Genomic DNA, 230,686 nt, shown 5'->3' on the forward strand with positions numbered 1-230,686 from the left:
GGCACGCATCAGCAGCGCCATGACGCCACCGATGCAGAAGAACGCGAACGACGTGATCAGGTACAGCGAGCCGATCGTCTTGTGGTCCGTGGTGGCCAGCCACCTGACCACCGTTCTTCCGGGGCGGCGCGCGGATACGGGGGCGGGCGGCGCGGTGCGCGTCGCCGGCACAGTGTTGCTCTCCATGCCCCGCCTGTGTCCGCACCCCGCGCCGCCGTCACACTGGGGCCGAGCGACGAGCGTCACACCGACGGGTGTGACGATCACGGACCTGCCGGACACCTACGGAGCATGAGCGACGACGAGACCTTCGCCGCTGCCTATCGCGAGCACTACTGGGCGGTCAGCCGCTACGTCGCGCGGCGACTGGACGGCCGGACGAGCGAGGTGGAGGAAGTGGTGGCGGAGGTGTTCACCGTCGCCTGGCGCCGGCGTTCCGAACTGCCGCGGGCCCCGCTGCCCTGGCTCTACGGGGTCGCCCGCAACTGCCTCGCCAACGCCGTACGGGGCTACGGCCGCCGGCGACGGCTCGTCGACCGGCTCGGCCATCACGAGACCGCGCACGGCCGGCAGATCGTGGACAGCCCTGACGCCGAGAGCCCCGGCGACTGGGTGCACGACGCGCTCGCCCGCCTCACCCCCGCCGACCAGGAGGTGCTGCGCCTCACGGCCTGGGAGGAGCTCGGTGTCGACGAGGTCGCTGTCGTGCTCGGCTGCGGCAGCAGGGCGGCGGCGATGCGGCTGCACCGCGCCCGCCGCCGCCTGAGAGTCGAGATCGACCGCATGTGCGGCCCCGGCGGCCCGTCGGCGGCCGAGACGCTCGCAGCACCGGCACGCCGCCACGTCAGCACGAAGGAGCACGGCCATGGCTGACGAACTAGACCTGCTGCGCCGCGCCAACCCGGTGCCGTCCGGCGATCCCCGGTTCCGGGACCGGCCGCTGGACCACCATGCCGAACGCCGGCTGACCAACCTGCTGCTGGGCGCACGTGCGGCCCGAGGCGCATCGCCCGCGCGCGGCTGGGCCTGGGGCATCGCCGCGACCGTCGTCGTGGCGGCCCTCGCACTCACCCTGCTGCTGTCCGGGACGACGGCGCCTCCCGCCGTCGCCGCGCCCCGCCCCCTCGTCGTGCGAACGGGTTCCGCCGCCGTACCCCTGGACCGCGTCGCCGACCGGGCGGCGTCGGCGGTCGACGCGCCACGACTGCGCCGGGGCACGCATGTCCAGACCTGGAGCCTTGCCATGACGAGCGGGCCCGGCTCCCGGCCGCCGCTCACCCTGCCCGAGGAACGCGTCGTCCGCTGGAAGGCGGACGGCAGCCACACCGAACTCGTGGTGGCGACCGACCCGCGCCGTCCCGGCAGACCCGTCATCACGGGCGGCGACGACACGCCGCGCACCGTCGAGGACGGACATGTGCTCAGCCGGCGGACCTACCCGCCGAGCTGGAGCGACGCCCCTCCCGAGGCCCGCCCGCCGCACGACGCCCGCCGGCTGCGCGCCTATCTGGAGGAGATCGACCCCGTCGAGGCGCTGAACACGCCCCGCCTGCTCGACGCCACCGCCGTGCTGCTGGACCACTGGACACCGGGCGGTCGCGAGTCGGCCGCGCTCGTGCGTCTCCTGGCCGACGCTCCGGGGCTACGCCCGGCCGGCGCGGTCACCGACCGGCTGGGGCGCGAAGGACAGGCGTACGTGTACGACGACCCGGCGCGTTCCACGCGCCGGATGCTGATCCTCGATCCGGCGACCGGTGCCGTCCTCGGGCTGGAGGACACCGTGACGAAGGGCGCCCCCGAGTACGGCGTCGAGGCGGGTGACGTGATGTCGTACAGCGCGTGGATGCGCTGACCAGGGGGTACCACGAACCCGCTCACCGCGGCGGCAGGCGCCTGCGAGGGGCAGGCGGGACCGGAGGGCGCGGGCGGCGGGACACCGTGCGCAGCACCGACCGCAGCAGACGGAGCGACGCCCGCCGGCCGGTCGCCGGGACCGGGACCGGCCGGCGGGCGGCAGCAGGACGCGACCCGCCCAAAGTCGCCCTCGCCGAGAAGGTCCAGCTCACCCGGGACGTGAACCGGACGGAGGGCCACTGCCTGGTTACTCGTCCCATGCCTGCAGCAGGGTGTGATCGACGATCTTGCCGTCCCGCAGCGCGACCATGGACTGGGACAGCACCTTCACGCCGTCCGGGTACTCGCAGGACTCGATGAAGGCGACGTGGTCGCCGTCGATGACGCACTGCTCCAGCTTGTGGGTCATGTCCCGGCTGTACACGTCGTCCAGCATCTCGCCGATCCTGGCCCGTCCGTGCACGACCATCGGGTGGCTGGGCTGCGTGTTGCGGTCGACGACGCGTACCTCGGCGTCGTCCGCGTAGAGCGACAGGAGCGTCGCCGCACTGTGTCCTTCGATGCCCCGGCGCAGGGCTTCGGTGTCGAACGCGGGGCCTGCTGCGGTGCCCATGATGACCTCCTCGCGAGGGCGCGGCCCGGCAGGGAGCGGGCCGCGAGGGCCTCTCCTTCGAGCGTCCTCCCCTGCGACGCGGGAGGCAAGCGCGGCCCGTCCTGTGCGCCTCTCGGGTGAGGAGCCCGGCGCGGCCGTGTCCGGCCGGGCCCCGCGGCCGTTGCTGAAGGCATGATCTCAACACGACGCATCGTTGCCGCCGTTGGTCTTGCCGTCAGTGCCACGGGCCTCGCCGCTCCCGCCGCGAGCGCACTCGGTGCCGACACCCTGGGCGTGGCGCCGATCAGCCCGGTCGCCCAGCTCGACGCGATCGCCCAGAGCAATGTCCCGGCGCAGCACCGGGAACAGCTCCCGCACGTCTCCAGCCAGCTCGCGGGGCTCAACCGACTGCACGACCTCAACCAGCTGCACCAGGCCACCGACCTCGTCGCCCCCGTCTTCGGGCTGCTCCCCGTCGGCTAGGTCGGACACGGCCCAGCACCGGACGCGCCGGACGGCCACCGGATCCGGACGCACCACTTTCAAGGGCCCCCGCCCCGGCGGGGGCCCTTGACTCCGTCCAGGCGGGGTCGCAGCCCCGGGCAGTCGAATGAACGAAAACCCACTGGGCGAACCGAGGTGTCCGCCCGCACCGCTCCGCCCGGCGGGACTCCGGGCATCCTGGATGTGTACCGCCGTAGTGCTACCGAAGGAATCCGCGCCATGGCCATCACCCGTGAACTGCTGATCGGCGGCAAGGACGTTCCCGCCGCCTCGGGCCGCACCGCCGAGGACGTCGACCCCTACACCGGCGAGGTGTACGCGACGGTCGCCGCGGCGGGGCCGCGCGACGTCACCCGGGCCGTGGACGCGGCCGACGCGGCGTTCGGCTCGTGGGCGGCGCTCGCCCCCTTCGCCCGCCGGGCGATCTTCCTCAGGGCGGCCGACCTCCTCGACGCCAAGGGCGACGAGGTGGCGGAGCTGATGGCACGGGAGGCGGGCGCCACCCGTCCCTGGGCGCACTTCAACGCGGCGCTCGCCGCCAACATCTTGCGCGAGGCCGCCGCCGCGATCACCGCCCCGCGCGGCGAGGTGCTCAGCGCCCAGGAAGAGGGCGTGCTGGGACTCGCGGTACGCGAGCCGCTGGGCGTCGTCGCCGCCTTCGCCCCGTGGAACGCGCCCGTCATCCTCGGCGTACGGGCCGTCGCGGCGCCGCTGGCCGCGGGCAACACCGTCGTCGTGAAGGCCAGTGAGGACGCGCCGATCGCCTGTGCCCTGCTGGTCGCCGACGTGCTGCGGGAGGCGGGGCTCCCCGCCGGGGTCCTGAACGTGATCACCAACGCGCGCGAGGACGCGGCCGAGATCGCCGAGACGCTGATCGCCGACCCCCGTGTCCGCGCCGTCAACTTCACCGGGTCCACGGACGTGGGCCGCATCATCGGTACGCATGCCGCGACCCATCTCAAACCGGCCGTACTGGAGTTGGGCGGCAAGAACGCGGTGCTCGTCCTGGACGACGCCGACGTGGACTACGCCGTCGACGCCGTCACCTTCGGCGTGTTCATGAACTCCGGCCAGATCTGCATGTCGGGCGACCGTGTCCTCGTCCACGAGTCCGTGGCCGAGGAGTTCACCCGGAAGTTCACCGCGAAGGTCGCCTCGCTGAAGGCCGGCGACCCCGGGCACCCGCACACCGTCCTCGGCCCGCTCGTCAGCGCCTCCGCCGCCCGGCGCGTCGCCGCGCTCGTCGAGGACGCCGTATCCAAAGGTGCCACCGTCCTCACCGGAGCCGGCGAACCGGAGGGTGCGGTGCACCGGGCGACCGTGCTCACCGACGTGCCGAAGGAAGCCGAGCTGTACTACGCGGAGGCGTTCGGCCCGGTCTGCGTCATCGAGACCTTCACCGACGACGACAGCGCCGTCGCCGCGGCCAACGACACCGACAACGGACTGACCTGCGGCGTCATCACGGAGAACGCCACCCACGGGCTCGCCGTCGCGCGCCGGGTCCGTACCGGCATCGTGCACATCAACGACCAGTCCGTCGCCGACGAGCCGCACGCGCCCTTCGGCGGCGTCAAGGCGTCCGGCTACGGCCGCTTCGGCGGGCGCTGGGGCATCGAGGCCTTCTCCAGCACACGCTGGGTTACCCTCGCCACGCAGCAGGCGCGCTACCCGTTCTGACGTCCCGTCACCGACGGGCGCCCGGCCGTCGGGCGGCGGCGCCCGGCGCGAGGACGGCCGTGGGTGACCCGGTGAGCGGCGGTCAGCCCGCGGTCGCGAGGAACTGCGTGGCGGCCAGCTCGGCGTAGAGGGGGTCCCCGGCGACGAGTTCACGGTGGGTACCCACCGCGCGGACCCGGCCCGCGTCCATCACGACGATCCGGTCCGCCATCGTCACGGTGGACAGCCGGTGCGCGACCACGAGGACCGTCGTCGTACGGGAGACGTCGGCGACCGTGTCGCGCAGCGCCGCCTCGTTCACGGCGTCCAGCTGTGAGGTGGCCTCGTCGAGGAGCAGCAGACGGGGCCGCCGCAACAGGGCGCGGGCGATCGCCACGCGCTGGCGTTCGCCCCCGGACAGCCTGGTGCCCCGGTGGCCGACGAGCGTGTCGAGTCCCAGGGGCAGCCGCTCGATCAGGCCCTCCAGACGGGTGGTCTTCACGACCCGGTCCAGCTCGGCCTCGTCCGCGTCCGGATTGCCGAGGAGCAGGTTGTCGCGCATCGACCCCGAGAGCACCGGGGCGTCCTGCTCCACATAGCCGATGGCCGCGCGCAGCCGGGGCAGCTCCCACTCCTGAAGCGGACGGCCGTCGACGCTGATGACGCCCGCCTCGGGGTCGTAGAACCGCTCGATGAGGGAGAACACGGTGGTCTTGCCCGCACCGGAGGGGCCGACGAACGCGGTCATGCCCCGGGCCGGGACGGCGAACGTCACCCCGTGGTGGACGTACGGCAGATCGTCGGCGTACCGGAAGCGGACGTCCTCGAAGGCGAGCGCGGCCGGTTCCGCGCCGGGGGAGGGCAACGGCGCGGGCCGGGCCGCCGGTTCGGCCGGCAGGCTCAAGGCCTCCTGGATCCTGGCGAGGGCCGCGGACCCGCTCTGGTACTGCGTGACGGCGCCGACGACCTGCTGGATCGGCGACATCAGATAGAAGACGTACAGGAGGAAGGCGACCAGCGTGCCGACATCGACGGCACCGGTCGCGACCCGGGCGCCACCCACCGCGAGCACCGTGATGAACGCGATCTGCATCGCCAGACCGGCCGTGTTGCCCGCGGCGGCCGACCACTTGGCCGCGCTGACGCTCTGCCGCCACGACTCCTGCGCCGCCGCGTGGACGGTCCGCTCCTCGCGGTCCTCGGCGCCGGACGCCTTCACCGTGCGCAGCGCGCCGAGGATCCGCTCCAGCGCGGCACCCATGACGCCGACCGCGTCCTGTGCCCGGCGGCTCGCCCGGTTGATGCGCGGCACGATGACACCGAGCACGGTGCCCGCGCCGAGGATCACCGCGAGGGTGACGGCGAGCAGCACCGGGTCGACGAACCCCATCATGACGACCGTCGCGACGAGGGTCAGTCCGCCGGTGCCGAGACCGACCAGCGAGTCCGTGGTGACCTCCCGCAACAGCGTCGTGTCGGAGGTGACTCGGGCCATCAGGTCGCCCGGCTCGCTGCGGTCCACCGCCGGGACGCGCAGCCGCAGCAGATACGACGAGAGCGTGCGCCGCGCGCCGAGCACCACGGACTCGGCGGTGCGCCGCAGGACGTACGAACCCAGCCCGCCCACCGCCGCGTTGGCGACCACCAGCACCGACATGCCCAGCAGGGCACCGGTGATGGAGCGGTCGTGCTCCAGGTCGTCGATGAGCCCCCTGGCGACCAGGGGCAGCACCAGACCGGTGGCCCCGGTGCCCAGCGCGAGCAGCGCGCCCCCCAACAGGGCCCACCGGTGCGGCCGTACGTAGCCGAGGAGCAGGCGCCAGGCGGGCGGGGCGGCTTCGGACTCGGCGCTGCTCACGGCGCTCCTCGGGGGAGTCGGGGCGGGGCACTCAGGCTACGTCGCCCGGTGGCCGCACCGGCGGCGGGGGACCCCGGGCCGCCTGGCCTGCTACCGGCCGGTCACCCCGTAGGGTCGGTCGACGGAAAGCCGACCGAGGAAAGGTTGCTCACATGGCGCAGGAAGTACGTGGCGTGATCGCACCGGGGAAGGATCAGCCGGTGCGCGTCGAGACCGTCGTCGTGCCCGATCCGGGGCCCGGCGAGGCCGTGGTGCGGATCCAGGCCTGCGGGGTCTGCCACACCGACCTGCACTACAAGCAGGGCGGCATCAACGACGACTTCCCCTTCCTGCTCGGCCACGAGGCCGCCGGCGTCGTCGAGTCCGTCGGCCCGGACGTCACGGACGTCGCGCCCGGCGACTTCGTGATCCTCAACTGGCGTGCCGTGTGCGGACAGTGCCGCGCGTGCCGGCGCGGCCGCCCGCAGTACTGCTTCGACACGCACAACGCCCGGCAGCGGATGACCCTCACGGACGGCACGGAGCTGTCACCGGCCCTCGGCATCGGCGCGTTCGCCGAGAAGACCCTGGTCGCCGCCGGACAGTGCACCAAGGTCGACCCGGCGGTGTCGCCCGCCGTGGCCGGGCTGCTCGGCTGCGGCGTGATGGCGGGCATCGGGGCCGCGATCAACACCGGCGGCGTCGGACGCGGGGACTCGGTCGCCGTCATCGGCTGCGGCGGCGTCGGCGACGCCGCGATCGCCGGATCCCGGCTGGCCGGGGCGGCGCGGATCATCGCCGTCGACATCGACGACCGCAAGCTGACCACCGCCCGGGAACTGGGCGCCACGCACACGGTCAACTCCCGTGAGAGCGATCCCGTCGAGGCCATCCGCGAACTGACCGGCGGCTTCGGCGCCGACGTCGTCATCGAGGCCGTCGGCCGCCCGGAGACGTACCGGCAGGCCTTCTACGCCCGCGACCTGGCCGGCACGGTCGTCCTCGTCGGCGTGCCCACACCCGAGATGAAACTCGAACTGCCCCTGCTGGACGTCTTCGGACGCGGCGGATCCCTCAAGTCGTCCTGGTACGGCGACTGCCTCCCGTCCCGGGACTTCCCGATGCTGATCGACCTGCACCTCCAGGGCCGGCTGGACCTCGGCGCGTTCGTGTCGGAGACGATCGCGCTCGACGAGGTGGAGCAGGCCTTCGAGCGGATGCACCAGGGCGACGTCCTGCGCTCGGTGGTGGTGTTCTGATGACGCACACACGCATCGACCAACTCGTCACCTCCGGCACGTTCTCGCTCGACGGCGGCACCTGGGACGTCGACAACAACGTCTGGATCGTCGGCGACGACCACGAGGCGATCGTCATCGACGCCGCCCACGACGCCGACGCCATCGCCGTAGCCCTGGGCGACCGCACGCTGCGGGCCATCGTGTGCACCCACGCGCACAACGACCACATCGACGCCGCGCCCGCCCTCGCCGAGCGGACCGGCGCCACGATCTGGCTGCACCCCGACGACCTGCCCCTGTGGAAGCAGACCCACCCCGGCCGCCTCCCCGACGCCTGGCTGGCCGACGGCCAGGTCATCGAGGTGGCAGGCACCGACCTGACCGTCCTGCACACACCGGGCCACGCCCCGGGCGCGGTCTGCCTGTACGCCCCGGGTCTGGGCAGCGTCTTCACCGGCGACACCCTCTTCCAGGGCGGACCGGGAGCCACCGGCCGCTCCTACTCGCACTTCCCGACGATCGTCGAGTCGATCCGCGAGCGTCTGCTGGGCCTCCCGGCGGACACCGTGGTGCGGACGGGGCACGGGGAGTCGACCACCGTCGGCGCGGAGGCCCCGCACCTGGAGGAGTGGATCGCGCGCGGCCACTGAGAGCCCGGCGCCCCGGCCGTGCGGGCCCCGTACGGCCGGGGCCCGCACACGGGGGATGCCCGCCCCGGGACCCGCCACCCGGTGCGGGCAGGCGGAACCCGCGCGGTCGGGTCCCGAGCCCGCCGCAGGTCGCCGAGAAATGGCGACAGAGGGTGTCCGCCTTTCACGACACCCTCGGAGTGACACCGGCCGACGCGCCGCGTCGGTCAAGGTGGTGTCACGGAACACGGGAGGTCGGGACATGGCAGGAGTGCTGGACGGCAAGGTCGCGCTGGTCGCGGGGGCGACCCGGGGCGCGGGCCGCGGAATCGCCGTCGAGCTGGGCGCGGCCGGAGCCGTCGTCTACGTCACCGGGCGCAGTACGCGCGCCCGGCGCTCGGAGTACGACCGGCCGGAGACCCTGGAGGACACCGCGGACCTGGTGACCGCGGCGGGCGGGCACGGCATCGCCGTACCCACCGATCACCTGGTGCCGTCCGAGGTCCGCGCGCTCGTGGACCGGATCGCGGACGAGCGGGGCCGCCTGGACGTACTCGTCAACGACGTCTGGGGCGGCGAACTGCTCTTCGAGTGGGACACCCCCGTCTGGGAGCACGACCTCGACAACGGTCTGCGGCTGCTGCGGCTCGGGGTCGAGACCCACGCGATCACCAGCCACCACGCCCTGCCTCTGCTGCTGCGTCACCCCGGCGGCCTCGTCGTCGAGATGACCGACGGCACCGCCGAGTACAACCGCGCCAACTACCGCGTCTCCTTCTTCTACGACCTCGCCAAGTCGTCCGTCCTGCGCATGGCGTTCGCTCTCGGCCACGAGATCGGGCCGCGTGGCGCCACCGCCGTCGCCCTCACACCCGGCTGGCTGCGCTCCGAGATGATGCTGGAGCATTTCGGGGTGAGCGAGGACAACTGGCGCGACGCCCTGGAGCGTGTCCCGCACTTCGGCATCTCAGAGACGCCCCGCTACGTCGGCCGTGCGGTGGCCGCGCTGGCCGCGGACCCCGGACGGGCCCGCTGGAACGGAGAGTCGCTCTCCAGCGGCGGGCTCGCCGGGACCTACGGCTTCACCGACCTCGACGGCAGCCGCCCCGACGCCTGGCGCTACATGGTCGAGGTTCAGGACCCGGGCCGGCCCGCGGACCCGACCGGCTACCGCTGAGCGCGGCGCTCGAACCCCCGCACGCGGCTGTCGGGGTGATCGCCGGAGCACTACGGTCGCCCGTATGACTGCGACGAGACGTTTCGAGGGGTACGGAGTTCTCATCACCGGCGCGGCCCGCGGGATCGGTGCCGCGACAGCCCGTCGGCTGGCCGAGGAGGGCGCCGCGGTCCTCGTCACCGACATCGACACGGCCGAGGCGGAGCGGACCGCCGGGGCGATCCGGGCGGCGGGCGGCCGGGCCGAGGCGTTCCTGTGCGACGTGGCCGAACGGGCCTCCGTGGAGGGGGCGGTGGCGTACGCGGTGGAGGCGTTCGGCTCGCTGGACGTGCTGGTCAACAACGCGTACGGGTGCACCCCGGACCAGCCGCTCTTCGAGGACGAGCCCGACGAGGTCTGGGCACGCGATCTCGACCTCACGCTGACCGGCGCCTACCGCTGCTGCCGTGCCGCGCTGCCCCACCTGGTGGCCTCCGGCCGCGGCGCCGTCGTCGGCATCGGCTCCGTCAACGGCTCGCAGGACTTCGGCAACCATGCCTACAGCGCGGCCAAGGCGGGCCTCGTCTCCCTGACCCGCACCCTCGCCGGGCACGCGGCCCCGCGGGGAGTGCGGGTGAACCTGGTGGTGCCGGGCACGGTCCGCACCACGGCCTGGGCGGGCCGGGACGCCGACCTCGCCGCGGCGGGGGAGCTGTACCCGCTGGGCCGGGTGGGGGAGCCGGAGGACATCGCCGCCGCCGTGGCCTTCCTCGCCTCGCGGGACGCCGCCTGGATCACCGGCACGGCACTGTGTGTGGACGGCGGCCTCACGGCGGTCAACACCGGCTGGCGGCAGGCGGTCCGGCAGCACGGTGAATGAGCCGGCCGCCCGTGTCACGGGAGCGGGGCGGGCACCGCTCACGGCTCCAGGGTGGCCAGGGCCCGCACCAGCGCGTCGTGCACCAGGTCCGTGTCCGCCTCCGACGTACGCCAGTTGCTGAACGCGGCCCGCAGGGCATGCGTCCCGTCGTACACCGTCGGGGTCAGGAAGGCCTCGCCGGACGCGGCGACGGCCGCGGCGAGGGCGTGCACCCGTTCCCGTGTCGCGTCGCCCGCCGGGGTGAAGCAGACGACGTTGAGACGCACGGGCGCCAGGAGGCGCAGGCCCGGGGTGGCCGCGATGCGCTCGCCGAGCCGCCGGGCGAGCCCGATGTTGCGCTCCACGATCTCGCGGTGCCCCTCACGCCCGTACGCCAGCAGGGAGAACCAGGACGGCAGGGCGCGCAGCCGCCGTGAGTTCTCCGGCGTCAGATGCAGGAAGTCGGGGTCCTCGGTGGGGAGTCCCAGGTAGGGCGAGGCGTTGTGGAAGACCCGGACCTGGAGGTCCTGGCGCCGGGTGAACTGGACGGCCGCGTCGTAGGGCACGTTCAGCCACTTGTGCAGGTCCACACAGACCGAGTCGGCCGCGTCGAGACCGTCGGTGAGGTGGGCGTGCGCGGGGGAGAGGGCGGCGAAACCCCCGAAGGCGGCGTCGACGTGGAGCCAGAAGTCGTGGCGCTCCTTGAGTGCGGCGATCGCCCGCAGGTCGTCGAAGTCGACCGTGTTCACGGTCCCGGCGTTGGCCACCACCACGGCCGGCCGCCCGCCGAGAGCGTCGAGCGCCTCGGCCAGCCGCCCGACGTCGACTGCCTCGCGGTTCCCGGCGAGCACGGGAACGCGGCGCAGCCGGTCCCGGCCGATGCCGAGCACGGACATGGCCTTGGCGATGCTCGAGTGGGGGCTGCCGGACAGTACGTCGACGGGCCCCAGCGCCGCGGTGCCCTCCCGCGAGACGCAGACCCCGAGGCGCTCACCGAGCCATTCCCGGGCGACGGCGAGACCGACCGTGTTGGAGACGGTCGCACCGGTCACGAAGGCCCCGGCGTGCTCGTCGCCCAGGCCGAACAGCTCGCGCAGCCAGCCCAGCGTCTCGCGCTCCAGGGCGGTCGCGGACGAGTCTCCCGCGCCGGACACGTTCTGGTCGTACGCGCCGGTCAGCCAGTCCCCGGCCAGGGCCGCCGGAGTCGCGCCCCCGGTGACGAAGCCGAGATAGCGGGGGCCGGCGGAGCCGGAGAACCCGGGTGCCCACCGCTCGGCGAATCGAGCCAGCGCACCTTCGGCCCCGACGCCCCCGGCCGGGAGCCGCTCGGCGTCCGGCGCCCGCCCGGGCCGGGCGACCGGCCGGTCCGCGAGGCCGCTCACCTCCCGGACGGCGAGATCGCGCGCGGACTGAAGGAGGGCGGGGAACCGGGCCAGATCCTCGGCGAGAGTGAGGTGCATGCCCGCAGGGTAGGCAGTCCACTGCACCGAATTCAGGGGCCAGTCGGGGAAAAGTGGCCCCTTCGCATGCCGAGCCCGGGGCGAGGCGTAATGTCACCGTTCCGTCGCAGCGTGCGGGGACCTACAACCGATTCCCCCGACGGTCGGTCTAGGTGTCAGAGATCGCAAGACCGAATGAAGGGGAAGGGCCTGCCATGGGGGACATCCGCAGACGGGGCGCCGTCGCGCTCGGGATCACCGGACTGATCGCGCCGCTCTCGCTCGCGCTCGGCACCTCGCCGGCGCACGCCGCGAGCTGCACCACACAGACCGGCCCGTATCAGAAGCAGGTCGAGAAGTTCCTCGGCCGCCCGGTCGACGGCAGGCAGTCCAGCGCCGACTGCAAGGCGACCCAGGCGTTCCAGACCAAGCACGGCATCAGCCCGAACATCGGCTACGCGGGGTCCGTCACCTGGGGTGTGATGGATCTCATGAACAAGCAGAAGGCCGTCGGGAGCAACCCCAACAGGAACGGCGCGTGTCCCGTCAACAAGGGCCGCATCGCCTGCGTGAACCTGACGCTCCAGCTGAGCTGGATCCAGGACGGCAGCACGCTCGTCTACGGCCCGGTCCCGGTGCGGACGGGGCGCGACGGGTACGAGACCCGCACCGGCCTGAAGAAGGTCTACTGGCGTGACATCGACCACGTCTCGAGCATCTACAACGTCCCGATGCCCTACAGCCAGTTCTTCGACGGCGGTCAGGCCTTCCACTCCGTCGGCGTCAGCATGTGGAACCCGCCGGGCTCGCACGGCTGCGTCAACATGACCACCACCACCGCGAAGAAGTACTGGTCGCTGCTGAAGAACGGCGACGACGTGTTCGTGTACGGCCGCAAGCCCGGCACCTGACCGGCCGTCGCGCGGGCGGCGGGCACGCGCCCGTTCGCCCGTTCGCGAACGGGACAGTTCCGGCAGGAGTGATCAGCTTCACGGTCCGGGATGCCCCTGATTGCGTCTTTACTCACATCGCCTTCACCCTGGGCGCCGTATGCTTCACATCATGTCCACCACTCCTGAATCCGCTTCGGCGCGCTCCGCGGCCGAGGTCAACGAGGAGATCCGGGCTCTTTGGTTCCGGACGGGCGGGACGCTGACCATGGACGAGCGGCGGGAGTACCAGCGGCTCGTCCTCGAGTGGGCAGCGGCCTCCCCGCGCACCACGCAGGTTGCGTGAGCGCGCCTCACACCGACCGATTTCCCACTCTCCGCCGTCGCAGGGCGGCCGCGCCCGCCGGTGCTCCGGCCCGGCCGCCCGGCGGAGATCATCCCCAACTCTGCGCGTAGTGGCGGCGGTAGCGGCTGCGGTCCTGTTCCGTCCGGATGTACCGGGTGGCGACCAGGGCGACGATGCTGCCCGCGATGACCAGCAGGCCGGGCCCGATGTTCCTGGGGTCCGTGAGCCGCGACACAAGCGTCTCCGCGGTGCCGGGTGTGCCCACCGGCTCGACCGAGCCCGGCGCCGCGGCACCCGGCGCGACGGCGGCACCCTGCGTGGCCGAGGGCGCCGGTGCGGCCTGACCGCCGGCCGCCGGCGCACCCTGCTGTCCGGCGAGGCGCACACCGAGCGCGGTGAGCGCCTTGGTCACCGGCTGGAAGAACGTCGTACCGCCCGCTTCGCAGTCGCCGTTGCCGCCGGACGTCACGCCCAGGGCGACACCTTCCGAGAACAACGGGCCGCCGCTGTCGCCCGGTTCGGCGCACACCGTGGTCTCGATGAGACCGGTGACCGTGCCCTCCGGGTAGTTGACCGTCGCGTTGAGCGCGGTCACCTCGCCGTCGCGCAGCCCGCTGGTGCTGCCGCTGCGGAAGACCCGCTGGCCGACCGCCGGATCGGCGGCCGCCGTGATCCGCACCCCGCGGTCCCCGCCGATGGCGACGACGTTGCTGTCCGTGCCGGTCTGGCCGGCCGCGTACTGCACGAGCGAGAAGTCACCCCCGGGGAACGACCGTGACACCGTCCGCCCCACCTGCCGGGTGCCGTTGGTGTCGGAGAACCAGACGGAGCCGGCCGGACCGCAGTGCCCGGCCGTCAGGATGAAGTCACCGCGCCCGTCGGTCACGTTGAACCCCGCCGAACAGCGTCCGCCGCTCGAAAGGATCGGCTGCGCGCCGTTGAGCCGGGTGGTGAACGCACCCCGGGTCCGCTCCATGCGGACCCGGTCCCCGCTGCCGTCGGCCAGCTTCGTCATACGGGACCAGTCGGAGGCGGAGACGGTGCTGTCGCCCCGGACCACCACCTCGTTGTGCGCGTAGTCCACGGCCCAGGCGGTGCCGGGCACCCGGGGGGCCGAAGCCAGGCTCTCCGTCACGGACTTGAGGTCCCGCAGGCTGTGATCGACGATTCTGGGCCGGGCGCCGGCCTTGCGCACCTCGGCCGCCGCCCCCGCGTCCGTGACGCCCACGACCGGGCGGCCGTCGGAGCCGATCCAACTGCCCGCGGCGCGGTCCGTGCCGAGGCGCGCGACCAGCCCGGACCCCGTGTCGGCGGCCGACGCCGCGGAACTCCCCTGCGCACGCGAGGTGCCGGACGGCTCGCTCGCCACGGCGTGCGTGACCATCAGCCCACCGCAGAGCAGTCCGCCGACGGCGGCGAAGCGCGCTCCCCGTCGGACGATCCGTCGTCGTGCGTGCCTCATCCATGGCTCCCGAAGCCGAGCTGCGCGGCGTCACCACCGCCCGGGCGCCGGTCGAACGCCCCCCTTCCATACGTGCGTACGCGCCGCGGTGTTCACCTCGCGGCGCCTAAGGGCTGTCCCGCAATTCCCGGTGGATCAGCGCGCGGCGTCAGATGCGGTGCATCGCAAGGCGGAGGGGCGTCCTCATACCGGGCGTATTCGGGCGATCCGACAACGCGGCGAGGTGCCGTAGCTGTCGCCGTGCGCCCGCCGGGAATTGCGGGACAGCCCTTAGGTGTCCCGGCACCGGCCGCCGTCAGAGCTTGCGCCCCACCCCGCCGAACATGGCCACCTCCTCCGGCTCCTCGCCGAAGGCGGTCTCCGGACGCCAGCGCGAGCAGGAGACCACGCCCGGTTCGAGGAGTTCCAGCCCGTCGAAGAAGCGGACGACCGCCTCCGGGGTGCGCTGGGTCAGCTTCGGGGTGCCGTGCTCGTTCCAGAAGGCCACGGCCGCGTCCACGTCGGGCATCGCGGGACTCGTGACGGTGTGCGAGAGGACGAGGTGGCTGCCGGGGGCGAGCGCGTCCAGGAGGCGGCGCACGATGCCGTACGCCTCCTCGTCGTCGTTCACGAAGATGACGACGCCGAGCAGCATCAGTCCGACCGGCCGGCTCAGGTCCAGTGTTCTGGCGGCGTGTTCGAGGATCGCGTCGACATTGCGCAGGTCCTCGTCGAGGTAGTCCGTGCTGCCTTCCGGGGTGCTCGTCAGGAGCGCGCGGGCATGGGCGAGGACGAGCGGGTCGTTGTCGACGTACACGATCCGCGCGTCGGGGGCGAGGCGCTGGGCGACCTCGTGGGTGTTGTCCGCCGTCGGCAGCCCCGTGCCGATGTCGAGGAACTGCCTGATCCCGCGGTCGGCGACCAGATGCCGTACCGCCCGCCCCAGGAACAGGCGGTCGGCCTGGGCGTAGTCGCCTATGCCGGGGTGCAGTTGACGGATCTGGTCGCCGGCGGCGCGGTCGACCTCGTAGTTGTCCTTTCCGCCGAGCCAGTAGTTCCAGATCCGCGCGGTGTGCGGCTGTGTGGTGACGATGCGGCTGCGCACCGGCTCGGAGGGGTGTTCCGCGGCTGCCTGGTTCTCGGGCACGGTCGGCTCCTGGGTTTCTGGGGTCACTGGAGTCACTCGGTCAACAGGCAATCTAGACTGCCGAGTTGCCGCCCACGTCCAGCGGGCCGCCGGCACCGGGCAGCCGGCCGTCACGGGCGCCCCCGGGTGCCTGTGCCGCAGCGGCCGACCGGCGTGCGGGCCCCTACGCCGGTGAGCCCCGGTCCCGAGCATCGCGTCGGGCACGACGGCCGTGCGCTCCACCGCGATCCCGTCCCAGTCCCAGCACCGGCGGCCTCGACGGAGCTGATCACGGAGGCGGTGCGCCGGATGGCCGCAGCGGCGGGAGAACTCTCTACCCAGAGGTAACTTTCGCGTCGCCTGCGCTCCATTTCTTGTCGTGACCATGGCTGACGCGGCGCGGAACGTCTATCCTCGCCGCTCCGGGTCGACGAAGGGGACGGACATGGGAGCACGCGGTACGGGGCGTCGGACGGGTGCCATCGCGGTGGTCGTGGCGCTGGGCCTCGGCGGAACCGCCGGCGCGACGGGGGCCGCCGCGGCGGCCCCGCGCGCGGCAGCCGTGAGCGCGGCGCCGGCGCAGGCGGCCGACATCGACTACGCCACCTGGCAGCGTGACGTCCAGGCCGTCATCGACCAGGCACAGCCCTATGTGCAGCAGCGCACCTCGCACCCCGGCGGGCAGAAGCTCGCGGTCGTCTTCGACATCGACAACACCGCGCTGGAGACGGACTTCCATCCGTGGTACGAGCTGCCCACCCCGGCGCTCAAGGCCTCCCTGGCGCTGGCCCGTTACGCCCACGCGCAGGGCGCCGCCGTGTTCTTCGTGACCGCGCGTCCGGGCATCATCGCGAGCGAGACGAAGTGGAACCTCAAGGCTGTCGGCTACCCCGTCGACGGACTGCACGTGCGCAGCCTGCCCGACCTCTTCGACGAGGTCAGCGCCTACAAGACCGGCAGGCGCGCGGCGATCGAGTCGCAGGGATACACGATCATCGCGAACGTCGGGAACAACACCTCCGACCTCGTGGGCGGCCACGCCGAGCGGACCTTCAAACTGCCGGACTACGACGGCCAGTTGTCCTGAGGCGGCGGCGCCGCGGGCCGGCGCGGGAAGCGCGGGGGCGGGTCCGGCCCGAGTGGACGGGCCGGACACGACCTAGAATTCAGGTATGGACGATTCCCCGCTGGACGCGCTCGCCGCAGGCAAGTACCTGCTTGTCACCAGCTACCGCAAGAACGGCACGGGAGTCTCGACACCGGTCTGGGTGGTCCGCGACGGCGACGCCCTCGGCATCTGGACGGCCGCGGACACCGGCAAGGTCAAACGCATCCGCAACCGCCCCGACGTCCTCGCCGGCCCCTGTGACCTGCGCGGCCACCCGACCGGCGCCCAGCTCCCCGCCACGGCGGAGATCCTCGACGAGGCAGGGACCGACCGCATCCGCCGGCTCATCGCCCGCAAGTACGGCCTGACCGGCCGCCTCACCCTGCTCGGCAGCCGGCTGCGCCGCGGCCGCGACGGCACGCTCGGGATCCGGATCACCCCGGGCTCCTGAGCGGGCGCGGGGCCTCGGCGGGTCCGGCGGGTGCCCGGTCAGGCCCGCCTGCGGACCAGCAGCAGAGCCACGTCGTCGTCGGGTTCGGGGCGCAGGGCGGCGAGCAGCTGGTCGCTGGTCGTCTCCAGCGGGCGCTGCGGCCCCTGAAGCAGTCGCGTCAGCGTGTTCAGACCCGTGTCGATGGGGTCGTAGCGGTTCTCGACCAGCCCGTCGGTGTACAGGGCGAGCAGGGAGCCCGGGGCCATGGCGACCTCCATGGTGCCGAAGTCCACACCGCCCACGCCCAGGGGTACCCCGCCGGGGATCTCCAGGAGCCCGGCGCCGCCGTCGGGCCGGATGAGGACGGGCGGCAGGTGGCCGGCGCTGGAGAGTTCGCAGCTTCCCCGGCCCAGGTCGCACACCGCGTAGACGCACGTGGCGATCGTGTCGCCGAGCGACCCCGTGATGTCGTCGAGATGGCGCAGCAGCTCGGCGGGCGGCAGGTCGAGCCGGGCGAGTGCGCGGGTGGCCGTGCTCAACTGCCCCATCACCGCGGCCGACTGCACACCCTTGCCCATCACGTCGCCCACGATCAGCCCGGTCCGGCCGGGCCCGAGCGAGAACACGTCGTACCAGTCGCCGCCCACCTCGCTCAGTGCCGGGAGATACCGCGCGGCGATGTCCAGGCCCGCGTGCTCCGCGGGCGCGGGCGGCAGCAGACTCCGCTGAAGGGTCAGCGCGGCCGCGCGTTCCCTCCCGTAGAGGCGGGCGTTGTCGACGCAGATGGCCGCCCGCGCGGCGAGCTCGGAGGCGAGGATGCGGTCCTGCTCGTCGAAGGCGCGTGTGTTGACCGAGCGGTAGAGGCTGAGCGTGCCGAGGACCTCTCCCCGGGCCACCAGCGGGACGGCGAGATAGGAGTGGACGCCTGCCGTGTGCAGGGCCTGGGCGGCGTGCGCGTCCCTGGCGATCCGCCGCATCATCGCCGCGTCCACCCGCTCCACCAGCACCGGCCGGGCCTCGCGGACGCACTGCGTGATGATCCTCGACGAGCTGTACGTGGCCAGCTCGCCCACCGGGTCCGCCGCGTGGATCGCGTCGGTGAGGTAGCCGGCCGCGACCGCGAGCGCCCTGAACTCGGCGTGCGAGTCGCCGGTGACCGCCGAGGTGGTGCCGTGCGTGACCACCGTCTCCAGCACGTCGACGGCCGCCAGGTCGGCCAGCTGCGGCACCGCCACGTCCGCCAGCTCACGGGCGGTCTGCTGAAGATCCAGTGTGGTGCCGATGCGGGCGCCCGCGTCCGCGATGACCGAGAGCCGTTCGCGTGCCTCGGAGACCTCCGTCGCCGCGTTCTGCCGCTCGGTCACGTCGATGATGGCCATCGCCAGCCCGAGGACGCGGCCGTGCGTGTCCTCGATGCGGTGGTACGACTCGGAGAACGCCCGGGGATCCGGGTGCCCCGGTGTCCGGCCGACGGTCATCTGGTCCAGCAGGGGCCTGCCCGTGATCAGCACATGCCGCATCCGCGACTCGATCGTCTCGACGTCGAGATCCGGCAGGACCTCCCCGATGCGGTGTCCGAGGACCGCTTCCCCGGGCATGCCGTTCATCCGCTCCAGGGCGGGGTTGACGCTCACCCACCGCAGATCCGTGTCGAACACGGCGATGCCGAGCGGCGTCTGCCGCACCAGACTGTGCGACAGGGCCAGATCCCGCTCGACGCCCCGTACGGTGGTGGCGTCCGCCGCGAGGCCCAGCAGGTGCGTGTTCCCCCGGCGGTCGCGCAGCCGCATGGTGCGGAACTCCACCGGGACCTCCGTGCCGTCCCGGTGCTGAAGCGGGAACACGCCCGCCCACCCGGCACCGGACCGCACATGGGCGAACAGGTCCCGGGCCCGCTGCCGGTTGTCCGGGGACACCAGCAGCTCGTCGGCCCTGCGGTTGAGGGCCTCCCGCGCCAGGTATCCGAGCAGCTGCTCGGCCTCGGGGCTCCACAGCACGACCCGTCCGTCGCCGTCCAGGACCACGGCCGCCACCTGCAGCAGGTCGAGCAGGCCTCCCGGCGTCGCGGTGGCCCCGTCGCCCGACCCGGATGCGTACTCGTGCATTTCAGCCGCTCCTTCCGGCGCGGCTCCGACACCGCGAGGATCCGCCCCGCGGATGCTTCGATTACGGCACAGCACGGGCGGCCGGGCAACCCCTGCACCACGTGTCACAGGGGCCACGCGCCCGCCGACCGGCCGTCTCAGCCGCGCCCCAGGCCGGCCAGTGCCCGCAGCACGGCGGAGCGTCCGCGGTCGGGCACGGTCCACAGGGTCTGGCCGCGTACGCCCCAGCCTTCCAGCAGGGCGTTCGCGGCGAGGAACCCGGAGGTCGCCGCGCGCTCCATGAGCGCCACGGGCAGGTCCGTACGGACCAGGTCGCCCGCCACCGTCAGACCCGGGTCCGGCGTCCGTACGGTGGGCCGGTCGGCGTACCCGCCCACCGGGAAGAGCGGGCAGTCCGCGCGCCACTCGTGCCGCACGTCGACGACGCCGGCCGCCCGCGTCTCCGGATACACCCGGTGCAGCTGGTCGACGAGCCGCTTCTCCTCCACGTCCCGTACGCAGTCCTCGGGCAGCGCGTAGGCGTGCAGTTCGACCACGGAGCCGCCGGTGCGGGCGGCCCAGCGGGCGGCCTCGCCCTCCCAGCCGGAGAGCACGCTGACGTTGTCCAGGGAGCCGAATCCACTCGTCCCCAGGAAGCCGGGGCGGCGCGGGGCGACCGGGCGGTCCAGCCACAGCCGCGACACGAGGAACGGGGGAGCGGTGCGCAGACCCGCGACCCGGGCGCGCCAGCCGGCGTCCCCCAGCTCCGGGGAACGGCCCACGACCGTACGCAGCCCTTCCGTGTCCAGGGCGAGTACGACCGTGTCGTGGTGCCGCTCACCCCCGGAGTGCACGACGCGGTAGCCGCCCCGGGAAACGGGCTCCACGCGTTCGACGGGGGTGGCGGTGCGCACCTGTGCGCCGAGGGCGTCGAGACGGCGGGCCAGGGGTTCCCACAGCGCGGCCGGGAAGGGTTCGCCGGGGACGTCGAACAGCAGGCCCTCGGAGGAGCCCAGGAAGTAGATGTGGAACATCAGCACCATCTCCGCGGCGGACAGCGTCCGCGGATCGGCGAAGAAGCTGCGGGAGAACACCTCGAAGGCCAGATGGTGGGCCGCCGCGGGAAAGCGGATCGAGGCGAGGAAGTCGTGGGCGCTGGTGCCGTCCAACCGGTCGTAGACGTCCGGGACACGCACGTCCAGCAGCGGAAGGGCTGCCGACGGGTTCATCCGCAGCAGATCGCGCGCTCCGAACGTGGGACTGAGGGCGGCGAAGCCCAGGGCGCTCCAGGGCGGCGTGCGCGGCACGTGGCGGAAACTGTCGTGCAGGCCGCTGCTGTGCCGCAGCGGATAGTCGGGCAGGGCGGTGAGCATGCCGAGGTCCGGATCGGCCCGGCGCAGCAGGCCCCGCAGGTTGTAGTACTGGCGGAAGAACGCGTGGAAGCCCCGGCTCATCGTCGCCGGGCTCCCGTCGGCGAGCGTGACGGGCCGGCCGGAGACCCGGCCGCCGAGCACCCGGTCCCGTTCGTAGAGCGTCACCCGCACCCCCCGCTCGGCGAGAGCGGTCGCGGCGGCGAGCCCCGCGACACCGCCGCCGACCACGGCAGTGGAGGGCGCTTCCCCCGTCACCCGCGGACGGCCAGGACGCGGGAGGAGCACCCGGGCGCGCCGGTCCCGGCCCCGCCGCGGCGCGCCGCCCGTACGCCGGTTCACGCGGCACCGCCGTGCGGGCCGTCCTCGCGCCTGCCGAGCACCGTGTGCACGATGCCGGTCTGCCAGCCCGGGACCGGCAGCACCCGCACCTGCCCGAAGCCCGCGCGCCGCACCCGCTCGCCGAAGGCAGGCGCCGTGTCGAACTCGACGACACTGCGCCACAGATGGCGGTAGAGGCGACCGTCCCCGGCGGCCGTGCCGGCCGGCAGGACGATGCCCCGGCACACCGCGTTCCACACCGCGCGGTGGGCGGGCAGACCGCTGAGCGTGTACTCGTGCACGGCGAGTCTGCCGCCCGGGACGAGCAGGTCGCGCACGGCCGCGAGGATCCGGTCGGGATCGGCGACGTTGCGGAACAGGTACGCCGCCAGGACCGCGTCGAACGGTCCCTCGACCCCTTCCACGGCCAGGCGCTCCGCCGAGGAGTGCCGGAACGTCACCCGCGCCGGCCAGCTCTTGGCCGCAGCCCGCTCCAGCATGCCCGCCGACGCGTCCACCGCGACGATGTCCGCCTCGGGCAGCACGGCGGCGAGCGCCGCGGTGGACGCCCCCGTACCGCAGCCGAGGTCCAGCACGCGCCGCCCGGCCCCGCCGTCCGGCAGGGCCAGGCGGCGCACGGAGCGCCGCAGATGGGCGTGGTACCCGGGGTTGAAGGCGACCAGGCGGTCGTAGGTGCGGGAGGCGCGGTCGAACGCCGTGGCCAGCTCCGCGTCGCACAGCAGGGGCATGCAGTCTCCTCGTTTTGCCGTTTTCCGGAAGGGGGCGGGCGCTTCGGCGGCGTCAGATCTCCGCTGACGGACGCCGGGGCAGCCAGGGCAGTTCGGCCGCCGTACGCAGCATCGGCAGGACGGGGGTGTGCAGGCCGACGGAGAGGTCCTCGCGCAGCCGCGTGCGTCCGTCGAGGAAGCGCAGCAGACGCTCCGCGGGGACGCGTTCGAACAAATCGGAGAAGAAGTCCGCGCCGTCGATCCGTCCGGTGGCCAGCGCGCGCAGCAGCACGGCGTCCATGGCACGGGAGCGGACCGAATGCGCCGGCGGAGGCGCCGGGCGGCGCCCGGCCCGGAACGCCGCCGCGACGGCGCGCGTCTGACGCTGCACCGCCGCGAAGGTGTATCCGGTCGACGGCCGGGTGGCCCCACCGGCCGTGCCGATCCTGAAGATCGCCTCACCGGTCTGCCGGGCGAACACGGCGTCCGTCATGGGAATCGCGCCCGTCTCCCGAGCGGTGACCTCGAACGCGCCCAGACCGAGGACGTCGCCCGTGTAGTGGCGCAGGGCGGCGTCGTACTGGTGCGCGGTCAGCGGCGCGGCCGAGAACTCGGTGTACTCGACCAGCGCGGTGCGGCGCCCCGTGGGCAGCACGTAGCCGAACGAGAGACCCCGGGCGGGCTGCGGGGTCCGGAAGTCCATCAGGTCCACGACGTCCCGGTCGAAGGCGGGGCGGTCGGTGCGCACGAACCAGCCGTGGAAGTGCTGCAGCAGGGTGGTGCGGGCCGCGGGAAGCGCCTCCAGCGGGCGCGAGTCGAACACCCAGCGCGCACGCACGTCCACCGACGCGCCCGCCGCGGTGGACCCGCGGACCTGAGCACCTCCGCCGGACAGGCCCTCGACACTGTCGACGACGGCTTCGGTCACGCGGACCGAGGCCCGGCCGGCGAGGTCGTGGTGGACGAGTTCCTCGAAGTCGTCCGAGCACAGCATCTTGTAGCGCAGGGGAGCGATGCGGCTCTCGGTCGAGGAGCCCTCCTTGCCCCGGACCCTGAGGCGCTGCCAGGAAGCCGTCAGCGCGCGGTCGTAGACACCGGGCCCCGCCTCCCAGAAGCACCAGGTCCGGCGGGGCGGGCGCAGCGGCCCGGGCGGCGCCGTGAGCAGGACGACGGAGGGGGTGCGGCGGCCCGCGGCACCGGACGAGAGCCGGTGCGCCAGGGACAGGCCCGCGGCTCCCGCGCCGATGATGGCGACGTCCGCGTCGAGCACAGGGTTCCACTCCTCGGGTACGGCGGGAAGACGGCGGGCACGGAGATGCGCCCGACGAAGCATTCCGCGTGCACCCCTCCCGCGGATGCGCGCCGCACCGAACCCGCGGGCGGGGTAGGCCGGTCGGCGCAGCGCCGCCCCGCGAGGGTGAGCGCACCGGAGCGCGCCGGCACAGGTACGGCGACTGCCGTGACCGTCCCGGCCGGGCGTGGTGACGTCGCGTCGGCCGGGCGTCGTGACCCTGCCCCGTCCCGACGGGGTACGACGTACCGTCGGGCGGGCGCTGTGACACCCTCCGGGCCGGGCGTGGTGACGTCCTGTCGGCCGAGTGCCGACCGTTCACCCGGTTGGGCGCCGCGCCCCGCCGCCCTGGTGGGTCACGACGTACCGTCGGCCGGGCGTCGTGACCCCGCCGCGCCGGCGGCGTACCACGCACCGCCAGGTGGGCCTGGCCGCTCACCCGAACAGCGTCCGATTCGGGTGCTGCTCGTGTGTCGCCGCGCTCCCTGTCGGAGCCCGCAGTAGCTTCACCGCTCGCGGCCGCACCGTCCGGATCGGCTTCGGCACCCCCCAACCACCCCGGCGGACGGGAAAAAAGGACGCCTTCGCATCCGCCACCCCCGCCCCGGCCGAATCAGCTCCGGCAAACCCGCGTCCGCAACGACGAGAGGAACCGGGATGCGTCGTACGAGGGCCGGGGAGCACCCCGCGATCGGCCCGGCACCCCTGACCCCGCACAACACCCTGGAGGCGAGCGCCTCTTCGGGCCCGCACGGCGGCTCACACCCGCACCCGGAGGCGGTGGACGCGGACGTGCCCGCCGCCGTCGGACGCGTGCTGGACACGGTCCTGCGCGAACGCGTCACCCAGGCGTCCGCGCTGGACGCCGACTTCGGAGCCGACGTGGCCGAGCGGGTCGCCCGGTTCACCCGCCAGGGCGGCAAGCGGATGCGTCCGCAGTTCCTGTGGTGGGCGCTGCGCGGCTGCGGCGGCGGACGGAATGCCGTCCGGGGCGAACACGCTCTGCGGATCGGCGCGGCGCTCGAACTCATCCAGACCTGTGCGCTCGTCCACGACGACGTCATGGACGCGTCCGTACTGCGCCGGGGCGGGCCGGCCCTGCACGTCGACCTCCGCGCGCAGTACGCCCGGCTGGGCGGCCGGCGGGCCCGGTCGCTGGGCGAGGCCGGGGCGATCCTCGCCGGCGACCTGGCCCTCGCCTGGGCGGACGACGTCGTCGCGGACCTGGGCGCCGACCCGGGGACGCCGCCCGCCGTCCAGCACATCTGGCGGGCCATGCGTACCGAGATGGTGGCGGGCCAGTACCTGGACGTGCTCGACCAGGCGAGCGTCTCCGGCTCTCCGGCGCGGGCCATCCGCGCCGCCTGCCTCAAGAGCGCCCGCTACTCGGTGGAGCGGCCACTGGCTCTGGGCGCCGCGCTGGCCGGAGCGGACCCCGGCACGACCGACGCCCTGTGCGCTGCGGGGCGCTGCGCCGGAGTCGCCTTCCAGCTCCGGGACGACCTGCTGGGCGTGTTCGGCGACCCGCGCGGCACGGGCAAGCCGTCCGGCGACGACATCCGCGAGGGCAAGCGCACCTATCTGGTCGCGGTGGCGCGGGCGCGCGCCGCCCAGACCCGGGACACGGCGGGCATCGAGGTTCTCGACCGGTGCGTCGGCGCCGGTGACCTGACCCCGGCCCAACTCGCCGAGGTGCGGCACGTCCTGGAGGCCACCGGCGCGCGGACCGCCGTCGAGCGGAGGATCGAGCGGCTCGCGGCCCGCAGCGCCCAGCACCTCGCCACGGCCACGCTCCTGCCCTTTGCCAGGGCCCGCCTGCATGCCCTCCTGTGCGCGGCGGCCGGGGTGACACCGGCCCCGGACCCGGCGGCGGAACCGCAGGGCACCGCCGAGCAGGACCCGACCGCATGTCTCACCGGCGCCGGAGCCGCGGGAGGAACACGATGACGAGGACGATCCCCGGCCGCACCGACCACGTGGTGGTGGTCGGCGCGGGCCTGGCCGGGCTTTCGGCGGCACTCCACCTGCTGGGAGCGGGCCGCCGGGTGACCGTCGTCGAGCGCGGCACCCTGCCGGGCGGACGGGCCGGCCGCATCGACCGCGCCGGGTACCGGATGGACACCGGCCCCACCGTGCTCACCATGCCGGACATCGCCGACGAGGCGTTCGCCGCCGTCGGCGACAGCCTCCGCGACCGGGTCGACCTGATCCCCCTCCACCCCGCCTACCGGGCGCGCTTCGCCGACGGCTGCGAACTCGACGTCCACACCGGGGCGGACGCCATGGAGGCCGAGATCGAACGCTTCGCCGGGGCCGGCGAGGCCGCCGGCTACCGACGGCTGCGCCACTGGCTGGAGCGGCTCTACGCCGTGCAGCTGCGCCGCTTCATCGACGCGAACTTCGACTCGCCGCTGCAGCTGCTCACACCGGACCTCGGCCGACTCGCCGCACTCGGCGGGTTCGGCAGACTGGACGCCCGTATCGGACACTTCCTCGGCGACGAACGCCTGCGCCGCGTCTTCTCCTTCCAGGCCCTGTACGCCGGAGTGCCCCCGGAGCGGGCCCTCGCCGCGTACGCCGTCATCGCGTACATGGACACCGTCGCCGGGGTGTACTTCCCGCGCGGCGGCATGCACGCCCTGCCGCAGGCCATGGCCGACGCCGCCGCGGACGCGGGTGCCGAACTGCGCTACGAGCACGACGTGACGGCCCTCGAACGCTCCGGCGCGCGTGTCACCGCGGTCCTCACCTCCCGGGGCCGCATCCCGTGCGACGCCGTCGTGCTCACCCCCGACCTGCCCGTCACCTACGGCCTGCTGGGCCGCCACCCCCGCCGGCCGCTGCGCCTGCGGCACGCGCCCTCCGCCGTCGTCCTGCACGCGGGCACCGACCGGACCTGGCCGGGCCTCGGGCACCACACACTGTCCTTCGGCCGGGCCTGGAAGGGCACGTTCGACGAACTGACCAGGACCGGAAGTCTGATGACCGACCCGTCCCTGCTGATCACCCGTCCCACCGCCACCGATCCGTCACTCGCCCCCGAGGGCCGCCACCTGCACTACATCCTGGCGCCCTGCCCCAACACCGACATCGGACCCGGCGTCGCCGCCTGGGGCGACCTCGCGCCCCGCTACCGCGACAGCCTCCTGGACGTGCTGGAGCACCGCGGACTCACCGGGATCGCCGCGTCGATCGAGGAGCAGTGCCTGGTCACCCCGGCCGACTGGCACGGCCAGGGGCACGCCGCCGGTACGCCCTTCTCGGCGGCGCACACGTTCGCGCAGACCGGCCCCTTCCGCCCGCGGAACCTCGTCGCCGGCACCGAGAACGCGGTGCTCGCGGGCTGCGGGACCACCCCGGGCGTCGGCGTACCGACCGTCCTCATCTCCGGCAAGCTCGCCGCGGCCCGCATCACGGGCCCCCGCGCCCGCCGGGGCCCCCGCCCACCCGTCCGCCGTACGACCGTCGAAGGCGTCCGCCCATGACCGACCGCGAACTCGATGCCGCCGGCATCCACGAACCGGACCTGCGCGCCGCCTACGCCAACTGCCGCACGCTCAACGCGCGGCACGGACGGACCTACTTCCTCGCCACCCGGCTCCTGCCCGTGGCGCGGCGGCCGGCCGTGCACGCGCTGTACGGATTCGCCCGCTGGGCCGACGACATCGTCGACGCCCTGGACGAGCGCCGCACCGTCCACGACCGCACCGCGGCGCTCGCCCGGCTGGAGACCCGCCTGAGCCGCGGCCTGCGCCGGGACGGCCCGGTGGACGAGCCGGTGGTCGCGGCCCTCGCCGACACCGCCGCCCGCTACCGCATCGACCACCGCCACTTCACCGACTTCATGGCCTCGATGCGCAGCGACCTGCACGTCACGGACTACGCGACCTACGCGGACCTGTACGGCTACATGCACGGTTCGGCCGCCGTCATCGGGCTCCAGATGCTGCCGGTGCTCGGCACGGTGGCACCGCGCGAGGAGGCCGCCCCGCACGCGGCGGCGCTCGGCGTGGCCTTCCAGCTCACCAACTTCCTCCGCGACGTGGGGGAGGACCTCGACCGGGGGCGCGTGTACCTGCCCGCGGACCTGCTGGGCGCCCACGGCGTCGACCGGGACCTGCTGCGCTGGAGCCGGGACACGGGCCGCCGCGACCCCCGGATCACGGCCGCCCTGCGCGCCGCCGAGGACCTGACCCGCGGTGTCTACCGCGCGGCCGCCCCCGGCCTGGCCATGCTCGACCCGGTGTCACGGCCCTGCATCCGCACCGCGTTCGTCCTCTACGGAGCCATTCTCGACACCGTCGCCGACGAGGGGTACGCCGTGCTGCACCGCCGCGCGGTGGTGCCCAGGCGCCGGCGGACCGCGGTCGCGCTGGACGGTCTGGTGCGCGTGGTGGGCGCGCGGACCAGAGCCCGCGGCGCGGACCGCACGGCACCGGGGTCCGTCCGCCCCGCCGCCCGCGAAGGCCGCGCGTGGCCCTCCCGGCGCAAGGAGGCGGCGTGAACAGCCCCCGCCGAGCCGCCCCGCGCCGGCTGCCGCTGCGGCTGCGCCGCCGTCCCGTCGCCTGGGAGAAGCAGCGGCCCACCTGGCGCGAGGCGCGGCCGGGCGTCATCGCCGACGCCCTGAAGCGGGCCCTCGCCCGCCCGTCGGGCAACTGGTACGTCGTCGGCGCCACCCGGGACCTCGCTCCGACCCGCCCGCTGGCCCGCTCCGTCGCCGGGCAGGAGGTCGTCGTATGGCGGGACGCGGGCGGGCGGCTCGTGGCCGGGCCGGGAGTGTGCCCGCACCTGGGCGCACCGCTCGCCCGCAGCCCCGTCCGCTGCGGCACTCTCGTCTGCCACTGGCACGGCCTCGCCCTGGACGGCGGTCCCGCGGCCGGCTGGGAGCCCCTGCCCGCGCACGACGACGGGGTGCTGGTGTGGGTGCGCCTCGACGGCGTCGGCAAGGAGGAGCCGCTGCCCGCACCGGTGGTACCGGTGCGACCGCCGCTGTCGGGTGCGCTGGAGGCCGTGTACGGCGCGGTCGGCGGGTGCGAGCCGGAGGACGTGGTGGCCAACCGCCTCGACCCATGGCACGGGGCCTGGTTCCACCCGTACTCCTTCGTGGACCTGACCGTCGTCCGCGGCCCCGCCGACCCCGGGTCCGGCGACGGCGACGGCGACCGTGCCGACGGGTTCGCCGTGGACGTCTCCTTCAAGCTCGCCGGCCGGCTCGTCGTGCCGGTACGGGCGGTGTTCACGGCACCGGAACCCCGCACGGTGGTCATGCACATCACCGACGGGGAGGGACAGGGCTCGGTGGTCGAGACGCACGCGACCCCGCTGGCCCCGGACGCACTCGGCCGCCCGCGCACCGCGGTGACCGAAGCCGTCGTGGCCGCGTCGGACCGCCGCGGCTTCGCCGTCGCCCGCGGCGCGGCGCCCCTGCTCCGCCCGCTGATGCGCGCCGCCGCGGGCCGCCTGTGGCGCGACGACCTGGCCTACGCGGAAAGACGCTGGCAGTTGCGCCACACGGGACGCTTCCCGGGGTGAGGCAGGGCCGGCACCGTATGTCGGACCGTCGACGCGGCCTGCGCAGTCTCCCACCCGAATCCGTCCGGGTCGGTGAACGGTCCGCCGCCCCGCGACTTCGCGCCCGGCCGACGTGCGCTGCTCCGATCCTGACCGGTTCGGGTGACGGCCGGGTCGTCGTACACCCGCCGGCCGCGCACCCTGTGGCCACCCGTGTCGAACAGCGCGCCCCCCGGGAGAGGGCACTTCCCAGCGGCGGGAAGTGCCCCGCCCGTCACTGGCCCCCGACGCGTTCCCGGAGCTGCTCGGGCGTCAGATAGGCGTTCGTGTACTCGAAGTCCCGCAGGGTCGCCGGCGTACGGGTCAGGAACCCCGTACGGACGAAGTCGTCGCCCGCCACCGAGTTCAGCGCCCAGTTCGTCGCCACCCTGACCTTCGCCACGTTGGTGCGCAGCGCCGACCAGTGGTAGCCGCGGGCGGCGATCAGGGCGGGCAGTCCGCGCAGCTCGACACCGAGCGGCTTGGACACGGCGTCCATGCCGCCGAGGTCGACGACGAGCCCCAGGTCCTTGTGCACGTACGGCGTCATCCGCTGCCCACGCAGCGACGCGATGACGTTGTCGGCGACGTGCCTGCCCTGCCGCAGCGCGTGCTGCGCGGTCGGCGGGCAGATGGCGCCCGCGGTGTCCTTGGCCTCGTCCGGCACGGCGGCGGAGTCACCGAGCGCGAAGACGCCGTCGTGCCCGGGCAGGCACATTTCCGAGGTGACCGCCAGCCGGCCCTTGACCGTCTCGGCCCCCAGGGTGGCGATCAGCGGGCTCGCCGCGACACCCGCGGTCCAGATCAGGGTGTGCGTGGGGATCACCCGGCCGTCGGTGAAGGTGACCTCGTCGGGGCCGGCCTTCGCGATGGACACCCCCAGGGAGACGTCGATGCCCCGCTTGCGGAGGATGTGCAGGGCGCTGCGCCCCAGCTTGTCGCCCAGCTCGGGCATGAGCTTCGGGGCGATGTCGATCAGGTGCCACTTGATCAGCTTCGGGTCCAGCCTCGGGTAGCGCTTGACGGCGTTGTGCGTCAGGCGCTGCAGGCACGCGGCGGTCTCCGTGCCGGCGTAGCCCCCGCCGACCACCACGAACTGCAGCCGCGCCGCCCGCTCCGCCTCGTCCTCGCTGGCGTCGGCGATGTCGAGCTGCGAGATGACGTGGTCACGGATGTACACGGCCTCGGCGAGCGTCTTCATCCCCCGGGCATGCTCGGTGAGGCCCGGGATGTCGAAGGTGCGGGTGATGCTGCCCGGTGCCAGCACGATGTGGTCGTACCGCTCGTTGACGATCTCGCCCGAGATCTTGCGGACGACGCACACCTTGGCCTTCAGGTCCACGCCGATGGCCCCGCCGGGGATGACGCGCGTGCGGTACTTGCGGCTCCGGCGCAGCGACACCGCGACCGACTGGGGGGTCAGCACGCCGGAGGCGACCTGCGGCAGCAGTGGCAGATACAGCTGGTAGGAGAACGGTGTCACCAGCGCGAGTTCCGCCTCGTTCGGTGTGAGCTTGCGTTCCAGCCGCCGGACGCACTCCACTCCCGCGAAGCCCGCTCCCACTACCAAGATCCTCGGTCGTGACACGATGTTCATCCCTTCACCGGCTGCCGACTGTCTGGCTTCCTCGGGTTCCTCTGCCCCCGGTCCGCCGCCTCGCACATGATTGATCCCACCGCGCCACGAGCCGGCGCGCCACCGGGCGCCGCTGCCCGCCGCGGTGGTGTCGGACACGTCACGGAGCCGGGCGCTTCGAGGATCACTCCGCCGAGTCCCGGGGCCGCGCCCGCGAGAGGGACAGCCGGCAGCTTTTCCGGACTCGGACGCCTCAGGAGTCCGCTTTCGCATGTCACAGGAAATCTGTCGTGGCGGGAGTAGACATTCGGCTTCGCCTGAGGCTAATGTCTTCCTCGTAGCCAAGAGGTCGTTGAGGCGGCAGAGACGAACTGCCGTCTGTGCAGTACCCGCAGTGCCAAGGCACGGCAGCGGAGTGACAGGGCCGGAGAAAGCCGGGGTCCTGTCGCTGGCTGCCGGGCCTGGCGGCTCACAGGAGCCGCCAGTCGTACGCAGGAACCGAACATGCAGGTCGATCGAGCAGGACAAGCACGAAGGAGGTCGACACCATCAGGATCGCCCGGGTGAGCGCGTAGTCATCCCGGGTACCGCAGGCCCCGGAACGGAAGGTGGTCACACGGTTAAGCATCAGCGATCCCCGCACTCGCCCACGTCCCCCCGGCGACCGTGCGGAAACAGAAGGCCGGCGCTGACATAGGCCGGCAGATGGTGTTGTAGAACCAGGGGCTCCGGTGCCGTACGGCACCGGAGCCCCTCGACTTGCGCCCCACAAGGCCGCCGTACCTCATGCGTGATGAACTGTGGGCCGGCTTCGAGACGTTGATCTCGTCTCGAACGAGAAAGTGGGAGGGACCGTGGTCCTTGGTGGGGGGACGTGGCAGCGACTGACCGCCGTGGTGCTCGTCATGGCGGTGGCGGCCGGGTGTACGGGGCAGGGCGAAGGCGCGGGCGGCGGAAACGACGAAGACCTGCTGCGGAACCACGACTGGACGCAGATGCCGGGCACCACCGCGCGGAACGGCATCCTGCGGGTCAGCGCGTTGGATCGGCACATCGTGGAGCAGGACTCCTCCGGCGGGCAGCCCAACCCCCCGCTGAACCTGGCCGGCCCGCACCTCAGGTCCGGTGGCGACTTCACCGTCACCGCGCGCATGTCCGGTGTGGGTGACGATGACGGCGACTCATGGCTGCGGCTGTACGGACGGGTACCGGTCATCTACGACGAGTGGCGGCAGGAGCGGCCCTCACTCCGCGTCGGCGTGACCGCCGACGGTCGAGTGAAGGTACAGATATGGGACGGCGAAGGCGATGAGCCGGCCACCACCAAGGATTTCGACTGCGGCTGCTCCGGCACGGTGACGCTCGCCGTGTCGAGCATCGGTGACACCTTCCGCGTGAAAGCCGACGGGCGGCGGCTGGGAACCGTGCAGGACCCGGGGGTGTTCGCCGAGGGCACTGTCTGGTTCGGTCTGGAGGCGGACGCGGGCGAAGACGAGCGCCGCGAGGGTTGGCGTCTGACGCAGCTGATCGCGCGGGCGGAGAGCGGTGACTCGCTCCGCGTGATCAAGGCACCGCGGCTGCGTCAGGAGCAGTCCGAGGACTCGCTGCGTGCGCGGGCCGCAGACGTGGGGCGGCCGTTCGACGTCGGCGCCGCCCTGGCCGAGAACCCGCTGCTCACCGACTCACGCTACCGGGCGCTCGCGGGGAGCCAGTTCTCCGTGCTCACTCCGGAGAACGCGTTCAAGCCACAGTTCCTCCACCCACGCCGGGGCGTCTACGACTTCCGCGACGCGGACCTACTCGTACGCTTCGCCCGCGCGAACGACATGAAGGTGCACGCGCACACCCTCGTCTGGCACGAGGCTCTGCCCAACTGGATGCGGGAGAACGACGACCCCGAGGAGGTGCGCCGGACCATGCTCCGGCACATCGCCATGGTCGCCGGGCACTTCAAGGGAAAAGTCGCGGAATGGGATGTGGTCAACGAGCCCATGTCCGACGACGAGAAGAGCTACACCAACGGGGATCTCGGTCTGCGCTCCGAGCAGAGCCCGTGGTTCGAGGCCATGGGCGAGGAGTACATCGACGAGGCGTTCAGGGCCGCCCACCGGGCCGATCCGAAGGCACGGCTGTTCCTCAACGAGTACGGGGTCGAGGAGGAAGGCGAGCGGTGGGACGCCCTTTACGATCTGGTCAAGCGGCTCAAGGAACGCGGCGTACCGATCGACGGCGTGGGGTTCCAGAACCATGAGTACGCACCCGGCGACCGCATCGACCCGGAGACCTTCCGCAGCCATGTGCGGGATCTGGCGGAGCTCGGGGTTCAGGCGCGGGTGTCGGAGATGGACGTCCCCATAGATGAGGACGAGGAGGACGGGCGGCAGACCCAGGCTGATGAGATGGCGGGCAAGCTGCGGGTCTGCCTGGAGGAGCCGAACTGCACATCGTTCTCCACATGGGGATTCACCGACCGGTACGGTTCCACCGCCGACACCAGGATCTATCCTCCGCGCACGGCCGATTCCCTGCCGTGGGACGCGGCCCTGCGGCCGAAGCTGGCGTACGAGCGTCTGCTCGAGACCTTTGACGAGGCATGAGGAATCAACGTGCGATCTCCATCCAGGCTTGGTGTCGGTGGTGGTGAGAGTCAAAGAGCCTCTTGTTCTGCCAGGGGCGTTTGACAAGGCGGCGAAGTTGAGTGGGTAACGGTCGCTGGAGAGGGTGGCGCGTGGGGATTCAATGCAGGAGGCATGCCGGCCCACCAGCGCCGCATCTGCATGATTGCCTCGACTTGCACCGCGGCGAGCAGAACATCGCATCCGGACGGTGGTCGAAGCCGGCGTAGGACCCCGGGCTACTGAGAGCCGCGGCTCAGGAACACGCACTGACAGCGGATCAGCCGGACGGCCACGTCGATGACCGGTCCCGGCCCCCGCGCACCGGGCGGGTCGTAGTATCGGGTGATCTCGGGTGGGAGATGGGGGTGGGGTATGGGCAGGCAGCGTCCCGGTGTCCCGACGCTGGAGGAGGTGGCCGCCCGCGCCGGTGTGGGGCGCGGCACCGTCTCCCGCGTCATCAACAACGCGGTGGGCGTGCGCGCTTCGACCCGGGACGCGGTGCGCCGCGCCATCGACGAACTGGGCTACGTGCCCAACCTGGCCGCCCGCTCGCTGGCCGGCCGTCGCGCCGACGCCGTGGCGCTGGTGATGACGGAGAAGGACTGGCGGCTGTTCGGCGAGCCCTTCTTCAGCGAGATCGTCCGCTCGGTCGGCGACGCCCTGACCGACAGCGGGGTGCAACTGCTCCTGACGCTGATCCGTTCCGAGACCGAACGGCAGCGCTTCGTGGAGTACGCGCGCGGCGGCCGGGTGGACGGGGTCCTGATGATGTCCGTCCGCGCCCAGGACCCGCTGCCGGACATGCTCGCGCAGGCCGGTCTGCCCACCGTCCTGCTGGGGCGGCGCACGGGCGACGAGTGCGTGACGTACGTCGACGCGGACAACGTCGGCGGTGCTCGCGACGCGGTCTCGCATCTGCTGGACAGCGGACGCAGGACCATCGCCACCATCACCGGTCCCCTCGACATGTACGTCGCCCAGTGCCGGCTGCGCGGCTACCGGGAGGCGCTGCGGCGCGCGGGAGCCGAGGACGTGCCGTCCCTCGTCGTGGAGGGCGACTTCACCGAGGAGAGCGGACGCCGGGCGATGACCGGCCTCATCGAGCGGCACCCCGGGATCGACGGCGTGTTCGCCGCCTCGGACACCACCGCCGCCGGTGCGCTGACCGCCCTGCGCGCGGCGGGCCGCCGGGTTCCCGACGACGTCGGAGTGGTCGGCTTCGACGACTTCCTGCTGGCCCAGCACACGGACCCCAAGCTGACCACGGTCCGTCAGCCGGTGGAAGAGATCGGCCGGGCCATGGTGGGGCTGCTCGAGGAGGAGATGAAGGAGCCGGCCGTGGCCTGGCGGCATGTCATCCTCCGGACGGAACTCGTACTGCGCGACTCCGCCTGAGCGCACGGCACCGGAGGACCCCGGCACCGGCGGGACGCCGTCGCCGGCATCCGGTGCCGTGCTCCGGAGCGGCGGAACCGGCGACTTCGGGGGCGCGAGGCGCTGTCCGGGAGCGCTCCCGGAAAGAACGGCCCCCGAGCCCGTCCGAGGAAACACCCCTCGGACCAGCGGCTTCGAAATTGTGTCCAGGCCGTCCCGTCCACCCTCTTGTCAGGGACATGGGTGACTTCTACAGTCCCTCTCGAATCACGGATGGGAGCGCTCCCATCGATTTCAGGACTAACGGTTCCGCCGGCACCACCGCGTGACGTCCGGTGTCGGATCCGCCGCGCACCGCTCGCCGGCCCGGAAGGCGGTGCGTGCCCGACTCCCCGCCCGTCCGGCCGGCACCCTCGCCGGACGGGCGGGGCTTCCAACGCCCCGGCTCCTGGGCGGTAGCCGTTTCCCTACCCGCGTGTGCGGCCCCGACGGCACCCGTCGTCAGGGGGACGCACCACCCCGCACACCCGACCGAGTACGACCGAGTACGTCGGAGTACGACCGAAAGGAGAAAAGCATGGCTCGACGCAGCACCATTCTGTCGATGGCAGCCGCCTTCGCCACCCTGCTCGCGGCGCTCGGCATGACCCTGCTGGGGCAGGGCTCCGCCCAGGCGCACGGGGTGGCGATGCTTCCCGGCTCGCGCACCTACCTCTGCTACCTGGACGCCCGTACGGGCAACGGGGCACTGGACCCGACGAATCCCGCCTGCCGGGACGCCGTGAACAAGAGCGGTACCACACCGCTGTACAACTGGTTCGCCGTGCTCGACTCCCAGGCGGGCGGCCGGGGCGCCGGTTATGTGCCGGACGGCACCCTGTGCAGTGCCGGCGACCGGTCGCCGTACGACTTCTCCGGCTACAACGCGGCCCGCGCCGACTGGCCCAGGACGCATCTGACGTCGGGGAAGACCATGCAGGTGCAGTACAGCAACTGGGCGGCGCACCCGGGCTCGTTCCGGGTCTACCTGTCCAAGGCCGGCTGGTCGCCCACGTCGCAGCTGGGCTGGGGCGACCTGGACCTGATCCAGACCGTCACCAATCCGCCCCAGCAGGGGTCACCGGGTGCCGACGGCGGCCACTACTCCTGGGACCTGGCTCTGCCCTCCGGCCGTTCGGGCAACGCCCTGATCTTCATCCAGTGGGTGCGGTCCGACAGTCAGGAGAACTTCTTCTCCTGCTCCGACATCGTCTTCGACGGCGGCAACGGAGAGGTGACCGGCATCAGGAACCCGGGCGGCACGCCGACGCCGACACCCACACCGACGCCCACTCCGACCCCGACCCCGACTCCCTCGGATCCGCACACCGGATCGTGCATGGCCCAGTACACCGTCGTGAACTCCTGGAGCGGCGGCTTCCAGGCGTCCGTCGAGGTGATGAACCACGGCACGGAGCCGCGCAACGGCTGGGCCGTGGCGTGGAAGCCGGGCACGGGGACCAAGATCAGCAGCCTGTGGAACGGATCGCTGTCCACCGGCACGGACGGCACGGTCACGGTCAAGAACGTCGACCACAACCGCGTCATCGCCGCCGACGGCAGTGTCACCTTCGGCTTCACCGCCACCTCCACGGGCAACAACCTGCCCGCGGGCTCGATCGGCTGCGTATAGGGCCTGGCTGACGTGACGTCCTGACGTGACGTGACGTGACGTGCCGGCCGCAGTCGCTCACGGAGGGCTGCGACCGGTACGTCGCGTCACTCTGCCGTATGACGATCCGTCATGGTCGTCCTGCCGGCGGACGTCCGTCCGGCTCGCGCGAGTCGGCCTCGGACAGGCCTCACCGCTCCCAGCCGAGGCCTCGGACAGGCCTCGGCTGGGAGCGGCGACGCGGGTCCACCACAGGTCGCGGACGATGGCGATCCCGGCCACGCGGTGGATGAATTCGAGGTTGGCCCGCGACAGTAGAGGGATGAGGGGTCGTCGGGGTCGGAGCCGTACGGGTACTGCGAGAAGCCGGCCGTGTCGCGCCTCACCGCACCGCGGCCGGAGGGCAGGCACTCACCCCACGGAGCGCGGCCGGTCACCCGCCCCGTGAGGCGGTGCCGCCCGCCGGTGACGGCGTTCCTCGCGCCACCGGCGCACCAGGTCGCGCCCGGCGTCCGGCCACTGCCCGTGGTCGAAGGAGAAGCCCGCCGCCGACAGGCGGCCGGGGACGACGCGGCGGCTCTTCAGGAGGAGTTCGGTGTCCGAGCGCAGCGCGAAGGCGCCGAGCCCGGCCATCCACGTCGTCGCCGGCAGGCCGACCGGGACGCCCCAGGCCGCGCGCAGCTCCCGCATGAACGCGCCCTGCGGAAGGGGAACGGGGGCGGCGAGGTTCACCGGTCCCGCGATGTCGTCCCGGTCGATCAGGAACTCGACGGCACGCACGAAGTCCCGCTCGTGGATCCAGGACACGTACTGCCTTCCCCCCGCGACCGGGCCGCCGAGTCCGAGCCGTGCCAGTCGCGACAGGATGTCGAAGACCCCGCCCCGGTCGGGGCTCATGACCATCGCGGAGCGCAGGGCGACCTTGCGGGTGTGCGGTGTCGCGGCCTCTTCCTGCGCCCGCTCCCAGGCGCGGGCTATCTCGACGCTGTAGGCCCAGTACCCCGGTACGCCGGGTTCGGCGCCGCCGAGCACGCCGGTCGCCTCGTCGTTCGGTGCGTCGTGGCGATGTGCGTAGATGGTGGCGGTGCTCATCTGCAGCCACACCCGGGGCGGCCGCGCGGCGGCGTGGATCGCCTCGCCCACGACCCGGGTGGAGTTCACCCGCGAGTCCATCATGGCCCGCAGGTTGTCCGCGGTGTAGCGGCAACTGACGCTGCGTCCGGCCAGGTTGATGACGACGTCGCTGCCGTCGACCGCCTCGGCCCAGGGGCCCGGTGTCTCGCCGTCCCAGTGGATCTCGCGTTCGCGCACGGGCCACCTGGTCAGGATCAGGACGTCATGACCCGCCGCCGTCAGCGCCCGGTCGAGGATGGTGCCCACCTGTCCGGTTCCCCCGGGTATCACTATCTTCATCGGGCTCCCTCTCTCTTGTCGGACACCGTAGCGCATTGAGTTGAACGCGTTCAAAAATGTCTCGCACGCGGTGGTGCGAGTCAACGGCCGGCCGGCGGTCGGCATGGATCAACTGGCCGGGATGAGGGGGAGCGTCGGCTGAACCTGCGGCTCGGTGTCCACGTATCTCTGCACAGGGATGCCGACGACCCCCGCCCGCGGAAGGAGAGCAGCGTGCCGACACGGCCCGAACCCGGCCCGCGGCCGGAGCGCCCGGAGATCGAGCCCACGCACGTCGAGCGCGGGCGCGCGCCCGATTCGCTGGCCGATCTCCTGAGGCAGGTGCGGGAGAGGGAGGCCGGCGGGGCGGCGGCCATCCGCGGCCCACGGGACACCTCGGACCAGGAGCGCACGTCGGGCCAGCCGTATGTGCCTGGCCCCGGCGAGGCTTCAGGCCAGTCGTGTGTGGCCGGCTCGGGCGAGGTTTCCGGGCAGTTGTACGTGTCTGACTCGGGCGAGGTTTCCGGGGAGCCGTACGCGCGTGACCCGGACGTGGCTTCCGGGTCCCCGTACGGGGCCGACGGTGGCGGGGCTTCCGGGCCGCCCCGTCCGTCCGCGCCGGACCCCGGGTCCACGCCGGGGGCCGTGCGCGAGCCCGGCCACGAGTTCTCCTTCGTCGACCCGCCCGGGGCGCCGCCGTTCGCGGAGGAGGACACGCAGGAACTGCCGCCCGTACCCGAAGGGCCTGAGCTCGCCTCCGGAGGAAGCGCGGCCACGGCAGGCGCGGCTACCGGAGGCACGGCCACGGGAGGAGCGCCTTCGGGAATCCCCTCTGTCGAGGGCGCGTCCACCGGGATCGCGACCGCGGATGACGAGGCGTCGGCAGCACCAGCGCAGGGGAAGCCGACGGCAGGAACCGGGCCGACGCCAGGGAGGCGGAACGGCGGCATCGGCGGAAGGCCGGCAGCGGTTGGCCGAGGGGCGGAGGCATGCACGGCTGGAACGCCCGGCGGGCGGGCGGCCGGGCGGCGCGCCGCCGCGAGGGCCGCGGGGCGCCGGCGCGTACGAGGGCTCGGCGAGAGGCCGGTCCTGCGCCGTGCCGCCATGGGCGTGGCGCTGGTCGCGGCGGCCGTGCTCGGCTTCGCCGTCGCCGTGCTGCTGCCCGGTGACGACGAAGCGCGCGCCGCCCGCCCCACCGCGCCCGCCGCTCCGTCCGCGACGTCCGCCGCCGGCGCGCAGCGCGACGACGCCGATCCGGACGGCGCCGGCACCCTCCGCGAGGGGGACAGCGGTCCGGAGGTGGCCGAACTGCAGGAACGGCTGCTGCGCATCCCGGACGTGTACGAGGACGGCCCCACCGACGGCAGCTACGACGCCGCCCTGAGGGCCGCCGTCGCCCGCTTCCAGCAGTGGTACGGCATACGGGGTGACGAGACGGGTGTGTACGGCGACGACACGCGCCACGAACTGGAGGCGCGGACCACACCGACCGCGAAGTGAACGACGCCGCCAGGCCCCGCACCGCGAAGCCCTCCCCCCGCGCCCCAGGAGGGTCGCGGTCGGTACGGAGGTCGTGTGGCCGGCGGCCTCGCAAGGGCACGCGGTTGGCGCAGAGGTCATGTGGCTCGGCGGCCTTCCCAGGGCACGCGGTCGGTACGGAGGTCGTGTGGCTCGGCGCCCCCCCCGAGGGCCCGCGGTGTGTGCGGGGACCCCGGCGCCGCGCCCCCGCACGGGCGCGCGGCACGCACCGCCGCCATTGGTCGGCAAGGCGGAACGGCAGCTTCAGAGTTGGCCGGATGCATTCTGCGCGACTCGTTGACTAGAAAGCGCTTTCCCCATACCTTCCCGTTCAGCAGCGTGACCCGCAGGCGTCACCGCACGTACGGCATGTCGGTGCGCGAAGGCCGTGCGACCTGGGGAAGTGCACCTCCCGGAAAGCTTCACGACTCCTGCGGAAAGCGCTCGCATGCGCACCCAGTCCAACACGGCGTACGTCGTTCATGCACATGACCCCCGGATCACACCCGAAGGGACACACCCGCATGCGTACTCACCCCCTGCGCACCCGCTCCCGCAGACCGGCCCTCGCGACGGGCGCCGCAGCAGCCCTGGCCCTCACCGCCGCGCTCGTCCTCCCGCAGACCGCGAGCGCCGCGGAGACTTCGCCGATCGGTTTCGGAGCCGGCACCACGGGCGGCGGCAGCGCCACCCCGGTGACCGTCACGACGCTCTCCGCCTTCAAGTCCGCCGTCGCCGGCGACGCGGCCAAGGTGGTGAAGGTCAGCGGCCTCATCCCGCTGTCCGGGCAGGTGGACGTCGGCTCCAACACCACGGTCCTGGGCGTCGGTTCGTCGTCCGGCTTCACCGGCGGCGGCCTGCGCGTCAAGGAGGAGACCAACGTCGTCGTACGCAACCTGAACATCAGCAAGCCGCTCGCGCCCTCCGACGGCGTCACCGTCCAGAAGTCGACGAGGGTGTGGATCGACCACAACTCGTTCTCGGCGGACCGTGATCACGACAAGGACTACTACGACGGCCTGCTCGACATCACCCACGCCTCCGACAACGTCACGGTCTCCTGGAACACCTTCAAGAACCACTACAAGGGCTCGCTCGTCGGCCACAGCGACAGCAACGCCTCTGAGGACACCGGGCACTTGAAGGTGACGTACCACCACAACCACTTCAGCAACGTCTACTCGCGGATCCCCAGTCTGCGCTTCGGCACCGGGCACTTCTACGACAACTACGTCGAGGGCGCCGACACCGCGGTGCACTCCCGTATGGGCGCGCAGATGCTCGTGGAGAACAACGTCTTCCGCTCGACGAAGATCGCGGTCACCACCAGCCGCAGCAGCGACGTCGACGGCTACGCCAACCTCCGCGGCAACGATCTCGGCGGAGCCGCCACCGAGATCTCCCGCACGGGCTCCTTCACCAGCCCGCCCTACGGCTACACCCCCGAACCCGCCTCGTCCGTCGTCGCCTCGGTGACGGCCGGCGCGGGAGCCGGAAAGCTCTGACACCCCCACGCACAGAAGGAATCGGGACATGACCTCATCAGCAAACCCGCAATCGCGTCGCCGCCCCCACCGGCGTCGCGCCCTGACCAGCACCCTCGCCGCCCTCGGCCTCACCGCCGGCACCTTCCTGGTGAGCGGTCTGGCGGGCACCGCCGACGCGGCGGCGGCCTGGCCGACGCCGACGAGCAGCGTGGCGGTCACGGCGACGAAGTCGATCTCGGGCACGTACGACGGCGGCCTCAAGCGGTTCTACGGCAGCGGTGACCTCGGCGACGGCGGTCAGGACGAGGGCCAGGACCCGCTGTTCAACCTCGCGGACGGCGCGGTCCTCAAGAACGTCGTCATCGGCGCCCCGGCGGCCGATGGAATCCACTGCGCCGGCACCTGCACGCTGCAGAACGTGTGGTGGGAGGATGTCGGTGAGGACGCGGCCACCTTCAAGGGCAAGTCGTCCTCGGCGACCTACCTGGTGAGCGGCGGCGGCGCCAAGTCGGCCTCTGACAAGGTGTTCCAGTTCAACGGGGCCGGCAAGCTGACGGTGACAGGCTTCCAGGTCTCGAACTTCGGCAAGCTGGTCCGCTCGTGCGGCAACTGCTCGACGCAGTACAAGCGCACGATCGTCGTGAACGACGTCGACGTGACGGCGCCCGGCAAGTCCGTCGTCGGCATCAACACCAACTACGGTGACACGGCGACACTGACGAAGATCCGCATCCACGGCGACAGCAGCAAGAAGATCAAGCCGTGCATCCGGTACACGGGCAACAACACCGGAGCGGAGCCCACCGAGACCGGCAGCGGTCCGGACGGCACGTACTGCAAGTACACGGCGTCCGACATCACGTACAGCTGATCCGGCGATCACGTACCGCTGATCCGGACCCCCGGCTCCAGGCGGCCGGCGGACCTGCCCTCCCGCAGGTCCGCCGGCCGCCTGGCGCGTCCCGGACCGGCGTGAACGGCGTCCGGATTTGACCCTGCCGATGCGGAAGTCGCCCGGGGTCAGTGGCTGGTGTAGACGAAGCCGACCTTGTCGACCCCGTCACCGCTGCGGCCGTGGAGTCCGGCGATGTGATGTCCGTCGGGGGCGGTGCGGGTCACGCAGTCGGGCGTCGTCGTCCCGCCCGCGAGAACGCGGCCGAGGTTGGTCGTGAACTTCGCGTAGAAGATGCGGGTGCGGCCGTCCTTGCTTCCCCGGCACAGTTGGGCCGAGGTCAGGTACTCGTCGGCGCCGAGCGTCAGGGAGGAGGCCGTTCCGCCGGTGCCTCCGTGGGCGAGTACCGTGCCGTCGTCCAGCGTCAGCCCCATCCGGTCGACGCGTGTGCCGCTGCGCAGGGAGACGGTGGTGACCCGCGCCCCGGGCGGTACGCGGTCGATGTCCGTGAAGTGGTCGCCGTGCGGTCCGCCGAACTGGTCGCTGAGCCGGTAGGCCGCGTTGCGGGACCAGGAGAAACCGGCGGAGACGGGGTCGTGGTCGGAGAGCCTGAGTCCGTCGCCGGTCAGGAAGCGGGCGCGTTCGTTGTGGTGGGACGTGGCGTCGAGCGAGACGAGCCGACTGCCCCGGTAGAGAATCTTGTCGACCACCTCGCAGGTGTCGGTGGCCGCCTTCTCGTCGCAGACCAGGGCGTCACTGCCCTTGGCGGGCGGGGTGCCGCCGCGTACGAGCCGCACCCAGGTGTCGGTGAGCCCGTTGGCCGACGCGAACTCGGCGATCGTGTCGCCCGAGCGTGTGTAACGGGTGTTGGTGTCGCCCATGACGACGACGGCGTTGCCTGCGGAGTGGCTCCTGATGAACGCCGTCAGCTGGCTGAGGTTGTCCGCGCGGGAGGCCAGATCGCCCGCGCTGGTACCGGCGTTGGTGTGCACGTTGTAGAGGTCCACGTAGACGCCCTCGGCCAGGCGCTCGCGCATGAAGGTGAAGCCCTTGGGGGTGAGGCAGTCACCCGAGTCGAGCTGACAGGAGTTCCAGCGCACCCGCTCGAACTCGTCGGTGTCGTCCGGGAGTCCGGCCAGCGTGTTCAGCCCGCTGCCGATGCCGGCGCCCCCGCTGGTCGCGGTGCGGTACGGGTGGGAGTCGGCGGCGTACAGGCGGGCGTGGTGGTTGAAGTCCTCCTGCACATGGACGATGTCGTACGGGCCGAGGCGTCCGCCGATCGTCGTGGTGGCCGCCCCGCGGGGGGTCGGCGCGCTGGAGATGCCGTCGGGCAGTCCCGCGATGTTGTAGGTGAGCACGTCGAAGGTGCCCGAGTCGGCGGCCGCGGCGGGCGGGGCGACGGCGGTGAGCCCGCCGAGGACGGCGGCTGCCGCCGCCAGGCAGGAGAGAAGTCTGCGCACGAAGGTGTCTCCTCGAGTGGGGGAGCGGGCGCCGCCGGAGCCGTGGCGCCGGACGGACGGTGCGGGAGGACCGGTGACGCGTGCCCGACGGGCCGAACGTGGTTCGGATCGAGCGCTGAGAACCTAGAAGCCGATCGTGTACGCGTCAATAACGCGGATGGCTCGGCATGAGAACCGAGCCCGTCCGCACGGCTCTCCGCCCCGACCGTGCGTCCCGACCGTGCGTCCCGACCGTGCGTCCCGTGCCGTGCCGCCCGTCGCCGGGGGCCCGGGATCAACCACCCGCCGTGAGGTCCGCCGGTACCACCAGATCCGCGCGGTCGCGGGTGGTCGCGACGAGGTCGGCGTTGCGCTGGTCCGTGCCGCGGACCCAGGCGACCGCCGCCTCGTGGTCCTTGCCGAAGCGTTCGTGGCGGGCGACCAGCCGGCGTACGCGCTCCGCCTCGTCGAGTTCGCAGAACCAGACCTCGTCGAGCCGCGGCCGGACGCGGGCCCAGTCGCCGTCCGGCACGAGCAGGTAGTTGCCCTCCGTGACGATCAGACGGGCCACGCGGGGGACCGGGATCGCGCCCGCCAGGGGCTGCTCCAGGGTGCGTTCGAAGCCCGGCGCGTACACGACGTCGTCCTCGTCGTCGCGCAGCCGGCGCAGCAGTGCCGCGTAGCCGGCCGCGTCGAACGTGTCGGGAGCGCCCTTGCGGTCCCGGCGGCCGAGCCGGTCCAGTTCGGCGTCCGCGAGGTGGAAACCGTCCATGGGGACGTGCGCCGCGCACGGCGCCCCCCTCCCGTTGAGCGCCTCGACCAGGTGCTCGGCGAGCGTCGTCTTGCCCGCACCCGGACCGCCCGCGATGCCGAGCAGGGCGCGGTGGCCGGGACGCACGAGCGCTGCCGCCCGCTTCACGAGGTCGTCGAAGGTCATGGACGTGATTCCCCTTCAAGGTCGGCCGGGCGGTGCGAGGACTGGTGGGGATGACGGCCCCCATCTCGGGCAGACGCTCTGTCGAGCTCGTGGAAGGAGTATGAACCGACGATGCCCGCAGCCGAACAGCACCTCCGTACCCGGCGTCGCGCGGCTGACGCAAGCGATAGCCATGTGGTGCCCGACACCCGCTGGAAGGGCACCGACCGGGGAAGGTTGTCACCATGACGCAGTTCGGTCTTCCGAAGAACATCCAGGCCTGCCTCTTCGATCTCGACGGGGTCATCACCAAGACGGCCGTCGTGCACGCCGCCGCGTGGAAGCGGACGTTCGACGACTTCCTGCGCCGGCGCGACGGCGACGGCTTCCGCCCCTTCTCGGACGACGACTACGGCCAGTACGTGGACGGGCTGCCCCGTGCCGACGGCGTCCGCGCCTTCCTCGCCTCACGCGGCGTCGAACTGCCCGAGGGCGGCACCGACGACGCGCCGGACAAGGAGACGGTGCACGGTCTCGGCAACCGCAAGAACGAGCTGCTGCTCGACCTGATCCGCACCGACGGTGTCGAGGCGTACGACAGCACACTGCGCTACGTCCAGGCGCTCCGCGCCGAGGGGCTGCTCACCGCCGTCGTCTCCTCCAGCGCCAACTGCCAGGACGTCCTGCGGTCGATCGGCGCGGAGTCCCTCTTCGACGTCCGCATCGACGGTGTCGTCGCCGCCGAGCGGAAACTGCCCGGCAAGCCGCGTCCGGACACCTTCCTGGCCGCCGCTCGCGACCTCGGCGTCGACGCGTCGGCCGCCGCCGTCTTCGAGGACGCGCTGGCCGGCATGGACGCGGGACGCTCGGGCCACTTCGGTTTCGTCGTCGGTGTGGACCGGGTCGGCCAGGCGGACGCGCTGCGGGAGCACGGCGCCGACATCGTCGTACAGGATCTGGCCGAACTGAGGGAGCAGCGTTGATCACCCACACGTCGTACGCCGTCGCGCCGTGGACGGTGCGCGAACACATCCTGCACCTCGACGTACTGCCGCAGAGTGAATCGGTGTTCGCGCTCTCCAACGGCCACGTCGGCTGGCGCGGAAACCTCGACGAGGGCGAACCGCACGGCCTGCCCGGTTCCTACCTCAACGGCGTCTACGAGAGCCACCCGCTGCCCTACGCCGAGGCGGGCTACGGCTACCCGGAGTCCGGGCAGACCGTCATCAACGTCACCAACGGCAAGATCATCCGGCTGCTCGTCGACGACGAGCCGTTCGACCTGCGGTACGGGAAGCTGCGCTCGCACGAGCGGACCCTGGACCTGCGCACCGGCCTGCTCACCCGGACCTGCGAGTGGACGTCGCCTGCCGGATCGACGGTCCGCGTCCGTTCCACCCGGCTGGTCTCCTTCACCCAGCGGTCGATCGCCGCGGTCGCCTACGAGGTCGAGGCCGTCGACAGCGAGAGCCGCATCGTCGTCCAGTCGGAGCTCGTCGCGAACGAGCAACTGCCGGGCCACAGCGGCGATCCGCGGGCCGCAATCGCCCTGGACTCGCCGCTGGAGCCGGAGGAGCACTTCGCGAAGGACTGCCGGCTGCGGCTCGTGCACCGCACGCGGCGCAGCGGCCTGCGCGTCGGTGCCGCCGCCGACCACACGGTGCAGGGACCCGAACCGACGACCACGGACAGCGAGGCGAACGACGACGTCGCCCGCCTGACCGTCACCTCCGTCCTGGCCCCCGGACAGACGCTCAGGGTCGAGAAGTTCGTCTCGTACGGCTGGTCCAGCGCGCGGTCGCTGCCCGCCGTGAGCGACCAGGTGGACGCGGCGCTGGCCGCCGCCACCCGTTCGGGCTGGCAGGGGCTGGTCGACGAACAGCGCGGCTACCTGGACGACTTCTGGGCGCGGGCCGACGTGGAGGTCGACGGGGACGAGGAGATCCAGCAGGCCGTCCGCTTCGCCCTCTTCCATGTCCTGCAGGCCGGCGCCCGTGCCGAGCAGCGGGCGATTCCCGCGAAGGGGCTCACCGGCTCCGGTTACGACGGGCACGCCTTCTGGGACACCGAGACCTTCGTGCTGCCCCTGCTCATGTACACCTCGCCGCGTGCCGTGGCGGAGGCGCTGCGCTGGCGCCAGAACACCCTGCCCGCCGCCCGTGAGCGCGCCGCGCAGCTGGGCCTCAAGGGGGCGGCCTTCCCCTGGCGGACCATCGCGGGGTCGGAAGGGTCGGCGTACTGGCCGGCCGGCACCGCCGCGTTCCACGTGAACGCCGACATCGCCGACGCCGTGGTGCGCTACGTCGCCGTCACCGGTGACAAGCACTTCGAACGCGACACCGGAGTCGAACTGCTGGTGGAGACCGCCCGGTTGTGGAGGTCCCTGGGACACCACGACCACCAGGGGAAGTTCCACATCGACGGGGTGACCGGGCCCGACGAGTACAGCGCGGTCGCGGACGACAACACGTACACGAACCTGATGGCCCGGACGAACCTGCTGGCCGCGGCCGAGGTCGTCGAGCGCCATCCCCGGCAGGCCTCGGCTCTCGGCGTCGACGACGAGGAGAGCGCCGCCTGGCGGGACGCCGCCGAGGCCATGCACATCCCGTACAACCACGAACTCGGCGTCCACGAGCAGAACGCCGGGTTCACGCGCTATCAGCGCTGGGACTTCGCGGCCACCGGCCCCGAGCAGTACCCGCTGATGCTGAACTTCCCGTACTTCGACATCTACCGCAAGCAGGTCGTCAAGCAGGCCGACCTGGTGCTGGCGATGTACAAGTGCAGCCCCTTCTTCGACGACGAGCACAAAGCACGCAACTTCGCCTACTACGAACCCCTCACCGTCCGCGACTCCTCGCTGTCGGCCTGCTGCCAGGCCGTCATCGCCGTCGAGGCAGGTCATCCGCACCTCGCCTACGACTATCTGATGGAAGCGGCGCTGATGGACCTGGAAGACCTGGAGCACAACACCCGCGACGGCCTGCACATCGCCTCCCTCGCCGGTGCCTGGATGGCGCTCGTCGCCGGCTTCGGCGGGCTGCGCCACCACGGGGACGCGATCCAGTTCGCGCCGCGGCTGCCCGAGCGGATCAGCCGCCTCGCCTTCCATCTGGAGATGCTGGGCCGCCGCCTGCGCGTGGAGGTCAGGCCGAACAGCGCCACCTACACCGTGCTCAGCGGCGAGCCGCTGACGATCCACCACTACGGCGAGCCGCTGACGGTCGACGCGGACAAGCCCCAGCAACGGGACATACCAAAGACCCCGCAGCGTCCGGCACCGGAACAGCCGCCGCACCGGCGCCCGAACAGCGGACTGCTGGGACGCGTCGGCGGGGGGTGAGCGGGCCGGCCGTATGCTCCCGGCATGCAGCGCATTCTCGTGGCCGGCATCAGCGGGGCCGGCAAGTCCACCCTGGCGCGTGCCGTGGCGGCGCGGCTGGACGTGCCCTGCCACGAGATGGACGCGCTGTACTTCGGCGGGCCCGGCTGGGCGGTGAGCGCGACGTTCAGCGAGGACGTCGGCCGGATCGCCGCGTCCGGGACCTGGATCTTCGACTCGTTCGGCGCTCCTGAGGTCCGCGACCTGCTGTGGGAGCGCGCGGACACGGTGCTGTGGCTGGACTACCGGCGACGCGTGATCATGCCCCGTGTCCTGCGCCGTTCGCTGCGCAGGACGCTGTCGCGCGAGCGCATCTTCGGGGGCAACAGGGAGACCCTGGCGGGCTGGTTCCGGACCGACCATCCGGCCTGGTGGGCCTGGTCCCAGCACGGGACCAGACGTGCGGAGATCCACCGGCGCGCCCTCGACCCCCGGTTCGCGCCGCTGCGCGTGGTGCGCTTCGGCACTCCGGGCGAAGCCGCGCGGTGGCTGCGCTCGCTCGGTCCCGCCGACCCGTCCTGACCGGACGTCAGCCGGAGAACCGCTTCTCGGACAGGACTCCGCCGGTGTCCCCGGGATCCCCCGTCGGCACGGCCGCGCGCATCGACCTCAGGGCGAGCAGCAGGACGCCGATGTCGTCCAGGTAGACGGGGTCGGGCAGCAGGTCGGCGGGGAGTACGAGATAGGCGACGGCGCCCCAGAAGACCCAGCGGGGCCCGGCCGGGAGACCGGCGCGGCGCAGGTCGCGGCGGGCCCGCACCAGCCGGACCAGCAGCGCGACCGCCACCGCCAGGACCACCGCCGCGAGGATCGCGCCGACGACGAGCAGGTTCCGTGTCGTGAAGTCCATGTCCGCGTCCTAGTCGTGGTCGAGTGCGTCGAGGCGGCAGACGGCGACATCGGCGACAGCAATGCCGTCGTGCTGACCGGTCCGGCACACATCCCGTCCGGGCCCGGCACGGCCGCACCGCCGCCGGGACCTCACCACGGCTCGCGTACCCGCCCTGGTCGCGATCAGGCGTCGGGTGAGGGCGGAGCCACAGCCGGAAGAGCCGGCTGAGCCCACCGCCCCGCGCCCCGGGCCCGTCAGTGCGGACGGGCGGCCCCACCGCCCGCGAGGGCCTGACTGACGGCCCTGATGCTGCGGGCGATGTGGTGGAGCTGGCCGACCTCGGCGGCGTACATCTTGATGGTGTGCTCGATGACGGACTCCGGGATGCCGAGGGCGGGGAGCTCGGCCCGGGCGGTCTGCAGGGCGGTCCGCGCGACCCGGATCTCGTGCTGCACCTGGATCTGCGCGTGACGGGCGAGCAGCACGGGGTGGCGCATCAGCGCCGGGTAGCTGGCGTAGCGGGCCGGCACCAGGTCGCGCAGCCACTTGGCGGCCGACCTCTCCCAGTCGTAGCTTCCGGGGTTCTTGACCTGGCACGGCCAGTCCGTACTGATCGGCGAGTAAGTCAGGGCCATGTTCATCGCTTCCGGGGGACATCGGCGGCTCAGTGCGGGTTCTGGGGCGGCCCCGACCTAGGGGATTGACCGGGGCCGCCGCCACGGCACTCGCGAGCGAGTCCCGTTCCGAGCACCCGGGACCCGTTGGGTAGGAGCGGACGGCCCCGGGCATTCGTCGGACGCGGCCCCGGAGGCCTCTGGGACCGCGTCCGTCAGAAGTATTTATATATACCGCGAGATACGCAAGAACATGAAAAAATTCATGCACCGTATGGGGCGAATAGTCCCGTGAAGATGTCGTGACGCACCGTGCCGCGGTCCCTCACGCCGACGGCCGCCGCGGCCACAGATCCTCCGGTCCCGGCCCCCGCGCCCCGCCGGTCCTTCAGTCCTTCAGGAAGAACTGGTGCTGCTCGGCGATCTGCTCGTACCCCTCCAGGCGTCCCTGGGTCCGCTCCGGGTCGGCGTCGGTCATCGCCTGGAGCAGCGCCGCGGACATCACCAGGGGCGCGGCATACGTGTCGAAGACGAGGCGGGAGCCGGTCCCGGTGGCGAAGGTGACGTCGGCCTCGTCGGCCAGCGGTCCGAGCGGCAGGTCGGTGACCAGCGCGACCCGCAGCCCCGCCCGGCGTGCCACCCGCATCGCGGTGAGCGTCTCGTGCGCGTGGCGGGGCATGGCGAAGGCGAGCACCCAGGTGCCGCCCGCCTCACGCGACTGGAGCAGGGCGTCGTACGCGACGCTGCCGCCCCGGGTCACCAGGCGCACGTCCGGGTGGATCCGCCGTGCGGCGTAGGCGAAGTACTCGGCCAGGGACACCGAGATCCGCAGGCCCAGCACGGTCAGCGGCGTCGAGCGGGACAGCGCCCGGCCGACGTCGATCACCTTGTCCGGGTCGGCGAAGTCGCGCCGCAGGTTCTCCAGGTTCTCGATCTCGGCGTCCACCGCCGCCTGCAGTTCGTTGCTCCGGTGCTCCGCGGGCGTGCCGGGCGCGCTGCCGAGGGTGGCCAGCGCGATGGCCTGGAGCCGTTCCCGCAGCGCGGGGTAACCGCTGAAGCCGACCGCGGCGGCGAACCGGGTCACCGACGGCTGGCTGACCCCCACGCGCTCGGCGAGATCGGTGATCGACAGGAACGCCGCCTCGGTGATGTGCTCGATCAGGTACTGGGCGATGCGCCGCTGTCCGGGGGAGAGCCGGGGGCCGTCGAACAGCTCCCTGAGCTGCGAGGTCGGCGACGCGCCGGTCTCGGGTGCCGTTCTTCCCGAGGTGATCGCAGATGCCTGCGCGCGTGCCTGCTGCGGCGATGGCACCGAGTCGCCTCCTTCACGTCCCACAAGGACTCAACATAGCTCACCGTCCGTGCTGACCTGGGCGGGTACGGCCACACACCGGTGGCCGCGAACCTGTTTCACCGCCACCCTCGGGGTACCCGTGACAGCACGAACGCGTCTGCGCGCAGGCGATAGGGAGAGGGTTTTCGAATGAGTACGAGTCCGCTGGCCGCATCGCAGGTCCAGGTGGTGCTCAGCGACTGCTCCGCGGCGGACGCCGGGAGTCTGTTCGCCGCACTGTGCAGCCGCTTCTCCTCGGACCGCTGTGCCGAGGACAGGCCCCATGAGACCGAGGGGAACCGGCCGACGATGTGGACCGGGACCTTCGACACCTCCGGCACGTCCGGAGATTCCCCCGTACCGCCGACCGAGCTCTCGGCGCCCGTGACGGCGGACGTGCAGGGTGGTCCTCTCGCGGTGAAGCACCTGCGTGAGGCGCTCGCCGAGGCGTTCACCGTGCACCAGCTCGGCGAGGAAGCCGGTGACCAGGAAGTGGAGATCCAGTTGCGGCTCGAGAACAAGTCGGCGGATCGGTCCACGGCCATATGAACACGGACGCGGCCGTGAGGGGAGGGCGTTTCCGCGTCCGCAGAGCGGCGACCGGGTCTCCGACGGAGACCGCCGCCAAGGCCGGGCTGGCCGCCCGGGGTGTGATCTATCTGCTGGTCGGTGTGCTGGCGCTGCAGATCGCCTTCGGCGAGGGGCACCGCCAGGCCGACCGTACCGGCGCGCTGGAGGAGATAGCGGCGCAGCCCTTCGGTGCGGCGCTGCTGTGGATCCTCGGGGCCGGGCTCGTCGGCATGGCGCTGTGGCGGCTGTCCGAGGCGGTGTTCGGCGCGGTCGGTGAGAACGGCCGGTCCTGGCGGAAGCGGCTGATGTCGGCGGCTCGCTGCGTCTTCTACGCCTTCGTCGCCTACTCGGTGCTGTCCTTCGCCGCCGGTACGGGCGGAAAGCAGTCCAGCGACAAGCAGTCCAAGGACGCGACCGCCCGGGTCCTGGAGATTCCGGCGGGGCAGTGGATCGTCGGCGCGGCTGGGGTCGGCATCGTGTGCGCGGGCGTGTGGATCGCCGTCCGGGCCGTGATGCGCAAGTACCACAAGCACATGAAGCTCGGCGAGATGTCGCGTACGACGCGCCGGGTGGTCGACGTCTCGGGCGTGGGCGGCGGCGCCACCCGCGGTGCGGTCTTCGCGGTCGCCGGCGTGTTCGCCGTGCGGGCGGCGGTGGCCTACGAGCCCGACGAGGCCAAGGGTCTGGACGACACCCTGAGGTCGTTCGCCGGGACCCCCGTGGGGCCCTGGCTGCTGGCCCTCGTCGCCGTGGGCCTGGTCCTGTTCGGCGTCTTCTCCTTCATGATGGCCCGCTGGCGTAGGGTCTGAGGTCCGGGCCCGAGAACAGCGGCAGACGGCCGGCTCCCGCACGTCGGGGGCCGGCCGATCGGTGTCCGGGGCCGTCCCCCCGGGGTGTGGTCGGGCAGAACCCCGGCCGGGGGAGCCGGATCGGGGAGCGTCAGGTCGACCAGATGACTCCGCCGTTGTGCAGGACGACCACCTTGCCGTCCGCCCGCAGCACCAGCTGGGCGTTGGCGTGGCCGTGTGTGCGGGACGCCCAGATGGGGCGGTCGTCGCCGTTGTGGATGACGAGGTTGCCGTCCTCCTGGAAGATCGCCCGGTGGTTGGCCCCGAAGGTCATGGACGCCCAGATGGCCTTGTTGTCCTCGTTGTAGACGACGAGGTTGCCGTCGGTCTGCATGATCATGCGGATGCGGTTGGTGGACCAGGACTGTCCGGTCTGCAGGACGCTGGTCGCGTAGACGGTCCTGGTGCCCCAGTCGGGCTTCGGGTCCGCCTTGGGCTTCGTCTCGGCCTTCGGCTTCTTCTCGGGCGACTTGCTGGGCCTGACCGACGGCGAGGGCGCGGCGGGCGGGGCGGCGACCACCTTCGGAGCTGTGCTCTTCTTCGGCTTCTTCCTGCTCGGTGACGAACTGGGTTTCTTGGCCACGTAGTCGTCGAGCACGGCGGGGGCGGAGCTGGCGTTCAGGACGGTGTCGGAGCCCGCGGCCAGCCCCTTGGCCGAGTCGGGGCGCTCGTCGTTCGCGCTCCCGGCCAGCAGCAGAGGTATGGCGACCAGGACGGCGCCGGCGATCGCGGCGCCCGCCAGGATCGGCCCCCGGGGACGGCCGGTGTCGGCGCCGGTGCCGGACTTGACGTCCGGCGGCGCCGCCGCGACGGCCACCGCCGCGGCGGCGCCCTCCTCGGGTTCCTCGGCGGACCCTGCGGCGGCCGGCGGGGCCGTCGGTGCGGCCGTGGTCTCCGCGGTCTCCGGAGCGGTTCCGGCCCCCGCTTCGGGAAGCGCGGTCGCGCTCTGGACCTGCTCGTCCGGTGCCGGGGAAGGGGGTGGGGACCCGGCCTCCTCCGAGCGGGCGGCGGCCGCCTCCGCGTTCGCGCCGGGGGTCTGGGGCTGGGGGGACATGCGGTACTCCTCCTCGGTGGCGGAGCTGTCGGTGGTGGGCACGGGCCCGCGCGGCGGCCGGAGCGACGAACACCCCTCGGCCCCGCGGGCGTTGGTCACGAGCCGTGCCAAGTAGGCCAGTTCGGTCAGTTCCGGTCCGTGAGGCCGCACGACCCTCCGCGGTGACGGCCGCAGACCGGTCCGATGCCCGCCGAGCTGCGCGAAGTACGCCCGAACGGCACTGGGTTGGACGTCCGGGCGGAAGGCACGTGTACGTTCGACGGGCCCGATGGCCTACCCAACTTAGCCCGTCACCCCGGCGGCGGCAGCACCGGGCCGCCCCGAGGGCCCCGCCGCTTTGTCCACCCACGCCTCACTGCTCCCCAAAAGTTCTTCGAACGGGCAGGAAGCGGGCACGTCAGCGGCCCCATACGGGCCCGCCCTCCGCGCCCGCGGAGGGGGCGCGTGTGGCATCCTGTTGGCTCCCCGATCTGATCAGAGTCGGCGTGCGCGCATCCGGTGCGGCACCCAGAAATCCGTACGGACCGAAGAGTTCAGGTGAAGATGCGGCCCGGAGAACGGCAAGAGGGCGGGCATGACGCCCTGTCCGTGGCGCCCGAGGGCCCCGGCCCGGCCGTCGCCCCCGAGCCACCCGCGGCCGAGGCCCCCGAAACCGGCGAGAGCGTCGAGCCGCCCGAGATACCCGAGGCCGTGCGGGCCGCCGCCCGTGAGGCGCCGGGGCACTGGATCGGTGTCGTCGACCCCGAGTGGACGGACGCGGGGACGCCACCGGAGTGGGCCGTGCTGGGGGAGTGGCAGTCGGACGGGAGCGGGGGCGTGGGGGACTACCGCGCCAACCCCGCCTACCGGCCTTCGGCCCGCGTGCTCGGCTGGCCGGAACCCACCGACCCGGTGGACGCGGCGGCCCAGCGCGCCGCCACCGGCTACGGCTCGGTGGACGAGGCGGTCGCGGAACTGGCGGCGGCGGACGTCACCGTGGTGCGCGGCGCGGACGGCGGGCCGCTCACGGCCGCCGGTCAGGACGGGGTGCCGGTGGTGCTGTTGTTCACCTCCCCGGCACACGAGTTCATGTCCCCGGCACTTCGGCATGGCACGCTTCCCGCCCGGGACCTGGCCCGTTCGCTGCGGGGTTCCGGGACCCGACTGCTCGCCAACGCCGGGGCCGCGGCCCCTTTGCTCGTACCGGCGGACAGCCTTCTCGATCCCGTACGCGTGCCCGGCGCCGAGGAGACGCCCGCGGCGGACGGCGGGGAGGTGGAAGGCGGCGGTGGCCTCACCGGCGCCGACGGTTCCTCCGGCTCCGCGGACCTCACCGGCCCCGCTGCGGACCCCGCCGGCCCCGCGGCCGCGCCCTCCGACGGCAACTCCCCTGAACCCGGGCCCCACATCACAGGGAGGACCACGTGACACGTCCGGCCCAGCAACCCCCCGCCTCCCCGCGGGCCTCGACCGGTCCGGAGGGTGAGGGGACGGCCCCGACCGCGTCCGCCGCGTCCACGGCCGAGCCCGACTCCGGACCCGCCGAGGCGAAGGCCGGAGCCGCAACCGGTACGGCCGCCGCGAAGGCAACCGAGTCCGAGCCCGGGGCCGAGCCCGAGCCCGCGCCCGAGTCCGCGGCCCCAACGGCCGACACCGACGCCGAAGTTGAGACCGACCACGGATCATCGGCCGGTGCGGCCGAGGGGACGACCGCCCGGGGCGGGACCGCGGAACCCGAGGCCGACGCCGACCCCGGTGCCGCCGCGGCGGCCAAGAGCCGGCTCCCCGCGCTCGTACGGACCATGACCGAGACCGCGATCGACCGGCCTCCGCAGGAGGCCGGGCCGGTGGGACGGCCGGGCAGGGCGGTGCTGGCCGGAGCCGCGGTCGTGGGCGCACTGCTCGTGTCGGTGCCGTTGCTGATGCTCGGCGGGGACGACGACGACAAGGACCCCAAGGGGCCCGCGTCGGCGGGAACCGTACTCGGTGGCAACGCCCAGGAGACGCCCGGCGAGTTCGCGGCGGCCGCACCCAGCACCAGTTCCGCGGAGGGCGCCGCCAAGGACGCCGACGGAAAGCAGGGGAAGCCGGTGAAGGAGGCTACCGCGTCCGCCACCGAGAAGACCGGCAACGACGACGGGCCGAAGGACGCCGGCGAGAAGGAGCAGCCGAAGAAGCAGGACGGCGGGAAGAAGGCCGGCAGCGGGAACGACCAAGCAGCGAAGGCCGGTTCGGGTGTCACCCTGGGCTCTCCCGTCTCCCTGCGCAGTCATCTCTCGGGCCGCTGCATCGACGTACCGGACAGTGACTTCTCGGACGGCAAGCAGCTGATCGTGTGGGACTGCAACGGCGGCGCCGCGCAGAAATGGCAGTTCGCGTCCGACGGCACCCTCCGTACCAAGGGCGGCCTCTGCCTGGACGTGGCCGGCGCGAACTACAGCGACGGCACACCCATCCAGATCGCCTGGTGCAGCGACAACGCCGCCCAGAAGTTCGCACTCAACGCCAGCCACGACCTGGTCAACACCGTGGTGGGCAAGTGCGTCGACATCAAGGACAACGACCGGGGCAGCGGGGCCCGGCTGCAGCTGTGGAGCTGCGCGGGGACCGACAACCAGAAGTGGAGCGTCTGACAGGACGCCCGCAGGGCGGGAGCAGGACTCCCGATGCCCGCCCGCCCCGCGGGCGGGGCATGATGGCACCGTCGGCTCGCCGACACGCGCCCCCGAAGCAGGGGACGTTCACTGAAGACGCCCCCGTGGCAAGGAGGTTGGTGCGTGTCGCGCCAGGTACTGTCGGTCGGTCCGGGGGACCGGGACCGCTACCGGACAATCGGTGAGGCTCTCGCGGCTGCCCGGACCGGCGCACTCATCAGTGTCCGGCCCGGGACGTACGCGGAGAACCTGGTGATCAACACCAGGGTCACTCTCACCGCCGCCGAAGGGCGGGGAACGGTGGAGATCCGCCCGCGCTCGGGCAGCGTGATCGCGCTGCGCGCCGACGCCGTGATGCTCTCCGAGCTGACACTGCGCGGCGGCGACGCCGAGCTGCCGGCCGTGGACGTGCGGCGCGGGCAGGCCGCGCTCGACGGCTGCGAGATCATCGGCGCCGCGTGGACGGCGATGCTGGCCGGCGGGACGGGCTCGCTCGCGCTGCGGGAGTGCCGGGTCAGCAACGCACAGGGCGCGGGCATCGTGGTCACCTCCACCACGCCCACCACCGTCGAGTCCTGCACCTTCGAGCACCTGGGCACCAGCGGCCTGGTCCTCGCGGAACAGGGCGAGGCGCGCATCCGCGGCTGCACGGTGCGCGACGCCCGCGGCAACGGCCTGCTCGCCAACGACGAGTCCCGCGGCACGGTCGAGGACTGCGACATCTCCTCCACCGACAAGCCCTCCATCGCCCTGGAGGCGAACTCCTCCCTCTCGGTGGTCCGCACCGTCGTGCACGACACCAGCACCGGCGTGCACCTGAGCAGCGCGGGCCGTACGACGCTGGAGGACGTCCGCGTCACCGGGGCGTCCGGGAACGGGATCACCCTGGCCAAGGGGACCGACCCGGTGCTGCGCCGCTGCCGCGTCTCGCGCACCCGCGGGCACGGCGTGCTGGTCACCGACCGGGCGCGCGGCACCTTCGAGGACTGCTGGGTGGACGGCGCGCAGGGCGCGGCGCTGCGGGTCGCCGGGGCCGCCTCCCCGGCCCTGACCGGCCTGACGGTCCGCGACTGCGAGCAGACGGGGCTGCTCCTGGAGGAGGACTCGGCGGCGGAGCTGGACCGCCTCGAAGTCATCGGCGGCTCACCCGCCGTCGCGGTGCGCGGCGGCGCCAACCCGCTGCTGCGCCGGGCCCGGCTGGTGGAGCCCTCCGGTGACGGCATCTCGGCCGCCAAGGACGCCCGCGGGCGGGTCGAGGACTGCGAGGTCGTACGGCCGAAGGGTGCGGGTGTACGCGTGGCCTCCGGCAGCACCCTCTACCTGGCCGGCGGTGGAGTCTCCGACACGGCCACCAACGGTCTGGTCGTGGAGGACGGCGGCAACGTCACCGTGCGCGACTTCCGCGTCGAGATGTCCGGCGAGGAGGGTGTGGTCGTCGCAGCGGGCGGCGAACTGACCGCCAACCGCACGACCGTGCACGCCCCCAAGGGACACGGTTTCCTGCTCCGTGAGGGCGCGCTCGCCTCGCTCAGCGGCTGCGAGGTCTCCGGCGGCGCCCAGGACGGCTTCCGGGTGGAGTCCACCGCGCCGGTCTCCCTGGTGAACTGCCTCGCCCGCGAGAACGAGGGCGGTGGCCTGGTGCAGACCGCGCCCGGCGAACGGCTCGCGGTGGACGGCCTGAACAGCACCGGCAACGGCAAGCGCGACGCCTGGGGCTCCGGCAGCGCGGAGAACACCGACCCGGCCGGCTCCGGCGCCGCGGACGCGCCTCCGCCGGACCGCGCGGACGGCCCGCTCGGCGCCCTGAACGCGCTGATCGGCCTGGAGAACGTCAAGCAGCAGGTGCGCACGCTGGTCAACCTGACCCAGCTCGCCCAGCGCCGTGAGCAACTCGGCATGTCGGCCCCGCCGATGAGCCGGCACCTGATCTTCGCCGGGCCGCCCGGCACCGGCAAGACCACCGTGGCCCGCCTCTACGGAGCGATCCTCGCCGAACTCGGTTCGCTGCGCAGCGGGCACCTGGTGGAGGTCTCGCGCGCCGACCTGGTCGCGCAGGTCGTCGGCGGCACCGCCATCAAGACCACCGAGACCTTCCAACGGGCCCTGGGCGGTGTGCTGTTCATCGACGAGGCGTACACCCTCGCCTCGGACAGCGGCAACGGCGGCGCCGACTTCGGCCGCGAGGCCGTGGACACCCTGCTGAAGCTGATGGAGGACCACCGCGACGACGTGGTGGTGGTCGCGGCCGGCTACTCCCGTGAGATGGACTCGTTCCTCGGCTCCAACCCGGGCCTGGCCTCCCGTTTCTCGCGGACCGTCGAGTTCGAGAACTACTCGGTGCCCGAGCTGGTCGCGATCATGGAGAACATGTGCGCCCAGCACCAGTACGAGCTGGGCGAGGGCACCGCGGCCGCGCTCGCCGCGCACTTCGAGGCGATGCCGCGGGACAGCGGCTTCGGCAACGGCCGTGCCGCGCGCGGGGTGTTCGAGGAGATGGTGGACAGGCAGGCGGTCCGGCTCGCGTCGCTGCCGCAGGTCGGTGAGCACGACCTGCGGCTGCTGCTGCCGGAGGACGTCTCCGCCACCGCCGCCGCGCAGGCCACCGAGACCGCCGCCCCGGCCGACGATCCGCTGACCCGCCTCGGCGACATGATCGGCCTGGCCGAGGTGAAACGCGAGGTCGCGGACCTGGTCAACCTCATCACCACCGCCCGCCACCGTGCCGCCGCCGGCCTGCCGGTGCCCTCGCTCAGCAACCACCTGGTCTTCACCGGGCCGCCCGGTACCGGCAAGACCACCGTCGCGCGTCTGTACGGGGAGATCCTGACCCAGCTCGGCATCCTCGACCGGGGGCAACTGGTCGAGGCGGCCCGCGCCGACCTGGTCGGCCGGTACATCGGCCACACCGCCCAGCTCACCCGCGAGGTCTTCGAACGGGCCCGTGGCGGCGTGCTGTTCATCGACGAGGCGTACACCCTCACCCCCCGCGGCGGCGGTGCCGACTTCGGGCAGGAGGCCGTGGACACCCTGCTGAAGCTGATGGAGGACCACCGCGACGAGGTGGTCGTCATCGTCGCCGGCTACACCGAGGAGATGGAGCGGTTCCTCGCCTCCAACCCGGGCCTGTCCTCCCGCTTCCCGCGCCGGATCGGTTTCGCCGACTACTCCTCCGAGGAACTCGTCACCATCGTGCGCGCGCAGGCAGCGGGCATGGGGTACGAGTGCGGACCGGGCACCGGCCCGCTGCTCAAGGAGTACTTCGACTCGCTGCCCCGGGACCGTTCCTTCGGCAACGCCCGGCTGGCCCGCCAGGTGGTCGAGTCGATGGTCACCCGTCAGGCGGGGCGGCTCAGTTCACTGGCCGCACCCACCCTCGACGACCTGCGCGTCCTGCTGCCGGAGGACGTCGTGTCCGCGGCACCGAAGGCGGCCCCCCGATGAGAGCGTCCGCCCGCGGGATCGCGCGCCTGCTGCCCTGCACCGGCCTGGCCGCCGCGCTGCTGCTGCCCGCGGCCGTTCCGGCGCAGGCGGCGCCTCCCACCCGGCTGCCCGCGGCCGAGGGGAAGAAGGGCCAGGAACTGCCCGGCATGCCCTCCGCGCTCGCCGCGGACTCCGACGCGGTGAACTGCACGCCCGCCTCCCGCGAGAAGGCCAGGAAGCAGGACTGGTCGCGCCAGCGCCTCGACCTGGACCGGCTGCACGGGTACAGCACCGGCGCGGGCGTGACCGTGGCCCTGATCGACACCGGTGTCGTGCCGGGCGCCGCGGGACTGGACGGCCGGGTCACCGCCGAGGGCGCGGCCGGAGTGGACTGCGTCGGGCACGGCACCTTCCTGGCCGGACTGATCGCCGGAGCCGGCGAGGGCAGCGCGCCGCTGACCGGAGTCGCCCCGGGCGCGAAGATCCTCGCCCTGCGCGGTACCGATACGCGCGGTCGGGCGAGCACCGGCCTGGTCACGGCGGCGGTGCGCGACGCGACCGAGGCGGGGGCCGACGTGATCGCGGTCGCGGTGGCCCTGCCGCGCCGTGACGCGGAATTGACCCGGGCCGTCGCCGAGGCCCGTGACGCGGGCGCGCTGGTGGTGGCCGCGGCCACCCCGGACCCGCCGCGGAGCGGCACCGACGAGATCCCGGCCCGCACCTACTGGCCGGCCGGTGAACCCGGCGTCCTGTCGGTCGCCGACATGCTTCCCGGCGGTGGCCGCCCGGACAACGCGCTCGCCACCGGCGGGATCGACCTGGCCGCGCCCGGCGCCGGGGTGGTGTCCGGCGGCCCGCGCGGTGACGGCCACTACCTCGGCGCCGGCTCCTCGGTCGCCGCCGCCTACGTCGCCGGGGCCGCTGCCGCGGTCCGTGCCGTCCGGCCCGACGACCCGCCCGCCGCGGTCGCGCGCCGCCTGACCGCGACCGCCTACCCCGCAGACATCCCGCAGCTCGACCCCTACGCGGCCGTCACCACGGTCCTCGGTGACCCGGGCAGGTCTTCCGGCGCGGAGTCCGCCGCGGTACCCGTGACCGTCCGCGACACCTCCTCCGCCGAGCGTGCCACCGGCCGCGCGACGCTCTTCGTCCTCCTCGGCACCGGCGGCGTCCTCGCCGTCCTCTGGGGCGCCTTCGTCCTGCCCCGGGCCCGAGCCCGGGGCTGGCGCCCGGCGGGAGCGGGAGCGGGCGCACCGGGGGAGGACCGCTGAGCACGGTCCGAGAGGCGTGGACACGTCCCTGACGCCCGCCCACGGGCTCGCACGGCTGAGCGGTCCGCCGACCGCGGACCGGCGGGGGCCGGTCCCGCCCTTCCCGGCGCACCCTGCGGGGCACGCGCAACCGGAAGCGGGGGCCACCTCAGGTGGCCCCCGCTTCCCGCGCTTCGTGTCCCCTCAGCCGTCCTGGCCCGGGGAATCCGCCACCAGGGCGGTCTGCATCAGCTTCGCGCGGCGGCGGGCTATGTGCAGGGCCCGGCCGGGCGGGAGGTTCCTGGGCTTCGCGTTGCCGAAGAGACGGCCCTCCGTGGGCGGGCAGGAGAGCAGGACGGCCGGATTGTTGGCCTCGTCCAGGCGCCGGATCAGTCCGTCGCTGAGGCCGCGGCCGGCCCCCATGGCACTGCGGGCGACGACCAGGTGCAGACCCATCTCGAAGCCGAGCGTCAGGTACTCGAACAGCGGCTCCATGGGGCTCTGGAACGAGCTGCCGGAGACCATGTCGTAGTCGTCGATCAGGATGAACAGACGCGGACCGGTCCACCAGTCGCACTTGCGCATGCGGCTGGGCGCGATGTCGGCGCCGGGGACGCGGGTCTTCATGGCCCGGGCCGCGCCCTCGATGGTCTCCTTCAGGTTGTCCAGCGAGATCACGTGCCCGATGCGGTACTCCTCGGGGACGGTGTCCACCAGGGTGCGGCGGTAGTCCACCACGATGATCTTCGCCTCGGCGGGGGAGTAGCGGGAGGTGATGCCCGCGGTGACATGGCGCAGCAGGTTGGTCTTGCCGCTCTCGGTGTCGCCGACCACGATCAGGTGCGGAGTACGGCTGAAGTCGTGCCAGACCGGTTCCAGGGCGTCCTGGTCGATGCCGAGCGCCAGACGCATGCCGCCGCCCTCGGTGGACTCGGGCGCCGGGAGTTCGCCGGCCGGCAGCCGGTGCGGCAGCATCCGGACCTGGGGCGCGGGTGCGCCGGGCCAGTGCCGGGCGACCTCGGAGACCAGGTGGGCGACGCCGTCGCCGAGGTCCTCCAGGGAACCGCTGCCGTCCAGCCGGGGCAGGCCGGCCAGGAAGTGCATCTTGCTGTCGGCGGTGATGCCGCGACCGCCGCTGCGCGGCACCGAACGGGCCTTGCGGGTGTCGATCTCGGAGTCCATCGGGTCACCCATCCGCAGTTCGAGGCGGGTCGCGGACTGGTCGCGGACCTGGGCGGACAGCTCCACCCAGCGGGTGGTGGTGATGAGCAGGTGGATGCCGTAGTTGAGGCCCCGGGCGGCGAGTTCGTTGAACTTCGGGATCAGGTCGTCGTAGTCCTGCCGGACCGTGGACCAGCCGTCGACCACCATGAACACGTCGCCGAACGGCTCGTCGGGGAACTCCCCGGCGGCCCGCCGGCGGCGGTAGGACTGCATGGAGTCGATGGTGTGGTCGACGAAGAACTGCTCGCGCCGGGCGAGCAGCGTCATCACCTCGGCGACCGCGCGGTGCACCCGCTCCGGGTTGAGCCGCGCCGCGACGCCGCCGACGTGCGGCAGCGCGGCGAGCTGCGAGAGACCGCCGCCGCCGAAGTCGAGGCAGTAGAACTGGATCTCGGCGGGCGTGTGGGTGAGGGCGAGGGCGCCGATCAGGGTGCGGGTGAGCGTGGACTTGCCGCTCTGCGAACCGCCCGCGACGGCGATATGGCCACCGGCCCCGGAGAGGTCCACGACCAGCGGGTCGCGGCGCTGCTCGAAGGGCTTGTCCACCAGTCCGACCGGCACCCGCAGCCTGCCGGTCCCGGACCAGCCGGTGGCGCTGAGACCCCGCTCGGGGTCGGGGGCGATGCCGGGCAGCAGGGCGTCCAGCGGGGACGGCTCGTCCAGCGGCGGCAGCCACACCTGGTGGGCGGCGGGGCCCGAGTCGCGCAGCCGGTCGAGGGCCACGGCGAGCAGGGTCTCCTCGTCCTCCTCGCTCTCCTCGCTCGCCGGCTCCGGATCGGGTGCGGCCTCCAGGGTGCGCGGCACGACCCAGCCGCTGGTCCACGGCACCACCTGGCTGGCCACCCGGGCCTGTACTACCGCACCGGTACGACGACGGTAGGTGCCGGACGAGTAGGCGGCACGGAACCGGGTCAGCGCCTCGACACCGGACTTCAGGTAGCCGCTGCCCGGCTGCGCCGGAAGCTCGTAGGCGTCTGGCACACCGAGCACGCCCCGGCTCTCCATGGCGGAGAAGGTGCGCAGGCCGATCCGGTACGAGAGGTGACTCTCCAACTGGTGCATCCGGCCCTCGTCCAGGCGCTGCGAGGCGAGCAGCAGGTGCACCCCGAGGGAGCGGCCGAGGCGGCCGATCATCACGAACAGGTCCATGAACTCCCGGTGCGTGGACAGCAGTTCGCTGAACTCGTCGACCACCACGAACAGGCTGGGCAGCGGCGTGAGGTCGGCTCCCGCGGCGCGGGCCCGCTCGTACTCGAGGGCGGAGGTGTAGTTGCCGGCCGCGCGCAACAGCTCCTGGCGGCGCATGAGTTCGCCGTGCAGGGCGTCCTGCATGCGCTCCACCAGCGCGACCTCGTCGGCGAGGTTGGTGATGACGGCGGAGGTGTGCGGGAGTTCCTCGAGGCCCAGGAAGGTGGCCCCGCCCTTGAAGTCGACCAGGACGAAGTTCAGGGTCTCGGAGGAGTTGGTCAGCGCGAGACCGAGCACGAGCGTGCGCAGCAGCTCGCTCTTTCCGGAGCCGGTGGCGCCGATGAGCATGCCGTGCGGCCCCATGCCCCCCTGCGCGGACTCCTTGATGTCGAGTTCCACCGGACGGCCGTCCACGCCGACCGCGACCGGGACCCGCAGCCGCGCGGAGCCGGTGTGCCGCGCGAAGAGCGTGGCCGGGTCGTGCCGGTGCAGGTCGGGGATGCCCAGCAGGGTGGTCAGCTCGACGTCGGCGTCCAGCGGCTGCGCGATGTCGGTGCCCAGGCTGATCCGGCGGGCCGTGAGCAGCCGGGCCAGCGACTCGGCGCCGAGCGGGCCGAGCCGGTCCGGACGGCCGAGCGCCACCGAACGCTCCTTGCGGCTGCGGTCGGTGCGGACCAGGTTCACCCGGTCGGGGCCGACGGTCAGCCGCAGGGTGTTGCGTCCGGGCCGCCAGCGGAGCGCCCCGGAGACGTCGAGGACCACGGCGTTGCGGTAGCCGTGCCCCTCCCAGCGATGACCCTCGGGGACGGTGACGCCGTCCAGGACGACGACGGTGTAGGGCTCGTCACGGCCGGGGCGGGCGTCCGGGTCGAAGCCGGGGCGCTCGGCGAACTCGGCGCCGAGCAGGTCGTCCAGCTCGGTCAGGTCGGCGGTGATCCGTCGGACCTGGCCCGCCCCGTCCTCCTCCTGCGGATGCAGCGCGTGCGGCAGCCACTTGACCCACTCCCAGTCGGGCCGTCGCTCGTCGCTGACGCAGACCGCGAGCCACAGCTCCTCCGGCGCGTGGAACACCGCGAGCTGGGCGAGCGCGGCGCGCACCAGGGCACGTACGGCGTCGGCCGGGTCCTCGGCCGGGGCGCCGCCCCCGGTCCCGGCCCCGCCGCCGTCCCCGTTCGGCCGGACGCCCGGCCCGGCGGACGCCTGACCGGGCGTCTCCTCGGGGCGCAGCAGGATCCGGGCCGAGGAACGCAGGTAGAGGCCGAGCGGCTGTTCCGGGACGGTGGAGTAGGCGCGGATGAAGCGGCGCAGGGCATGCGCGCAGAGCGGTTCGAGATCCTCCACCGGGCGGGTGGAGACCGGCTGCAGGGTGAGCGCGAGCTGCTGTTCACCCACCGCGAGGCGGGCCTCGCCGAAGTCCTCGTCGCCGGGGCGGCGCTCCCACAGCCGCGAGGTGCGGGCCAGGGAGCGGAGCGAGGCCGGGTCCGGGTGGCGCCAGGCGAGCGCCCGCTGCTGCTCCACGATGGTGGACCTGACCCGCTTGCGCATCTGCGCCAGGTAGCGGAGGTAGTCGCGGCGCTCGCCCTTAAGCCGCTGCTTTCGCTCGCTGGAGCGGCGCATCAGCTGCCCCAGCAGCATCGCACCGGCGGAGAGCGCCATGACGCCCATCGCCAGATACATGAAGACGCCGTTCCCGCCGCCGGGGCGCAGGAACATCAGCATCATCGACACCGACATCAGCGCCATCGGCAGATAGGTCCATATCGCCGAGGTGTCAGGCACCGTCTCGGCGAGGACCGGTGGCTCCTGCAGGGTCAATTGACCCTCGGGCATCTCCGGTCCGCGTCTGCGGGCCGGCCGGCGAAACAGCACCACACTCAAGGAACGAAACCTCCGGTTTCAGTGGCTTTCCGGCCCGCACCGAATACCGGCGCACCCGGCAGCGGGAAAGACCGTACCGAGCTGATTCTCCGGGTTCCGCGTCGGGCGGCGAACGCCGGGGTGAATGTTTCGAGCGGATAGCGGGGACGGTCAACTCCCGTGAAGGACAACTCCATACCGGACAATGAGTCCGGTCCGCAGCACGATCCGGCGGGCGTAGGCAGTAGTCTGCATTCACGGAACGCGACCTGTCCACGTGGGACAGGCGGTCGCCGGCGGCGCGGACACAACTCTCCCGCTCTGTACCCCCCGTTCGCGGTCGCGCCGGCCTTCCGTACTCTTCGCAGGTCCCCCCTGCCGGGGAAGCCTTCCTGTCAAAGCCCCCACGGAAGACGAGAGTTCAGCTGATGACCGACAGCGCTGTGGCCGAACTGTGCCGCCTGACCGTACGTGCGCCGAGCGTCTCCGTCGATCTGGCCGTGCCCGCCGACGTGCCGGTCGCCGACCTCCTGCCCACGCTGCTCCGTTATGTCGGCGAGGAAGCCGAGGAGGCCGGTCTCGACCACGCGGGCTGGGTGCTCCAGCAGCTCGGCGACGCCCCGCTCGACGAGGAGACCACCCTCACCCGCGCCGGGCTCGCCGACGGCGCCGTGCTCTACCTGCGCCCGCACACCGAGGCGCTGCCCGAGGCCCGCCTCGACGACCTGGTGGACGGGATAGCCGACACCGCGGGCCGCAAGCTGCACACCTGGCATCCCGGAGCGGCCCGCGGACTCCTGGTCGGCACCGCGGTGGCGACCGTGGTGGCCGCCCTCGCCCTGGTGCTCTGGCCCGGGGCGACCGGCTCCGGCCGCCTCCAGGTCGCCTTCGCGGCCGTGACCGGCCTGCTGCTCCTCGCGGGCGCCGGCTCGGCCAGCCGCGCGGTCGGCGACCGTCTCTCCGCGACCGCGCTCGCCCTGCTGGTCGCGCCCTGCCTGGCACTCGCCGGCTGGCTGCTGCCCGGCGGCGACCTGACCGGCCCGGACGCGGCCCAGGTCGCGGGGGCACGGCTGCTCGCCGCGGGCGCGGCGGGTGCGGGCGGTGCGGTCCTCGCGCTCGCCGCCACGGCCGTCGGCGCGCCCGCCCTCTTCGCCACCGCGGTCGTCTCGGTGTCGACCGCGGTCGTCGGCGCCCTGATGGGCTACTCCGGCCTGGACGTGGCGGCCTCGGCGGCTCTCGTGGCGACGGTGGTCGCCCTCGCCGCCGGAGCGGTGGCACCCTTCGCCTTCAAACTGGCCGGGATGCGGCTGCCCGCCCTGCCGTCCTCGGCCGCCCAGCTCCAGGAGGGCATCGAGCCCTACGCGGGCGACGAGGTGGCCCAACGCACCGAACTGGCCGGACGGTGGGTCACCGCGCTCTTCGCCGCCACCGGCATCGTCGCCGCGGCCGCCCTGGTCGTCCTGACCCACGACCCGAACCTGCCCGAGGTGCTGACCTCCGCCGGGCTGAGCCTGCTGCTGCTCCTGCACAGCCGCGGCCTGGTGCACATCGGACAGCGGCTGACCCTGGCCGTCCCCGGCGTCTGGGGACTGCTGCTGCTCGCCCGCGCCTGGGCTGTCGACGACCACGGCGACGTACGCGCGGTGGTCTTCGCGGTGCTGCTCGCCGCCGCCGCCGCGCTCGTGATCGCCGCCTGGACGGTGCCCGGCCGCCGGATGCTGCCGTACTGGGGCCGTGCGGCGGAACTGGCGCACACCGGCCTCGCGGTGGCGCTGCTGCCGTTCAGCCTCTGGGCGGCCGGGCTCTTCGGCTGGCTGCGCGGCCTGTTCGGCTGAGCGCACCCTCGTACGCCGCGGCACGACAAGGAGTTGAGGAGAGGCCGTGCAGTCCAAGAGAGACCAGGTACACGCCCACACGTTCATGATGGGCAGGCTCAGCTCGAGCCTGCTGATGGCCGACCCGGACGCCCCGGAGAGCCCGCTCGGACGCACCACCCGTGGTGTGGTCTTCGGCGTGCTGGTCACCGTCCTGATCGGCGCCGGCGCCACCGTCTACGGCCTGCTGCGACCCGGCGGGAACGACGGCTGGCGTGACGGCGAGCACCTGGTGGTCAACCGTGACACCGGTGCCCGGTACCTGTGGACGGGCACCGACGGTGTGCTGCACCCGGTGCGCAACTACGCCTCGGCGAAGCTGATCGGCGGCTCCGACCTGGCGACCGCCGACGTCCGCACCCCCTCGCTGCAGGGTGTCCCGGTGGGCGCCCCGGTCGGCATCCCCGGCGCCCCGGACGTGGTGCCCGGGCCCGGCCAACTCGACGACGGTGCCTGGCACATGTGTGTCACCGGACCGGACGGGGCGCTGCCCAGCACCTCCGGAGCCGTGACGACCGGCGGGGTGGACAAGCCGGGAGCGACCACCGTGGCCGCCGGGATGTCCCTGGACTCCCGTGGCATCGGCCGCGACCGCGCTGTGCTGGTGCGCGGCCCGGACGGCACCGAGTACCTGGTGTGGCGCGGCAGCCGACTGCCGCTGGACCGCGACTCCGACGCCCGCAACGCCCTCGGCTACGGCTCGCAGAAGCCGATGCCGGTCTCGGCGGCCTTCCTCGACGCGCTGGCACCCGGCCCCGCGCTGAAGCCGCCCGCGGTGCCGGGGCGCGGCGAGGAGGGCCCCACGCTCGGTGGAGAGGCCAGCAGGATCGGCCAGTTGTTCAAGGTCAGTGTCCCCGGCGGCGGCAGCACCTACCACCTGCTGCGCAAGGACGGCCTGGTGCCGCTGACCCGGCTCGGTGCCGCCCTGGTACTGGGCGACCCGGCCACCCAGCAGGACGCCTACCAGGGGCAGTCGCCCGAGGTGCGTACGGTCGGCGCGGACGCGCTGCGCGAACACCGGGGGAAGGACTCCGACGCCGCCGCGTCCGCGGAGCTGCCGGACGCACCGCCCCTGCCGCAGTCCGCGGAGCGCGGCACGGCCCTCTGCGCGCAGGTGGACGGCGACAACGCCGGCGTACGGATCAGGTCGGTGCTGGTGCCGCTGGCTCAACTCGCGCCCGTCGCGGTGTCGCAGGGCACCTCGCAGCCGCTCGAGCCCGCCTGTGTCCCGACGGACGCCACGGTCGTACGGCCCGGGCACGGCGCCCTGGTCCGGGCGCTGCACGCGAGTGGCGCCGCGCACGCCGCCACCACCTACCTGGTGGCGGAGAACGGCGTGAAGTACCGCGTGTCCGCCAAGGAGTCGCTGGCGGCGCTCGGGTACGAGGCCTCGGACATCGGCTCCGTCCCGGCACCGCTGCTGGCGGCCTTCCCCACCGGCGCGGACCTCGACGCGACCGCCGCCTCCGGTGCCACGGACCCCAGGGTCACGGCTCCGGACTGCGGTGCGGCGGGCCGGTCGGAGAGGGCCGGAAAGAGCGGTGCGGCGGACAAGTCCGACAGGGGGAGCGAAGCGGTCACGGCGGGCACCGCTCCACAGAGCTGACACCGCACGGTGATTCCGGCAAGGAACGCGTACGGGCTCAGGAAAGGAAAACGGAAAGGCCGGGTGGAGTAGGAGATCGGCCGAACTCGGTGTCCGTGACGCGAATTGGCCAGTGCCGCCCTGCGGCACGGTACTCGTTACCCGGGAGAAACCTCAGAAAAAGCTCAAGGATTTGAACGGCGCGCACCCGTGTAATGCCGCGGGTGCGCGCACATTGCCGGGCGCGGTCATTCTCCATGACCGTTCGGTCTCTTGGTGTGCCCGCTTTCTGCCCGCTTGGCGCACCGTGCGGTGACGGTTCTCGTCCGGCTGCCGCCATCGTCGGCGCCCACCTGTTCATCCCGCTGCAACGTCGACACAACTCCGTTGCCATGCAAGCGAATTCTGCCGGACCGGCTGTTGCTCACATCCTTCCTGCACGCGTTGCGCGAAACCCTGTTTTCTCTTTAGCCTCAACTCGCAACGGTGCGACGAGACGCGCCTGAACGAAGGGAGCGTGACATGGCGGACAGCGCCGCAAGGAAAGCGGACTATGCCAAGGGCTTGGGGGGCGTCTCCTCCCTGGAGACCGCCCGGGACCAGGTCGAGAAAACGCAGAACAACGTCGCTGAGATCGCCGCGCGTTCCGGCGTCGGCGGCGACGAGGGCCAGGCCCTGCTGAAGCTCTTCCGCAGCTGGAACGCCGAGGCGCAGAAGGTCGTCATCCAGATCAGCACGATGATCGACGCGCTCCAGGAGAACGTGACCTCCGCCAACCGCCTGGCGAAGGAGAACCAGGACCTGACCGAGGTTCTCAACAGCAAGACCAGCCAGGGCGTCTTCGAAGCACTGAGCTGAACCACCCGCGGTACCGGCGCCCTTCGGTGCGGCCGGACTTCGTGAGCGTCCCGGGCCCCGCGCCCGGCCTTCGAGAGGAGACGTCATGGCTGACGGCATCATTGACGTGCAGTATCCCAAGGTCCAGCAGGCCATCGAGGAACTGATGGAGCAGACCCAGGTCATCATCAACACCCTCAACAACCTGGAGGACGAGCTGAAGCCGCTCGTCAGCACCTGGGAGGGTGCGGACCAGGAGCAGTACCGCGTGGTCCAGGCTGAGTGGGACAACGCCACCAAGAACATGGCGCGGCTCCTCGGTGACAACGGCGAGCTGATCCGGACCATCCACGACAACCACTCCCGTGACGAGCGCAGGAGCGCCGACAACTGGGGCAACGTACGGGCCCGTTGAGCCCCGGGCCCCAGGGCCTGTCCGGAGCTTCCCCTCCGTCCTGAGGGCGGGGCGGCGCCCGGAGTCGCGTGCGTGCGATCGAGAACGCCGAACCGCCCGCATGGCGGCGCCATGCGGGCGGTCGAGGCAACGGTCCCGTGCGGGTGGTCGCGGCAACGCCGCCCCGCACCCGCGACGCGACCCCGGACCCCGCAACGCCCCCGTCCCACCCGGGTCGCGACGCCCCTGTCCGGCCCGGACCCGCAACGCCCCCGTCCCACCCGGGTCGCAGCGCCCGCGGCCCCGCCCACCGGGCCGTCCCGTACCCCCGTCCGTCCGGCGCCTAGCAGCAGGAGATCGTCCCATGGCCGGTGAAAAGGCCGACGTCAAGCATTTCGACCTCAAGCAGATGGAGAACTTCCGCGACAACGAGGTACAGCCGGTCTACACCGCCGCGAAGAAGCACCGTGAGGACGGCGACGGCGCCACCATCCGCCCGCTCGGCCAACTCGTCGACGGACACACCACCCCGGACAACCTCGCCCAGGACAAGCAGCTCCTGCGCATCGGCAAGATGGTCACCGACCCCCTGGTCTCGGGACCGAAGCTGATCGAGGGCGTCCGCACCGCGGCCGAGGCCATCGACAAGCTGCTCGGCGACCAGATGGACCTCTTCAAGGAGCTGAAGGAAGCGCTCACGGACACCATCGAGGAGGCCAACAAGACCAAGGACAAGAACCTCGGGGCGATCGACGCGCAGACGCTGCTGCAGACCTTCGAAGAGGTCGACACCCTCACCGCCGGCACCGCGGAAGACGAAGACTGACCCCTCGCGCGCCGACGGCGGACACGGCCGGCCGGTGCGCCCCGTGAGTGAGACCCGCCTGCACGTCCGTACGAGGACGTGGCGTGCCGGCACGGACGACAACCGACCAGAAAGGGCGCCCGGTGGCCGATCGGTACGATCCCAACTCCGTCGCCAATCTTGACAAGTTCGACAACGCCGGCAACCCGTCGAGCGACACCTGGGCCACCCTGGTCACCCACATCACGGGTTATCCCGTGCCGGACCGCAACACCGTCTTCGACACGCTCCGCTCCGACCACGGCGGCAAGCTCTTCCGGATGGACATCAAGGAGCGCAGCCTCGGCCTGCTGGTCAAGGACTCCGGCTTCCTGAGGAACAAGGGCGAGGACTACGACATCTGGTTCTTCGACAGCGGCAAGAGACGGTCGATCATGCAGGCCCGGATCGTCTTCGAGGGCCGCGTGAAGGCCGGCGAGGAGGTCATCTTCGCCGGCCCCGGATCCGACAACGTCCACGACGCCCAGGTCCGTGAGGGCAACGAGTTCACGGACTACAACAAGGACAAGATGTCCACCGTCCCGCTCGCCCGGTACATGAACGGGCCGCGGGCGGCGCTCCTCGCCCTGCTGGGCGGCAGCAGCCAGGACGCCCGGTTCAGCAACCTGGGGGTGCCCAGTGCCGACGCGGTGGACCTGAACTCCTTCAACACCACCGGGGACTCCTTCGACTTCGCCGCGAAGTTCTTCCGTGACCACGCCGTGGTGCTGAAGGACTGGGAGGACCGGTTCGGCCGGGACGACGCGAGCTGGAAGGGCGAGGCGGCGGAGGTCTTCCGCAGCCTGCTGAAGAAGATCCGCGAGAACTACGACAGTTACATCGAGACCTTCGACTCCTCGGCCGGCACCGGCGACCAGACCGGCACCGGCAACACCGTGTACTCCCGCGCTCTGTCACTGGGCCGCACGTACCTCCAGGACTCCGCCACCAAGCTGCTGGACGCATGGCTCGCCTGGGCCAAGTCCTCCTACTACGACCCGCACCAGGTGCTGCGGTACGTCCTGGACGACCTCGCCCAGTGGGTCGACGCGAACAACGTCGCCAAGACGGACATCACGTCGACGACCACCCGCTACTCCACGAGCGTCAAGCACAGCCCGCGGGACGGCTTCTCCCAGGTGCACCCCGAGTACGGCGACCTGACCGACATCGCCAACTGGGCGAAGGTCGGCGACAAGGCGGTCAAGATCTGGACTCAGGGCGTCGACGAGTACCTGGGCAAGCCCGCCGCGCAGGTGCAGTCCGCCCTGAACAACCACTTCCTCGAACTCGGCGAGGACTTCTCGGACAACGTGCCCAAGCCGAAGTCGACCGGCACGGCCTCCGAGGAGTACGAGAAGAAGAAGCGCAAGGAGGAACAGGACGAGATCAAGAAGCAGAACGCGGAGAACAAGAAGTACCAGGACGACCTGCGCGCGGAGCAGCAGCGCCAGCGCGAGGAGGACAAGAAGTACCAGGACGAACTGCGCAACGAGCAGAACCGGCAGCGCGAGGAGGACAAGAAGTACCAGGACGAACTGCGGGAGGAGCAGAACCGGCAGCGGGACGAGGACAAGAAGTACCAGGACGAGCTCCGCGAGGAACAGAAGAAGGAGCAGGACGAGGCCAAGCGCCTCCAGGACGACCTGCGCAACGAGCAGAACCAGCAGCGGGACGAGGACAAGAAGTACCAGGACGAACTGCGCGAGGAACAGAAGAAGGAGCAGGACGAGGCCAAGCACCTCCAGGACGACCTGCGCAACGAGCAGAACCAGCAACGCGAGGAAGACAAGAAGTACCAGGACGAACTGCGCGAGGAGCAGAAGCGCGAGCAGGACGAGGCCGAACGCGAGGCCAAGGAACAGACCAGGGCCATGCAGGAGAGCCTCGGCGGCCTCAACGATCCGAACGCGGTCACCGAGCAGAGCCTCGACGGCCTCGACGACCTGCTGAACCAGAACAACCCGGTCACCGAGAGCACGGGCGGCATCGGCGACATCGACGGAACCGGCCAGGGGTCCGAAACCGATCTGGGCCCGGTCACCCAGAGCCTTGGCAACCTCGGCGGGCTGAACGCCGGGGGCGGCTCCCTCAAGACCCCGACCGGCGGGAACACCCAGGCCGACGGAGGCAAGCTCACCACCGGCTTCCCGGACGGCAGCAGCACCTCCTTCGACCCGGACAGCGGGGTGCTCACCACCACGTCGCCCGACGGCACCGTGACCACGCAGGACCTGGGTGACGGCCTGAAGGTGACGAACCCGGACGGTTCGGTGACGTCCCTCGGTGACGACGGAAAGCTGACCACGACGTTCCCGGACGGCACCACGCAGACCGTCGACCCCGCGACCGGTCAGGCCGTCACCACCAACCCGGACGGCAGCACCACCACGACCGACCTGGGCAGCCTCACCGACCTCAACGGCAGCCTCAACGGCGACGGTGTGCTCGACGGCCCGACCGGCACCAGCACCCAGCTGACCAACGCCGGTGACCTGACCACCGACTTCCCGGACGGCAGCAGCACCTCCTTCGACCCGGACAGCGGGGTGCTGACCACCACGTCGCCCGACGGCACCGTGACCACGCAGGACCTGGGTGACGGCCTGAAGGTGACGAACCCGGACGGTTCCGTGACGTCCCTCGGCGGCGACGGCAAGCTGACCACGACGTTCCCGGACGGCACCACGCAGACCGTCGACCCGTCGACGGGCCAGGCGGCCACCACCGATCCGGACGGCAGCACCACCACGGAGAACCTGGGCAGCCCGGGCGGCCTCAACAGCCAGAACAATCTCAACGGCCTCGACGATCTGAACGGGCTCGGCGACCTCGGCGACATCAACTCCGGCGTGACCACCGAGACGATCGGCGACCTGGGGGACATCAACAGCGGCCGGTCCGGCCTCGAAACCCCGACCGGCGGTCACACCGAGCTGGACGACAGCGGGGACTTCACCACGACGTTCGCGGACGGCAGCAAGGCCACGTTCGACCCGGACAACGGGATGCTCACCACCACGGACGCGGACGGCACCACCACGACCACCGACCTCACCCACGGTGCGAGGGTGACCAACCCGGACGGCTCCACCACCTTCCTGGACAACGGTCAGCTGACCAACGCCTTCCCGGACGGCAGCAAGCAGGTCATCGACCCGGACACCGGCATCGCCACGGTCACCGACCCGCAGGGCAACACCGAGACCGTGAACCTGCACGACCTCAACTCGTCCCAGGACAAGAACGGTTCCGGCATCCCGGACGGTCTGGACGGTCTGGGCGGCCTCGACGCGAGCGGCGGTGGCGGCACCACGTCCCGCGACGTGCCACTCTCCGAACTGAACCTCGGCGGCGGCGGCGGGGGCGGTGGGGCATCCGGTGGCGGCCTCTCCGGAGTGGACCCGCTCTCCGCGGACGTCTCCGGCACCTCCGGATCCACCCCCCTCTCGGGCAGCACGGCCGCCCCGCTCGGCGCCGCCTCCGCGGCGGCCGCCGCCCCCGGCGCCCCCGGAACGCCCGGCAGCCCCGGTATGCCGATGGGCGGCGGCATGGGCGGCATGGGCGCGGGCGGCGACAAGGGCAACGGCGAGCGGGTGCGCGCCGTCCTGGTCGACGCGGCCGAGGAGAGCGAGCGCCGCAACCGCCGCCGGCGCAGTCCGTGGAACCGCCAGGAGGACAGCGACACCTTCCTCGCCCCGTCACGGGTGAACACCACCGGCGGCGGCGACACCCCCGAGGAGGAGACGGAACCGGGGCGCAGGTCCACCAGTTCCGCCGACTACCTGGAGGAGGACGAGGACGTGTGGGGCACCGAGGAGGGCGGCACCCCGGCCGTCATCGGGCGGTGAGCACCGTGCGAGCCCGCCACGACCACTGCGGGGAGACGAATCCCACCCGGTCCCGGCTTTCGCCGCGGGACCCCCACCAGGCAAGATCAGCAGGGGAGTTGCCGGACCCGGAAGCAGGATCCGACGCGCGGACCGCTCGTCGGGACGTACGGACCGGACTTCCCACCGTACGGACCGGACCACCGGGCATGCGCACAGACCGAAGGAGAAGGGCGGAACGGGCGTGACGGAACCGCTGGAGAAGCGCCTGGAGAAGGCGATGGCCGAGCTCCAGGCTGCCCAGGAGGCGGTCGCGCGCACCGAGCGCGAGCTGCGGCAGGCGTCGTTCGCGGTCCTCTCGTCGGACCGCGCGGTCCGCGCCACCGCCGGCCCGCAGGGTGAGCTGACCGGGATCGAGTTCCTGGAGAACAAGTACCGCGACATGTCCCCCCAGGAACTGGCCGCCAGCGTCCTGGAGGCGGCGAACGCGGCGCGTCTGAAGATGAACCGGCACGTGATGAAGGCGATGGCGCCGTTCACCGAACCCAGCACCAACGTGCCGGAACTGAAGGGCTTCGAGCTGGACTGGGAGCGGATCTTCGGCCCCGAGGTCCTGGACGAGGACGACGAGGACGCGGCACGCGGCGGCCGCGCAACCCCCGCCTGGCGGGACGCGCTCGGCGAGGACGGGGAGGACTGACGATGGGACAGCGGTACTACGCGGACCCGCAGCGCATCGAGGCCCTGGCGGGGCAGCTGGAGGAGATCGGCACCCTGGCCAGGAGCATGAGCGAGGAGTTCCTCGACGAGCTGGCGCCCACCGTCAGGTGGCCCGGCACGGAGGGCGAGTTCGCCGAGAAGGCCAAGCCGCAGGAGCAGAAGGAGCGGCAGACCACCAAGGACACCATGATGTCCATCCGTGACGCACTGGTGGGCATCACCGACGCCACGGTCAGCCAGGTCAGGCTGATGAAGACCACGCGTGACGGCAACATCGAAAACATCGAGCAGAACAACCGGGAGCTCGACACCCACGGGCTGGACGGCAACGGCGGCCCGGGCGGGCATGGCCGCCGCTGACCGGACCGCCGCAGGCCGCTCCCGCACCGTGCCGGGAGCGGCCGCTCCGCCCTGCCCGAACGACGTGCGGGGTGAGTCCCGATGAGCATGATGGCCTCGCCCGAGGTCAACGCGATGCTCTTCATCCTCACCGGGGAACGGCTCATCGACGCCGACGAGGACCTCGCCTACGAGAGCCGCCGGCCCTACTCCGGCCTGGGCCGCAAGCTCGACAGGATGTCGTCGCTGATCGAGAAGTCCATCCACGACATCGCCGAGGTCATGCCCGACGACCTCTCCAAGTCGTACGCCAAGGCGATGGGCATGCTCATCGACGACGGCGGCAAGAACTACCTGCGCGACTTCGCCGAGCAACTCGACAAGATCGCCGAGGGCCGGCGCAAGACCTCCATGGACATCATGGAGTCCAAGTGGCAGGTCATCGCCGAGGTCATCCGGCTGCTCATCGAGATCGCCATCTACCTGGCGATGTCCTTCTTCACCGGCGGCGCCTCCGCCAGCCAGATCATGTTGGCCAAGATGCGCAGCCGGTTCATGATCCTCACCACCCTCAGCCACCTGCTCCAGCGGCTGCACCTCGCGCCCTCGCTGACCGAGGCGTTCGCGGAGGCGTTCACCACCTTCGCCGTGCGGCTGGCGATGATGAACTTCGCCCCGAACGGCCGCCGCCCCGACGGCTTCGACTGGAACGACATCCTCAAGTCGGCCGCGTTCGGCGCCGCCGCCGGTTTCCTCACCAGCATCTTCGACGACTTCGCCAAAAACATCGTCAAGAGCTACGACAACAACTTCCTCAAGAACGGCCCCGACCTCAACTTCAAGAACAACCCCAACCTCAAGAACCCCCCCAACCTCGACATCAAGAACAACGGCCCGAACCCCAAGCCGAACCCCGACCCCACCCCGAACCCCCACGACAACACCCCGAAGGACCGCCCCGAGCCCACCCCGCACGGGAACGGCCCCAACGGCACGAACAACACGCCGGTCACCTTCCGGAACAACCCGCTGTCCTTCCGGAACAACACCAACCTGTGGCGGAACAACCAGATCCTGCGCAACAACGCCGACCGGCCGGGCGCGCTGGCCGGGCACTACGGGCTCAAGGGCACGGCGGACTTCCTCGCCGCCGGCTCCGGCGAGGCGCTCGCGGAGATCCTCATCAAGGGTGCCTTCGACGGAGACTGGTCCACCAGCTGGTCCACCTTCGTCGGCGCGGGCCTCAGCAGCCAGGTCGAGGCCACGCTCAGCGACACCGCCCTGAACAGCGGTGCCGAACTGCGCCACGCCATCGACAAGTTGCGCAACCCGCCGCCCACCGTCTCCGGCGGCGGCACCGACTCCGACACGCGCGACTCGGACTCCACGCGTTCCCGTGGCGGCTCCGACCGCACCGACGGCCCCTCGGACACGGACACCTCTGGTTCCGAGGGTTCCTCGGGTTCCGTGGGCTCCGTGGCGTCCTCGGGTTCCGAGGGTTCCTCGGGTTCCGTGGGCTCCGTGGCGTCCTCGGGTTCCGTGGGCTCCGCGGACGGCGGCGGTTCCGGGCGGCCCTCGCCCTCGCCCGTCCCCCAACAGACCACCGGCCCGCGGGACTTCACCGGGAGCGGTTCGCCTCCGCCCTACTCCGCCGCGGAACCGCCCCCGTACACCAGCGTGGACCCGCCGGCCTACTCGCCGGGGCCGCTGCCGGTGACCGCCGCCGAGAACGAGCTGTGGCAGCAGATCCACAGCGGCACGCCAGAGGTCCGTGAACAGGCCCTGCGGGACCTCGCCGCACTGCGCGGCTCCCAGCCGCCCGGCAGCGCCGAGATCGGCGTCCGCGACAGCCTGCACGGCAACCTGTCACAGGTGCCCGAGGTCCGCGTGGTACCGGCCGGGAACAGCCCCGCCGCCCGGATCGACACCCACGAGGTCCGCCGCGCCCTCGACGCCTTCGGCACGCCGGTCACGGTGGACTCCCCGGTCACCGCAGGCGCGTTCGGCAGTGGCTCCACGGGCGCTCCCGCTCCAAGTCCCGGCGGGAACGCCGCCGACGGCGACCAGGTGGGGGACCACGACGCCGATGTCCAGGTCGGCAGCGGCGCCGATCCGAGCCGCGTCCAGACCTCGCTCTCGCCGGAGAACGACGTCCAGACCTCGCCGGACGAGGTGGCAGAGGACGTCCGTACGAACGGCGACCGCATGAATCCGGCGCCCGGGCAACCGGTCGGCGGTCCCGGCACCTCCAACTCCGCCGCACCGACGACGGGGACCGCGCCGGGGTCGGTCACGGGCTCCGGAGCGGGCACCGGCGCCCGGCCGAGCGGCCTCCCCGCCGGCGGCAATCAGACATCCGCGGGTCCGCAGGCCCAGGGCGCCCGCAACCCGGACGCCACGGCCCCGGCGGACGCCTCGCGGACCACGACCGACGACACCTCGCGGACACCGGTCGACGGCGGTCCGCCGACCGCAGCGGACGACGGCTCCCAGGTCCCGCGGTCGCCGGTGACCGTCACTCCCTCGGACACCCTCTCTGCGCAGGGCGTCGACCCGGCGGGCGGCGACGGCACTTCGGGCCTCGCCGGGAGCGGCCCCGCCCCGGCCGCCCCCGACGTCGACGGGGCTCCCACAAGGGTGAGCACCACCGGCTCGTACGCCGACGAAGGCGACGTACGCGACATCGGCGACGTACGCGGCGCCAGCGACGTACGCGGCGCCAGCGACGTGTACGGCATCGGCGACGTACGCGGCACCGGCGACGTACGCGGCACCGGCGGCCCGAGTGACATCAAGGCCGCCCCGTCGCCGACCACCCCGAACCTCTCGTCCGCCCAGCCGCAGCCGTTGACCATCGTGGTCTCGCAGGTGCCGCCGCCGGGGGAGGGGGCACCGGAAGCCGCCGAACTGCTCGACGGGGCAGGGGTCGACCGTGCCGTCGTACTCGGACCCGCGGTCCCGTCTGACGGCGCGGGGCGTCCCGTACGCGCCGCCGCGGAGCTGACCCGTGAGGGCCCGGGAGCCCCGGTCCGGGTCCGTCCGCTCACCGGCCCCCCGGTCGCCGGAACGCCGGACGGCACGTCCGGCACCCCGGACGCCGCGTTCCCCGGCGCGGACGTGTTGCTGCCGCTCGCCGACGCCCTCGGCCAAGCGCCCTCCGCGACCTCCGGTCCCGTTACGCAGAGCGGCGTGACGACCGACAGCGACCCGCTCCTCGATCCGGTCACGCGCCCCAAGCTGGTCTCGGACGTGAAAACCGCTCTCGACGGCATGGGAGCCGGACCGAACCCCACGGACACGGGCGCGCCGGTCACGTCCAAGCTCGCCACCCTGTCCCGCCCCTGGACCGAGACGGCCACCGACCTGCACCTGGAGTCGGGCAACGGTGACGCGGACGGCGGACCCGGCCCGGGCGCCGGCCGAGGGCCCGGCAGCGGCGGAACGCCTCCGCCGCCGCCCATCGATCCGGACGACTCCCCGGCGGCGCCCGCCCCGCCGACACCTCCCGCGGTGCTCCCGCCCACCGGACGGATCGTCGTGCGGCCCGCGAACGGCGACGGGACCGCCGGCGCCGGGAACGGCCCCGCACGGCCCGCGGCCGAGCCGGCCGTCACCACCCTGGACGGCCACACGGTGCCCGTCGCCCAGCTGCGGCGGCTGATGCCGGACGCGACCGTCAAGCCCCGGCCGGGCCGCGCCGTCCAGACGTTGACCATCTCGCAGAGCCCGGCGGAGGACGATACGGCGCACGGTGCGGGGCGGCGCGCGCTGCTCGGCCAGGACACCTTCCGCGGCGTGCGCACCACGTCCGTCGGCCCCGCTCCGGCAACCGCGACGGACCCGCCGGCCCGCCGTACGGTGTTCACCGGCCCGCCGGCCGCGCTGCCCGGCGCGGGCACCGGACGGGGTGCCGACTACTTCGTGAACCACGGCACCTCCCGTACCGTCACTCTCGGCACCGAGGACGCGGCGCGTCCCACCGTGAAGCTCAGCGGTGTGCAGTTCGGCGACGTGGTCAACTCCTGGGCGCGGGACGGCGACGAGGACCGGCCGCTGGTGCTCTTCTCCTGTGAGACCGGGCGGCAGCCGGAGGTGGCGGGACTGCCGGTGGCGCAGCACGTGGCGAACCGGACCCGGCGGCACCTGTACGCGCCGACCACCGAGGTGGGCACGGCCCGGGACAGCGACGGCAACGTCCGGGCGGTGCTCACCGAGGGTCCGGACGGGCCCGGAAGGTGGAAGCTGTTCACCCCGGAGCCCACCGGTTCCGAACTGGACGGGCTGGCGCGCGACGCCGGCCTGCACGCGGGCCCGGAACCGGCCGACGCCTTCACCCGCGCCCGTACCCTCCAGCAGATCCGGACACTGCGTGACGCTCTCGGCACCGACGCCGAACAGCGCCCGGAGAACCGGGAGTTGCTCGCCGGTCTCGCCTTCGTGGACGGCCTGCGCTGGCTCAGCCCGGACACCGCGGCCCGTTACGGCGACGGCCGGATGACCGTGGACCTGCTGCGCCGGATGGTCGTCGACCGGGGCCGCGCGACGGGCACCGCCACCGGCGATCCCGCCGACGAGCCCACGGTCGGGCAGTACACCGAGTTCCTGCGCGCCGCGGGGGAGTTGCGGAGCACCGCGGGGCCCGGCACCACGCTCGACGCCCTGCTGCCCCCGCCGCCGCCCGTGCTCCCGCCGACCACCCTGGTCTCACCGCAGGACGTGCGCGGTCTCACCTACGCGCCCTCCGCGCAGATCACCTGGTCGCTCTCCAGCACCCCGCTGCCGCTGTCCGAGCTGGGGCTGAGCTCCGAGGACACCGCCGAACTCGCCCGCCGCCGACCCGACCTGGCGCCCACGCCGAGCCGTCCTGAGAGCCTCGCCGAGGACACCGTCCTCCTCAGCAAGGACACGCCCGGCACGGCGGACACCGTCCACGCGGACGGCCTGGCCTTCCGGCGGCTGGAGACCCCGGGCGGCGGCAACTGCCTCTTCCGCTCACTGCTCGACAGCGCGCGCGGCCGGCCGGTCCCACCGGCGTGGGCCGCACGGAACGTCGCCGGGCTGCGCGAGCTGCTGCGCGACCGCATCACCGGGTCCGAGCTGGGCGACAGCGTGGCCCTGGCGATCCCGGACCCGGTCTTCTCCGTGGTGGACGACCTGCGGATGCGTGCCGTCACCGGGGTGCGGGACGCGGACGAGCGGGACCGGATCACACAGCTCTGGAACCGCGTCGCGCAGGACGTCGTCACCGGCGCCGACACCGGCCAGTGGCAGCGGATCCTCCGGGAGAGCGACTATCCGCAGCTCGCCGCGGTGGCGCCCACCCCCGCCGCCGCCCGGCGGCACGGCGCCAGAGGGCTCGTCGCCGCGGCGGCCGAACTGCCCGCGCTCTGGTCCTCCCCGTTCGCCGACCTCCTCCCGGAGGCGCTGGCGCACACCCTCGACCTCGACCTGCGACTCGTCCAGCCCGACCCGCAGTCCCCGGGGAACACCTTCGTCAACACCCTCAACCCGGGCGGCCGGGGCGGCACCCTGCACCTGTCCTACAACGGCACCGACCACTACGACGCGCTGGTCCCGGCCTCGGCGCCGCTCACCGCCGTACCCGACCCGGCGACCGGCCCGGACCCCGACCTGGTGACCGCTGCCGACCCGGCCACCACCACCGACCCGGCGACCGCCGAGGACCCGGCCACGCAGGACCCGACCGCCCAGGACCCGGACGGTGCCGACCCCTTCGGGGAGTGGCTGCGCGGCATGGGTGGGATCACCGACCTCGACGGTCCCGCCACCGAGGCGCCCGACCGCGGCGACCCCGTGCCGCTGGAGACCCAGCTCGAGCGGCACCGCCCGGCAAGGCTGCTCACCGGCCGGGACGCCCGGCCGCCGGGCCCGGTGCCGAAGACCGTCACCTTCGAGGACGGCAGCCGGCTGCCCACCATCCTGATCGATCCGGACGCCGACCCGGGTGACGGGACCCCCGGCGGCCGGACGGACGGCACCCCGCGCAGTCGACCCACGGGTCTCTTCACCGGCCCCGGCATGACCACCCTGCGCTCGCCCGAGCAGGTGGCCGAGGAGATTTTCGGCAAGCTGCCGAAGAGACTGCGCGCCCAGTTCGACAAAGCGGAGCTGCTGCGCCTGCTGACCGAGCAGCCCAGCGCGTTCACCGCTCCGCGCGGGGCGCGCTTCGTGGGCCGCGAGAGGTCCGGGGTCGGGCACGAAATGACGGTCGAGGCCATCCCGTACCACCGCTGGGAGCGGTTCTCGGACGTGAACGGCGGCACCGTCCGGCTGGACACCATGCGACGCGGCCAGGCCGGTACGGGCGGCGGGCGCAGCGTCGGCTTCGGACGCCGGATCGCCGGCGGGCTGAGCATGGGCCCGCCGCTCAACTGGCTGCTGAAGATCGGTGTCTCGCTGGGCTGGACCCGCAGGACCGACTACGCCCAGGGCACGCAGGCGTACAACCAGTCCGAGTGGCGGGCCCACGAGGGCTCCCACCTGCACCTGGACGACGTGTACTACCGGGTGCGGGTGGACCGCGTCACCGAAGCACCCGAGAACGCCCGTACGGACGACGGGACCGGTCGGAGCGGCGCCCCGTCCGGTCCCCCCGGCCCGTCGCCGGTGGCGCCCCCTTGGCGGCGCACCCGAGTGCACACCGCGGAGTTCGCGATGCGCGACGGGCTGAGCTGGCGGCTGCCCGACGACGTCACCGTGCCCTACCGGGGACCGCGGCGGGCACCGAAGACGCTCACCTTCCCGGACGGGGTCGAGCCGCGGATCACCGACACCGCCGGGCTGCACCTGGTGGACCCGCCCGAGGACATGGCACTCGCCATCTCCGGCGCCCGCCCCGGGAGTTCGGCACACCGCACGCTGGTCTCGTACGTCCGTCCCGGGCGGCTGCTCGCACTGTTCGGCCGGTTCGCCGGGCCGGTCACCGGGCCCGAACTGACGCGGGGCGGCGGACAGCACCCGCTGGGCCACCTGATCGTGCAGCGGTCGGTGCCGCACCGGGCCACCCTGGTCACCGAGTCGGTCAAGGCGGAGCTGCGCGACCTCACCCAGACCACGTACCAGAACGAGCGCGGCCACGTCCGTGACACCCGCCTGGGCATCCAGGTCACCGCCGGGCCGAACTACACCCTCGTCGGACCCGAGACCGATGTGCGCCTTCAGGGCGGTCCGCTGGTGCGCGCGGACCTCAGTGCCGGGCGCGGTCACTACCTCGGCGTGGACGCGGCCCGGAAGACCACCGGCCGCGTCCGCAACCACCCGATCGCTCTGTATCGCGTGGAGCGCACCCTGATGGTGCGCAAGCCCGGCGAACCGCCGTCGGCCGCCCGACCGGTCCGGGTGGTCAGCCTGGACTGGATCTCCACCCAGGACGCCCGCCGCCTCGCGGGCTGGGACAGCCGCACCCCCGGCCAGGCGGGCCCCCACCCGGACGCCGAGCCGCCGGTGCCGTGGTACCTCACCCGTGAGGATCCGGTCCACCTGAGCGGTCAGGTCCGGGCCGAAGGCTTCCGCCCCGTCCGTCGGCAGTCCCAGCCGCAGCCGCAGACCCAAGCGCAGGGCCAGGCGCAGCCGCAGACGCAAGTACAGCTCCAGCCCCAGCCCCAGGTACAGCCGCAGCCGCCCGCCCCCCAGGACCCCATGCAGGCCTTCGCGGACGCCGTCCTGGACACCCTGCACCGCTCCTACCCGTCGCTGTTCGTCCCGCCGTTCATGCTGCGGCACCCGCGGCTGGCCAAGTTCTGGTACGGCGACGGACGGATGCGGACCGCACTGCACAACGACCGCCAGGTGCGCGAGGCGCTGAACCGGCCCAGCCTGGCGCAGAGCCTGGACGACCTGACCACCACCGGGGTGCCGGTCACCCTCACCGAGGACGGCAAGGTGCGCCGCGGCCACCACACGCCCATCCTCCGGGCACGCCTCACCGACCGGCAGTTCGAGACGACCATGAGCGAGCGCTCGCTGCGGAACGCGGTGATCGGCACCGAGGTCTCGGGTCAGGGACAGCAGGCGTCCCTCACCCTCTCCGCAGGCGTCGAGGTGGGCGTCGCACCACGCGACCACGACAAGGTGCCCGACGTCGGGCTGCCCCGTCAGGCGGGCAACGTGACCGTGGGGGTCCGGCACGCCAGGACCGACCAGAAGGCCACCAGGAACACCGTCGCGGTCGCCCACGACCAGCTGACGTTCCAGACCGGCGCCGACCTCTACAGCTACCGGGTGGAGCTGAGCGCCACCTTCGAGGGCCACCGCCGCCCGCGCGGCTGGGCCCGGCTCGCCTCGGTCGGCCTGCTCGGCGCGGGTGTCTTCGTCAGCAGCATCGAGGAACGGCCGCTGTTCAGCCGCGGCAGCGAGACCGTGGGCCGGGTAGAGCTGGCCGTGCCGTCCGCCCACGGCTCCGACCGCTACGCCCCCGCCGACCCGCCACCCGCCGGGCCGGTCCCGGCGGCGGCGACCACGCCCGCGCCACAGCAGCTCTCCGTCACCGAGGCCGACCAGCTCCTCGACGGCACCCGCCCGCTTCCCACGACGGACTCACCCGGCCGGCAGCTCACCAGGAAGCTGCTGAGCGTTCCGCACGTGGTGCTCAGCGCCGAGGGCGGCCCGCAGCGCCAGCGGCTCATGCAGGACACCGCCGACCGCGCCTCGGGCACCTCGTGGCACGTCAGCGCCCCCGGCGCCCCGGTGCGCACCGCGCTGCGCCGGGCGATGGCCAACCTCAGCGTGGCAGGACAACTCGGCCAGTACCTGGGACCGTTCGGCTCCCGCGTCACCGGACTCAACGGCGCCGGACCGTTCCGTACCCACTACCTCAAGGCAGCGGTCCGCGGCGAACTCAGCAACTTCCGCGTGAAGAGCGACCCGAAGCCCGCCAGCCTCGAGGCCACCATCGGCAACGAGCACCGCGTCACCGGCAGCACGAGCACCGTCTCCCGCACCACCGTCGGCCTCCAGGGCGCCGACATGCCGCTGCAACAGGCCCCGGGCCAGGCGGCGGTGGTCGGCACCTACTCGACCGCCCTGCAGTACGCCTGGGGCCGGGGCCGCGGGGTTTCGCAGACCCTCACCCGGGGACGCAACACCACCCTCACCTTCGCCGGGCGCATGTACCTGGTGGTCGCCGACGCCGCCGAGACCGTCGCGGTACGGGACCGCTGGACGGCCGCGATGGGCGCGGTGGGCACTCGCGCCGGGACCCGGATCAGCTCCGTGGCCGGACGGCTCTCCGGGCGCCTCGGCGACAGCCTCGCCCCGCGCCGGGCCGCCGCCGCCCTCCAGCGCATCCGCGACGCGGTGATGTTCCACCTGCCGATGCAGGACGTCATCGAGGCCGGGCTCGCCCCGGACGGCCTGGGCACCACCACCCCGCGCAACCTCGGCCGCGGCTACCGTGTGCCCCCCTATCTCCGCAACCGCCGCTTTCCGACCCACCCCAGCGGGCAGCTCGACGCCGGCCCCGCGGTGCAGCAGCTGAGGGGACAGCTGGAGAGGATCGGAGTGCCCTCGCATGACCGGGAGCAGGTCCTCCAAAGGCTCTCCCCGGACTTCCTCCGCGGTCACCTCCACGAGCTGACGACCGACGGGATGAACCTGCCGGTCCGCTACCGCGCCTGGTCCAGTCCGCATCACCTGCCGGTCGGCGGCAGCCCCGGCCAGGTCAGGTTCCGGCTGACCCCGGTCACCACCACCGTGGACAGGCTGCGTACCGGCTACGAGCTTGAGGACTACCGCACCATCGCCCGCGACGACGCCGACGGCACCTCCCAGGACCGCGGCGCGGACGTGACGCTGAGCGCCGGCCAGCGCGCGGCGGAGAGCGGCATCCTCGTCGCCAACCCCTCCCTCCAGGGCACCGCGGCCAAGCAGCGCTCCAGCACCCGGACCCAGACCGCCGGCACCACCGCCATGCCGAACATCGCCACCACCCAGGCGCACGCCGAGATCGTCACCGGCTACGTCCTGACCGTCACGATGACGGACGCGACCGGCGATCCGCTCGCCCCCCGCGTCAGCACGCCGGTCGGCAGCCTTCACGAGATCCTCCCGGCGAACCTGCTCACGCCGGACGGCGACGGCGCGGACGGCGCGCTCACCGAGCAGGACGTCCCGGAGCCCGAACGCGCGGTGAAGATGCTCACCGCCGCCGAGGCCCGCCCGGAGAACATCGCCGCCTGGCGCACCTCCGCCGGGGACGGCACCGGCGGCCCCGACCCGGACATCCTGCCCTTCGACGACCGGATCGGTTCCGGCATCCTCGCCGTGGACATCCGCGGCGCCGCCAACGTGCAGGACGCACTGACCCTGGCCACCGCGCGCGCCGACGGCGTGGGCGACGGCGACCTCGGCGCACGGCACACCGGCGAGGTCCTCGGCTCACGTGTGCGCATGGCCCGCCAGACCCCGCTCACCGGCCTCGGTACCGCCCCCGCCCAGGCCCAGCAGGAGGCCACCGCGCAGGGCGGTCTGACCGCCGGCTTCCGGGAGGCACTCGGCGCGAACGGCTCACCGCTGCCGGCACAGACCTCCGCGCGGCTCCTCGGCCAGTACCACACCGCGGACTCCCGCCTCTACGCGAAGATGCACCGCCGCGGCGCCCGTCTGCTCGCCGTGGAGAACAAGCCGCGCATGGAGGCCATGCAACGGGCGAAGACCTCCGACGCGCTGGAAGCGGGCATCACCGACAACGTCGAGGGCGCGGTGGGTACCGCTCCGATGGCGGGCAACACCAACGCGGGCATGACCAACCCGGGCGCCACGGTCCCGATCGGCGGCACCAACGACGGCACGGCCCTCAAGGGCACCGCGGACACCACCCTCGGCACCCACCTCAAGGTCGTCACCGACCGGAGCCTGCTCTTCGCCCTGCCGGTGAGCTGGCTGTCCGTGGCCGAGGTGGACCACCGCATCACCGACAGCCGCCCGTTGCACGCCCTCGGCAAGGCCAGGCGAGGACCACGCGCCGCCGAGGCCGAGACGACCGCGCTGGTCTGGCTGCGCGAGGACATCGCCCGCGACTACGGCCTCCTGGATGACACCACGTTCCCCGACGAGGTCGTCGCCGCCTGGGACAGCCAGGCCAAGGCGGCCGCCGACCTCGCCACGGCCGAGAAGAACTACTACGACGCCCGGGCGCGGGCCCGGGAGACGTGGCTCGACCTGAGCCCGGAGGAGCAGGACGCGCTCGGCGACGACAACTCCGCTTCGCCGGCCGACCTGCCGCAGGACCTGCTCTGGTCCCCGGCCGTCGTCGCCTGGCAGGCGGCCCGCCATGAGGTCCACCGCTGGGAGCAGCACACCGACGCCGCCGCCCTGGACCACCACCGGCTGCACCTGGCAGCCTCCCGCCTCACCGCCCACCACCAGGGTTCGGCCGCGGTCACGGTGCCGGACCGGCCGCAGGAGTACACCGCGCCACAGTGGCGCTCCGAGGCACCCGCCCCGTACGTCCTCTCCGAGGAGACCGATTCCGCCCCGCGCACCCTCACCTCGCCGGACGGCGCCACGGTGCGCGAGCTGCACGACATGCCGCACGACGGCGCCTCGTTCTTCCACGCGCTGCTCGCCGCCGCAAAGGCCCGGGGCCGCCTTCCCCACCTGCTCGGCAACGACCTCGCCGACCGGTTCGCAGGCACCCCCGGAGACCCGGCGGTCACCGCCGAGGCCATCGACACCGCCCGTGGCCGCCTGGCCTGGGCACTGGGCGAGGACGGCAACCAGGACCTGCTGGACGCTCTCGCCCTGGACGCCGAGGACACCTTCACCCAGGACGAACTCGACGCTGCCGGAGTGGAGTTCACTCCCGCGCAGCAGGCCGAGTTCGACGCCCTTGGCCGGCTCCCGCAGACCTTCTGGCCGAACCCCGCACAGCGGGTGGCGCTCGCCACCGCGGCCCTGTCCCGCCCCTTCGCGAGCGAACCGCCGCAGGACGGCGGCACGGCGCGCCCGGAGGGTGAACCGGCCCCGCCCGAGCGCCGCGCGGGCGACCACGGTGGAGCCGACCTGCTGCCCGCCCTCGCCGCCCGGGTCCTCGGCACCCCGCTCACCGTCGTGACCGGTGAGGGCCGCGATCAGCTGTTCCTCCCGCACGGCGCCGATCCCGCGGCCGTCGACCCGGCAGGCGATCCGGTCCTCTTCGTAACCGGAGGCTTCTTCCACGCCGCGCTGCCGCCCGGCACACCGCCTCCGGTCGCCACCGCGCTGCCCGCCCCGGCGAGCGCGACCGGACCCGGTACGCACAACGCCGCCTCCGGGACCTCCGCCACTTCCGGAACCCCGGCTGCCGACACCACGCGCCCGGCCCCGGAGCAGCCGCCCGCACACCGCAGTCACACCACCGCGCCCTGGCTGCCGCCCGCCGACCACAGCGGTCCGCGCTACCGCCTCGACCGTGACGGCGTCCTCACCGCACCCGATGGCGCCACCTACCGGCAGGGCACGCCCGCGGGCCGCGGAAACGGCTTCTTCAGCGCGCTCGCCACGACCTTGCGCCAGGCGGCGGAGCAGCCCGGGCTCGACCGTCGGGAGGCGGCACGGCTTCGCCTGCGCGCCGGGGCGACGCCCGTGCAACTGATGCGCCTGAACGGCCTGCCCGGCGACCGTGCGGAACGCGACGCGCTCTTCACGCCCCCGCCCCTCCGGGTCCGTCCCGGCGCGCCCGCGCCGAGCCAGGACGCCGTCGACGGGCAGCTGCGCAGGCACCTCGCCGGGGCGCCGTGGGGCCCCGGGGCCGACCGCGCGGTGGCCGAGTGGGCCGCCGCCGCCACCGGCACCACCGTCACCCTGATCGAGGAGAACGGAACCGCCCACACCTACCCCGGGCCGTCCGGCGACAGCGGTCCGCACATCCGTCTCCGCCGCCGGGGCGGCGACTTCGTCCCCCTGACCCTGCTGACCCCGGCACCCGCGCCGAAGACACCCGTGACGAACGCGCCGGACCCCGCCGTGCAGGACGCGGTCCTCAAGGACGCGGCCGCGCTTCCGCTGCCCCCGTCACCGACGGACAGTGTCCTCCCGGGCCTCCTGGAGGAGGAGGCGTACGAGCTGAGCACACTGTCCGGCACCGACGCGGGCCCGGACGTCTCCCCGGACCCGGGCACGGCGCCCACCGCACCCGAACCGGCCCTCAGGCCCTTCAAGTTGGGGAACTTCGAGTTCACCAACCTGAATCAGACGGACAGGTACCTGGACAAGGCCGTCCGGATCATCGAGCTGCTGGACGAGCACAGCACGATCAAGGACTACGTCGGCGACCGCACCGTCCGGATCACCCTGCACCTGCGCACGACGGAGACCCCGGCCGACGTACGCGACCTGGGCGAGGAAGGCGTCCAGATCAACCTCGCGAGCTACTACTTCGAGAAGTACGACATCGGCTACATCATGGGGATGCTGGCCCACGAGATCGGTCTGCATCCGCTCGCCTCCCGCAACACGGACATTCCCGAGCAGGAGGAGGCGTACCGAGGTATGCCGCTGACCGTACCGGGACTGACCGATCTGAAGACGCCGCGCACCATGAACACCGAAGGGGCGGGCCAGGCCGACCACGTCATGGCCGCCTACCCCCGCACCATCCGGCACGGCATCTACCGAGACATCGTCATCGACATGGCCAAGGTGCTGGCGCGGCGCGCGCGGGTCGGCGTGCCGGGAGCCAAGTCCCAGGACGTCACCGATCTCTTCGACACCTACCTGATGGACCTCGCGTCCATCGCGGTCACCAACGACTTCCGGTTGAACGCGGTCAAGGAGCCCAACTATACGGCGAGGGTCTACAACGCCTACAAGGAGATGCTCGACGCGCAGTTGGCGGACAACACCGCACTCAGGGCCCTCCTGCCGTCGAACAAGAGCCTGTTCGGTGTCGCACGGTCCTTCACCCAGCTCGCCACCAGCATCGCGACCAACAACCGCGGCGACAGCATCCAGCGGCCCGTCGCTCCCGGCCAGGCCCCCGCCACCACCGGTGAGGCACGCCCCCGGCTTCCCGGGGCCGCCGCCGGCACCACGCCGCGGACCGCGCCGGCCGCCACCTCGCCGGCGCGCGGCCCGCGCGACAGCCGTCCCCGGTTCGTGGTGCGGTCCGGCTTCGACGCCCGGCGTTTCTCGTACCGGGGCGAGCCGGTCACCGACCTCACCGTCCGCATCGCGCTGCGTGGTACGAGCGACCAGGCCACCCATGTGTTCGAGCAACTCCGCGCGGGTGTCGAGGAGTTCCTGAACGACCCGGGGTACCGGCTGCCCAACGGCGAGCGGCTGCACGTGACCGTCGAGCACGTCGGGCCCGCCGACGGCCCCCACCTGACCGTGGACCTGGCGGGCCGGGATCGGGCGATGGAACAGACCACCTGGTGGGCCGACGCCGCCCCGGTGCAGCTGGTGCACGAGCTCACGCACCAGCTCGGCCTGCGGGACGAGTACCGGGACGCCGACTCCCCGCACCGCCCCCACGTCCTCGGCAGCCTGCTGGGCGACATCGACGAGGCTCCCGAAGACCCGTCCCAAACCGCCGTCGGCCTACGCGACCGGCACCTGGCCCTGCTCGGCGCGCTCATCGGCGACGTGACCCCGGCACCCCAGCGGAACGGCGACCAGGGCGACCAGGCCGATGACGCCGACCGGGCCGATGACGCAAACCGGGCCGGTCAGGCCGACCAGAGCTGGGCAGCCGCCCGGAGCGCCGCCGCCGCTCAGCCCCGTGAGTCCGTCTGGGTCGACCCGGTCTCCCTGCCCCGGCCTGCCGACGGCACGGCGGGCACCGAGGTGCCGGCTCACATGCCGCAGGACCCGAACGCGCCGCTCACCGCACCCGAACCGGCCCTCGAACCGTTCAAGTTGGGGAACTTCGAGTTCACCAACCTGAATCAGACGGACAGGTACCTGGACAAGGCCGTCCGGATCATCGAGCTGCTGGACGAGCACAGCACGATCAAGGACTACGTCGGCGACCGCACCGTCCGGATCACCCTGCACCTGCGCACGACCGAGACCCCGGCCGACGTACGCGACCTGGGCGACGAGGGCGTCCAGATCAACCTCGCGAGCTACTACTTCGAGAAGTACGACATCGGTTACATCATGGGGATGCTGGCCCATGAGATCGGTCTGCATCCGCTCGCCTCCCGCAACACGAGGATTCCCGAGGAGGAGGACCTGTACCGGGGCATGCCCCTCCTGGTTCCGGGGCTGGAGACCCTGGCGACGCCGCGCTTCATGAACAGTGACGGTGCCGGTCAGGAGGACCACGTGATGGCGGCCTTCCCGCACACCATCCGGCACGGGATCTACCGCGACATCGTCCTGGAGATGGCCGAGGTGCTGGCGCGGCGCGCGCGGGTCGGGGTGCAGGGCGCCAGGGCCAAGGACGTCACCGACCTGATCGACACCTACCTGATGGACCTCGCCTCCATCGCGGTCACCAACGACCACCGGGCGCAAGCGCTCAGGGAACCCAACTACACGGCACGGGTGTACAACGCCTACAAGGCCCAGCTGGCCGAGCGCATCGCCCAGGACAGCCCCGTCCGCCCCCTGCTGCCCGCCGACAAGGGGCGGTTCGGTGTCCTCGGAGACTTCGCCGCCCTCGCCACCAGTATCGGGACCAACAACCGCGGCGACAGCATCCAGCGTCCCGTCCCTCCCGTCCAGACCGCAACCGGCACCGGCGAGGCACGCCCCAGACTGCCCCAGGGCCACACCGACAGCGTGGCGAACACCGGTGTGCCCGCGCGTATGCAGCAGGACCCGGACACCACCCTCGCCGCACCGGAGCCGGTCCTCGTCCCGTTCAAGTCGGGCAACTTCGAGTTCACCAACCTGAAGCACACGGACGAGAGGTACCGGGACAAGGCGGTCCGCATCATCGATGTGCTGCGGAAGCACGACAAGATCCGGAAGTACATCGGCAACCGCCCCTGCCGTATCACCCTGCACGTGCGGACGACGGAGACCCCGGCCGACGTGACGGATCTCGGCGACGACGGCGTCCAGATCAACCTCGCGAGCTACTACTTCGAGAAGTACGACATCGGTTACATCATGGGGATGCTGGCCCATGAGATCGGTCTGCACCCGCTCGCCTCACGGGATGCGGGCATTCTCGACGAGGAGGAGATGTTCGCGGGGATGCCGCTGACGGTTCCGGGGCTGACGGATCTGAAGACGCCGCGTTTCATGAACACCGAGGGTGCGGGCCAGGCCGATCACATCATGGCCGCCTACCCCAGTAGTACGCGGCACCGGATCTACCGGGACATCGTGCTCGGCATGGCCCATGACCTGGCGGAGGACGCGCGGGCGGGTGAGGAGGGTGCGAGGGCGCAGGATGTCACGAACCTGATCGACTGCTACCTGATGGACCTGGCCACGATCGCGCTGACCAACGACAAGCGCAAGGACGCGGCGTGGGAGCCGCGTTACACGGCGAAGGTCTACAACGCCTACAAGGGGCAGTTCGCCGCGCAGCTGGCGCAGGACAGTCCCGTACGGGCCCTGCTGCCGGCCGACAAGAGCTGGTACAGCGTCACCGGCAATTTCCTGGGCCTGGGCAGCAGCGTCGCGTTCAACAACCAGGGCGACAGCATCCAGACCCCCGTCCTGACGCAGACCGGCGGGGGCACCGGTGAAGCCCGTCCGCAACTCCCGCCGGGGACAGCCGACACCGGGCCCCAGACCTCACCATCCGGCACTTCGGGGCGAGGAGGACCGCGGGACAGCCGGCCGCGTTTCGTGGTGCGGTCGGGCTTCGACGCCCGCCGGTTCACCTACGACGGCGATCCGGTCACCGACCTCACCGTCCGCGTCGCGCTCCGCGGCACGGACCGGCAGGCCTCGCATGTCTTCCGCCAACTCACCTCAGGTGTGGACGAGTTCCTGAACGTGCCGGGCCACCGGCTGCCCAACGGGGACCTCCTGCACGTGACCGTCGAGCACGTCGATCCCGCCGACGACCCCCATCTGACCGTGGACGTGACGGGCCGGGACCGGACGATGGACCAGAACACGTGGTGGGCGGACGCCGACCCGGCGCAGCTGGCGCACGAGCTGACGCATCAGCTCGGGTTGCGGGACGAGTACCGGGACGCCGACTCCCCGCACCGTCCGCACATCCCGGGCAGTCTCCTCGGTGACCTGAACGCCGAACCCGAGGACTCCTCCCTCGGGGCCGCGGGTCTTCGCGGCAGGCATCTGGCCCTGTTGGGTGCGCTGGTCGGGGACCTGACTCCGCCGCCCGAGCCCGGCGCGCAGGACGGCGAGCAGACCTGGGACGCGGCGCGTACCGGCACCGAGCCGGTCCTCCGGACGTCGGTCTGGGTGGATCCGGTCTCCCTGCCGCGACCGGCGGACGGCACCGACGACACCACGTCCGCCGAAGTCCCGGCGCACATGCCGCAGGAGGCGAACACGGCACCTGCCGCTGACGCCGGCTCCGGGCCCTTCGTGATGGAGAACTTCGAGTTCACCAACCTGAAGCGTTCGAACGAGAGGTACCGGGACAAGGCCGTCCGGATCATCGAGGTGCTCAGGGACCATCCGACGATCAAGGATTACGTCGGCGACCGGACCGTCCGGATCACGCTGCACGTGCGGACGACGGAGACCCCGGCCGACGTGCGGGACCTGGGCGACGACGGCGTCCAGATCAACCTCGCGAGCTACTACTTCGAGAAGTACGACATCGGCTACATCATGGGGATGCTGGCCCATGAGATCGGTCTGCACCCGCTCGCCTCCCGGAATCGTGAGATTCCCGACGAGGAGGAGATGTTCCGGGGTATTCCGCTGCCCGTGCCGGGGCTGGACGATCTCAGGACGCCGCGCACAATGAACACCGAGGGTGCGGGTCAGGCCGACCACATCATGGCCGCGTTCCCCAGCAGTACGAGACACCGGATCTACCGGGACATCGTGCTGAGGATGGCGGAGATGCTGGCCGAGTTCGCGCAGGCCCGGGTGCCGGGAGCCAAGCCCCAGGACGTCACGGACCTGATCGACTGCTATCTGATGGATCTCGCTTCCATCGCGATCACCAGCGACTACCGGGTGAACGCGGCCAAGGAGCCCGGCAACACCGCCAAGGTCTACAACGCCTACAAGGCGCTGTTCGCCGCGCACATGGCCGAGAACAGCCCGGCCCGTGCCCTGCTGCCCGCCGACAAGGGGATGTTCGGCGTGGTGCGGGACTTCGCCACCCTGGCCGCCGGCATCGCGACCAACAACCGCGGCGACAGCATCCAGCCGCCCGCGCCGACGGGCGAGGCCCGCCCCAGGCTGCCGCAAGAGCCCGGCAACGCTCCGGGGACCGGGGGGAGCGTCCGGCAAGGCCCGCCCGCCGTCACCCGGTTGGCCGGCCCGCGCGACAGCCGCCCCCGGTTCGTGGTGCGCTCCGGCTTCGACGTGCGGCGGTTCACCCACGCCGGTGAACCGGTCACCGACCTCACCGTCCGTATCGCGATGCGCGGCGCGGCGGAGCGGATTCCACGCGTGTTCGGCGAGCTCAGTGCGGGCGTGAGTGAGTTCCTCAACGTTCCCGGCCATCGCCTTCCCAACGGTGATCTGCTGCACGTCACCGTCGAACTGGTTGAACCGTCACATGCCCCGCACCTGACCGTGGAGCTGGCGGACCGGGACCGGGTGATGGATCAGAACACGTGGTGGGCGGACGCCGACGCGGTGCAGCTGGTGCATGAGCTGACGCATCAGCTCGGGTTGCGGGACGAGTACCGGGACGCCGACTCCCCGCACCGTCCGCACATCCCGGGCAGTCTTCTCGGTGACCTGAACGCGGGCCCTGAGCACCGGTCACTGCGGGCGGCCGGACTGCGGGGCCGTCACCTGGCCCTGCTGGGCGCCCTGATCGGTGACGTCGCCCCGCGACCTCGGCGAAGCGAACAGGACGGCGCGCAGGACACTGAGCAGACCTGGGACACGGCCCGCACCGCCGCCGAACCCGCCCTGCGCGAGTCCGTCTGGGTGGACCCGGTCTCCCTGCCCCGTCAGGCCGACAGCGCCGACGCCCCCGCACCCACCGGTGTGCCCGCGCGTATGCAGCAGGACCCGGACACCACGCTCGCCGCACCGGAGCCGGGCCTCGTCCCGTTCAAGTCGGGCAACTTCGAGTTCACCAACCTGGCGCACGCGAACGAGCGGTACCGGGACAAGGCGGTCCGCATCATCGATGTGCTGCGGAAGCACGACACGATCCGGGAGTACATCGGCAACCGTCCCTGCCGTATCACCCTGCACGTGCGGACGACGGAGACCCCGGCCGACGTGACGGACCTGGGCGACGAGGGCGTCCAGATCAACCTCGCGAGCTACTACTTCGAGAAGTACGACATCGGTTACATCATGGGGATGCTGGCCCATGAGATCGGTCTGCATCCGCTCGCCTCCCGCAACACGAGGATTCCCGAGGAGGAGGACCTGTACCGGGGTATGCCCCTCCTGGTTCCGGGGCTGGAGACCCTGGCGACGCCGCGCTTCATGAACAGTGACGGTGCCGGTCAGGAGGACCACGTGATGGCGGCCTTCCCGCACACCATCCGGCACGGGATCTACCGCGACATCGTCCTGGACATGGCCAAGGTGCTGGCGGAGGACGCGCGGGCAGGGGAAGAGGGGGCCAGGGCCCAGGACGTGACCGACCTGATCGACTGCTACCTCATGGACCTCGCCTCCATCGCCCTCACCAACGACCACCGGACGAACGCGGCGAAGGAGCCCGGCTACACGGCGCGGGTCTACAACGCCTACAAGGACCTGTTCCAGGAGCGGTTGGCGCAAGCCCCTGATCTGCGGGCGCTCCTGCCGTCCGGCAAGAGCATGTTCGGCGTGATCAACGACTTCCGGCGCATCGCCACGTACGTCGCGATCGGCAACAGCGGCGACAGCATCCAGCGGGCCGGTACGACCTGAGGCACGCGTACCCCGTGACACGCGCGCCGCCGGGCGCATCGGGAGAGGCAGGCCCGCGCGCGGACGGGAAGGTGTCAGACTGACGCCATGAACGAGCGCGAATTCGGCAGGTCAGGACAGCATGCATCGGTCATCGGCCTCGGCACGTGGCAGCTGGGCGCGGACTGGGGCGACGTGAACGACCAGGACGCCCTTGCCGTGCTGGAGGCGGCGGCGGAGTCGGGGGTGACGTTCTTCGACACGGCCGACGTGTACGGCGACGGGCGCAGCGAGCAGACGATCGCCACGTTCCTGCGCGGCCGGCCGGATCTGCATGTGCTGGTCGCGACCAAGATGGGCCGCCGTGTCGACCAGATCCCGGAGAACTACGTCCTCGACAACTTCCGTGCCTGGAACGACCGGTCCCGCCGCAACCTCGGCGTCGACCGCATCGACCTGGTGCAGCTGCACTGCCCCCCGACCCCCGTCTACTCCTCCGACGAGGTGTTCGACGCCCTCGACACCCTGGTCGCGGAGGAGCGGATCGCCGCGTACGGGGTGAGCGTCGAGACGTGCGACGAGGCGCTGACGGCCATCGCCCGCCCGAACGTGGCGAGCGTCCAGATCATCCTCAACCCCTTCCGCATGAAGCCGCTCCGGGAGGTCCTCCCGGCGGCGGCCGAGGCGGGCGTCGGCATCATCGCCCGGGTCCCGCTGGCCTCCGGGCTGCTGTCGGGCAAGTACACGAAGGACACCGTCTTCGGTGCGAACGACCACCGGACGTTCAACCGGCACGGTGAGGCGTTCGACCAGGGCGAGACCTTCTCGGGCGTCGACTTCGCCACCGGGGTGGAGGCGGCGGCCGAGTTCTCCGCGCTCGCCCCGGAGGGCTTCACCCCGGCCCAGCTGGCGCTGCGCTGGATCGTGCAGCAGCCCGGCGTGACCACGGTGATCCCGGGCGCCCGCTCGCCCGAGCAGGCCCGCGCCAACGCGGCCGCCGCGAGGATGCCGGAGCTGCCCGCCGAGACCCTCGACGCGATCGAGGACCTCTACACCCGCAGGATCAAGGAGCAGGTGGAGGGCCGCTGGTAGCGGCCGACGCGACTGCCGTGGGACCGGCCGGCCGCCACGGTGACTGCGGCGGCTCCGTGCGGACACTCTTCGTGTTCTCATGGAGCCGCACCTCCCGGACGGGAACTCTCCCCGTCCGCCGCGGCGTTGACGGTGCGAAGGACGCCGCGTCGCACGCATCCCGGATCCGCGATGTGACGGCCTTCACGCCCATGTGTCGGAAAGTGATGAATTCCTTACAGGGGAGACACGTACCGGTGTGCGTAGAGGCATCGTCAGACCGCGGGAGGTTCTTCGTGCGACCGTTCACGCTCGACTACGCCCTGACCACAGGGCAACCGGCGGCCGCTCTGCCTCCGTACCATTTCGACGCGTCGCTCCAGCTGAACGTGCTGCCGGACGGCCGCCCGGCGGTGAGTGACCGGGCGCTCCTCCTGGCCGCGGGCACCACGACCTCCACGGCCGGTTCCCAGACGCACTTCGACGACTGACGGACCGCCGCGGATGACCGTTCTGGTCCTCACCGCCGAGCAGGACGTCACCGCCGACATGGTGGTGGCCGAACTGAACGCGCGCGGTGTCCCGGTGGTGCGGCTCGACCCCGCCGACGTCCCCGACAAGGCCGTCCTGTCCGCCGACTACGCCCACGGCGACTTCGAGGGCCACCTCTCCGTGAACGGGCATGTGCTCAGCATGACGGGCCTGCGCTCCGTCTGGGTACGGCGGCCGGGCGAACCGGCCGCCCACGCGGCGCACGCCTCGCCGTGGCTCACCGCCGAGACCCGGCAGGCCCTGTTCGGCATGCTGTACTCGGCCGTCACCCGCTGGATGAACCACCCGAGCAGCGCCGAGCAGGCCCGGCACAAGCCCTGGCAGCTGCGGGTCGCGCACCTCAGCGGCTTCGCCGTGCCGCCGACGGTCGTCACCACCGCCCCCCGGGTGGCGCAGCAGTTCGTGGCGGAGTACCGGCAGGTGGTCGTGAAGTCGGCCTCGGGCCCGCCGCCCGGCGACCCCACCGTGTCCCTGCCGACCACGCTCGTCGGACCCGACGCGGACTTCACCGGCGTCGCCGCCGGCCCCGCGCTGCTCCAGCGGTACGTGCCCAAGCGGGCCGACATCCGGCTGACCTGCGTCGGAACCCGCCTTTTCGCCGCCCGGAAGACCGCCGCCCCCGGACAGATCGACGGGCGCTACGGCGACACCGGCCACACCTGGGAGACCGCGGCCGTGCCCGACCGCGTCGCCCGGTCGGTCCAGGAGTACCTGGCGTTCACCGGACTCGCCTACGCCGCCTTCGACTTCGCCGAGGACGCCGAGGGGCTCTGGTGGTTCCTGGAGTGCAACCAGGGCGGACAGTTCGGCTTCGTCGAACTGGAGACCGGGCAGCCCATCGCCGAGGCGGTCGCCCGGTGGCTGGCCCACCGAAGACCGGGCCGGGACACCCGGCCGGCCTGAGCGGCGCCGGAGGTCACTCCAGGTGGAGTGACCCGGGGCCGTCCTCCGGCCTCTCCCGGGGCCTTTCTCAGGATCCGTGAGAAAAATGTGCGGTGGGATGTCGAGAACCCGAGCCCGGCTTCGTCCCCTGAGTGAACGCGGCCACCAGGGGCCGCACCGCACCGAGGAGAACATGATGGCCAAGTACCTGCTGCTCAAGCACTACCGGGGCGCGCCGGCACCGGTCAACGACGTGCCGATGGACCAGTGGGAGCCGGCGGAGGTGTCGGCCCACGTGCAGTACATGCGTGACTTCGCCGCCCGCCTCGAAGGCACCGGCGAGTTCGTCGACAGCCAGGCGCTCTCCCCGGAGGGCACGTTCGTCCGCTACGACGGGGAGGGACGGCCCCCGGTCACCGACGGCCCGTTCGCGGAGACCAAGGACCTGATCGCCGGCTGGATGGTGATCGACGTCGAGACCTACGAGCGCGCGATCCAGCTGGCCGGCGAACTGTCCGCCGCTCCCGGCGCCGGCGGGAAGCCGATCCACGAGTGGCTCGAGGTGCGTCCCTTCTACGCCGAGCACTGCAGGGCCACCGAGTGAACGAGTCGCTGCTCCGGGAGCTCGTCCCCGCGGTGATCGGTGTTCTCGTCCGTCGCGGGGCCGACTTCGCGGCGGCCGAGGACGCCGTGCAGGAAGCCCTGGTCGAGGCCGTGCGGGGGTGGCCCGACGACCCGCCGCGGGACCCCGGGGGCTGGCTGGTCACGGTGGCCTGGCGCAAGTTCCTCGACGCCGCCCGCGCCGACACCTCCCGCCGGCACCGGGAGGTACGCGTGGAGAGCGAGCCGGCGCCGGGCCCGGGCGAGGCGGTGGACGACACGCTCCGGCTGTACTTCCTGTGCGCGCATCCGTCCCTGTCCCCGGCCTCGGCGGTCGCGCTCACGCTCCGCGCGGTCGGCGGTCTGACCACGCGGCAGATCGCGCGGGCCTACCTCGTGCCGGAGGCGACCATGGCCCAGCGGATCAGCAGGGCCAAGCGGACCGTCTCGGGCGTCCGGTTCAGCCGTCCCGGTGACGTCGGCACGGTGCTGCGCGTGCTCTACCTGGTGTTCAACGAGGGCTACTCCGGCGACGTCGACCTCGCGGCCGAGGCGATCAGGCTCAGTCGCCAGGTCGCGGCCGGCACCCGCCACGAGGAGGCGGCCGGACTGCTCGCGCTCATGCTGCTGCACCACGCGCGGCGTCCGGCGCGGACCGGCCACGACGGCAGGCTCGTGCCTCTCGCCGAGCAGGACCGCCGCCTGTGGGACACCCGCATGATCACCGAGGGGGTCGGCATCCTCCAGGCGGCCCTCGCCCGCGACCGCCTGGGCGAGTTCCAGGCCCAGGCGGCCATCGCGGCGCTGCATGCCGACGCGCGGACGGCCGAGGAGACCGACTGGGTGCAGATCGTCGAGTGGTACGACGAACTGGTGCGCCTCACCGACAGCCCGGTGGCACGCCTCAACCGGGCCGTCGCGGTCGGCGAGGCCGACGGCCCGCGGGCCGGCCTGGCCGCCCTGGCGGAGGTCGACTCCGCCCTGCCCCGCCACACCGCCGTCGCGGCATACCTGCACGAACGGGACGGCGACCCCGTGACCGCGGCACGGCTCTACGCCGAGGCGGCCCGTTCGGCGGCCAGTGTCCCCGAGCGCGACCACCTCACCCGGCAGGCGGCACGGCTCCACGCGCGGCTGCGCCGCTGAGCGCCGGCCGGCGGGGGCCAACCCTCCGGACGGGAATGCCCCGGCGGCCGGCGCGCACCTCAGGTACCGGAAGCGCGGAAGGAGCTCAGGAAGACCTCCAGCGCACGCCGGTTCGCGGTGTCGTCCCAGTCGGCGGCCGGGGTCGTCCAGCGGAAGGAGAAGCCCCGCCCGGACCCGATGACGAAGCCGCGCCCGAGGGTGCGCTCACGCACGCCCTCGGAGTCGGAGAGCCACTCCAGATCCGCCGCGTCGTAGCCGCGGTAGTCGACGGCACGGATCTCGCCCACCCGTTCGTAGCGGACGGACGCCCGCTTCAATGACGGCTCCAGTGCGCGCCAGACGTCGACCGGATCCGGCCCGAGCCGCTCGCTGTACGTGATCGCCAGCGTGCGCGGGTCGCCGGGCGCACCGAACGTGACACGGTAGGACACCTCGGAGGAGCCGGTACGGGCGACGGCCTTCCAGCCGGTGGGCAGGGCGATCGAGAACCCTTCGCGCGCCTCGTAGCGCTGGAAACCGGCAGGCGGTTCGTCGCCGCCGGACGAAGCGGAGGGCGAAGGCGACGCGGACGCGGAGGGGGACGCGGACGGGGATGACGGAGACGGTGACCGGGACGCGGGCGGCCGCGAAGCGGGCGGGTTCCCGTCGGCGGGCCCGCCGGCCGTCGGCGGGAACGGCGCGGGGCGCGCCGCGGAGGAACCGCCGTCGGAGCCGCCGCCGGTCAGGGCGAGAGCCGCGAGCGAGACCCCGGCCACGACGAGCGCCACCACCCCCAGCAGCGCCGGCCGGCCGACGCTCCGTCTGCTCCACACCCGGCCCGTCCGCCGGGCGGCGGCGTACGCGTCGCGCAGGCAGGGCAGGGGGGCCGCCTGTTTCGGTTCCCCGGGGTCCTCACGCAGGATGCGGGTGAACGCGGCGCGGACGACCGGCTCCGGCAGGCGCTCCTGGGGGTCTCTGCGGAGCAGCCCCTGGATGGCGGGGCCGAGCGGTCCGGCGCTCAGCGGGGACCGGATGGGCAGCAGGTCGACCGCCCGCAGTGTCGCGTCGACCGGCCCCCGGTCCCGGACGGGCGGCCGCCCCTCCACCATCGTGTAGAGGATCGCCCCGAGAGCCCACAGGTCCGCCGCGGGAGCGGAGCCCTCGCCGCGGGCCTGCTCGGGGGAGGCGTACGACGGGGCTGTGACGCGCCGGGACGACGCGGCTCCCAGCACGCCGAAGCCGGTGACCAGCACCCCGCCGTCGGCGCGGACGAACACCTGCCCGGGGCTGAGGTCGCCGTGCGTGATGCCCTCGCGGTGGGCCGCGGCGAGGACGTCGAGGATCGCCAGGCCCGTCCGGGCCGTCCGCACACAGCTGACCGGACCGTGCCGCGCGAGGTCGTTGAGGGGAGCACCCTCGATCCGGTCCATGACCGTCCACAGCGCGCCGTTCTCCTCGACGACGTCGAAGACGGCGGCCACCCGGCCGGGGCAGGCCAGTTCCATGGTCTCGGACTCGCGCAGGATCCGGGCGGCGGTACGGCGGGCGTCCGTTCCCGGGGCGGGCCGTGACTCCATCAGGGTGACCGGCCGGTGGAGACCGACGTCCTGACCGTGCCAGCCGGTCCGGCCCTCCTCCCGGTGCACGACCTCCTGCGGCCAGTACCGTCCGGCGATCAACTCCTGTGTGGCGGTCTGCCCCTCGGTCATGATCATCCTTCGCTGCGCACCGGTCTCTCGCCTTTCCCGGTTGTACGGCGGGCGCGACCGCGGGTGTTCAACGTGTGCGCGATTTGGGGGCCGGATTTTCTCCCGTCCCGCCCACTTCGAGCACCGGTACGGACGACGGCCGGGATGCGTTGGCCAGTGGGTGACGCCAAGGAGCGATACCGATGCAGGACTCGGCGGAGGCGGTGCCCGCGGCCGGGGAGCGCAGCAGGCGCCGCAGCCGGCCCGCGCCGCGGGTCAGTTGCGGGGCGGGCGGCCGTCGGCGCGGTCGTGCTCGCGCCGACGGCCACGCCGGGTCCCGTACGCATGGGTGGCCTGCCCGCGGTCAGGCGAAGGCGTCACGCAGCGCCGGCAGCAGTGTCTTCTCCGACCAGTCCAGATAGGCGTGCTGGGACTCGCCGCCGATCTGCACGAGCGCGACCTCGGTGAAGCCGGCCTCCGCGTAGGGGCGTACGGCCTCGACGAAGGCCTCCGGGTCGTTCCCGCACGGAATCGACTCGGCGACGTCGTCGGGCGTCACGAACTGGGTCGCCCCGGCGAACGACTTGGGGTGCGGCAGCTCGGAGTTGACCTTCCAGCCGCCGGCGAACCAGCGGAACTGGTCGTGCGCCCGCCGCACGGCCGCGTCCCGGTCGGGGTCGTAGCAGACCGGGAGCTGTCCCACCCGCGGCTTGCCCGCTCCGCCGTGCCGGTCGAAACCGTCGAGCAGCTCCGCCTTGGGTTCCGTGGCGATGACGAGGTCGGCGAACCGGCCCGCCAGCCGGCACGAACGCTCCCCGGAGACGGCGACCCCGATCGGCGGCGCCTGGTCCGGGAGGTCCCAGAGCTTGGCCGACTCGACGTCGAAGTGCGTCCCGCGACGGGTGACATGGCCGCCCTCGAACAGGTCGCGGATGATGCCGAGCGCCTCCTCGAACATCTCGTGCCGCACGTCGACCGACGGCCAGCCGCCGCCCACCACGTGCTCGTTGAGGTTCTCGCCCGAACCGAGCCCCAGCCGGAACCGGCCCTCGGACAGCAGCTGCATCGTCGCCGCCTTCTGCGCCACCACGGCGGGGTGGTAGCGGAAGGTCGGACACGTCACGTACGTCATGAGGGGGATCCGCGAGGTGGCCTGGGCGGCGGCACCGAGCACGCTCCAGGCGTACGGCGCATGGCCCTGCGACTCCAGCCACGGGAAGTAGTGGTCCGAGGTCACCGAGAAGTCGAACCCGACCTGCTCGGCCCGCACCACGTGGTCGACGAGGTCACCGGGGCCGGCTTGCTCCGTCATCATCGTGTATCCGATTTGCACCATGGAAGACGGGTCCCCGATCCGGTGATCCGGAAACAGGGACCGTCCCCCGTACGGATCCGTGCCCCCGCCCGGCCTGCGGATTCCCGGTTCCCGTCCTCGAGGCGCCACTGCACGACCGCGCCCGCAAGCAGAAGCGGAAGCGGAAGCGGAAGCAGGAGGGGAGGGGCTTGCGGCGGCCCGTGGACACCGGGGACGCGTGGCGGAAAGATGGCGCGTGCACGCAGCCGCTGTCCCGCCGACCAGGTCCGCCACCGCTTCCCATCGCCCCTGAGCCGCCTCCGGAGGCCGCCCGCATGAGCGCCCGCCCGCTGTCCGTCAGCAGTCCCGCCGCCCAGGGCGTCGACGCTTCCGGCATCCACGCGTTCCTCGACGCCCTCGACGCCGCGCCCGACATCGAGCCGCACAGCCTGATGATCCTGCGCCACGGTCGTCTCGTGGCCTCCGGCTGGTGGGCGCCCTACGCTCCCGAACGCCCCCACCTCCTCTACTCCCTGAGCAAGAGCTTCACGGCCACGGCCGCCGGACTCGCCGCCGCCGAAGGGCTGTTGGACCTCGACGACCCGGTGATCTCGTACTTCCCCGAATTCGAGGCCGACATCACCGACCCGCGCAGTCGCGCCATGCTGGTCCGGCATGTCGCGTCCATGGCCAGCGGACACCTCGCCGAGACCCATGACGAGGCCTTCCGGCGCGATCGCGCGGAGCCCGTACGCGGCTTTCTGCTCACCCCGCCGGACCGTGACCCCGGCACCGTCTTCGCGTACAACCAGCCGGCCACCTACACCCTCGCCGCGATCGTCCAGCGCGTGACCGGCCAGACGCTGACGGACTATCTGCGCCCCCGTCTGTTCGACCCCCTCGGCATCGGCGAGGTGGCCTGGCTCCAGCGGCCGCCCGGCCGCGACCTCGGCTTCAGCGGACTGCACGCCACGACCGACGCGATCGCCCGCCTGGGCCAGCTGTATCTCCAGGACGGGGTCTGGGAGGGGCGACGGCTGCTCCCGGCGGCGTGGGTCGCCGAGGCGACCCGCGCCCACATCTCCACCTCGGACGGAACCGCGGAAGGCGCGGAGTCGGACTGGCAGCAGGGCTACGGGTTCCAGTTCTGGATGGCCCGGCACGGCTACCGCGGCGACGGCGCGTACGGCCAGTTCTGCCTTGTCCTGCCCGAGTACGACGCGGTCGTCGCGACGACCGCGGCGACCGAGCGGATGCAGGACCTGCTCAACCTGGTCTGGCGGCACCTGCTGCCCGCGTTCGGTCCCTCGCCGCTTCCCGGCGGGGACGACGAGCGCCTCCGTGAGCGGCTCGCCGGGCTGGCCCTGCCGCCGGTCCCGGGACGGGCCGAGCCGCCGGGGCGGGCGGAATCCTGGTCCGGGGCACGCTTCACACCGGCGCCGGACGAGGACGGAACCGCCCGGCCCAGGAGACTGACGAGCGTCGTGGTCGACGGGGACGCGGACGGCTGGACCCTCCGCCTCGACGAGGGCGGCCCGGGTCTCGTCCTGCGGCTCGGCGACGCGGGATGGGCCCTCGGTACGGGACCGGTCCCCACCGCGGTGAGCGGGGGATGGCGCGACCCGGACACCCTGGGCGTGGACGTGCTGTTCCTGGAGACGCCGCACCGGCTGAGCGTCACCTGCGCGCTCGCCACGCGTACGTTCACGGCGCGCTGGCACACGGCACCCCTGCACGGCGGCCCGCTCGGCTCGCTGCGCGCACCGTCCCGGGACAAGGCGACGCCGGCTCCCGGCGCCGCGCCTGCCGCTCGCTGACCCGCGTCCGCGCCGCCCGCCCACCGCTGCTCGCCGACGGGCCCGGCGTCGCGCCGTGCGGCGGCCGGTACGGGCGGGCGCTTACCGGCCGCCGCCGGACGTGAGGACGTGAGCCGAACGCGGAAGCACCGCCCACGGTGAGCATACGTCCGGCCTCCCACCGAGGCCGGACGCCCCTTCGCCGCTACGGGAATCCACCCGCAGGGCGCCAAGTACCTTTCCCGGGTCAGGGCTTGACGGCGACCGCGCCGAACTGCGGCAGTGCCGGGGCCGTGCCGGAGCCGGCGCGCCACTGCGAACACGACACGAGACCCGGGGTGACGAGGTCCAGTCCGTCGACGAAGGAGGCGATCTCCTCGCGGCTGCGGGCGGTGATCGGCGGGGTGGCGTTCTCGTTCCAGAACTTCATCGCCTCGACGTTGCCCTCACCGCCGAGGTCGGCGTCGGTGGTCGGGTGGGTCAGGGCGAGACAACTGCCGGACGGGACGGCCGCCATGATCCGGCGCACGATGTCCCGAGCCGTGTCGGTGTCCAGGACGAAGTTGAGGATGCCCAGCATCATGACGGCGACGGGCCGGCCGAGGTCCAGGGTCGCCGCGGCGCCGCGGACGATGGCGTCCGGGTCGTGGACGTCGGCGTCGATGTAGTCCGTGACGCCCTCGGGGGTGCTGGTCAGCAGGGAGCGGGCGTGGACGAGGACGATGGGGTCGTTGTCGACGTACACGATCCGTGACTCGGGCGCGATCCGCTGGGCGATGTCGTGGGTGTTGTCCAGGGTCGGCAGCCCGGTGCCGATGTCGAGGAACTGCCGCATCCCGAGGTCCGCGGTGAGGAACTCCACGGCGCGGCCGAGGAACTCGCGGTCCGCACGCGCCACTTCGCGGATCACCGGGAACATCGAGGCGACCTGCTCGCCGACCCGCTGGTCGACCTCGTAGTGGTCCTTGCCGCCGATCCAGAAGTTCCACACCCGGGCGTTGTGCGCCACCGAGGTGTTCAGTCTTCCGGAGGCACCTGTCGGGCGCTGCGTCTCGCTCATGTCGTTCCCTTCCTGCGCACCCGCGGGCGTTCGGGGTGCATGCGGCCGCCACGGCGGCCCCTGACCGTCGCCGCCATTGTGCCCCCTTGATCAGGGCGCGGCCGCACGCGGTAACGGCGCATCCCGGCAAGGGGGTTGTGCCGTTGTCCCGCCATCGTCCGCGAAGGGGTCAGGAGAGGCAGCCGACGTGCGCCAGGGCCTGCCTGAGCAGGACTCCGTGCCCGCCCGGCATCTCGTTGAGGACCATCGGCGACGACGCCTCCTGGGGGCTGAACCAGACCAGGTCGAGCGCGTCCTGCCGCGGACGGCAGTCACCGGTCACCGGGACGATGTAGGCCAGCGACACCGCGTGCTGCCGGGGGTCGTGGTACGGCGTGATCCCGTGCGTCGGGAAGTACTCGGCGACGGTGAAGGGCTGCAGCGACGCCGGAACCCTGGGCAGTGCCATCGGGCCCAGGTCCTTCTCCAGGTGGCGCAGGAGCGCGTCCCTGACCCGCTCGTGGTGCAGCACCCGGCCGGAGACGAGGGTACGGCTGACCGTCCCGTCGGGGCCGATGCGCAGCAGCAGGCCGATGCTGGTGACTTCGCCGCTGTCGTCGACGCGCACGGGTACGGCTTCGACGTACAGGATCGGCATGCGCGCGCGGGCCTGGTCCAGTTCGTCGGAAGTCAGCCAGCCGGGCGAGGTCTCGGTCATGTCAGACATTCGTTGATCATACTTTCAGCGTCCCCCGCTTCGCTCGTACGACTCCGAGACGATCGCGGACGCGCCTCGCGGCACGCCGCACAAATGCTCCCCGACCGGACGGCGGAGGTCTAGAGTGGGTCGAAGAATTTGGTTGAATTGCAAACCATATGTAACGGACGACGGAGGAGCCCCCTCATGGAGCCTGTGGACCTGGCCGCGGTCGAGGCGGAACGCGCACGGATCCGGGAGACGTACCTGGTGACGGTGGACCGTCCGGCGAGCTCCGCCCGGGGCGTGCACCACGTGGCGCTCCTCTCCTCGGACGTGGAGCGCACCGTCCGCTTCTACCAGGAGATCCTGGGGTTCCCGCTCACGGAGATGATCGAGAACCGCGACTACAAGGGCTCCACGCACTTCTTCTTCGACCTGGGCAACGGCAACCTGCTGGCCTTCTTCGACTTCCCCGGACTCGACCTCGGGCCGTACGCGGAAGTGCTCGGCGGACTGCACCACCTCGCCATCTCGGTCGACCCCACCACGTGGCGGCGGCTGCGCGAGCGCCTGGTCGCCGCCGGCGTCGACCACCAGGAGGAGAGCGGCACATCGCTCTACTTCCGGGACCCCGACGGCGCCCGGGTCGAGCTGCTGGCCGACCCGCTCGGAGAGATGTACGGCACGACCGTGCTCTGAGGAACGGCCGCCCGGGCAGCAGGGGCCGCGCACCCCCGCGCCCGGGAACCGCGGATCCCGCTCGGCGGTACGCCGCCCCGGCACCGGCCGCGTACCGCTTCGAGGCCCTGTGCTGAGCCGTATGCAGCAGCACGAGGGGCGGGAGGCCGCGGACGCCGATGAGGCTGGAGGGACAGTCCCCTCATCTCAGGAGCCCAGATGCCTCTGCGCCCCATGCCCTCCCGCGGTGTCGTCGTGTCACCGGTTCTGCGGAAGGCCGCCCTCGTCGCCGCGTGCCTGGCTGCGCTGGCCCCCGCCACCGCGAGTGCGGAGGCCGGCGCGCTCCCCGCGGCACCCGACGACCGCACGCTGCAGAGCGAGATCGACGCGTTCGTGCGGAGCGAGGGCGGGCCGCCAGGAGTCATCGCCGTGCTGCGCGACGGCGGGAAGAGCCGTGTCCTGCGGGCCGGGGTCGCCGACGTCCGGACCGGCCGGGAGCCCCGGCCGCACGACCACATGCGCATCGCCAGCGTGGCCAAGGCGTTCAGCGGGGCGGTCGCACTGACCCTGGTCAACAGCGGCGACCTAGCCCTGGACGACACGTTGCGCGAGCGCCTGCCCCGACTGCCGCGCGCCTGGGGATCAGTGACGCTCCGTCAGCTGCTGAACCACACCAGCGGCCTGCCGGACTACACGGAGGCCCCCTCGTTCCGCGACGCGGTGACCGCCGACCCCCGGCGCCACTTCGACTCCCGCCGGCTGCTCGACCACGTGGTGGACCAACCGCTGAACTTCAAGCCCGGCTCGCGGTACCGGTACTCCAACTCCGACAACATCGCCGTGGCCCTGATGGCCGAAGCGGTCACGGGTACGACCTACGAGCGCCTGCTGGCGGAACTCGTGTACCGGCCGCTCGGCCTGCGCGACACCACCCTGCCGCAGGGTTACCGGCTGCCGGAGCCCTACCTGCACGGATACGACGTGAGCGGGCCCGGAGAGCCGGAGGACATCAGCGAGGTCCTCAGCGCCTCCGGCGTGTGGGCCTCGGGCGGCATCGTCTCCACGCCCGCCGACCTGAGCCGCTTCATCCGCGGCTACGCGGGAGGCGAACTGTACGGAGGGAAGGTCGTACGCGAACAGCGCCGGTGGGTGAAGGGTGCCTCCGAACCGGCGGGCCCGGGCCGCAACACCGCGGGACTCGGAATCTTCCGCTACGCGACCCGGTGCGGTGCCGTGCTGGGACACACCGGCAACTTCCCCGGCTACACGCAGCTCGCCGCCGCCACACCGGACGGCCGCCGCTCGCTGACCTTCTCCGTCACGACCCAGATCAACAAGACCCTGGCCCCCGAGCAACTGAAGCGGTTGCGGGCCATCGAGGAGGACTTCGTCTGCGCCGTGCTCAAGAAGGGGCGCTGAGACCCGCGCGAGCGACGGTGGCCCGACCGGGGCGGGACCGCGACGGTCCCGCCCCGGTCGGGCCGCCCCGGAGACGACCGGACTCCGCGCCGGCGATGAGTTCTCGCGCCTGCCGGAGTCTTCCCTGTGTCACCGCGACCGCGGGGGCGCCCGCGGCCGGAAGGAACACCCCATGACCACCACACACACCCTCACCGCCCCCGGTGTGCGCCTGCACTACGAGGTCCGCGGAACGGGCCCGCTGCTGCTGGTGATGGGGGCGCCGATGTCCGCCGCGGCCTTCGCGCCGCTGGCCGACGCGCTGGCCGGCGACCACACGGTCGTCACCCACGACCCGCGCGGCATCGGGGGAAGCCGCCTCGACGACCCCGGGCAGGACTCCACCCCCGAACTCCGGGCGGATGACGTCGCCGCCCTCCTCGACGCCCTCGGAGCGGAGTCCGCCGACGTGTTCGGCAGCAGCGGCGGCGCGGTGACCGGGCTCGCCCTGGCCGCCCGGCACCCCGGCCGGGTGCGCACGCTCGTCGCGCACGAGCCGCCCCTCCTGAGCCTGCTCCCCGACGCGGCGGAGCGGCACGCCGCGACGGAGGACATCATCGAGACCTTCCACAAGGAGGGTGTCGGAGCGGCGTGGGCGAAGTTCATGGCCGTGTCCACAGCCCCCGGCGCCGTCACGGGCCCGCCCTCGGAGGCCTCTGACGCCCAGGAGTCCCCGGGGTCCTCCGATGCCCCGGAGTCCCCCAGGTCCTCCGATGCCCCGGAGTCGCCGGAGTCCCACGAGCCCTCGGCGCAGGATCTCGCCGACAGCGCCCATTTCTTCGCCCACGAACTGCGCGGCACCACCCGGTACGTGCCGGACATCCCGGCGCTGACGTCCGGGCCGGGGCGTGTCGTGGTCGCAATCGGCGCCACGTCGGGACCGCTGCTCACCCACCACACGTCCACCGCGCTGGCCGGACTGCTCGGCACGCCGCCGGCCGAATTCCCCGGCGGGCACGGCGGCTTCATGGAGCAGCCCGAGCAGTTCGCCCAGGCCCTGCGCGAGGTACTGGCGGGCGAGGGAGACGGGGGTCCCACGACAGGCTGAGCGGAGCGGCACGGGACGGGCACGGGCCCGGGCCCGTGCCCGTGCCCGCCGGGACCGTGCAGCGGGCCGCGCGGGGCCGGCTCCCGCGCACGTCAGCGCAGGGTGTCCGCCCAGTTCGCCGGGACGCGTCCCGCGGGTCCCGGCACCGGCTGCTCGGCGGGGTGACACAGCGGCGGAACCAGGTCCGGGCCCGACTCGTACAGCTCGGAGCTGTCGAAGTTCCAGAACCAGTTCTCGCCCGGTTCGAAGCTGCGGATGAAGGGGTGCCCGGTCTCCCGCGCGTGGGCGGAGGCGTGCTTCGAGGGCGAGTCGTCGCAGCAGCCGATGTGACCGCACTGCGCGCAGCGCCGCAGATGGAACCACCATCCGCCGTCCGCGTCGCAGTCACCGCATCCGGTGCCGCTCGGTGGGACGCTGGGATCGATTCCGGCGGGCAGGGTCATGCTGGCTCCTCGGGGGTGTCGGGTTCCGCGGCGGTCAGGGGGAGGCGGACCTGGAAACGGGTGTCGCCCGGCACGGACCGCACCTCCAGATGACCGTGGTGCTTGTTGACGACGATGCGCCAGGAGATGTCCAGGCCGAGGCCGGTGCCCTCACCCACCGGTTTCGTGGTGAAGAACGGATCGAAGATGCGGTCGCGGATCTCCACGGGCACCCCGGGGCCCGTGTCCCGGAACTCCACCAGGAGCCGGTCCCGCTCGAGCGCCGTCCGCACGGTCAGCGTGCCGTCGCCGTCCGTGTCGTTCATGGCCGAGACCGCGTTGTCGACGAGGTTCGTCCAGACCTGGTTGAGCTCGCCGGGGTAGGCCGGGATCCTCGGGAGGGTGCGGTCGTAGTCCTTGACCACGGTGATGCGGGAACCGATCTTCCCGGACAGCATCAGCAGAGTGCTGTCGAGCAGTTCGTGCACGTCGCAGACCTGGTACGGGGCCCGGTCGAGCTGGGAGTACTGCTTGGCCGCGTCGACGAGATGCGAGATGCGGGCGGTGGAGTCCTCGATCTCGTTCATGAGGAGCTCGGTCTCCACGGTGTAGTTGAGCCAGCCCACGGCCCCGGGAAGGATCTCCGCGTCGACGGCCGCCGCGACCTGGTCGAGCCAGTCGACGTCCAGGCCGGCCTGCACGAAGGTGGGTGCGAGCCGCCACCCCTCGGTGATGCCGTGGTCGTCGAACCAGTCGCCGAGGGCGTCCTCCCGGTCGGACGCCTCCAGCGGGCTCAGCGCGGGCGCCTTGGCGACCCGCTCCGCGGTCCGCTCCTGGAGTTCGATGAGGCCGGCCAGGGCTTCGCGCGAGAAGGGGCCCGTGGCGATGATGCCGAGCTTGTGCCGCATCTTGGCCACCCGCTCCCGCAGCGACGAGGTGGCCCGCACCGCCGCGGCGGCCGGGTTGTTCAGCTCGTGGGTCAGGCCCGCCGACAGCGAGCCGAGCGCCAGCAGCCGCTCCCGCTGCCCGATCACCTGCTGGGTGTTCCTCGAACCGAAGAACAGCCCCTCCAGCAGATGCACCGCCATCGGGAACCAGTCCTGCATGATCGCGGCGAACGTCTCGGCGGGCAGCACGAAGAACCGTGAGGGCTCGGTGACCCGCATCGAGCTGTTGTAGACCGGGCGCACCCGGTCGCCCAGGTAGGCCTGCATGGCGCCCGAGTACACACCCCGCAGGGAGCTGCGACTGATCTCCACGTCGTCGCCGCCGACCCGGCGCGACAGCACCACCGTGCCCTCCAGAAGCACGAAGAAGCACGTGGCCGGCTCACCCTCGGTGTAGACCGGGCCCGGCTCGAACCGCTCCACGCGGCCCTCCCGGCACAGCCGGTCGAGCTGGTCGCCGTCGAGCTTCTCGAAGAGGAACAGCGTGCTCAGCTCGGCGACGCTGCACGGCACCGGGTGCCCGCTCACGACTGCTCCAGATAACGGTGGACGAGCATGACGGCCATGGCTCCCTCTCCGACCGCGGACGCGACCCGCTTCGCGGACTCGGCCCGCGCGTCACCGGCCACGAACACGCCGGGCACGTTGGTCTCCAGGTGGTACGGCGGCCGGTCCAGCTCCCAGCCCGCCGGCGGCTGCCCGTCCGCGGTCAGGTCCGGACCGGCCACGATGAACCCGCGCGGGTCCCGCAGCACGGTCCCGTCCAGCCAGTCGGTCAGCGGCGCCGCGCCGATGAACACGAACATCCACTGCGCGTCGACGAGTTCGGTCTGCCCGCTCGCCACGTCCCGCAGGGTCAGCTGCTCCAGATGGTCCGAGCCGTGCGCGGCCTCCACGACCGTCCCTGTGCGGACGCCGATGTTGGGCGCCTCCTCGATCTGCTGGATCAGATAGTGCGACATCGACGCGGACAGCGACGAACCACGCACCAGGATCGTGACCGACTTCGCGCCCCGCGCCAGATGCATGGCGGCCTGCCCGGCCGAGTTCGCGCCACCGACGATGTACACGTCGTGGCCCTGGCAGGACGCCGCCTCCGTGAGCGCCGAGCCGTAGAACACCCCGCACCCGGTCAGGGCGGCCAGCCCCGGTGCAGCCAGCTGCCGGTACGACACACCGGTCGCCAGGATCACGCTGTGCGCGGCGATCGCCGAACCGTCCGAGAACCGGACGGTCCGCGACGCCCCGGTGACCTCCAGGCCCGTCACCTCCCGCGCGGTGAGGATCTCGGCGCCGAACTTGGCGGCCTGCCGGCGCGCGCGGTCGGTGAGCTGCGCCCCGGACACCCCGTCCGGGAAGCCCAGGTAGTTCTCGATCCGCGAGCTCTGTCCCGCCTGCCCGCCCGTCGCCGACCGCTCCACCAGAACGGTCCGCAGCCCCTCCGAGGCCCCGTACACCGCCGCGCCGAGGCCTGCCGGGCCGCCGCCGATGACGACCAGGTCGTAGAACTCCGCCGTCGGTGTCGTGGCCAACCCGACGTGCGCCGCGAGGTCCGGGTCCGCGGGCTCCACCAGCGGTGTGCCGTCCGGTGTGATCACCAGCGGTAGCCGCTCCGCGTCCGCTCCGGCGGCGGACAGCAGACGCCGTCCCTCCGCCGTGTCCGACGAGTACCAGCGGTACGGCACCTGGTTGCGGGCCAGGAACTCCCGGACCCCCGACGAGCGTGCCGACCAGCGGTGCCCGACCACCTTGCAGACCGGTACGGGCCGGTGGTCGGCGGCCCGCCATGCCTCCAGCAGTTCGTCCAGGACCGGGTACAGCTTCTCCTCGGGCGGGTCCCACGGCTTGAGCAGATAGTGGTCCAGGTCGATCACGTTGATCGCGTCGATCGCCGCGTTGGTGTCGGCGTACGCGGTCAGCAGCACCCGCCGCGCCCCGGGATAGACGTCGAGGGCCTGCTCCAGGAACTCGATGCCGTTCATCTGCGGCATCCGGTAATCGGCCAGGATCACCGCCACCTGGTCGCCGCGCAGTTTCAGCTCGCGCAGCGCCTCCATGGCCGCCTCACCGGACTCCGCCCGCACGATCCGGTGGGCCTCGCCGTAGCGGCGCCGCAGGTCGCGTGCCACGGCCCGCGACACCCCGGGATCGTCATCCACGGTCAGAATGACGGTCCTCGCGGAACCAGCCGCCGCCTGTGCCATACGTCTCCCACCCCGAGCGTGTCGCTGTACTCGCTCAATCGTATGTATGAACGGTCACCTTCGCTTCCGAGCCGCTGCCTGCCCGGTCGGCGCGGGTCAGGCGGGCCGCCCCGGCCCCTCGGCCGGGGGCGGCAGCTCCGCGCGCACCCGGGGCAGCACCTTCGCCACGAAGTCCTGCACGGCCGTGTCCAGGCCGATGTCGTGCTGGGCGTGCTCGGACAGGTACCAGCGGTGCTCCAGCAGCTCGTGGTAGAGCTCGGCCGCGTCCATCGTGCCCCGCAGTTCCCGCGGTACGGCCCGCACGGTGGGGCGGAACACCTCGCGGACCCAGCGGTGGGCCAGGACCTCGGGACGGGCGGCGAGCGGATCGCCCGGCGCGTAGTCCTCCTGGGTGGCCATCCAGCTCTCCAGGTCGTTGAGCAGCCGGCGCGCCTGGTTCTCCTCGGCGTCCAGACCGGTCAGCCGCAGCAACTGCCGCTGATGGTGACCGGCGTCGACGACCTTGGGGACGAAGGTGACGGTGTCGCCGTTCGGCGAGTGGCCTATCTGCATCTCGGCGACGTCGAAACCGAGGTCGTTCAGCCGCCGGATCCTGCGGTCGATGTAGTGGTGCTTGCCCGCCGGGTACACGGAGGTACGGGTCAGTTCCTGCCAGAGGCCCTGGTAGCGCGCGCAGATCTCCTTGCCGAAGTCGATCGGGTCCACGGAGGGATGCAGCGCCCCCGCCGCCTCCAGGTCCAGCAGCTCGCCGCTGATGTTGACCCGGGCCAGGTCGAGGTCGTACTCGCGCTGGCCCTCGCTGAGCGTGGCGTGCAGCTCCCCGGTTTCCGCGTCGACCAGATACGCGGCGTAGGCGCCCGCGTCGCGCCGGAACAGCGTGTTGGACAGCGAGCAGTCGCCCCAGGCGAACCCCGCCAGGTGCAGCCGGACCAGCAGCACGGCGAGCGCGTCCATCAGCCGGTGCATCGTGGCGGGACGCATCGTCGTCTCGAACATCGACCGGTACGGCATCGAACCGCCCAGGTGGCGGGTGATCAGCACCGGCTCCAGCGGCCCCTCGGTCCCGACCCGGCCGGTGACCACCGCGAGCGGATCCACCGAGGGGATGCCGAGCCGGTCGAGGCTGCGCAGCAGCTCGTACTCGCGCAGCGCGGGCCGCTCGGCGAGTTCCTTGACGGCCACCACCTCGGTACCGGCGCGCGCGTAGCGCACCACGTGCCGCGAGATACCGCGCGGGAGCGGCACCAGGAGATGCTCGGGCCACTCCTCCAGCGGCAGTTGCCAGGGCAGTTCGAGCAGGAGCGCGGGATGCTCCGGGTTGGTGGCGCTGATCTGCAATGCCATCGATGTGCTGCCCTCACCTCAGGGTCGACGTCTCGCCGCAGGAGCATCTCCGCATCCGCGCGCCGGTTTCGTCAACCGGGTGCCCGAAGGGTGGGCGGCCGCGGAGCCGTTAGGGGAGGGACGCGGCGTCGACCAGGTCCGTCAGCGCCGCGGCGAGGCGGGCGAGCCCCGGACCGGCGGGGCCGCCCGGCTCGCTCATGTAGGTGTCCCGCCGGATCTCCACCATGAGGGCGCTGACACGCGGTTCCCTGCCGTGGAACTCCAGCGGCACATAGGTGCCGGAGAAGGGGCTGTCGGTTCCGGTGCCGCCGAGTCCCGCGCAGGCCTTCCGCGCGGCGGCCAGCAGCCCGGCGGGCGTGTGGAAGGAGTCGGTGCCGAGACAGACCGGCGGACGCGGGCCGTCGCCGTGCAGTTCGTAGGGCAGCCGGGCCGTCGGGTAGGAGTGGACGTCGATGACCACCGCGCGCCCGGTGGCCGCCAGCCGGTCGGCCACCGCGTCCGTCATCGCCCGTGCGTAGGGGTGGAAATAGCGGTCGATCAGCGGTTGCGGGTCCATGTCGTCGGGGCGCAGCGGCGCGCGTCCCGTGGTGCGCGTGTAGACCGCGCCCATTCCGACGGCCAGCATCTCCTCCCGCTCGTCCGGGAAGCGCTCCGGATCGACCACCAGCCGGGACAGCCGGTTGACGAGCCGCCAGGGTGTGACCCGGGCGGATCGTGCGACGAGCGCGGCCAGTTCGGCGGTGTGCGCGTCGGTGATGTGGTCCAGCTCCCGTTCCAGCGCGGCGTCGTCGAGGAGGATGCCGTCGCGTACCGCGGCCGGTATCGCCCGCGCGGAGTGGGGCACGTGCAGCAGCACGGGGGAGTCGGTGGCGCCGGGGAGGACTTCGAAGGACCCCGGGGCCCGGGAGGTGTCGTTCACGGGACGATTGTCGCGGTGGGCCCGGGCGTCATCTCACCACGCCGCCGTGGCGGGCGTAGTGCTCGATCAGGGCCTGCCGGGTCGTCTCCAGCCGGTGGGCCAGGATGGCGCCGATCGTGCGGGTCAGCGAGAGTTCCAGGGCCGGGTCGTCGGCGCACAGCGCGAGCACCGCGTCCGCCTCGAACTCGTAGGCGCGTACGGGGCTGAACGCCTCGGCGCCGAAGTCCCACCGGTGCGGTGGGAACAGCCAGGACCAGCCGAGCAGGTCGCCCGGTCCCAGCGCCGCGACCGAGATCCGCCGGTCCGCGACGACCTGCTGGTAGAGGGAGACCGTGCCGGACCGGACCACCCAGAAGCGGTCCGCGATCCCCCCGGCCTCGAAGATCCTGCCGTCCGCGGGGAACGCGACCTCGCGGGCCACGCCCATGAGGCGTTCACGATGGTCGGCGGAGAGTGCGTGCAGCAGCCGGAGAGCAGTGGGCATCGCGGACCTCCGTCGCGCCGCCCCGGGAGAGTCCGCTCCGGGGGAGTGGGCCCCGGACCTGTGACGGGATTGGCGCATCTCGTACCGGTTGTCTTCCGTCACCCTCCATTGGAGCGGACTCCGCGCGTTCCGTCGCGCCGGGGGCCGGAATCCTTGTGTTCACCGGCCTCCGGGCACCGGTGGTCACGGTTTGCGGGCCACACCCCCGTGGACGTCCGTCGGCTCGGGCGAGGTGCCCGGGGCGGGCCGCCACAGCGGGCAGGACACCACGCCGGGCTCGACGAGCTCCAGGCCGTCGTAGAACGCGCTGACCTGCTCGGGGCTGCGCAGCACGTAGGGGACGGCGCCGGTGTCGTCGTAGCCCTGCTGGGCCTCCTTGAGCGCGGCGTCGGTGTCCGTGCTGTCGTAGTGCACGAAGCAGCTGCCGGGCGGCAGGGCGTCCTGGAGGCGACGGACGATCGACCTGGCCTCCTCGTAGTCCTGGATGTGGCCGAGGATGCCCATGAGCATGAGGGCCACGGGTTTGCCGAGGTCCAGGATCCGGCCCGCCGCCTCGATGATCTTCTCGGGCTCGCGGAGATCCGCGTCGATGTAATCGGTGACGCCCTCGGGCGTGCTGGTCAGCAGCGCCTGGGCGTGGCGGAGCACCAGGGGGTCGTTGTCGACGTAGACGACTCGGGACTCCGGCACCACGCGCTGGGCGACCTGGTGCGTGTTGTCGTACGTGGGCAGGCCCGTGCCGATGTCCAGGAACTGGCGGATGCCGAGCTCGCCGGCCACGAAGGTCACGGTGCGGACCAGGTAGTCGCGGGAGGCGCGGGCCATGGTCTCGATGTTCGGGGCGACCTCGCGGTAGGCGTCGCCCGCCGCCCGGTCGACCTCGTAGTTGTCCTTCCCGCCCATCCAGTAGTTCCAGATGCGGGCCGAGTGCGGGACCGTGGTGTCGATCTTGGACAACGCCTCCTGGTCGGGGAGGGACCGGCCGTCTGCCATGGGAGTCTCCTGCCGTGCGTCTCACGTGGTCTGTCACCAACCTATCGACAACTGCCGTTTGGACGGCGCGAGTTGGGGGCAGCCGGGCGGCGGGTGCGGAGGGTGTGGCCGAATACGTCGCACGGTCGGCGCGTCCGGCGCCCGGGGGTGCCTCTGACGTGCGGCTCAGATGGAGCGGTGGTGCGGCTCGTGCGGACGGCTCGCTCCGTGACGGCCGGTTTTCCTCGGCGGGGGACGACCCGCACGGGAACGACCCGCACGGGGGCAGCCCGCACGGCGGGAGTGCCGTGCGGGCTGTCCGGTGGTGCGGGCGCGGTGGCGGCCGGCGCCCGCACGTTCGTGAGCCGGCTCCGTAATTCCGGCCGGCGGGTCAGGAGATCAGGAAGTCGGCCTGGCCGGCCTTGACGCCCGCCAGGAACGAGACCATCTCGGCCCGGGAGTAGACCAGCGCGGGCCCCTGCGGGTCCGTGGACTGGCGGAGGGCCACACTGCCGTCGGCCAGCAGTTTGGCCTCGACGCAGCTTCCGCCGTTCGTGCCGCTCCAGGGCTTCAGCCAGCCCTCGGTTCCCAATTCGGTGGCGGTGACGCCGCTGCGGACGGGGCCCGTGGATTCCATGGTCACAACTCCTCACGCAGTTCAGCCAGGATGTCCCTGGTCCGAGCGACCGGCTCCGCCTGCACGGACATCCGGTCCAGCACTTCGAGATAGGTCACGACGTCGGCGGGCTGGTCGACGTAGACGGCGCCCGCGAGGCTCTCGGTGTAGACGACGTCGGGCAGTTCCGAGAAGCCGAAGCGGAAGTAGTGGAACGGGCCGAAGGCGCCGGGGTGTGCCCCCGCGCCGAAGCGCATGATCTGGATCCTGACCTTCGGCATGTCCAGGGCCTCGGCGATGCGGTCGATCTGGGCCCGCATGACCGCGGCCCCGCCGACCGGCCGACGCAGCACCGTCTCCTCCAGGACGGCCCAGACGGCGGGCGCGTCCGGCTTGGCGAGCAGATCCTGGCGCCGGGCGCGCAGATCGACCCGGCGGGCGATCTCCTCCGGCGACTCGTTGGGGAAGCCGACGTGCAGGAGGGCGGCGGCGTACTCGCGCGTCTGCAACAGGCCCGGTACGTAGTGCGGTTCGTAGAGGCGGATGACGCTGGCTTCGCTCTCCAGGCTCACGTAGGCGCTGAACCACTCGGGCAGCACGTCGCGGTACTTGTACCACCAGCCCGGCCGGTTGGCTTCCCTGGCCATGGCGAGGAAGTCGTCCACCTCGGTCGCCGGGACACCGTAGGTGCGCAGCAACTCCTTCACGTACGGGATACGGAGGCCGACCTCGGCCTTCTCGATCCTGCGGACCGTCAGGGGGGTGACCTCGATGGCCCGCGCCGCGTCCTCGAACGAGACTCCGGCCCGTTCCCGCAGGTGCCGAAGCCGCTTGCCGAGAACGATCCGCAGGACGGTCGGCGCGCTGCCGCCGGAACGGTTCTCGCTCACGTCCTGCCTCCCGGTACGGCCGTCACAGCGTGCAGTGTGGCACGCGGCGGCCGACAGAGACAGGGTGATGCGAAACGTTCTGAAATTATCAGAACGCAGGTTGCGACCTGAGTCCGTCCGCCACCATAGTGATCGGTGAACCTGTCGCCCGGAGAGGGGCGACGACGAGCAACTGCGCCTGTCCGTACCGTCGTTGACGGAGGACCAGGTACGGGGCGCAGCCGCACACGACGTGACGTGAGACCGGGTGGCCACCGTGACGGATGGACGATCGAGCACCGGGCACAGCGAGCGGCCGTGCCGTGCGCCGCGCGACCTCCGCCGATGTCCGGAGCGGCGGCGCGAGCGGCTCGTGCGGGACTGCGAGCGGCGGTGCCACCCCGTCCCGGGGGTGGTGGCGTGACGGGGAACGCGGGGCCGTTGACCGCGGTGCCCTTGGCCGCCGGGCCGGCCGGTGTTCCGTTCGGTGCCGGGCCGGCGGGTGCCGGGCCCCCGGCTGTCCCCGCCGGGGCGCTAGCGATCTTCCGGTGCGCCAGGGTCGTACGATTGGGTGCCCCACCGGCCCGCCGACGGCGTCGGTCCGCCCGAGCCCGGCTCTGCCCCGGCGGGCTGTACGCGCCGCGAAGCCGGTGTGCCCGCGGGAACGATTCCCCTGGGCGCGGGCAAGCGATGCGACGCACTGCGGCCGTCGCGCCGCCGTGTACCGAGCAGAGCCGTTCTCCCACCCAGCCGAGCCGTCGCCTCGGCGGGCGGAGACGCTTCCTCGCCGGACCAGGCCGTCGCCTCGCCCGGCGGAGCCGTCTCCAGGCCGGGCCACGCCGTCGCCTCGGCGGACGGAGCTGCTTCCCCGACGGGGCGCGCCATTGCCTCGGCGCGCGGAGCCGATGCCCCGACGGGCCAAGCCACTGCCTCGGCGGGCGGAGTCTCCTCCCCGCGGGGCCGAGCCGCTGCCCCGCCCGGCCGAGCCGCTGCCCCGCCGGACCGGGCGACTGGCGTGCCCCCTCGCCCCCGCCTCCTCCCACCGGTCCGGCCGACCCGCTGCGCGGCAGGCCGCCCGGCCGGACCGTCCCCCCAGCCGCGCCGCACGCGAAGGAGGCTCGATGACGGCATCCGGAGCGCACCGCCGCCGGCCGTCGCCCTCACCGGCACCCGGTGCCCACGCGCCGTACGTCCACGCACACTTCGGCCGGCGCAGGCCCGGTGAGGCCGTGAACCAGATGACCGGGCACCGCATGCTCCGCACCGTCGTGCCCGCCCACCCGTCACAGGCCGCGGGCGTCCGGCGCGTGATCACCACGCACCTCACCGCCCTGCCGCTCCCCGCCGAGACCGTCGACAGCGCCGTCCTCGCGGCAGACGAGATCTTCGCCAACGCCGTCGGACACGGCAGCACCGGCCCCGCCGACACGATCACCGTGACGGTCGAGTCCTCCGGGCGGCACCTGTGCGTGACGGTCGCCGACAGCTCGTCCGCCGTCCCGCGGGCCCGCCCGCAGGACGCGAGCGCGGAGTCCGGCCGGGGTCTGGCGATCGTCGCAGCGCTGGCCGACGACTGGGGCGTCGCCCCGCCCGCGCCCGGCACGGCCGGCAAACAGGTGTGGTTCACCCTGGCGCTCCAGGAGGCGCCGTGAAGCGCTCGGAGCAGGTGGCGGGTGAAGAGGCCGACGGCGTCCGGCGGATGCCGCGGCCGGACGGACGCGCCGACGGCGTGCCGGTGTTCCTGCCCGGTCAGCGGGCCGGCGCGGCGCCCATGCGTCTCCCGAACGACTCTGCGGGGGACGCGCCGGGGCGACCGGTGCGCGACGGGGTTCGCCACGGCGGGACCGCTCTCACCGCGGACGGGTGCCCGGCCGGTGACGCGGCGCCCTCCCGGGACCCGGGGACCGGTCCCGCCGACGGCTCCCCCCTGGACGGGGGAGCGGCGGGAACCCGCATGCTTCCCGGGGTCGCCACCCTGCTGGCCGGGGAACTGATCCGCAGGGCGGAGGAGGACACCCGGCTGACGCGGCGGGCGCAGACGGACCTCGCCCCCGGGAACCGCCGCGCCCTCGTCGCATGCCGCCGGGCCAACGCCGACGCCCTCCGGACGATCGTCTCCCGGCACGGCTGGCCCACCGCCGACCAGGTCGGGGCGGCGGCCTCGACGGCCGCCGTCATGATCCTCCTGCACACACCGGACCTCGACTTCCAGCTGCTGTGCCGCGACCTGATCGCCCAGGCGGCGGCCGACGGGCGCTGCCCCGAGGCCCAGCACGCCTACATCGCGGACCACTGCGCCGTCGAACTCGGCGAACCGCAGTTCTACGGAACCAGGGTCAATCCGCTGACCCTGCGCCCGTACGCGATCCGGCAGCCGCACACCATCGACGAGCGGCGCCGTGACGTCGGGCTGGGCCCGCTGGACGAGCAGATGCGCGCCCTGCGCCACCACGGCTGAGCCGGCCGGCTCTCACACTCCCGGGCGTGATGTGCAGCACGCGCCCGGTGGTCGCCGTCGCGCCCCGGGAAAGATTCCCGCTGCGCACGGCTTGATCGACGATCAAGCAGCGAGAATTCCCAGGCCACGGTACGTTCCACGCATTTGACACGTCGTCGAGCGCACGGATAAGAAAGCACCTCTCGGAGGTCGAGAGGTGAACTGTGTACGAGCCGAATGTGGTCGGAGACTGGCAGGAGTGCGACGAGCACGCCGGCCTGCGTGTCCGCGTCCACGGCTTGGAGAAGGCGGAACCCCCGCGCGGCCGCGACGACGCCGCTGAGGGACTCACCTACTTCAGATTCCGGGTCACCGTCGAGAACCGCGCGAGCGAACACTTCGGCATCCACCTGGAGGACGGCCAGATCGACGTCCGGCTCGGCACGGACGGCGAGAGCGCGATCCTCGACTGGCGGAACTCACAGTTCATCGAGGGCTTCGACGTCTACCCCCTGCGCCGGGCCACGGCGGTCGCGTACGCCGCAGGCAGGGACACCGACCTGGCCCGGATGGACATCCAGGTCCAGCTGAAGGTCGACGAGGAGTGGACCGACCGCTACCTCTGGTCGGGCGGCGTGGGCCTGCCCGAGGACCCGGTCGGCACCGGCATACGGACCGGCGCCGTGGAGGAGAGCCTCGCCTGTCAGGTGAGCAACTTCCTCAGGAAGGAAGCCGGCCCGGGCGTCGAGTGACGCCACCCCGGCCGCACCACCGCCCGGCCACGTCGGCACCGTCGATGCGCCCGGACGCCGAACACCGGCCGCGCCGCCGGAAGCACCCGTCGCGGGCTCACCGGCGCGCAGCCCGCCCCGGCTACAGGAAGCGCCGTATCGGCAGGACGGCGCACTCCTTGAGGCGCTGGAGCAACGGGCGGTGCTCCCAGCGGACCGGGTCGATGATCACGGCCCGCTCCCGGTCCTTCTCGAAGTCCTGGTCGAGCGCCGCGGTGAACTTCTCGTCGAGCACGGCGAGCATGACCTCCTCGTCGTGCTCCATGGAGCGGCGGTTGAAGTTGGTGGAACCGATCAGGGCCGCGACCCCGTCCACGGTCATGATCTTCGTGTGGATCATGGTCGGCTGGTACTGGCTGATCTGGACGCCGGCGTCCAGGAGGCGGCTGTACAGGTGCTGACCGGCGAGACGACAGGCGCGCTGGTCGGTGTAGGGGCCCGGAAGCAGGATCTCGACCCGCACTCCGCGGCGCGCGGTCGCGGCCAGCAGGTCGGCGAAGTACGCGTCCGGGGCGAAGTAGGCGGTGGACAGGCGCACGCGCTCCTGGGCGGAGGTGAGCATGATCCGGATGAGGGTCTGCATGTCCTGCCAGCCGAAACCGGCCGAGCCCCGCACCACCTGCACGGTCGAGTCGCCCGGCTGACCGTGCCGGGTGAAGCGGTCGCGCTCGTCGAACAGCTCGTCGTGGCACTCCGCCCAGTTCTGGGCGAAGGCGGCGGCGATACCGTCGACGGCCGGGCCGCGTACCTGCACGTGGGTGTCGCGCCACTCGGAGGGATTCCGGGCGTCGCCGCACCACTCCTCGGCGATGCCGACGCCGCCGGTGAACGCCGTGTGCTCGTCGATGACCAGCGCCTTGCGGTGGCAGCGGTGGTTCTGTTTGAAGGGGGAGAGCAGCAGCGGCTTGCGGAACCAGCCGATCTGCACGCCCGCGGAACTCATGGTCCGCAGCAGGTCCGCCTCGATCCTCTTCGCTCCGAAACCGTCGAGCAGCAGCCGGACACGTACACCCGCGCGGGCCCGGTCGGCCAGCGCCGCCGCGAAATCGCGCGCTATCTGCCCCCGCCAGTAGACGAAGGTCATCATGTCGACGGTGTGCTCGGCGGCGTGGACCGCGTGCAGCATGGCGGGAAAGATCTCGTCGCCGTTGCGCAGCGGGACGAGTTCGTTGCCCTCGGTGGCGGCGATGCCGAGCAGCCGCTCCAGTCTTCGCCGCAGCCGCTGCTTGCGCGCCTCCGGGTCGCCCCCGCCCACCGTGTCCTCGTGCTGGGGTTCCAGCGCCGTCGCTTCACGCATTCGCCGTCTCCTGTGTCCGTTCACTGTCGTCGACGGTCCGAGCCGGACCTCCGACCGGGCCGGCGGGCGTGCCGCCGGACCGCTCGCCGACCGGGCGGGACCGCGGTGGGGAGGGGCCGCCGCGCCGGCCCTGAGTCTCCCAGGACGCGGCCGTGCCCCTCCGCTCGACCGCGCGGGCGCCGGGGTGACCCGGCCCCATGGCCCCGCGCGGGAGCACAGCCACCGACGCGACCGGGGGGAGTCCGTCGGTGGCACACGTTCTGGTGCCCCCGATCGGGAGTCGTACTCCGGCGGATGTCCGCGGTGCCGCGGACATGCAACGCCCTACTCCCACGACTGCCGGCGCGGGCGGTTCCTGCGGGACACTGGTGCCATGGACACGTACGCATCCGCGGTCTCCGGCTTGCGTGAGCGGCTCGGTGCCGAGCTGTTCAGCCGGGTCGCGGGCCCCGAAGGTCCGGCGAACCGGGCCCGTATCCACGACACCCCGGGACCCCGGTGGTTCGGCCCGGACCGTCCGATCCGCACCGTCCACGGGGACGCCTCGATGTTCGTCGGAGGGGTGCGCGCACTGCTGCTGCAGTCGATGCACCCGCTGGCGATGGCCGCGGTCGCCGCCCACTCCGGATACCAGGGCGACCCGTGGGGACGCCTGCAGCGCACCAGTACGTTCCTCGCCGTCACCACCTTCGGCACCGCCGAGGACGCGCAGCGGGCCGTCGACCACGTCCGCGCCATTCATCGCAGGGTGCGCGGGACGACGGACCGGGGCGAGCCCTACCACGCGGCCGACCCGCATCTGCTCGGCTGGGTGCACGCCGCCGAGACCGACAGTTTTCTCGACGCCCACCAGCGCTACGGGGCGCACCCGCTGGACGCCGCCGCCTGCGACGCGTACGTCGCGGACACCGCGCGGGTGGCCGAGGCGCTCGGTGTCGTGGACCCGCCCCGGAACCGGGCGGAACTCGCCGAGGTTCTCGACGCCTACCGCCCCGAGCTGCGTGCCACGGAGGCGGCCCGGTCGGCGGCCCGCTTCATCCTGTTCCGCCCGCCGCTGCCCCTCGCGGCCCGTCCGCCCTACGCCGTCCTGACGGCTACGGCGGTGGCCGATCTCCCTCCGTGGGCCCGCGGCCCGCTGCGGCTTCCGCGGATCCCGCTGGTCGAAGGCGTCGTGGCGCGCCAGGCGGGCCGTGCGATCGTCGGGACGATCCGCTGGGTGATGACCCCGCCGCCGCCCCTGTCGCGGTGACCGGGCCGACGCCTGCCGGAGATCCTTCGGTTCGTCCATGACCCGGGATCTCCGGACCGGCCGAACGCTCGCTGACTCGATCGGTGACATGAAGAAGCGACGCGGACTCACGCGGCGGCCCCACGTCGATCTGGCGCGTGTCTCCGGCTCGGCCTGTGGCTCACGTGTCGGGGACCGGCGGTCCGTCCCACGACACGCGGACGGCTCCCGCCCTGCGAGCAGGGGAGGGAGCCGTCCGCGTGTGTCGGGGTGTTGCCGCCTGGCGTGTTACGCGTGACGGTGGCGCTTGCCGGTGACGAGGCGGTAGATGGCGAGCAGGATGACGGAGCCGAGGATCGCGGCGATCCAGGTGGAGAGTTCGAAGAACCCGTCGATGGAGTCGACGCCGAAGACGACCTTGCCGAGCCAGCCGCCGAGCAGGGCGCCGGCGATGCCGATGAGCATGGTGATGATGATGCCGCCCGGGTCCTTGCCCGGCATCAGGGCCTTGGCGATGGCGCCGGCGAGCAGGCCGATGATGATCCACGCGATGATGCCCATGCTGTGTCTCCGTCTGATCGTGTAAAGACTGTGTCAGCACACCGTCTGCACCGTCCGCGGCCGGACAAACATCTCGCGCACATCACGGTTCCGCTTTTTCGGCCGGCCGCGGCCGAACCGCCGTGGGACACCTACGCGTACGACGGGGATGCGACGCCCGATACGCTGCACGCCGTGATCACCTCAAGCCTTGACGACACCGAGGTCGCGGTAGCCGCGGCGCGGGCCGGCGCGGAGACCGTGCACGCCAGGTACGGCAAGCGGCTCACCCGCATCGACAAGGGCGCCGGCGACTTCGCCACCGATGCCGACGTCGCGGCCGAGGAAGCGATCCTCGGCGTTCTCCGTGCCGCGCGGCCCGACGACGCCGTGCACGGCGAGGAGGGCGGACGGCGGGGCACGGCTGACGCGGCACGGCAGTGGCTGGTCGACCCGCTGTGCGGCACGCTCAACTACGCGGTCGGCTCCATGCTGGTCGCCGTCAACGTGGCGCTGCGCAACGGTCCGGCCGCGGTGGCGGATCCGTTCGGCGGTGAGATCTTCTTCACCGACGGTGCGACCGCCCGGGTCCGGTGCGACGGGGACGACACGCCTCTGGTGCCGACGGCCGCCTCCCGGCTCGTGGACGTGAACCTGGACCCGCCCTTTCCCGGCGCGCCCGGATTCCGAGCCGTCGACCTCCTCGCTCACCCCGGTTTCGTCGAAGGGTTCCGGCCGCGGGTCGTCTCCACGACGCTGGCCCTGGCATGGGTGGCGGCCGGCAAGCGCGCCGCATACGTCACCGACGGCGGTGACCTCACGGAAAGCGTGCACTTCGCGGCGGGCATCGCACTGTGCCGGGCCGCCGGCTGCGTCATCAGCGGCGTCGACGGCGCCCCGCTCGGGCGGGCCGGCCGGGGGCTCGTCGTGGCTGCGGACGCGGAGACGCACGGGCTGCTGCTCTCGATGATCCGCGGCCGGGGCTAGGGTCGCCGGCCCGGGCTCCGGATCCAGCGCCCGCTCCGGCTCCGGCTCCGGCTCCGGCGCCCGCTCCGGCTCCGGCTCCGCCTCGCGACGCTCGGGCGCCCGCGGTGCCCCCGCTGCCCGGGGCTACCGGGTCGCTCGCCGGGTGCCGGTGTCGCGGGTGAGGAGGAAGCCGAGGGCGATCATGCCGATGCCGAGGACGAAGTGGAGCCAGTTGTCGGCCGTGTTGACGGGGATGAAGTTGGCGTCACTGGCACGGTCGATGAACAGGCCGTACAGCCACAGCACCAGGTAGATGGCGCCGCCGACGACGAGGTAGGTGCGGGCGGTGCCGGGGGTGCGGGCCAGGGCGAGGCCGGCGACGCCGAACAGCAGGTGGACGATGTTGTGCAGGACGGACACCTGGAAGATGCCGAGGAGCTTGGCACCGGAGTGGTGGGCGGCGAACTCCATCGTGTCGTAGTGGGTGGTGACACCGGGGATGAAGCCGAGGATGCCCACGAGCAGGAAGACGGCGCCGACGAGGAGCGCGGCCTGTTGTACCCGCGTGCGGGTGGGGGCTCTGGAGGGTGTGTGCGCGGTCATTAACCTGTTCCCTTCGTCCGTACGTCGGGCTGAAGCCGCCCGGTCTGTGTGTCTTGGTCAGTACCCACGGTGAGGAAAACATTCGGCTCATATCGGGTGATTTCGGGCGTTCGGGCCCGTCGCCGGGGCTTCTGCGGCGCCCGGCCGGGCGCCGCGAATCCCGGCCGTCGGCGGGAGCGGATCGCGTCCTCGCCGGTGGTGCCGCGGACTCCTGGGGGCGCCGACACCGTGGATCCCGTCAGGGAGGCGGACCTGCGTCGTCATACACCAGGAGGCCGTCCTCGCGAAGTCGCACGCCCGGCGTCGGACTGTGCGGGGTGAGCCGGCCGTCGTGCATCAGATGGCGGACGGGCACGCCGCGGGCCAGGACGGCGAAGTCGGCGATCAGACGCCGGTGGCACCGCCACCACACCGCTTCGGCGCACATCACCGCGGTGCGCTCCCCGGCCGCCCGGCGCACGAGATCGTCCATGGCCGCGACGAAGTCGGGGCTGCGGGTATGGGCGGCGTAGCCACGGAACGACGCGTTGCGCCAGACCGTGTCGGGTGAGTGCGGCGGCGTTTTGCGGAAGCCGCCCAGGCGCGGCTCCCACCGGTAGGTCAGGTGCTCCTCGGGCATCCACTCGGCCAGTCGCCGGCGTGACACGTCCGGGTGCCGGCGGCTGCCCGGAGCGGTCCTGACGTCGACGACGGCGGTGACGCCGGCTCCCCGGAGGAGTTTCGCCAGCGAGGCCCGGTCCGCGGTGCTGTGGCCGAAGGTGAGCAGCTCCCGCGGGGGCACCGTGAACCCGTCTGCGGGGGCGGCCCGGTCGTGGTCCATACGTCCAGTGCAGCAGCTCCGGGCCGGCATGTCCTTTGCCGGCGTTCGGGCCACGGGCCGGATGAGCTGCCGCCGCCGTGTCAACCGGGGAGCCGGCCGCGGGCGTCGTAGCGTGGGTCGCGCCGACCGTGGAGGCCCCCGGCGACGGCCGACCCCGAGGTGGCGTGATGTGCTGGAGTGCGAAGGCGGACCTCGTGGCGGGCGCCGGGATCGCGGCGCTCGGAGCCGCCTGCCTCGTGCGTGCACGGCGGCGCCGGGATCTGCCCATGGCCGCCCTGCCGGTGCTGCTCGGGGCCCACCAGATCGTCGAGTCGGTGGTCTGGCACGCCGGAGGCGGCGCGGGACCCGCCACCGTGGCCTGGGCGGTCATCGCCCTTCCGCTGCTGGCGGTGTGGGTGCCCCTGGGTGTGATGTGCGCGGCGCCCCGAAGTGCCCGGCGCCGGGTGCTGACGCCCCTCGTGGCGGGAGCCGTGACGGCGACGGCCCTCGCTCACGCCCTGGCCGTGCGTCCCGTGACCGCCGAGGTCCGTGGCCACACCCTCGGCTATGTGCTGGACCTGCCTCACGCCCAACTCCTCATCGGAGGCTACCTGTTGGCCACCGTGGGCTCGCTGCTGCTGTCCGGAGACCGGGGGCTGACAGTGCTCGGGGTGCTGGTCGCGGTGGGCGCGATCGTCTGCTGGGCGCTGTGGCGGCTGGAGTTCGTCTCGACCTGGTGCGCGTTCGCCGCGCTGTGCTCGGTCGTCCTGTGCTTCTGGGTGCGCGGACGGGAGGACGCCGGGGCGGCGGACCGGACGGCGCGGGCCGGGGAGCGGGTACGAGGGAGCGGTCCCGGTGTGTGAGGCGCGCCGCTCAGCCGGTCACGGTGCGCGCGGGACGACGCCTGTCACCGCACCACTCCCTGTTGCCGTCAACGTTGCGACACTGGTGGAGTGACGGACGGCGAGAGGCAGACGGACCGGCGCCTGGAGCGAGCCATTCTGGAGCTCCTGGAGCGACGCGGCCCGAGTGCGACGATCTGCCCCTCGGACGCCGCGCGGGCGGTGTACGAAGGGGACGACGACGGCTGGCGCGCGCTCATGGAACCGGCCCGCCGCGCTGCCCGGCGGCTGGTCGCGGCCGGCGAGGTGGACATCACCCAGGGCGGCCGTCCCGTCGATCCGGCACAGGCCCGCGGCCCGATCCGCATCCGCCGCGCCCGCTGACACCACGTGCGCGTGCACCACGGCGGGGTCGAAAGCCGGGGTCGAAAGCCTTCCTTGCGCCGCGGACGGCCCGCCGCCCTCCTAATTACGACGTCGGTCGAAGTTTGACGGTCATTGAAAGATGTGTTTTGGTTGGCGCATGGACGGCCGGGCGGCCGACGCCGTGGCCGTACTGCGGGCGTCCGTTCCGCGTCGCCGGCCTGCTCCGTCGATCCCGCGGCGCACCCCTACGTGCCTGCACCGGATTCAAGGCGCCGGACTCCTGTCCCGGCACCGGCACCCGTTCTCAGGAGAGGTCCCCATGGCGAAGATCGTTCAGTTCGACCGGCTCGGCGGCGCGGAGGTCCTGACCCTGCGCGACGTGGAGACCCGCGATCCGGGCCCCGGCGAGGTGCGCGTCCGCGTGGACGCGATCGGCCTGAACCGGGCCGAGATCATGTACCGCGAGGGTGCCTACTTCTACCAGCCCGTCCTCCCCTCCACGCTCGGCTACGAGGCCGCAGGAACCGTCGAGGCGACCGGTGAGGGCGTGACCGGCTTCGAGGCCGGCGACCCGGTCGGTGTGATCCCCGCGTTCCTGCTGACCGAGTACGGCACCTACGGCGACCGGGTGATCCTCCCGGCCACCGCCGTCGTCCCCCGGCCCGCATCCCTCGCCCCCACCACCGCGGCGGCCGTGTGGATGGCCTACCTGACCGCCTACGGCGCCCTCGCCGAGAAGGGCCAGGTGCGGCCCGGCGACCACGTACTGATCACGGCCGCCTCCAGCAGCGTGGGTGTCGCCGCGATCCAGACGGTCCACCATCTGGGGGCCGTCGCGATCGCCACCACCCGCGGCGCCGCCAAGAAGCAGGCACTGCTGGACGCCGGCGCCGATCACGTCGTCGTCACCGACGACGAGGACCTCCCCGCGCGTGTCAGGGAGATCACCGGCGGCCAGGGGGTCCGGCTGGCCTTCGACCCGGTCGCCGGTCCCGGCGTCGAAACGCTGGCCGAGGCCATCGCCCCCGGCGGCAGCCTGATCGTCTACGGTGCGCTCGACCCCCGCCCCACCCCGCTGCCGCACGCCCGGTCCTACCCGGCCCTGACCACCAGCACCTACACGCTCCACGAGGTCACCACCGACCCCGAACGGCTGCGCCGCGGTGTCGCCTTCGTGAACGCGGGCCTGAAGAGCGGTTCGCTGGTCCCTCTCGTCGACCGCACCTTCGACCTCGCCGACATCGCCGACGCCCACCGCTACATGGAGTCCAACACCCATCTGGGCAAGATCGTGGTCACCGTCACGCACGACGCGGACGGGCCCGCGGCCTGAAGTCCGCGCTCGTCACGGTCCCCGTACAGGACGCGGCCCCGCCGCGACCCGGGTGTTTCGGCGCCGGACCCGTCTACGCGGCGGAAGCGGCCAGGACCGCCGACAGCAGGCCGGGGAAGCGGGCCTCCATCTCCTCGGTCCGCAGCGTGTTCATCTTCGTCGTCCCCACGTAGTACTGGCGGATCAGCCCGGCCTCCCGCAGCACACTGAAGTGGTGGGTCAGCGTCGACAGCGACACCGGCGCCTCGAACGTCCCGCAGCTCATGTCCTCACCGGCGTAGGCCAGTTGGCAGACCACTCCACGCCGCACCGGATCCACCAGAGCCTCCAGCACCTGCTGCAGGGACACCTGCGACAACTCCGGGTGCTCCACCGTCCGGGGGGCGGTACGGGGGCGGGCCATGGTGACTCCTCAGAACGGCATGAGCGTGCAGCTCCATAGTACGACTGCCATCAAAATTGGGTGTCGCGCGGGCCTGGAGCGCGTGGTGTTCCACGAGCTCGGGTGCTCCCTGCGGGCGTGCGGCACGGGGGCGGGTCAGGTGAGGGCGAGGAGGCTGACGGCTACGGCGGCGGTGCCCAGGCCGACGAGCTGGCCCCGGTGTATGCGTTCGGCGAGGACGCCGCGGGCGAGCAGGACGGTGCCCGCCGGATACAGGGCGGTGATCACGGCGACGACGGTGAGGTCTCCGCTGCGGGCGGCGAGCAGGAACAGCAGGTTCGCCAGCGAGTCCAGCACCCCGGCGGCCGCCGAGATCGCGATGGCGGGCTTCTCCGTACCGAGCCGCCGGAACATCACGGCAGCCGCGGCGAGCGTGACGGCCGAGGAGACCGCCCTGCCGACGATCAGCGGGGCCACGCCGCTGTCGCCGGGCGCCTGGTGCAGGCACACGAGCTGAAGGGCGATCGCGGCGCCCGCCCCGAGGGCCAGCAGCAGTGCCGTGCGCGACGGACGCGAGGAGCCCGTGCCGTGCCCGGCGCTGACCAGGACCACCGCCACGAGTGCCAGTGGCAGACCCACCAGGCCGCCCGTCCCCAGGTGATCGCCCTGGAGCAGACCGACCGTGACCGGCAGGGCGGCGGACACCAGCGCGGTGACGGGCGACAGGACGTTCATGGGGCCGATCGCGAGCGTCCTGTAGAGCAGGGCGAACGCCGCGGCGGACGCCACCCCGGACGCCGCGCCCCAGCCGATGCTCGCCGGAGTGAACGAAGCACCCAGGACGGGCCACAGCAGCAGCTCGACCACGAGACTGGCGGGGGCCGCGACCATCACGGTGCGCAGCACATGAGCCTTGCGGGCGCCGAGGCCGCCGAGGAAATCGGCACACCCGTAGGCGAGAGAGCTGCCCAGGGCCAGCAGGAGAGCGATCACGGTACTTCCCTATGTTTCACAATGGAACGACTCGACCGTACAATGAACCGACCGCAGGTTGTCAACCAAACGACCGGGCGGTCCATTCCAGTGATCCGCAGGACGGGACAGGACGGTGATCAGGTGCCCGAGGCAGAGGAAGCCCTGCGCACGCTCGCGCACAACGTGAGAGCCGCCCGGACACGGGCGGGCCTGTCCCTGGACGAGCTCGGCCGGCGTGCCAGGGTCAGCAAGGGCGCCCTGGTGGGGCTGGAGAAGGCCCAGGGCAACCCGAACTTCTCCACCCTGGTCCGCCTCGCCGACACGCTCGGTGTCTCGGTGTCGACCCTGATGGAGGGGCCGGCCGAAGGCCGCGTCCGGGTGGTGTCCGCCGACGCCGTCATGCCGCTGTGGGCCGGCGAGCGGGGCGGCGAAGCCCGGCTCATGCTGACCACCGCGGGGCCGGCTCCGGTCGAGGTCTGGCGCTGGAGACTGGAGCCGGGTGAGGAGTACCCCAGCCACCCCCACCAGGCCGGCGTCGTGGAGACCGTCAGCGTCACCTCCGGCCGGATGACCCTGGTCGTCGACGGCACCGAGCATGCGGTCCAGGCCGGGCAGACCGCCACCTTCGACGGCGACACCGTCCATACCTACCGCGGCTCGGGTACCGGAACCTGCCACCTGATCATGACCGTCCACATCCCGCCCGGCCCGGGCTCACCGGCCTGACCTCACAGCGGGCCAAGGGGCTCGGAGCCGCGCCGGTCAGAGGGACTGCCGACGGCGCGCGTTCCTCCGATTGGCGACCAGCAGGCACGGCCACACGAGGACCAGGCACACCGCGCCGATGATGCGGCCCGCGCCGGCGCCGTCGATCAGTTTCCACACCAGCAGGAGGATGCTCAGACAGAACATCGGCCAGTACACCCGAGGGCCCCACCGGTTGCCGGCCCTCGTCCAGGGCGGCGGAACGCGGGAGCCGGAGCGTTGCTTCATGCGCGATCTCCCTCTCCGTCAACCCTGGTCCCTGTCAGTGCCGTTGGCACCGTCGCGTCTGGTGCGGCGCCACATCGCCGCCGCGATCAGCCCGAAGGCCAGCACGGCGATCAGCGCCTGCACCCAGGCAGGCACGAAATCCGGCGCCCGCCCTCCTGCCGCCGTCACGATCCAGCCCTTGCCAGCCATGCGCGTCCCTTCCGCCGGCACCAGTGTGCGATGCGGAAACGGATGCCCCGGAAGCAGAGAGTCATGAATATGCCGGTGCCTGCAGGGGATCGGCCCCGTACGTCTCCCGTCGTCGCGGTCGGCGCGTCACGACCCGCCGTCAGCGCGGCCCGCTCACCCCTCGTATTCCGTCAGGTCGATGCCGTACACGCCCAACGGATAGCCGTACACCGGGTGTTCGGTCTCACGCTCCAGTGTCAGTCCGAGCTTGCTGATGACGTTCTCGGAGGCGTCGTTGCCCATTCGGTTGATGCTGATGACCCGGTCCAGGCCGCGGTCCTGGAGCGCGAACTCCAGGACGGCGTGGGCGGCTTCGGACGCGTATCCCTGCCCCCAGAACGACGAGCCGAGCCGCCAGCTGATCGCCACGGCGGGCAGTACCTCGGGAAGGAACTCGGGCACCGACAGACCCGCGAAACCGGCCAGTTCCCCGGAGGCCAGCAGCTCGACGGCGAAGATGCCGAAGCCCTCCTCGTCCCATTCCTCTTCCCACTGCTCGATCTCGGTGGCCGTCTCGTCCAGGCCGAGGAGCGACCCGTCGCCGACCCATCGCATCACCTGGGAGTCCGCGTTGATGTCGGCCAGGGGCGCGAGGTCGTCGTCGGTCCAGCGGCGGAGTACGAGGCGGGGGGTGCGGATCTCGGTCATGAAGCACATCCTGCCTGACGTACGAGGCCACGGCTGACCTGGGGCCGGACCCGGCGGGGGGTCGGCTCTGCGCCACGGGGCCGGACGGGGGAGCACGCGTCGCGGGCGAATGATGCGTCGACGCGTGGCAAAACGGGCAAGAACCCGGAGCGGTCGGAAAGCGACCTCCGGACGACCCGGTTCCCCAGCGCCGTGAAGGCCGGTGCGGACAAGGCCAGTGCGGACGAGGCCGGTGCGGACCGCTTCACGGCGTACGCCACCTCGTGACCGGGACCGCGGCGTCCAGGACCGGACCGCGCAACGCACTGCCTGCTGCCGAGAGCGGACCCACCCCGTACGGACCCGTGCTTCGCCCCGCCGCCCGGCCGCACAGATGGCATCTACACGAAGTTCGGCGTGCCGCGTGCTCGCGCTCCGCTCGCATCACGTGACGGGGTGCGCGCGACCGGGACGGCATCGGCAGAGGGCTTTTCAGGGGAGAGAGGCGTTTGCGATGGAGCACGCGGAGACAGCACCCGAGGTGTGGGTGGAGAAACTGCCCGTCCAGGCGGGAAGCGGGCGGTCGGCGTGGCTGATACGCCCGGTCGGCACCGTCGACCGGGCGGGCCATCCGCTCTTCGAGGCCATCCGGACGGCGGGGGAGCGTGCGGGCACCGCGGTCGTCGTCGACCTCTCGCACGTACGTGCCCTGTCGGCGGGGGCCGTCCGGGAACTGCTGGACTGCGCCCACACGCTGGAGGCCGCGCGGGGCCGGCTGCTGCTGGCGGGCCCGGCCCAGGACGTCGACCCGCTGCTGAGGCTCGCTCTCGGCCTCGCCCCGGTCCCGGTCTTCGCGACGCTGGGAGCGGCCGTCCACGCGTGCGCGAGCCGCGTGCCCGCGGACGCGACCGGCGTCCCGGGAGGCGGCACGGCCGCCGACAGGGGCGGCCGGACGGCGGCGCGCCATGACGAGCTGGCGCAGCTCCAGCAGGCCGTGTCCTCGCACGCCGTCGTCGACCAGGCCATCGGCATCGTCGTCGCGCTCGCCGGTCTGCGTACCGAGGACGCCTGGCACGTCGTACGGGAGATCTCCCAGCACACCAACATCAAGATGCGGCACGTCGCCGAGCTGATCGTCGAGTGGGCCCAGACGGGCCATCTGGCCAGTGACATCCGCCATCACCTGCAGAGGAGCCTGGCGGCACGGCGGCCGGCGCTGCCGGAGGCGGGCTGACGAGACGGCCGCGCGGCGGGACACGGCCGCGGACACCGACCTGGTTCCGACGACCAGACCGTCGTAGTACGGCGGAGGGCGCCGGACAGGAGTGAGCGGCCGCCCGCCGCTCTCCCGTGACGCGGCTCCGCGGCCGCCCGCCTCTCCCGTGACGCGGCTCCGCGGCCGGCGCAGCTCCCGCTACGACCGGCCGCGGAGCCGCGTCATGCCCGACTGCGTGCCGGAAGTGGGCCGGCCATTCCGGACCGGCCGGCCGTCCGCTGACGAGACGTCAGCGGACGACCTCATGACGGGTGTTGGGGACGCAGTGCGTCATCGTCAGGCCGGACACGTCCCGGGGCTCGTTCTCGCCCAGGTTGGCGAGCCGCTTGCGGTCGTCGTCGGTCAGATCCTGGCTGGCCAGCGGCTCGAGACCGGCGACGTCCCGGGGGCTGATGCCGAGCCCCTCACCGACCTTCAGGCCGAGCTCGTTCTCCACCAGCAGGAAGTGCCACACCATCCGCTCCTGCACCGGCCGGTCGCACTGGGACAGCAGGTCGGTGAAGTTCTTCACCAGGTCGTCCCGCTCCCACTGCTCCATCAGCTGATAGCGCTGACCCGCCTGGAGGTAGTCGTTGGTGCGGGGGATGCGCTTGCGGGTGACCCGGCCGTGGATCTCCGGCCCCTGCTCGTCGTGGGACGGGTACTGCGCCTCCCGCAGGCCCCCGGTGATCGACGGCTCGTAGTTGACGATCGGGTTCTCGCCGCCGCCGTCCTGGTGATAGGCCATCTGCCCGTCGCGCTGGTTGGTGCGCACGTCGGCGTTCTTGGCCCGGTTGACCGGAAGCTGGAGGTAGTTCGGGCCGACCCGGTAGCGCTGGGTGTCGCTGTAGGAGAACGTCCGGCCCACGAGCATCTTGTCGTCGGAGAAGTCCAGGCCGTCCACCAGCACACCGGTGCCGAACGAGATCTGCTCGTTCTCCGCGAAGTAGTTCTCCGGCATCCGGTCGAGCACCATCCTGCCCACCGGCCGGGGCGGGAAGTCCTGCTCCGGCCAGGTCTTGGTGTCGTCCAGGGGGTCGAAGTCCAGCTCCGGGTGGTCGTGGTCCTCCATCATCTGGACCAGCAGTTCCCACTCCGGGTACTCGCCGCGCTCCACCGCCTCGTAGAGGTCCTTGGTGGCGTGGCCGAGACCCTGGGCCTGGACGTTCGCCGCGTCCTCCTCGGTCATGCTGCGCACGCCCTGCTTGGGCATCCAGTGGTACTTGACCAGGACGGTGTCGCCCTCCCGGTTCACCCACTTGTACGTGTTGACGCCGAAGCCCTGCATGTGGCGGTAGTCGGCCGGGATGCCGCGCGGGCTGAAGAGGTTGATGAGCATGTGCATGGACTCGGGGGTCTGCGACATGAAGTCGAAGATCCGGCGCGGCTGCTGCTCGAAGGTGACCGGGTCCGGCTTGAGCGCGTGGATGACGTCCGGAAACTTGATGGCGTCCCGGATGAAGAACACCCCGAGGTTGTTGCCGACGAGGTCCCAGTTGCCGTCCTCGGTGTAGAACTTCACCGCGAAACCGCGCGGGTCGCGGGCCGCCTCCGAGGAGTCCCGGCCGCCGATGACGGTGGAGAACCGGACGGCGAGGTCCGTGCGCTTGCCGCGCTCGGCGAAGACCTTCGCGCGCGTGAAGCGGCTGATGGGCTCGTCGCCCCAGGAGCCGTACGACTCGAAGTAGCCGTAGGCGGTCACACCGCGGGCGTGGACGACGCGCTCCGGGATGCGCTCACGGTCGAAGTGGCTGATCTTCTCGAGGAACTGGTAGTTCTCCAGCGTGGCCGGGCCGCGGGCCCCGACGGTGCGCTGGTTCTGGTTGTCGTAGACCGGGTGGCCCTGCCGGTTGGTGAGCGTCTTCCGCTCGTCGTCCGGGGCGGGACCCTTGCTTGACACGTCCGTCACGATCGTCGACTCCTTCGACCCGTATGTGCGGTTCTATCCCGATGTACCACTATTTCCAGTTAGGGAGTCATCCGCTACGGCAGGACGGCCCCTGGGGTACCCCCGTGGTCGCCCTCGAGTCCCCCGGGTGGCCGTGCCTACGCGACCGGGCGGACCCCGGTGATCCGGAACCCGCTGCGGGGCCGTGTCGGAATGTGCCGCAGCGGGATCGTCAGATCCTGGACCGGAACGCCGTACGTCAGCCGCGACAGCCGGACGCCGAGGGCTTCCAGCAGGGCCATCGTGACGGCTTCGCCGGGACACCGGTGGCCGCCGGACGGATCGGCGCCGCCCTGCGGGTCCGGTTCGTCACGTGCCGCCGGACGTGCCAGGAAGCGCTCGGGGCGGAACCTGTACGGGTCGCCCCACAGCTCCGCGTCGCGGTCCTGCCCGTACAGGCCGAGCAGGACGGGACCTCCCGCCCGCGCGTGCTCGCCCTTCCAGTACAGGTCGGCGGCGGCCCGGCCGCCGGTGAAGGGGGCGAACGGGTAGAAGCGCCGGACCTCCTGCGCGAAGGCCGCGCCGTACGCCGCGTCGCCGGCCCGCAGCGGCGCGCGGTTCTCCGGCCAGCGGTGGAGGGCGTGAGCGGCGAACGTGACGAACCAGGAGACCGCGACGGTCGGCCGGACGATGTTCAGCAGCTCCACGGCGGCCGTACGGGCGTCGAGCGGGCGCCCGTCGGCGTCACGGTGCCGCACCACGACGGACACGGCCGACCCGGCCGGGGCCTCGATCTCCCCGGTGCGGACCTTCCCGACCAGGTCCGCGATCCGGGCTTCGCAGCCGGCGCGGGCCCGGCGTGCCTGCCAGTGCCGCGCCCCCGGCGTGGCGAAGCCGTCGACCGTCGCCACCAGGTCCTGCGCCGTGACCGCCACCCGGTCCTTGTCCAGGGGGATCCCGGCCCAGCGGCACACGCCGGCCGTGAGGACCTTCGCCGCCTCCTCGAACAGGACGATTTCCGGCCGCACCCGCCAGGCGTCCACGGCCCCGTCCCAGGCGTCCGTGACGTGTTCCACCAAAAGGGCGACACGGTCCGGCGGCGTCAGCAGCGAGTGGAGCAGCGCCCTGCGGACCCGGTGCGCCGCAAGGTCGGGCGTATGAGCCGCATCCTGGCCGAACAGCGTGCTCCGGACGCGCTCGGGCGCGGCCCTGCGCCGGCGCGTAGGCCGTTCGTCGTAGAAGAACCGGACGGCGTCCGGGCCCCGCAGGCCCGAGGCGTGCCGTCCGAGCAGGCGGGTCCTGACGGCCGGGCTCGTCGCGTGGCGCAACCTGTCCGGCAGCCAGGAGTGGCCCTCCGGCGGCAGGGAGCCGGTGCGGTCGGCGACGGGGCCGGGTGGGGTGCGCATGGGGCCCGGGTGCCCGACGTGACGTCCTGAAAAACGCCGAGCCCGGTGGATGCCCGGGATACGACCGCGGCAGCCGGCGCGGCATGCCCGCGGAGGGATGGCGGGTTGGCCGCACCGGTGGAAATCTTCTGGGCGAAAAGGAAATATCCCGCCAGGTCCGCGTGTTGTCATCGACGTGGGCGCGGAGGGAACTGTGTCCCCGGGCCTCATTTTCACAGCCCACGAGGACGATCGTCCGGCTGAAGCCTCGTGGAGCCTCTTGCCGGAGGCGACCGCCCTCCGCGTCCACCCTCGATCGGCCCCGGTCGGCTGTCCCCCGAGCCGGCCGGGGCCTTCGCCTGCCCCGGCGGGCCCCCGCACGTCCCGCCGTGCCCGTGATTCGGCCCGGTGGGCAGGCGCCGCTGCGGCGGCCCTCCCCACTCGTGGCGTCAGGCGCGGTCGCGCTTCATGGAACGCCCGGTCTCCTGGGCGCGCTCCTGGGCCTTCCCCCGGACCTTCTTGGCCTCGCCGCGGGCCTGCTCGAGCTTGCCCTCCGCCTGCTGTTCGCGGCTGCCCGTGACCTTGCCGGCCATCTCCTTGGCCTTGCCCTTCATCTTGTCCATACCGCCCTTGTCCGCCATGGTTCCTCCTGATGTGGGGGTCGCTTGCCCGCCCAACGTAAGGGGGAGGCGGGAACTCCCGCCCGTCGAAGCGTCACGTACGGTCACCACGTCCTGCGGCGTCATCTTCGGTGAGGACGGGGATGCCGCAGCGACAAGGGAGTTGACGCATGACCGGACAACCGCGGTTCTCGCTGGCCGCGACCGTGCTCGACGCAGACGACGTCCGTGTGCTGTTCGATCCGGCGGGTCACCCGTTCTGCCTCTTCGTGCGCGCCGCCGCCTCCCGGTAGTTTGCCGACGAGGGTTCGAGGGACGCGGTGACCATGTTCGAAGACTTCGAAGCAGAAACGGTCCAGCTGGAGGAAGCGTCCCTCTTCGTACGGCACGGCGGGCAGGGCCCGCCGGTGCTGCTGCTGCACGGGCATCCCCGGACCTCGGCGACCTGGCACCGCGTGGCCCCGCAGCTGGTCCGGCGGGGATTCACGGTCGTCTGCCCCGACCTGAGGGGCTACGGCCGGTCCCGGGGGCCGGCGCCGACACCGGACCACTCCGGATACTCCAAGCGGGCGGTCGCCGACGATCTGGTGGCGGTCATGCGCGCGCTCGGGCACACCCGGTTCGCGCTCGCCGGACACGACCGCGGAGGTGCCGTAGCCCTGCGTCTCGCCCTGGACCACCCCGACGCGGTGTCCCGGGTGGCACTGCTCGACTGTCTCCCCATCAGCGAGCATCTGTCCCGTGTCACCGCGAAGTTCGCCACGCAGTGGTGGCACTGGTTCTTCTTCGCCCAGCCGGACATTCCCGAGCGGGTCATCAACGCCGACCCGGACCGCTGGTATCGCGGCGACCCCGCGGTCATGGGGCAGGAGAACTACGAGGAGTGGCGCGAGGCCACCAGGAACCCCGACGTGGTGCGGGCCATGCTGGAGGACTACCGGGCCGGTCTCACCGTCGACCGGCGCCACGAAGAAGCCGACCGGGCCGACGGGGTGCGGATCCAGTGCCCCGCGCTGGTCCTGTGGTCCCTCCGGGACGATCTGGAGGACCTGTACGGGGATCCGCTGGAGATCTGGCGGGACTGGGCGCCCGATGTACGAGGTCACGGGATCGACTCCGGCCACCACGTGGCCGAGCAGGCCCCGGACGAGCTCGCGGCCTGTCTCGGTGACTTCTTCGGCGGCTGACCCGGCGTCCGGCGGCGGCCCGCACGGCGGGCAGCCGCCGTGCGGGTCCCGGAGTCCGGGCCGCATCGGCCCCGGCGTCCGGCCGCCCGGGCACGGCATGCCCGCAGTCATAGACCACCCGATGGGATGGGTTTGGAGCTATTTGATGCGGTCAGTCGTAAAATGGATCCGCATTGCTGGAGCACGAAGGATGTGAGCTGCGGTGGCCAAGGACCAGAAGGCGAAGGCCAAGGCGGAGCAGGCCAAGGGCAAGGCGAAGGAAGCCGTGGGGCGCGCGGTGGGCAACGAACGCATGACCACCGAGGGAGCGGCAGGACAGTCCAAGGGCGACGCACGGCAGGCCAAGGAGAAGGTGAAGGACGCACTGGGCCACTGACCACCGGTACCCGTGCACGCGGACGGGGTCCGCCGAGATCACGTATGGCGGACCCTGCTGCGTTTCCGTTCCCGATATGTGGTGCGGCCGTTCCGTCCGCGGGTCATGCCTTCCGGGGTCAGAGGTGCCCGTCGTCCCTCGTGGAACCGGACGTCAGCCCTCTGCGCCCGCGATGAGTTCGGCGAGGAAGTCGTCGACGGAGACCTTCTCCTGCCCGGACGGGACGACCTCGTAGGTCTCGTCCAGGAAGGACATGACGGCCGGGGCCCAGGCCAGGATCACGGCGTGGTGCCGGCCCCCGTCGGTGTGGGGCTCGCCGAGGAACTCCATGCGCAGCTCCCGCCACAGCCCGGTGGCCTGCGGACCCATCCGCACGTCCCCCTCACCGACCGGACGTTCCATCCCGTCGGCCATCATCTGGCGGTCGAGTCTCCACCGGGCCAGGACCCGGCCGTCGTGGCTGAACACGACGGTGACGGCGAACGGATCGTCGGCTTCGTACGTCATGTGGGCCAGTACGGAGAAGCGGCCGGTGCCGCCTGCCTCGAGCTGCATGACGAGCGTCCTGTGCACGATGGGGATCAAGGGAAGCCTCCGGGGGAACGGGCCTAAAGCCCCCTACTACCCCCGTTGCGCGCATGATGCTCACGCAAATGGGGGATTCACACAGAAGTGACGGGACGCACGTACCTCCGCCGCGCCGGCGGGCCCCCGGAGCGGGCTGCCGGGAGGACCGCGGCCACCCGGGCGCCGTACCGGCGGGACCTCTCGAGCGGCGGCCCGCGCGTGGGCGCACCATTGTGGATGCAGATGCGATCACGTCGCCTACATCGGGGAAGTCGAGTGCCATGAGCGAATCAGAGCTTCCGCCGGAGGGCCGGCCCGTCGACCTGTACCTCGACCTGCTCCGCCTGCGCATGGCCCCTTCGGACTATGCGTTGCTGCTGCGCATGGTCGAACCAGTGCTGGAGGCCATCCAGGAACAGCGGGCAGGACCGATCGAACTGAGTCTGGAGGGCGCGGACGGGGAGAACGTCTCGCAGGAGGTCCGCGACGAGGCCTCCCTCGTCGTCGCCGTCGCCGTCACGGGCCGTCTGGACAACCAGATCGTCGAAATCGAGACGGAGGAGCAGGGTCCGGTCAGAGTCGTCACGGACTCGGGGACCGCGGCCGATCCCGCCAAGTGCCAGGAGATCGCCGAGTTCATCGGCGAACGCCATCGTCAGGACGAGGAACTGCGGGGCATCGCGGAGGTGAGCGGCCTGCCCACGGACGTCTGAACGGCCGCCGGGCATTTTTTGCCCGGCCGTGAGGCCCGCATCGGCAAGGCCGTGACGCCCGCCGGCTTCCGGCGGGTCACCCGCCCCGGCGTCACCAGGGCAGGAAGACGTGCACGTCCTTGCCGTCGGGCTGCCGGACCACGCTGACCTGGTCGCTCAGCGCCTGGATCAGATGCCAGCCTATGCCCCCGCCGCCTCCGTCCGGACTGAAGGACCGTGGTGTGGGCCGGACCGTGCTCGTGTCGTGCATCGTCACGTGGACGCCGTCGAAGGTGGGGCGCAGCTCCAGACGGAAGGCGCCCGGAGCGTACTGCACCACGTTGGCGGCCAGTTCCGTCACCACCAGCAGGATGTCGTCCAGATGCTCGGGCGCGCCGGGCGGGGACACCCGCGCAAAGGCGCGCAGGTAGTCCTCCGCGGCGAGCCTGGCATCGGTCACATTGCGCAAGTCACCGGCAAAGGTGCTGGTCAGGCTGGTCATGTTGGCGGAAGCCAGGTCGTTGTCCCACTGAGGCTCGGTCGTCATCTCGCCTTCCCGGTGTCGTGCGGACCGGACGCCGTGCGGTGCTCCGGTCCCGCCCGGCCGCGTGCTGGGGCCGGGGTGTGAGGCGGGCGCTGCCCGCGCCGTGCGGCCTACGCCGCCGAACCGCGGCGACTGCCCACGCGACGCTTCAGCGCTCGGCGCTCGTTCTCGCTCGTACCGCCCCAGACGCCCAGGGTCTGTTCCGTGTCGAGCGCCCACCGCAGGCACGCGTCGCGCACCGGGCAGCGTCGGCACACGGCCTTGGCCTCCCGGATCTGCAGCACCGCGGGCCCCGTGCTGCCGACGGGGAAGAAGAGGTCGGGGTCGACGCTCCGGCATGCCGCAGCGTCCCGCCAGCTCTCCATGGGAGTCTCCTTCGATCGAATCGTTCCGGTCGGTGGGACTTCGTTCGTTGTCCGGGTCACCTCCAGACGGGGGGGTGAAACAACCAACTCGGGTCCGATGTGCGCGCCGAGGGGCGGTCAAGAGCAGACATACGTGAGATACGTCGCATTCGTCCGTCGCTCGGGGGAGAGCAGGCGCAGCTCCGCGCGACCCGTGTAGCGGCCCTCGCCGTGGAAGGACCACAGGAGGTGCAGCCGGGCCGTGCGCCGGCCGCGCGGCATGTCCTCGCGCAGGACTTCGGAGGACGTTCCGTCGCTGCGCACCCAGCGGTAGGTGAGGGTGCCTGCTCTCCCGTCGGTGGTGACGGTGGCGACGATGTCGGCGGTGCCGTCGCAGCCGGGTGAGGGCCGGCCGACGGAGACGGTGACGTCGCGCACGCCGACGGGCGGCGCGGCCCGGTCCCAGGCGAGGAAGGCGAGGACGCCCAGCAGTACCAGGGTGGGCAGTGCGTGTCTGCGCCAGGCGCGATGGCGCGGCCTCGGGCGTGGCGTCGGCTGCGCGGGGAGGCTGCCGTGGGCACGGCGTACGGTGTCGGCGTTCACGCCGGGCCCGAAGCGCAGCAGGGTGCCGTCGACGCGGTCGGGACGCACGCCGGGGCCGAGGCGCGCGGCGTCGGCCTGCGCGGCGGGACCGGGACGCGCGCTCTTCCCACGTGAGGCGGGACCGAGGCGCCTCGTCGCGGCGGTCGTGTCCGACGGGGCCGCCACCAGGGTGTCCGCGTCCGCCCGCGGGTCGTCGGAGTCCGGCCGCCGGATCCAGTGACTGGCCAGCGCGGTCGCGCTGTAGTCGTCGTCCGCGTCAGGACGGTCCCCGTGGGCCCGGGAGTCGTCGTTCACCGGAGGTCACACGCCCGGGTCAGAAGCTGCTGCCACGCGTCGCCGCCCGTCGGGGCCGGGTTCGTCGTCGCCCGGACCCCCCAGTAGCAGCCGGTCCCCCGGAAGGTGTGCTCGACGGGGAGCGTGTACCGGGTCGAGCCGCTGCGTTCGTACGTCGAGGCCGCCCCGTCCTGGGTGCCGGACTGTCCGCGGGTGTCCCCGGTGAACCAGGTGACGCCGAGAGTGACGGGTCCCGTTCCGTCGGTGGTGACGGTCAGGGTCGCCGTGCCCGTCGTTGAACCCGTCTGCTGGAAACCGGTCAGCGTGACGTCCTTGACCGCCGCGGGGGCAGCAGGAGTCGTCGTGGGGGCGCCGGTCGTCCCCGCCGTCGGTGTCGCCGCCCCGCTCCCGGCGGACGCGGACGCCGAGGGCCGCGCGGAGGAGCCGTCGGCCGTTCCGGACGCGGGGGGCGGGGAAGTCCCGTCCGCCGCGGGGGAGCTGGGCGAACCGGCTTCCGTCGGGCCCGTCGGCCCCGCGGAGACGTCCGGCTGCGTACTCGTCGTGGCGAGAGCCTGCGCCGCCTGCTGGGGAGTGTCCGCGGTGCCCGGGTCGACGCCGTGCGCCAGCAGGAGGGCCGCGACGAGGGCCGCACCGGACACGAGCAGGCCGCGCCCGCCCGGCAGCCAGGAACGGAAGCCGCCGGGGTGCTGCGAGAGGACCGTGCGCGCCGTGTCCGTGGCGCTGTGCGACGTGCGGGGAGCGGACGGCAGCAGCAGGAGGGAGAGGGCCACGAGCGCGGCGAGCCGGCCGCGTCCGCGCTCCTCCCAGTCGGCTCCGTACGCGCCGCCCGCGGCGGTCTCGAGCTCCGCCACGAAGTCCGCTGCGTCCGGCGGCCGTTGTCCGGGGGACTTCGCCAGACCCCGGAGGACGAGGGGGCGCAGCGCCTCGGGCACCTCGTCGGCCGGGATGGGACCGTCCACGTGCTTCAGGGCCAGTTCGGCCATGTTGTCACCGGTGTAGGGCTTGCGGCCGGTCAGGCACTCGAAGAACGTGGCGGTCGCCGCGTAGACGTCGGCGGCGGGGGAAGCGGGGGCGCCGGTCCACTGCTCCGGGGCCATGTAGGACGGAGTGCCCGCGATACCGGCCGTGGTGCCGTCCGTGGCGGCGATCCCGAAGTCGACGAGTTTCGAGTGGCCGTCGGCGGTGACGAGGACGTTCTCCGGTTTGTAGTCGCGGTGCACCACGCCGAGGCGGTGCGCGTCGGCGAGCCCGAGCAGCGACCCCTTGAGCAGCGTGAGTGCGGCTTCCGGGGCGAGAGGAGCCTCCCGGGTGAGCAGCCGGCGCAGGGAGAGGCCGTCCACGAGTTCCATCACGATCGCCGCGCCGTCCGGGCCCTCGACGTACTCGTACAGACCGGCCACGTACCGGCTCCCGAGTCCGCCCAGGAGCCGTGCCTCCGCGCGGAACTCGGCGACGAAACCGGGGCGGGTGCGCAGCGACTCGCTGAGGTACTTGACCGCGACGGGAAGCCCGGTGTCCTCGTGGACGGCCAGCGCGACCCGCCCGCTCGCTCCCGAGCCGAGCTCACGTGTCTCCGTGTAGCCCGGCACTGCCCAAGTGTTCATGGCCCGTCCCCCCGAGACGCGGGGCGCGGGAGTGTCCGAGGCCCCCGCGCTTCCCGTCGTGTGCACAGAGACACGATTTCGGCCAGGACGGTTGCACTCGGGGCGGGCCGGGACGGTACGACGGCCCGCCGCGTGGGCGGCGGGCCGTCCGGCACTGGCGAAATGGAGGACCTGCGACAGGGCCGGGCCGCGTCAGCCGAGGATGCTCCACGACGTGGTGCCGTTCACCGCCATGAGGACGGCGAGCACCACGATGTCCGCGATGCCGAGCGCCAGTCCGAGCCGAGCGCGGAAGCGGCGCGGGGTGTTCCGGCGCAGTGCCATGACGGCCAGCACGATGGCGATCGGGCCGAGGACGAAGTTCAGGACGAGGAGTCCGACCAGGCCGAGGACGAAGGAGGCGACCGCCATTCCTTCGGTGTCCCGCCTGCCGGTCTCCCGCCGTGGGGGTGCGGTCAGCTTCATGGTCACGCCCTTCCGGTTCGGCCGCGCCGCCGGCGCTCACGGACGGCGAACACCGCCAGCCACGCGGCGATGACCACACCGGCCACGACGGTCACGGGCAATGGCAGGTAGGCGGCCGATCCGAGCACGACGGCCAGGAAGAGTACGGCCACGACAAGGAACAGCACGGCTACCTCCGTTCGCGGGCGGGCACGGGCGTCAGCGGGGATCGCCTCGGTGGGAACATGCGCATACAGATGTCCCGTGTCCTCGCCGTCACACCTGCGCATCCCGGCACTCGGGCGACGCCTCGGACGAGTCGGTGCCGCGCGACCTCCTGTGGTTCCGCTTCTGCATGAGTCGACTTCCGCAGGCCGGGAACCCGCGAGTGAGGAAGCGGCACGCCCGACGACAAGGAGCCTTCTGTCATGACCGTCCCCGAAGAGAACCGCGGCAGGACCGGCAGCACCGATCAGATGCCGGACGGCCGGGCCGACGCCGAGAAGCCGCAGGAACAGGGCGGCACCGGCCGGACGCTGCGCGAGGCGCTGGAGGAGGCACAGGTGCGCCCGGACGACTTCGCGGAGAGGGAGGAGAAGTAGGGCGTGAGCTCACTCACCGGCCTGGAACGAGCGCTGGAGCGCTTCGGAGGAACCCTGCTCGCGCACATCCGACACAAGGAGCCCGTGGAGCTGCTCGGCGCGCTGCACCGCGAATGCGACGACAACGCCGTCGTGTGCAGCGAGACCCGGGTGGTCGTCCCCAACGCCTACGACGTCGAACTGGCCGAGTTCGCCATCGAGGAACTCGAACGGAACGGCGACCGCGTCGGCCAACTGCTCACCGACAGCCTCGCCCGCCACGGCGAGCGCATGGGGTACGAGTGGGCCGGACCGCTCGCGGTGCACGTCACCAAGTCCCATCAACTGCCCAACGGCCGCTACCGGGTGGCGAGTCGTGTCATGCGGCACGTGCGCGCCGACGCCTTCCAGAGCGCCGCGGCGGACCCGGCCCCGACTGCGCCCCCGACAACGGCCCCGGCGCACGCGCCCGTTCCGGCCGACGCGCCGCCCGCGGCTCCGCGGCGTGGACTGCTGCCGGAACCCGGGATCTGAGACACCGGCCCTTGCCCGCGGCGTGCCGCGGGCGTCCTTTGCCCCGTTCGGCAGCCCGCCGGACCGGGGCAAAGGACGCCCGCGGTCACCGCCGTGAGGTGCCGCGCCGCTCCCCGGCTGTTCGTGGTGGACTCCTCTCTCCCCACGCAGGACCGGACAAACCTCCCCGGGCGCGACATGGCCCGGATGTATGAAGGTCTGCCGATCACGTTGACCGGGGCGTGGCGGGTGGGAACGCGGCTCGTTCTCCCCGTCATGACCGATGTCTCCGTCCCGCAACGCCATGCCCGACTGCTGGGTGCCTACTGGCTCGACTCGCCGGTCCTGCCGCACGACCACTGCGTCTGCTGCGAGCGCCTGGCACCCCCGGTGAGCCGGAGCCGCCGGGACCGCGGCCCGGGAGTGCGCGGCCCTGGACTTCGGGGCGTCGCCGTCGCCCTGGCCGTCCTCGTGATCGCCGCCGCTGTCGCCATGGCACCCCTGTAGCCCCGTCCGCGGGCGGGTGACAGGCTGTGGACCCGCCGCACTTCACGGCACCGGGATCCGTCGACGGTCGTTCCACGTCCCGCCGAAGGGACGCTTCCGGTACCCCGAGTGCGTATGCAGGGGGTGGTGCACGGTGCCATCCTGGAGACAAGACACGGAGGCTGACATGGGCTGCTATGCCGACCGCGTGCTGCCGCGGATCATCAACGTCGCGTGCGGGGTCAAGACCGTGGGACCGCTTCGCCGCCGTGTCTGCGAGGGCCTGACGGGCGAGGTGATCGAGATCGGGTTCGGCACCGGCCACAACGTTCCGTACTACCCGCCGACCGTCACCGGCGTCACCGCGATCGAGCCCTCGGACCTCAGCTGGCGGCTCGCAGGCGGACGGGTCCGGGCGGCACGCGTCCCGGTCCGGCGCGCGGGGCTGGACGGCCAGTCGCTGCCGTTCGTGGACGGCAGCTTCGACGCAGCCCTGGTCACCTGGACGCTGTGCACCATCCCCGACGCCGGGGCCGCTCTGCGCGAGGTGCGGCGGGTCCTGAAGCCCGGGGGAACACTGCACTTCCTCGAACACGGACTCGCCCCGGAAGAGGACCCGGGCGTGCGCCACTGGCAGCATCGCCTGGAGCCGGTCAACAAGCGGCTCTTCGGCGGCTGCCACCTCACGAGACCGACCGTGGAACTGGTGACGGCCGCGGGCTTCACGATCACGCAGCTGGACGTCTTCTACGAGAAGGGTGCCCCGAAGCCGGTGGGCGCCCACTCCTGGGGCTTGGCCCTCGCTCCGTAGCCTCACGCGCGACCGCGTCCGCCCCCTGGGCCGGGCCTTCCCGTCCATCGGGGCTCAGTCCACCGCCGCGACTCCGATGCCGATGGCGATGAACAGCCAGCCGGTAGTCATGTCCCAGCGGTCGCGGAAGGCCGGCCGGCCGAGCAGCGTCCGCAACTGCGCCGCCGCGCTCACCAGGACCAGCCAGTAGAGGACACCGACCAGGACGTCCAGCACGCCGAGGAAGAGGATCTGCCCGCTCATCGAGCCGTGGCCGTCGACGAACTGGGGCACGACGCTCAGGAAGAACAGCGCCGCCTTCGGATTGAGCACCGGATTGAGCACGTTGGTGAGGAAGCCCTGGGTGAATCCGTCCCGACGGCTCGGCTCCGGCTTCGTCGCCGGCTCCTGAACGGCGCCGTCGCCAAGGGCGCGGCCGTCCCCTCCCCGTGCGGCCCCGCGGCGGCGTTCCGCGGCGGAGCGCCGGGCGGCTGCCACGGCCCGGACGCCCAGGTACACGAGGTAGGCGGCACCGGCCAGCTTGATGGCCGTGAAGACGGCCGGGGAGCGTGCGGCGACGACGGACAGACCGAGCGCGGCCGCCAGCATGTGGACGCACAGCCCGGTCTGCGCTCCGAGCGCGGCCATCCGCCCCAGTGACGGACGGGATGCCGCCGCTCTGACGATCACGAAGAAGTCCGGGCCGGGGATCAGATAGGCCAGCATCACGACGCCGAGGAATCCCATGAGGTCGATCGACATGCCTTGCTCCGCTTCTCCCGGCCGACGGTCGTGGCGGCACTCCGACGGGCCGGCCGGTGCAGACCGTCGAGAACTCCTGTGTGTCCCGGGAGGCGGCATTCACGCCTCGTCGTCCGTGGGCGACACCGCGAACGCGCGCGCGGAGGAGCCGAGCCGGACCGGAGGAGGGGGGCGGACGGCAAAAGACCCCGGCTGGACGGGGGAGACCAGCCGGGGCCGTACGGGGTGACAGGCGGAGGGCGGTCGCCTCGCGGCGAAAGGCTCCGTGGGGCTTCAGCCGGACAATCGTCCCCACGGGCCATGGGTGAGGCCCGGGGACACTGTCCCCTCCGCAGCCACGTATAGATGAACGATAAACCGTTGTGGGGTGTTCCCGCGCCACTACCGGCCGGATGTGACGTGCGCCATGGCGGTTTCCGGCTCGGTCAGTCGAGGAGATCGGCGACCAGGACGGCGAACTCGGCCGGAGTGACGAGGCGCACCCCCAGCGCCTCGGCCTTGGCACGCTTGGACCCGGCACCCTCGCCGGCGACCACGAGACCGGTCTTCCCCGAGACGCTGGAGGACGAGCGGCCACCGGCGCGCTCGACGAGTTCGTTCATCTGGTTGCGGCTGAGCTTCTCCAGCGCGCCGGTCATCGCGCCGGTGACGACGACCGTCATCCCGGCGAGTGGCCCGGCCGCGGGCTCCCCGGCCGCCTCGTCGTCGGCGTCACCGCCCGCGGGGGCCGGCGGGGTGGCTCCGGGCTCGGCCATGTTCACCCCGGCCGCGGTGAGTCTGTCGATGAGCGGGGCCAGTTCGGCCAGTTCGGCGACGATGGACGGGGCCTTCTCGGTGCCGATGCCCTCGACCTGCTGTATCGCCGCGGCATCGGCTGCGCGGAGGGCGTCCATCGTGGCGAAGTGCCGGGCGATGCGCCGGGACATGGAGCGGCCGGTGCCCCGTACGCCGAGCGCGCACAGCACCCGCGACAGGGGCTGCCCCTTGGCCGCCGCGATCGCGGCGAGCAGGTTGTCGGTGCTCGTCTTGCCCATGCGCTCCAGGCTCAGGAGCTGGTCCCGGGTGAGGGTGAACAGGTCGGCGAGATCGGACACGAGACCCGCCTCGACCAGCTGGACGACGCGAGTGGCTCCAAGGCCCTCGATGTCGAGCTGGTCGCGTCCGGCCGCGTACGAGAGGGAGGCCACCAGGTGGCAGTTGCGGCCGTTCTCGCAGCGCCAGCGCTGCTCGCCGGTGTCAATCCCGGAGCCGCACCGCGGACAGGCCGCGGGGAAGGCGATCGGCTGTTCCTCGCCGGTGCGCAGATGCGCGACGGGGGCCTCGACTCGGGGGATGACGTCACCGGCGCGGTGGACCATCACATGGTCGCCCAGGCGCAGGTCGCGGCGGGTGATGTCGGCCGGGTTGTGCAGGGTGGCGTACGTGATGACGGAGCCGTCGATCTCGACCGGCTCCAGGACCGCGCGAGGGGCGATGATGCCGGTGCGGCCCACGTTCCACTCCACCCCCAGCAGGCGGGTGATCTTCTCGACTGCGGGGAGTTTGTAGGCGATCGCCCAGCGGGGAGCGCGCGAGCCCGAACCCGCGGCCCGCTGGTCGGCGGCCAGGTCGGCCTTGACGACGATTCCGTCGATCCCGAACGGCAACTCCGCCCGCAGCGCGGCGATTTCCCGGACGCGGACCAGGGCCTGTTCGGCGGTGTCGACCACGACGCCTGACACGGCGGTGCCACCGGGGGTGTTGACCCCGAGGCGGGCGGCCTCCGACATGAGGTCGCCGTGGGCGAGTTCACCCAGTCGCGCCGCGAGGTCCGGGTCCGTGCCCGCGAGCGGCAGCAGGCCGTAGCCGAAGAACGTCATCGGTACCGTGTAGGCGCGGTCCCTGGCACGCAGTGTGCCCGCGGCGGCGTTGCGCGGGTTCGCGAACGGCTGCCCGCCGTGGGCGGTGCGCAGCTCGTTGGCGTGCTCGAACTGGCCGGTGGTCATGAGGACTTCGCCGCGCACCTCCACCGTGACCGGTTCGGTGAGCCGGACCGGCAGGCCGTCGACGGTGCCGATCGCGTGCGAGACGTCCTCTCCGGCCGTGCCGTCGCCGCGCGTGACGAGCCGCCCCAGGCGTCCCCGGGTGTAACGGGCGGCGATCGCCAGCCCGTCGAGCTTGGGCTCGACGCTGAACCGCGTGACGTCATGGCCGATCCGGCGCGCCAGCGACACCGTCCACGCGGTGAACTCCTCGGCGGAGAACACGTTGTCCAGGCTCAGCATCGCCACCGTGTGCGGAACGTCGCCGTCGACAGCGCCACCGGCGACCTTCCCGGTGGGGGAGCCGGGCAGGACCCGGTCCGGGTTCTCGGCCTCCCAGGCGGCGATGCCGCGCACCAGCCGGTCGTAGGCGTCGTCGTCCAGTGCGGAGGTGCCGCCCGTGTAATAGGCGGCCGACGCCTTCACGGCCTCCTCGACCGCCTCGGCGTAGCCGGCGGCGTCGACGATCACTGCTGCAGGTGTGGTCATGGCCGCCATCCTGCCCGCCACCACTGACAATGCCGCGCTGTGGATCTCCCGTCACACGCTGCGTCGGCCACCCAGGGTTCGCTGCGCGATCAATACGCTGACACATTAGTCCCTTTCTTTACGTTTCATACCCATAGGTCACGGTGACCCGTGGAAGAGCCGAATGCTGAAGAGCACGCTGAGAAGCACAGAGGGAAGGTGCTGAGGAATGATCACCCAGGAGCAGATCTCGACGGTTCTGGAACACCCTGTCTACGACTCCGAAGGCAACAAGATCGGCGAGGCGAAGCACGTCTTCTACGACGACGCCACCGGCCAGCCGGAATGGGTCAGCGTCAAGACGGGACTGTTCGGCACCAGCGAGTCCTTCGTGCCGATCGGCGAGGCGGTGGTGGTGGAGGATCACCTCGAGGTGCCGTACGCCAAGGGCATGGTCAAGGACGCGCCCAATGTCGACGTGGACGGCGGCGGGCATCTGTCCGAAGCCGAGGAGCACCGTCTCTACGAGCACTACGGCATCGAATGGGACGACGCATGGCAGCAGGCGAACCAGCCAGGCGGTGAAGGCTGGGCCCACTCCGGGACCACCGGCATGACCGGGACGACGGGGATGGCCGGCACCGGGGAGATGGATGACACCACCGACACGACCGGCACCCGGGACATGGCCGACAGGCCGGGGATGGCAGGGACCGGCCGTGGCGCCGCGGGCCGTGTCTCCGGTGACCGCGAGGGCATGCGCGGCGACGACGCGATGACACGCTCCGAGGAGCAGGTGCACGTCGGTGCCGAACGGTACGAGACCGGACGCGCCCGCCTGCGCAAGTACGTGGTGACGGAAGAGGTGCAGCGCACCGTCCCGCTGCGGCACGAAGAGGTCCGTATCGAGCGGGAACCCATCACCGACGCCAACCGGGACGCCGCACTGTCCGGCCCGGAGATCACCGAGGCCGAGCACGAGGTCACCCTCCACGCCGAACGCCCCGTGGTGGAGACGGAAACGGTTCCGGTGGAACGCGTACGACTGAGCACCGAGGAGCAGGTCGAGAACGAGACGGTCACGTCTGAGGCCCGCCGTGAGGAGATAGCCACCGAGGGCGTCATGGACGACGACGAGGAGGGCGGCCCGCGCCGGTAGCCCCTCCGTCGCGCGTCCGTCCGGTGACCTCGGGACACCGGACGGACGCGACTCTTCCCGGGGAGAGGGACTCGCGGCCGCTTCCTCTCCATGGGATGGTCACGCGTCCTTCACCGTCCGCGGCTTTCACCGGGCGAAACCGGGCTACTCGGACACGAGGGCGCCGAAGGGGGACCTGGCATGCTTTTCGTCGCGGTGGGTGTGCCGCCGTTGCTGCTCGGCCTGTTACTGCTCATGGACCGGTACGAGGAGAGGATGTTCCGCCCCGTGCGTGCCGCGCGGCACGCACGGCACGCACGGCGACGCGGGCATCTGTGGCTCGTACCGAGGACCGGACCCGCCGAACCGTCGGCCGGACGGGAGCGTCCGGGCACGGAAGCCGCCTGAAACGCCCCTCGACGAGCGGGCCACCCGGGAATTCCCCCACCGCATCGGACCTCCGCTCCCGCCAGGACGTACGGCACGACCGGGTCCACGGCGGACCGTGCGACGCCGACGGTCACCGCGCCGAACGGTCCGGTTCCGGCCGAAGCGCACGAAACGGCGCGCAGCGGGCAGACGCCCGGCGTAAAGCTGGACGCACGTCGGCGCCGTCGCCGCCTTCCGCCCCGCCCGCCCGATGACGTACGGAGTCACGATGACGAAGGCCGAACACCAGGGAAGCACCGTACTGAGCGACGAGGAGGTGCGCACCCTGGACGCCCACTGGCGAGCGGCCAACTACCTTGCCGTGGGCCAGATCTACCTCCTGGCCAACCCGCTGCTGACCGAGCCCCTCACCCCGGCCCACATCAAGCCGCGACTGCTCGGCCACTGGGGCACCTCGCCCGGCCTCAACCTCGTGTACACCCACCTCAACCGGGTGATCAAGGCCCGCGGTCTCGACGCGCTGTGCGTATGGGGGCCGGGCCACGGCGGCCCCGCCGTACTCGCGAACTCCTGGCTGGAGGGCAGCTACAGCGAGACCTACCCGAACGTCTCACGGGACGCGGCCGGGATGGACCGGCTCTTCCGGCAGTTCTCGTTCCCCGGCGGAGTGCCCAGCCACGTCGCCCCGGAGACGCCGGGCTCGATCCACGAGGGCGGTGAACTGGGCTACTCGCTCGCGCACGCCTACGGAGCCGCCTTCGACAACCCCGACCTGCTGGTCGCCTGCGTCATCGGTGACGGCGAGGCGGAGACCGGCCCGCTCGCCGCCTCCTGGCACTCCAACAAGTTCCTCGACCCGGTCCACGACGGCGCCGTCCTGCCGATCCTCCACCTGAACGGGTACAAGATCGCCAACCCGACCGTGCTGTCCCGCATCCCGGAGTCCGAACTGGACGAACTGCTGCGGGGATACGGCCACGAGCCGATCCACGTCACCAGCGACGACCCCCGCCAGGTCCACCGTGCCATGGCCGACGCCTTCGACCAGGCGCTGGACCGCATCGCACTCGTGCAGCGCACGGCGCGCGTGGACGGCGTGCCGGAGCGGGCCCGCTGGCCCATGATCGTGCTGCGCACGCCGAAGGGCTGGACCGGTCCCGGCGAGGTCGACGGCCTGCCCGTCGAGGGCACCTGGCGCGCCCACCAGGTACCCCTGTCGAAGGTGCGCGAGAACCCGGACCATCTGCGGCAGTTGGAGTCCTGGCTGCGCTCGTACCGCCCCGAGGAGCTGTTCGACGCCGACGGACGGCCGACCTCCGACGTCCTCGCCTGCGTTCCCGAGGGAGCGCACCGACTCGGTGCGACTCCGCGCGCCAACGGCGGTCTGCTCGTGCGCGATCTGCCCATCGCCCCGCTCGACCGCTTCGCCGTGCCCGTGGACAAGCCGGGCGCGTCCGTGCACGAGCCCACCCGGATCCTCGGCGACCTGCTCGAACAGGTCATGCGTGACTCCGCGGACCGCCGTGACTTCCGGCTCGTGGGCCCGGACGAGACCGCCTCCAACCGGCTCGAAGCCGTCTACGGTGCCAGCGGCAAGGCCTGGCAGGCGCAGACCCTTCAGGTGGACGAACACCTGGACCACCACGGCCGGGTGATGGAGATCCTCTCCGAACACCTCTGCCAGGGCTGGCTCGAGGGGTACCTGCTGACCGGGCGGCACGGGCTGTTCTCCTGCTACGAGGCCTTCGTGCACATCGTGGATTCGATGGTCAACCAGCACATCAAGTGGCTGCGCACATCCCGGGAGTTGGCGTGGCGCGCGCCGATCGCCTCCCTCAACTACCTGCTCACCTCGCACGTCTGGCGCCAGGACCACAACGGCTTCTCCCACCAGGACCCGGGCTTCGTGGACCACGTCCTCAACAAGAGCCCGGACGTCGTCCGGGTCTACCTGCCGCCGGACGCCAACACCCTGCTCTCCGTGGCGGATCACGCCCTGCGCAGCCGCGACTACGTCAACGTGATCGTCGCGGGCAAGCAGCCCTGCTTCGACTGGCTCTCCCTCGACCAGGCCCGCGCCCACTGCGCCCGCGGTGCCGGCATCTGGGAGTGGGCGGGCTCCGCGAACGGGGACCGGGAACCGGACGTCGTCCTCGCCTGCGCGGGCGACGTCCCCACCCAGGAGGTCCTCGCCGCGTCCGCCCTGCTCCGGCGGCATCTGCCCGAGCTGGCGGTGCGCGTCGTGAACGTCGTCGACATGACCCGTCTGCTCCCTCGCGGGGAACACCCGCACGGCATGCCCGACGCCGAGTACGACGGGCTGTTCACCGAGGACAAGCCGGTCGTCTTCGCCTACCACGGCTATCCGTGGCTGATCCACCGGCTCACCTACCGGCGCACCGGCCACGCCAACCTCCATGTGCGCGGCTACAAGGAGATGGGCACCACGACGACCCCCTTCGACATGGTGGTCCGCAACGACCTGGACCGCTACCGGCTCGTCATGGACGTCATCGACCGCGTCCCCGGCCTCGCCGTCCGTGCCGCCGCCGTACGCCAGCAGATGGCCGACGTCCGCACCCGGCACCACGCCTGGATCCGCGAACACGGAACCGACCTGCCGGAGGTCGCCGACTGGTCCTGGAACGGCTGAGACCCGTCGCACCCGTCCCCGGGTGCGAGGACCAGCCGGCTGACACTTCTGCCGTGCCCCAGGAGCCGTGGGCACGGAAGAAGTGTCAGCACCGGCCGGACGGGACTACTGGTCCTGCGCCTCGGGGGAACCCGCCCGCCGCCGTACGGCCGCCTCGACCTCCGCGCGCTCCTGGCCGGTGGCCTTCGCGTACTCGGTCGCCGCGGCCTGGACGTCCCGGGTGAGGTCGCGCCACGCGCGCCACGCCGTCTCGTAGGTCTCGGACTGCCGAGCCGTCCAGCCTCCCTGCTGCATCGGCGCCCCGAACCTGTCCCGCAGCTCCAGGACTTTCGCGTGCGCCTCGTCGGCTACCTGCTGCTTCTCGACCAGTTCGTCGAAGGTGTCTGCCACAGCGACGGATCTTAGGCGCGCCATCGCGCGGGCCCGCCGCGACACGTGGTGCGTACGCCGGGTGTCACCACGGTGCCCGCGTCACCGTCCGGGCCGGACGTGCCGCGGTGGGAGGCCGTGGGCCCGGAGTCGCACGCACCGACGCGAGCCGGGGCCCGGTGCCGTGGGCAGCGTCTCCGGCCCCTCACCGTCCGCGGGCCTCAGGTGTCAGGCGCCCTCGGGCATCGGCGGCTCGGTCCGCCGCGAGGAGGGCGTCCGCGGTGATCAGCGCGGTGGAGCCCGGGGCGGTGCACGCGTGGGCGCCCGCGATCGCGCCCAGCCGGGCGCAGCCGAGAACGTCCCGGCCGCTGTGCCGCCCGTAGAGGAAGCCGCTGACGTACGCGTCGCCCGCGCCGTTGGAGTCCACCACCGGGGCGGGCGGGGCGACGGCCGGGACGTGACGGGGGGAGGAGCCGCCGTCGCGGGTCAGGACGTAGGAGCCGTCCGCGCCCGCCGTGGCGACGACGGTGTGGGCACGCCCGGCGCGGAGGATCTCCCGCATGAGGGCCGGGGTGCCCTCACCCGCGCCCGCCGCGCTGAGGAACACGAGGTCGGAGCGGAGGGCGAACTCCCGGTGGTGCTCGGCCAGCCCGTCCCAGTCGTGCAGATCCGTCGAGACGGGGACGCCGAGGTCCTCGATGTCGTCGAACAGGAAGCGCGTGAAGTTCATGATGGACAGATGGACGTGCCGGGTGCGTCGCAGCCGGGGCAGGTACAGGTCCCGGGGCATCCGCAGGTCGTCCGGGTCGCGGGCGTCGTAGAAGGACATCCGCCGGCCGGTGGCGTCGACCAGGTTCACCGCACGGCGCGTGCCCGCCGGTGAGATCGACGGGACGAAGTCCACGTCTCCCTCGGCCAGGCGCTCGCGTACCTGCGCACCGGTCCGGTCGTCGCCGACGCAGTCGAGGAAGCCCACCTCCAGGCCGAGCGCCCGGGTGCCCAGCGCGACGTTGCCCCCCGTATGGCCCGGCCATTCCTCGATGGGGCCGACCTGGACCGAGTCGGTGAACGGGACCGGCAGGGAGTCGACGCGGACGACGGTGTCCACCCCGCTGCCGCCGACCACCAACACGTCGTACTGCCACTGCTGTTGCGTCACCTGTCCGCCTCCCCGTTCCCGCCGGTCCCAGTATGGCGGGCCCCCGCCGGTGGGCGGGGCCACCCGTCCGAGGGCACCGCGGGCCGGGGGAGCGACGGCCACGCGGGGTTGTCGGAACGCGCGTGCCATGGCCGGATAGGAGCCGTACACCGTCCGAGCTACGGGAGCCAAGATGATCGTCCCCTTCGGGGCCCGGGATTTCCTGGACCGCGCCACCACCGTGTACGCCGACCGGATCGGCATCGTCGACGAACCCGACCAGCCCGCCGAGCCGTGGGAGGGGCTCACGTACGGACGGGTCGGCGAGCTGGCGCGTGCCCAGGCCGCCGGGCTCGACGCGCTCGGGGTGCCGCACGGCGCACGGGTGGCCGTGGTCTCGCCCAACAGCGCGCGGCTGCTCACCTCGTTCTTCGGGGTCAGCGGCCACGGCCGGGTCCTGGTGCCGGTCAACTTCCGCCTGACGGCCGAGGAGGTGGGCTACATCGTCGACCACTGCGGCGCGAGCGTGCTCCTCGTCGACCCCGAGCTGACGGACCGCCTCGCCGGTGTGGACTGCAAGCACCGGTTCACGCTCGGATCCGCCGCGGACACCGAGCTGTACCGGTTCGGGACGGAGCCGCGGCCCTGGCAGGCGGACGAGAACGCCACCGCCACCGTCAACTACACCAGCGGTACGACGGCCCGTCCCAAGGGCGTGCAGATCACGCACCGCAACATCTGGGTCAACGCTGTCACCTTCGCACTGCACGCGGGTGTCACCGACCGGGACGTCTATCTGCACACGCTGCCGATGTTCCACGCCAACGGATGGGGCATGCCGTTCGCGATGTCGGCCCTGGGCGTGCGGCAGGTCGTGCTGCGCAAGGTCGACGGGGCCGAGATCCTGCGCCGGGTCGCCGAGCACGGGGTGACGGTGATGTGCGCGGCGCCCGCGGTCGTCAACGCTGTGCTGACCGCGGCGCGTGCGTGGGACGGGGAGATCCCCGGCCGGGACCGGGTGCGGATCATCGTCGCCGGGGCACCACCGCCCACGAAGACCGTGGCACGCGTCGAGGCCGAACTGGGCTGGGAGTTCATCCAGATCTACGGTCTCACCGAGACCTCACCGCTCCTCACGGTCAACCGCTCCCGCGCCGAATGGGACGCCCTCGACCCCCGGGCGCGCGCGGAGAAGCTGGTGCGGGCCGGCGCTCCCGCGCTGGGCGTCACCCTGCGCACGGACGACGAGGGCGAGATCCTCGCACGTTCGAACGTGGTCCTTGAGGGCTACTGGGAGCAGCCCGAGGAGAGCGCGCGAGCCCTGGCAGGCGGCTGGTTCCACACCGGGGACGGCGGGTCCGTCGGGGAGGACGGATACCTGACGATCAGCGACCGCAAGAAGGACGTGATCATCACCGGCGGCGAGAACGTGTCCTCCATCGAGGTGGAGGACGCCCTTTTCGGCCATCCCGCGGTCGCCGAGGCCGCGGTCATCGGAGTGCCGCACGAGAAGTGGGGCGAGACGGTCAAGGCGCTGGTCGTCCTCGCCCCCGGCGCGCAGGTCACGGAGGAGGAACTGATCGCCCACTGCAAGGAGCGCCTCGCCGGGTACAAGGCGCCGACCTCCGTGGAGTTCCGCGGCCGGCTGGCCCGCACGGCCACGGGGAAGCTCCAGAAGTACAAGCTGCGCGAGCCGTACTGGAAGGGGCACGAGCGAGACGTGAACTGACGCCTCCCGCCGGGCCGTGGCCGTTGTCCGCCGGCACGGAGGCCGCGGGGGCAGATGCACGCTCGTGGAAGGCACGCCTCAGGGTGACCGTGTTCCCGGGGTGGTGCTCCGCCGACTCATCAGCCGTCCACCGACCGGCGCGCGCGGGCGAGGACGTCCGCGGGGACGGCACTCAGGTCGTCATCGGACATGACGGACAGGAGCCGTGCGGTTTCCGGGCCGAGTTCGCGTGCGAAGTGCTCGTCGGTGGACCACAGGGTGAACAGCCGGGCCGGATGAGCGCGTGCGAGCGCCTCGGTGCAGGCGCGAGTCCCCCGGCGCAGCGCCTCGTCGGAGGTGTGCGTGCGCAGGGCGGTCACCCCTGCCGTCACCCCTCGTGCGAGTCCTTCGGTGTCGAGCTGTTCCAGGTCCGGCGTTTCGAGCACCGTGGCCACCACGGCGGCCGAGAGCCGGGCGGCATCGGAGGCCAACTGGCCGAGCACGAGCCGTGCGACCTGTCGGCGGGAGTCCTCGTCCAGCGCGCACCACGGTTCGAGGAAGGCGGCACAGTGGACGTAGAGCGCGGCGAGTTCGTGCTCCGGGGTGTCCAGCCCGCCCGCGAGCCACAGGGCGGTGAGGCCGCCGGCGACCGAGGTGGCCGTACCCTCCTCGGAGCCGACGAAGGTGGTGACGGCCAAGCCCAGCCGCCGGAACAGCGGGTCGACGGCGTGCAGGACGACGCCGTCGTTGGTACCGGCCGACACCGCCATCTTGTGCCGGATCGAGTCCGGGTAGGGGCGCGCCCAGCTGATCGACCGGTTGCGGTGTTCGCTGCCCGGCGGTCGCCCGTAGAGCCAGTAGGCGTCCACCGGCTCGGGGGAGTCGAGCAGGTCGTGCGCCGGGCGTACGTCGAGGTCGCGCCGGTTCCCGGCCCATATGCGGCGCAGGCTCAGGGCCAGCGCGAACTCGGTCCACTCCGGTTCCGTGAAGGCCGCCCGCCACAGAAGCACCCGCCGGTGCCAGACGCCCGCGGGATCGTCGGCACCCGGGAACAGCTCGCTCGCCCTGCGCCCGCCGGTCACCAGAAGCGTCAGCACCAGCAGGTTCGCCTCGTATACACCGTGACGGGACGACGTGGCCCGAAGGGCCGGGCGGTAGTCGGCGAAGCGGTGCTCGGTCCGGGTGCGGTGGTCGGCCATGACGGTGACCAGGAGACCGCCGAGCCGCTCCCGGTTCTCCTGGGGGATCCGCCTGATCCGCGCGCCGACGAACCGCAGCATCTGACGTGCGGAGAGGGGAGCGTAGGAGAGAAGGACGTACATCAGGTCGTCGTCGACGGACGACCGGCCCAGAGTCAGTGCCGGGCGCTGGCTCAGCAGCCCTTCCAGCAGCTGCACCGCGAGCCGGGCGGCGAGGTACTCGCCGAAGGTGGCGTGCAGGAACTCGTACGTCGCCAGCCGCCGGTCGTCGCGGACGGCCTGCGCCCGCTGGACGAAGAAGAACCGGCCCAGCGCGATCTCGCCCTGGTCCAGTGGGGCGCGGAAGCCGTCGCGGACGGGTTCGGGGCGCCCCAGGAGCGCTGCCAGATCCTGCTCCGCCTCCGTCGCGGTGATCCACTGGCGCCGCCGGTTGAGCATGCCGAACGAGATCAGCGACAGGCGCTGCAGTTCCTGCTCGGCGCGTCCGCCCAGTTCTCCGTCCTGCCAGGCGGCGGCCGCCTTGCCGACCTCGCGGATCGCGAAGGAGACCAGCAACTCCTCGTACAGCTGCGCTTCTTCGAGGGGATCGTCGTCCCGGACCCGTTGCAGGGCGTTGTCCGCGGCGTCGTACAGGGCGAGCATCAGCAGGAGCAGCGGCTGGGAGGCGAGGACCTGGTGGCGTACGGCCACCTCCGCGGGCAGGGCCCGCAGGCCGCGCTCGGCGAGATAGGGCGCGTTGAGGTCGTTCCAGAGGTCGAGCCAACGTCCGATCTGGCGTCGCCGGAAGGGCTCCAGGCGCAGCGCCACCGCGCCGTCGGGGTAGCGCGCCCGGTCCGCGACCGCCGTCCGGCTGGTCACCAGGGCGAACACCGGCCGGCCCTGGTCCGCCTCGCGCTCCTGGAAGCGGGCCACCCGCACCAGGAAGTCGGACTGGCTGACACCGGTGGCCTGCAGCAGTTCGTCGAAGCCGTCGAAGAGCAGCACCGGAACGGCACCGTCGGCGGCGCGCACCAGCTCGGGCCACGAGACGCGCTCTCCGGTCGCGGTGCGGACCGCGGCCTCGATCTGGTCCTGGACCTCCACGTCGCCGGGCACATCCCGGAGCACGATCCGCACCGGCAGGAACCCGGCCGCGGGCAGCCGGGCGGCGAGGATCTTCGTCAGGACGGACTTGCCCGCGCCCGGCTGGCCGAGGATGACCACCGGGGCGGTCGTCGAGGCGAGGGAGGTGAGGACACCGGCGAGGTACTCGGTCAGGTCGGACCGTACCGCCTGGGCTTCCCACCAGTCCTCCTCCGCCGGACCGTGGGTGCCCGCCAGCACGGCCCGGACCCTGAAGTCGGGGTCGACGTAGCCCTCGCCGAGGGTGGGCAGGACGATGCCCGCGGGGGACTGCCCGTCGGAGAGGATCGGGCGGTCCAGTGAGGCCCGGTAGCCGCGTACGAGCGCTTCGGCGGCATGGGTGAGCGGGCTCGGGGAGGTCAGTCCCACCAGGGCCGTCTCGATGCCGGCGAGAGCCTGGCGCAGGGAGAAGCGGGTGGCCTGGTGCTCCACCTGGCCGGACCAGTAGCCGAACTCCGGCACGTCTTGGGCGAGTTGCGCATACAGCTCCTCATACCGTGCGACGGCCGGTGCGTGCAGTCGGCCCACCTCACTCCGGAGCGTCGCGCGCCGCGTGTCGTCGAGCTGGTCCCACAGGGCCAGTCCCTGGACGAACCGCAGGAGTTGCCCCGCCCGGCCGGCGTACCAGGTGTGGAGCTCGGCGACGACGAGCTCGTGCGGCTGGTGCGGTGCGGGTTGCGGTGTTCCGGAGTTCAGCAGTGACGCCACGAGGTCGCGGCCGTCCGTGCCGTCACCGGTGATCGCGAGCTGCTCCTGCCGGGTCAGCTCCCACTCGGCCAAGGAAAACGGGAGTTCCAGCTCCGCGAGTGCCTCGAAGAATGCGGTGGTCACCAGCACGGCGTGTCCGGCGGCCAGTCGTTGCGTGCGTGTGGCGCGGTTCCCCGTTCCACGGCTGTCCCTGAGTCCCGCGATGAGGTCACGTCCTACCCGCAGTACGCGGCCCTGCACGTCCAGGACGGTGAGGACCGTGTCGCTGAGCCCGCCCGTGGCCGCGGAGAGGACACCGCCGAGTGCGCGGTCGGCCGCGACCAGAGCGTCGCCGTCGCCGGTGAGAATGGCCACCGCGTCCCTGTAGCTGAGCAGTTGACGTCCGCGCACTCGTCCCCCCGGGCCTTGCTTCGGCACGTTTCAGGTCCGGTCTACCATGCGCCCCGCCCTCATTGGTCGTTGCTTCGCACTGGGGGCAGCCCGGCACGCCGACCGTGCCTCCAGTTCCCTTCGTGCGGGGTCCGCCCACTCCACCATCGACGTCGTCATCTCCGTCCGCCGCTGCCGGGACGGCGGCGATGATCTGCCCACCGCCGTCCGCGGACCGGATCGCCCGGCAACAGCGGCGCGATCCCGCCCCACATCGCATGAAGGGTCGCAGGTGTGCTCGATCCGCGGGGGGCCGGGAGTGGTACTCACGTTTTCCCCGCTCGATGACGGGGACCCGGCACGAGACGACCTTCCGCGGCTGCGGGGAGTGGGCATCATGGCCGAGCTGACCTTCATCGGTACCGCGACGGTGTTGCTGCGGTTCGGGCCCTTCACGGTTCTTACGGACCCGAACTTCCTCCACAGGGGCCAGTTCGCCTATCTCGGCAAGGGGATCGTCAGCCGTCGGCTGACCGAGCCGACTCCGGGCATCGACGACCTCCCCGCACTCGACTGCATTGTTCTGTCCCATATGCACGGTGACCACTGGGACCGCGTGGCCAAGCGGAGACTAAACCGCGACACCCGCATCCTCACCACGCCGAAGGCGGCCCGGGCCCTGCACCGGCAGAAGTTCGCCGGAGCAGAAGGACTGCGGACGTGGCAGACCGCCGAGTTGGAGAAGGACGGCCACGTACTCACTCTCACCGCCGTTCCCGCCAGCCACGCGAGAGGCAGCGCCCGCGTGCTGCTGCCGCCGGTGATGGGCAGCGTTCTTGAGCACAGGGAGCCGAACGGCGCTCTCGCGACCCGTCTCTACGTCACCGGCGACACCCTGCTGATCGACGACCTGCGCGAGCTACCGCGGCGCTTTCCCGATCTCGACGTGGCTGTCGTGCACCTGGGCGGAACGACGCTGCCCGGCGGCCTGGTCGTCACCATGGACGGACGAGAAGGCGCCGAGCTGGTCGAACTGCTCCGGCCTCGTTGTGTGGTGCCGGTGCACTATGACGACTACGGCGTTTTCAAGTCACCGCTGTCGGACTTCCTGGAACAGGTGGAACGCCGCGGGCTGGCCCGTCTGGTGCGGGTGGTGCGTCGGGGCGCCACCTGTGCCCTGTAGGCCCGGCCGCTCCCCGTCAGCGGTTCAGCAGCATGAGAAGGATGACGGTCGCCACCGCACTGATGAGCAGGGAACCCAGGCAGCCGACGCGGTTGCTGAAGAAGAACATGTCCCCCGGGTACCCCCTGCACGCCTGATGATCGCATTTTCATGAGAAGAGGGCGTGGAGTCTCCTCGCGTGCCTGCGATTGCGGCGAGCTGCCGCGCAGAGCGTCTCGTCGTCCCGTTTGCCGTCTTCACAGATGGAGACCCGCTTGCGTATGAGTACCACGCACAGCCGCCCCGTGATGCGGCAGAACCGGGCCCTGTGGCTGCTGGACCGCCTGGAGCGGGACCCGCGGGCCGACGGGGTGATCGATGCCCTCCGCCGAGGCGTACGGTCCCTGCCACTGGGGCCCGGCCGTGATGCGCTGCACGGCCGCTGGCTGGGACACCCGGTGCATCCGCTGATGGTGCAGGTACCGATCGGCAGCTGGCTGTCGGCGGCGGTACTGGACCTGCGCCCGGGTTCCTCCCGTGGGGCGGATCTGCTGGTCGGTGTCGGACTGGCCGCAGCCGTGCCTGCGGCGCTGGCCGGTGCCGTCGACTGGGCGGAGCTGCACCCCCAGCAGCAGCGCGTCGGCCTGGTGCACGCCGCTTCCCACGCGGTGGGCGTCGCCCTGTACGCCGCCTCGCTCGCATGCCGGATCAAGGGGCGTCCCGCAGCGGGCCGGACGTACGGCTTCCTGGGCCTCACGGCCGTCGGGCTCGGCGGCATGCTCGGCGGGCACATGGCCTACCGGCAGGCCTCGGGCGCCAACCACGCCGAGGAGGTCCCGCACGTCGTCTCGGCCGGCTGGCACCGCATCGGTGCCGTCGAGGAGTTCCCGGCCGGTGAACCGGTACGGCGCAGCGTGGACGACGTCCCGATCCTGGTGGTGCGCGAGACCGGCGGGACGATTCACGCGCTGGCCGAGCGGTGCAGTCACCTGGCGGGACCGCTGTCCGAGGGCACCGTCGCCGACGGATGCGTGGAGTGCCCCTGGCACGGCAGCGTCTTCCGGCTCTCCGACGGCTGGAACGTCCGCGGCCCCGCCACCGCTCCCCAGCCCGCCTTCGACACCCGGATCGTGGAGGGGCACGTCGAGATCCGCCTGCGCATGCAGGACCAGGAGGAGCCCCCCGACGACAAGCGGACGGACGCCCCTGGACACGACGGCTGACACCGGCCCCAGGCCGCCCCCCGGGCTCACCGGCGGGGAGAACTGGGCCAGCTCAGCGGAGACTTGGGCGGGGTTGACCTCGGTGGCGAGCGCCCTCGGTCGGCGGGGTCCGGTGGTGTGTGGCCCATTCCGGGGCACCGCCTCGCGGGGGTACCTTCACGTTCTGTACATGCCCACTTCGCGCGCGTGACGTCCGGGGGCCGTTGCACGCTTCCAAGATCGCGAAGTCGAGTGTCCTCGACTGTCCTGTTCTTGACGAAAGAGAGCTGTCGCGTGACCAGGTCCCGGCCCATCCGTCCGGTCTTCCTCGCCCTGTCCACCGTGTTCGTCGCCTTCGGCGCGACCCTGCCCGCGCAGGCGGACAGCGACGGCGGAACACTGCCCGCGATCACGCCCACGGCGGAGACTCCCGCCCTGTACGACGACGAGGCCGGGGGCGACGCCAACGCGGACGACCCCGCCATCTGGCGCAACAACGCACAGCCGGGCCGCAGTCTGGTGATCGCCACCGCCAAGGAGGGCGGTCTGCGCGTCTACGACCTGGACGCCCGCCCCGTGCAGTCCGTCCCGGCGCCGCCGGTGCAGTCGCCCGACGACGCCCCAGGGCGCTTCAACAACGTCGACCTCGTCAGCGGCCTGAAGCTTTCCTCCGGGAGGGCCGATCTCGCTGTCACCAGCGACCGCGGACACGACCGGCTCCGCTTCTACCGCATCGACCGCGACGCCCCCGGCGGCCCCCTCAAGGACGTCACCGCCCCGGACGCGCCGCCCGTCTTCTCCGCGGACCAGGCCGAGATCAACGACCAGCGCACGGCGTACGGCCTGGCCACCTGGACCGACCGGAGGACCGGGCGCTCCTACGCACTCGTCAGCCGCCGCGAACGCACCTCCGTCGCCCTGCTGGAGCTCACCCCGAAGTCCGGGGGCACGGTCGGCTACCGCAAGGTGCGCACCCTCGACCTGCCGTCGTCCTTCCGGCTGCCCGACGGAACCTCCTGGTCGCCCTGTGGGGAGCCCGGCGAACTGTCCCAGGTCGAGGGCATGGTCGTCGACCCGGCCGACGGCGTGCTGTACGCGGGGCAGGAGGACGTCGGCATCTGGCGCGTGCCCGCCGACCTCACGGGCACCCCGGTCCTCGTCGAGAAGGTCCGTGAGTACGGCGTACCCGGCACGTACGACGAAGCCACCGAGGAGTGCACCGCGGGCGCCGATCCCGGCTTCGGCGGCACCCGGCTGACCGCGGACGTCGAGGGCCTGACGCTCCTGACCGAGTCCGACGGCGACGGCTACCTCCTCGCGTCGAGCCAGGGCGACAACACCTTCGCCGCCTACGACCGCGAAGTCGAGGACGACAACGAGTACGAGGGCGGCTTCCGGGTCGCCGCCGCCACGAGGGAGCTGGACGGCTCCGAGCAGTGCGACGGCGCCGCCGTGCTGAACGCGGCCCTCGGCTCGAAGTACCCGAACGGACTGCTGGTCGTCCAGGACGGCGAGGAGACCCCCGCCGTCGGCGAACGCGAGGCGACCGGCTTCAAGTTCGTCGACCTGAAAAAGGTCAAGGACAGTCTCGACGACTGAGGCCCCCGGCAGCACCCGTCAGGCCGCCCGGCCGGAGCGCGCCGTCCAGCGCCCGCCGTGGCGGCCGACCTCGATCGGGCGGCCGAAGCAGGCCGTCAGCCGGGCCCCGGTCAGCACGTCCGCGACCGGGCCCGACGCCTGGATCCGTCCCTCGCGGAGCAGCAGGGCGTGCCCGATCGCGGGGGACAGCTCCTCCAGATGGTGCGTGACGGTGATCGTCGTCAGCCCGGGCCGGCCGTCGGCGAGCCGGCGCATCGAGTCGATGAGATCCTCACGGGAGGGCAGGTCCAGCGCGTTGAACGGCTCGTCGAGGAGCAGCAGCGCGGGGTCGGCCATGAGCGCGCGGGCGATGAGGATCCGCGCCCGCTGTCCGCCGGAGCACACGCCGTACGGCCGCTCGGCGAGTTCCTTGACGTCCAGTTCGGCCATCAGCGCCTGCGCACGGTCCCGCACCTCGGCGCCGTACATCCGCCACAGCGGCTGCACGGTGCCGCTGTGCCCGGTGAGCACCACGGTGAGCCCGGGCGCGTCCTGCGGCACGCGCTGCGCCGGGGACACCAGGCCGATGTGCGCACGCAGTTCCCGTACGTCGACCCTGCCGAGCCGGTGCCCCAGTACCTCGACCGTGCCGGTGGTGGGATGCATCAGCGCGCCGATCAGCCGCAGCAGGGTGGTCTTGCCCGCCCCGTTGGCTCCGAGCAGCGCCCAGTGCTCACCGGAACGCACCCGCCAGTCGACACCGTCGAGAATGACCTGATCCGTGGTGAGGCGGCGCACGCTCACCTTGTCGAGGGCGGCGACGATCCGCCCGTTGTCCGTGGTGTGCACGCTCACCCTCGGTCCTCCCCGTACCGTGCGGGTCGCCGGCCGCCCAGCCGGTGAGCGGCGGTCCCAGGGGGCGGATCCCCCGCGCGCCAGGGTAGCTGTGTGCTGCACATACCAGTCGTGGCGTCCGCTCCTCGGACGGCGGCGCCGCCCCGGGAGGGCGAAGGCCCGCGGGAGAGCGAGGGCGCCGTCCGCGGGTGGCACGGCGGGCGCGCCGCGCCACCCGTCGCTACGATGGGAGTGATCTTCGCGCGCCTTCCCGGCCCGCCGCCGAGGGGGCCCACCCGAGGCAGGAGGCCGCCGTGCGCACGGTCGCGGTGAAGTCCGTACAGCTGGCGGGAGGGCTACTGCTGCCGTACGCGGAGGCGGGCCGTCCCGACGGCGTCCCCGTGGTTTTCGTGCACGGCATCGGGGACTCCTGGTGGACGTTCGAGCCCTTGCTCAGGCAGCTTCCAGCGGCGCTGCACGCCTTCGCCCCCACCCAGCGGGGACACGGCGACGCCGAACGGCCCGCGGACGGCTACCGCCCGGAGGACTTCGCCCGCGACCTGGTGCGGTTCCTCGACGCCGCCGGGATCGAACGCGCCGTCCTCGCCGGAGCGTCCAGCGGCGGGGTGCCCGCCCGGATGGTCGCGGGCAGCCACCCGGACCGCGTCGCGGGGCTGGTGCTGATGGGCGTACCGGCCGTGCTCGACGACAAACCCCGCCTGGCGGCGTTGTGGGAGAGCGTCCGGGAACTGCGGAATCCGGTGCCGCGTTCCTTCGTCGAGGATCTGCTCGACGGCATGGTGAACCGGCCCGTGGGGCGCGGATTCATGGCGACGATGACCGAGGAGAGCCTCAAACCGCCCGCGTACGTGTGGCGCGAGACGCTGCGCGGCCTGCTGGAGACGGACCTCGCGGCGACCCTGCGGGGAATCCTCGTCCCGACCCTGCTGCTCTGGGGCGACCGGGACGGCTTCCTGTCCCGCGCCGACCAGCAGCTCATCCTGGACACGATCCCCGGCTCGACCCTGGTCGTCCACGAAGGCTCCGGCCATCTCCTGTACTGGGAGCAGCCCGAGCGCGTCCTCCAGGACATCGCCGGATTCGCCGCGCAGGTCGTGCCCCGAGGGCCCCGAGGGCCCCGGCGGTGATGCCTCTCGGGGCGGCGGGACGCGGGGGAGCGGCGGCGCGGGCTGCGGATGACGTCGTGATCAGCGCGACGTTCAATGAGTGGGTCGGAGGCGTCGTACGGAGGAGCAGCCCATGCCGGCCACCCGATCCACCCCGGCAGGCGGACGAGTACGGGCCGGGAGGCTGCGCCGGCTGGGGGAGTGGTGCGCCCGGCACTTCGCGGTCGTCATCGCGGCCTGGCTGGTCGCCGTCGTCGCCCTCCAGGTGCTCGACCGCTCGTTCGGCGGGGACTACTCGGACAATTTCTCGCTCTCCGGCGTCCAGTCGCAGCAAGGCCTGGACGTCCTCGAGAAGCACGACCCGGCGGCCGGCGGCTACAGCGGCCAGATCGTCCTGCACGACACCAAGACACCGCTGACCTCGCTCGGACCGCAGATGAACCAGACCGTCACCGATCTGGGGAAGCTGCCGCACGTGCTGTCGGCGCAGAACCCGCTGCCGCCGCCCGGGACCCCGCCGCCGTCCTCCCCGCAGAACGTGGGACCGTTGTCCGGCGACGCGAAGACCGGCTACATCACCGTCCGCTTCGACGTCCAGCCCGCCACGCTCGGCGACGCCTATCTCACCGGCGTCGACACCGCCGTGCAGCCGCTGCGGGCTGCCGGCGTCGACGTCGACTACGGCGGCCCGCTCGGCGAACTGGCCCGGCCGGCGGCGGACGACCGCGTCAGCGAGCTGATCGGATTCGCGGTGGCGATCGTCGTACTGCTGGTGGGCTTCGGCAGTGTCCTGGCGGCGGGCATTCCGCTGCTGACCGCCCTGATCAGCGTCGTGGGCGGCCTGGCCTGCCTCGGACTGCTGGCCGCCGCGTTCACCTTCGCCACGGTGTCACCGACGCTGGCCACGATGATCGGGCTCGGCGTCGGCATCGACTACGCGCTGTTCCTCATCACTCGGCACCGGCAGCACCTCGTCGACGGCGCCGACCCGGTCACGGCGGCGGGCCGGGCCACCGCCACCAGCGGCCGGGCCGTGCTGGTGTCCGGCTGCACCGTGATCATCGCGCTCGCCGGACTGTCCGTCTCCGGCGTCGGTTTCATCGCCCGACTCGGGGTCGCCGCGGCTGTGACGGTCGTCTCGGCGGTCGTCGGCGCGCTCACCCTGGTCCCCGCTCTGCTGGGACTCCTCGGCCGCCGCATCGACCGCTACCGGGTGCGCCGCCCCGTCGCGGAGACCGACTCGGTCGCGGGCGAACCGGTCCAGGGGACCTGGCACCGCTACGCGCAGCGCGTCCAGCGGCGTCCCTGGTGGTTCCTGGCCGGCGGAGTCCTCGTGGTGCTGGTGCTCGCGATTCCGCTGTTGTCCATCCAGCTCGGCCACATCGGCGACGGCGCGGACCCGAAGTCGTTCACCGACCGGCGGGCCTACGACACCATGGCGCAGGCCTTCGGCCCCGGTTCCAACGGCCCGCTCACCGTCGTCATCGACCAGAGCGCCGTGCCCGCCGGCCAGCGTTCCGCACTCGCCTCGCAGGCGCAGACGTCGCTCGCCGGCGTACCGGGCGCGGCCACGGTCACGCCGCTGACCGCCACCAAGGACGGGGACGTCCTGGTGGGCACCGTCTTCTCCGCGGAGGCCGCGCAGAGCTCGGTGACCACCGACCTGACGAACCGCCTGGTCGACCAGACCCTGCCGCAGGCCGTGTCCGGCACCGGCGCCAAGGGCTACGTCACCGGGACCACGGCCGCTCAGGTCGACTTCCGTGACATCGTCGCCGGCCGTCTCCCGCTGATCATCGCGGTGGTGGTCGCGCTCGCCTTCCTCGTCATCCTGATCGTCTTCCGCGGACTGCTGGTCGCGCTCAAGGCGGCGGTGCTCAACGTGCTGTCCATCGCCGCCTCGTACGGCGTCGTCGTCGCCGTCTTCCAGTGGGGCTGGGGCGGGCCCGCCCTGGGGGTGTCGGGCAAGGTGCCGATCGAGAGCTACGTGCCGATGATGATGTTCGCCATCATCTTCGGACTGAGCATGGACTACGAGATCTTCCTGCTGTCCCGCGTCCACGAGGCGTGGCTGCGCACCGGGGACGCGGGCGCGAGCGTGGCGCACGCCCTGGAGATCACCGCCCGTGTCATCACCTGTGCGGCCCTGATCATGGTGAGTGTGTTCGCCGCGTTCATCGTGAGCGACAACATCGTGGTGAAGATGCTGGGTCTGGGGCTCGCCGTGAGCGTGCTGATCGACGCGACCGTCGTACGGCTGCTTCTCGTCCCCGCCGTGATGACACTTCTGGGCAGTCGCGCCTGGTGGACGCCGCGGTGGCTGGACCGCGTGCTGCCGCACGTCGACCCGGAGGGCGAGCCGGGCTGAACCGGGGGCGCCGCCCGCGCGCTCGCGGTCGGCCCTCGTCCCGGCTCGCTCCGACGCCCTGCGATGATCGACGGCAGCACTTGTTGGCAGCCGTTCGCAACCGTCGGACGGGCCGCGTCCCCACCACCCGGCGACGGGTGGCGTCCGGACGCGGTCGCGTCCCGTGAGGAGTCCCAGGTGACGTACGACGTCGGCGCGTTGCGCGCGCAATTTCCCGCCCTGCGCGCCGGAACCGCGCACTTCGACGGGCCGGGCGGCACCCAGACGCCGACCCCGGTGATCACCGCCATCGCGGACGCCCTCGGCAACCCCCTGTCGATCCGCGGGACCACGGTGCCGGGTGAGGTGAACGCCGAGACGGCCGTGCGGGAGTTCCGGCAGGCCATGGCGGACCTGCTGGGCGCCGAGCCCGGCGGGATCGTCTTCGGACGCAGCGCCACCCAGTTGACGTACGACTTCGCGCGCACGCTCGCCGCGACCTGGCAGCCGGGCGACGAGGTCGTGGTCAGCCGCCTGGACCACGACGCCAACATCCGCCCGTGGGTTCAGGCCGCGGAGCGCACCGGTGTCCTGGTCCGGTGGGCGGACTTCGACCCCGCCACCGGGGAGCTGCCCGTGTCCGCCGTCGGTGACCTGCTCTCGGAGCGGACCCGGCTCGTGGCGGTCACCGCCGCCTCCAACCTGATCGGCACCCGTCCGGCCGTCGCGGAAATGGCCCGCCTGGTCCACCGGACCGGCGCGCTCTTCTTCCTCGACGGGGTCCACTACGCCGCGCACGACTTCGTGGACGTGACGGAACTGGGCGCGGACTTCTTCGTCTGCTCGCCCTACAAGTTCTTCGGTCCCCATCACGGAGTGCTCGCCGCCCGCCCCGAACTGCTTCAGACGCTGCGGCCGGACAAGCTGCTGCCGTCCACGGACGCGGTTCCGGAGCGTTTCGAACTCGGCACGCTGCCCTACGAGATCCTGGCCGGCACCCGGGCCGCCGTCGACTTCCTCGCCGGACTCGCTCCCGGGACCGGCGGGACGGGCGGGCGGCGGGAGCGCCTGCGGGCCGCGTTCGCCGCCGTCGGCCGCCACGAGGGCGCGCTGCGCGAGCGGCTGGAAGGGGCGCTCGCCGGGCTGGAGGGCGTCACCGTCCACTCCAGGGCGGCCGACCGCACGCCCACTCTGCTGGTCACCTTCGACGGCCGGCCGGCGGCGGACGCGTACCGTTTCCTCGCCGGGCTGGGCGTGCACGCGCCCGCCGGATCCTTCTACGCGCTGGAGGCCTCGCGGCACCTGGGTCTGGGCGAGCCGGGCGGTCTGCGTCTCGGCCTCTCCCCGTACAACGACACGAGCGACGTCGACCGGGTCGCGGAGGGCCTCGCCGACTTCCTGAAGTCGTAAGTGTCCCGAGCGCCCATGCGCGGTATTCGTGGGTACTAGGCCCTGTCCGGCAATGCCCTTGTCGCCCGGAGGGCGGCGTCGCGGGGCAGACGGGAACTGCCGGACAGGCCCCGGCCCCGCAGCGGTGTGCACCCACAGGAGGACGCGTGACCCTGCCCACGAGTGCGACGGATGTGCCGGGATGGACGCGGCTGAGAGCGGTGTGGCCGACGGCCGCGCGGCGGGTTCCCGCGGCGATGTGGAACGACAACGTGTCCGACTGGGCGGCGGCACTGACCTACTACGCCGTCCTCGCGCTCGTGCCCGCGCTGCTCGTGACCGTCTCGCTCATCGGTCTGGTCAGCCCGGACCTGACCGACCGGCTCATCGAGCACGTGACGACCTGGGCCCCCGCGGAGTCCGGTGCCCAACTGCACAGTGCGCTTCGGGACATGGCCGACGAGCGTTCCGCCGCCCTGACCGTGGCCGTGGCGGGCGGGGTCGCCTCGCTGTGGTCGGCCTCCAGCTATCTCGCCGTGTTCCGGCGTGCCCTGCACACGATGCACGGGATCCCCGACCAGCGTCCCCTCATGCGCCGGCTGCCCCGGATCGTGCTGACCGCCCTGACCCTGCTCGCCCTGCTCGTCGCGAGCGCGTTCGCCCTGGTGCTGACCGGACCGCTCGCCGAGGGGATCGGCGAACGAAGCGGCACCGGCGGGACCGCCGCGGCCACCTGGTTTCTGCTGCGCTGGCCCGCACTGGTGTGTCTGGTGGCGCTGCTGGTCGTCGTGCTGTTCCGCAGCGGGCCGCCGGTGGCACGGCAGCGGCGGCACGCCCTGCCCGGGGGAGTCGTGGCCGCGGTGCTGTGGCTGATCGCCTCGGCGTGCTTCTCCCTCTACGCCTCCGGCATCGGAAGCTACGGACGGCTCTACGGTTCGCTGGCCGGCGTCGTCGTCTTCCTCATCTGGCTGTGGGTGTCCCACCTCGCCCTGCTGGCCGGGGCGCAGTTCGCGGTCGAGGTCAGCCGCATGCCGTAGACGGCCCCGTCTCGTGGCGCCGGGCCGTCGCTGCTTAATGCATATGATGTGCAAGTGCGTGACTATTGCATAAGAACGGCGATCCCCGGCGACCTCGACGACGCGCGCGCCGTGATGCTCGACACCGTCTACCGCGACTTCGGCACCGGGTACGTGCCCCGCTGGCACGGCGACATCATCGACCTCCAGGGCGCCTACGTCGCTCCCGCCCGGCACACCCTGCTGGTCGCCGTCGACCAGCGGGACGGCGCGGTCGTCGCCACCGCCGCGCTCGACGCACGGGGACCGGCCCATCCGCCCAACCCCCGCTGGCTCGTGGAGCGCTACCCCTCGGGAGAGACGGCGCAGCTGCGCAGGGTGTACGTACGCCCGGGGCACCGGAGGCGGGGGCTGGCCCGGCGGCTGGTCGGTGAACTGCTCGGCTTCGCCGCCCGGGACGGCGGCTACCGGGCCGTGTACCTGCACACCGATCCGTCCGTGCCGGGCGCCGAGCAGTTCTGGCGTTCGCTCGGCAAGGTCGTGTGCGACGAGCGCGAACAACCGGGCGGCCAGAGCGTCCTGCATGTCGAAGTTCCGGCGTAAGTGAAAACGATTGTCATGTAGCCTGTCGTGGTGATCTCCCTTCCGCCCCCTGCGAAGAACGAGGAACATGCGCTCCGCCTCCCGTCGACGACTCGTCACCACTCTGCTGCTCGCCCCCTTTCTCTCCGGCTGCTTCGCCTCCGACGGCGGTTCGTCGGCGGACTCGCCGCACGGCTCCTCGGCAGGCGACCGGCTGCGCGTCGCCCTCGCCTTCCCGCCCACCCAGAACCTCTCGCCGTACGGAGCCGACGCGACGCTGCTCAGCCGGCTCGGCGTGACGGAGGGACTGACGACACTGGACGCCAACGGCGCGGCGGCGCCCGCGCTCGCCGAGTCCTGGAGACGCACGGGCGAGCGGAGTTGGGAGTTCACGCTGCGCGAGGCGACGTTCCAGGACGGAACTGACGTCACCGCTTCCGCCGTCGCCGCCGCGCTCACCCGGGCCACCCGCGCCACACCCGAACCCGCCGCTCTCACGGGTGTCGGCCTCACGGCGGCGGCGCGGGGCGACCGGCGGGTGAGAGTGGTCACCGCCGCCCCCGACTCCGTACTCCCCTTGCGGCTGTCGAGCCCCTCCCTGGCTGTGTTCTCGGCCGGGGCCTACCGTGAGCGGGGCACCGTCGACCCGGCCGGGACCGCGACGGGCCCCTTCGAACTCAAGGGCGTCACCGGCACCACGGCCGCGACCCTCGACCGCTTCGACGACTACTGGGGCGGCCGGGCCCACGCATCGGGCGTCGACGCCCGGTTCATACCCGACGGAACAGCCCGGACGAACGCCCTGCGCACCGGAGTCGTGGACATCGCCGAAGCGCTTCCGGTCTCGCAGGTCGCCGCGCTGGACGAGGGGAACCGCCGCGAGACCGCCACCACACGCACCACGAGCCTGTCGCTCAACACCCGGTCCGGCCCGTTCAGGGATCCGGGGACGCGCGCCGCGGCACGGCAGGCGATCGACACCTCCGTACTCGCCGACGACGTGTACGAGGGGTACGCGGACCCCGGCGCCGGCCTCTTCGGGCCCGCCCTGACCTGGGCGGCGGACCAGCGCGTCACGCCGACCGGGCGGACCGCGGCGGCACGTGCCGCGGGGAGGCTCACCCTGGCCACGTACGACAACCGGCCCGAACTGCCCGAAGTGGCACAGGTGCTGAAGCAACAGCTGGAGAAGGCCGGCTTCCGGGTGCGGCTCCAGGTCCGCGAGTACTCACGTCTCGAGAGCGACGTACTGGCCGGGAGGTTCGACGCGTTCGTCTCCGCCCGCAACACCATGCTCGACACCGGTGACCCCGTGTCGATCCTCGCCGCCGACTACACCTGCGACGGCGACTACAACCTCGCGCTGCTCTGCGACAAGAAGGTGGACCGCGCCGTCGCACGGGCCGAGGACATCGCCGACACCACGAAGCGGCGGAGCGCGGTCATGGCCGCCGAGGCGGCCGTCCTCGGCACCGACGCGGTCGTGCCGCTGGTGCACCAGCGGATCGTCACCGGTGTGGCGGACCCCGTGCGCGGCGTGCTCCTCGACCCCTACGAGCGCAACCTCGTCGGCACGGGAACACGGCGCTGACCGATGAAGAGGTTCGTGCGGGGTGACGCTCCCGTACTGCTCTGGCGCATCACCCTCGTCGCCGCCATGCTGTGCGGGATCGGCCTGCTGCCCTGGCTCTCCCGCACCGACCCCGCCCTCACCGTCCTCAGGGCACGGTCCGCCGAACGCACCCCCACGGCCGAGGTGCTGGCCGCCGTACGGGAAGAACTCGGCCTGGACGCGGGGCCCTCGCACCTGCTGGGGGAGTGGCTCCAAGGCCTGCCGCACGGCGACGCCGGCCGCTCCTGGATCTCCGGCAGCGAGGTGACACCGTCCGTCGTACAGGCTCTCGGCGTGTCCCTGCTGCTGATGGCGGGCGCTGTCACGGCCGCCGCCCTCACGGCGGCGGCGGTCTGCGCCCCGACCCTGCGGCGCGGCGCGGGACACCGGCCCACCGGCCGCCGCGCGAGGGGCGGTGCGACCGCCGTGGCGGCCGCACTGCCCGAATTCCTGATCGCCTCGGTGCTGGCCACCGTGGTCGGCGTCCAGCTCGGCTGGCTGCCCGCCCTTGGCTGGTACGGGCCGCAGTGCATGGTGCTGCCCGCACTCGCTCTCGGTCTGCCCGCCGGCGCGCTGCTCGGCCGACTGCTCGACGACATGCTGCCCGGCGCCTTCGCCGAACCGTGGGCCCTGGCGGCCGCCGCCCGCGGCATACCGGGCCGCCGCATCGCCCGGCAGGCGCTGCGCCGCAGCGTTCCCGGGCTGTTGCCGAACGCGGGACTGTTCGTGGTCGGACTGACCGGAGGCTCGGTGGCGGTGGAGCAGATCTTCGACATCCCCGGACTCGGCCGCAGCACGCTCCAGGCCGCGCTGGCCCAGGACCTTCCCGTCCTCCAGGCCGGCACCCTCGCCCTCGTCCTGCTCGCCGCGGCCGCCGGTGTGCTCGTCCGGACGGCCGTCCGTCTCCTGACCGGCCCCGCACTGCGGGACGGCGCGCTGCCACCCCTGCCCGGTGCTACCCGTTGCGCCCCTCGCCGGCTCCCCCTGCTGTACGCAGCCGCACTCCTCGCCGTCATCGCACTCGGCGCACCCCGCGACCCACTCGCCCTGAACACCACCCGCCGCCTCCAACCCCCCTCCTGGACACACCCGTTCGGCACCGACGCACTGGGCCGCGACCTCCTGGCGCGCGTCGCGCACGGTGCCTTCACCACACTCGCGCTCGCCCTGGTCATCAGCGCCGCCGCCCTGCTGGCCGGTGTGCTGCTCGGGCTGCTGCCCCGTCTTTCCGGGCCGCTCGTCGACACCGTGAACGCCGTCCCGCCCGTCCTCGCCGGACTCCTGGTCGCCGGTGCGGCGGGCGGCGGGCGCGCGACCCCCGCACTCGCGGTGGCTGCCGTCGCCTGGGCCCCGCTCGCGGCGCACACCAGCGCCCTGATACGGCAGGAGCGGGCCGCCCTTCACCTGCTGGCGACCCGGAGCCTCGGCGCGGGACCGCTCTTCCTGCTGCGGCACGAACTGCTGCCCGCCGTCCTGCCGCCCGTCATCCGCCACGCGCTGCTGCGCCTGCCCGGCGTCGCTCTCGCCCTGGCCGCCCTGGGCTTCCTGGGCCTCGGGGCCCAACCCCCCGCTCCCGAATGGGGCCTGCTGCTCGCCGAGAACCAGCCGTACGCCGAGCGCGCCCCATGGGCGGTCCTCGCTCCCGCCGCCGCCCTCGCCCTGCTCGGGGCGCTGGCGGTGACCGCGGCCGACGGGGTCCGGTGGCCGCGGCCGAGACGGCGCGGGCCGCGGCCGGAGTGGCCCGACCCGGCCCGCGTGTCCGTCGCGCCGCCTTCCCGCGGCCGTTCCGTCCGGCATCCGTAGGGGTGTTCCGGGGAAACGCGCGAGGCCGCCCGAACCCTCTCTCGTTGGGCCGTGTCGGCCGTCGACTTGGGGGCATGCGGACTTCACCACATCGACAAAGGAGATCTCATGCTCGGCATCGTGGCAGCGGTCCTGTTCTTCATCGCGTTTCTGATCAACGCGGCTGACATCTCGACGAACGACGTGTTCACCTCGACCAACTTCATGCTCATCGGACTCGCGCTGCTCGCCCTTCATGTCGCGGGGATCGGCAGCGGCTGGTCGAGCCGCAGACGCTGATGTGGCGAGGCGGCGGAGTGCGGCGGTGACGCCGTGCTCCGCCGCTTTGCTGTGCGCGGGGTCCGACAGCCGTTCATCGGGGGCTCCCGGGACCGACGTTCGGGCATGCGTCGGCCAGTGACCGCACGTACGGCGACCATTGACCCTGTCGTGGGACGAGTTGCGCGGTGTGACTTGCAGAGGTGAGGCCCGACAGGAGAAGGTTGCCGGAGGGAAACAGTTCTCGTCGCCGGGAAGGTGATGGGTCCGGGCCCCGTGCCGGCCGCGTCCACGGGCGCCGGCCGGAAGGCGGAAGGCTGCCGAATGCGGCCCCGTTCGGGGGGTATGGGCTGCTGTGGAGCGCGACGGGAGCGGCATACCGCGTCTCGCCCGCCTGGTAACTCCGCACCGGACAAGGCTCGTTGACCGGCCGCACCGAGGGTGCGGACAGAGAGGAGCAGTGTGATCACCGACAGAATCTGGTCGTACCCGCCGCAGTGCGGTCACTCGGAAGGGCGCGAACTCACGGGATACGTCGTCGAGGCGACCGACGGGACGATAGGGCACGTGGACCGGCAGGCCGACGACTCCGGGACGCGGCATCTGATCGTGGACACCGGTGTGTGGGTGTTCGGGAAGAGCGTCCTGGTGCCGGCCGGCATCGTCACCGGAATCGACACCCAGGCGCAGAAGATCACCGTGGCGTGCACCAGGGACGAGGTCAAGTCCGCCCCCCTGTTCAAGACCGACCGGGAGACCCTGGACCCCGGATACCTGGGCCGGGTGGGCAGCTACTACGAGAGCCTGCCGCCCAGGCAGCCGGCCTGACCGGCACCGGGCTTCGTCCAGGGCGACGCATCCGTGGACCCTCCGGGCCCGCAAGGAACACGGGCCCCCTGATGTCCCGGTGCCCGCCCGGAGAAGTGCCCGAGCGCCACAAGAACGGAAAGAGTGTGCCGATGTCCGACGAGTTGGAGGCCACCGTCACGCACGGTTCGGCCCAGGACTCCTTCGTCGTGCGGGTGGGCGGCGACATCGACTACGCGAGCGCGTCCCGGCTGGAGGACGCCCTGGACCTCGCGCACCGAGTGGGTGCCCCACGCGCGATCGTCGATCTCTCCGGCACGGACTTCGCCGACTCGTCGATCCTGCACGTCCTGCTCGCGGCACAGCGCGCCCACCGGGCCCGCGGCATGCTCATGGTCGTCGCGGGCCCCTTCAGCGAGACCGTCAGCAGGCTCTTCGACGTGACGGGGACCGCGGGCTTCTTCGTGCTGGCCGACAGTGTGCAGGCGGCCATGGACCTCCCCCTCCACAGGGACGGACACTGAGGCCGACCCCTCCCGCGACAGCCCCGGGACATCACCATGGAGCGGTGCCCCGGGGGCAGGAGGTTAGCGGCCCCAGCCTGTCGGCAGCGGGCCGCGGAACCAGGCGCGGACAACGCGGACGCGTCCGTGACGTCCCGTCACTGCGCGCTGTCCTCGGTCCTGTTGGAACGCCGCCTGAGTATCCAGGGCAGGATGTACCAGCAGAACGCGAACCACAGCATGACGGCGCCCGCGAGGAATTCGGCGAGCAGGCTCGGCAGGACCACGTGCAGAATGAGGAGCACGGTGCAGCTGATGGTGAGCGCCAGGAAGACGATGCCGCACATCATCAGGCGCCCGGCGGCGACGACGAGTTCGTCCTTCATCCGCTGGCCCGAGAGGAAGCGGTGGATCGAGACCGGTGCTATGAGGGCGCCGGTCGCGGCGGCGCCCAGGATCACGGTCACGACGTAGACCGTGCGGTCGAACGTGCCCAGCTCCTTGAACAGCGACGTGAAGGCGACACTCAGCAGGAAGCCGAACAGGATCTGCACACCGGTCTGCGCGACCCGCGTCTCCTGAAGGATCTCGTTCCACCGCCGGTTGACGCGCTCCTGCTCCGACTCCCCGGTGTCGGAGTCGTTCCCGTTCTGCCGGCTCTGCGCAGCTCGCTCGGCCGCCTCGTCCGCGGCCTGAGATCTCTGATCCGTCACACTCAAGGCAATGCTCCTCTCCCCTGGCCCCTGATCGGGCCTCCGGCTCCTTGTACCCGCCAAACGCCTGATCACGACCTGACCAGGCGACTTGCCCTGCCTGCGCGTACGGGGGACGAGCCGGGCCGCCGTGGCCGATGCCCTGCGGGGCGCCCCGGTCCGGGCCGTCACGTCCGGCCGCTCGGGGGCCGGTGGATTCTTCCCGGAGTCGTCACTTCCCGCCCGACCGCCCGAGTGTTCCGCCGCGTATCGCGGGTAGACGCGCTGAGTCGGACGGACCGAAGGTGACAGTCCGGGCAAGGGGACCGTGATGGTGGAAGCTGTAGCTGGCGAGGGTGACGCGGACATGGTTCTGCCGGGAGCGCTGCCGTGGGCCGGAGCCGTCTATGACGGTGCCTCCGAGTCGGCCGGGGAGGCCCGGCACTTCGCCGCCGATTTCATGGAGCGGTTGCAGCGGGCGTACCGCCTCGTGCTGTCCACCAAGGGGATCGGTGCGGTGCAGCTCGTCGTCAGCGAGCTGGTCACGAACGTCTGCAAGCACGCACCGGGGCCCTGCGCCCTCGACCTGGTCCTGATCGACCGGTCCCTGGAGATCAGGGTGTGGGACAGCAGCTTCGACGTGCCCGTCGCCCAGGCTCCCGACCCCGGCCGGGTCGGGCGGCACGGCCTGGAGATCGTGACGGCGCTGTGCGGCGCGATAGACGTACGGCGCGAACCGGTCGGCAAGCGGGTCAAGGTACGCATTCCCCTGGTCGGCGCGCCGGCCTAGGGCCTGTCGTTTGGATCAGGCCGGCTGTGACCGACGGTTCGTCCTGACCGGCCGGACCCGCCTGTCACCCCGAGGGGCACCTGTGCCGGAACAGGGCCCCTCGACGAGCGATCCGTCCGCCTCCCGGCGGGCCGCTCCTTCGTCGAAGCGGCGGTGAGCCACCGGCGGACACTCAGCCGGCAGCGGGCTCCTGCTGCGCGTCGTCCTTGGCGGGCTCGGACGTGGTCGTGGCGGTGTAGAAGACGGACGAACCCTGCTTGCTGCGGTGGGCATGGCTCTTGGCGACAAGACCTTCGAGGGTGGTGCGCACGACCGTGGTCTTGATGCTGCGGTCCGGGTGGGCCTGCGTCAGCGCGGAGGTGACCTCGGCGGCGGAGCGCGGCTCCTTCTGCTCCTCGAGGTGGCCACGGATCAGCTCGACGAGGGTCGGCTTCGCGGCACTCTTGTCGGTCTTCTCGGGAGCGGAAGCCGCGCTCTTCGCGGTCGGCTTGGCGGCCTGCTTGGCGGCCGGCTTCGCGGCCGAGGAGGTCTTGGTGGCGGAGGCCGGCTTCGCGGCCGAGTCCGTCTTCTTGGCCGCGGTGGCCGCCGTGGCCGCAGTGGACTTGGTGGCCGTGGTCGCCTTGGTGGCGGGCTTCCTGGCCGCCGTCTTCCTGGTGCTAGCGGAGACGGCCTTCTTCGCCTTGCTCTGCTTCGGCGCGGACTTGCCCGGCTTGGCCTCGGCGGCCGTGGCCTGGTGAGGCACGGTCGGTGTGGCCCTGATGTCCAGCTGCGCGGCCGACTCGGCCGCCGCGATGTTTCCGGCACTCAGCGCCTGCTGCATCGTCACCAGCACGGTGTGGTCGTGCTGCAGCGCGCGCAGTTGCTCCTGCAGCGCCTCGATCTCGGTGCTGATGCGCTCCTGCTCCTTGGCGTTGCGCTCGAGGTCGCTCGTCACCTGGGCGATGTACTGCGAGGTCAGTTCGGTGGAGGGAGCCTGGGTGTCGGGCATGTCAGCGGCCTTTCTCGAATTCGCGGCCGCGGCGGTGAAAGGAAGTGCGCCCGGCTCGCGAAGGGACGGAGGATGTCTCCCGTTTGCGATGACTGGATCGGCTGCAGTCGCAACTACTGCGGCTACTACCAGCCTAGAGATAGTACGCATGACTGGAACCGAATGTTCCTGTCGAGGGATGCCCAACTCGATTCGCCGCGCCCTCAAGCGAGGTGGCGACGGCGGTACGTGAGGTCGTCACCGGCAGGGTGAGCCGACTTGCCCCACCCTCCCATGTGCCGCTCTGACCTGCGAAGTCAGGCATTCCGAGGGGCAGTCGGTCATATTCCGTTCGCAAAGCCCGAGGTGGGACGGGCATGGGGTCAGTGACTGCCTGAGGTGAACAGAAGTACCCATGCCGAAGCGGCATTCCCACACTCGGGACGAGAGCATGCGAAAGGCGCACCTTCCTCCCGTCGGCATCCCAAGTCGCCGGGTGTACCGACGTCACTGAAGTCGGCGGGGGAAGCTGCGCCCATGCTCTCCGACCGAGGAGGTGAGCCAGCAAGTCGGTTGTGTAGCAAGCGAGTTGAGAAACACGACCGATGGCTCATGGTGTCGCGTGGGCCGGAGACCTCGAACTCCGGCTGTCCCAGTCGGCCGCAGAGCGCGGCCGGCCGTCAGGCTTCAGGGGCGCCGCCAGTCGTCGCTCTCGAGATGCGAGCCGGCCTGTGGGCCCATGCGTACCATCCCGCCGTCCGCGACCCAGGACGCACCGGTGACGTACGAGGCGTCGGGTCCGGCGAGGAAGGCGATCACCGCGGCCACCTCGCGCGCGTCTCCGGGGCGGCCCAGGGGGATACCGGGGCGGCGCTCGGTGTGCACGTCGGTGTCCTCCTGCCCGGTCATGGGTGTGGCGATCTCCCCGGGCGCCACCGCGTTGACGGTGATGCCGTACTCACCGAGCTCCAGTGCCATCACCTGGGTGAGCAGCCCGAGGCCGCCCTTGGCCGCGCAGTAGGGGGCGGCGCCGACCCGGGGCTGGTGCTCGTGCACGGAGGTGACGTTGACGATGCGGCCGCCGTCACCCTGTCCGATCATGAGGCGGGCCGCGCGCTGCCCGCACAGGAAGGGACCCACCAGGTCGACGTCGAGGACACGGCGTACGTCCTGGAGCTTCAGGTCGAGGAAGGGCGTGGCGGTGCCGGTGCCCGCGTTGTTCACCAGTACGTCGAGGCGGCCCAGCCGGGCGGCCAGCTCGTCGATCGTGTCGGCGGCCCCGGGCAGCCGGGTGAGATCGAGCTGTGCCACTTCCGCGCGTCGGCCGTGGCCGCGCACCTCGGCGGCCGTCCGCTCGGCGCCTTCTTCGTCGCTGTGCCACGTGATACCGACGTCCATGCCCGCCTCGGCCAGTCGGACGGCGGTGGCCCGGCCGATACCGGAATCGGCGCCGGTGACGATCGCCGTCCTGGCGGGGGAAGGGGTGGGCGCACTCATTGCTGCCTCCTCGGGGCCGTGAGCGACATGCCGCGGTGCCTGTCGCGAACCGCTTGTGCCCCGGCCGTACGCGCTGTTACGGAACGGGGTGTCGCAGTACCCGGGGGAGTGGTGGTGAAACGGGGCCCCTCGGGTGCCGGGCGCTGCCGCCCCGGTAGTCGAGACTGCTCGTCGCCGTACGCGAGAAAGAGGTGGGGCACGGAACCGTCGGGCTCCGTGCCCCACCTCTTCGGGGGTGTTCCGCAGTCGGCGCCGTGTGCCCCGCCGGGATGCCGCGAGGTCCAGGGGGCTAGAGAGCGGCCAGCTGCCCGTGGTCGGCGGTGTACGCGTCCGCCGTGTCGTAGGGGGCGGGCGTGGCGCGGGAGTCGTCGAAGGTGCGGGCCCCGAGCAGCCGGTTCCGGGCGGCGACGAGGGCGGAGTCGATGTCGCGCGTGCCGGTGGCGACGCACAGGGTGTAGGTGACATCGTCGACGCGCCGGCGTGCCTCCTCGTTGCCGTCCTCGGCGTGGAGTGCGCTGAGGGCTTCGTACTGGGAGATGAGGTCGGCCAGAACGGCGGGGTGGGCCATCAGCATGGCGTTCTCCTTCGCAACTGCGCCTGGACAGGCGGTTCCGCGGTGGGGGCACAGCCCGTTTACCCCGGCCGCTCCCCCTCACTCGCCTCACTTTTCACGCCTCCCGGCACTGCAGCACCGCCGCCCCCGCCCTGCGGAACCGACGGCCGGGGCGCGGGCGGCCGGCCTCGCCGACCGGCGTCAGTCGAGGATGCCGAGCCGGTGCTCGGGTTCGCAGTGGGTGCAGGCACGCAGGCCTGACGCGAGCAACCGGCGCGCCTCCTCGCGGCCGACGGGGCGGCGCCGCTTGCCGGCCGCGTAACAGTCCCCGGCGTGGAGCTCCACGGGCAGCCGTCCGTCGCCGATGCCCAGCTCGACGATCCAGTCCGGGGCCGGGGGCCGGTTCCGGCGCCCCTGTTCCTGCTCGGCCTCCTTCCGGCGGACAGCCGCGATCTTGCGGTCGATGCGCTCCAGCCACATGGCGTGCCAGACCCGCAGGGTCAGCAGGCGCCCCAGGTCGGGCGGCAGGTCATCGAACATACATCCGATTGTGACGCGTGGCGGCCCGGTTTGGCCAACCACGGTCCGACCGGCGCGGCTGTTCTCCGCCGGGGCCGAACGTCCGGTCGATCACCTGGTCCCGCATCAGCGTCTCCGGTTCCGCGTCCGACATCGGGTGCGGGGTGCTGGCCGGAACTTGTCTCGCTCCGAGTCGTACGGGAGGCGCCCGAAAAGATCGAACGGTCGGCCTGTGCGAATTCCGATCAAGAAAGATACCGGGCTGAACGCCGGATCGGCCGGGGTGTCCTCGGGCGGCGAAAGATCGATTCCGCGTGATAAGCCATGCGGTATCCCGCTGATTCCAGCATGTCCTGATCAGGACTTATCGCCCCTGTTTTCTTCTGCTTCAGTAGAACGCGTTGTGTCCCGTACCCATGGAGGAGGCCACATGGCCGAAGTCAGGAAGGTCGTCCGACCCGCGGTCACCGCGTCGTCGCGGCCCTGCGCGTTCGTCTCGCCGGACAAGGGCAACGCGCCGACCATCACGCCCGTCCGCAAGCAGGCGGAGGCCGACACCGCCCCTGTCGAGCAGCGGAAAGAGCCCACCTCGGCCTAGGCTCCGAGGCTGATCCGGGCTCCGCCCGGCCGGCCGGGCCCCGGGCCGTCGCGCGGACCGAACCCGAGGGCAGGGTCGGTCCGCGTCCCGAGGGCCACCGCCCGAAATCCCCTTCACCGAGGCCGCACCACGCGCCCGCCGTGTTCCACGGCCGGGCTCCGGAACAGGGCCGCGCCACGCACCTTACTGAAAGCCGTGAGACGCAGGGAGAAGTTTTCAGCATGCAGAATTCGGTGTATCAGTCCTCGCGTTATGTCCGCACTCTGCGTGCCGCGGGTGACCGGGATTTCACGTCTTTCGGGGGACGCCTCAATTCCTATGAGGACGACGCGCGGACCATGGCCTTTCATTCGCTGTACGGAAATGCGCGGCTCATCGACAAGGACGTGGTCGAACTCCTGCGCGATGCATCCCAGGGCCTCAGCGTGGACCGGCTGCGGGAGCGCCTCGACGACGATTCGCTGCGGGACCTCGTGGAGGCGCGGTTCCTCGTCGAGGCGGGGCACGACGAGGCCGAGGAGATCGACGGCCTGCTGCAGAGCCGCCAGGACGTGCTGAGCACCGGGGTGTTCCACTCCTCCATCCAGCTCGTGCTCACCAACGCCTGCAACTTCTCCTGCCAAGGCTGCTTCGCGTACAACTTCGACGGCGGTGTGGAGGAGCGCAACACCTCCGGCGAGTCCGTGAAGCCCGGCCCCGTGCTGGTGGAGCTGCGCCGCTCCCGCGACGAGGGTTCCGGTCCGGTCCACCAGGACTCGGGGCCCACGCTGGCCGGCGGCGACTGGAACCACGGCTCGGACACCGGCCGCAACCCGTCGATGCACATGTCGCGGGAGGTGGCCGAGAAGACGATCAAGGAGGCCATCGCGCTGCGCAAGGCCAACGGCGGCGGCCATCTGACCGTGTCCTTCTTCGGCGGCGAGCCCACACTGGCCCGGGGGACGATCCTGCACGTGCTGCGCACGTTCGGCGACAGCCACGACGGGGTCACCCTGTCCTACGACCTGACGAGCAACGGCTCCCGCATTGACGACGAGCTGCTGGCCGCGCTCGCCGAGCACCGGGTCGACACCACGGTCTCCATCGACTACCTGGTGCCGGAGACCGGCGAGTTCCGCGGCGGACAGCAGCAGCGCACCCCGTGGCCGGTGGTCCGCAAGGCGATCCTCGACATGAAGGCCGCGGGCGTCCCGGTCAACATCACCACGGTCCTCTCCCAGTACACCTGGGAGAAGTGGGGCAACCCGTTGATCGACTTCGTCGCCGAGGCGGGTCTGGACACCCTGGACGTCATCGTCTCCTTCCAGGCCAGGGAGTTCTTCCAGCAGCACAGCCCGCACGACGTGGCACAACGGCTGCTGGCCGCGGTCGACTACGGGCGCGAGCGCGGGGTGCAGCTCAGCGGCTACTGGTACCAGACCTTCCAGATGATCATCGATGAGGCCAAGTGGGCTGAGCAGGCCGACTACAAGACGTGTCCGGCGGTCGGCCGGCAGCTCTCGATCGAACCCAACGGCAGCGTCTTCGCCTGCAAGGCCACCGCCCGCGTGCTGGGCACGATCGACGACTGGCGGGGCATCTTCGCCTCCCCCGCCTACCAGGACTACGGCATGCGCGCCTACACCAACGGACCGGGCTGCCAGGGATGCGAGCTGCAGGGGACCTGCTCCGGTGGTTCGGCGGGCGGACTGGAGGAGGAGAACGGCTCGATCCAGGTGATGTCTCCCGGCTACTGCGCCTACATGCGCGAGGTGGTGCAGGGCCTCCTGGAGCGGCACCACGCGCACAGCCTCGCCGCGCTGTCGTAAGCGGACCCCGGAGATGTCCCCGGCGGCCCGCCCACGGGCGGGCCGCCGGTCCACGGGTCCACCGCAGCCGGCTGAGGAAAAGGTGACAGGTTCCATGGCAACGATCGGTATGCACTTCGGCCACGACGCGGGTGCCGCCCTGACCGACACGGACGGCTACCTGGTCATCGAGGCCGAACGCCGGCTGCGGCTGCGCCACGTGTGCGGGGGCAACGGCGACTTCCCACAGGCAGCGGCCGGTTGGCTGGCCGAGCTGCGGGAGCGGGCGGCGAACCCGGTGACCCGGGTCGCGGTGGCCGACTGGTACACCCCCGTGTGCCGGGTCCTGCCGCCGGCGCTCGTCGAGCTGGTCAACGAGGACGCACGCTGGACGGCCACGGGCGGGATCGGGCTCGCCGACGCGGTGACCCGGGTGATCAAGCCGGTGGACTGGCCGCTCGCCGAAGGGCTCGGCGACATCTCGCTCGTCGCCGTACGCCACCACTACGCACACGCCGCGCTCGCCTACTACACCTCCGGTGCCCGCAAGGCCCTCGTGCTGGCCCTCGACGGGACCGGCAACTACGCCGAATGCGGCATGGTCTGCCTCGGCGACGGCGACCAGCTCACCCCGGTGATGTCGTTCACCAACCGCGGCGGCCCGCGCTTCGGCCTGGTCTACGAGGCGCTGGCCCGGCGGGTCCACGGCAGCCAGTTCGACACCGGCAAGCTGCTCGGCCTGGCCGCGACCGGTGAGAGCGACCCCTCACTCCTGCCGGTGCTGCGCGCCATGCTGGTCCCGCAGTCCGCCCGGCGCGCCGCGCCCGACCTGTACGAGCAGCTGGACGAGGACCGGCTGACCGGGTCGGCGCTGCGTTACGCCGACACCTGGTGGGAGTACGACCCGGTCAGCGGCGGCTATCTGGACGTGGGCCTCGCCGACTCCTCGGACGACGACGTGGTGCACTCCTTCGGCTCCGTGTTCCCCGACGCGATCCGCACCCCGGGCGGCCGTACGACCGTGGTGGGGACCTCGCCCGACGAGCGGGTCTGCAGGGATCTCGCCGCCACCCTGCAGTCCGCCGTGGAGCGGGACCTCACCCGGCTCGCGACCGGCATCAGCCAGCGCTTCCCGAGTTACTCCACGCTCTGCTACGCGGGCGGTTGCGCACTCAACATCACCGCGAACAGTCGCCTCGCCGAGTCCGGGCAGTTCACCCGGGTGTCCGTCCCGACCTGCTGCGACGACTCGGGCATCGCGCTGGGCGCGGCCCTGGCCGTAGCGGAACCGTCCGACCGTCCGGCCCTGGCGGCCCGCTCGGGGTGGGCGCGGCTGGCGTACGCCGGGCCGCCGCTGGAGGGGCTGGACGAGCCACCGCCGCACAGGCCGTCGCCGGCCCGCGGGCCCGAGGCCGCGTCCGAGGGCGGAACGAGTGCGGACCCGGTCAGCGGCCTCGCCGCGCGGCTGGGCACCCGAGGGCTGTCCGCGCGTGGACTCGCCGACGACGACGAACTGGTGCGGGCGGTCGCGGACCTGCTGGCCGAGCGGCGCTGCCTGGCGTGGCTGGACGGCGGTATGGAGACCGGGCCGAGGGCGCTCGGACACCGCTCGCTGCTGGTGTCGGCGCACTGGAACGGTGCCCGCCGGCACGTGTCCCAGACCATCAAGGGACGCGAATGGTTCCGGCCGGTCGCGCCGATCTGCCCGGAGGAGGTCGCGGACCGCTACTTCACCGGCCCCCTGGACCACACCGAGAGCATGCTGTTCGCGGTGCGGGTGCGGCCCGAGGAGTCCCACCGGCTCGCCGAGGCTCGGCACATCGACGGCACGGCCCGCCTGCAGACCGTACGGCCGGACACCCACCCGCTGCTGCACCGGCTGTGCCACGCGGTCGGCGACCGCACCGGGCTGCCCGTCCTCATCAACACCAGTGCCAACGGGGGCGGCATGCCCATCCTCAACCACCTCGACCAGGCCCTGGAGCTGCTGGCGGAGACGGAACTTGACGCCGTGGTGCTGCCCGGGCGCCGCCTGATCGTCGAGTGATCCGCGTCCGCCCCCGGCGGCTGTCCCGCCCGTTCCGGCCGGCCGCAATCGGCCGAAAACGGCGGTGCCGGTCCGGTCCCGCCCACCCGATCCTGTACAGGCGTCGTTCCCCTGGAGAGTGCACGTGCCCGCGACCCAACTGCGCGACATCCGCAAGACGCAGCCGCTGCGTGTCCTGTCACCCGCCGACTGGGCCCAGTGGACCGAGCAAGGCTATGTGATCGTCCGTCAGGCGGTGACGCCCGAAACGGTCGCCGCGCTCGCGGACGGGCTGCGGTCCTTCCTCGAAATGCGTCCCGACGACCCCTCGACCTGGACGTCGCCGCACACCGGCAACGACCGGCTGCCCGGCCACAGCGGACTGGTCGAGATGTACAACCACCAGGCACAGTGGGACGTGCGCCAGACACCGCGCGTGTACGAGGCGTTCACCGACATCTGGGACCAGGACGAGCTCTGGGTGACCATCGACTTCGCCAACGTCAACCCGCCCAACCGGGGCGAGCGGGCCTTCGGCGGGTTCGTCCACTGGGATGTGGACACCTCCGCCGACCCGCTGCCGGTGAGCTGTCAGGCGGTGCTCTCGCTCACCGCGGGCGACGAGGACATCGGCGGCTTCCAGTGCGTGCCGGAGATCTTCGCCGAGTGGGAGAAGTGGGTGAGCCGGCAGCCCGCCGACCGGGACCCGTTCACACCGGACATCACCGGCTACTCGATCACCACCCCGGAGGTGGCGCCCGGCGACCTGATCATCTTCAACAGCCTGCTGCCGCACGGCGTGCACCCGAACGTCTCCGAGCGGCGGGTGCGCATGGCGCAGTACCTGACCATGGCGCCCGCCTGGGAGGACAACACCGAACTGCGCGAGGCCCGGGTGAGGTTCTGGCGAGACCGCGTCCCGCCGCACCCGTCGGAGGGCGGGATACGCAAGGAGGAGGCGGAGCTGTACGGGCCGGCGCGGCTGACGGAGCTGGGCGAGCGGCTGCTGGGACTGCGCGGGTGGCACGAAGGGAGCGTCGTTGGCTAGCACCGCGTCAGCGGGGACACGCGGCGCGGGACGGACGGACCTGGGCCGTCCGTTCCGCTGGCTGCTGGCCTCGGCAGCGGCTTCCAACGCGGGCGACGGCATCACGCGGACGCTGCTGCCGCTGCTGGTCGTCGCGCACCACCCCGATCCGGCGGCGGTCGCCGGCCTGACCGCCGTGAACATGTTGCCGTGGCTGCTCTTCGCGCTCCCGGCGGGCGTCCTGGTGGACCGGGCGGACCGGCGACGCATCGTGCTCGGCAGCAACGCGGTCCGGGCCGCGGCGCTGGCCGGAGCGGCGTTGGTGCTCGCGCAGGACCGGCCGCTGGGCCTGTTGTACGCGCTTGCGTTCGTGCTGGGCATCGCCGAGACACTGGCCGACACCGCCGCCCCCGCGATGCTGCCCCGCCTGGTGGACGAGCGGCATCTGGAGCGGGCCAACGGGCGTCTGTCGGCGGCGCAGATCGTGCTCAACGAGACGGCCGGACCGCCCGTGGCGGGTCTTCTCGCGGGGCTGACCGCCGCGGCGGCGCTGGCCGCGGGCGGGGCGCTGTACGCGCTGGCCGCGCTGCTCCTGCTGGGCCTCGCCCCGCTCGCCAGGACCGAGCCCGCACCGAAACCGGACGGGGCACGCTCCGCGCAGGCGCGCGGAGGAGGGCGCGGCGGTGTGCTCCGGGACATCCGGGAGGGCGTCGGCTTCGTCCTGCGCCACCCCACCCTGCGGCTCACGCTGGCCGCGAGCACCCTGTACGGACTGGTCTTCTCGGCGACCTTCTCGATGCTGGTCCTGCTCAGCGACCGCACTCTGGGGCTGAGCGGCACCGGGTACGGACTGCTGCTGGCCGCCGGGTCGCTGGGCGCCGTCGTGGGCAGCTGGCTGGCGCCCCGAGCCGCCGACCGGCTGCCCACCGTACGGCTGGCCTTCTGGTCCCTCACGGCGTCCGGGGCCGCGTACGTCCTGCTGGGCACGGCGCGCGACCCCGTGCTCGCCGGGCTGGCCCTGGCCGCGAACGGCGTCTTCATGATGGGCTGGAACATCCCGGTGATGTCACTGCGCCAGCGGCTGACACCGGAGAACCTCCAGGGCCGGGTGATGAGCGTGTCCCGGCTGTGCGCCTGGGGCACCATGCCGCTCGGCGCACTCCTCGGCGGGCTGCTCGCCGAAATCCTCTCCGTTCCGGCCGTGTTCGTCGTCTGCGGCACCGTCCTGGCGGCGGGTGCCCTGCTGCTGCTCACCCTCCTGCGAGGCTCCCAGGCCACGGCCGGGGAGCCTCCGCGTCCCGATCCGCACACAGACCTTTTCGACAAGGGGTGACCATTGGACACGCAGCTCTACGACACGGTGATCGTCGGGGGCGGCCCGGCCGGCCTGAACGGCGCACTGTACCTGGGCCGTTCGCGCCGCCGGGTGCTGCTGATCGACTCCGGCGACGCGCGCAACATGGCGGCCGGGGTGATGCACAACGTACTCACCAACGACGGCGTGAGCATCGCCGACTTCCGGGCCCGCTCCCGCGCCGAACTCGCCGAATACGACGTGTCGTTCCGTGACGACGAGGTGGTGTCCGCGGCCGGCGAGGGCGACCACGTGGTGGTCGTCACCAAGGAGTCGGGCACCTTCCGCGCCCGCACCCTGCTGTACGCGGCGGGCGTGCGCTCCCTCCTGCCTCCGGTGCCCGGGATCGCGGATCTGTGGGGCAAGAAGGTTTTCGAGTGCCCGTACTGCCACGGCTGGGAGGTCCGCGAGCGGACCATCGCCGTGTACGGCGGTGCGGAGCCCAGTGAGTGCCTGGCGTCGATCCTCACGGCATGGTCCGACGACATCACCTACCTCTCCGACCGGCGGGAGCTGCCCGCGGACGAGCGGGACCGGCTCACCGCGGCCGGGGTGCCGGTCCGCGCGGACAAGGTGGTGGCGCTGAAGCCGCACCCGGAGGGCGTGCGGGTCGAGTTCGAGGACGGGGACGGCGCGAGCTACGGCGCGCTGTTCCTGCATCTCGACATGGAGCCCCGGGTGGAGCCCCTGCGCCCCTGGGTCGACGCCCCGGACCTGGAAGCGGTGCAGACCGACGACCGGGGCCGCACCAGCGTCCCCCGCCTGTACGTGGCCGGCGACCTGGGACGCACCATGCACCAGGCGGCGATGGCCGCGGCGAGCGGCGGACTGGCGGCCATGGCCATCAACACCGATTTGATCCGAGAGGACCGGCCCGGCTCCCTGCCCGCGCCGCCGCCTCCCGCCCCGGCGCCCTGACAGCAGCCCGCCCTCCACCGCGCACACCGACGGGAGCACCGCAGCGATGACGTCACCCCGCGCCGCGTACACGCCGCACATGGAGCACTACACCTTCGTCCTGGAGGACCAGCCCTACCTCGGGTACTTCCAGTACGGCGGTGAGAAGACGCCCGTCCACAGCACCGACAGGCACGGTTTCCGGATCACGCCCGGCCCCGGCGGGCAGCGGGCCACCGTCGGCGACGACCGGCCCGAGGGACCCGCGCGGGTGCTGGCGGGCAGTTCCGCCGTGTTCGGAGTGGGGGCCACCGGGGACGCCGCCACCATCAGCGCGCGCCTGTGGAACGCGTACGCACCCCGGCTGCCATGGCTGAACTTCGCCGGCCAGAGCCACAACTCGGCCCAGGAACTGCTGCTGTTCACCCTGTTCCAGCACGAACTGCCGCCCGTCGAGGACATCGTGCTGCTGTCGGGGGTGAACAACCTGGTGCTGAGCCGGTTGCCCGAGGAGAAACAGGGCCGCCACGGCGCGTTCTTCGACTGCGGTCCCGCCCCGGACGTCGTGCCCCCACCGGACCGGAGGGTCGCGCACGCCACGGACCTGACGCTGCGCCACCTCCGCGGCTGGAAGGTGCTCGCGGACGGGCTCGGGGCGCGGCTGACGTTCGTCCTGCAGCCGCTCGCGCCGTGGGTGCGCGAGGAGCCGCTGCCGCGGGAGAAGCTGCTCTTCGAGGAACTGGACGAGGTGTCCAACTTCCGCCGGTTCCACAACGACATCTCCACCATGGCGGTCGGCCGCTCCTACGCGGAGCGGCTCGCCGTCGGATGCGCCGCGCTGGACGTGCCGTTCCTGGACATGAACGTGGCGCTGGGCGAGGCCGCCGCGCCCGAGGACTGGCTGTTCATCGACCGGGTGCACTGCACGGACCTGGGCTACGACCTGGTGGCCCGGCAGCTGGCGGACCGTCTGGACCTGGCGTGAGGGGGCCCGGCGACGGCGGGGAACACGGGACCGGCCGGGCCCCGGCGGCCCGCCGCCTCGCGTCCTGGCTGCGTGCCCGAAGCCGCAGCGAGCGGTCCACCGACGTTCCGGACCCGGCCGAGTCCCCGGCCGCGTCCGCGGCGGAGCGGACAGCCGAACGTCCCCCGCCGCCGTCGCGGTTGCGCCCGCAGCCGGAAGACGACGCGTCCGTCTACCCGTTGTTCTGACGTGAGGACGGGGACCGGCGGGGGGCGGACCGACAGCGCGGGCCGGACCGACAGCGCGGGCCGGATCGGCAGTGCGGGCCGGATCGGCAACGCGGGCCGGACCGGCAGTGCGGGCCGGGACGGTCCGGTACTGGGAATCTCCGCCTACTACCACGACAGCGCGGCGGCCCTGGTGTCGGACGGCGTTCCGGTGGCCGCCGCCCAGGAGGAGCGGTTCAGCAGGCGCCGTCACGATGCCGGCTTCCCGGCCCAGGCCGTCGCCTACTGCCTGCGGGAGGCGGGTCTGCGCTTGGACGAGCTGGCGGCCGTGGCGTTCTACGAGGACCCGGCGCTGAAGTTCCGCCGGGTGATGGCCACGTGGCTGGCGACGGCGCCGCACGGCTTCCCCGTCTTCCGCCGCGCCTTCCCGCAGTGGGCCGGCTGGAAGCGGCACGCCCTGGACGACGTGCGCGCGCGGCTGCGCTCGCAGGCCGGCGGACGGCCGCTGCCACCGGTGGTGGCGCACCGGCACCACGCCTCGCACGCCGCGTCCGCGTTCCTGCCCAGCCCGTACCCGTCGGCGGCGGTGCTGTGCGTCGACGGCGTCGGCGAGTGGGCGACGACGACACTGTGGCACGGCCGGGGCACCGGCCTCGTCCCGCTCGCCGAGCTGCGCTTCCCGCACTCGCTGGGCATGCTGTACTCGGCGTTCACGCACTTCTGCGGCTTCAGGGTCGACTCGGGCGAGTACAAGCTGATGGGCCTCGCCCCGTACGGCACGCCGCGCTGGGCCCCCCTCATCCGGGAGCGGCTGATCGACGTCAAGGCGGACGGCTCGTTCCGCCTCGACCTGCGCCACTTCGCCTTCCAGTACGGCAGGACCATGACCGGGCGGTCCTTCGAGGAGCTGTTCGGCGGTCCGCGGCGCACGCCCGAAGGACCGCTCACGGAGCGGGAGTTCGATCTCGCCGCCTCGGTCCAGGCGGTGACCGAGGAGGTGGTACTGCGGCTGGCCCGCACGGTGCTGGAGTGCACGGGCGAGCGACGCCTGTGCCTGGCCGGCGGTGTGGCGCTGAACTGCGTGGCCAACGGACGGCTCGTGGACGAGGGCGTCTGCGACGAGCTGTGGGTGCAGCCGGCCGCAGGGGACGCCGGCGGCGCGCTGGGCGCGGCCCTGGCGGAGTCGCACCGCCGGGGTGCGCCGCGCACCCATGTGCGGCGCGGCACGGACGCGATGGCGGGCGCACTGCTCGGGCCCGCGTACGGCGCCGAAGAGGTCGCGGAGTTCCTGGACCGGGGCGGCTGTCCCGCCGTACGCCTGCCGGAGCCGGAACTGGTCGAGCGGGTGGCCGCCGAGCTGGCGGCGGGCAAGGTGGTGGGCTGGTTCCAGGGGCGCATGGAGTTCGGTCCGCGCGCGCTGGGCAACCGGTCGATCCTGGCCGACCCGCGCGATCCCGGTACGCAGTCCACGCTCAACTTGAAGACCAAGTTCCGGGAGTCCTTCCGGCCCTTCGCCCCGGCGGTGCTCGCCGAGGACGCCAAGGACTGGTTCGACCTCGCGGGCGAGAGCCCGTACATGCTGCTGACCGCGCGGGTCGCGGCGGCACGACGCCGGGCGTGCGGACCGGAGGCGGAGGGACTGGCCGGCCTGGACCTGCTGCGGGTGCCGCGCTCGACGATCCCGGCGGTGACGCACGTGGACGGGTCGGCCCGGGTGCAGACCGTCACCGCCGGGCGCAACGCCCGCTTCCACGCGCTGCTGACCGCGTTCCGGGACCGGACGGGCTGCCCGGTGCTGGTGAACACCTCCTTCAACGTGCGCGGCGAACCGATCGTCCGCGACCCGGCGGAGGCGTACGCCTGCTTCATGCGCACCCGGATCGACCTGCTGGTGCTGGGCGACTTCCTGCTGGACAAGCGGGACCAGCCCGCGTGGCGGGAGGAGGGGGACTGGCGTGCCGCGATCCCGATGGACTGAGCGCCTGGGCACACTGGGCCTGGCCGCGCTGTACTTCGGCGTGCTGACTCCGGTCGGATGGTGCGTCCGCGCGGTGCGGGACCCACTGCGCCGGTCCTGGGACGCCGACCGCGCCGGCTACCTGGAGCCTCCTGACCAGAGCCGGATCGGGCCGCCGTCCGGACGCCGGCGACCGGCGACCGGGACGGCGCACCGGTTCAGCGGCCGCCGGGCGTGACGGCGGAGGTCACCACCACGCCGCGGGTGCCGAGGACGTGGACGCGGGAGACGGCGTCGGTGAAGCCGCTCGCGGTGGCCCAGGCGTCGGCCTCCTCGGCGCTGCCCGGGAGCGGGACGTCCGCCGCGAGGAGCGCGGAGAAGCGTTCGGACGGCCGGAAGCGGGTGGCCAGCGGGAGGGTGAACCCCACCCGTCCGCCCGGGCGCAGCGCGCGTCGCCAGTCGGCCACCGCCCGGCCGCCCAGGAAGTGCAGCGAGGAGGCGCAGAGGACGACGTCGAGGGAGTGGTCGGCGACCGGCAGCGGCACGGCGTCCGCGAGGCGCCAGTCGACCGCCGCGCTCAGCACCGGGGACGCGGCCCGCGCCCGGCCCGCCTCGATCATGCCGGGCGACATGTCGACGGCGAGGACGGGCGGGGCGGCGGCGGGGCGGGTCCGCGCGAGTTGCAGCGCCACGGCGCCCGCGCCGCAGGCGACGTCGGCGACGGCGTCCATCGGGCCGGGACCGACCAGGGCCAGCAGGGCCCGCGCGATCTCCTCGTGGTGCTCGTGGTCGTAGCTGGGGGCGAGATCGTCGAAGACCCCGGCCAGGGTCGCGCTCTGCGTCACCCGGCGATCCTACGCATCCGCGTCCGCTCCGTGCGACACCTGGCTGGACCCCCGCAGAGCGAGGGTCAGGGGCCGACCCGGAGGAGGGGTGGTGTGACTCCGGTTCCGTCGGGGTTCACCAGGAGCCAGCCGCCGTTGCGTCCGGGTACGAGTTGAGCGGCCTCGGCGACGTCGTCGAGGCCCTCGCGGATCAGCGGCCCTTCGGTGAGGTGTCCGGTGCGCGCGTCGAGGGAGCCGATCCGCCCGCCCTCGAGGACGGCGAGCCGGTTCCCGGGCAGCCGCGTGAGGGCCGTGACCTGCCCGCCCGCACCGGCGTGCCACAGACGTCGTCCGCTGCCGAGCTCGTATCCGGACACGGCGTCGGGGACGGCCTCGCCCGGCTTCGTCACCGCGGTCACCAGAACGTCTGCGACGACCGCGGCGCGAAGCACGGGCCGGGCGCCGAAACCCTGTCCGGCGTCCACGGTCATGCGCAGGTCCTCCTCGCCCCTCGAGACCTCCACCGAGCCGCGCGGGCGGTCCTGGTCGTCGAAGGCGAGCACGGCGTCGGTCCCGCGGTCGTCCTTCTCCTTCAGCCAGAGCACGAACGGCCGGGCGGACAGGACCATGACCGCCTCCCAGCGGCTCTCCACCGGCAGCGCGGTACGGCGTACGTGTGTGCCGGTCGAGGTGTCGAGGGAAACCAGTTGCAGCGAGCGGAACGCTGAGCCGCCGCTCAAGCACTGGACGACCACCCGGGTACGGCCTGCCGAGGCTGAGGCGACGACCGGCGAACAGCCCTCGCCGAGGGGCAGTTTCCAGCGCGGAACGCCCGTGCGCAGGACGAAGCCCCGTACGGCGGCGTCCTCCAGGGCGACGGCGACGCCGCTGTCCGCGGCCACTCTCCCGTCGGTGGCGGGCCCGAACCCGGCGCCGCCCGTGATCTTCCGCTCCCAGAGCTTGCGGCCGCTCCCGGTGTCCACCCCCCACACCCTGTCGCACGGCTGGTCCTCGCGGCCGAAGGCGATCACACCAATACCGTCGACCACGGTGTCGCTCATCGCGCACGCCGATCCGCGCGTGGGCGCGTCCACGTTCCAGCGTTCGTGCCCGTCGGCGAGGTCGTAGCTGGTCAGACCGTCGGTGCGGGCACGGACGACGGCGCCGTCGAGGGTCCAGTTGCCCACGCCCCTGACGTTGCCCGGCCGGTCGACCGGCGCTTCCCAGGCCCGGTCGAGGACGGGGCCGCGCATCCACGCGTACGCCAGCCACCCCGGCCAGAGGGCGAGGAGCATGCCCGTCACGACCAGCACGACGGGCAGGACCTTGCCGGGCCTGACCTTGATCAGTTCGGCGACTCGCCAGATGACGAGGGCCACCCCCGCGAAGCTGCACAGGAACGCCAGCAGGAGGGTGGGGACGGTGCCTTCGGGGCAGGGCGTGAAACCGTCGCCGCACTCGTTGCCCGGTATCGAGCTCCAGCCGAACCAGTGGAAGGCCACCGCGAGTCCGACGACCAGCCCGGCCGCCGCAAGGAGCAATGCCCTCCCGGTTACGGCTCCCCGTCTCCTGCGCGCAGGCCTGCTGTCCTCCACCACGTCGCCCCCCAGGCGCCAACTGCCGTGTCGTTCGCCGGAGATGCGGCGATCGATCTTAACCCTCGTACGGCCGCTCCGAATCCGCCGGCCTCATGAGCCCGCCGACTCCGCCGGACGCCCGCTTCGACGCGCCGCGTCCGCTGGAGCGGTGAATCACGGCACCGGTGTGACTGAGCGCGACAGGCGGCCCGGACGGACAACTTCGATGCACAGAACGCGGGCAGGTACGCGAGCGACGTGGCCGGGGGCCGGCCGTTCGGCGCTCGGGGCTTCACCTTGGCCGTCGCAAGGCGGAGTCGTCGGGCGGTACGCCACCTCTGAAATTCCTCAAATGCCCTGCTTTCAGGACAATGGCCTCCCAGCATCGGAGATATGCAGATCGAGCTCTCCACGCCCCTTGCCGCAACGGCCGCGGCCGTGATCACGTGGACCGGGGTTGTCCTGTCCGCGAGGCGGACGTCCCGCATCACGTGGCAGGCCTCCCACGTAGAGCGCCAATACGCGGCCCTCACCGCGTTCGTCGAGGCAGCACAGATGATGGACTACCTCGCCGACCGGCCGGAAGGCCCGGAGCAAGCGGACAAACTCGTCCACAGCTGGACAGCAGTGCAGCTCACCGCTCCAAGGCACCTCCTCCAGCACGCGGCATACGTCCTTGACGCCGCCCGAGAGGTCGACACCAAGTCCTCGTACGTGGAAGAGCCTCCGGAGAGAGACACCATGGAACGCGAGATGGCCTTCGAGCAAGCACGAGCTGAACTGCGACGCCGCTGCGTCAACATGATGGCGGCGATCCGCACCTGGCACGAGCGCCCTGGCCCCACCCCCTGGGGATAGGCGACTCGCCGGCCGCTGGTCGCGGCGGATGAGTGGCGGAGACGTGTGTGACTGAGCGCGACATCCGGCCTGGTAGGACAACTTCGATGCACGGAGCCTGCTGGCTCGCCCGGCGCGCGAACCGGGTCACCACCGGGCGCGCAGTACGCCGTCGCTGTCCGGGAGGGCAGCACGGAGCAGCGGGTGGTGTTCGGCGAGGGGCAGGGCGCAGGCGGCGCGGGCACCGGCCACGTGGGCGGTGAGCTCCTGGTAGTCCACGTCGTCGACGATCGCGTGGCCGATCGTCCCGTCCTGCGCCTCCCAGACGAAGTCGACGGATTCCTCCCGGGGCAATGCGGCGAGGACGGCACCGACGTCCGGGGTCAGGTCGGGCCAGACGGTCAGCAAGGCGCGCGGGCCGAGACCGGCGCGCACCGTGTCGAGGTTCTCCGGCGTGATTCGGTGCCAGCGTGCGGCGTTGCGAACGTGGCTTTCCTCGAGGAGCAGCGCACGCCGTGAGGCCAGCGCGGTGTGCACACGTATCCAGAAGTGCTCGTCGGCCGGCTCCGTAACTTCCGCTTCGTCGAACTCTGCCGCGTAGGGCGAGGCCGTAAGCGGTTCCGGGAAGAGGCCGAGTTCCCGCGTACGGACCACGGCGTCCGCACAGGCCGGTCGCTGCCCACGTACACATACTGGTCCCATCCGACATGCACGGTGAACAGATCCCCCACCTCCAGTCGGCACCAGGCGCCTTGGTCGCGGAGCATCGCACGGACCAGTTCCAGGGCGACCGGAAGGGAGACCTCGGCCCCGTCGTGGTAGCCGGTGAGGTCGGGCGGGAAGAGCCCGCCGAGGCCGTGCCCCGCAACTGAGGGTTCCCCGCCGAAGTGGACGAAGCCCGTGACCGCGGGGTCGCGGATCTCCAGCCGGTCGATGCCCGAGCCCTCCGCGAAGGCGGACACCGCCGCGAGGTACGCCGCTTCGACAGGCCCGTGGTCGCTGATCGTGTCCTCGGCCCCGATGTAGTGACCGTGCTCGTCGCGGTCGGCGGGGTCGTATTTGGTGATCCGATGGACGAAGGCCGGCGGCACGCTACTCCTCGGACAGGACGGAAGGAGGGCCCAGCGTAGATCCCGGTCCCGGCCCGCGACCGGGAGAGGCGGTCCCCGCATCGACGGGTTAAAGGTCCGACGATCATCTCATCAGGAGCGACTCGCGTGTTCGAATAGTCGTTCGATAATGTGGGGGCAGGAGGTGGGTGTCATGACCGCTGGTACGAACGCACGCCCGGCGCCCGGGGTGCCGAGCGTGATGCATGTGCGTTGCCCGGACGCCCTGCCGGAGGAGGCCTACCGACAGGTCCTGGAACAGCTGTCGGAGCTCTCTCCCGTCGTGCAGGCCCTGCCGCCGACCGCCGCCCTGGTGGAACTGAGGGGCGCGCTGCGCTACCACGGCGTGGACGCCCGCAGGCTGGGGGAGATGCTGCGCGTGCGGACCATCTCCCGGCTGGGCGTCGATGTCCGCGTCGGCATCGGGCCGACGATCACGGTCGCGGCCACCGCGTCCGGCCGGGTCGACGCCCCCGGGGGCGTCCTCGCCGTCGCGCCCGAGCAGGTGACGGCGTGGCTGGGGCCCCTGCCCGTCGAGGCCCTCCACGGCATCGGGCCGCGCCAGGCAGCCGCGCTGCGGGAGTACGGCGTGCACTGCGTGGGCCTCCTGGCCTCGGTCCCGCCGGCGACCGTGCAGCGCGTCCTCGGCGGCCGTGCGGGACGGCTCGCCGCCGACCGGGCCCGGGGTGTCGACCCCCGCCCGGTGGCGCCCCGCGCCCTTCCCGCCTCGGCCCGCGTCGAGCGCACCTTCACCCAGCACACGCTCGACGGCGCCGCGGTCCGCGCCGCGCTGCTGGACCTCGTCGTCGAGCTCGGCCACCGGCTGCGCCGCCGGGACCAGGCCGCCCGTGGCCTGACGCTGGCGCTGCGCTTCGCCGGCGGAACGGCGTGGGAGAAGACCCGTCGGCTCACGGCCGCCTCGGCCCACGACGAGGACCTGCGCGCGCTCGCCTACCGGCTCATCGACGCCGCCGGGCTCCAGCGGGGACGCCTCACCGCGATCGCCCTCCGGGCGGAGGACCTCGTCGACGCCGACCAGGTCGCCGAGCAGATCAGTCTGGACCAGGCCCGCGAGGCCCGCCTGGCCGCGGAAGAGGTGAGTGACCGCATCCGCGAGAAGTTCGGCCCTGACGCGATCGGACCCGCCGCGCTGCTCGGCAGGGCGTCCTGAGGCCGGTGCGGGTCCCGGCCCCTCGTCCGGCCGGCCAGAAAGGTTTCTTCAGGGCGCGGAGAAGTCCGGCCCGCCGCGCTCGACCCGCCTGCCGCACCCAGCCGGCCCGCCTCCTTCACCAGATGCACGCGGATCACCAGGTGCACTCCGGTCACCAGGTGCGCCAGGGTCGGCCGGGTCACCTGGGTCGGCCGGGTCACCTGGGTCGGCCGGTGCGCCCGGCCGACCTGTTCGACCCCGCGCATCCGGTCCCTCCGGTGCCCCCGGTCCGCCGCGTGCCGCGTCGTGCAGGGGCAGCCGGGCGAGGCGGTCCGTCGTGTCCAGGATCGCGTCGACGCAGCGGCTGGTGCGGATGATGCGTATCTCGACGCCGACCATGTGCAGGCCTTCGCTGACCCCGAGGAGCGTGTAGAGGCCCGCCGGGTCACAGGCGGCGACCTCCGACAGGTCGACTTCCAGCTCCCCGGTGGTGAGCTCGGGGACGACCCGCCCGATGGCCTCCCGCAACTGGGGGCCGGTGCGCACGTCCAGCTCGCCCGAGACGCACAGCAGGATACCGCCGGGCCCCTGTGCGGCCTGGCGGATCTGCAGTCGCCGTACCGTCTCCCGGCGCACACCCGTCACTTTCCGACCGGCAAACGCCGGTCATGACTGCAGTCGGCCGCTGTTTGCCCAACGGCCACGGCTCCCTCCCACCTGCCGAAGGAGCCGGGGCTCTACTTCCCCGGACCACGCCTCCTATGCCTCACGAATGCCGACCGTCCCCGCCCTCTGTCGTCGGCCCTCCCGGGAGGCCGGACACGCACCGGCCCGGCAGGCTCACCCCGACCACCCGCCGTGGGCGCGGGAGGGGGGTGCACCCAGGATGCAACGGGCGGTGCCGTCGGCGCACCTCGTGGTTCCCGTGACGGTGAGAGTCTTGAGCTGGTTGATACGGATTCTTCCCGGGCGGGAAGGCTGGGCGGGTGGACGACTTCGACGTGGATGAGGCGTTGCAGCAGGCCCTGGACCGCCTCACCCTCCTGAACGACATCGCCGACGCGCTGTCGAGCACGCTGGACGCGGTGGAGGGGCTGCGCCGCGTCTGCCGGATCGTCGTGCCGCAGCTGGCCGACTGGGTGATGGCGGACCTGCTCGACGAGAAGGGCCGTCTGGAGCGGATCTGCCTGACGCACCACGACCCGGACATCCCCCTGACCGGCCTGACCGGCGCGCTTCCCGCCGTGCCTGCCGCCGCGTCCGGCCCGCTGTCCCGCGTGCTGCGCGGCGCCGGACCGCTCCTGCTGTCGGCCGGGGACGTCCCGGCCGCCGATCAGGCCGACGACCCGCTGCACGCGGTGAACCTCGAACTCTTCGCCCGGCTGGGCGGGGACAGCCTCATCGTCGCGCCCCTCCGAGCCCGGCGCAGGGTCCTCGGCGCTTTCACGTTCGTCCGCCACGCGGGCCGCCCGCCCTTGCAGGAAGCCGACCTGGCCCTGGTGGAGGACCTCACGCACCGGATCGCACTTGCCCTGGACAACGCCCGTCTGTACAGGGAGACCCAGCGGATCGCCGAGCGCCTTCAGCGCTCGCTCCTCCCGGACCTGCCCGTCGTCCCCGGTCTCGAGCTCACCGCGCGCTACGCGCCGGCGGCCGCGAGCGCCGACGTCGGCGGCGACTGGTACGACAGTTTCGTGCTGCCGCAGGGCGACACGACGCTGATCATCGGCGATGTCACCGGCCACGACCTGCGTGCCGCCGTCACCATGAGCCAGTTGCGCAACATGCTCCGCGGCATCGCCTGCGACCGGCAGGAACCCCCCGCCAAGATTCTGCACCGCTTCGACATGGCGGTGAACGCGCTGGCCGAGCACACGACCGCGACCTGCATCTACAGCCTCCTCAAGGGGCCCGTCGGCGGGCCGTGGCACCTGCACTGGGCCATCGCCGGACACCCGCCGCCGCTGCTCATCACCCAGGACGGCGACACCCACTACCTCGACGACGTCCAGGGTCTGCTGCTCGGCGTCCGCCCCTCCGAACCGCGGACCGACGCCGAGCGCCTGCTGCTCCCGGGCAGCACGATCCTGCTCTACACCGACGGCCTCCTCGAACGGCGGGGCGAGAACCTCGACAACGGACTGACGAGACTGCGCCAGCACGCCGCGGCCCTCCACAGCCGGCCCCTGGACGTCCTGTGCGACGAACTGGTCACGGGACTGGCGGCCAACTCCACCGACGACGTGGCCCTCCTCGCGCTCCGCCTCCCCGCGGGGTAGGGGGCGGTCACCGGAAGCGGCGCGCCACGATCCCGCGTCGGGCGTGATCCGTTGCGTACCCCCGAGGCGAGCGTGGCGGCGTGAATGCCGTGATTCGGGAGGGGCGTTCCCTTTGGGCGTGATGGCGGGTTAGGGTCGCGCTCGGAGAGATCTTGAGTCGAAGGTGGTCCTGATGGAGAAGACGGCAACAGCGCGCCGGGGCAGGCCGGCGGGTGTCCGCTCCGTCGAAGGCGAGCTGACGGCCCGTCAGGCAGCCATCGTCGAGTTCGTCGCGAACGAGGTCGCCCGCCAGGGCTACCCGCCGTCGATGCGGGAGATCGGCAAGGCCGTGAACCTCGCCAGCACCTCGTCCGTCGCGCACCAGCTGATGGTCCTGGAGCGCAAGGGCGTCCTCTACCGCGATCCACACCGGCCGCGCGCCTACCGTGTGCGTCCGACATGGGCCCCGGACCTGGCGGGTGCCGCCGCGGGCAGGCCCCCGGCCGAGGTGCCCCTCATCGGGCGGATCGCCGCCGGTGTGCCCGTGCTGGCCGAGGAGGCCGTCGAGGACGTCTACCTGCTGCCCCGCCAACTGGTCGGCGAGGGCGACCTGTTCGCCCTCACCGTGGCCGGTGACAGCATGATCGGGGCAGCCATCTGCGACGGCGACATCGTCACGGTCCGCCGGCAGGACAGCGCCGATCACGGTGACATCGTCGCGGCGCTCATCGAGGACGAGGCCACCGTGAAGCAGCTGCACCGTCGCGACGGCCAGGTGCTGCTCATGCCGCGCAACGCCGCGTACGCCCCGATCCCCGGCGACCAGGCGGTCATCCTGGGCAAGGTGGTCGGCGTCCTGCGCCGGCTCTGACCGGACCGGCGGACGGCGTTTGCCCTCCCGTGATCGGGTGACCCGAGGGATCCCAGGCGCGCACCCGCCACGGGTGTGCGCCACGGCCCCGACCCCTGAGGAGCCCACTGTGTCCACGTCCAACGAGGCCGGCGACGCAGCCGAGGGACTCGATCCCGCGCTGCTGGACGACCAGCTACTGCTGCGCGAGCTGGAAAGCGTGCACCGCACCCGCCACGACACCTTTCTGCACGGTTCGCCGGAGGCCCTGGAGACGCACGACCGCCGCACGGCGGAGCTGGAGGGCGAATACGTGCGGCGCAACCCGGACCGCGCCGTGAGCGCGGGCCGGACGCGGGAGGGAGCCCGGGCCCGCGAGGCATGAGCGCGGGCTAGACGCGGGGGTGAGCCCGGGTCCGCGAGGCATGGGCGCGGGGCGTACGCGTCACGGCAGTGCCGTGACGCGTGCGCCCCGGGGTGCTCAGAGGTCCGCGCGCACCGGATCGCTCAGGACTGGGTACGGCGTACGCACTCCGTGACCACGGCGCCCAGACTGCCCGTCCTCTCCATGATCTCGCGCTGGATCCGGGCGCCGTTGCCGTGCTGCAGCAGCTCGCTGACCGCCTTCTCGGCCCGGTCGGCGTCACCGCTGTCGGTGAGGGCTTCACCGACGTGGTCCAGCAGTGCGCGCACCACTTCCCCGGCGGGAGCGGGCTTCATGGTCAGCGGGTGCAGGAGGTTCTCCTCCAGCCCGGACCGCGCCGCCCGCCAGGCCGCCAGCCGCAGCAGCTCGACGCTGTGACCCACCGGCTCGACACCCGCACGCCACTCGCGCGCGGCCGTCTCCACCAGCCCGCGGGCCAGGGTGGCGATGAGCGTGGCGGTGCTCGCCTCCAGGCAGACGTCCGAGACGCGGATCTCGACGGTGGGGTACTGGTCGGAGAGCCGCGCGTCGAAGTAGACCATCGCCTTGTCGAGGGCCACCCCCGTGGCGACCATGTCCTCGACCCGCTGGTGGTACCGGTCGGCGGAGCCGAACAGCTCGGTGGGGCCGGCCATCGGCCAGCGCCCCCACACCCGGCTGCGGTAGCTGGCGTACGCGCTGTTGCGGCCCTGCCAGAACGGGGAGTTCGCGCTGATCGCGGTCAGGACGGACAGCCAGGGGCGGATGCGGTCGACGACGGCGACACCCTCGTCGTCGGACTCGACGGACACGTGGATGTGGCAGCCGCAGACGAGTGTCTCCTGCGTCGCGATGCCGAACTCGTGGGACATCCACTGGTATCTGCTGTTCGGGCTGATCGACGGGCTGACCGGCAGCGGTGACGTGGCGAGGGCCACGACGGCCGCCCCGGTCTCCCCGGCGAGCCGTGCCGCCTCCCTGCGGCAGCGCACGATCTCCGCGCCGAGTTCGGCCATGTCGGACTGCGGGTGGGTGGCGAACTCGAGCTGCTGCTCGTGCAGCTCCTTCTCGAACGTCTCCTCCTCGGGGTCCTCCCTGGCGGCCCGGGCGAGTACGGCCGCGGACAGAGCCTGCGGTTCTCCGGTCTCCGGGTCGACCAGGAGAAGTTCTTCCTCGACTCCGACAGTGCGCACGTGATGCGGCCTTTCTTTGCGGGGGGTTCTACAGCTGGTGGGGGCGGTCAGCGGGCATTCCGCGTGCGGCCCGCGTGGAGTGTCCGAGCGGCCTTCTCGCCCTGCACGAAGGGATCGATCTCCGGGTCGTACGTCCCGGCATGGTCGGCAAGGGCGTCGGTCACCCGCTCCCACTCCTCCACCTCGGCGTCCGCGCGTGCCGTCTCGCCGTCCGTGAGCGCGTCGGACTTCGCGGCGTGACGGGCGGCGTCACGCGCCGCCTTCGACTCGTGGTGGGACATGCCGGTGGCTCGTCGGCGTACGTCCTCCCACGCCGCCCGCTCCTCTCCGGTCGGGCCGTCCTGCGGCGCCCCGGTGTCCTCGGTGGTGTCACGCTGCTGTTCGAAGCTCACTTCTCGTCCTCGAGGTCGGCTCGGCTGCCCGCCCTTCCGGGTTCCGCCTGCCCGGGAACAGCGGACGGACACCCCCTCTGTCCTGCGGAGGCCCACGACCGGCGGGGAGCCGCAGGGACGCCCGCGGTTCCCCCGTAGGCAGCAACCGAGTCCACGAGAAAGGGAGGAAGCTGACAATATCGGTAGGAATCTTCCCGTTCCGCAGAAAGGGCGCCGGTGGATGCGGACGCTGTCGCCGACGAGCTGTACGGGCTGCGGCCCGAGCAGTTCACCGCCGTCCGCAACCAGCGCGCCGCGGCAGCCCGCACGGCGGGCGACCGTGCGCTGTCCGAACGGATCAGCGGGATGCGCCGTCCCAGCCTGTCCGCCTGGGCCAGCAATCTGCTGGTGCGCGAGCAGCGCGACGAGATCCAGCCCCTGGTCCGGCTGGGGGAGGCCCTGCGCCAGGCGCATCAGGACCTCGACGGCGGACAGCTGCGTCAGCTCGCCGGACAGCAGCAGGCACTGATCAGGGCCCTGTCCCAGCAGGCGAAACAGCTCGCCGCCGAGCACGGGCATCCGCTCGGTGACGGCGCCCTGCGCGAGGTCGAGCAGACCCTGCAAGCGGTCCTCGGTGACGCCGACGCCGCCCGGGAGTGGGCCGCGGGACGACTCGCCAAGCCGTTGAGTCCGGCCGTGGGCTTCCCCGCCGTGGCCCGGGACGCCGTGACGCAGGGCAGGGCGGCGCCGACCGACAGCGAGCCCCGGGCGGCGGCTTCCGGGCCCCGGGCCGCCGGCGGTACGGACTCGGCGGCACAGGCGCGGCGGCGGAAACGGCTCGCCGAGGCCCGCCGGACGGCCGAGGGCGCCGAGCGTGACCTCGCGGCGTGTGCGACGGAGGCGGAGGAGGCGGGCCGTGCGGCCCGGGAAGCGCGGGAACTGAGCGACACGTCGCAGCAGCACGTCACCGAGCTGCGACAGCGCATCGCGGAACTGACCGAGGACCTCGAGAACGCCGAGGAGCAGCAGCGTCGGGCCCGCGCCGACCGGCGTGAGGCGCAGGAGCGGGAACGTACGGCCGGCCGTCGGCTGAGTGCCGCCCGGAGCCGGGCCGGGAAGGCCGCGGCGGAAGTCGACCGCCTGACGGACGGGGACCCGGAGGGGAACGATGCGGCGGAGGGCGACGGCTGACGGAGATCCCGGCCCTGGCTCCGCGTGGACGGACGGCGCGGGGCGGGCCCCGCGGTCCGGTCGGGGGCTCAGTCCTTGCGGCCGTTCGCCGCGACGGCGACACCGAGGCCGATCATCGTGAGGCCGCCGACCCCGCCGATCAGGGAGAGCCGGCGCGGTGAGCGGGCGAACCAGCTCCGCGTGGTGGCCGCGGCCAGGCCCCACACGCTGTCGGAGGCCAGCGCGATGACATTGAAGACCAGCCCGAGTACGAGCATCTGCACCGGGACGTGACCCTGGCCGCGGTCGACGAACTGCGGCAGTACGGCGGCGAAGAAGACGACGGTCTTCGGGTTGGCCACGCCGACGGCGAACCCGTCCCACAGCGTCCGCAGGGTGCCGTGCGCCACCGGCCGCTCTCCGGTCACCGAGGCGTGCAGGGACTCGCGCTGCCGCACCGCCTTGACGCCCAGGTGGATCAAGTAGGCGGCGCCCAGCAGCTTCAGCGCCGTGAAGACGAGGACCGACCGTTCCACCACGGCGCCGACGCCGAGCGCCACGGCCACCACGAGGACGTACGCGCCGAGAGTGTTGCCCACCACGGTGATCAGCGCCGCTCTGCGTCCGTGAGCCAGCGCCCGTCCGATCACGAACAGCACGCTGGGGCCGGGAATCACGATGAGCAGGAACGACATGGCGACGAAAGCCGGCAGTCGGTCGGAGGACACCATGCCGCCATGAAACAGCGGAACCCTTCGCGTCCGCAGCCCATTTTCGACCTGCGGGCCCGGCCGGATTGCATACGCCTCCTCACCGCCTCCGCCTTTCACGCACAAAACCGGTTGGTCGACATGTTTCAACCGGAGATCGTCCGGCCGACGAGACCGAGCGGATTCGGGTGGGAGCGGTCGCGGGCGGGGCATTGTAAAAACCACCCATCCGGTTTTATTCTGAGCGGGTTCCACGGCCCGCTCATCCCGGTCACTGCCTGACCTGCGGGTGGTCCTGTCCCTGTTCGTGTCGTGTCGTCGGGTGTCCCTCGCGGGGCCGGTGGGACCGACGCTCTCCTCTCTGTTCCGGGTCCGTTCGAACGCCGTGCTGTTCGGCGGGTGTCGTGGGTCTTCGCTGTCTCTAGGGGGTTGTGATGTCTGGTGGAGTCGGGTGTCCGTTCGCGGTGGACGCTTCCGGGCGGGACGTACAGGGGGAGGCGGCACGGTGGGCCGAAGCGGGCCCCGTCGTACCGGTGGTGCTGCCCGGAGGCGTCGACGCCTGGGCCGTGACCGGACTGGAGACCATCAAGGAACTGCTGCGGGACCCGCGCGTGTCCAAGGACGCGTACCGGCACTGGCCCGCCTGGCAGCAGGGCGACATCGGCGCCGAGTGGCCGCTGGCGATCTGGGTGTCCGTGCAGAACATGGTGACGGCGTACGGCGAGGACCACCGAAGGCTCCGCCGCCTCGTGGCCTCGGCGTTCACGGCACGGCGGGTGGAGAGCATGCGCCCCCGGGTGGAGGAACTGACCGAAGGCCTGCTGGACGAACTGGCGGAGCGTGCCGCGGAAGGACCCGTGGACGTACGGCGGGCGTTCGCGCAGGAACTCCCGGTGCGGGTGCTCGCGGAACTGTTCGGCATCCCGGGACAGTTCCGACAGGCGATCGCCCGGATCATCGCGGGGTTCTTCGACACCGGCGTCTCGCTCGAGGAGGCGCAGCGCAACGGCGTGGACCTGTACCGGACGATGAGCGCACTGGTGGACCTCAAGCGGCGGTCCCCGGGGGACGACCTGACGAGCGCGCTCATCACCGTGCGCGACGGGGACGACGACCAGCTGTCGGAGAAGGAACTCGTCGACAACCTCATCCTGCTGTACACGGCCGGGTACGAGACCACGGTGAACCTGCTGGACCACGCGGTGGCCCTGCTGCTCCAGCACCCCGACCAGCTGGCCCTGGTGCGCTCCGGGCACGCCTCCTGGCAGGACGTCGTGGAAGAGGCGCTGCGGGTGGAGACGCCGGGCGCGAATGGCATCCTGCGCTACGCCGTCGAGGACATCGAGATCGGCGGTGTCGTGATCCGCCGGGGAGACGCACTCGTCATCTCGTTCCTGTCCGCGGGACGTGACCCGGAAGTCCACGGCGCGGACGCCGGGACCTTCGACGTGACGCGCGCCACGCGTCGGGAGCACCTCGCGTTCGGCTTCGGGACGCACTTCTGCGTGGGCGCGCCGCTGGCCCGGCTCGAGGCTCAGGTGGCGCTGCGCGGCCTGTTCACCCGCTTCCCGGACATGTCGCTCGCCGTGCGGCCCGAGCAGCTGCGGCCGCTGGAGTCGTTCATCTCGAACGGGCACCGTGAACTTCCCGTGTCGCTGGGAGACCCCGCGGACCCGGGCGCGCGGGACGCTCGGCCGGCGGTCGAGCCCGCGTCCGGCGGCTGCCCGGTCGGCGCGGGCGCCGGGACCGTGGGCCCGTAACCGGCGCCGTACCGCCCGGCCGTCTGGCGGCGGCGCCCCGGGGACGCGTCGCCGCCGCCCCCGTCGCCGGTGACCGGATCGTTCCGGTGCCGGCCCTGATCGAGCCTGGGACGACGGTTCGGGGCAGGTCAGAATGGGTGACATGAACCGAGCGCTGATCGTCGTCGATGTCCAGGAATCGTTCCGAGCACGCCCGTCGTGGGAGCAGTTCTCCAATCAGAAGATCGCGGAACCGGTCAACCGGCTGGTCGCCCTCGCGCGTGCCGCGGGCGACCGGGTCGTCTGGGTGCTGCACACGGAACCGGGCAGCGGTGATGTCTTCGACCCGGACTCCGGCCAGGTGCGCCTCTTCGCGGAGCTCGACGGTCCGCGGCCGGACGAACCCGTCCTGCACAAGACGTCCCACAACGCGTTCACCACCACCAACCTCCAGCAGCTGCTGACCGAGGCGGAGGTCGGAGAGCTGTGGGTGTGCGGCATCCGCACCGAACAGTGCGTGGAGACCACGACCCGGCTGGGCAGCGACCTCGGGTACCGCATGGTGTTCGTCACCGACGCCACCGCGACCGGCGCCATCGGCGACCTGGGTGCCGCCGAGATCATCGAGCGGACCGAGGCGGTCCTCCGCGACCGGTTCGCCCGGATCGCCACGGTGCAGGAGCTGGAAGCCGAACGGGAAGCACCGGCTGCGTGAGTCAGGTCGTCTTCGTCCTCCTGCCCGGCGTCCACCTCCTCGACCTCGCCGGACCCGCCCAGGTGTTCAGCACGGCGGCGGACTTCGGGCACTCCTACCGGCTCGTGTACGTCGCCGAGCAGGAGCAGGTGGTCAGTGCCCAGGGACTGCCGCTGACCGCCCGCACGCGGTGGCCCGAGCTGACACCGGAGGACCTGGTCGTGGTGCCCGGCTGGCGGGCCCCGACGCTGCGCGGGGGGCCCGCGCCGGGCGAGGACACCCTGCGGCAGCTGTGCGGACATCACGCCGGCGGCGGCACGGTCGCCAGCGTCTGCGCGGGCGCCGAGGCACTCGGCCTGGCAGGTCTCCTGGACGGGCGCCGCTGCACCACACACCACGACGTGCAGGAGGAACTCGCGGCCCGGTACCCACGGGCGCTCGTCATGCGGGACGTCCTGTTCACCGCGGACGACCGGGTCGTGACCTCGGCGGGCATCGCCAGCGGCATCGACCTGGCGCTCCACCTGCTGGCCGTGCGGCACGGCCCGGGACTCGCGGCGCAGGTGGCCCGCCAGATGGTGGTGTACGCCCGCCGCAACGGACACGAGCCGCAGGCCAGCGCCATGCTGCGGCACCGCTCGCATGTGGACGACACCGTGCACCGCGTCCAGGACCTGATCGACGACCGGTTCGCCGAACCGCTGCCGCTGAGCACACTCGCGGCGTCCGCCGGCGTGAGCGAGCGCACCCTCACCCGCCTGTTCGGGCGCGCCACCGACGGCCTCACGCCGCTGCGCTACCAGCAGACACTGCGCCTGGAACGGGCCGAGTACCTCATCGGCCACGGGGCGACGATGGAGACGGCCGCGCGTGAGGTCGGCTTCGAGGACGCCCGCATGCTGCGACGCCTGCGGTCGCGGCTGCCGCTCGGCGACCACTCGTAACCGCGGCGGACCGGTGCGGGGGCCCGCCCGCGGCTCAGCCGTCCGTCCCGCCGCTCAGTGCGGGCGTCAACCCGCTCCAGGGATTGGGGAGTTCCCCGGTCACGGGGCCGGCGACCCCGGCCCGGCGCTCACCGGCCGTGCGGACGGCCAGCGGCACGAGCGCCTCGGGCACCCCGTAGACCAGGTGGCAGAACCGCTCCGGCGGATGCCGTGCGGTCCACGACGGTCTGCTGAACGCCGACACATACGTCGACCAGTGCCCTTCGAAGGTGACGATCAGATCGGCGACGCGGGCGTATCCGGGTGCCGGATGGAGCCCCGGATTCAGTACGACGGGCGACGCCCCCAGCCGACGCACCGACCGCACCAGCCTTCTGCAGGCGGGCAGTTCGGCCGGCGTCGCGGTCACCCGGTCCAGGAAGCAGCCGTCGGCCCCGTACCACTCCCGGTGCCGGAGCACGTCCCGCGTGACGTCCGCGGCGGGGCGCGCGCCGTAGTCGGTGTCGACGTAGCCGAGCAGTCGGGCGCCGGCCGCCTTCAGCGCCTCGGCGGCCGCGGCGAACGCGGGATCAACCGCCGTGCCCGGCCCGTCGGCCGGATTGATGACGACCGCGTAGGTGCGGTCCGCCGACGTGATCAGACGGTGCCAGGCGGCCGGGTCCTCGGCCGGATGGACGTACAGCGGGATCAGCAGGCTCACGGTGCGCGGCCCCCTTCCAGGTGCAGGGACGGAGCGCCCGCCGTCGCCGCCCACAGGGCCGCCAGCGAGTCGTCCAGGGTGTACGACGGCCGCCAGCCGAGGGAGTCGGCGGCCGCGGTGATGTCGGAGCACTGCCACGACACGTCGCCCGAGCGGACGGACCCGGCGCCGTTCTCCTCGATCCGGCCGCGGAACCCGGCGACGCGCGCCAGCGCCCGCACCATGTCGCGCACCGGGACGGCGTTCCCGCCGCCGATGTTGAGGATGCGCGGCAGCGGTCCGGGCGTCGTCGCCGCGAGCACCGCCGCCCGGGCCACGTCCCGCGCGTCGACGAAGTCGCGGTACGCCGACAGGTCACCCAGCCGGATCACCGCGTCCGGGTCCCGGCCGGCCCCGGCCAGCAGACCGGCGATGCGGCCGGGCAGCCCGGTGAGCGGGGCGCCGGGCCCCACCGGGTTGCCCACCCGCAGGACCACGGCGTCCAGCCCGGAGGAGGCGAGGGTGACGGTGCCGGCCAGCTTGGTGGCACCGTACGCGGTGACGGGACACGTGGCCGCCGACTCGGGCACCCGGGCGTCCCGGGTGCCGGGGCCGTACTCGGCGGCCGAGCCCAGGTGGACCAGGCGGGCCGCGGGCGCCGCCTCCCGCAGCGCCGTACACAGGACGGCCGGGCCACGGGAGTTGACCTCGGCAAGGGTCACGGCGTCCCCGCCGGTCGCCCCCGCGCAGTTGATCACGGCGTCGGGCGCCGCCGACGCGAGGACGCCCGCGAGTCGGTCCGTACGGGCCGTGGCGAGGTCGATGCCGAGCTCCGCGGCGGACGAGCGGCCGCCGCGGAGCGCCCGCACGCCCGGCAGGGCGTGCAGGTGCTCGACGACGTGGCCGCCCAGGAAGCCGGTGAAGCCCAGGACGAGAATGCGCATGTGGTGCTCAGGCTCCCTTGAGTAGCAGCGACCTGCGGGTGGTGAACTCCGCGTTGGCCCGGTCGTAGTCGTCGGGACGGCCGATGTCGAGCCAGTACCCGTCGAACTCGTAGGCGTGCGGGCGGTTCTCCTTTCCGAGGAGGTCCAGCACCAGCTCGTCGAAGCCGAGCGGCAGACCGGCGGTGTAGCCGTCGAGCGTGGTCCGGTTCAGTCCGTACACGCCCATGGAGACGCGGTAGTCGATGGTCGGCTTCTCGGTGAACCCGACGACGTGGTTCGCGTCGGTGGTCAGCACTCCGAAGTCGATCTGCACCTTGCGGGCGTACGTGGCGATCGTCAGCGGGGCGCCCGAACTCCGGTGCCGGTTCAGCACGTCGGCGTAGTCCAGGTCGGTGAGGATGTCGCCGTTCATCACCAGGAACGAGTCCGGGAGGCGTTCGCGCATGGTGAGCAGGGGACCGATCGTGCCGAGCGGACTGTCCTCGGTGACGTAGTCGATGGACATGCCCCACTGGGAGCCGTCGCCGACATAGGCGCGGATGATCTCGCCCAGGTGGCCGATGGCGAGGGTGCAGCCGGTGAAACCGGCCGTGGCGAGCTGGCGCAGCACGATCTCCAGGATGGCGTGCTGGTCGCCGATGGGCACGAGCGGCTTGGGCAGCGCGGTGGTGTAGGGCCGCAGCCGGACGCCCTTGCCTCCCGCCAGGATCACTACGTGCATGGGACTCCTCCTTCGTGGACGGACGTGCCGGTGGGTCAGATGTTGTAGATGCCGGTCTTGTAGCGGGCGAGGTTGCCCGGGTCGCGGAAGAACTCCACGGTGTGCGCGAGGCCCTGCTCCAGGTCGTGGGCGGGGCTCCAGCCGGTGGCCGCGGCGAGGCGGGTCGCGTCGGCGACGAGCCGCATCACCTCGGACCCGGCGGGCCGGATCCGCTGCGGGTCCTCGCGGACGTCGAGGGCGGTGTCCATCACCTTGCCGATCAGCGCCACCAGATCGCCGACCGAGATCTCGCCGCCGGTACCGGCGTTGAAGGTGCGGCCCACGACCCGCTCGGCGGGCGCGGTGCCCACCGCGAGGAACGCCTGAGCGGTGTCCTTGACGTAGGTGAAGTCGCGGGTGGGGCGCAGGTCCCCGAGGGTGAGGGTGCGCTCGCCCGCCGCCACCTGGCCGATGACGCTGGGGATCACGGCCCGCATCGACTGACGCGGACCGAAGGTGTTGAACGGCCGCAGCGTCACCACCGGTGTGTCGAAACTGGCGTGGTAGCTGTCGGCAAGACGGTCCCCGCCCGCCTTCGAAGCCGCGTACGGGGACTGGGTGTTGATGGGATGATCCTCGGTGATCGGCACGGTCTGTGCGGTGCCGTACGTCTCGCTGGTGGAGGTGTGCACCAGCCGGGGCGTCCCGAGGGCGCGCACCGCCTCCAGCACGTTGAGCGTGCCCGTGATGTTGGTGTCCACGTAACTGTGCGGTGCCTGGTACGAGTACGGGATCGCGATGAGGGCGGCCAAGTGGTAGACGCAGTCGGCGCCTTCGACGAGACCGCGGACCGAGCCGGGGTCCCGCACGTCGCCGAGGACGATCTCGACGTGGTCGAGGACATCGGGGGCCAGGGTCTCCAGCCACCCGTAGGAGGAGAAGGAGTTGTACTGCGCCATGGCCCTCACCCGGTGTCCGGCGGCGACCAGCGCCTCGGTGAGGTGGGAGCCGATGAAGCCCTCGGCTCCGGTGACGGCGGCGAGCGGTGCGGAGGTCAACTCAGGGGTCCTTCCGGTCGGTTGTGCGCGTGGTGACAGGACGTGGAACCGGCCCGTTCGTGGACCGGTGCCGTGCGGTGGTCGTCGGGCGGTCTCGCCGGTGCGTGGACGCGGTGCGAGCGGTGCGGCGGTGCGGCGGGTGGTCCGTGGGACGGAACGGTGGCGGGCGGGGCGCAGGTGCGTGCGGTGCGGTGGGTCGTACGGGGACGGCGCGGACGGAGCGGTCAGGCGTGCGGTGCCGGCCGCCCCAGCAGCCACACCGTGCACGCCGTGAGACACAGCGCGGCCGCGCCGCAGCTCAGCGACAACACGGCGACGCCGGCCGGTGGTTGCAGGAGAGCGACCGTCGTGGCTCCGCCGGCGGCCCCGAGGCAGACCCCGGCCGGCGGCCAGGCCACCCCGAAGGCCTGGAGCAGCAGAGCGGTCCACAGCGTCGCGGCGAGCAGCAGCAGCGGAGCCGGTTCGGCGCCGGTGAGCAGCGCGGCGGGTACCAGGGGAAGGAGGTAGGCGCACAGGCAGAGGGCGAGGATGCCGGACGAACGGAGCAGGAAGGCTGCGGGCGTCGCCGTCGCCCGCAGCGCCGCCACCGACATGCCCCGGTACCGGTACAGCAGCCATTCGGCGGGCCCCATGCTCACGGTCAGCGCGATGACGGTGGACGGGTGCTCCCGCCCCTCCAGCAGCACCAGCACCCCCGCGGCCAGGCCGAACAGTCCGTACGGCAGGGACAGCAGCAGCGCGGGCGGGGTGCCGCCCGGAGCGGGGGAGGCGCCGAGCGGTGTGCGCAGGGCCCAGCCGGCCGCGGCGACCGTACCGAGGACCGACAGCACCGGCAGCCCGGCCCGCAGCACGGTCCCCGGCTCCCACCACGGCAGGAGCAGCGCACCGGCGATCACCGGGGCGAGCGCGGCCAGCAGCAGCCGCTCCCGGCCCAGCACCAGGAGCACGCCGGCCGCAGCGAGATAGACGGACTGCGCGGCCGCCACGCATGCCGCCGCGACGGAACCGGCGAGCAGCGCCCCGGCGGTCGCCGCCGCCACGGCACCCAGCGGCGCGCCCACGAGAAGGGTCCGCCCCGCCTCGCGCTGTCCCGTGGTCATGCGCAGATAGGCCCGGTGTCCGAGCGCCTGGCCCCAGGCCCAGGAGACGAGCCCGGCGGCGACCAGGACGACGGCGTTCCCGTCGACGTGCCACAGCCGCCCGGTGAGCAGGTAGGCGAGCCCCGGCAGGGCGAACAGGGCCCCGCGCAGGGCGCACCGGATGTGGTCCGGGCGCCACGGGTCGGCCGACGGGGCGGGTTCGGGGAAGGTCCGCGGGACGCGTTCGTACAGGGCGGAGGCGAGGGAGAACAGGTTCGGGTGCCCGTAGCGTTCCTGGATCACCTCGGCGCTCAGTCCCTCCGACTCCAGCAGCGCGGCCACCTCGTAGGGGTGGACGGCGGGACCGATTCCGTCGGCGAGTTCGGCGGCGAGCCGGTCGACCGCGTCGTGGTCCGTGCCGCGACCCGGCAGGTGCAGCGTCAGGGTGCGTTCGTCGGCGAGCCGCAGGGACAGCGTGTCCTGTCCCGCGCCGCCCGGTTCGAGAGCGATCGGCCCGCTCATCCGACCAGGCTCCTCGGCTCGGCGAGAGCGGCACCCTCCGCGGCCATGGCGCCCGCTTCGGTGTCGGGCGTCCACGGGTCGCGCAGGGTGATCCGGCCGGGCCGCGACAGCTCCAGGTAGATGGCCCGGAAGGTGTCGACGGTCTGCCGCAGCGTGAACTGCTCGATGACCCGCAACCGCGCGGCCTCTCCCAGCGCGCGTCGGCGCTCGCGGTCGCCCAGCAGGTCGAGCGCGGCGGCGGCCATGGCCGCCGGGTCGCGCGGCGCCACGACGAGACCGGTGTCGCCGACGGCCTCCCGTACGCCGCCCACGTCCGTGGACACCGTCGCCCGTCCGCACGACATGGCCTCGATCAGGGTGAAGGGGAAGCCTTCGCTGATGCTGGAGAGCATCACGACGTTTCCGGCGGCGTAGGCGTCCTTGATGTCGTCGACCCGGCCCTCGAAGGTGACCGCCTCCCCGTGGCCGAGCTGGGTGGCCAGCGCCTCGCACCGCTCCCGATAGGCCTCACCGCCGCGCGGAGTTCCGCCGAACAACCGCAGCCGTGCGTCCGGGAGTTGGGCCCGGACGAGAGCGAACGCCCGGATGAGGGTCTCCAGGTCCTTGATCGGGTCGACCCGGCCGGCCCAGCTGAGGGTGGGTGCGTCGGGCTCGGGGCCGGCCGGCGGGAACGCGGCGGGGTCGACCCCGTTGTAGACGGTGCGGATCGACTCGGGGTCGGCGCCGCCCTGTTCCTCCCAGAGCCGGTTGTACCGGTTGCCGGGAGTGATCAGCGCGGCCCGCCGGTAGGTCTCCTCGGCCAGCAGCCGGAAGAACCCGAGGACGACGGCCTTCACCGGCCAGCGGTAGGGGGCCGTGCGGTAACCGAGGTAGCGCTCGCGCAGGTAGACGCCGTGCTCGGTCAACAGCAGGGGCACGCCGTGCCGTTCGAGCGCGGCCAGGCCCGGCAGTACGGCCACGCCGCCGCTCACCGCGTGGGCCACCCCGTGCTCGGGCACCGGGGCCGCCAGCGGGCGCAGGGCGTGTTCCAGCAGAGCCGTGGCCGTGAGGGCGTCGTGCAGGGTCGGCCGGGCCTCGCGCACGGCCAGTCCCGGCCGGTTCCACACGGCGGTGAGGATGCTGATCGCCCGGTCGCCGCGCAGGAAGGGGCTCAGCAGTCCGTCGGCCGCGGCTTCCGCCATCGCGTGGAGGGCGGTGCCGAACCTGTCCTCCGCGCACGGGTCGAGCAGGGCGGTGAGGAACTGCTCGTAGGCGGTGGCGAGCCGGTTGCGGCGTCGCCCGCGGGGCGGGTTGCCGCCGGGTGCGGGCCCCCACATGGGGACCGTGACCACGCGCGATATCTGTTCCGGGATGTCCCACACGACCGGCTCGCGTCCGGTTCCGGTCACGGCGATGACGTCGAAGGCGATGTCGGGCATACCGCCGACGAGCTGGTCGCACCAGACGCTCACGCCGCCGTGACTGTGCGGGTACGTTCCTTCGGTGAGCAGGGTGACACGCGTCGCGCCGGGGCGTCGCGTGCCGTGGTGAACGTGCATGGGTGTGCTCCACGGCCGAGGTGTGGGGTGGTGGTGCCGGCCCCGGCCGCGGAGGATGCGGCCGGGACCCGGGATCGGTGCGCGGTCAGCGCTCCGGGGTGTACGGCACCTGTTCGGTCACACCGGCGGGCACACGGGTGGGCGGGGCGGTGCGGGTCGACGCCGCTTCGCTGTCTACGCCGACGGGCGCGGCGAGCGGGGCGGCGCTCGACGGCAGTGTCAGGGTGAGGGGCCCGGCGGCGGTGACCCAGCCGGACACCTGGCCGGCGTACGCGTCGCCGAACCCGGCGCCGGCCCGCGTGGTGCCCGCGGGCATGGTCGCCGTCGTCGCGACGCCGTCCGGTGCCTCGACGGTCACCGTGTCACCGATGCGGTGGGCGCTGACCTTGCCCGCGGCGACCGCGGTCTGCCAGGCGGCGCGTCGCCGCAGTTCGACGCCGATGTCCTTCATCGGCGCGTTGACCACGGGGGTGTCGGCGGCGAAGAGGTTGGCGTATCCGTCGAGCACCCCTTCCAGGACGGGGTAGGCGATACGCTCCTCGGCCAGGTTCGACTGGTGGATGAAGTGCGGCTTCGGGTCGTTGGACAGGACGTGCCCGAGGGCGATCCTGGTCTCCAGCGGCACGATGTGGTCGGTGTAGCCCGTGGTGGTGCTCAGCGGTGACGAAAGGCAGGTCGAGGTGTCGAGGTGGTCCTCGCAGATACCGCTGCCGCCCTGGGCACGACTGGTGTAGATCCAGTTGTACTCGTCCACCTGCTCGGCGGCCCGCCCGGCGTTGTAGAAGACGTTCATCGGGTAGCGGGAGACGGTCTCGGCCGGGCCCACCCGGCGCTGCTCCGGGTCGCGGGAGTTGTCCGAGGCGAGCCACTTCACGCCGTTGTCCGCGAGGGCGGTCGCCAGGTTCGGGTTGTCCGTGGGCTGTTGCGGCAGCAGCTTCAGCCCGGAGTGCTCACCGGTCACCAACTCGTCGTCCAGCGGCAGTCCGGCCGCCCGGCCCCAGACGCGGTTCTTGGCGATCTCGTCGGAGATCTCGGTCCGGCCGACCCACGCGGTCCTGCCGTCCGGGCCGGTGGCGCACTTCCAGGGCACCACGGTCACGTCCTGCCGGCAGCCGAGGAAGGCATGCGTGTAGGTGTGGTTGATCCAGCGGAAGCGCCCGCGGTCGCCGACCAGCTTGTCGGCCAGCGGGTCGGCGCCGTCGTTGTCCTCCCGGTGGTCGACGCTGCCGGCGCCGTTGTACGCGAGGTCGAGGGTGAAGTTCCGCCGGGTCTGCCAGGCGGTGGTGTGGTCGACGTCGGCGGGCGTCATCCGGATCGGACGCGGCACGCCCTCGCCCTGGGCGCAGTCGACGTCGCCCGGCGTGCAGTTGAGTTCGGTGTCCCAGCGGTCGTCGGCGGCGAAGACGTCGTCGACGTGCACCGCGAAGTAGTTGCGCGAGGCGCCCAGGTGAACGCCGCCGGTCATCCACTCCACGATGCCGTGGGCCAGCAGCCGGAACTGTTGCTGGTACCGGTTGTAGACGAACGTGACGACGAGTTCGCGCCGCCCGTCGTGCCGGTACTCACCGACCAGCGAACCCCGCGTCGTCCGGCCGGGGATCGCCGCGTCGACGTACGGTGTGAAGTCCGCCCCCGCGACGGCCGTCGACAGGTAGGCGTAACTCTCGCCGACGGTGGGGGAGTTGTCCTCGAACGGGACGGCGCCGTCCAGATAGCCGAAGGGCCCCGCCCGCCCGGCCGCGGTGACCTCGGCCGGTACGCCGTCCACACTGCCGGAGTAGCCGCCGTGGACCGGGTACTGGAGTCCGGCCTCGGGGCGGGCGTAGGTGTACGCGTCGACCTGCGGGATCGCGTACGTCTGCTCGTAGGCGGCCAGTGCCGCCATCTCGGCGGAGTCCGTGGCGAACGGATTGTCGTTCGGCAGGACGACCGCCTGGAACTTGGCCCGCGGCCGGCCCTCCACCGTGTCGGCCAGGAAGCCGGCGTCGATCACGGGCCGGCCGGACTGCCGCAGGTCGACCTCGGTGTACGGCGTTCCGGCGGTGTCCAGTTCGGCTGCGATGGCGTCCGTGGCCGGTCCGCCGTCACTCACGACCAGGACCCGCAGATCGATGCGCGGCGTGGCGGGATCGGCGTGCGCCGCACCGGCCGGCAGGCCGAGCGAGGCTATGAGCACGCCCGCGGTGAACGCGGCCGTGCGGATGGTCCCCTTCATGCGGTGAAGTCCCCTCCCCGGGCAGGGGTGAGCGCCGCTCCATCGAGCGGAGACACCCCCTTGCGCGACGCCGCCGCCCCCCTCGAACGCCGGTCGTCGTCGCATCCGTCGCGTCACATAGTGATGTCTCTGTGTAGTTTTCGTGCCGCCGCTGCGAAACATGACGGGAAAGTGCAGGCGAAGAACTCCTCCGGCCCCGGCCGGAACGGCTGTCCGGCGGTCCTCGGGGGACCCGCGGCGCGACGTGATGGAGAGGCCCCTGGGCCGGACCGTGCCTGCGTGGAGCGCATGCGGAGCGTCGGCGTCCGCACGGCGGGGCCGCCAGTGGTTCAGACCAGCACGGCTTGGTGGCCTATGGTCGGTTTTAGGTCACACAGGACACAGACGTACCGAAGGCGGCCGGTTCGCGCGTGTCCGCGACGAACCGGCCGCCTCCGGTGGCCACTTGTGCTGTCGTGATCTACGGCTGCGCGCCATGGAGCGGGCGCCGGTGCGGGGTCAGGGGCAGAGCACGCGCGTCTCGGGCGTGTGGACCGGACCGCCGCCGGTGTTCGTGGTGTCGCTGAACTCCGCGTAGTAGTACGAGTAGAAGCCGATGTTGCCGTTGCAGCCGGAGTCCGCCGCGACCTGGAGCGTGAGCGTGACGGTACGGCTCTGGCCCGGCGGGATGGTGGAGCCGTAGTTGCCGCCGAGGTTGGCCGGGCCGGTGCCGGTGCAGGGGGTGCTGCCGGCGGCGGTGGCGAGGCTGCAACCGGTGAAGGTGTACTTCAGGTCGGGCCGCTGGGTGGTCAGCCAGGTCGGGTCGATGGTCTGGTGGACGAACCAGATGTCGTAGGTCTTGTTGTTGGTGAGCGTCATCGAGAGCTTCACCGTGCCGCCGGGCTGAGTGGTGGCACTGTCGGTGGTGAACGTCAGTTCGGCCGGGGCGAGGTCGGCCGCGCCGGCGCTCGGGGCGAGACCGAACAGGGCGAGGACGAGGGCGAGGGCGGCGGCGAGACCGAGGCGTCGGGTCTGTGTGGATCGCATGGGCCGGGAGGCTAGGCAGGCCACGAGCGCACCGTCTGCCCCGCCGGGAACAGCGGCAACGGAATGCGGCCTGAAGTGCGTGTCCGCCGATGGCTCTGTGAGCACGTCGTCACGTAGTGAATCCGTCTGCATCCATGCACGACAGGCCGGACGGGCGGGTCGAGTCCCCTTCCACGCGTGATGTCGCACGCTCCGACGCCCCGGTCGGGCGGATTGGCGGATACCGGGTGCGTCGTGTGCCGCGGAGTAGTAACTTCCCTTTCTAAATTGGGAGTTGTTCCCGGCCGGCCCATGATGTTCCGGCCGTGGGGTGCCCTCGGGAAACGGCCGTGACGCCCTGCGGGTCCGTCACCCCACGGCCGACAAGCATGCGCGGGCCGACCAGCCCGGCGAACCCGAAGGACGCCCCACCGCATCGCGCCGCCGGTCCGCACTGTGGACCGGGCGTTGACACGTGTTGTCCGGCTTCGGCAAGCTACGCGATCATGCAGCTCGCCGGTGGCCTCAGCGCCACGCTCGTGCGGCGCCGCCACGTCGACCTCGGTCGCCTGGCCAGCGCCATCTGTTGCCGCGCACTCTGAGCCCGGACCGCACGACGCCCGTCCGGACGGCCTGCCGCCGCACATAAGCGTCCGCGCCCGCCCCGGCCTGTCACCCTCTGCCCGCCTCGGGCTTCCCCCGTCCGTTTTGCCGATCCCGCGCGGGACGGCCGCCGTCACGCAGCGCGTGCCGGGAGTTCGCCGTTGCCCGCGCCGAGGAGTTGCCTCACCATGTCCCCGTCCACGAACGACCGATCCGCCCTTTCACGGCGCGCCTTCGGCGGCGCGATAGGCGCCGGGGCCGCCACCGCCGTCGGGCTGCCGGCCGCCACGGCGCACGCGACGCCCGCAGGCGCGGACGCCGCGCAGCCGCACGAGCGGCCCTTCCGGGCCGCGCCGGGCCGGCACGCACGGCGGCCCAACATCCTGTTCATCCTCGGCGACGACCTGGGTTGGGCCGACCTGTCCTGCTACGGCGCGCCGCACATCAAGACCCCGCACCTGGACCGTCTCGCCCGGCAGGGCGTGCGCTTCACGGACGCCTACGCGGGCTCCGCGACCTGCTCGCCGACCCGCTTCAGCCTGTACACCGGCCGCTATCCGGGGCGTACGAAGGGCGGCCTGGCCGAGCCGATCGCCAACAGGTCGGACGGGCTCGAACCGACCCACCCCACCCTCGCCTCCCTGCTCAGGGGTGCCGGATACGCGACCGCCCTGATCGGCAAGTGGCACTGCGGCTACCTGCCGGACTACTCGCCCACCAAGTCCGGCTGGGACGAGTTCTTCGGCAACTTCGGCGGCGCGCTGGAGTACTACTCCAAGCTCGGGCTGGGCGGTGAGTACGACCTGTACGAGGGGGACGCCGAGTACAAGGACCTGCGGTACTACACACGGATCCTGACCGAGCGGGCGAGCGAGTACGTGCGCCGGGACCACGACCGGCCATGGCTGCTCAACCTCAACTTCACCACTCCGCACTGGCCCTGGATCGCCGACGGCGACAGGGAGGAGAGCGCCGAGATCGTGCGCCGCATCAAGTCGGGCAAGGGGGTGCAGGCGCTGCTGCACACCGACGGTGGTTCGGTCGAGAAGTACACCGAGATGGTCCAGGACCTCGACCGTTCGGTGGGCCGGGTCCTGGCGGCGCTGCGGGAGTCCGGACAGGAGGAGGACACACTCGTCTTCTTCGGTTCCGACAACGGCGGCGAGCGCTTCTCCTACCAGTGGCCCCTGTCCGGGGAGAAGGCATCCCTCCAGGAGGGCGGGATCCGGGTGCCGACCGTGGTGCGCTGGCCCGCACGCCTGAAGGGCGGTCAGGTCAGCGAGGTGCCGGTCTTCTCGCCCGACTGGACCGCGACCCTGCTGGAGCTGGCCGGCGCCCGCCCCGACCCCGGTCATCCGCTGGACGGCGTCAGTCTCGCCGGATACCTGCTGCGGGGCGAGAGCCCGCCGCAGCGGGAACTGTTCTGGCGGGTGCGGGGGGAGCGGGCGGTACGCCGCGGCAAGTGGAAGTACTACCGGGGCAAGGATGGCGCCGACCAGCTGTTCGACCTGTCCCGGGACGTGCGCGAACAGGCCGACCGCGCCGCCGAAGAGCCCGCCGTGCTGGCCGAGTTGAGAGCCGTGTGGGAGAAGGTCGACGCGGAACTGCTGCCGTATCCCGCCTCCTGACGAACCGCTGCCTGCGGCGGCCCGTCAGGAGGCGGGCTGTCAGGACTGCTGGGCGGGGGAGTGCGGCGCCGGAGCCCCGGTGGTGTGCGGGTAGGCCGCGGCCCGGTGCTGGAAGGAGAGGATCTTCGGGTTCTGGACGACGCCGTCGCGGATCTCGATGGCCCTGCGGACCGTCGTGTCGGCGTCCCAGGCCGCGGGGCCGCTCATGACCTCACGCAGGTAGGGAATGAGCGCCTCGCTGATCTCCCACGTCGCCGAGTTCCACAGGTGGGAGGGGCTGTGATCCACCCCGTAGTAGTGGCAGCCCGGCCCCACGGTCGGCATCGGATCGGCGAAAGTGGTCGGGCGCGCCCACTCGAAGCCCATGCCCTCGTCGCAGGAGACGTCGACGAAGAACGTCCCCTGTCGGAAGCCGCCGAGTTCCTGCTCGGTGACGAACGTCAGGGGCGCGTCGGTGTCCTGCCTTATGCAGTTGACGATGATGTCGAACCCGGCCAGGTACTCCGCGAGCGGCACGGGGCCGTCCTGGGTGAGCGCCTGGAGACGGGACGGATCGTCCTCCCGCTCCTCGAAGTGCCCCATCACGACCGAAGGCATCGGCGAGGCCACCGCGGCCGCGGCGCGCTGGGTCAGCACCGTGACGTCCGAGACGCCCATGGCGCCCAGGCCGGTGACCGCCCCGCGCGCCGTGGCGCCGAAACTGATGACCACCGCCCGCAGCCGACGGCCGTAGCTGCCGGTCAGGCCGCCGAGCTGCAGGGCGTGCAGCACGGAGGAGTAGCCGGCGAGTTCGTTGTTCTTGTGGAACACATGGACACTGAACTGACCTGTGGAGGTCCAGTGGTTCATGGCTTCCCAGGCGATGACGGTCAGTCGCCGGTCGATGCTGATCTGCGTCATCTTCTCGTCCTGCACGCAGTGCGGCCATCCCCACAGCACCTGGCCCTCACGCAGCGCGGCGACGTCCTCGTGCACCGGTTTGGGCAGCAGCAGGACGTCGCACTCGGCGAGGAGCTGCTCGCGGGTGCGCAGACCTGCCACGAGTGGTCGCAGCGCGTCGTCGTCGACACCGAAGCGCAGGCCGTAGCCCTGTTCGAGGAAGATCTTCTCGCGCACGTCGGGGTCGACGCGGTCGAGGTGGCGGGGGTGCAGGGGCAGCCGGAACTCGTTCTCCTTGCGGGAGGAGGCGAGTACTCCCAGACTCATCAGGCTCATGTGCGTCCTCGTCTTTTCACTTTGTCGCTGGTGCGGGGCGGTGCGTCCCCGTGCACGGGGAGCGGTCGACGGCTGAGGCGATGCCGGCTATCGAGGGCCGCGGAAGGGGACGTGGAAGACGGAGCGCGAGTACGAGCGGGGAAGCATGGGGCGGCTCGTTTCCGGCCGGTGCACAGGTGCCCGGCCATTGCCGTTCCCCGAGGGCGACGCCGAAACGGATGACGGCGTGCGAGGTGCGCTCGGTACCGCAACCGTACCTCTGTCAGCACCCCTCGGTCTCCAGGCCCCGAGCGGCCGCCGCCGGTCACCCACCCGTCCAGGCGGGGCGGCGCTTTCCCTTTGGGTTTGTTTGGGCCGGTGTGTGCGGGTGACGCATAAGTGGATACGGCGCCCGGCTCCCGTTCGTACGGGCGTGTCTTGTGGGAAGGGGCAGGTGTGAAACGCGGAGCGCGGGCGGGTGACCAGGTCAGGGGCCGGACGCGGACGGCCGACCGGCCGGACCCGGCTCGGTGGCGGGCCCTGTGGGCCACCCTGGTGGCCGGGTTCATGACCCTGCTCGACGTCACGATCGTCGCGGTCGCGCTGCCTTCGATGCAGCGGCAGCTCGGCGCCTCGGCCGCGTCCGTGCAGTGGGTCGTCTCGGGATATGCGCTGGCGTTCGCCCTGGCTCTGGTGACGGCCGGACGGATCGGCGACGCGGTCGGCCGGCGCCGTGTCTTCCTGTGGGCGCTGGCGGCCTTCGTGGTGTGCAGTGCCGCGGCGGGCGCCGCCCCCTCCATCACGCTGCTCGTGGCGGCCCGGCTCGCCCAGGGCATCGCCGCGGGCTGCCTCGCCCCGCAGAACTCGGCCCTCATCCAGCAGATGTTCAAGGGGGCGGAGCGGGGCCGTGCCTTCGGCCTGTTCGGCGCCACGGTCGGGATCTCCAGCGCCGTCGGCCCGGTAACCGGCGGCCTGATCCTGGCCCTGGCCGACGGTCCCGGCGGATGGCGGTGGATCTTCTACGTCAACGTCCCCGTGGGTGCGCTCGCGCTCCTGCTCGGCAGCCGGCTCCTGCCGCGCGTGGCCCCGGGCCGCAGGGGACACCTGGACCTGCCGGGCGTCGCCCTGCTCGGTGCCGGGGTACTGGCGATCATGCTGCCGCTCGTCCTCGCCGAGGCGGGCGGCATACGACGCCTCTGGTGGCTGTTCCCCGCCGGACTGGCGCTGCTGGCCGGGTTCGCGCGCTGGGAGAAGCGGGTCGCGGCACGGGACGCGGAGCCGCTGCTGGATCCGAGGCTCTTCACCGGGGCCCGCGGTTACGCGGCGGGCGCGGGCATCGCCGCGCTGTACTTCGTCGGGTTCAGCGGCGTGTGGCTCGTCTTCGCGCTGTTCTTCCAGAACGGCCTCGGCTACTCACCGCTCAGGTCCGGTCTCGCGGTGACCCCTTTCGCCGTCGGCTCGGCGGCGGCGGCCGTCGTCGCGGGACGGCTCGTCGAACGGCTGGGCAGGCTGCTGACCGTCCTCGGACTCACCGGCGTCGTACTCGGTCTGGGTGCGACGGCCCTGATCCTGAGGTTCGCACCGGCGGGGGCGGCCGCCTGGTGCGCGGCGCCCGCCCTCCTCATCGGGGGGATCGGCAGCGGCTGCGTCATCTCGCCCAACGTCACCATGACCCTGCGCGACGTCCCGGTCCGTATGGCCGGGGCGGCGGGCGGTGCCCTGCAGACGGGTCAGCGTCTGGGCGGTGCGGTCGGTACCGCGGCGCTTCCGGGGCTCTTCTACCTGGTGCTCGGATCGAGCGCCCACGACTACCGCACGGCCGTGGCGGTGGCCGTCGGCGCGGGGGTCCTCGCCCTGCTCGGTGCCCTGGCGGCCGCCGTGCTGGACTGGCGCCGCGACCGCCGTACCGGCCCCGGAGGCACCGACTCGCCGGACTCGGCCGGGACGGGCCACCGCCACACCCGCGCGAATCAGTGCTGACCCGGACGCCGCCGGATCCCTCGGGCCCGGCGCCCCGCGGCCGCCCTCCGGGCGAAGACGGGAATCGTCGGACAGGACCTAGAACTCGCGGTCGATGCCCGTGACCGCGGCCGGTCCCAGGGGGGCGTCCGTCTCGGCGATCCCGCTGGCCCTCAGCGCCCCGGCGACGAGCCGTACCGCCTCGGCCTCCGCGCTCGACTGGTCCGCGGCATCCACCTCGAGCCGGATCGAGAACATGCCGCCGTCCTCGACCGTGAGGAGGTTCAGCTCCTCGCTCTCGCCCAGCTCCGTGTTCTTCGGGTCCTGCGGGCGCAGCCTGCGCACCACTTCGGAGCGTGCGTCGTCGGTGACGCCGTGGACGAAGGTGCCGGGGACGGTGATGATGAAGGTGGTCACAAAGAACTCCTTACGTGGACGCCCCTTGCCGCGGCAGGGGCGTCGGGCTCGCTGGGGGCTGCCGTCACTGTCCCTGGCGATTCTGGACGAGCATCGGGGCGGCGAACGCGAGAAACACCGCTCCGAAGATCCGCGTCATCAGATGGCCCTTGTGCGTGGGCCCACGAGCGGGAAGAGGCGCAGCAGGACGGCGGCCAACGAGCCTCCCTGAGTACGTCGGGCGACGGACGCCCGAGGTGCGGTCGGTTGCGTGGACGTCCGTCTACCCCGGATCACCGGGGCCACCCGGGACACCTGCGCGCCCGGCCCCGGCGAACCCAGGGCGCCCCGTAAGCGGTACCGGTCACGCCGGAACGGCCGGAAGGCAGAACAGTCGCGGGAGTTGCCGGCGGACCGTCGCCGCCGCTCCTCCGGTCCTGCGGGTGCGACCTGCGGCGGTCGCACCCGGAGGAAGACCCGGGCGTGAGCCCGCGGGACGCGGCCCCGCCGCGCCTGGTCGCGTTCCTCAGGCGGGCCGGCCCGGTGAGCGGTGGTCGTCTCCCTTCTCGCGCTCCGCCGCCTCGGCGACACGTCTGATGTTCGCCAGCCGCCGGTCCCAGTCGTCGGCGAGCGCGGCCATCCACCGTGCCGTCGCGTCCAGGGCCGCGGGCCGCACGGCGTACCGGACCTCGCGTCCGACGCGCCCGCCGGAGACCAGCCCGGCGGTGTCGAGCACGGCGAGGTGCTTGACCACCGCCTGCCGCGACACGGGCAGCCGTTCGGCGAGCGTCGTAGCCGTGGCCTCACCCCGGGCGGCCAGCAGGTCGAGCAACTGCCGCCGGGTCGGGTCGGCCAGCGCGGCGAGGACCTGGTCGACCGCCGCGGCGCCGCAGTCACGTTCCTCGGTCACACGGACTGCTGCGCGCGCGTCTTGAGCGCGGCGAGCTCCAGGGGCCAGCCTTCGCTGTGGTCCTTGTGGTTGCGCATCCGCAGGTCCTCGGATCCGGCCAGCGCCGTGAACCCGCTCTCGACGACCCGCAGCCGGGTCCGCTCGCCCTCCCGGGCCAGCGTGAACTCCACGAGGGTGCTGTTGTCCTCGCGCAGTTCCTCTCCGGGGAAGGCGCTCGTCCACCGGTAGGCCAGGTACGTCGGCGGCTCGACCTTCTCCACCCGCACCGGGAAGTCGCCGTGCTCGGGGTTCCTGGCCACCATCGTCTCGCCCTCCCTGGCCACGGTGCCGGGGAGGCTCGCCTTGTCGGCGACCCAGAATCCGGGCTGGGCCACCAGGGACCACACCCGCTCCAGGGGGGCCTCGATCAGGGTCTCTCGTTCGATCCGGTCCTCGCTCATGAGCCGACTCCTTCAGTGCCACGATTGGATGCAACTCCAGAGTTGCACGTCGGGGATCGTGATGCAACCGTACGGTTGCACGTGAGGGCTGATCTGCTCTCCGCCAAGTCCCTTGGGCGCTCGCCGTCCGCGATGGTTGGGTGGCGGAATGGAGATCCTCATTCTCGGCGGAACGGCATGGCTGGGGCGCGAACTGGCACGGCAGGCCGTCGAGCGAGGCCATCGAGTGACGTGCCTCGCCCGCGGCGAGAGCGGCACGGTCGTGGACGGCGCGACCCTGGTGGCCGCAGACCGGAGTGACCCGTCGGCGTACGAGCCGCTGGCCGACCGTGCCTGGGACGCGGTCATGGAGGTGTCCTGGCAGCCCGGTTTCGTCCGCGGGGCGCTCGACGCACTCGGCGGCAGCGCCCGGCACTGGACCTACGTCTCCTCCGTCAGCGCCTACGCCTCGCACGCCACGCCCGACGCGGACGAGTCCACGGAACTCCTCGCCCCGACCGACCGGAGTGAGGCCGACCGCTCGCTGTACGGGGAGGCGAAGGCCGCCTGTGAGCACGCGTCGACCGCCGCCGTCGGCGACCGCCTCCTCGTCGCCCGCGCGGGTCTCATCGGGGGGCCGGGGGACCACAGCGGACGCTCCGGCTACTGGGTGGCCCGGGCCGCACGTGATCCGCGCGGGCCGATGCTGGTCCCCGGCGCTCCCGCGCTGCCGACCCAGGCGATCGACGTACGGGATCTCACCGCCTGGCTGCTGGACGCCGCGGAGCGCGGGACCACCGGCACCTATGACGCCGTCGGGCCGATCGTTCCGCTGGGGGAGTGGATCGCGTTGTCCCGGGAGGCCGGCGGTCACACCGGCCCGGTGGTCAGCGCCGACCCGGCCTGGCTGCTCGCGAACGGTGTGGCCCAGTACATGGGTGCCGAGTCGCTGCCGATGTGGCTGGCCGAGCCGGGCTGGGAGGGGTGGTCGGCCCGCAGCGGGGCCGCCGCACGGGCGGCGGGACTGCGTCACCGGCCCCGGACGGAGATGCTGGCCGACACCCTGCGGTGGGAACGCGAGCAGGGACTGGACCGTGAACGACGCGCGGGCCTCAGCGCCACGCGTGAGCGCGAGTTGCTCAACGCACTCGGCTGACGGGGCCACGAGCCCCGCCGCCGGCGGCGACGCCCAGGACGGCGGCGTCCTCGGCGGTCGCCCGGGACGGTGGCGTGCTCGGTCGACGGCTCCGCGAGCCCGCTGTCTGCGACGGTCGCCCGGGACGGCGGTGCCTGCGGCCGGCGGGTCCGCGAGCCCAGGCGCGCGCGGCGACGCCCGACACCGCGGCTCCCTCCCGGACCCGGCCCCACGTCAGGGCGGCTAGCACCCGAGCAGGCGTCGCAGCCAGGCCGTGCGGGCCGCGCGGGCCGCCCGGGAGAGCGCCGCCTCCGGCGCCAGCGCGTCGAAGCCGTGGAAGCCCCCGGGCCACACATGGAGTTCCGCCTCGCCGCCCGCCCGCCAGATCGCGTCGGCATACGCGATGTCCTCGTCGCGGAAGGTCTCGGCGGAGCCCACGTCGATGAAGGCGGGCGGCAGACCGGACAGGTCGGTGGCGCGGGCGGGAGCGGCGTAGGCGCAGACGTCGTCGGAGCCCCGGCGGTCACCCAGCAGAGCGGTCCAGCCGGTGTCGTTGGAGGTGCGGTCCCACATGCCGTGCCCGGCCATCTGCCGGGCGGAGTAGGAGTCGTTGCGGTCGTCGAGCATCGGGCACATCAGAAGCTGGCCCGCCAGCCGGGGACCCTTCTCGTCGCGGGCGCGCAGGGCCAGGGCGGCGGCCAGTCCGCCTCCGGAGCTCTGGCCGGCCACGACGAGCCGGCCGGCGTCCCCGCCGATGAGCCGCGCGTTGCGGGAGGTCCACTCCAGACCCGCGTAACAGTCGTCGACCGGAGCGGGGTGCGGGTTCTCGGGAGCCAGGCGGTACTCGACCGACACCACCACCAGGCCCAGTTCCTCGGCCCAGCTCAGCGGGGCGTCGACACCGACCCGGTTGTCGCCCGTGACCATGCCCCCGCCATGCACGAAGTACACGACGGGAAGCGGGACTTCGGCACCGGTGGGACGGCAGACGAGCAGGGAGACGTCGGGGGCGCCGGGAGGACCGGGCACCCGCCGGTCCTCCACGGAGAAGGCACCGTCACGGCTCAGCGTCTCGTCGGTGGGCCGGAACGCGGCTCCGGTCTCCCGGCTGGCGCGCACCATGTCGGGGGTGAAGGGCAGCGGCACGAACTCCGTGAGCGCGACGGCGAGTTCCTTGTCGAAGGGCGGTGGTGTCAGGGTCACGGCTCACACTTTCCAGGTCGTGCCGCTGATGCGGCGGAGCGACGCGCGTGGCGGCCGGACCGGCGGGAGTGACGACCGGCGCCCGGGTCACCTTCTGTGCTGCCCCGTCCCGAAGGGGTCATGTCCGGTGGCGTGCCGCCTGCCGGACAGGGCGCGGAGATGCCTTCGACCGCGAACAGTGCCGCGTACTCGGCTCGCTGGCCGGGCGCGAGTACGAGCCCGCGTACCCGACGAACCGTAACGGCCCGTCGGGACCAGGGCATTGCCGCGACCGTCGACCGCGAGCGAGGGGTCCTCGGAGTGGGGCACCTCGACATCGTTCCCAGGCACAGCCCTTCCGACGCCGGGAGAGGGGCCGCCGGGAGAGGGGCGAAACCCGCGCTCAGTAGGCGGCACCGTCCCGGCGGGAGAGCTCCGCCAAGGAGGTGGCCGGACGCCCGGTGAGACGCGGGACGTGGTCGGTCACACCGTCGAGTTCTCCCGCGGCGATGGCCGTGTACGTCGAGACCCAGGCATCGAGCTGCCAGTCGGGGGCACCGTGGCCGGCGCGTGAGCGGTACGCCTCTTCGATCGTCTCGGGTTCGTAGCCGACCGTACGGCCGGTCGCCTCGGTCAGTACGGCGGCGACTTCGGCGAGCGTCAGGGCCTGCGGGCCGGTGAGGTCGTACACGGCACCGGCGTGTTCGTCGGCGTGCGTGAGGACCGCGGCGGCGGCCTCGGCGATGTCGTCCTGGGCCACGACGGCGGCGCGCCCCGTGCCGCCGGGACCGCGGATGAAGCCGTCGTCGCCGACCAGCGCGGGCATGAAGTCGGCGTAGAGGTTGTCCCGCAGGAAGGTGTGCGCGAGGCCGCTCGAGCGGATGTGCTGCTCGGTGTGCCAGTGGTCGCGCGCCAGGGTGAAGGTGGCGTCGGGTGCCGCTCCGTAGAACGAGATGTACACCAGGTGCCCGACGCCGGCTTCGGCGGCGGCGTCGACGAAGGCGCGGTGCTGTGCCGGCCGGTCGGGTGCCTCGGAGGCGGAGACCATCAGGACCCGGTCGACACCGCGCAGGGCGCGCACGACGGCGTCCCGGTCGCCGTAGGCACCGGGGACGACGGTGGCACCGGGCAGGACGGGCACCCGTTCGGGGGTGCGGGCCGGCAACGTCAGCGGAATCCCTGCATCCGCCAGCCGGCGGGCCACGCGTCCTCCCAGACGCCCGGAGGCGCCGGTGACGGCGTAGGTGACATCGGTCGCGGCCATCCTGAGTGTCTCCTGTTCCGAGCGACGTGCGGCGGGCGCGGGCCGGAGGGGAGGCGCCTGCCCGCAGGTTCCGGCCCGCTCAGCGCCCCATGCTGCCGGACACCCGGCCACGTATGCGAAGCGGCACGGACGACGCGCCGGGACTGGCCCGTACCGCCCCGTCTAACGCGGGGCGTCGAGCGGCCGGAGGAAACGCCGTTCGTACCTCTTGATGCAGCGGGTCGTCCGAGCCAGCTCGAAGGCTTCCTGGCACTCCGGGTCGGACATGCTGTCCGTGCGGTACTGCTCGTACGCCGCGAGGCTGGGGAAGGAGAACAGGGCGTAGGCGACGTCGCTGTCGCCCTCGCTGGGCAGGAAGTAGCCGTGGTGGGTCCCGCCGAAGCGGTTGACGAGCCTGACCCAGCGGCGGCCGTACTCCTCGAAGTCCTCGATCCTGTCGGCGTCGATCTCGTACTTCAGGTGAATGGTGATCATGCCCGGATTATGGGCCAGGACGACGCGCGGGCACGATGCCCGGCCCGCACCGGGGGTCCGTCACCGCGACGGCCGGTGCCTGCCCGTCACCGGCGGAGCGCGGTCGTCTCGTTCCGGGCGGCTCCGCCCGGTCCGTCATCCACCGGACGTGCGGTCGAGGGCGTGCAGGATCTCCCGCTCCCGCGCGGTCAGCGGCGGCCCGGCAGGCGCGGGCAGCGGGGGGCCGGCGAGGGCCGCGAGGACGACGCCGGGACGCAGGAGACGGGCGGGTCCCGCTTCCAGGCCGGTCACGTCCCACAACGCGGACGCCACGCCGTACGAGCCGGTCGCCGCCCGCGTGAGGCGCCGCGAGTAGCGGGCGGCCAGGCGGTCCACGAGCGTGGCCGTGCCGCCGCGCACCTGCGGAAAGAGGACGTCCTGGCCCACTGCCAGGCTCCACGCGGTCTCCACGTGCCGGCCCGCGGCGCGCTGGACGGCGCGGGCGAAGCCGGGAGCCGCCGGGCCTGCGCGCCGTAGTTCCCGGCTCAGGGCCCCGGCCCCCAGCGCGGCCACGGACATGCCCTGCCCGTACGCCGGGTTGAACGTGGCCAGCGCGTCCCCGAGGACGACGAGCCCCTCCGGCCAACGCCCCGCCTTCTCCAGGTAGCGGCGGGAGTTGCTGGTACTGCGGCTGATGGACACCTCGGTGAGCGGTTCGGCGCCGGAGATGAGCCGGCCCACGATGGGGTGCGGGAGGTCCAGTGTGTACTTCAGGAACCCGTCGGGGTCGGCCGGAGGTTCGCCGCCCCGGGTTCCGGCGAGGCTGACCATCCAGCGGTTGCCCTCGATCGGCACGATCACCGCGCTGCGGCCCGGTCGTGACACGTACGGATTCGCCTGCACCATGGTCAGGGGGAACCGCTCGGCCCCCGCAGGCGTGCGGTAGATCCGGGTCGCGTTGACGAGGCCGGAGTCGACGCTCCTCTCCTCGATCCCGGTGATCCCGAGGCCGGCCAGCCACCCCATGATGCGCGAGCCGCATCCGCTCGCGTCGACCACGAGGTCGGCGCGCAGTTCCGCCTCGCCGGACGCGCCGGCCGTGCGGACGCCGTCCACTCTCGCGGCACTGCCGGTGAGTCCGACGACCTGCGTCCGGCGCATCTCGACATTTGGCGTGCTGTCGACGACCGCCCGGCGCACGACCCAGTCCAGCAGGGCCCGGCTGCACGTGATCATGTGATGGCGGTCGTGGCGCCAACGGCGGAAGAAGCCCTCCGGGGTCAGCACCACCATGCCCGAGCTGAGGGAGATCTCGTGGGCGCCCGCGGCCAGCAGGTGCTTGCGCACGTCGGCCCCCGGCACCAGGTCCTCCATGGCCGCCAGGCCACCGGGCATCAGAAGGTGGGCGTGCCGCCCCTGGGGGACCCCCTTTCGGTGCTCGGGGCCGTCGGGCAGCTCGTCACGGTCCAGTACGACCACCTCGTCGACGACCGGGGACAGCGCCGCCGCCGCCAGCACACCGCCCAGTCCGGCTCCGATGACGACAGCTCTGCGCATGGGGCTCCTCGTTCCGGTCATGAGATGCCGTCACCGCTTCGACGACGTGCCGCGGTGACGGCGGGGGACTGCTTCAGCGCCCGGTTCATCTCCAAGAGTCTGCTGCTCCGGGGGTGTTGGGGGCGGGTGTTCGCCCCGGCGAGAGGGTATCCGTTCTCCGGTTCGAGGTCAGTGGTGCCGGGCGGGCGGCTCGCCGATGCCAAAGGGCCCGGGGCACCGAGCAGTTGCTCGGTGCCCCGGGCCCTTCGCCGCCGTCGGAGCGGGTGTTGCCGTGTGGTCGGGCTGTGTCAGTCCTCCCGGTTACGGGGTGCGCACAGCGCCCAGATGACGAAACCGTCGATGGTGATCAGGGCCAGCGCCCAGAGCGGGGCGTACGGGAGCCACAGGAAGTTCGCGAGCATGCTCAGCCCCGCCAGTACGACGCCCACGGCCCTGGCCCACGTGGCACCCTGGAAGAGGGCGCAGCCCGCCAGGAAGACGACGGCCCCCAGCAGCAGGTGGACCCAGCCCCAGCCGGTCAGGTCGAACTCGTAGACGTAGTTCCGCGTGTTGACGAAGACGTCGTCATTGGCGATGGCGGCGATGCCTGCGAAGACCGCCATCAGCCCGCCGAAAATCATCAGGACGGCGGCGAAGACGGTCCACCCGCCGACGAAGGCACGTGCCTCCGACCGTCGCCCCGTATGCGGGCGGGCTTGGCTCACATGACTCGTCATGGTGCGCTCCTTCACATGGGTACGGCCGACCCGACTGGCGAGTTCTGCTGCGCCGATCGGGTTACTACCAATCTGTGCCTCGGGGCCGGGTCCCGCATCTCGGAGGCGGACGGCATTTCCGGGGCCCCGGAGAAGCGCCCTCGACCCGGCACACGCCGCGACCGGCGTTCCGCGTGCCCCGGCCGCATGCCCCCGGCCGCACGGCGGGCGCATCCGGCCGGCCACCCCCGGGTCGCGGGAAGCGCGGCGGACGTATCTCCTGAAGAGGGCGGCGGACCGGCCCGCCGAGCACTTCCCAGGGCACCGGACGCCAGGAGCGCTTCATGGCATCGCACCCATCAGAGCGGACCCCCCGACCGCCCGTCGGCGACGGGGGCCCGTCACCTGCCACGACCCCTGTGCCGTTCCACCCCTCACCACGGCGGGG

At 72.4% G+C, this 230,686-nt stretch carries 193 protein-coding genes and 2 pseudogenes; 109 read left to right on the forward strand and 86 right to left on the reverse strand.

The features are described 5' to 3' along the window. Nucleotides 1-186 (reverse strand): annotated as a pseudogene (locus ACFYP4_RS20710) (cytochrome ubiquinol oxidase subunit I); the annotation flags it as partial. Nucleotides 187-291: 105 nt separating this feature from the next. On the opposite strand from ACFYP4_RS20710, the gene ACFYP4_RS20715 reads away from it, so the two are divergent. Together ACFYP4_RS20715 and ACFYP4_RS20720 are read left to right on the forward strand one after the other, a co-directional pair. After that, a complete protein-coding gene (locus tag ACFYP4_RS20715; protein WP_388786909.1) occupies nt 292-873 on the forward strand; it encodes an RNA polymerase sigma factor in 582 nt (193 codons plus the stop codon). Next, the gene (locus ACFYP4_RS20720) at nt 866-1,852 is read left to right on the forward strand and encodes a CU044_5270 family protein (RefSeq protein ID WP_388786912.1); all 987 of its coding nucleotides are present in this window, start codon (nt 866-868) and stop codon (nt 1,850-1,852) included. The genes ACFYP4_RS20715 and ACFYP4_RS20720 overlap by 8 nt, the downstream gene beginning before the upstream one ends. Nucleotides 1,853-2,101: 249 nt before the next feature. Here the strand turns inward: ACFYP4_RS20720 and ACFYP4_RS20725 are convergent, their stop codons facing one another. After that, a complete protein-coding gene (locus ACFYP4_RS20725) occupies nt 2,102-2,467 on the reverse strand; it encodes a nuclear transport factor 2 family protein (RefSeq protein ID WP_358855036.1) in 366 nt (121 codons plus the stop codon). Nucleotides 2,468-2,638: 171 nt separating this feature from the next. Here ACFYP4_RS20725 and ACFYP4_RS20730 point away from each other — a divergent pair, with 171 nt between their 5' ends. Further along, on the forward strand, nt 2,639-2,929 hold the full coding sequence (locus tag ACFYP4_RS20730) for a hypothetical protein (RefSeq protein WP_358855037.1): 291 nt from the start codon (nt 2,639-2,641) through the stop codon (nt 2,927-2,929). A gap of 240 nt (nt 2,930-3,169) precedes the next feature. Further along, on the forward strand, nt 3,170-4,630 hold the full coding sequence (locus ACFYP4_RS20735; RefSeq protein ID WP_358855038.1) for an aldehyde dehydrogenase family protein: 1,461 nt from the start codon (nt 3,170-3,172) through the stop codon (nt 4,628-4,630). A gap of 82 nt (nt 4,631-4,712) precedes the next feature. On the opposite strand, the gene ACFYP4_RS20740 is transcribed toward ACFYP4_RS20735, so the two are convergent. Next, complete coding sequence (locus ACFYP4_RS20740) at nt 4,713-6,467, reverse strand: ABC transporter ATP-binding protein (RefSeq protein WP_388786917.1); 1,755 nt, start codon at nt 6,465-6,467, stop codon at nt 4,713-4,715. 152 nt (nt 6,468-6,619) lie between these two features. Between ACFYP4_RS20740 and ACFYP4_RS20745 the strand changes: the two genes are divergently transcribed. The 4 genes from ACFYP4_RS20745 (at nt 6,620) to ACFYP4_RS20760 (ending at nt 10,352) form a co-directional block, all read left to right on the forward strand. Continuing rightward, nucleotides 6,620-7,705 (forward strand): S-(hydroxymethyl)mycothiol dehydrogenase, encoded by a 1,086-nt coding sequence (locus tag ACFYP4_RS20745; protein ID WP_358855040.1) that lies wholly within the window; start codon nt 6,620-6,622, stop codon nt 7,703-7,705. After that, nucleotides 7,705-8,337: an MBL fold metallo-hydrolase gene (locus ACFYP4_RS20750; RefSeq protein WP_388786921.1), complete on the forward strand. Its 633-nt coding sequence runs from the start codon at nt 7,705-7,707 to the stop codon at nt 8,335-8,337. Before ACFYP4_RS20745 ends, ACFYP4_RS20750 begins: the two co-directional genes overlap by 1 nt. Before the next feature lie 241 nt (nt 8,338-8,578). Then, on the forward strand, nt 8,579-9,493 hold the full coding sequence (locus tag ACFYP4_RS20755; protein WP_358855042.1) for an SDR family oxidoreductase: 915 nt from the start codon (nt 8,579-8,581) through the stop codon (nt 9,491-9,493). Nucleotides 9,494-9,557: 64 nt separating this feature from the next. Continuing rightward, nucleotides 9,558-10,352, forward strand: coding sequence for an SDR family NAD(P)-dependent oxidoreductase (locus ACFYP4_RS20760; RefSeq protein WP_358855043.1), 795 nt, complete (start codon nt 9,558-9,560; stop codon nt 10,350-10,352). A 38-nt stretch (nt 10,353-10,390) separates the two neighbouring features. Here ACFYP4_RS20760 and ACFYP4_RS20765 read toward each other — a convergent pair whose 3' ends face one another. After that, a complete protein-coding gene (locus tag ACFYP4_RS20765; RefSeq protein WP_388786924.1) occupies nt 10,391-11,791 on the reverse strand; it encodes a pyridoxal phosphate-dependent decarboxylase family protein in 1,401 nt (466 codons plus the stop codon). A 194-nt stretch (nt 11,792-11,985) separates the two neighbouring features. Here ACFYP4_RS20765 and ACFYP4_RS20770 point away from each other — a divergent pair, with 194 nt between their 5' ends. Both ACFYP4_RS20770 and ACFYP4_RS20775 read left to right on the forward strand, forming a co-directional pair. Next, the gene (locus tag ACFYP4_RS20770; protein ID WP_388786927.1) at nt 11,986-12,681 is read left to right on the forward strand and encodes a L,D-transpeptidase; all 696 of its coding nucleotides are present in this window, start codon (nt 11,986-11,988) and stop codon (nt 12,679-12,681) included. A gap of 139 nt (nt 12,682-12,820) precedes the next feature. Beyond that, nucleotides 12,821-13,006 carry a hypothetical protein gene (locus tag ACFYP4_RS20775; RefSeq protein ID WP_358855046.1) on the forward strand — a complete coding sequence of 62 codons (186 nt, stop codon included), beginning with the start codon at nt 12,821-12,823 and terminating at the stop codon, nt 13,004-13,006. Between the two features lie 88 nt (nt 13,007-13,094). Here ACFYP4_RS20775 and ACFYP4_RS20780 read toward each other — a convergent pair whose 3' ends face one another. Both ACFYP4_RS20780 and ACFYP4_RS20785 read right to left on the reverse strand, forming a co-directional pair. After that, nucleotides 13,095-14,468 carry a S1 family peptidase gene (locus tag ACFYP4_RS20780; RefSeq protein ID WP_388786930.1) on the reverse strand — a complete coding sequence of 458 codons (1,374 nt, stop codon included), beginning with the start codon at nt 14,466-14,468 and terminating at the stop codon, nt 13,095-13,097. Between the two features lie 295 nt (nt 14,469-14,763). Beyond that, nucleotides 14,764-15,594, reverse strand: a complete 831-nt coding sequence (locus ACFYP4_RS20785; RefSeq protein WP_388786933.1) for an SAM-dependent methyltransferase — start codon at nt 15,592-15,594, stop codon at nt 14,764-14,766. A 424-nt stretch (nt 15,595-16,018) separates the two neighbouring features. Here ACFYP4_RS20785 and ACFYP4_RS20790 point away from each other — a divergent pair, with 424 nt between their 5' ends. Both ACFYP4_RS20790 and ACFYP4_RS20795 read left to right on the forward strand, forming a co-directional pair. Further along, a complete protein-coding gene (locus ACFYP4_RS20790) occupies nt 16,019-16,660 on the forward strand; it encodes an HAD family acid phosphatase (RefSeq protein ID WP_388786936.1) in 642 nt (213 codons plus the stop codon). Nucleotides 16,661-16,745: 85 nt separating this feature from the next. After that, the gene (locus ACFYP4_RS20795) at nt 16,746-17,132 is read left to right on the forward strand and encodes a PPOX class F420-dependent oxidoreductase (protein ID WP_388786939.1); all 387 of its coding nucleotides are present in this window, start codon (nt 16,746-16,748) and stop codon (nt 17,130-17,132) included. Nucleotides 17,133-17,170: 38 nt separating this feature from the next. Here ACFYP4_RS20795 and ACFYP4_RS20800 read toward each other — a convergent pair whose 3' ends face one another. The 4 genes from ACFYP4_RS20800 to ACFYP4_RS20815 all read right to left on the reverse strand — a co-directional run bounded on the left by ACFYP4_RS20800 (nt 17,171) and on the right by ACFYP4_RS20815 (nt 22,884). After that, nucleotides 17,171-19,216: a SpoIIE family protein phosphatase gene (locus ACFYP4_RS20800; protein WP_358855051.1), complete on the reverse strand. Its 2,046-nt coding sequence runs from the start codon at nt 19,214-19,216 to the stop codon at nt 17,171-17,173. Nucleotides 19,217-19,353: 137 nt separating this feature from the next. Continuing rightward, nucleotides 19,354-20,907: an FAD-dependent oxidoreductase gene (locus ACFYP4_RS20805; protein WP_358855052.1), complete on the reverse strand. Its 1,554-nt coding sequence runs from the start codon at nt 20,905-20,907 to the stop codon at nt 19,354-19,356. After that, a complete protein-coding gene (locus tag ACFYP4_RS20810) occupies nt 20,904-21,635 on the reverse strand; it encodes a methyltransferase domain-containing protein (RefSeq protein ID WP_358855053.1) in 732 nt (243 codons plus the stop codon). Before ACFYP4_RS20810 ends, ACFYP4_RS20805 begins: the two co-directional genes overlap by 4 nt. A gap of 52 nt (nt 21,636-21,687) precedes the next feature. Beyond that, nucleotides 21,688-22,884 (reverse strand): lycopene cyclase family protein, encoded by a 1,197-nt coding sequence (locus tag ACFYP4_RS20815; protein WP_388786943.1) that lies wholly within the window; start codon nt 22,882-22,884, stop codon nt 21,688-21,690. A 678-nt stretch (nt 22,885-23,562) separates the two neighbouring features. Between ACFYP4_RS20815 and ACFYP4_RS20820 the strand changes: the two genes are divergently transcribed. The 4 genes from ACFYP4_RS20820 to ACFYP4_RS20835 are packed head-to-tail and all read left to right on the forward strand — an operon-like array spanning nt 23,563 to nt 28,437. Further along, complete coding sequence (locus tag ACFYP4_RS20820) at nt 23,563-24,852, forward strand: polyprenyl synthetase family protein (RefSeq protein ID WP_388786946.1); 1,290 nt, start codon at nt 23,563-23,565, stop codon at nt 24,850-24,852. After that, nucleotides 24,849-26,390 carry a phytoene desaturase family protein gene (gene crtI / locus ACFYP4_RS20825; RefSeq protein WP_358855056.1) on the forward strand — a complete coding sequence of 514 codons (1,542 nt, stop codon included), beginning with the start codon at nt 24,849-24,851 and terminating at the stop codon, nt 26,388-26,390. Before ACFYP4_RS20820 ends, crtI begins: the two co-directional genes overlap by 4 nt. Next, complete coding sequence (locus tag ACFYP4_RS20830; protein ID WP_358855057.1) at nt 26,387-27,409, forward strand: phytoene/squalene synthase family protein; 1,023 nt, start codon at nt 26,387-26,389, stop codon at nt 27,407-27,409. The genes crtI and ACFYP4_RS20830 overlap by 4 nt, the downstream gene beginning before the upstream one ends. Next, the gene (locus ACFYP4_RS20835) at nt 27,406-28,437 is read left to right on the forward strand and encodes a DUF5914 domain-containing protein (protein WP_358855058.1); all 1,032 of its coding nucleotides are present in this window, start codon (nt 27,406-27,408) and stop codon (nt 28,435-28,437) included. Before ACFYP4_RS20830 ends, ACFYP4_RS20835 begins: the two co-directional genes overlap by 4 nt. A 253-nt stretch (nt 28,438-28,690) precedes the next feature. On the opposite strand, the gene ACFYP4_RS20840 is transcribed toward ACFYP4_RS20835, so the two are convergent. After that, nucleotides 28,691-30,052, reverse strand: a complete 1,362-nt coding sequence (locus tag ACFYP4_RS20840; protein ID WP_388786951.1) for an NAD(P)/FAD-dependent oxidoreductase — start codon at nt 30,050-30,052, stop codon at nt 28,691-28,693. A gap of 833 nt (nt 30,053-30,885) precedes the next feature. Here ACFYP4_RS20840 and ACFYP4_RS20845 point away from each other — a divergent pair. The 3 genes from ACFYP4_RS20845 to ACFYP4_RS20855 all read left to right on the forward strand — a co-directional run bounded on the left by ACFYP4_RS20845 (nt 30,886) and on the right by ACFYP4_RS20855 (nt 35,695). Continuing rightward, on the forward strand, nt 30,886-32,628 hold the full coding sequence (locus tag ACFYP4_RS20845; RefSeq protein WP_358855916.1) for an endo-1,4-beta-xylanase: 1,743 nt from the start codon (nt 30,886-30,888) through the stop codon (nt 32,626-32,628). A 393-nt stretch (nt 32,629-33,021) separates the two neighbouring features. Next, nucleotides 33,022-34,044 (forward strand): LacI family DNA-binding transcriptional regulator, encoded by a 1,023-nt coding sequence (locus tag ACFYP4_RS20850; RefSeq protein WP_358855915.1) that lies wholly within the window; start codon nt 33,022-33,024, stop codon nt 34,042-34,044. A gap of 556 nt (nt 34,045-34,600) precedes the next feature. After that, nucleotides 34,601-35,695, forward strand: a complete 1,095-nt coding sequence (locus ACFYP4_RS20855; RefSeq protein ID WP_388786955.1) for a lytic polysaccharide monooxygenase — start codon at nt 34,601-34,603, stop codon at nt 35,693-35,695. A 390-nt stretch (nt 35,696-36,085) separates the two neighbouring features. On the opposite strand, the gene ACFYP4_RS20860 is transcribed toward ACFYP4_RS20855, so the two are convergent. Further along, nucleotides 36,086-37,087: a TIGR01777 family oxidoreductase gene (locus ACFYP4_RS20860; RefSeq protein WP_388786958.1), complete on the reverse strand. Its 1,002-nt coding sequence runs from the start codon at nt 37,085-37,087 to the stop codon at nt 36,086-36,088. Between the two features lie 1,083 nt (nt 37,088-38,170). On the opposite strand from ACFYP4_RS20860, the gene ACFYP4_RS20865 reads away from it, so the two are divergent. The 3 genes from ACFYP4_RS20865 (at nt 38,171) to ACFYP4_RS20875 (ending at nt 40,942) form a co-directional block, all read left to right on the forward strand. Beyond that, entirely contained in the window at nt 38,171-38,566 is a 396-nt protein-coding gene (locus ACFYP4_RS20865) for a peptidoglycan-binding protein (RefSeq protein WP_388786961.1), read from the forward strand. Nucleotides 38,567-39,108: 542 nt separating this feature from the next. Then, a complete protein-coding gene (locus ACFYP4_RS20870; RefSeq protein ID WP_388786964.1) occupies nt 39,109-40,089 on the forward strand; it encodes a polysaccharide lyase family 1 protein in 981 nt (326 codons plus the stop codon). A gap of 28 nt (nt 40,090-40,117) precedes the next feature. Next, a complete protein-coding gene (locus ACFYP4_RS20875) occupies nt 40,118-40,942 on the forward strand; it encodes a pectate lyase (RefSeq protein WP_358855911.1) in 825 nt (274 codons plus the stop codon). A gap of 149 nt (nt 40,943-41,091) precedes the next feature. Here ACFYP4_RS20875 and ACFYP4_RS20880 read toward each other — a convergent pair whose 3' ends face one another. Beyond that, nucleotides 41,092-42,423 (reverse strand): jacalin-like lectin, encoded by a 1,332-nt coding sequence (locus ACFYP4_RS20880; protein WP_358853178.1) that lies wholly within the window; start codon nt 42,421-42,423, stop codon nt 41,092-41,094. A gap of 274 nt (nt 42,424-42,697) precedes the next feature. Continuing rightward, nucleotides 42,698-43,339, reverse strand: a complete 642-nt coding sequence (locus ACFYP4_RS20885) for a nucleoside/nucleotide kinase family protein (RefSeq protein WP_388786968.1) — start codon at nt 43,337-43,339, stop codon at nt 42,698-42,700. Nucleotides 43,340-43,563: 224 nt separating this feature from the next. Here ACFYP4_RS20885 and ACFYP4_RS20890 point away from each other — a divergent pair, with 224 nt between their 5' ends. Genes ACFYP4_RS20890 through ACFYP4_RS20900 form a run of 3 tightly spaced genes read left to right on the forward strand, consistent with a single transcriptional unit; the run spans nt 43,564 to nt 47,225 of the window. Next, nucleotides 43,564-44,301, forward strand: a complete 738-nt coding sequence (locus ACFYP4_RS20890) for a beta-phosphoglucomutase family hydrolase (RefSeq protein ID WP_358853176.1) — start codon at nt 43,564-43,566, stop codon at nt 44,299-44,301. Then, nucleotides 44,298-46,664 carry a glycosyl hydrolase family 65 protein gene (locus ACFYP4_RS20895; protein WP_358853175.1) on the forward strand — a complete coding sequence of 789 codons (2,367 nt, stop codon included), beginning with the start codon at nt 44,298-44,300 and terminating at the stop codon, nt 46,662-46,664. Before ACFYP4_RS20890 ends, ACFYP4_RS20895 begins: the two co-directional genes overlap by 4 nt. Nucleotides 46,665-46,688: 24 nt before the next feature. Beyond that, nucleotides 46,689-47,225, forward strand: a complete 537-nt coding sequence (locus ACFYP4_RS20900) for an adenylate kinase (protein WP_358853174.1) — start codon at nt 46,689-46,691, stop codon at nt 47,223-47,225. 7 nt (nt 47,226-47,232) lie between these two features. On the opposite strand, the gene ACFYP4_RS20905 is transcribed toward ACFYP4_RS20900, so the two are convergent. The 3 genes from ACFYP4_RS20905 to ACFYP4_RS20915 all read right to left on the reverse strand — a co-directional run bounded on the left by ACFYP4_RS20905 (nt 47,233) and on the right by ACFYP4_RS20915 (nt 49,461). Further along, nucleotides 47,233-47,553 carry a YkvA family protein gene (locus ACFYP4_RS20905; RefSeq protein WP_358853173.1) on the reverse strand — a complete coding sequence of 107 codons (321 nt, stop codon included), beginning with the start codon at nt 47,551-47,553 and terminating at the stop codon, nt 47,233-47,235. A 236-nt stretch (nt 47,554-47,789) separates the two neighbouring features. Then, complete coding sequence (locus tag ACFYP4_RS20910) at nt 47,790-48,170, reverse strand: hypothetical protein (RefSeq protein WP_358853172.1); 381 nt, start codon at nt 48,168-48,170, stop codon at nt 47,790-47,792. 367 nt (nt 48,171-48,537) lie between these two features. Further along, nucleotides 48,538-49,461, reverse strand: coding sequence for a MurR/RpiR family transcriptional regulator (locus tag ACFYP4_RS20915; protein WP_358853171.1), 924 nt, complete (start codon nt 49,459-49,461; stop codon nt 48,538-48,540). A 171-nt stretch (nt 49,462-49,632) separates the two neighbouring features. Between ACFYP4_RS20915 and ACFYP4_RS20920 the strand changes: the two genes are divergently transcribed. Continuing rightward, nucleotides 49,633-50,031, forward strand: coding sequence for a hypothetical protein (locus ACFYP4_RS20920; protein WP_388786973.1), 399 nt, complete (start codon nt 49,633-49,635; stop codon nt 50,029-50,031). After that, nucleotides 50,028-50,861 carry a DUF1206 domain-containing protein gene (locus ACFYP4_RS20925; protein ID WP_358853169.1) on the forward strand — a complete coding sequence of 278 codons (834 nt, stop codon included), beginning with the start codon at nt 50,028-50,030 and terminating at the stop codon, nt 50,859-50,861. Before ACFYP4_RS20920 ends, ACFYP4_RS20925 begins: the two co-directional genes overlap by 4 nt. Nucleotides 50,862-50,991: 130 nt before the next feature. On the opposite strand, the gene ACFYP4_RS20930 is transcribed toward ACFYP4_RS20925, so the two are convergent. Beyond that, nucleotides 50,992-52,104: a mannose-binding protein gene (locus ACFYP4_RS20930; RefSeq protein WP_388786976.1), complete on the reverse strand. Its 1,113-nt coding sequence runs from the start codon at nt 52,102-52,104 to the stop codon at nt 50,992-50,994. Nucleotides 52,105-52,497: 393 nt separating this feature from the next. Between ACFYP4_RS20930 and ACFYP4_RS20935 the strand changes: the two genes are divergently transcribed. The 4 genes from ACFYP4_RS20935 to ACFYP4_RS20950 all read left to right on the forward strand — a co-directional run bounded on the left by ACFYP4_RS20935 (nt 52,498) and on the right by ACFYP4_RS20950 (nt 59,278). Beyond that, a complete protein-coding gene (locus tag ACFYP4_RS20935) occupies nt 52,498-53,361 on the forward strand; it encodes a type VII secretion system-associated protein (RefSeq protein ID WP_388787600.1) in 864 nt (287 codons plus the stop codon). Next, entirely contained in the window at nt 53,358-54,566 is a 1,209-nt protein-coding gene (locus tag ACFYP4_RS20940) for a ricin-type beta-trefoil lectin domain protein (RefSeq protein WP_388786980.1), read from the forward strand. Before ACFYP4_RS20935 ends, ACFYP4_RS20940 begins: the two co-directional genes overlap by 4 nt. A 144-nt stretch (nt 54,567-54,710) precedes the next feature. Further along, nucleotides 54,711-58,028 carry a right-handed parallel beta-helix repeat-containing protein gene (locus ACFYP4_RS20945; protein ID WP_388786983.1) on the forward strand — a complete coding sequence of 1,106 codons (3,318 nt, stop codon included), beginning with the start codon at nt 54,711-54,713 and terminating at the stop codon, nt 58,026-58,028. Continuing rightward, nucleotides 58,025-59,278: a S8 family serine peptidase gene (locus ACFYP4_RS20950; protein WP_358853164.1), complete on the forward strand. Its 1,254-nt coding sequence runs from the start codon at nt 58,025-58,027 to the stop codon at nt 59,276-59,278. The genes ACFYP4_RS20945 and ACFYP4_RS20950 overlap by 4 nt, the downstream gene beginning before the upstream one ends. 183 nt (nt 59,279-59,461) lie before the next feature. Here ACFYP4_RS20950 and eccCa read toward each other — a convergent pair whose 3' ends face one another. Continuing rightward, nucleotides 59,462-63,499, reverse strand: coding sequence for a type VII secretion protein EccCa (gene eccCa, locus ACFYP4_RS20955; protein ID WP_388786987.1), 4,038 nt, complete (start codon nt 63,497-63,499; stop codon nt 59,462-59,464). Nucleotides 63,500-63,954: 455 nt separating this feature from the next. Here eccCa and eccD point away from each other — a divergent pair, with 455 nt between their 5' ends. The 14 genes from eccD to ACFYP4_RS21025 all read left to right on the forward strand — a co-directional run bounded on the left by eccD (nt 63,955) and on the right by ACFYP4_RS21025 (nt 98,117). Beyond that, nucleotides 63,955-65,361 (forward strand): type VII secretion integral membrane protein EccD, encoded by a 1,407-nt coding sequence (gene eccD, locus ACFYP4_RS20960; RefSeq protein ID WP_358853162.1) that lies wholly within the window; start codon nt 63,955-63,957, stop codon nt 65,359-65,361. Between the two features lie 46 nt (nt 65,362-65,407). Then, the gene (gene eccB, locus ACFYP4_RS20965; RefSeq protein ID WP_358853161.1) at nt 65,408-67,006 is read left to right on the forward strand and encodes a type VII secretion protein EccB; all 1,599 of its coding nucleotides are present in this window, start codon (nt 65,408-65,410) and stop codon (nt 67,004-67,006) included. Nucleotides 67,007-67,507: 501 nt separating this feature from the next. Continuing rightward, on the forward strand, nt 67,508-67,843 hold the full coding sequence (locus tag ACFYP4_RS20970) for a hypothetical protein (protein ID WP_121409269.1): 336 nt from the start codon (nt 67,508-67,510) through the stop codon (nt 67,841-67,843). Nucleotides 67,844-67,928: 85 nt separating this feature from the next. Next, nucleotides 67,929-68,237 carry a WXG100 family type VII secretion target gene (locus ACFYP4_RS20975; RefSeq protein ID WP_358853160.1) on the forward strand — a complete coding sequence of 103 codons (309 nt, stop codon included), beginning with the start codon at nt 67,929-67,931 and terminating at the stop codon, nt 68,235-68,237. 343 nt (nt 68,238-68,580) lie between these two features. Continuing rightward, nucleotides 68,581-69,042: a type VII secretion system-associated protein gene (locus tag ACFYP4_RS20980; protein WP_358853159.1), complete on the forward strand. Its 462-nt coding sequence runs from the start codon at nt 68,581-68,583 to the stop codon at nt 69,040-69,042. A gap of 122 nt (nt 69,043-69,164) precedes the next feature. Further along, on the forward strand, nt 69,165-72,911 hold the full coding sequence (locus tag ACFYP4_RS20985; RefSeq protein ID WP_388786993.1) for an AAWKG family protein: 3,747 nt from the start codon (nt 69,165-69,167) through the stop codon (nt 72,909-72,911). 223 nt (nt 72,912-73,134) lie between these two features. Then, nucleotides 73,135-73,590 (forward strand): YbaB/EbfC family nucleoid-associated protein, encoded by a 456-nt coding sequence (locus tag ACFYP4_RS20990; protein ID WP_358853157.1) that lies wholly within the window; start codon nt 73,135-73,137, stop codon nt 73,588-73,590. A gap of 2 nt (nt 73,591-73,592) precedes the next feature. After that, nucleotides 73,593-73,970: a hypothetical protein gene (locus ACFYP4_RS20995; RefSeq protein ID WP_388786997.1), complete on the forward strand. Its 378-nt coding sequence runs from the start codon at nt 73,593-73,595 to the stop codon at nt 73,968-73,970. Nucleotides 73,971-74,051: 81 nt separating this feature from the next. After that, nucleotides 74,052-93,887: a hypothetical protein gene (locus tag ACFYP4_RS21000; RefSeq protein ID WP_388787000.1), complete on the forward strand. Its 19,836-nt coding sequence runs from the start codon at nt 74,052-74,054 to the stop codon at nt 93,885-93,887. Nucleotides 93,888-93,974: 87 nt separating this feature from the next. After that, the gene (locus ACFYP4_RS21005) at nt 93,975-94,958 is read left to right on the forward strand and encodes an aldo/keto reductase (RefSeq protein WP_388787003.1); all 984 of its coding nucleotides are present in this window, start codon (nt 93,975-93,977) and stop codon (nt 94,956-94,958) included. 275 nt (nt 94,959-95,233) lie between these two features. Next, nucleotides 95,234-95,428, forward strand: coding sequence for a putative ATP-grasp-modified RiPP (tgmA, locus tag ACFYP4_RS21010; RefSeq protein ID WP_358853153.1), 195 nt, complete (start codon nt 95,234-95,236; stop codon nt 95,426-95,428). A 13-nt stretch (nt 95,429-95,441) separates the two neighbouring features. After that, nucleotides 95,442-96,392: an ATP-grasp ribosomal peptide maturase gene (gene tgmB / locus ACFYP4_RS21015; protein ID WP_358853152.1), complete on the forward strand. Its 951-nt coding sequence runs from the start codon at nt 95,442-95,444 to the stop codon at nt 96,390-96,392. Between the two features lie 175 nt (nt 96,393-96,567). Further along, nucleotides 96,568-96,975 carry a YciI family protein gene (locus tag ACFYP4_RS21020; protein ID WP_358853179.1) on the forward strand — a complete coding sequence of 136 codons (408 nt, stop codon included), beginning with the start codon at nt 96,568-96,570 and terminating at the stop codon, nt 96,973-96,975. Next, on the forward strand, nt 96,972-98,117 hold the full coding sequence (locus ACFYP4_RS21025; protein ID WP_358853151.1) for a DUF6596 domain-containing protein: 1,146 nt from the start codon (nt 96,972-96,974) through the stop codon (nt 98,115-98,117). The genes ACFYP4_RS21020 and ACFYP4_RS21025 overlap by 4 nt, the downstream gene beginning before the upstream one ends. A 59-nt stretch (nt 98,118-98,176) precedes the next feature. On the opposite strand, the gene ACFYP4_RS21030 is transcribed toward ACFYP4_RS21025, so the two are convergent. Then, the gene (locus tag ACFYP4_RS21030) at nt 98,177-99,805 is read right to left on the reverse strand and encodes a serine/threonine protein kinase (RefSeq protein WP_388787008.1); all 1,629 of its coding nucleotides are present in this window, start codon (nt 99,803-99,805) and stop codon (nt 98,177-98,179) included. Nucleotides 99,806-100,148: 343 nt separating this feature from the next. After that, complete coding sequence (locus tag ACFYP4_RS21035) at nt 100,149-101,120, reverse strand: LLM class F420-dependent oxidoreductase (protein WP_388787011.1); 972 nt, start codon at nt 101,118-101,120, stop codon at nt 100,149-100,151. Nucleotides 101,121-101,413: 293 nt separating this feature from the next. Here ACFYP4_RS21035 and ACFYP4_RS21040 point away from each other — a divergent pair, with 293 nt between their 5' ends. Further along, complete coding sequence (locus tag ACFYP4_RS21040; RefSeq protein WP_388787014.1) at nt 101,414-102,895, forward strand: serine hydrolase domain-containing protein; 1,482 nt, start codon at nt 101,414-101,416, stop codon at nt 102,893-102,895. A 226-nt stretch (nt 102,896-103,121) separates the two neighbouring features. Here the strand turns inward: ACFYP4_RS21040 and ACFYP4_RS21045 are convergent, their stop codons facing one another. Together ACFYP4_RS21045 and ACFYP4_RS21050 are read right to left on the reverse strand one after the other, a co-directional pair. Beyond that, complete coding sequence (locus ACFYP4_RS21045; RefSeq protein WP_388787017.1) at nt 103,122-103,934, reverse strand: SAM-dependent methyltransferase; 813 nt, start codon at nt 103,932-103,934, stop codon at nt 103,122-103,124. 169 nt (nt 103,935-104,103) lie between these two features. Next, entirely contained in the window at nt 104,104-104,640 is a 537-nt protein-coding gene (locus ACFYP4_RS21050; protein WP_358853146.1) for an NUDIX hydrolase family protein, read from the reverse strand. 177 nt (nt 104,641-104,817) lie between these two features. Between ACFYP4_RS21050 and ACFYP4_RS21055 the strand changes: the two genes are divergently transcribed. The 3 genes from ACFYP4_RS21055 to ACFYP4_RS21065 all read left to right on the forward strand — a co-directional run bounded on the left by ACFYP4_RS21055 (nt 104,818) and on the right by ACFYP4_RS21065 (nt 107,797). Further along, the gene (locus tag ACFYP4_RS21055; protein WP_358853145.1) at nt 104,818-105,312 is read left to right on the forward strand and encodes a VOC family protein; all 495 of its coding nucleotides are present in this window, start codon (nt 104,818-104,820) and stop codon (nt 105,310-105,312) included. A gap of 198 nt (nt 105,313-105,510) precedes the next feature. After that, nucleotides 105,511-106,710, forward strand: a complete 1,200-nt coding sequence (locus ACFYP4_RS21060; RefSeq protein ID WP_388787021.1) for a serine hydrolase domain-containing protein — start codon at nt 105,511-105,513, stop codon at nt 106,708-106,710. Between the two features lie 172 nt (nt 106,711-106,882). Beyond that, the gene (locus tag ACFYP4_RS21065) at nt 106,883-107,797 is read left to right on the forward strand and encodes an alpha/beta fold hydrolase (protein WP_388787024.1); all 915 of its coding nucleotides are present in this window, start codon (nt 106,883-106,885) and stop codon (nt 107,795-107,797) included. 92 nt (nt 107,798-107,889) lie between these two features. Here ACFYP4_RS21065 and ACFYP4_RS21070 read toward each other — a convergent pair whose 3' ends face one another. The 9 genes from ACFYP4_RS21070 to ACFYP4_RS21110 all read right to left on the reverse strand — a co-directional run bounded on the left by ACFYP4_RS21070 (nt 107,890) and on the right by ACFYP4_RS21110 (nt 116,595). Further along, complete coding sequence (locus tag ACFYP4_RS21070; RefSeq protein ID WP_388787027.1) at nt 107,890-108,240, reverse strand: UBP-type zinc finger domain-containing protein; 351 nt, start codon at nt 108,238-108,240, stop codon at nt 107,890-107,892. Beyond that, a complete protein-coding gene (locus ACFYP4_RS21075) occupies nt 108,237-109,694 on the reverse strand; it encodes an ATP-binding protein (protein ID WP_388787030.1) in 1,458 nt (485 codons plus the stop codon). The genes ACFYP4_RS21070 and ACFYP4_RS21075 overlap by 4 nt, the downstream gene beginning before the upstream one ends. Further along, nucleotides 109,691-111,370: an FAD-dependent oxidoreductase gene (locus tag ACFYP4_RS21080; RefSeq protein ID WP_358855686.1), complete on the reverse strand. Its 1,680-nt coding sequence runs from the start codon at nt 111,368-111,370 to the stop codon at nt 109,691-109,693. Before ACFYP4_RS21080 ends, ACFYP4_RS21075 begins: the two co-directional genes overlap by 4 nt. Nucleotides 111,371-111,466: 96 nt before the next feature. Beyond that, nucleotides 111,467-112,714 (reverse strand): DUF4032 domain-containing protein, encoded by a 1,248-nt coding sequence (locus tag ACFYP4_RS21085; RefSeq protein WP_358855687.1) that lies wholly within the window; start codon nt 112,712-112,714, stop codon nt 111,467-111,469. A 109-nt stretch (nt 112,715-112,823) separates the two neighbouring features. Next, entirely contained in the window at nt 112,824-113,633 is an 810-nt protein-coding gene (locus ACFYP4_RS21090) for an N-formylglutamate amidohydrolase (RefSeq protein ID WP_388787034.1), read from the reverse strand. A gap of 28 nt (nt 113,634-113,661) precedes the next feature. Next, complete coding sequence (locus tag ACFYP4_RS21095; protein ID WP_358855689.1) at nt 113,662-114,117, reverse strand: cyclic nucleotide-binding domain-containing protein; 456 nt, start codon at nt 114,115-114,117, stop codon at nt 113,662-113,664. Between the two features lie 183 nt (nt 114,118-114,300). Further along, the gene (locus tag ACFYP4_RS21100) at nt 114,301-115,110 is read right to left on the reverse strand and encodes an SAM-dependent methyltransferase (protein ID WP_388787037.1); all 810 of its coding nucleotides are present in this window, start codon (nt 115,108-115,110) and stop codon (nt 114,301-114,303) included. 370 nt (nt 115,111-115,480) lie between these two features. Continuing rightward, nucleotides 115,481-115,726, reverse strand: coding sequence for a DUF397 domain-containing protein (locus ACFYP4_RS21105; protein ID WP_358855691.1), 246 nt, complete (start codon nt 115,724-115,726; stop codon nt 115,481-115,483). 2 nt (nt 115,727-115,728) lie between these two features. Continuing rightward, entirely contained in the window at nt 115,729-116,595 is an 867-nt protein-coding gene (locus ACFYP4_RS21110; RefSeq protein ID WP_358855692.1) for a helix-turn-helix transcriptional regulator, read from the reverse strand. A 1,100-nt stretch (nt 116,596-117,695) separates the two neighbouring features. Between ACFYP4_RS21110 and ACFYP4_RS21115 the strand changes: the two genes are divergently transcribed. The 3 genes from ACFYP4_RS21115 to ACFYP4_RS21125 all read left to right on the forward strand — a co-directional run bounded on the left by ACFYP4_RS21115 (nt 117,696) and on the right by ACFYP4_RS21125 (nt 119,763). Beyond that, nucleotides 117,696-118,226 (forward strand): ATP-binding protein, encoded by a 531-nt coding sequence (locus ACFYP4_RS21115; protein WP_358855693.1) that lies wholly within the window; start codon nt 117,696-117,698, stop codon nt 118,224-118,226. Next, complete coding sequence (locus ACFYP4_RS21120) at nt 118,223-119,032, forward strand: DUF6624 domain-containing protein (protein ID WP_358855694.1); 810 nt, start codon at nt 118,223-118,225, stop codon at nt 119,030-119,032. Before ACFYP4_RS21115 ends, ACFYP4_RS21120 begins: the two co-directional genes overlap by 4 nt. Nucleotides 119,033-119,235: 203 nt before the next feature. Next, the gene (locus ACFYP4_RS21125; protein ID WP_388787040.1) at nt 119,236-119,763 is read left to right on the forward strand and encodes a hypothetical protein; all 528 of its coding nucleotides are present in this window, start codon (nt 119,236-119,238) and stop codon (nt 119,761-119,763) included. A gap of 121 nt (nt 119,764-119,884) precedes the next feature. On the opposite strand, the gene ACFYP4_RS21130 is transcribed toward ACFYP4_RS21125, so the two are convergent. Next, nucleotides 119,885-121,099 carry a phosphatidylserine/phosphatidylglycerophosphate/cardiolipin synthase family protein gene (locus ACFYP4_RS21130; protein WP_388787043.1) on the reverse strand — a complete coding sequence of 405 codons (1,215 nt, stop codon included), beginning with the start codon at nt 121,097-121,099 and terminating at the stop codon, nt 119,885-119,887. Between the two features lie 373 nt (nt 121,100-121,472). On the opposite strand from ACFYP4_RS21130, the gene ACFYP4_RS21135 reads away from it, so the two are divergent. After that, nucleotides 121,473-122,348: an oxygenase MpaB family protein gene (locus ACFYP4_RS21135; RefSeq protein ID WP_358855697.1), complete on the forward strand. Its 876-nt coding sequence runs from the start codon at nt 121,473-121,475 to the stop codon at nt 122,346-122,348. An 88-nt stretch (nt 122,349-122,436) separates the two neighbouring features. Beyond that, complete coding sequence (locus ACFYP4_RS21140) at nt 122,437-122,625, forward strand: putative leader peptide (RefSeq protein WP_388787046.1); 189 nt, start codon at nt 122,437-122,439, stop codon at nt 122,623-122,625. Here ACFYP4_RS21140 and ACFYP4_RS21145 read toward each other — a convergent pair. After that, entirely contained in the window at nt 122,616-122,888 is a 273-nt protein-coding gene (locus tag ACFYP4_RS21145; protein WP_358850621.1) for a GlsB/YeaQ/YmgE family stress response membrane protein, read from the reverse strand. The genes ACFYP4_RS21140 and ACFYP4_RS21145 overlap by 10 nt on opposite strands. A 174-nt stretch (nt 122,889-123,062) precedes the next feature. Here ACFYP4_RS21145 and ACFYP4_RS21150 point away from each other — a divergent pair, with 174 nt between their 5' ends. Then, nucleotides 123,063-123,854 (forward strand): inositol monophosphatase family protein, encoded by a 792-nt coding sequence (locus ACFYP4_RS21150; protein ID WP_358855923.1) that lies wholly within the window; start codon nt 123,063-123,065, stop codon nt 123,852-123,854. A gap of 123 nt (nt 123,855-123,977) precedes the next feature. Here the strand turns inward: ACFYP4_RS21150 and ACFYP4_RS21155 are convergent, their stop codons facing one another. Together ACFYP4_RS21155 and ACFYP4_RS21160 are read right to left on the reverse strand one after the other, a co-directional pair. Next, entirely contained in the window at nt 123,978-124,436 is a 459-nt protein-coding gene (locus ACFYP4_RS21155; protein ID WP_358855924.1) for a DUF4383 domain-containing protein, read from the reverse strand. Between the two features lie 238 nt (nt 124,437-124,674). Further along, entirely contained in the window at nt 124,675-125,256 is a 582-nt protein-coding gene (locus ACFYP4_RS21160; RefSeq protein ID WP_358855925.1) for a DUF488 domain-containing protein, read from the reverse strand. A 167-nt stretch (nt 125,257-125,423) separates the two neighbouring features. Between ACFYP4_RS21160 and ACFYP4_RS21165 the strand changes: the two genes are divergently transcribed. The 3 genes from ACFYP4_RS21165 to ACFYP4_RS21175 all read left to right on the forward strand — a co-directional run bounded on the left by ACFYP4_RS21165 (nt 125,424) and on the right by ACFYP4_RS21175 (nt 127,776). After that, the gene (locus ACFYP4_RS21165) at nt 125,424-126,098 is read left to right on the forward strand and encodes a DUF6629 family protein (protein ID WP_358855926.1); all 675 of its coding nucleotides are present in this window, start codon (nt 125,424-125,426) and stop codon (nt 126,096-126,098) included. Between the two features lie 90 nt (nt 126,099-126,188). Next, nucleotides 126,189-126,461: a DUF3253 domain-containing protein gene (locus tag ACFYP4_RS21170; RefSeq protein WP_388787051.1), complete on the forward strand. Its 273-nt coding sequence runs from the start codon at nt 126,189-126,191 to the stop codon at nt 126,459-126,461. A 301-nt stretch (nt 126,462-126,762) separates the two neighbouring features. Beyond that, on the forward strand, nt 126,763-127,776 hold the full coding sequence (locus ACFYP4_RS21175; RefSeq protein ID WP_358855928.1) for a zinc-dependent alcohol dehydrogenase family protein: 1,014 nt from the start codon (nt 126,763-126,765) through the stop codon (nt 127,774-127,776). A 73-nt stretch (nt 127,777-127,849) separates the two neighbouring features. Here ACFYP4_RS21175 and ACFYP4_RS21180 read toward each other — a convergent pair whose 3' ends face one another. Together ACFYP4_RS21180 and ACFYP4_RS21185 are read right to left on the reverse strand one after the other, a co-directional pair. Beyond that, entirely contained in the window at nt 127,850-128,179 is a 330-nt protein-coding gene (locus ACFYP4_RS21180; protein WP_358855929.1) for a helix-turn-helix domain-containing protein, read from the reverse strand. A gap of 135 nt (nt 128,180-128,314) precedes the next feature. Next, a complete protein-coding gene (locus tag ACFYP4_RS21185; RefSeq protein ID WP_358855930.1) occupies nt 128,315-129,151 on the reverse strand; it encodes an EamA family transporter in 837 nt (278 codons plus the stop codon). 123 nt (nt 129,152-129,274) lie between these two features. Between ACFYP4_RS21185 and ACFYP4_RS21190 the strand changes: the two genes are divergently transcribed. Continuing rightward, complete coding sequence (locus ACFYP4_RS21190; protein WP_358855931.1) at nt 129,275-129,859, forward strand: XRE family transcriptional regulator; 585 nt, start codon at nt 129,275-129,277, stop codon at nt 129,857-129,859. A 36-nt stretch (nt 129,860-129,895) separates the two neighbouring features. Here the strand turns inward: ACFYP4_RS21190 and ACFYP4_RS21195 are convergent, their stop codons facing one another. The 3 genes from ACFYP4_RS21195 to ACFYP4_RS21205 form a co-directional block, all read right to left on the reverse strand. After that, on the reverse strand, nt 129,896-130,126 hold the full coding sequence (locus tag ACFYP4_RS21195; protein WP_388787056.1) for a hypothetical protein: 231 nt from the start codon (nt 130,124-130,126) through the stop codon (nt 129,896-129,898). Between the two features lie 18 nt (nt 130,127-130,144). Then, on the reverse strand, nt 130,145-130,315 hold the full coding sequence (locus tag ACFYP4_RS21200) for a hypothetical protein (RefSeq protein WP_388787059.1): 171 nt from the start codon (nt 130,313-130,315) through the stop codon (nt 130,145-130,147). A gap of 153 nt (nt 130,316-130,468) precedes the next feature. Continuing rightward, the gene (locus tag ACFYP4_RS21205) at nt 130,469-131,002 is read right to left on the reverse strand and encodes a GNAT family N-acetyltransferase (RefSeq protein WP_358855934.1); all 534 of its coding nucleotides are present in this window, start codon (nt 131,000-131,002) and stop codon (nt 130,469-130,471) included. Between the two features lie 493 nt (nt 131,003-131,495). On the opposite strand from ACFYP4_RS21205, the gene ACFYP4_RS21210 reads away from it, so the two are divergent. Then, complete coding sequence (locus ACFYP4_RS21210) at nt 131,496-132,215, forward strand: ANTAR domain-containing protein (protein WP_388787062.1); 720 nt, start codon at nt 131,496-131,498, stop codon at nt 132,213-132,215. 271 nt (nt 132,216-132,486) lie between these two features. Here ACFYP4_RS21210 and ACFYP4_RS21215 read toward each other — a convergent pair whose 3' ends face one another. From ACFYP4_RS21215 to ACFYP4_RS21225, 3 genes are all read right to left on the reverse strand, one after another. Next, nucleotides 132,487-134,145 carry a catalase gene (locus tag ACFYP4_RS21215; RefSeq protein WP_358855619.1) on the reverse strand — a complete coding sequence of 553 codons (1,659 nt, stop codon included), beginning with the start codon at nt 134,143-134,145 and terminating at the stop codon, nt 132,487-132,489. A gap of 137 nt (nt 134,146-134,282) precedes the next feature. Continuing rightward, nucleotides 134,283-135,530, reverse strand: a complete 1,248-nt coding sequence (locus ACFYP4_RS21220; RefSeq protein WP_358855620.1) for a cytochrome P450 — start codon at nt 135,528-135,530, stop codon at nt 134,283-134,285. A 428-nt stretch (nt 135,531-135,958) separates the two neighbouring features. Then, nucleotides 135,959-136,150 carry a CsbD family protein gene (locus tag ACFYP4_RS21225; RefSeq protein ID WP_358855621.1) on the reverse strand — a complete coding sequence of 64 codons (192 nt, stop codon included), beginning with the start codon at nt 136,148-136,150 and terminating at the stop codon, nt 135,959-135,961. Between the two features lie 149 nt (nt 136,151-136,299). Between ACFYP4_RS21225 and ACFYP4_RS21230 the strand changes: the two genes are divergently transcribed. The 3 genes from ACFYP4_RS21230 (at nt 136,300) to ACFYP4_RS21240 (ending at nt 137,692) form a co-directional block, all read left to right on the forward strand. Then, nucleotides 136,300-136,422, forward strand: a complete 123-nt coding sequence (locus ACFYP4_RS21230) for a hypothetical protein (protein WP_358855622.1) — start codon at nt 136,300-136,302, stop codon at nt 136,420-136,422. Between the two features lie 33 nt (nt 136,423-136,455). Next, nucleotides 136,456-137,316, forward strand: a complete 861-nt coding sequence (locus tag ACFYP4_RS21235; RefSeq protein WP_358855638.1) for an alpha/beta hydrolase — start codon at nt 136,456-136,458, stop codon at nt 137,314-137,316. Between the two features lie 202 nt (nt 137,317-137,518). Next, the gene (locus tag ACFYP4_RS21240) at nt 137,519-137,692 is read left to right on the forward strand and encodes a CsbD family protein (protein WP_358855623.1); all 174 of its coding nucleotides are present in this window, start codon (nt 137,519-137,521) and stop codon (nt 137,690-137,692) included. Nucleotides 137,693-137,845: 153 nt separating this feature from the next. Here ACFYP4_RS21240 and ACFYP4_RS21245 read toward each other — a convergent pair whose 3' ends face one another. Beyond that, nucleotides 137,846-138,247, reverse strand: a complete 402-nt coding sequence (locus ACFYP4_RS21245; protein ID WP_388787068.1) for an SsgA family sporulation/cell division regulator — start codon at nt 138,245-138,247, stop codon at nt 137,846-137,848. 293 nt (nt 138,248-138,540) lie between these two features. Between ACFYP4_RS21245 and ACFYP4_RS21250 the strand changes: the two genes are divergently transcribed. Continuing rightward, on the forward strand, nt 138,541-138,972 hold the full coding sequence (locus ACFYP4_RS21250; protein WP_358855625.1) for a hypothetical protein: 432 nt from the start codon (nt 138,541-138,543) through the stop codon (nt 138,970-138,972). Between the two features lie 91 nt (nt 138,973-139,063). On the opposite strand, the gene ACFYP4_RS21255 is transcribed toward ACFYP4_RS21250, so the two are convergent. From ACFYP4_RS21255 to ACFYP4_RS21280, 6 genes are all read right to left on the reverse strand, one after another. Next, nucleotides 139,064-139,498, reverse strand: coding sequence for an ATP-binding protein (locus tag ACFYP4_RS21255; RefSeq protein WP_358855626.1), 435 nt, complete (start codon nt 139,496-139,498; stop codon nt 139,064-139,066). 107 nt (nt 139,499-139,605) lie between these two features. Further along, the gene (locus tag ACFYP4_RS21260; RefSeq protein ID WP_358855627.1) at nt 139,606-139,860 is read right to left on the reverse strand and encodes a WhiB family transcriptional regulator; all 255 of its coding nucleotides are present in this window, start codon (nt 139,858-139,860) and stop codon (nt 139,606-139,608) included. Between the two features lie 117 nt (nt 139,861-139,977). Continuing rightward, nucleotides 139,978-140,736 carry a hypothetical protein gene (locus ACFYP4_RS21265; RefSeq protein ID WP_358855628.1) on the reverse strand — a complete coding sequence of 253 codons (759 nt, stop codon included), beginning with the start codon at nt 140,734-140,736 and terminating at the stop codon, nt 139,978-139,980. Then, nucleotides 140,733-142,340 (reverse strand): serine/threonine-protein kinase, encoded by a 1,608-nt coding sequence (locus ACFYP4_RS21270; protein ID WP_358855629.1) that lies wholly within the window; start codon nt 142,338-142,340, stop codon nt 140,733-140,735. The genes ACFYP4_RS21265 and ACFYP4_RS21270 overlap by 4 nt, the downstream gene beginning before the upstream one ends. A 192-nt stretch (nt 142,341-142,532) precedes the next feature. Then, entirely contained in the window at nt 142,533-142,805 is a 273-nt protein-coding gene (locus tag ACFYP4_RS21275; RefSeq protein ID WP_358855630.1) for a DUF4190 domain-containing protein, read from the reverse strand. A 2-nt stretch (nt 142,806-142,807) separates the two neighbouring features. Beyond that, nucleotides 142,808-142,972, reverse strand: a complete 165-nt coding sequence (locus ACFYP4_RS21280; protein WP_358855631.1) for a hypothetical protein — start codon at nt 142,970-142,972, stop codon at nt 142,808-142,810. A 240-nt stretch (nt 142,973-143,212) separates the two neighbouring features. On the opposite strand from ACFYP4_RS21280, the gene ACFYP4_RS21285 reads away from it, so the two are divergent. From ACFYP4_RS21285 to ACFYP4_RS21300, 4 genes and pseudogenes are all read left to right on the forward strand, one after another. Further along, nucleotides 143,213-143,386, forward strand: coding sequence for a hypothetical protein (locus ACFYP4_RS21285; protein WP_358855632.1), 174 nt, complete (start codon nt 143,213-143,215; stop codon nt 143,384-143,386). A 3-nt stretch (nt 143,387-143,389) separates the two neighbouring features. Then, nucleotides 143,390-143,785, forward strand: a pseudogene (locus ACFYP4_RS21290) (DUF3662 domain-containing protein); the annotation flags it as partial. 369 nt (nt 143,786-144,154) lie between these two features. Further along, nucleotides 144,155-144,385, forward strand: a complete 231-nt coding sequence (locus ACFYP4_RS21295; protein ID WP_358855633.1) for a hypothetical protein — start codon at nt 144,155-144,157, stop codon at nt 144,383-144,385. 166 nt (nt 144,386-144,551) lie between these two features. Then, a complete protein-coding gene (locus ACFYP4_RS21300) occupies nt 144,552-145,175 on the forward strand; it encodes a class I SAM-dependent methyltransferase (RefSeq protein ID WP_358855634.1) in 624 nt (207 codons plus the stop codon). A gap of 54 nt (nt 145,176-145,229) precedes the next feature. Here ACFYP4_RS21300 and ACFYP4_RS21305 read toward each other — a convergent pair whose 3' ends face one another. Both ACFYP4_RS21305 and ligA read right to left on the reverse strand, forming a co-directional pair. Further along, a complete protein-coding gene (locus tag ACFYP4_RS21305; RefSeq protein WP_388787075.1) occupies nt 145,230-145,916 on the reverse strand; it encodes a LysE family translocator in 687 nt (228 codons plus the stop codon). Nucleotides 145,917-146,341: 425 nt separating this feature from the next. Beyond that, a complete protein-coding gene (gene ligA / locus ACFYP4_RS21310; RefSeq protein WP_388787078.1) occupies nt 146,342-148,426 on the reverse strand; it encodes an NAD-dependent DNA ligase LigA in 2,085 nt (694 codons plus the stop codon). Between the two features lie 208 nt (nt 148,427-148,634). On the opposite strand from ligA, the gene ACFYP4_RS21315 reads away from it, so the two are divergent. The 3 genes from ACFYP4_RS21315 to ACFYP4_RS21325 all read left to right on the forward strand — a co-directional run bounded on the left by ACFYP4_RS21315 (nt 148,635) and on the right by ACFYP4_RS21325 (nt 152,586). Next, on the forward strand, nt 148,635-149,564 hold the full coding sequence (locus ACFYP4_RS21315; protein ID WP_358855637.1) for a PRC and DUF2382 domain-containing protein: 930 nt from the start codon (nt 148,635-148,637) through the stop codon (nt 149,562-149,564). A gap of 180 nt (nt 149,565-149,744) precedes the next feature. Next, complete coding sequence (locus tag ACFYP4_RS21320; protein ID WP_388787081.1) at nt 149,745-149,951, forward strand: hypothetical protein; 207 nt, start codon at nt 149,745-149,747, stop codon at nt 149,949-149,951. A 250-nt stretch (nt 149,952-150,201) separates the two neighbouring features. Beyond that, nucleotides 150,202-152,586 (forward strand): phosphoketolase family protein, encoded by a 2,385-nt coding sequence (locus tag ACFYP4_RS21325; RefSeq protein WP_358854974.1) that lies wholly within the window; start codon nt 150,202-150,204, stop codon nt 152,584-152,586. 105 nt (nt 152,587-152,691) lie between these two features. Here ACFYP4_RS21325 and ACFYP4_RS21330 read toward each other — a convergent pair whose 3' ends face one another. Both ACFYP4_RS21330 and ACFYP4_RS21335 read right to left on the reverse strand, forming a co-directional pair. Further along, a complete protein-coding gene (locus tag ACFYP4_RS21330; protein ID WP_358854973.1) occupies nt 152,692-152,976 on the reverse strand; it encodes a hypothetical protein in 285 nt (94 codons plus the stop codon). 184 nt (nt 152,977-153,160) lie between these two features. Then, nucleotides 153,161-154,114: a carbohydrate kinase family protein gene (locus ACFYP4_RS21335; RefSeq protein ID WP_388787085.1), complete on the reverse strand. Its 954-nt coding sequence runs from the start codon at nt 154,112-154,114 to the stop codon at nt 153,161-153,163. A gap of 172 nt (nt 154,115-154,286) precedes the next feature. Between ACFYP4_RS21335 and ACFYP4_RS21340 the strand changes: the two genes are divergently transcribed. After that, nucleotides 154,287-155,822 carry an AMP-binding protein gene (locus tag ACFYP4_RS21340; RefSeq protein WP_358854971.1) on the forward strand — a complete coding sequence of 512 codons (1,536 nt, stop codon included), beginning with the start codon at nt 154,287-154,289 and terminating at the stop codon, nt 155,820-155,822. Between the two features lie 119 nt (nt 155,823-155,941). Here the strand turns inward: ACFYP4_RS21340 and ACFYP4_RS21345 are convergent, their stop codons facing one another. Continuing rightward, on the reverse strand, nt 155,942-159,184 hold the full coding sequence (locus ACFYP4_RS21345) for an NACHT domain-containing protein (protein WP_388787088.1): 3,243 nt from the start codon (nt 159,182-159,184) through the stop codon (nt 155,942-155,944). Nucleotides 159,185-159,596: 412 nt separating this feature from the next. Here ACFYP4_RS21345 and ACFYP4_RS21350 point away from each other — a divergent pair, with 412 nt between their 5' ends. From ACFYP4_RS21350 to ACFYP4_RS21360, 3 genes are all read left to right on the forward strand, one after another. After that, nucleotides 159,597-160,382 (forward strand): MBL fold metallo-hydrolase, encoded by a 786-nt coding sequence (locus ACFYP4_RS21350; RefSeq protein WP_358854969.1) that lies wholly within the window; start codon nt 159,597-159,599, stop codon nt 160,380-160,382. A 260-nt stretch (nt 160,383-160,642) separates the two neighbouring features. Beyond that, nucleotides 160,643-161,584, forward strand: coding sequence for a Rieske 2Fe-2S domain-containing protein (locus ACFYP4_RS21355; RefSeq protein WP_388787091.1), 942 nt, complete (start codon nt 160,643-160,645; stop codon nt 161,582-161,584). Nucleotides 161,585-161,857: 273 nt separating this feature from the next. After that, nucleotides 161,858-163,162 carry a phytase gene (locus ACFYP4_RS21360; protein ID WP_388787094.1) on the forward strand — a complete coding sequence of 435 codons (1,305 nt, stop codon included), beginning with the start codon at nt 161,858-161,860 and terminating at the stop codon, nt 163,160-163,162. Between the two features lie 18 nt (nt 163,163-163,180). On the opposite strand, the gene ACFYP4_RS21365 is transcribed toward ACFYP4_RS21360, so the two are convergent. Then, nucleotides 163,181-163,996 (reverse strand): ABC transporter ATP-binding protein, encoded by an 816-nt coding sequence (locus ACFYP4_RS21365; protein WP_388787097.1) that lies wholly within the window; start codon nt 163,994-163,996, stop codon nt 163,181-163,183. Nucleotides 163,997-164,289: 293 nt separating this feature from the next. On the opposite strand from ACFYP4_RS21365, the gene ACFYP4_RS21370 reads away from it, so the two are divergent. The 10 genes from ACFYP4_RS21370 (at nt 164,290) to ACFYP4_RS21415 (ending at nt 175,440) form a co-directional block, all read left to right on the forward strand. After that, the gene (locus tag ACFYP4_RS21370; protein ID WP_358854967.1) at nt 164,290-165,123 is read left to right on the forward strand and encodes an alpha/beta hydrolase; all 834 of its coding nucleotides are present in this window, start codon (nt 164,290-164,292) and stop codon (nt 165,121-165,123) included. A 112-nt stretch (nt 165,124-165,235) separates the two neighbouring features. After that, a complete protein-coding gene (locus tag ACFYP4_RS21375; RefSeq protein ID WP_388787100.1) occupies nt 165,236-167,470 on the forward strand; it encodes an MMPL family transporter in 2,235 nt (744 codons plus the stop codon). A gap of 177 nt (nt 167,471-167,647) precedes the next feature. Then, a complete protein-coding gene (locus ACFYP4_RS21380; protein ID WP_358854965.1) occupies nt 167,648-168,859 on the forward strand; it encodes a cysteine desulfurase-like protein in 1,212 nt (403 codons plus the stop codon). A gap of 146 nt (nt 168,860-169,005) precedes the next feature. Further along, nucleotides 169,006-169,875 carry a YihY/virulence factor BrkB family protein gene (locus ACFYP4_RS21385; protein WP_358854964.1) on the forward strand — a complete coding sequence of 290 codons (870 nt, stop codon included), beginning with the start codon at nt 169,006-169,008 and terminating at the stop codon, nt 169,873-169,875. Nucleotides 169,876-169,929: 54 nt separating this feature from the next. Then, the gene (locus ACFYP4_RS21390; protein WP_388787104.1) at nt 169,930-170,457 is read left to right on the forward strand and encodes a GNAT family N-acetyltransferase; all 528 of its coding nucleotides are present in this window, start codon (nt 169,930-169,932) and stop codon (nt 170,455-170,457) included. A gap of 67 nt (nt 170,458-170,524) precedes the next feature. Next, complete coding sequence (locus ACFYP4_RS21395) at nt 170,525-172,027, forward strand: ABC transporter substrate-binding protein (protein WP_358854962.1); 1,503 nt, start codon at nt 170,525-170,527, stop codon at nt 172,025-172,027. A 3-nt stretch (nt 172,028-172,030) separates the two neighbouring features. Then, nucleotides 172,031-173,851 carry an ABC transporter permease subunit gene (locus ACFYP4_RS21400; RefSeq protein WP_358854961.1) on the forward strand — a complete coding sequence of 607 codons (1,821 nt, stop codon included), beginning with the start codon at nt 172,031-172,033 and terminating at the stop codon, nt 173,849-173,851. 108 nt (nt 173,852-173,959) lie between these two features. Continuing rightward, nucleotides 173,960-174,130: a hypothetical protein gene (locus ACFYP4_RS21405; RefSeq protein ID WP_183117244.1), complete on the forward strand. Its 171-nt coding sequence runs from the start codon at nt 173,960-173,962 to the stop codon at nt 174,128-174,130. 441 nt (nt 174,131-174,571) lie between these two features. Beyond that, nucleotides 174,572-174,937: a PRC-barrel domain containing protein gene (locus ACFYP4_RS21410; protein ID WP_358854960.1), complete on the forward strand. Its 366-nt coding sequence runs from the start codon at nt 174,572-174,574 to the stop codon at nt 174,935-174,937. 131 nt (nt 174,938-175,068) lie between these two features. After that, a complete protein-coding gene (locus ACFYP4_RS21415) occupies nt 175,069-175,440 on the forward strand; it encodes an STAS domain-containing protein (RefSeq protein ID WP_358854959.1) in 372 nt (123 codons plus the stop codon). Nucleotides 175,441-175,577: 137 nt separating this feature from the next. On the opposite strand, the gene ACFYP4_RS21420 is transcribed toward ACFYP4_RS21415, so the two are convergent. Further along, on the reverse strand, nt 175,578-176,144 hold the full coding sequence (locus tag ACFYP4_RS21420) for a DUF6328 family protein (RefSeq protein WP_388787604.1): 567 nt from the start codon (nt 176,142-176,144) through the stop codon (nt 175,578-175,580). Between the two features lie 334 nt (nt 176,145-176,478). On the opposite strand from ACFYP4_RS21420, the gene ACFYP4_RS21425 reads away from it, so the two are divergent. Beyond that, entirely contained in the window at nt 176,479-176,901 is a 423-nt protein-coding gene (locus ACFYP4_RS21425; RefSeq protein WP_388787110.1) for an ATP-binding protein, read from the forward strand. A 172-nt stretch (nt 176,902-177,073) separates the two neighbouring features. Here ACFYP4_RS21425 and ACFYP4_RS21430 read toward each other — a convergent pair whose 3' ends face one another. The 4 genes from ACFYP4_RS21430 to ACFYP4_RS21445 form a co-directional block, all read right to left on the reverse strand. Then, nucleotides 177,074-177,889, reverse strand: a complete 816-nt coding sequence (locus ACFYP4_RS21430) for a BlaI/MecI/CopY family transcriptional regulator (RefSeq protein ID WP_388787114.1) — start codon at nt 177,887-177,889, stop codon at nt 177,074-177,076. A 666-nt stretch (nt 177,890-178,555) separates the two neighbouring features. Beyond that, a complete protein-coding gene (locus ACFYP4_RS21435; RefSeq protein WP_358854955.1) occupies nt 178,556-179,365 on the reverse strand; it encodes an SDR family oxidoreductase in 810 nt (269 codons plus the stop codon). Between the two features lie 289 nt (nt 179,366-179,654). Continuing rightward, nucleotides 179,655-179,939 carry a DUF5133 domain-containing protein gene (locus tag ACFYP4_RS21440; RefSeq protein WP_358854954.1) on the reverse strand — a complete coding sequence of 95 codons (285 nt, stop codon included), beginning with the start codon at nt 179,937-179,939 and terminating at the stop codon, nt 179,655-179,657. Nucleotides 179,940-180,119: 180 nt separating this feature from the next. Further along, a complete protein-coding gene (locus tag ACFYP4_RS21445) occupies nt 180,120-180,458 on the reverse strand; it encodes a DUF6233 domain-containing protein (protein WP_358854953.1) in 339 nt (112 codons plus the stop codon). Between the two features lie 409 nt (nt 180,459-180,867). Between ACFYP4_RS21445 and ACFYP4_RS21450 the strand changes: the two genes are divergently transcribed. The 9 genes from ACFYP4_RS21450 to ACFYP4_RS21490 all read left to right on the forward strand — a co-directional run bounded on the left by ACFYP4_RS21450 (nt 180,868) and on the right by ACFYP4_RS21490 (nt 191,512). Continuing rightward, nucleotides 180,868-181,035 carry a hypothetical protein gene (locus tag ACFYP4_RS21450; RefSeq protein ID WP_358854952.1) on the forward strand — a complete coding sequence of 56 codons (168 nt, stop codon included), beginning with the start codon at nt 180,868-180,870 and terminating at the stop codon, nt 181,033-181,035. Nucleotides 181,036-181,373: 338 nt separating this feature from the next. Further along, the gene (locus ACFYP4_RS21455) at nt 181,374-182,843 is read left to right on the forward strand and encodes a radical SAM/SPASM domain-containing protein (RefSeq protein ID WP_358854951.1); all 1,470 of its coding nucleotides are present in this window, start codon (nt 181,374-181,376) and stop codon (nt 182,841-182,843) included. Nucleotides 182,844-182,937: 94 nt separating this feature from the next. Next, nucleotides 182,938-184,869, forward strand: a complete 1,932-nt coding sequence (locus ACFYP4_RS21460; protein WP_388787119.1) for a carbamoyltransferase C-terminal domain-containing protein — start codon at nt 182,938-182,940, stop codon at nt 184,867-184,869. A gap of 124 nt (nt 184,870-184,993) precedes the next feature. After that, on the forward strand, nt 184,994-185,896 hold the full coding sequence (locus ACFYP4_RS21465; protein ID WP_358855007.1) for a phytanoyl-CoA dioxygenase family protein: 903 nt from the start codon (nt 184,994-184,996) through the stop codon (nt 185,894-185,896). Next, the gene (locus ACFYP4_RS21470; protein ID WP_388787122.1) at nt 185,889-187,208 is read left to right on the forward strand and encodes an MFS transporter; all 1,320 of its coding nucleotides are present in this window, start codon (nt 185,889-185,891) and stop codon (nt 187,206-187,208) included. Before ACFYP4_RS21465 ends, ACFYP4_RS21470 begins: the two co-directional genes overlap by 8 nt. Nucleotides 187,209-187,211: 3 nt before the next feature. Next, complete coding sequence (locus tag ACFYP4_RS21475; protein WP_388787125.1) at nt 187,212-188,147, forward strand: NAD(P)/FAD-dependent oxidoreductase; 936 nt, start codon at nt 187,212-187,214, stop codon at nt 188,145-188,147. Between the two features lie 46 nt (nt 188,148-188,193). Continuing rightward, nucleotides 188,194-189,111: an Inducer of phenazine A gene (locus ACFYP4_RS21480; protein WP_358855010.1), complete on the forward strand. Its 918-nt coding sequence runs from the start codon at nt 188,194-188,196 to the stop codon at nt 189,109-189,111. A 309-nt stretch (nt 189,112-189,420) separates the two neighbouring features. Continuing rightward, nucleotides 189,421-191,295: a carbamoyltransferase gene (locus ACFYP4_RS21485; protein ID WP_388787607.1), complete on the forward strand. Its 1,875-nt coding sequence runs from the start codon at nt 189,421-189,423 to the stop codon at nt 191,293-191,295. Continuing rightward, nucleotides 191,273-191,512 carry a hypothetical protein gene (locus ACFYP4_RS21490; protein WP_388787128.1) on the forward strand — a complete coding sequence of 80 codons (240 nt, stop codon included), beginning with the start codon at nt 191,273-191,275 and terminating at the stop codon, nt 191,510-191,512. The genes ACFYP4_RS21485 and ACFYP4_RS21490 overlap by 23 nt, the downstream gene beginning before the upstream one ends. On the opposite strand, the gene ACFYP4_RS21495 is transcribed toward ACFYP4_RS21490, so the two are convergent. Both ACFYP4_RS21495 and ACFYP4_RS21500 read right to left on the reverse strand, forming a co-directional pair. After that, on the reverse strand, nt 191,493-192,119 hold the full coding sequence (locus ACFYP4_RS21495) for a class I SAM-dependent methyltransferase (RefSeq protein WP_388787131.1): 627 nt from the start codon (nt 192,117-192,119) through the stop codon (nt 191,493-191,495). The two genes, ACFYP4_RS21490 and ACFYP4_RS21495, sit on opposite strands and share 20 nt — an antisense overlap. Before the next feature lie 65 nt (nt 192,120-192,184). Beyond that, nucleotides 192,185-193,639 (reverse strand): PQQ-binding-like beta-propeller repeat protein, encoded by a 1,455-nt coding sequence (locus tag ACFYP4_RS21500; protein ID WP_388787134.1) that lies wholly within the window; start codon nt 193,637-193,639, stop codon nt 192,185-192,187. A 429-nt stretch (nt 193,640-194,068) separates the two neighbouring features. Between ACFYP4_RS21500 and ACFYP4_RS21505 the strand changes: the two genes are divergently transcribed. Beyond that, on the forward strand, nt 194,069-194,533 hold the full coding sequence (locus tag ACFYP4_RS21505) for a hypothetical protein (protein ID WP_388787137.1): 465 nt from the start codon (nt 194,069-194,071) through the stop codon (nt 194,531-194,533). A 126-nt stretch (nt 194,534-194,659) separates the two neighbouring features. Here the strand turns inward: ACFYP4_RS21505 and ACFYP4_RS21510 are convergent, their stop codons facing one another. Beyond that, nucleotides 194,660-195,214, reverse strand: a complete 555-nt coding sequence (locus ACFYP4_RS21510; protein ID WP_388787140.1) for a hypothetical protein — start codon at nt 195,212-195,214, stop codon at nt 194,660-194,662. A 5-nt stretch (nt 195,215-195,219) separates the two neighbouring features. On the opposite strand from ACFYP4_RS21510, the gene ACFYP4_RS21515 reads away from it, so the two are divergent. After that, a complete protein-coding gene (locus ACFYP4_RS21515; protein WP_388787143.1) occupies nt 195,220-195,384 on the forward strand; it encodes a hypothetical protein in 165 nt (54 codons plus the stop codon). Nucleotides 195,385-195,775: 391 nt separating this feature from the next. Next, nucleotides 195,776-196,792 carry a hypothetical protein gene (locus ACFYP4_RS21520; protein WP_358855014.1) on the forward strand — a complete coding sequence of 339 codons (1,017 nt, stop codon included), beginning with the start codon at nt 195,776-195,778 and terminating at the stop codon, nt 196,790-196,792. A gap of 48 nt (nt 196,793-196,840) precedes the next feature. Here the strand turns inward: ACFYP4_RS21520 and ACFYP4_RS21525 are convergent, their stop codons facing one another. Beyond that, nucleotides 196,841-197,407 (reverse strand): STAS domain-containing protein, encoded by a 567-nt coding sequence (locus ACFYP4_RS21525; protein ID WP_388787146.1) that lies wholly within the window; start codon nt 197,405-197,407, stop codon nt 196,841-196,843. A gap of 350 nt (nt 197,408-197,757) precedes the next feature. On the opposite strand from ACFYP4_RS21525, the gene ACFYP4_RS21530 reads away from it, so the two are divergent. The 3 genes from ACFYP4_RS21530 (at nt 197,758) to ACFYP4_RS21540 (ending at nt 200,264) form a co-directional block, all read left to right on the forward strand. Then, complete coding sequence (locus tag ACFYP4_RS21530) at nt 197,758-199,050, forward strand: GAF domain-containing SpoIIE family protein phosphatase (RefSeq protein WP_358855016.1); 1,293 nt, start codon at nt 197,758-197,760, stop codon at nt 199,048-199,050. A gap of 172 nt (nt 199,051-199,222) precedes the next feature. Beyond that, entirely contained in the window at nt 199,223-199,900 is a 678-nt protein-coding gene (lexA, locus tag ACFYP4_RS21535) for a transcriptional repressor LexA (protein WP_358855017.1), read from the forward strand. Between the two features lie 109 nt (nt 199,901-200,009). Further along, on the forward strand, nt 200,010-200,264 hold the full coding sequence (locus tag ACFYP4_RS21540; protein ID WP_358855018.1) for a DUF6158 family protein: 255 nt from the start codon (nt 200,010-200,012) through the stop codon (nt 200,262-200,264). A gap of 122 nt (nt 200,265-200,386) precedes the next feature. On the opposite strand, the gene ACFYP4_RS21545 is transcribed toward ACFYP4_RS21540, so the two are convergent. Both ACFYP4_RS21545 and ACFYP4_RS21550 read right to left on the reverse strand, forming a co-directional pair. Beyond that, nucleotides 200,387-201,475: a glutamate--cysteine ligase gene (locus ACFYP4_RS21545; protein WP_358855019.1), complete on the reverse strand. Its 1,089-nt coding sequence runs from the start codon at nt 201,473-201,475 to the stop codon at nt 200,387-200,389. 47 nt (nt 201,476-201,522) lie between these two features. Next, complete coding sequence (locus tag ACFYP4_RS21550) at nt 201,523-201,867, reverse strand: hypothetical protein (protein ID WP_358855020.1); 345 nt, start codon at nt 201,865-201,867, stop codon at nt 201,523-201,525. Between the two features lie 216 nt (nt 201,868-202,083). Here ACFYP4_RS21550 and ACFYP4_RS21555 point away from each other — a divergent pair, with 216 nt between their 5' ends. Beyond that, nucleotides 202,084-203,037, forward strand: coding sequence for a hypothetical protein (locus tag ACFYP4_RS21555; RefSeq protein WP_358855021.1), 954 nt, complete (start codon nt 202,084-202,086; stop codon nt 203,035-203,037). A 68-nt stretch (nt 203,038-203,105) separates the two neighbouring features. Here the strand turns inward: ACFYP4_RS21555 and ACFYP4_RS21560 are convergent, their stop codons facing one another. After that, nucleotides 203,106-203,747 (reverse strand): LysE family translocator, encoded by a 642-nt coding sequence (locus ACFYP4_RS21560; protein ID WP_388787152.1) that lies wholly within the window; start codon nt 203,745-203,747, stop codon nt 203,106-203,108. Between the two features lie 413 nt (nt 203,748-204,160). On the opposite strand from ACFYP4_RS21560, the gene ACFYP4_RS21565 reads away from it, so the two are divergent. The 3 genes from ACFYP4_RS21565 to ACFYP4_RS21575 all read left to right on the forward strand — a co-directional run bounded on the left by ACFYP4_RS21565 (nt 204,161) and on the right by ACFYP4_RS21575 (nt 207,103). Next, the gene (locus ACFYP4_RS21565; RefSeq protein WP_388787155.1) at nt 204,161-205,486 is read left to right on the forward strand and encodes a cytochrome P450; all 1,326 of its coding nucleotides are present in this window, start codon (nt 204,161-204,163) and stop codon (nt 205,484-205,486) included. Nucleotides 205,487-205,628: 142 nt separating this feature from the next. Further along, nucleotides 205,629-206,180: an isochorismatase family protein gene (locus tag ACFYP4_RS21570; RefSeq protein WP_358855024.1), complete on the forward strand. Its 552-nt coding sequence runs from the start codon at nt 205,629-205,631 to the stop codon at nt 206,178-206,180. Continuing rightward, the gene (locus tag ACFYP4_RS21575; RefSeq protein WP_388787159.1) at nt 206,177-207,103 is read left to right on the forward strand and encodes a GlxA family transcriptional regulator; all 927 of its coding nucleotides are present in this window, start codon (nt 206,177-206,179) and stop codon (nt 207,101-207,103) included. The genes ACFYP4_RS21570 and ACFYP4_RS21575 overlap by 4 nt, the downstream gene beginning before the upstream one ends. Before the next feature lie 34 nt (nt 207,104-207,137). Here the strand turns inward: ACFYP4_RS21575 and ACFYP4_RS21580 are convergent, their stop codons facing one another. From ACFYP4_RS21580 to ACFYP4_RS21615, 8 genes are all read right to left on the reverse strand, one after another. Next, nucleotides 207,138-207,803 carry a spherulation-specific family 4 protein gene (locus ACFYP4_RS21580; protein WP_388787162.1) on the reverse strand — a complete coding sequence of 222 codons (666 nt, stop codon included), beginning with the start codon at nt 207,801-207,803 and terminating at the stop codon, nt 207,138-207,140. After that, the gene (locus ACFYP4_RS21585) at nt 207,800-208,726 is read right to left on the reverse strand and encodes an NAD-dependent epimerase/dehydratase family protein (protein WP_388787165.1); all 927 of its coding nucleotides are present in this window, start codon (nt 208,724-208,726) and stop codon (nt 207,800-207,802) included. The genes ACFYP4_RS21580 and ACFYP4_RS21585 overlap by 4 nt, the downstream gene beginning before the upstream one ends. A 7-nt stretch (nt 208,727-208,733) precedes the next feature. Continuing rightward, the gene (locus ACFYP4_RS21590) at nt 208,734-209,447 is read right to left on the reverse strand and encodes a sugar phosphate nucleotidyltransferase (RefSeq protein WP_358855028.1); all 714 of its coding nucleotides are present in this window, start codon (nt 209,445-209,447) and stop codon (nt 208,734-208,736) included. 35 nt (nt 209,448-209,482) lie between these two features. Beyond that, the gene (locus ACFYP4_RS21595; RefSeq protein ID WP_358855029.1) at nt 209,483-210,484 is read right to left on the reverse strand and encodes a GDP-mannose 4,6-dehydratase; all 1,002 of its coding nucleotides are present in this window, start codon (nt 210,482-210,484) and stop codon (nt 209,483-209,485) included. A gap of 224 nt (nt 210,485-210,708) precedes the next feature. Further along, nucleotides 210,709-212,085, reverse strand: coding sequence for a hypothetical protein (locus tag ACFYP4_RS21600; protein WP_388787169.1), 1,377 nt, complete (start codon nt 212,083-212,085; stop codon nt 210,709-210,711). Continuing rightward, nucleotides 212,082-213,623, reverse strand: coding sequence for a GT4 family glycosyltransferase PelF (pelF, locus tag ACFYP4_RS21605; protein ID WP_358855031.1), 1,542 nt, complete (start codon nt 213,621-213,623; stop codon nt 212,082-212,084). The genes ACFYP4_RS21600 and pelF overlap by 4 nt, the downstream gene beginning before the upstream one ends. A gap of 85 nt (nt 213,624-213,708) precedes the next feature. After that, entirely contained in the window at nt 213,709-215,838 is a 2,130-nt protein-coding gene (locus tag ACFYP4_RS21610; protein ID WP_388787172.1) for a hypothetical protein, read from the reverse strand. 498 nt (nt 215,839-216,336) lie between these two features. Further along, nucleotides 216,337-216,864, reverse strand: a complete 528-nt coding sequence (locus tag ACFYP4_RS21615; protein ID WP_358853180.1) for a hypothetical protein — start codon at nt 216,862-216,864, stop codon at nt 216,337-216,339. A gap of 485 nt (nt 216,865-217,349) precedes the next feature. On the opposite strand from ACFYP4_RS21615, the gene ACFYP4_RS21620 reads away from it, so the two are divergent. Then, nucleotides 217,350-217,445, forward strand: coding sequence for a putative leader peptide (locus ACFYP4_RS21620; RefSeq protein ID WP_388787175.1), 96 nt, complete (start codon nt 217,350-217,352; stop codon nt 217,443-217,445). Nucleotides 217,446-217,634: 189 nt separating this feature from the next. Next, a complete protein-coding gene (locus tag ACFYP4_RS21625) occupies nt 217,635-219,074 on the forward strand; it encodes a sulfatase-like hydrolase/transferase (RefSeq protein WP_358853182.1) in 1,440 nt (479 codons plus the stop codon). Between the two features lie 39 nt (nt 219,075-219,113). Here ACFYP4_RS21625 and ACFYP4_RS21630 read toward each other — a convergent pair whose 3' ends face one another. Further along, entirely contained in the window at nt 219,114-220,289 is a 1,176-nt protein-coding gene (locus tag ACFYP4_RS21630; RefSeq protein WP_358853183.1) for a N(5)-(carboxyethyl)ornithine synthase, read from the reverse strand. Nucleotides 220,290-220,724: 435 nt separating this feature from the next. Between ACFYP4_RS21630 and ACFYP4_RS21635 the strand changes: the two genes are divergently transcribed. Beyond that, nucleotides 220,725-222,248 (forward strand): MFS transporter, encoded by a 1,524-nt coding sequence (locus tag ACFYP4_RS21635; protein WP_388787178.1) that lies wholly within the window; start codon nt 220,725-220,727, stop codon nt 222,246-222,248. 78 nt (nt 222,249-222,326) lie between these two features. Here ACFYP4_RS21635 and ACFYP4_RS21640 read toward each other — a convergent pair whose 3' ends face one another. The 3 genes from ACFYP4_RS21640 to ACFYP4_RS21650 all read right to left on the reverse strand — a co-directional run bounded on the left by ACFYP4_RS21640 (nt 222,327) and on the right by ACFYP4_RS21650 (nt 223,973). Next, nucleotides 222,327-222,644, reverse strand: a complete 318-nt coding sequence (locus ACFYP4_RS21640; RefSeq protein WP_358853184.1) for a hypothetical protein — start codon at nt 222,642-222,644, stop codon at nt 222,327-222,329. 505 nt (nt 222,645-223,149) lie between these two features. Further along, the gene (locus ACFYP4_RS21645; RefSeq protein ID WP_388787181.1) at nt 223,150-223,533 is read right to left on the reverse strand and encodes an ArsR/SmtB family transcription factor; all 384 of its coding nucleotides are present in this window, start codon (nt 223,531-223,533) and stop codon (nt 223,150-223,152) included. Further along, a complete protein-coding gene (locus ACFYP4_RS21650; protein ID WP_358853186.1) occupies nt 223,530-223,973 on the reverse strand; it encodes an SRPBCC domain-containing protein in 444 nt (147 codons plus the stop codon). The genes ACFYP4_RS21645 and ACFYP4_RS21650 overlap by 4 nt, the downstream gene beginning before the upstream one ends. Before the next feature lie 148 nt (nt 223,974-224,121). On the opposite strand from ACFYP4_RS21650, the gene ACFYP4_RS21655 reads away from it, so the two are divergent. Next, nucleotides 224,122-225,108 carry an NAD-dependent epimerase/dehydratase family protein gene (locus ACFYP4_RS21655; protein ID WP_388787184.1) on the forward strand — a complete coding sequence of 329 codons (987 nt, stop codon included), beginning with the start codon at nt 224,122-224,124 and terminating at the stop codon, nt 225,106-225,108. Nucleotides 225,109-225,330: 222 nt separating this feature from the next. Here the strand turns inward: ACFYP4_RS21655 and ACFYP4_RS21660 are convergent, their stop codons facing one another. The 5 genes from ACFYP4_RS21660 to ACFYP4_RS21680 all read right to left on the reverse strand — a co-directional run bounded on the left by ACFYP4_RS21660 (nt 225,331) and on the right by ACFYP4_RS21680 (nt 230,259). Next, nucleotides 225,331-226,290 carry an alpha/beta hydrolase gene (locus ACFYP4_RS21660; protein WP_358853188.1) on the reverse strand — a complete coding sequence of 320 codons (960 nt, stop codon included), beginning with the start codon at nt 226,288-226,290 and terminating at the stop codon, nt 225,331-225,333. A 382-nt stretch (nt 226,291-226,672) separates the two neighbouring features. Continuing rightward, nucleotides 226,673-227,533: an SDR family oxidoreductase gene (locus tag ACFYP4_RS21665; protein ID WP_358853189.1), complete on the reverse strand. Its 861-nt coding sequence runs from the start codon at nt 227,531-227,533 to the stop codon at nt 226,673-226,675. A gap of 162 nt (nt 227,534-227,695) precedes the next feature. Then, nucleotides 227,696-228,007 carry an NIPSNAP family protein gene (locus ACFYP4_RS21670; protein WP_358853190.1) on the reverse strand — a complete coding sequence of 104 codons (312 nt, stop codon included), beginning with the start codon at nt 228,005-228,007 and terminating at the stop codon, nt 227,696-227,698. Between the two features lie 135 nt (nt 228,008-228,142). Beyond that, nucleotides 228,143-229,543: a pyridine nucleotide-disulfide oxidoreductase gene (locus tag ACFYP4_RS21675; protein ID WP_358853191.1), complete on the reverse strand. Its 1,401-nt coding sequence runs from the start codon at nt 229,541-229,543 to the stop codon at nt 228,143-228,145. Between the two features lie 287 nt (nt 229,544-229,830). Beyond that, nucleotides 229,831-230,259: a hypothetical protein gene (locus ACFYP4_RS21680; RefSeq protein ID WP_358853192.1), complete on the reverse strand. Its 429-nt coding sequence runs from the start codon at nt 230,257-230,259 to the stop codon at nt 229,831-229,833. Nucleotides 230,260-230,686: the final 427 nt, after the last annotated feature.

This window comes from Streptomyces sp. NPDC005551, assembly GCF_042871785.1.
Lineage (GTDB): Bacteria > Actinomycetota > Actinomycetes > Streptomycetales > Streptomycetaceae > Streptomyces.

Bases quoted from the DNA above. Each gene is read 5' to 3' on its own strand.
- ACFYP4_RS20715 (WP_388786909.1), top strand. From the start codon at position 292: ATGAGCGACGACGAGACCTTCGCCGCTGCCTATCGCGAGCACTACTGG.
- ACFYP4_RS20720 (WP_388786912.1), top strand. From the start codon at position 866: ATGGCTGACGAACTAGACCTGCTGCGCCGCGCCAACCCGGTGCCGTCC.
- ACFYP4_RS20725 (WP_358855036.1), bottom strand. From the start codon at position 2,467: ATGGGCACCGCAGCAGGCCCCGCGTTCGACACCGAAGCCCTGCGCCGG.
- ACFYP4_RS20730 (WP_358855037.1), top strand. From the start codon at position 2,639: ATGATCTCAACACGACGCATCGTTGCCGCCGTTGGTCTTGCCGTCAGT.
- ACFYP4_RS20735 (WP_358855038.1), top strand. From the start codon at position 3,170: ATGGCCATCACCCGTGAACTGCTGATCGGCGGCAAGGACGTTCCCGCC.
- ACFYP4_RS20745 (WP_358855040.1), top strand. From the start codon at position 6,620: ATGGCGCAGGAAGTACGTGGCGTGATCGCACCGGGGAAGGATCAGCCG.
- ACFYP4_RS20750 (WP_388786921.1), top strand. From the start codon at position 7,705: ATGACGCACACACGCATCGACCAACTCGTCACCTCCGGCACGTTCTCG.
- ACFYP4_RS20755 (WP_358855042.1), top strand. From the start codon at position 8,579: ATGGCAGGAGTGCTGGACGGCAAGGTCGCGCTGGTCGCGGGGGCGACC.
- ACFYP4_RS20760 (WP_358855043.1), top strand. From the start codon at position 9,558: ATGACTGCGACGAGACGTTTCGAGGGGTACGGAGTTCTCATCACCGGC.
- ACFYP4_RS20765 (WP_388786924.1), bottom strand. From the start codon at position 11,791: ATGCACCTCACTCTCGCCGAGGATCTGGCCCGGTTCCCCGCCCTCCTT.
- ACFYP4_RS20770 (WP_388786927.1), top strand. From the start codon at position 11,986: ATGGGGGACATCCGCAGACGGGGCGCCGTCGCGCTCGGGATCACCGGA.
- ACFYP4_RS20775 (WP_358855046.1), top strand. From the start codon at position 12,821: ATGCTTCACATCATGTCCACCACTCCTGAATCCGCTTCGGCGCGCTCC.
- ACFYP4_RS20780 (WP_388786930.1), bottom strand. From the start codon at position 14,468: ATGAGGCACGCACGACGACGGATCGTCCGACGGGGAGCGCGCTTCGCC.
- ACFYP4_RS20790 (WP_388786936.1), top strand. From the start codon at position 16,019: ATGGGAGCACGCGGTACGGGGCGTCGGACGGGTGCCATCGCGGTGGTC.
- ACFYP4_RS20795 (WP_388786939.1), top strand. From the start codon at position 16,746: ATGGACGATTCCCCGCTGGACGCGCTCGCCGCAGGCAAGTACCTGCTT.
- ACFYP4_RS20800 (WP_358855051.1), bottom strand. From the start codon at position 19,216: ATGCACGAGTACGCATCCGGGTCGGGCGACGGGGCCACCGCGACGCCG.
- ACFYP4_RS20810 (WP_358855053.1), bottom strand. From the start codon at position 21,635: ATGCCCCTGCTGTGCGACGCGGAGCTGGCCACGGCGTTCGACCGCGCC.
- ACFYP4_RS20820 (WP_388786946.1), top strand. From the start codon at position 23,563: ATGCGTCGTACGAGGGCCGGGGAGCACCCCGCGATCGGCCCGGCACCC.
- crtI (WP_358855056.1), top strand. From the start codon at position 24,849: ATGACGAGGACGATCCCCGGCCGCACCGACCACGTGGTGGTGGTCGGC.
- ACFYP4_RS20830 (WP_358855057.1), top strand. From the start codon at position 26,387: ATGACCGACCGCGAACTCGATGCCGCCGGCATCCACGAACCGGACCTG.
- ACFYP4_RS20840 (WP_388786951.1), bottom strand. From the start codon at position 30,052: ATGAACATCGTGTCACGACCGAGGATCTTGGTAGTGGGAGCGGGCTTC.
- ACFYP4_RS20850 (WP_358855915.1), top strand. From the start codon at position 33,022: ATGGGCAGGCAGCGTCCCGGTGTCCCGACGCTGGAGGAGGTGGCCGCC.
- ACFYP4_RS20855 (WP_388786955.1), top strand. From the start codon at position 34,601: ATGGCTCGACGCAGCACCATTCTGTCGATGGCAGCCGCCTTCGCCACC.
- ACFYP4_RS20860 (WP_388786958.1), bottom strand. From the start codon at position 37,087: ATGAAGATAGTGATACCCGGGGGAACCGGACAGGTGGGCACCATCCTC.
- ACFYP4_RS20865 (WP_388786961.1), top strand. From the start codon at position 38,171: ATGGGCGTGGCGCTGGTCGCGGCGGCCGTGCTCGGCTTCGCCGTCGCC.
- ACFYP4_RS20870 (WP_388786964.1), top strand. From the start codon at position 39,109: ATGCGTACTCACCCCCTGCGCACCCGCTCCCGCAGACCGGCCCTCGCG.
- ACFYP4_RS20875 (WP_358855911.1), top strand. From the start codon at position 40,118: ATGACCTCATCAGCAAACCCGCAATCGCGTCGCCGCCCCCACCGGCGT.
- ACFYP4_RS20885 (WP_388786968.1), bottom strand. From the start codon at position 43,339: ATGACCTTCGACGACCTCGTGAAGCGGGCGGCAGCGCTCGTGCGTCCC.
- ACFYP4_RS20890 (WP_358853176.1), top strand. From the start codon at position 43,564: ATGACGCAGTTCGGTCTTCCGAAGAACATCCAGGCCTGCCTCTTCGAT.
- ACFYP4_RS20900 (WP_358853174.1), top strand. From the start codon at position 46,689: ATGCAGCGCATTCTCGTGGCCGGCATCAGCGGGGCCGGCAAGTCCACC.
- ACFYP4_RS20905 (WP_358853173.1), bottom strand. From the start codon at position 47,553: ATGGACTTCACGACACGGAACCTGCTCGTCGTCGGCGCGATCCTCGCG.
- ACFYP4_RS20910 (WP_358853172.1), bottom strand. From the start codon at position 48,170: ATGGCCCTGACTTACTCGCCGATCAGTACGGACTGGCCGTGCCAGGTC.
- ACFYP4_RS20920 (WP_388786973.1), top strand. From the start codon at position 49,633: ATGAGTACGAGTCCGCTGGCCGCATCGCAGGTCCAGGTGGTGCTCAGC.
- ACFYP4_RS20925 (WP_358853169.1), top strand. From the start codon at position 50,028: ATGAACACGGACGCGGCCGTGAGGGGAGGGCGTTTCCGCGTCCGCAGA.
- ACFYP4_RS20935 (WP_388787600.1), top strand. From the start codon at position 52,498: ATGCGGCCCGGAGAACGGCAAGAGGGCGGGCATGACGCCCTGTCCGTG.
- ACFYP4_RS20950 (WP_358853164.1), top strand. From the start codon at position 58,025: ATGAGAGCGTCCGCCCGCGGGATCGCGCGCCTGCTGCCCTGCACCGGC.
- eccCa (WP_388786987.1), bottom strand. From the start codon at position 63,499: ATGCCCGAGGGTCAATTGACCCTGCAGGAGCCACCGGTCCTCGCCGAG.
- eccD (WP_358853162.1), top strand. From the start codon at position 63,955: ATGACCGACAGCGCTGTGGCCGAACTGTGCCGCCTGACCGTACGTGCG.
- ACFYP4_RS20970 (WP_121409269.1), top strand. From the start codon at position 67,508: ATGGCGGACAGCGCCGCAAGGAAAGCGGACTATGCCAAGGGCTTGGGG.
- ACFYP4_RS20975 (WP_358853160.1), top strand. From the start codon at position 67,929: ATGGCTGACGGCATCATTGACGTGCAGTATCCCAAGGTCCAGCAGGCC.
- ACFYP4_RS20980 (WP_358853159.1), top strand. From the start codon at position 68,581: ATGGCCGGTGAAAAGGCCGACGTCAAGCATTTCGACCTCAAGCAGATG.
- ACFYP4_RS20995 (WP_388786997.1), top strand. From the start codon at position 73,593: ATGGGACAGCGGTACTACGCGGACCCGCAGCGCATCGAGGCCCTGGCG.
- ACFYP4_RS21000 (WP_388787000.1), top strand. From the start codon at position 74,052: ATGAGCATGATGGCCTCGCCCGAGGTCAACGCGATGCTCTTCATCCTC.
- ACFYP4_RS21005 (WP_388787003.1), top strand. From the start codon at position 93,975: ATGAACGAGCGCGAATTCGGCAGGTCAGGACAGCATGCATCGGTCATC.
- tgmB (WP_358853152.1), top strand. From the start codon at position 95,442: ATGACCGTTCTGGTCCTCACCGCCGAGCAGGACGTCACCGCCGACATG.
- ACFYP4_RS21020 (WP_358853179.1), top strand. From the start codon at position 96,568: ATGGCCAAGTACCTGCTGCTCAAGCACTACCGGGGCGCGCCGGCACCG.
- ACFYP4_RS21030 (WP_388787008.1), bottom strand. From the start codon at position 99,805: ATGACCGAGGGGCAGACCGCCACACAGGAGTTGATCGCCGGACGGTAC.
- ACFYP4_RS21035 (WP_388787011.1), bottom strand. From the start codon at position 101,120: ATGGTGCAAATCGGATACACGATGATGACGGAGCAAGCCGGCCCCGGT.
- ACFYP4_RS21040 (WP_388787014.1), top strand. From the start codon at position 101,414: ATGAGCGCCCGCCCGCTGTCCGTCAGCAGTCCCGCCGCCCAGGGCGTC.
- ACFYP4_RS21045 (WP_388787017.1), bottom strand. From the start codon at position 103,934: ATGAGCGAGACGCAGCGCCCGACAGGTGCCTCCGGAAGACTGAACACC.
- ACFYP4_RS21050 (WP_358853146.1), bottom strand. From the start codon at position 104,640: ATGTCTGACATGACCGAGACCTCGCCCGGCTGGCTGACTTCCGACGAA.
- ACFYP4_RS21055 (WP_358853145.1), top strand. From the start codon at position 104,818: ATGGAGCCTGTGGACCTGGCCGCGGTCGAGGCGGAACGCGCACGGATC.
- ACFYP4_RS21060 (WP_388787021.1), top strand. From the start codon at position 105,511: ATGCCTCTGCGCCCCATGCCCTCCCGCGGTGTCGTCGTGTCACCGGTT.
- ACFYP4_RS21065 (WP_388787024.1), top strand. From the start codon at position 106,883: ATGACCACCACACACACCCTCACCGCCCCCGGTGTGCGCCTGCACTAC.
- ACFYP4_RS21070 (WP_388787027.1), bottom strand. From the start codon at position 108,240: ATGACCCTGCCCGCCGGAATCGATCCCAGCGTCCCACCGAGCGGCACC.
- ACFYP4_RS21080 (WP_358855686.1), bottom strand. From the start codon at position 111,370: ATGGCACAGGCGGCGGCTGGTTCCGCGAGGACCGTCATTCTGACCGTG.
- ACFYP4_RS21085 (WP_358855687.1), bottom strand. From the start codon at position 112,714: ATGGCATTGCAGATCAGCGCCACCAACCCGGAGCATCCCGCGCTCCTG.
- ACFYP4_RS21095 (WP_358855689.1), bottom strand. From the start codon at position 114,117: ATGCCCACTGCTCTCCGGCTGCTGCACGCACTCTCCGCCGACCATCGT.
- ACFYP4_RS21100 (WP_388787037.1), bottom strand. From the start codon at position 115,110: ATGGCAGACGGCCGGTCCCTCCCCGACCAGGAGGCGTTGTCCAAGATC.
- ACFYP4_RS21105 (WP_358855691.1), bottom strand. From the start codon at position 115,726: ATGGAATCCACGGGCCCCGTCCGCAGCGGCGTCACCGCCACCGAATTG.
- ACFYP4_RS21115 (WP_358855693.1), top strand. From the start codon at position 117,696: ATGACGGCATCCGGAGCGCACCGCCGCCGGCCGTCGCCCTCACCGGCA.
- ACFYP4_RS21130 (WP_388787043.1), bottom strand. From the start codon at position 121,099: ATGCGTGAAGCGACGGCGCTGGAACCCCAGCACGAGGACACGGTGGGC.
- ACFYP4_RS21135 (WP_358855697.1), top strand. From the start codon at position 121,473: ATGGACACGTACGCATCCGCGGTCTCCGGCTTGCGTGAGCGGCTCGGT.
- ACFYP4_RS21140 (WP_388787046.1), top strand. From the start codon at position 122,437: ATGAAGAAGCGACGCGGACTCACGCGGCGGCCCCACGTCGATCTGGCG.
- ACFYP4_RS21145 (WP_358850621.1), bottom strand. From the start codon at position 122,888: ATGGGCATCATCGCGTGGATCATCATCGGCCTGCTCGCCGGCGCCATC.
- ACFYP4_RS21155 (WP_358855924.1), bottom strand. From the start codon at position 124,436: ATGACCGCGCACACACCCTCCAGAGCCCCCACCCGCACGCGGGTACAA.
- ACFYP4_RS21160 (WP_358855925.1), bottom strand. From the start codon at position 125,256: ATGGACCACGACCGGGCCGCCCCCGCAGACGGGTTCACGGTGCCCCCG.
- ACFYP4_RS21165 (WP_358855926.1), top strand. From the start codon at position 125,424: ATGTGCTGGAGTGCGAAGGCGGACCTCGTGGCGGGCGCCGGGATCGCG.
- ACFYP4_RS21175 (WP_358855928.1), top strand. From the start codon at position 126,763: ATGGCGAAGATCGTTCAGTTCGACCGGCTCGGCGGCGCGGAGGTCCTG.
- ACFYP4_RS21180 (WP_358855929.1), bottom strand. From the start codon at position 128,179: ATGGCCCGCCCCCGTACCGCCCCCCGGACGGTGGAGCACCCGGAGTTG.
- ACFYP4_RS21195 (WP_388787056.1), bottom strand. From the start codon at position 130,126: ATGAAGCAACGCTCCGGCTCCCGCGTTCCGCCGCCCTGGACGAGGGCC.
- ACFYP4_RS21200 (WP_388787059.1), bottom strand. From the start codon at position 130,315: ATGGCTGGCAAGGGCTGGATCGTGACGGCGGCAGGAGGGCGGGCGCCG.
- ACFYP4_RS21205 (WP_358855934.1), bottom strand. From the start codon at position 131,002: ATGACCGAGATCCGCACCCCCCGCCTCGTACTCCGCCGCTGGACCGAC.
- ACFYP4_RS21210 (WP_388787062.1), top strand. From the start codon at position 131,496: ATGGAGCACGCGGAGACAGCACCCGAGGTGTGGGTGGAGAAACTGCCC.
- ACFYP4_RS21220 (WP_358855620.1), bottom strand. From the start codon at position 135,530: ATGCGCACCCCACCCGGCCCCGTCGCCGACCGCACCGGCTCCCTGCCG.
- ACFYP4_RS21225 (WP_358855621.1), bottom strand. From the start codon at position 136,150: ATGGCGGACAAGGGCGGTATGGACAAGATGAAGGGCAAGGCCAAGGAG.
- ACFYP4_RS21230 (WP_358855622.1), top strand. From the start codon at position 136,300: ATGACCGGACAACCGCGGTTCTCGCTGGCCGCGACCGTGCTCGACGCA.
- ACFYP4_RS21235 (WP_358855638.1), top strand. From the start codon at position 136,456: ATGTTCGAAGACTTCGAAGCAGAAACGGTCCAGCTGGAGGAAGCGTCC.
- ACFYP4_RS21245 (WP_388787068.1), bottom strand. From the start codon at position 138,247: ATGCAGCTCGAGGCAGGCGGCACCGGCCGCTTCTCCGTACTGGCCCAC.
- ACFYP4_RS21250 (WP_358855625.1), top strand. From the start codon at position 138,541: ATGAGCGAATCAGAGCTTCCGCCGGAGGGCCGGCCCGTCGACCTGTAC.
- ACFYP4_RS21255 (WP_358855626.1), bottom strand. From the start codon at position 139,498: ATGACGACCGAGCCTCAGTGGGACAACGACCTGGCTTCCGCCAACATG.
- ACFYP4_RS21260 (WP_358855627.1), bottom strand. From the start codon at position 139,860: ATGGAGAGCTGGCGGGACGCTGCGGCATGCCGGAGCGTCGACCCCGAC.
- ACFYP4_RS21270 (WP_358855629.1), bottom strand. From the start codon at position 142,340: ATGAACACTTGGGCAGTGCCGGGCTACACGGAGACACGTGAGCTCGGC.
- ACFYP4_RS21275 (WP_358855630.1), bottom strand. From the start codon at position 142,805: ATGAAGCTGACCGCACCCCCACGGCGGGAGACCGGCAGGCGGGACACC.
- ACFYP4_RS21285 (WP_358855632.1), top strand. From the start codon at position 143,213: ATGACCGTCCCCGAAGAGAACCGCGGCAGGACCGGCAGCACCGATCAG.
- ACFYP4_RS21295 (WP_358855633.1), top strand. From the start codon at position 144,155: ATGACCGATGTCTCCGTCCCGCAACGCCATGCCCGACTGCTGGGTGCC.
- ACFYP4_RS21300 (WP_358855634.1), top strand. From the start codon at position 144,552: ATGGGCTGCTATGCCGACCGCGTGCTGCCGCGGATCATCAACGTCGCG.
- ACFYP4_RS21305 (WP_388787075.1), bottom strand. From the start codon at position 145,916: ATGTCGATCGACCTCATGGGATTCCTCGGCGTCGTGATGCTGGCCTAT.
- ligA (WP_388787078.1), bottom strand. From the start codon at position 148,426: ATGACCACACCTGCAGCAGTGATCGTCGACGCCGCCGGCTACGCCGAG.
- ACFYP4_RS21315 (WP_358855637.1), top strand. From the start codon at position 148,635: ATGATCACCCAGGAGCAGATCTCGACGGTTCTGGAACACCCTGTCTAC.
- ACFYP4_RS21320 (WP_388787081.1), top strand. From the start codon at position 149,745: ATGCTTTTCGTCGCGGTGGGTGTGCCGCCGTTGCTGCTCGGCCTGTTA.
- ACFYP4_RS21325 (WP_358854974.1), top strand. From the start codon at position 150,202: ATGACGAAGGCCGAACACCAGGGAAGCACCGTACTGAGCGACGAGGAG.
- ACFYP4_RS21340 (WP_358854971.1), top strand. From the start codon at position 154,287: ATGATCGTCCCCTTCGGGGCCCGGGATTTCCTGGACCGCGCCACCACC.
- ACFYP4_RS21350 (WP_358854969.1), top strand. From the start codon at position 159,597: ATGGCCGAGCTGACCTTCATCGGTACCGCGACGGTGTTGCTGCGGTTC.
- ACFYP4_RS21355 (WP_388787091.1), top strand. From the start codon at position 160,643: ATGAGTACCACGCACAGCCGCCCCGTGATGCGGCAGAACCGGGCCCTG.
- ACFYP4_RS21375 (WP_388787100.1), top strand. From the start codon at position 165,236: ATGCCGGCCACCCGATCCACCCCGGCAGGCGGACGAGTACGGGCCGGG.
- ACFYP4_RS21395 (WP_358854962.1), top strand. From the start codon at position 170,525: ATGCGCTCCGCCTCCCGTCGACGACTCGTCACCACTCTGCTGCTCGCC.
- ACFYP4_RS21400 (WP_358854961.1), top strand. From the start codon at position 172,031: ATGAAGAGGTTCGTGCGGGGTGACGCTCCCGTACTGCTCTGGCGCATC.
- ACFYP4_RS21405 (WP_183117244.1), top strand. From the start codon at position 173,960: ATGCTCGGCATCGTGGCAGCGGTCCTGTTCTTCATCGCGTTTCTGATC.
- ACFYP4_RS21415 (WP_358854959.1), top strand. From the start codon at position 175,069: ATGTCCGACGAGTTGGAGGCCACCGTCACGCACGGTTCGGCCCAGGAC.
- ACFYP4_RS21425 (WP_388787110.1), top strand. From the start codon at position 176,479: ATGGTTCTGCCGGGAGCGCTGCCGTGGGCCGGAGCCGTCTATGACGGT.
- ACFYP4_RS21430 (WP_388787114.1), bottom strand. From the start codon at position 177,889: ATGCCCGACACCCAGGCTCCCTCCACCGAACTGACCTCGCAGTACATC.
- ACFYP4_RS21435 (WP_358854955.1), bottom strand. From the start codon at position 179,365: ATGAGTGCGCCCACCCCTTCCCCCGCCAGGACGGCGATCGTCACCGGC.
- ACFYP4_RS21440 (WP_358854954.1), bottom strand. From the start codon at position 179,939: ATGCTGATGGCCCACCCCGCCGTTCTGGCCGACCTCATCTCCCAGTAC.
- ACFYP4_RS21445 (WP_358854953.1), bottom strand. From the start codon at position 180,458: ATGTTCGATGACCTGCCGCCCGACCTGGGGCGCCTGCTGACCCTGCGG.
- ACFYP4_RS21450 (WP_358854952.1), top strand. From the start codon at position 180,868: ATGGCCGAAGTCAGGAAGGTCGTCCGACCCGCGGTCACCGCGTCGTCG.
- ACFYP4_RS21455 (WP_358854951.1), top strand. From the start codon at position 181,374: ATGGCCTTTCATTCGCTGTACGGAAATGCGCGGCTCATCGACAAGGAC.
- ACFYP4_RS21460 (WP_388787119.1), top strand. From the start codon at position 182,938: ATGGCAACGATCGGTATGCACTTCGGCCACGACGCGGGTGCCGCCCTG.
- ACFYP4_RS21480 (WP_358855010.1), top strand. From the start codon at position 188,194: ATGACGTCACCCCGCGCCGCGTACACGCCGCACATGGAGCACTACACC.
- ACFYP4_RS21505 (WP_388787137.1), top strand. From the start codon at position 194,069: ATGCAGATCGAGCTCTCCACGCCCCTTGCCGCAACGGCCGCGGCCGTG.
- ACFYP4_RS21510 (WP_388787140.1), bottom strand. From the start codon at position 195,214: ATGGGACCAGTATGTGTACGTGGGCAGCGACCGGCCTGTGCGGACGCC.
- ACFYP4_RS21515 (WP_388787143.1), top strand. From the start codon at position 195,220: ATGCACGGTGAACAGATCCCCCACCTCCAGTCGGCACCAGGCGCCTTG.
- ACFYP4_RS21520 (WP_358855014.1), top strand. From the start codon at position 195,776: ATGACCGCTGGTACGAACGCACGCCCGGCGCCCGGGGTGCCGAGCGTG.
- lexA (WP_358855017.1), top strand. From the start codon at position 199,223: ATGGAGAAGACGGCAACAGCGCGCCGGGGCAGGCCGGCGGGTGTCCGC.
- ACFYP4_RS21560 (WP_388787152.1), bottom strand. From the start codon at position 203,747: ATGGTGTCCTCCGACCGACTGCCGGCTTTCGTCGCCATGTCGTTCCTG.
- ACFYP4_RS21565 (WP_388787155.1), top strand. From the start codon at position 204,161: ATGTCTGGTGGAGTCGGGTGTCCGTTCGCGGTGGACGCTTCCGGGCGG.
- ACFYP4_RS21570 (WP_358855024.1), top strand. From the start codon at position 205,629: ATGAACCGAGCGCTGATCGTCGTCGATGTCCAGGAATCGTTCCGAGCA.
- ACFYP4_RS21585 (WP_388787165.1), bottom strand. From the start codon at position 208,726: ATGCGCATTCTCGTCCTGGGCTTCACCGGCTTCCTGGGCGGCCACGTC.
- ACFYP4_RS21590 (WP_358855028.1), bottom strand. From the start codon at position 209,447: ATGCACGTAGTGATCCTGGCGGGAGGCAAGGGCGTCCGGCTGCGGCCC.
- ACFYP4_RS21600 (WP_388787169.1), bottom strand. From the start codon at position 212,085: ATGAGCGGGCCGATCGCTCTCGAACCGGGCGGCGCGGGACAGGACACG.
- pelF (WP_358855031.1), bottom strand. From the start codon at position 213,623: ATGCACGTTCACCACGGCACGCGACGCCCCGGCGCGACGCGTGTCACC.
- ACFYP4_RS21610 (WP_388787172.1), bottom strand. From the start codon at position 215,838: ATGAAGGGGACCATCCGCACGGCCGCGTTCACCGCGGGCGTGCTCATA.
- ACFYP4_RS21615 (WP_358853180.1), bottom strand. From the start codon at position 216,864: ATGCGATCCACACAGACCCGACGCCTCGGTCTCGCCGCCGCCCTCGCC.
- ACFYP4_RS21620 (WP_388787175.1), top strand. From the start codon at position 217,350: ATGCAGCTCGCCGGTGGCCTCAGCGCCACGCTCGTGCGGCGCCGCCAC.
- ACFYP4_RS21625 (WP_358853182.1), top strand. From the start codon at position 217,635: ATGTCCCCGTCCACGAACGACCGATCCGCCCTTTCACGGCGCGCCTTC.
- ACFYP4_RS21630 (WP_358853183.1), bottom strand. From the start codon at position 220,289: ATGAGCCTGATGAGTCTGGGAGTACTCGCCTCCTCCCGCAAGGAGAAC.
- ACFYP4_RS21650 (WP_358853186.1), bottom strand. From the start codon at position 223,973: ATGAGCGAGGACCGGATCGAACGAGAGACCCTGATCGAGGCCCCCCTG.
- ACFYP4_RS21655 (WP_388787184.1), top strand. From the start codon at position 224,122: ATGGAGATCCTCATTCTCGGCGGAACGGCATGGCTGGGGCGCGAACTG.
- ACFYP4_RS21665 (WP_358853189.1), bottom strand. From the start codon at position 227,533: ATGGCCGCGACCGATGTCACCTACGCCGTCACCGGCGCCTCCGGGCGT.
- ACFYP4_RS21670 (WP_358853190.1), bottom strand. From the start codon at position 228,007: ATGATCACCATTCACCTGAAGTACGAGATCGACGCCGACAGGATCGAG.
- ACFYP4_RS21675 (WP_358853191.1), bottom strand. From the start codon at position 229,543: ATGCGCAGAGCTGTCGTCATCGGAGCCGGACTGGGCGGTGTGCTGGCG.
- ACFYP4_RS21680 (WP_358853192.1), bottom strand. From the start codon at position 230,259: ATGACGAGTCATGTGAGCCAAGCCCGCCCGCATACGGGGCGACGGTCG.